General features: G+C 71.3%; 149 protein-coding genes, 5 tRNA genes, 2 rRNA genes, 1 pseudogene and 1 riboswitch (1 of these 158 only partly in view). Of the genes and pseudogenes, 42 read left to right on the top strand and 115 right to left on the bottom strand.

Going from position 1 to position 177,637, the window contains the following annotated elements; genetic code table 11:
• Positions 1-1,848: the 5' portion of a DNA primase gene (dnaG, locus tag ACFYST_RS11345; RefSeq protein ID WP_387643181.1), read on the bottom strand. Its footprint begins 63 nt before the window's first position; 1,848 of the gene's 1,911 nt are visible here — the first part of the coding sequence; its start codon is at positions 1,846-1,848; its stop codon lies beyond the left edge, outside the window.
• Between the two features lie 66 nt (positions 1,849-1,914).
• Positions 1,915-3,189: a deoxyguanosinetriphosphate triphosphohydrolase gene (locus ACFYST_RS11350; RefSeq protein WP_387643180.1), complete on the bottom strand. Its 1,275-nt coding sequence runs from the start codon at positions 3,187-3,189 to the stop codon at positions 1,915-1,917.
• Positions 3,190-3,326: 137 nt separating this feature from the next.
• Between ACFYST_RS11350 and ACFYST_RS11355 the strand changes: the two genes are divergently transcribed.
• Positions 3,327-3,950 (top strand): helix-turn-helix domain-containing protein, encoded by a 624-nt coding sequence (locus ACFYST_RS11355; RefSeq protein WP_387643179.1) that lies wholly within the window; start codon positions 3,327-3,329, stop codon positions 3,948-3,950.
• Positions 3,947-5,431, top strand: coding sequence for an MFS transporter (locus ACFYST_RS11360; protein WP_387643178.1), 1,485 nt, complete (start codon positions 3,947-3,949; stop codon positions 5,429-5,431). The genes ACFYST_RS11355 and ACFYST_RS11360 overlap by 4 nt, the downstream gene beginning before the upstream one ends.
• A 51-nt stretch (positions 5,432-5,482) precedes the next feature.
• On the opposite strand, the gene ACFYST_RS11365 is transcribed toward ACFYST_RS11360, so the two are convergent.
• From ACFYST_RS11365 to ACFYST_RS11375, 3 genes are all read right to left on the bottom strand, one after another.
• The gene (locus tag ACFYST_RS11365; RefSeq protein ID WP_387861466.1) at positions 5,483-8,155 is read right to left on the bottom strand and encodes a hypothetical protein; all 2,673 of its coding nucleotides are present in this window, start codon (positions 8,153-8,155) and stop codon (positions 5,483-5,485) included.
• A gap of 231 nt (positions 8,156-8,386) precedes the next feature.
• Positions 8,387-9,328, bottom strand: coding sequence for an SGNH/GDSL hydrolase family protein (locus ACFYST_RS11370; RefSeq protein WP_387861468.1), 942 nt, complete (start codon positions 9,326-9,328; stop codon positions 8,387-8,389).
• Positions 9,329-10,270 (bottom strand): PAC2 family protein, encoded by a 942-nt coding sequence (locus tag ACFYST_RS11375; RefSeq protein ID WP_387861469.1) that lies wholly within the window; start codon positions 10,268-10,270, stop codon positions 9,329-9,331.
• Between the two features lie 651 nt (positions 10,271-10,921).
• On the opposite strand from ACFYST_RS11375, the gene ACFYST_RS11380 reads away from it, so the two are divergent.
• On the top strand, positions 10,922-11,677 hold the full coding sequence (locus ACFYST_RS11380; protein ID WP_387643174.1) for a GNAT family N-acetyltransferase: 756 nt from the start codon (positions 10,922-10,924) through the stop codon (positions 11,675-11,677).
• A gap of 222 nt (positions 11,678-11,899) precedes the next feature.
• On the opposite strand, the gene ACFYST_RS11385 is transcribed toward ACFYST_RS11380, so the two are convergent.
• The 8 genes from ACFYST_RS11385 to ACFYST_RS11420 form a co-directional block, all read right to left on the bottom strand.
• Positions 11,900-12,232, bottom strand: a complete 333-nt coding sequence (locus ACFYST_RS11385) for a transcriptional regulator (protein ID WP_387861470.1) — start codon at positions 12,230-12,232, stop codon at positions 11,900-11,902.
• Positions 12,229-12,798: a hypothetical protein gene (locus ACFYST_RS11390; RefSeq protein WP_387861472.1), complete on the bottom strand. Its 570-nt coding sequence runs from the start codon at positions 12,796-12,798 to the stop codon at positions 12,229-12,231. Before ACFYST_RS11390 ends, ACFYST_RS11385 begins: the two co-directional genes overlap by 4 nt.
• A 58-nt stretch (positions 12,799-12,856) precedes the next feature.
• Positions 12,857-13,372, bottom strand: coding sequence for a ribonuclease (locus ACFYST_RS11395; protein ID WP_387861474.1), 516 nt, complete (start codon positions 13,370-13,372; stop codon positions 12,857-12,859).
• A gap of 256 nt (positions 13,373-13,628) precedes the next feature.
• Positions 13,629-16,532, bottom strand: coding sequence for a pyruvate, phosphate dikinase (ppdK, locus tag ACFYST_RS11400; protein WP_387643844.1), 2,904 nt, complete (start codon positions 16,530-16,532; stop codon positions 13,629-13,631).
• A 371-nt stretch (positions 16,533-16,903) separates the two neighbouring features.
• Positions 16,904-18,010: a tRNA dihydrouridine synthase DusB gene (dusB, locus tag ACFYST_RS11405; RefSeq protein WP_387643841.1), complete on the bottom strand. Its 1,107-nt coding sequence runs from the start codon at positions 18,008-18,010 to the stop codon at positions 16,904-16,906.
• 332 nt (positions 18,011-18,342) lie between these two features.
• Positions 18,343-19,236 (bottom strand): DUF4097 family beta strand repeat-containing protein, encoded by an 894-nt coding sequence (locus ACFYST_RS11410; RefSeq protein WP_387861475.1) that lies wholly within the window; start codon positions 19,234-19,236, stop codon positions 18,343-18,345.
• Positions 19,233-19,880 carry a response regulator gene (locus ACFYST_RS11415; RefSeq protein ID WP_387643169.1) on the bottom strand — a complete coding sequence of 216 codons (648 nt, stop codon included), beginning with the start codon at positions 19,878-19,880 and terminating at the stop codon, positions 19,233-19,235. Before ACFYST_RS11415 ends, ACFYST_RS11410 begins: the two co-directional genes overlap by 4 nt.
• Positions 19,868-21,139, bottom strand: a complete 1,272-nt coding sequence (locus ACFYST_RS11420) for a histidine kinase (protein WP_387861476.1) — start codon at positions 21,137-21,139, stop codon at positions 19,868-19,870. The genes ACFYST_RS11415 and ACFYST_RS11420 overlap by 13 nt, the downstream gene beginning before the upstream one ends.
• Positions 21,140-21,274: 135 nt before the next feature.
• Here ACFYST_RS11420 and ACFYST_RS11425 point away from each other — a divergent pair, with 135 nt between their 5' ends.
• A complete protein-coding gene (locus ACFYST_RS11425) occupies positions 21,275-21,775 on the top strand; it encodes a hypothetical protein (RefSeq protein WP_387861477.1) in 501 nt (166 codons plus the stop codon).
• A gap of 457 nt (positions 21,776-22,232) precedes the next feature.
• Here the strand turns inward: ACFYST_RS11425 and ACFYST_RS11430 are convergent, their stop codons facing one another.
• Entirely contained in the window at positions 22,233-23,084 is an 852-nt protein-coding gene (locus tag ACFYST_RS11430; RefSeq protein WP_387861479.1) for a helix-turn-helix transcriptional regulator, read from the bottom strand.
• A gap of 101 nt (positions 23,085-23,185) precedes the next feature.
• On the opposite strand from ACFYST_RS11430, the gene ACFYST_RS11435 reads away from it, so the two are divergent.
• From ACFYST_RS11435 to ACFYST_RS11445, 3 genes are all read left to right on the top strand, one after another.
• Positions 23,186-24,619, top strand: coding sequence for an MFS transporter (locus tag ACFYST_RS11435; RefSeq protein ID WP_387861481.1), 1,434 nt, complete (start codon positions 23,186-23,188; stop codon positions 24,617-24,619).
• Between the two features lie 112 nt (positions 24,620-24,731).
• The gene (locus ACFYST_RS11440) at positions 24,732-25,307 is read left to right on the top strand and encodes an NADAR family protein (protein WP_387861483.1); all 576 of its coding nucleotides are present in this window, start codon (positions 24,732-24,734) and stop codon (positions 25,305-25,307) included.
• A 1,225-nt stretch (positions 25,308-26,532) separates the two neighbouring features.
• Positions 26,533-27,267 (top strand): hypothetical protein, encoded by a 735-nt coding sequence (locus ACFYST_RS11445; RefSeq protein WP_387643163.1) that lies wholly within the window; start codon positions 26,533-26,535, stop codon positions 27,265-27,267.
• Positions 27,268-27,458: 191 nt separating this feature from the next.
• Here ACFYST_RS11445 and ACFYST_RS11450 read toward each other — a convergent pair whose 3' ends face one another.
• The gene (locus ACFYST_RS11450; RefSeq protein WP_380483249.1) at positions 27,459-28,841 is read right to left on the bottom strand and encodes a glycine--tRNA ligase; all 1,383 of its coding nucleotides are present in this window, start codon (positions 28,839-28,841) and stop codon (positions 27,459-27,461) included.
• A gap of 320 nt (positions 28,842-29,161) precedes the next feature.
• Here ACFYST_RS11450 and ACFYST_RS11455 point away from each other — a divergent pair, with 320 nt between their 5' ends.
• The 4 genes and pseudogenes from ACFYST_RS11455 (at position 29,162) to ACFYST_RS11470 (ending at position 32,581) form a co-directional block, all read left to right on the top strand.
• Positions 29,162-30,127: a metal ABC transporter substrate-binding protein gene (locus ACFYST_RS11455; protein WP_387861485.1), complete on the top strand. Its 966-nt coding sequence runs from the start codon at positions 29,162-29,164 to the stop codon at positions 30,125-30,127.
• Positions 30,128-30,252: 125 nt separating this feature from the next.
• Positions 30,253-31,080 (top strand): metal ABC transporter ATP-binding protein, encoded by an 828-nt coding sequence (locus ACFYST_RS11460; RefSeq protein ID WP_387643161.1) that lies wholly within the window; start codon positions 30,253-30,255, stop codon positions 31,078-31,080.
• Positions 31,080-31,943, top strand: a pseudogene (locus ACFYST_RS11465) (metal ABC transporter permease); the annotation flags it as partial. The gene ACFYST_RS11460 and the pseudogene ACFYST_RS11465, both read left to right, overlap by 1 nt.
• A 218-nt stretch (positions 31,944-32,161) precedes the next feature.
• Positions 32,162-32,581 (top strand): Fur family transcriptional regulator, encoded by a 420-nt coding sequence (locus ACFYST_RS11470; RefSeq protein WP_387643160.1) that lies wholly within the window; start codon positions 32,162-32,164, stop codon positions 32,579-32,581.
• Between the two features lie 104 nt (positions 32,582-32,685).
• Here ACFYST_RS11470 and ACFYST_RS11475 read toward each other — a convergent pair whose 3' ends face one another.
• The 4 genes from ACFYST_RS11475 to leuA all read right to left on the bottom strand — a co-directional run bounded on the left by ACFYST_RS11475 (position 32,686) and on the right by leuA (position 37,256).
• Complete coding sequence (locus ACFYST_RS11475) at positions 32,686-33,522, bottom strand: isoprenyl transferase (protein ID WP_387643159.1); 837 nt, start codon at positions 33,520-33,522, stop codon at positions 32,686-32,688.
• A 2-nt stretch (positions 33,523-33,524) separates the two neighbouring features.
• The gene (recO, locus tag ACFYST_RS11480) at positions 33,525-34,271 is read right to left on the bottom strand and encodes a DNA repair protein RecO (RefSeq protein WP_387643158.1); all 747 of its coding nucleotides are present in this window, start codon (positions 34,269-34,271) and stop codon (positions 33,525-33,527) included.
• Between the two features lie 228 nt (positions 34,272-34,499).
• On the bottom strand, positions 34,500-35,045 hold the full coding sequence (locus ACFYST_RS11485; protein ID WP_387861487.1) for a TerB family tellurite resistance protein: 546 nt from the start codon (positions 35,043-35,045) through the stop codon (positions 34,500-34,502).
• A 426-nt stretch (positions 35,046-35,471) separates the two neighbouring features.
• Complete coding sequence (gene leuA / locus ACFYST_RS11490) at positions 35,472-37,256, bottom strand: 2-isopropylmalate synthase (RefSeq protein ID WP_387861489.1); 1,785 nt, start codon at positions 37,254-37,256, stop codon at positions 35,472-35,474.
• Between the two features lie 336 nt (positions 37,257-37,592).
• Between leuA and ACFYST_RS11495 the strand changes: the two genes are divergently transcribed.
• Positions 37,593-37,859 (top strand): protealysin inhibitor emfourin, encoded by a 267-nt coding sequence (locus tag ACFYST_RS11495; protein WP_387643155.1) that lies wholly within the window; start codon positions 37,593-37,595, stop codon positions 37,857-37,859.
• Between the two features lie 20 nt (positions 37,860-37,879).
• Here the strand turns inward: ACFYST_RS11495 and ACFYST_RS11500 are convergent, their stop codons facing one another.
• The 16 genes from ACFYST_RS11500 to hrcA form a co-directional block, all read right to left on the bottom strand.
• Complete coding sequence (locus ACFYST_RS11500) at positions 37,880-38,593, bottom strand: alpha/beta fold hydrolase (protein WP_387861490.1); 714 nt, start codon at positions 38,591-38,593, stop codon at positions 37,880-37,882.
• Positions 38,594-38,629: 36 nt separating this feature from the next.
• Entirely contained in the window at positions 38,630-39,562 is a 933-nt protein-coding gene (gene era / locus ACFYST_RS11505) for a GTPase Era (RefSeq protein ID WP_387643153.1), read from the bottom strand.
• 48 nt (positions 39,563-39,610) lie between these two features.
• Complete coding sequence (locus ACFYST_RS11510; protein ID WP_387643152.1) at positions 39,611-39,772, bottom strand: hypothetical protein; 162 nt, start codon at positions 39,770-39,772, stop codon at positions 39,611-39,613.
• A gap of 84 nt (positions 39,773-39,856) precedes the next feature.
• Positions 39,857-40,210 (bottom strand): cytidine deaminase, encoded by a 354-nt coding sequence (locus ACFYST_RS11515; RefSeq protein ID WP_387643151.1) that lies wholly within the window; start codon positions 40,208-40,210, stop codon positions 39,857-39,859.
• 113 nt (positions 40,211-40,323) lie between these two features.
• Positions 40,324-41,310, bottom strand: coding sequence for an aldo/keto reductase (locus ACFYST_RS11520; protein WP_387643150.1), 987 nt, complete (start codon positions 41,308-41,310; stop codon positions 40,324-40,326).
• Positions 41,311-41,395: 85 nt separating this feature from the next.
• Entirely contained in the window at positions 41,396-41,935 is a 540-nt protein-coding gene (locus ACFYST_RS11525) for a DUF4383 domain-containing protein (protein WP_387643149.1), read from the bottom strand.
• Complete coding sequence (locus ACFYST_RS11530; RefSeq protein ID WP_387643148.1) at positions 41,932-42,174, bottom strand: hypothetical protein; 243 nt, start codon at positions 42,172-42,174, stop codon at positions 41,932-41,934. The genes ACFYST_RS11525 and ACFYST_RS11530 overlap by 4 nt, the downstream gene beginning before the upstream one ends.
• Before the next feature lie 115 nt (positions 42,175-42,289).
• Positions 42,290-43,627 (bottom strand): hemolysin family protein, encoded by a 1,338-nt coding sequence (locus ACFYST_RS11535; RefSeq protein WP_387643147.1) that lies wholly within the window; start codon positions 43,625-43,627, stop codon positions 42,290-42,292.
• Between the two features lie 13 nt (positions 43,628-43,640).
• Positions 43,641-44,135, bottom strand: coding sequence for an rRNA maturation RNase YbeY (gene ybeY, locus ACFYST_RS11540; RefSeq protein ID WP_387643146.1), 495 nt, complete (start codon positions 44,133-44,135; stop codon positions 43,641-43,643).
• A gap of 14 nt (positions 44,136-44,149) precedes the next feature.
• The gene (locus ACFYST_RS11545; RefSeq protein ID WP_387643145.1) at positions 44,150-45,253 is read right to left on the bottom strand and encodes a PhoH family protein; all 1,104 of its coding nucleotides are present in this window, start codon (positions 45,251-45,253) and stop codon (positions 44,150-44,152) included.
• A gap of 175 nt (positions 45,254-45,428) precedes the next feature.
• Positions 45,429-46,346 carry a ribonuclease Z gene (locus ACFYST_RS11550; RefSeq protein ID WP_387861491.1) on the bottom strand — a complete coding sequence of 306 codons (918 nt, stop codon included), beginning with the start codon at positions 46,344-46,346 and terminating at the stop codon, positions 45,429-45,431.
• Positions 46,347-46,349: 3 nt separating this feature from the next.
• Entirely contained in the window at positions 46,350-46,703 is a 354-nt protein-coding gene (locus ACFYST_RS11555; RefSeq protein ID WP_387861492.1) for a histidine triad nucleotide-binding protein, read from the bottom strand.
• 79 nt (positions 46,704-46,782) lie between these two features.
• Entirely contained in the window at positions 46,783-49,986 is a 3,204-nt protein-coding gene (locus ACFYST_RS11560) for a PDZ domain-containing protein (RefSeq protein ID WP_387861494.1), read from the bottom strand.
• 192 nt (positions 49,987-50,178) lie between these two features.
• On the bottom strand, positions 50,179-50,922 hold the full coding sequence (locus ACFYST_RS11565) for a 16S rRNA (uracil(1498)-N(3))-methyltransferase (RefSeq protein ID WP_387861496.1): 744 nt from the start codon (positions 50,920-50,922) through the stop codon (positions 50,179-50,181).
• A gap of 91 nt (positions 50,923-51,013) precedes the next feature.
• Positions 51,014-52,153: a molecular chaperone DnaJ gene (gene dnaJ / locus ACFYST_RS11570; RefSeq protein WP_387643140.1), complete on the bottom strand. Its 1,140-nt coding sequence runs from the start codon at positions 52,151-52,153 to the stop codon at positions 51,014-51,016.
• Between the two features lie 69 nt (positions 52,154-52,222).
• Positions 52,223-53,296, bottom strand: coding sequence for a heat-inducible transcriptional repressor HrcA (gene hrcA / locus ACFYST_RS11575; protein ID WP_387861498.1), 1,074 nt, complete (start codon positions 53,294-53,296; stop codon positions 52,223-52,225).
• A 272-nt stretch (positions 53,297-53,568) separates the two neighbouring features.
• On the opposite strand from hrcA, the gene htpX reads away from it, so the two are divergent.
• The 4 genes from htpX to ACFYST_RS11595 are packed head-to-tail and all read left to right on the top strand — an operon-like array spanning position 53,569 to position 56,797.
• Complete coding sequence (gene htpX / locus ACFYST_RS11580; RefSeq protein ID WP_387643138.1) at positions 53,569-54,492, top strand: zinc metalloprotease HtpX; 924 nt, start codon at positions 53,569-53,571, stop codon at positions 54,490-54,492.
• Positions 54,493-54,545: 53 nt separating this feature from the next.
• A complete protein-coding gene (locus ACFYST_RS11585; RefSeq protein WP_387861499.1) occupies positions 54,546-55,133 on the top strand; it encodes a hypothetical protein in 588 nt (195 codons plus the stop codon).
• Positions 55,134-55,157: 24 nt separating this feature from the next.
• Positions 55,158-55,928, top strand: coding sequence for a DUF2785 domain-containing protein (locus ACFYST_RS11590; RefSeq protein WP_387861501.1), 771 nt, complete (start codon positions 55,158-55,160; stop codon positions 55,926-55,928).
• A 35-nt stretch (positions 55,929-55,963) separates the two neighbouring features.
• Positions 55,964-56,797 (top strand): DUF3097 domain-containing protein, encoded by an 834-nt coding sequence (locus tag ACFYST_RS11595; RefSeq protein WP_387643135.1) that lies wholly within the window; start codon positions 55,964-55,966, stop codon positions 56,795-56,797.
• 7 nt (positions 56,798-56,804) lie between these two features.
• On the opposite strand, the gene ACFYST_RS11600 is transcribed toward ACFYST_RS11595, so the two are convergent.
• The 4 genes from ACFYST_RS11600 to ACFYST_RS11615 form a co-directional block, all read right to left on the bottom strand.
• Complete coding sequence (locus tag ACFYST_RS11600; RefSeq protein ID WP_387861503.1) at positions 56,805-57,452, bottom strand: hypothetical protein; 648 nt, start codon at positions 57,450-57,452, stop codon at positions 56,805-56,807.
• Positions 57,449-58,096, bottom strand: a complete 648-nt coding sequence (locus ACFYST_RS11605) for an RNA polymerase sigma factor (protein WP_387643133.1) — start codon at positions 58,094-58,096, stop codon at positions 57,449-57,451. The genes ACFYST_RS11600 and ACFYST_RS11605 overlap by 4 nt, the downstream gene beginning before the upstream one ends.
• Before the next feature lie 128 nt (positions 58,097-58,224).
• Positions 58,225-59,454: a radical SAM family heme chaperone HemW gene (hemW, locus tag ACFYST_RS11610; RefSeq protein WP_387861505.1), complete on the bottom strand. Its 1,230-nt coding sequence runs from the start codon at positions 59,452-59,454 to the stop codon at positions 58,225-58,227.
• Positions 59,455-59,513: 59 nt separating this feature from the next.
• Complete coding sequence (locus ACFYST_RS11615) at positions 59,514-61,415, bottom strand: AMP-dependent synthetase/ligase (RefSeq protein ID WP_387643131.1); 1,902 nt, start codon at positions 61,413-61,415, stop codon at positions 59,514-59,516.
• 275 nt (positions 61,416-61,690) lie between these two features.
• Between ACFYST_RS11615 and ACFYST_RS11620 the strand changes: the two genes are divergently transcribed.
• Positions 61,691-63,427, top strand: coding sequence for an ABC transporter ATP-binding protein (locus ACFYST_RS11620; RefSeq protein ID WP_387861507.1), 1,737 nt, complete (start codon positions 61,691-61,693; stop codon positions 63,425-63,427).
• A 158-nt stretch (positions 63,428-63,585) separates the two neighbouring features.
• Positions 63,586-65,604, top strand: a complete 2,019-nt coding sequence (locus tag ACFYST_RS11625; protein ID WP_387861579.1) for an ABC transporter ATP-binding protein — start codon at positions 63,586-63,588, stop codon at positions 65,602-65,604.
• Between the two features lie 7 nt (positions 65,605-65,611).
• On the opposite strand, the gene ACFYST_RS11630 is transcribed toward ACFYST_RS11625, so the two are convergent.
• Positions 65,612-66,694, bottom strand: coding sequence for an EamA family transporter (locus ACFYST_RS11630; RefSeq protein WP_387643129.1), 1,083 nt, complete (start codon positions 66,692-66,694; stop codon positions 65,612-65,614).
• Between the two features lie 104 nt (positions 66,695-66,798).
• Between ACFYST_RS11630 and ACFYST_RS11635 the strand changes: the two genes are divergently transcribed.
• The 3 genes from ACFYST_RS11635 to ACFYST_RS11645 all read left to right on the top strand — a co-directional run bounded on the left by ACFYST_RS11635 (position 66,799) and on the right by ACFYST_RS11645 (position 69,546).
• On the top strand, positions 66,799-67,323 hold the full coding sequence (locus ACFYST_RS11635) for a MarR family winged helix-turn-helix transcriptional regulator (protein ID WP_387643128.1): 525 nt from the start codon (positions 66,799-66,801) through the stop codon (positions 67,321-67,323).
• Positions 67,324-67,489: 166 nt separating this feature from the next.
• A complete protein-coding gene (gene sigJ, locus ACFYST_RS11640; protein ID WP_387861508.1) occupies positions 67,490-68,392 on the top strand; it encodes an RNA polymerase sigma factor SigJ in 903 nt (300 codons plus the stop codon).
• 83 nt (positions 68,393-68,475) lie between these two features.
• Positions 68,476-69,546 (top strand): NAD(P)/FAD-dependent oxidoreductase, encoded by a 1,071-nt coding sequence (locus ACFYST_RS11645; RefSeq protein ID WP_387861510.1) that lies wholly within the window; start codon positions 68,476-68,478, stop codon positions 69,544-69,546.
• A 102-nt stretch (positions 69,547-69,648) separates the two neighbouring features.
• Here the strand turns inward: ACFYST_RS11645 and lepA are convergent, their stop codons facing one another.
• Entirely contained in the window at positions 69,649-71,517 is a 1,869-nt protein-coding gene (lepA, locus tag ACFYST_RS11650) for a translation elongation factor 4 (RefSeq protein ID WP_387643125.1), read from the bottom strand.
• 103 nt (positions 71,518-71,620) lie between these two features.
• Between lepA and ACFYST_RS11655 the strand changes: the two genes are divergently transcribed.
• The 3 genes from ACFYST_RS11655 (at position 71,621) to ACFYST_RS11665 (ending at position 73,599) form a co-directional block, all read left to right on the top strand.
• Positions 71,621-71,926 carry an antibiotic biosynthesis monooxygenase family protein gene (locus tag ACFYST_RS11655; RefSeq protein ID WP_387643124.1) on the top strand — a complete coding sequence of 102 codons (306 nt, stop codon included), beginning with the start codon at positions 71,621-71,623 and terminating at the stop codon, positions 71,924-71,926.
• Between the two features lie 165 nt (positions 71,927-72,091).
• Positions 72,092-72,355, top strand: coding sequence for a 30S ribosomal protein S20 (gene rpsT, locus ACFYST_RS11660; protein ID WP_035862702.1), 264 nt, complete (start codon positions 72,092-72,094; stop codon positions 72,353-72,355).
• A 419-nt stretch (positions 72,356-72,774) separates the two neighbouring features.
• A complete protein-coding gene (locus ACFYST_RS11665) occupies positions 72,775-73,599 on the top strand; it encodes a hypothetical protein (protein ID WP_387861511.1) in 825 nt (274 codons plus the stop codon).
• A 116-nt stretch (positions 73,600-73,715) separates the two neighbouring features.
• Here the strand turns inward: ACFYST_RS11665 and holA are convergent, their stop codons facing one another.
• Complete coding sequence (gene holA / locus ACFYST_RS11670; RefSeq protein ID WP_387643122.1) at positions 73,716-74,711, bottom strand: DNA polymerase III subunit delta; 996 nt, start codon at positions 74,709-74,711, stop codon at positions 73,716-73,718.
• Positions 74,712-74,838: 127 nt separating this feature from the next.
• Here holA and ACFYST_RS11675 point away from each other — a divergent pair, with 127 nt between their 5' ends.
• Positions 74,839-75,102 (top strand): hypothetical protein, encoded by a 264-nt coding sequence (locus ACFYST_RS11675; protein WP_387643121.1) that lies wholly within the window; start codon positions 74,839-74,841, stop codon positions 75,100-75,102.
• Positions 75,103-75,247: 145 nt separating this feature from the next.
• On the opposite strand, the gene ACFYST_RS11680 is transcribed toward ACFYST_RS11675, so the two are convergent.
• From ACFYST_RS11680 to ACFYST_RS11750, 15 genes are all read right to left on the bottom strand, one after another.
• The gene (locus ACFYST_RS11680) at positions 75,248-78,031 is read right to left on the bottom strand and encodes a ComEC/Rec2 family competence protein (protein ID WP_387861513.1); all 2,784 of its coding nucleotides are present in this window, start codon (positions 78,029-78,031) and stop codon (positions 75,248-75,250) included.
• A gap of 269 nt (positions 78,032-78,300) precedes the next feature.
• Positions 78,301-79,488 carry a helix-hairpin-helix domain-containing protein gene (locus tag ACFYST_RS11685; protein WP_387861515.1) on the bottom strand — a complete coding sequence of 396 codons (1,188 nt, stop codon included), beginning with the start codon at positions 79,486-79,488 and terminating at the stop codon, positions 78,301-78,303.
• A 112-nt stretch (positions 79,489-79,600) separates the two neighbouring features.
• Complete coding sequence (locus tag ACFYST_RS11690; RefSeq protein ID WP_387861516.1) at positions 79,601-80,527, bottom strand: DegV family protein; 927 nt, start codon at positions 80,525-80,527, stop codon at positions 79,601-79,603.
• 116 nt (positions 80,528-80,643) lie between these two features.
• On the bottom strand, positions 80,644-81,420 hold the full coding sequence (locus ACFYST_RS11695) for a hypothetical protein (RefSeq protein WP_387643117.1): 777 nt from the start codon (positions 81,418-81,420) through the stop codon (positions 80,644-80,646).
• Positions 81,421-81,863: 443 nt separating this feature from the next.
• On the bottom strand, positions 81,864-84,737 hold the full coding sequence (leuS, locus tag ACFYST_RS11700; RefSeq protein WP_387861518.1) for a leucine--tRNA ligase: 2,874 nt from the start codon (positions 84,735-84,737) through the stop codon (positions 81,864-81,866).
• A 381-nt stretch (positions 84,738-85,118) separates the two neighbouring features.
• Positions 85,119-86,411 carry a tetratricopeptide repeat protein gene (locus tag ACFYST_RS11705; protein ID WP_387643115.1) on the bottom strand — a complete coding sequence of 431 codons (1,293 nt, stop codon included), beginning with the start codon at positions 86,409-86,411 and terminating at the stop codon, positions 85,119-85,121.
• 92 nt (positions 86,412-86,503) lie between these two features.
• Positions 86,504-86,576: transfer RNA gene (locus tag ACFYST_RS11710), tRNA-Ala, on the bottom strand.
• Positions 86,577-86,755: 179 nt separating this feature from the next.
• Positions 86,756-86,828 (bottom strand) — tRNA-Ala (locus ACFYST_RS11715).
• Between the two features lie 38 nt (positions 86,829-86,866).
• Positions 86,867-86,939, bottom strand: a tRNA-Ala gene (locus tag ACFYST_RS11720).
• Between the two features lie 147 nt (positions 86,940-87,086).
• On the bottom strand, positions 87,087-87,734 hold the full coding sequence (locus ACFYST_RS11725) for a histidine phosphatase family protein (RefSeq protein ID WP_387861580.1): 648 nt from the start codon (positions 87,732-87,734) through the stop codon (positions 87,087-87,089).
• A complete protein-coding gene (gene rsfS / locus ACFYST_RS11730; RefSeq protein WP_387643114.1) occupies positions 87,731-88,168 on the bottom strand; it encodes a ribosome silencing factor in 438 nt (145 codons plus the stop codon). The genes ACFYST_RS11725 and rsfS overlap by 4 nt, the downstream gene beginning before the upstream one ends.
• Positions 88,169-88,379: 211 nt before the next feature.
• A complete protein-coding gene (locus ACFYST_RS11735; RefSeq protein WP_387861520.1) occupies positions 88,380-90,620 on the bottom strand; it encodes a LytR C-terminal domain-containing protein in 2,241 nt (746 codons plus the stop codon).
• Positions 90,621-90,637: 17 nt separating this feature from the next.
• Entirely contained in the window at positions 90,638-91,303 is a 666-nt protein-coding gene (nadD, locus tag ACFYST_RS11740; RefSeq protein ID WP_387861521.1) for a nicotinate-nucleotide adenylyltransferase, read from the bottom strand.
• A 102-nt stretch (positions 91,304-91,405) separates the two neighbouring features.
• A complete protein-coding gene (locus ACFYST_RS11745) occupies positions 91,406-91,555 on the bottom strand; it encodes a hypothetical protein (protein WP_387643111.1) in 150 nt (49 codons plus the stop codon).
• A gap of 185 nt (positions 91,556-91,740) precedes the next feature.
• The gene (locus tag ACFYST_RS11750; RefSeq protein ID WP_387861523.1) at positions 91,741-91,941 is read right to left on the bottom strand and encodes a hypothetical protein; all 201 of its coding nucleotides are present in this window, start codon (positions 91,939-91,941) and stop codon (positions 91,741-91,743) included.
• 198 nt (positions 91,942-92,139) lie between these two features.
• On the opposite strand from ACFYST_RS11750, the gene ACFYST_RS11755 reads away from it, so the two are divergent.
• Positions 92,140-93,213, top strand: coding sequence for a M48 family metallopeptidase (locus ACFYST_RS11755; protein WP_387643109.1), 1,074 nt, complete (start codon positions 92,140-92,142; stop codon positions 93,211-93,213).
• Between the two features lie 17 nt (positions 93,214-93,230).
• Here the strand turns inward: ACFYST_RS11755 and ACFYST_RS11760 are convergent, their stop codons facing one another.
• From ACFYST_RS11760 to ACFYST_RS11850, 19 genes are all read right to left on the bottom strand, one after another.
• A complete protein-coding gene (locus ACFYST_RS11760) occupies positions 93,231-94,292 on the bottom strand; it encodes a hypothetical protein (protein ID WP_387643108.1) in 1,062 nt (353 codons plus the stop codon).
• Positions 94,293-94,380: 88 nt separating this feature from the next.
• Complete coding sequence (locus ACFYST_RS11765) at positions 94,381-94,950, bottom strand: hypothetical protein (protein ID WP_387643107.1); 570 nt, start codon at positions 94,948-94,950, stop codon at positions 94,381-94,383.
• Between the two features lie 72 nt (positions 94,951-95,022).
• A complete protein-coding gene (locus ACFYST_RS11770) occupies positions 95,023-96,339 on the bottom strand; it encodes a glutamate-5-semialdehyde dehydrogenase (RefSeq protein ID WP_387861524.1) in 1,317 nt (438 codons plus the stop codon).
• A 74-nt stretch (positions 96,340-96,413) separates the two neighbouring features.
• Positions 96,414-96,866 carry a hypothetical protein gene (locus ACFYST_RS11775; RefSeq protein WP_380483361.1) on the bottom strand — a complete coding sequence of 151 codons (453 nt, stop codon included), beginning with the start codon at positions 96,864-96,866 and terminating at the stop codon, positions 96,414-96,416.
• An 80-nt stretch (positions 96,867-96,946) separates the two neighbouring features.
• Complete coding sequence (proB, locus tag ACFYST_RS11780) at positions 96,947-98,083, bottom strand: glutamate 5-kinase (RefSeq protein ID WP_387643104.1); 1,137 nt, start codon at positions 98,081-98,083, stop codon at positions 96,947-96,949.
• 235 nt (positions 98,084-98,318) lie between these two features.
• Entirely contained in the window at positions 98,319-99,779 is a 1,461-nt protein-coding gene (gene obgE, locus ACFYST_RS11785) for a GTPase ObgE (protein ID WP_387643103.1), read from the bottom strand.
• 100 nt (positions 99,780-99,879) lie between these two features.
• Positions 99,880-100,137 (bottom strand): 50S ribosomal protein L27, encoded by a 258-nt coding sequence (gene rpmA / locus ACFYST_RS11790; RefSeq protein ID WP_014135732.1) that lies wholly within the window; start codon positions 100,135-100,137, stop codon positions 99,880-99,882.
• A gap of 39 nt (positions 100,138-100,176) precedes the next feature.
• Positions 100,177-100,494, bottom strand: coding sequence for a 50S ribosomal protein L21 (rplU, locus tag ACFYST_RS11795; protein ID WP_099899174.1), 318 nt, complete (start codon positions 100,492-100,494; stop codon positions 100,177-100,179).
• Positions 100,495-100,732: 238 nt separating this feature from the next.
• Entirely contained in the window at positions 100,733-104,176 is a 3,444-nt protein-coding gene (locus ACFYST_RS11800) for a ribonuclease E/G (protein WP_387861526.1), read from the bottom strand.
• A gap of 362 nt (positions 104,177-104,538) precedes the next feature.
• Positions 104,539-105,312: a TIGR03936 family radical SAM-associated protein gene (locus ACFYST_RS11805; protein ID WP_387643101.1), complete on the bottom strand. Its 774-nt coding sequence runs from the start codon at positions 105,310-105,312 to the stop codon at positions 104,539-104,541.
• Positions 105,313-105,559: 247 nt separating this feature from the next.
• Entirely contained in the window at positions 105,560-107,488 is a 1,929-nt protein-coding gene (locus ACFYST_RS11810; RefSeq protein ID WP_387643100.1) for a TIGR03960 family B12-binding radical SAM protein, read from the bottom strand.
• Between the two features lie 84 nt (positions 107,489-107,572).
• Complete coding sequence (rodA, locus tag ACFYST_RS11815) at positions 107,573-108,772, bottom strand: rod shape-determining protein RodA (RefSeq protein WP_387861528.1); 1,200 nt, start codon at positions 108,770-108,772, stop codon at positions 107,573-107,575.
• On the bottom strand, positions 108,769-111,003 hold the full coding sequence (mrdA, locus tag ACFYST_RS11820; protein WP_387643098.1) for a penicillin-binding protein 2: 2,235 nt from the start codon (positions 111,001-111,003) through the stop codon (positions 108,769-108,771). Before mrdA ends, rodA begins: the two co-directional genes overlap by 4 nt.
• 21 nt (positions 111,004-111,024) lie before the next feature.
• The gene (mreD, locus tag ACFYST_RS11825) at positions 111,025-111,672 is read right to left on the bottom strand and encodes a rod shape-determining protein MreD (RefSeq protein ID WP_387643097.1); all 648 of its coding nucleotides are present in this window, start codon (positions 111,670-111,672) and stop codon (positions 111,025-111,027) included.
• Positions 111,672-112,607: a rod shape-determining protein MreC gene (mreC, locus tag ACFYST_RS11830; RefSeq protein ID WP_387643096.1), complete on the bottom strand. Its 936-nt coding sequence runs from the start codon at positions 112,605-112,607 to the stop codon at positions 111,672-111,674. Before mreC ends, mreD begins: the two co-directional genes overlap by 1 nt.
• A gap of 79 nt (positions 112,608-112,686) precedes the next feature.
• Positions 112,687-113,712, bottom strand: coding sequence for a rod shape-determining protein (locus ACFYST_RS11835; protein ID WP_387643832.1), 1,026 nt, complete (start codon positions 113,710-113,712; stop codon positions 112,687-112,689).
• Between the two features lie 318 nt (positions 113,713-114,030).
• Positions 114,031-114,444, bottom strand: coding sequence for a nucleoside-diphosphate kinase (ndk, locus tag ACFYST_RS11840; protein ID WP_387643095.1), 414 nt, complete (start codon positions 114,442-114,444; stop codon positions 114,031-114,033).
• Positions 114,445-114,527: 83 nt separating this feature from the next.
• A complete protein-coding gene (locus tag ACFYST_RS11845; RefSeq protein ID WP_387643094.1) occupies positions 114,528-114,872 on the bottom strand; it encodes a DUF4233 domain-containing protein in 345 nt (114 codons plus the stop codon).
• A gap of 6 nt (positions 114,873-114,878) precedes the next feature.
• A complete protein-coding gene (locus ACFYST_RS11850; RefSeq protein WP_387861529.1) occupies positions 114,879-116,270 on the bottom strand; it encodes a bifunctional folylpolyglutamate synthase/dihydrofolate synthase in 1,392 nt (463 codons plus the stop codon).
• Between the two features lie 175 nt (positions 116,271-116,445).
• Here ACFYST_RS11850 and ACFYST_RS11855 point away from each other — a divergent pair, with 175 nt between their 5' ends.
• On the top strand, positions 116,446-117,993 hold the full coding sequence (locus ACFYST_RS11855; RefSeq protein WP_387861530.1) for a chitinase: 1,548 nt from the start codon (positions 116,446-116,448) through the stop codon (positions 117,991-117,993).
• 61 nt (positions 117,994-118,054) lie between these two features.
• Here the strand turns inward: ACFYST_RS11855 and ACFYST_RS11860 are convergent, their stop codons facing one another.
• Both ACFYST_RS11860 and ACFYST_RS11865 read right to left on the bottom strand, forming a co-directional pair.
• Positions 118,055-118,573 (bottom strand): hypothetical protein, encoded by a 519-nt coding sequence (locus tag ACFYST_RS11860; RefSeq protein ID WP_387861531.1) that lies wholly within the window; start codon positions 118,571-118,573, stop codon positions 118,055-118,057.
• A 278-nt stretch (positions 118,574-118,851) separates the two neighbouring features.
• Complete coding sequence (locus ACFYST_RS11865) at positions 118,852-121,488, bottom strand: valine--tRNA ligase (RefSeq protein ID WP_387861532.1); 2,637 nt, start codon at positions 121,486-121,488, stop codon at positions 118,852-118,854.
• Positions 121,489-121,634: 146 nt separating this feature from the next.
• Here ACFYST_RS11865 and ACFYST_RS11870 point away from each other — a divergent pair, with 146 nt between their 5' ends.
• Both ACFYST_RS11870 and ACFYST_RS11875 read left to right on the top strand, forming a co-directional pair.
• Positions 121,635-122,588, top strand: a complete 954-nt coding sequence (locus ACFYST_RS11870; RefSeq protein WP_387643089.1) for a hypothetical protein — start codon at positions 121,635-121,637, stop codon at positions 122,586-122,588.
• 43 nt (positions 122,589-122,631) lie between these two features.
• Complete coding sequence (locus ACFYST_RS11875) at positions 122,632-123,435, top strand: hypothetical protein (protein WP_387861533.1); 804 nt, start codon at positions 122,632-122,634, stop codon at positions 123,433-123,435.
• Positions 123,436-123,517: 82 nt separating this feature from the next.
• On the opposite strand, the gene clpX is transcribed toward ACFYST_RS11875, so the two are convergent.
• The 5 genes from clpX to ACFYST_RS11900 all read right to left on the bottom strand — a co-directional run bounded on the left by clpX (position 123,518) and on the right by ACFYST_RS11900 (position 128,290).
• Positions 123,518-124,804 (bottom strand): ATP-dependent Clp protease ATP-binding subunit ClpX, encoded by a 1,287-nt coding sequence (clpX, locus tag ACFYST_RS11880; RefSeq protein WP_043913988.1) that lies wholly within the window; start codon positions 124,802-124,804, stop codon positions 123,518-123,520.
• Positions 124,805-125,079: 275 nt separating this feature from the next.
• Positions 125,080-125,742, bottom strand: coding sequence for an ATP-dependent Clp protease proteolytic subunit (locus ACFYST_RS11885; protein WP_387643087.1), 663 nt, complete (start codon positions 125,740-125,742; stop codon positions 125,080-125,082).
• Between the two features lie 44 nt (positions 125,743-125,786).
• On the bottom strand, positions 125,787-126,416 hold the full coding sequence (locus tag ACFYST_RS11890) for an ATP-dependent Clp protease proteolytic subunit (protein WP_387861582.1): 630 nt from the start codon (positions 126,414-126,416) through the stop codon (positions 125,787-125,789).
• A gap of 222 nt (positions 126,417-126,638) precedes the next feature.
• Positions 126,639-128,012, bottom strand: a complete 1,374-nt coding sequence (tig, locus tag ACFYST_RS11895) for a trigger factor (RefSeq protein WP_387643086.1) — start codon at positions 128,010-128,012, stop codon at positions 126,639-126,641.
• Between the two features lie 204 nt (positions 128,013-128,216).
• Positions 128,217-128,290 (bottom strand) — tRNA-Pro (locus ACFYST_RS11900).
• A gap of 149 nt (positions 128,291-128,439) precedes the next feature.
• Here ACFYST_RS11900 and ACFYST_RS11905 point away from each other — a divergent pair.
• Positions 128,440-128,513: transfer RNA gene (locus ACFYST_RS11905), tRNA-Gly, on the top strand.
• Between the two features lie 157 nt (positions 128,514-128,670).
• Here ACFYST_RS11905 and ACFYST_RS11910 read toward each other — a convergent pair.
• The 3 genes from ACFYST_RS11910 to ACFYST_RS11920 all read right to left on the bottom strand — a co-directional run bounded on the left by ACFYST_RS11910 (position 128,671) and on the right by ACFYST_RS11920 (position 131,975).
• Complete coding sequence (locus tag ACFYST_RS11910) at positions 128,671-129,651, bottom strand: peptidoglycan DD-metalloendopeptidase family protein (RefSeq protein ID WP_387643085.1); 981 nt, start codon at positions 129,649-129,651, stop codon at positions 128,671-128,673.
• A gap of 5 nt (positions 129,652-129,656) precedes the next feature.
• Positions 129,657-129,811: riboswitch (cyclic di-AMP (ydaO/yuaA leader) on the bottom strand.
• Positions 129,812-130,181: 370 nt separating this feature from the next.
• On the bottom strand, positions 130,182-130,376 hold the full coding sequence (locus ACFYST_RS11915; protein WP_035862776.1) for a hypothetical protein: 195 nt from the start codon (positions 130,374-130,376) through the stop codon (positions 130,182-130,184).
• A 387-nt stretch (positions 130,377-130,763) separates the two neighbouring features.
• Positions 130,764-131,975, bottom strand: a complete 1,212-nt coding sequence (locus tag ACFYST_RS11920) for a PP2C family protein-serine/threonine phosphatase (protein ID WP_387861534.1) — start codon at positions 131,973-131,975, stop codon at positions 130,764-130,766.
• A gap of 166 nt (positions 131,976-132,141) precedes the next feature.
• Between ACFYST_RS11920 and ACFYST_RS11925 the strand changes: the two genes are divergently transcribed.
• Positions 132,142-133,395 (top strand): GNAT family N-acetyltransferase, encoded by a 1,254-nt coding sequence (locus tag ACFYST_RS11925; RefSeq protein ID WP_387861535.1) that lies wholly within the window; start codon positions 132,142-132,144, stop codon positions 133,393-133,395.
• Between the two features lie 69 nt (positions 133,396-133,464).
• On the opposite strand, the gene ACFYST_RS11930 is transcribed toward ACFYST_RS11925, so the two are convergent.
• Complete coding sequence (locus ACFYST_RS11930) at positions 133,465-133,950, bottom strand: ribose-5-phosphate isomerase (protein WP_387643082.1); 486 nt, start codon at positions 133,948-133,950, stop codon at positions 133,465-133,467.
• Between the two features lie 74 nt (positions 133,951-134,024).
• Positions 134,025-134,621: a biotin transporter BioY gene (locus tag ACFYST_RS11935; RefSeq protein ID WP_387643081.1), complete on the bottom strand. Its 597-nt coding sequence runs from the start codon at positions 134,619-134,621 to the stop codon at positions 134,025-134,027.
• A 279-nt stretch (positions 134,622-134,900) separates the two neighbouring features.
• Here ACFYST_RS11935 and ACFYST_RS11940 point away from each other — a divergent pair, with 279 nt between their 5' ends.
• A complete protein-coding gene (locus ACFYST_RS11940) occupies positions 134,901-136,304 on the top strand; it encodes an amino acid permease (protein WP_387643080.1) in 1,404 nt (467 codons plus the stop codon).
• A 51-nt stretch (positions 136,305-136,355) separates the two neighbouring features.
• Here the strand turns inward: ACFYST_RS11940 and ACFYST_RS11945 are convergent, their stop codons facing one another.
• Positions 136,356-136,991, bottom strand: coding sequence for a DsbA family protein (locus tag ACFYST_RS11945; protein ID WP_387861536.1), 636 nt, complete (start codon positions 136,989-136,991; stop codon positions 136,356-136,358).
• A gap of 189 nt (positions 136,992-137,180) precedes the next feature.
• Between ACFYST_RS11945 and pepN the strand changes: the two genes are divergently transcribed.
• A complete protein-coding gene (gene pepN / locus ACFYST_RS11950; protein ID WP_387861537.1) occupies positions 137,181-139,748 on the top strand; it encodes an aminopeptidase N in 2,568 nt (855 codons plus the stop codon).
• A gap of 74 nt (positions 139,749-139,822) precedes the next feature.
• On the opposite strand, the gene ACFYST_RS11955 is transcribed toward pepN, so the two are convergent.
• From ACFYST_RS11955 to acnA, 5 genes are all read right to left on the bottom strand, one after another.
• Positions 139,823-140,761, bottom strand: coding sequence for a carbohydrate ABC transporter permease (locus tag ACFYST_RS11955; protein ID WP_387861538.1), 939 nt, complete (start codon positions 140,759-140,761; stop codon positions 139,823-139,825).
• 13 nt (positions 140,762-140,774) lie between these two features.
• Positions 140,775-141,707, bottom strand: coding sequence for a carbohydrate ABC transporter permease (locus ACFYST_RS11960; protein WP_387643076.1), 933 nt, complete (start codon positions 141,705-141,707; stop codon positions 140,775-140,777).
• Between the two features lie 75 nt (positions 141,708-141,782).
• Positions 141,783-143,189 carry an N-acetylglucosamine/diacetylchitobiose ABC transporter substrate-binding protein gene (gene ngcE / locus ACFYST_RS11965; RefSeq protein ID WP_387643075.1) on the bottom strand — a complete coding sequence of 469 codons (1,407 nt, stop codon included), beginning with the start codon at positions 143,187-143,189 and terminating at the stop codon, positions 141,783-141,785.
• 374 nt (positions 143,190-143,563) lie between these two features.
• Positions 143,564-144,877, bottom strand: a complete 1,314-nt coding sequence (locus ACFYST_RS11970) for a glycoside hydrolase family 18 protein (protein ID WP_387861539.1) — start codon at positions 144,875-144,877, stop codon at positions 143,564-143,566.
• Between the two features lie 166 nt (positions 144,878-145,043).
• Positions 145,044-147,689, bottom strand: coding sequence for an aconitate hydratase AcnA (gene acnA / locus ACFYST_RS11975; protein ID WP_387861540.1), 2,646 nt, complete (start codon positions 147,687-147,689; stop codon positions 145,044-145,046).
• Between the two features lie 315 nt (positions 147,690-148,004).
• Between acnA and ACFYST_RS11980 the strand changes: the two genes are divergently transcribed.
• From ACFYST_RS11980 to ACFYST_RS11995, 4 genes are all read left to right on the top strand, one after another.
• The gene (locus tag ACFYST_RS11980) at positions 148,005-148,523 is read left to right on the top strand and encodes a SigE family RNA polymerase sigma factor (RefSeq protein WP_387643072.1); all 519 of its coding nucleotides are present in this window, start codon (positions 148,005-148,007) and stop codon (positions 148,521-148,523) included.
• Positions 148,524-148,651: 128 nt separating this feature from the next.
• Positions 148,652-149,554 carry a hypothetical protein gene (locus ACFYST_RS11985; RefSeq protein ID WP_387861541.1) on the top strand — a complete coding sequence of 301 codons (903 nt, stop codon included), beginning with the start codon at positions 148,652-148,654 and terminating at the stop codon, positions 149,552-149,554.
• 142 nt (positions 149,555-149,696) lie between these two features.
• A complete protein-coding gene (locus ACFYST_RS11990; protein WP_387643070.1) occupies positions 149,697-150,101 on the top strand; it encodes a type II toxin-antitoxin system VapC family toxin in 405 nt (134 codons plus the stop codon).
• A 177-nt stretch (positions 150,102-150,278) separates the two neighbouring features.
• Positions 150,279-150,845 carry a hypothetical protein gene (locus ACFYST_RS11995; protein WP_387643069.1) on the top strand — a complete coding sequence of 189 codons (567 nt, stop codon included), beginning with the start codon at positions 150,279-150,281 and terminating at the stop codon, positions 150,843-150,845.
• Between the two features lie 32 nt (positions 150,846-150,877).
• On the opposite strand, the gene argF is transcribed toward ACFYST_RS11995, so the two are convergent.
• The 3 genes from argF to ACFYST_RS12010 form a co-directional block, all read right to left on the bottom strand.
• The gene (gene argF, locus ACFYST_RS12000; protein ID WP_387861542.1) at positions 150,878-151,879 is read right to left on the bottom strand and encodes an ornithine carbamoyltransferase; all 1,002 of its coding nucleotides are present in this window, start codon (positions 151,877-151,879) and stop codon (positions 150,878-150,880) included.
• A 148-nt stretch (positions 151,880-152,027) separates the two neighbouring features.
• Positions 152,028-154,631 carry a polynucleotide kinase-phosphatase gene (locus ACFYST_RS12005; RefSeq protein WP_387861544.1) on the bottom strand — a complete coding sequence of 868 codons (2,604 nt, stop codon included), beginning with the start codon at positions 154,629-154,631 and terminating at the stop codon, positions 152,028-152,030.
• Positions 154,628-156,292, bottom strand: a complete 1,665-nt coding sequence (locus ACFYST_RS12010) for a 3' terminal RNA ribose 2'-O-methyltransferase Hen1 (protein WP_387861546.1) — start codon at positions 156,290-156,292, stop codon at positions 154,628-154,630. The genes ACFYST_RS12005 and ACFYST_RS12010 overlap by 4 nt, the downstream gene beginning before the upstream one ends.
• 101 nt (positions 156,293-156,393) lie before the next feature.
• Between ACFYST_RS12010 and dapD the strand changes: the two genes are divergently transcribed.
• Complete coding sequence (dapD, locus tag ACFYST_RS12015) at positions 156,394-157,383, top strand: 2,3,4,5-tetrahydropyridine-2,6-dicarboxylate N-succinyltransferase (protein WP_387643065.1); 990 nt, start codon at positions 156,394-156,396, stop codon at positions 157,381-157,383.
• A gap of 234 nt (positions 157,384-157,617) precedes the next feature.
• Here the strand turns inward: dapD and ACFYST_RS12020 are convergent, their stop codons facing one another.
• The 6 genes from ACFYST_RS12020 to ACFYST_RS12045 form a co-directional block, all read right to left on the bottom strand.
• Entirely contained in the window at positions 157,618-158,529 is a 912-nt protein-coding gene (locus ACFYST_RS12020; protein WP_387861547.1) for a DUF6099 family protein, read from the bottom strand.
• Between the two features lie 232 nt (positions 158,530-158,761).
• Positions 158,762-159,100, bottom strand: coding sequence for a nucleotide pyrophosphohydrolase (locus ACFYST_RS12025; RefSeq protein WP_387643063.1), 339 nt, complete (start codon positions 159,098-159,100; stop codon positions 158,762-158,764).
• Positions 159,097-160,440, bottom strand: a complete 1,344-nt coding sequence (locus tag ACFYST_RS12030) for an AAA family ATPase (RefSeq protein WP_387861549.1) — start codon at positions 160,438-160,440, stop codon at positions 159,097-159,099. Before ACFYST_RS12030 ends, ACFYST_RS12025 begins: the two co-directional genes overlap by 4 nt.
• Before the next feature lie 96 nt (positions 160,441-160,536).
• Positions 160,537-161,367 carry a putative RNA methyltransferase gene (locus tag ACFYST_RS12035; protein WP_387643061.1) on the bottom strand — a complete coding sequence of 277 codons (831 nt, stop codon included), beginning with the start codon at positions 161,365-161,367 and terminating at the stop codon, positions 160,537-160,539.
• A 117-nt stretch (positions 161,368-161,484) separates the two neighbouring features.
• Positions 161,485-161,898 (bottom strand): hypothetical protein, encoded by a 414-nt coding sequence (locus ACFYST_RS12040; RefSeq protein ID WP_043914018.1) that lies wholly within the window; start codon positions 161,896-161,898, stop codon positions 161,485-161,487.
• Positions 161,895-162,131, bottom strand: a complete 237-nt coding sequence (locus tag ACFYST_RS12045; RefSeq protein WP_035862820.1) for a toxin-antitoxin system HicB family antitoxin — start codon at positions 162,129-162,131, stop codon at positions 161,895-161,897. The genes ACFYST_RS12040 and ACFYST_RS12045 overlap by 4 nt, the downstream gene beginning before the upstream one ends.
• Positions 162,132-162,294: 163 nt before the next feature.
• On the opposite strand from ACFYST_RS12045, the gene ACFYST_RS12050 reads away from it, so the two are divergent.
• The gene (locus ACFYST_RS12050; protein WP_387861551.1) at positions 162,295-162,531 is read left to right on the top strand and encodes a hypothetical protein; all 237 of its coding nucleotides are present in this window, start codon (positions 162,295-162,297) and stop codon (positions 162,529-162,531) included.
• Positions 162,532-162,594: 63 nt separating this feature from the next.
• Here the strand turns inward: ACFYST_RS12050 and ACFYST_RS12055 are convergent, their stop codons facing one another.
• Both ACFYST_RS12055 and ACFYST_RS12060 read right to left on the bottom strand, forming a co-directional pair.
• Positions 162,595-163,914, bottom strand: coding sequence for a class I SAM-dependent RNA methyltransferase (locus tag ACFYST_RS12055; RefSeq protein WP_387861584.1), 1,320 nt, complete (start codon positions 163,912-163,914; stop codon positions 162,595-162,597).
• A 529-nt stretch (positions 163,915-164,443) separates the two neighbouring features.
• Positions 164,444-166,495 (bottom strand): APC family permease, encoded by a 2,052-nt coding sequence (locus tag ACFYST_RS12060; RefSeq protein WP_387861552.1) that lies wholly within the window; start codon positions 166,493-166,495, stop codon positions 164,444-164,446.
• Between the two features lie 246 nt (positions 166,496-166,741).
• On the opposite strand from ACFYST_RS12060, the gene ACFYST_RS12065 reads away from it, so the two are divergent.
• Positions 166,742-167,410 carry a potassium channel family protein gene (locus ACFYST_RS12065; protein ID WP_387643058.1) on the top strand — a complete coding sequence of 223 codons (669 nt, stop codon included), beginning with the start codon at positions 166,742-166,744 and terminating at the stop codon, positions 167,408-167,410.
• Complete coding sequence (locus ACFYST_RS12070; RefSeq protein ID WP_073812422.1) at positions 167,410-168,066, top strand: TrkA family potassium uptake protein; 657 nt, start codon at positions 167,410-167,412, stop codon at positions 168,064-168,066. Before ACFYST_RS12065 ends, ACFYST_RS12070 begins: the two co-directional genes overlap by 1 nt.
• Before the next feature lie 62 nt (positions 168,067-168,128).
• Here ACFYST_RS12070 and ACFYST_RS12075 read toward each other — a convergent pair whose 3' ends face one another.
• The 4 genes from ACFYST_RS12075 to ACFYST_RS12090 form a co-directional block, all read right to left on the bottom strand.
• On the bottom strand, positions 168,129-168,857 hold the full coding sequence (locus ACFYST_RS12075) for a DUF3159 domain-containing protein (RefSeq protein ID WP_387643057.1): 729 nt from the start codon (positions 168,855-168,857) through the stop codon (positions 168,129-168,131).
• Positions 168,854-169,264, bottom strand: a complete 411-nt coding sequence (locus ACFYST_RS12080) for an OB-fold nucleic acid binding domain-containing protein (protein ID WP_073812423.1) — start codon at positions 169,262-169,264, stop codon at positions 168,854-168,856. The genes ACFYST_RS12075 and ACFYST_RS12080 overlap by 4 nt, the downstream gene beginning before the upstream one ends.
• A gap of 76 nt (positions 169,265-169,340) precedes the next feature.
• Positions 169,341-170,021, bottom strand: a complete 681-nt coding sequence (locus ACFYST_RS12085; protein ID WP_387643056.1) for a response regulator — start codon at positions 170,019-170,021, stop codon at positions 169,341-169,343.
• The gene (locus tag ACFYST_RS12090) at positions 170,018-172,579 is read right to left on the bottom strand and encodes an ATP-binding protein (RefSeq protein WP_387643055.1); all 2,562 of its coding nucleotides are present in this window, start codon (positions 172,577-172,579) and stop codon (positions 170,018-170,020) included. Before ACFYST_RS12090 ends, ACFYST_RS12085 begins: the two co-directional genes overlap by 4 nt.
• Before the next feature lie 128 nt (positions 172,580-172,707).
• Between ACFYST_RS12090 and ACFYST_RS12095 the strand changes: the two genes are divergently transcribed.
• Positions 172,708-173,535, top strand: coding sequence for a patatin-like phospholipase family protein (locus ACFYST_RS12095; RefSeq protein ID WP_387643054.1), 828 nt, complete (start codon positions 172,708-172,710; stop codon positions 173,533-173,535).
• Positions 173,536-173,539: 4 nt separating this feature from the next.
• Here ACFYST_RS12095 and ACFYST_RS12100 read toward each other — a convergent pair whose 3' ends face one another.
• The 6 genes from ACFYST_RS12100 to ACFYST_RS12125 form a co-directional block, all read right to left on the bottom strand.
• Entirely contained in the window at positions 173,540-174,220 is a 681-nt protein-coding gene (locus ACFYST_RS12100) for an ABC transporter ATP-binding protein (protein WP_387643053.1), read from the bottom strand.
• On the bottom strand, positions 174,217-175,170 hold the full coding sequence (locus ACFYST_RS12105) for an ABC transporter ATP-binding protein (protein WP_387861554.1): 954 nt from the start codon (positions 175,168-175,170) through the stop codon (positions 174,217-174,219). The genes ACFYST_RS12100 and ACFYST_RS12105 overlap by 4 nt, the downstream gene beginning before the upstream one ends.
• Positions 175,171-175,429: 259 nt before the next feature.
• Complete coding sequence (locus tag ACFYST_RS12110; protein ID WP_387861556.1) at positions 175,430-176,521, bottom strand: hypothetical protein; 1,092 nt, start codon at positions 176,519-176,521, stop codon at positions 175,430-175,432.
• Complete coding sequence (locus ACFYST_RS12115) at positions 176,514-177,209, bottom strand: SigE family RNA polymerase sigma factor (RefSeq protein WP_387861558.1); 696 nt, start codon at positions 177,207-177,209, stop codon at positions 176,514-176,516. The genes ACFYST_RS12110 and ACFYST_RS12115 overlap by 8 nt, the downstream gene beginning before the upstream one ends.
• Positions 177,210-177,349: 140 nt before the next feature.
• Positions 177,350-177,466, bottom strand: a 5S ribosomal RNA gene (rrf, locus tag ACFYST_RS12120).
• 78 nt (positions 177,467-177,544) lie between these two features.
• Positions 177,545-177,637: ribosomal RNA gene (locus tag ACFYST_RS12125) — 23S ribosomal RNA — on the bottom strand; the annotation flags it as partial.

A 177,637-nucleotide genomic window follows, 5' to 3' on the forward strand; every position in this document is an offset into this window, starting at 1 on the left:
GCTCTGCACCGGGTGCAGTTCCTCGGCGGTGGCCCGGTCGCCCAGCCGGCGCAGGTGGGCCCGCACCTCGTCGACCCGCCGGTCCACGGCCTGCAGGCGGAGCTTGACCAGGAACTCCCCCGCATACACCTCGTCGGCCTTGCGGCGGGAGCGGATCGGCTCCACGGTCAGTTCGGTGACCAGGCCGCGGACCTGGTCGTCCGGGCTGGCCTCGCGGACGGCGGCGGTGAAGTCCGGCAGGCTCGCGCCGTACGCGGTGCCGCCGACCTGGCCGATGGCGCGGCGGACGGCTTGGTACGGCGGGGTGGGGAACTCGTCCTCGCCGTACTGGTCGAAGGCCGGGCTGACCAGATCGGGGTGCTGGAGCGCGAGCTTGAGCAGCTCGCGCTCGACGAACTGCGCCGGGTCGCGCGGGTTGAGCCGGAACGCCGGGCGCTCCGGACGGGCCGGCTGCTGCCCTGCGGGGTCGGGTCGGTGCAGCGGCCGGCGCTGGCCGTTCTGCTGGTTCTCCCTCTGCCAGCGCGCGAGTTGGGAGATCCGGCGGACCACGAACTGCTCGTCCAGGATGCCGACCATGCCGGCCAGCTGGACCGCGTACTCGTGCTGGATCGAGCGGTCCTTGATCTTGACGATGATGCCGGCGGCCTCTTCGAGCGCGGCGGCGCGGCCCTCTGCGGTGTCCACCCGGTGCCGGGCGACCGCCGAGCGGAGCGCGAACTCGAACAGCGGGACGGGGTTCTCGACCAGGGTGCGGACCGCATCGTCGCCCTGGGCGAGGCGCAGATCGCACGGGTCCATGCCGCCCGGGGTGATGGCGATGGAGGTACGGGCGGCGAACTTCTGGTCGTCCTCGAAGGCCCGCAGGGCGGCCTTCTGCCCGGCGGCGTCACCGTCGAAGGTGAAGACCGTCTCACCGCGGTAGGTGGAGGTGTCCATCAGCAGCCGACGGATGATCTTGATGTGGTCTTCGCCGAACGCGGTGCCGCAGGTGGCCACCGCCGTGGTGACGCCCGCCAGGTGACAGGCCATCACGTCGGTGTAGCCCTCGACCACCACTGCCCGGCCGGACTTGGCGATCTCCTTGCGGGCCAGGTCGATGCCGTACAGGACGTTCGACTTCTTGTAGATCGGCGTCTCGGGGGTGTTCAGGTACTTCGGGCCGTTGTCGTCCTCGCGCAGCCGTCGCGCACCGAAACCGACCACGTCGCCCGAGCTGTCCCGGATCGGCCAGACCAGGCGGCCCCGGAAGCGGTCGATCAGGCCGCCGCGCTGGCCCTGCGAGGCCAGACCCCCGACCGAGATCTCCTTGTCGGTGAAGCCGCGGCCGCGCAGGAAACGCACCAGGTGCTCCCAGCCGACCGGGGCGTAACCCACCCCGAAGTGCTTGGCAGCGGCCTCGTCGAAGCCGCGCTCGGCGAGGAAACGACGGCCGATCTCCGCCTCGGGAGTGGCCAGCTGCTCCTGGAACCAGGCGGCGGCGACCTTGTGCGCCTCGATCAGCCTGGTCCGCTCGCCCTGCTGGTGCCGGGGGCTGTAGCCGCCCTCCTCGTAGCGCAGGGTGACGCCCGCCTGGGCGGCCATCCGCTCGACCGCCTCCGCGAACGAGCAGTGCTCGATCTTCATCAGGAAGGTGATCGTGTCGCCGGACTCACCGCAGCCGAAGCAGTGGAAGACGCCCTTGCCCGGGTGCACGTAGAACGACGCGGACTTCTCGTCGTGGAACGGGCACACGCCCTTCAGCTGGGCGCCGCCACCATTGGCCAACTGCACGTAGTCGCCGACCACGGCGTCGATCGGCAGGGCGGCACGCACCGCCTGCACATCCTCGTCCCTGATCCTCCCGGCCACTGGGAAAGTCTACGGGAGCGGCGTTCGTTCCAGCGGTCGCACGAAGCGGTCGCACCGGCTCCGGGCTCAGCCGGTCAGCTTGGCGTGCAGGGCCAGGGCGGAGGCGTCGGTCAGGGTGGCGATCTGGTCGATCACGGTGCGCAGCGCGGCGCGGTCGTCCTCGGCCTCCGCGTACTGGGCGGCGAACACCGGGTCCAGCCCGTCCGGGGCGGTGCGCAGCAGGGCGTCGGCGAGTTCGGCGATCACCACGCGCTGGCGGGAGCGCAGCTGGGCCTGCTCGTCGCGCTGCATCACGTACCGGACGGCGACGGCCTTGAGCACCGCGCACTCCAGCCGGACGTCGCGCGGGACGACCAGCTCGGCGGCGTACCGGGTGAGCCGGCCCGGGCCGTAGCGGGCCCGGGTGGCCTGCTCGGCGGCCAGGCAGAACCGGCCGATCAGCTGGCTGGTGAGGTCCTTGAGGCCGGCCCGGGCACGGGCGGTGCCGTCGTAGGAAGTGGGCCACCACTCCTCGGACTGCAGGCGGTCGAGGGCCGTGCCGAACTCCTCCGGCCCGGTCTCGGCGGCGAACCGCTCGGCGATCTTGAACAGCTCGGCCCGCTCCTGCGGGGCACGCAGCGCCTCCGGGTCGATGTGGCCGGCCTGGAAGCCGTCCTCCACATCGTGGGTGGAGTACGCGACGTCGTCGGACCAGTCCATCACGGTGGCCTCGAAGCACCGGCGGCCGTCCGGCGCGCCGGTGCGCATCCAGCGGAAGACCGGAAGGTCGTCGCCGTACACGCCGTACTTGGTGGAGGCGGGGTCGGTGGGGTGGCCGCCGCGTGCCCACGGGTACTTGGTGGCGGCGTCCAGCGCGGCCCGGGTCAGGTTGAGGCCGACGCTGCGGCCGGGCCACGGGGAGAGCCGGACCTCGGGCTCGTCGAGCGGGGCGAAGCGTTTGGGTTCCAGCCTGGTCAGGATGCGCAGCGACTGGGCATTGCCCTCGAAGCCTCCGCAGGCCGCGGCGGCCTGGTCGAGCGCCTCCTCGCCGGTGTGGCCGAACGGCGGGTGGCCGATGTCGTGGGCCAGGCAGGCGGTCTCCACCAGATCCGGATCGCAGCCGAGCGCCGCGCCCAGCTCCCGGCCGACCTGCGCGCACTCCAGCGAGTGGGTGAGCCGGGTGCGCGGGAAATCACTGCGCATCGGCGCGACCACCTGGGTCGTCCCCGCCAGGCGGCGCAGCGCAGCCGAGTGCAGCACCCGGGCGCGGTCACGCTGGAAGGCGGTGCGGCCGGGCCGCTTGTCGGGCTCGGGCACCCAGCGGGCTTCGGACTGCGGGTCGTACGGAGTGGTGGTCTTCATATGTCAGTCACGGTACGCCGGATGACGGACATTCGGACCTGCGCCGCGCGAACACCCGGCGCCGCCGCGGCAAATTGCAGAGACTTCTCTGCAAAGAGATCTATGCAGAGAAGTCTCTGCACTCTAGTGTTGCCGTCATGAACGAGCACCGCCCCGAAGAACACCCCGTCACCCCCGCACCGAAGGGCGAGCCCCCGCGACGCCGACTCGACGCCAACAGCCTGCGCGGGCTGGCCCATCCGCTGCGGATGCAACTGCTGGACGAGCTCCGCCTGCACGGACCCTCGACCTCCGCGCGGCTCGCCGAGCGCACCGGCGAGTCCACCGGCACCATCAGCTGGCACCTGCGGCACCTCGCCGAGCACGGGTTCATCGAGGAGGAGGCCGGCCGCGGCACCAAGCGGGAACGCTGGTGGCGCGCCGTTCGCGGTGCGATCACGCTGGCCGCCGCCGACTTCGAGCAGGACCCCGGCGCCAAGGCGGCGGTCTCCGTCTACCAGGCGGAGAACCTGCGCCGTCAGTACCAGCGGGTCGCGGACTCGCTGGCCGCCGAGTGGGGGGACGACTGGCGCAACACGGGCCTCGTGAGCGACTGGAGCAACTTGGTCCTGACGCCCGCTCAACTCCGCGCCCTCGGCGACGAACTGGCCGCCGTCGTCGCCCGCCACACCCCCGACCCGGACGCCGCCCCCGACCCCGACGCGCGACCGGCCATCGTCCAGATCCAGGTACTGCCCCGAAAGGAACCCGACCGGCCATGACCTCGACCGCCTCCACCGAGTCCCACCCCGCCGAGCCGGTCGCCGGGCCAGTCGTCGGGCCGGCCGCCGGGCCAGTCGTCGGGCCAGCTGCGAAGGCGGTCACGGAACACGCCGCGAAGCCCGTCGCGGAGCCGGTCGCGGAGCCCGTCACCGCCGGGTCCCGTCGGCCGGGCTACGTGGTCGCCGACCCGACCGCCCGCCGCCGCGCCGGGCTGCTGCGGCGCCACCGCGACTTCCGGCTGCTGTGGGTCGGCGAGACCGCCAACAAGTACGGCTCCGCCGTCACCGGCCTGGCCCTGCCGCTGATCGCGGTCAGCACCCTGCACGCGAGCACCTTCCAGGTCGGCCTGCTCGGCGCGGCGGGCTGGCTGCCCTGGCTGCTGATCGGCCTGCCCGCCGGGGTGTGGGTGGACCGGCTGCGCGCCCGACCGATCATGCTCACCGCGACCGCGATCTCGCTGGTCCTGTACGCCACCGTCCCACTGGCCGCCCTCGCCGGGACCCTCACCCTGTGGCACCTGCTGGCCGTGGCCCTGCTCGCCGGGGCCGCCGGGGTGTTCTTCCAGACCGCGTACACCGCGTACCTGCCACAGCTGCTCGACCCCGCGGACCAGCCCGAAGGCAACGCCAAACTGCACGGCAGCGCCTCCGCCGCAGGCATCGTCGGACTCGGCAGCGGCGGCCTGATCGCCCAGCTCGCCGGACCGGTCAACGGCCTGCTCGCCAACACCGCGACGTTCCTGCTCTCGCTCTGGTGCACCGCCCGGATCGGCCACCGCGAGACCAGCCGCGCCGACCGGCCCCGCCGGGCGCTGCGCAAGGAGATCGGCGAAGGCCTGCGGCTGCTCGGCTCCGACGTCTGGTTCCGCACCTTCACCCTGTTCGGCGCCGCCTCCAACCTGGTGCTGACCGGCTACCAGTCCCTGCTGGTCGTCTTCCTGATCCGCGAGGTCGGGATCGCGGAGGGCACCGTCGGTCTACTGGTCGGCCTGGCCTCCACCGGCGGCATCGCCGGCGCGGCCTTCGCCCGCCGGATCGCCGCCCGGCTCGGCACCTCCCGCGCCATGCTGATGCTCGAACTCTTCCTGCCTGCCCTGACCGTCCTCATCCCGCTCACCGGCCGCGGCCTCGGGCTGGCCTGGTACCTGATCGGCGGCTTCGGCGCCTCCGCCGGCGTGGTCGCCGGTAACGTCATCAAGTCGACCTTCCAGCAGCGCTACTGCCCGCCGGAACTGCTCGGTCGGCTCTCCGCGAGCAGCGCGGTGCTCAACTTCGGCTCCATCCCGCTCGGCGCCGTGCTGGCCGGCTTCCTCGGCACCGAACTGGGCGTGCGCCCCGCGATGTGGCTGATGACCATCGGAGTACCGCTGGCTGCGCTGATCCTCTGGTGTTCCCCGATGCGCCGCGTCCGCGAGCTGCCCACCGAACGCCGGCCGCTGGACACCGCCGGCCAGCCCGCAACTCTCGTCTGCGCAGGCTGACTTCCCCTCACCGCCCCGCAACGACCTGACTGACCGGCCACCTCCGGCCGGTCAGTTCCTGGCCCGACCGGAGGCCGCCGACTGGCGGGGGATACGTGCCCGGCGGGTGGCCGGCGCGGGTACAGGGGGTACGACCGGCACGGCTTCGGGACGGGGGCTGCCGGTCTCCGCCGGAACCTGCACCCGCTGGACGGGCACCACCGTCGCTCCAGGCGTGCCAGGCAGGGCCTGCAGTTTTCGGCCGGTGCGGCGCCGGACGGCTTCCGCTTCGGCCCCGTCTGCCTGCTGACGCAGCAGCACCGCCTCGTCGTGCGCCAACGGCACACCCGCCTCCGCGGCCCGCCGGTACCAGTCCAGGGCGCGCTCGGTCTGTCGTCGATCGGCCAGCATGCGGGCGGCCGCCAGCAGGGCGTCCCGCTCGCCGACCTCGGCGGCCTTCGCGTACCAGTCGAGCGCCTCGTCGATCCGGCCCCGGTCCTCCAGCATCTCGGCCGCTTCCGACACCGCCTGCCGGTCTCCGGAGTCGGCGAACCGCTGCACCCACTCGATGGCCGCGTCCGTACTCACCGAGCCGGACAGCATCCGGGACGCCTCGCGCAGACTGGCCTGACCGGGCCGGTCCGCCGAGCTCAGCAGCAGGTTCGCTTCGAAGTACCGGCCGCCGGCCTTCAGCAGTTCCACCGCATCGAGCAAGAACGCGGCGGTGGCCTCGGCGTCTTCGGCGGGTGCGGCCGGTGCGGCTGCTACGGCCGGTCCGGGGAGCGGATGGGGACGGGAGCGGGGCCGGTCGGAGACCGTGGCCGACCGCCGGTCGAGCTGCTCCACCACGCGGACCGCCTCCGGCAGTACGCGACGCCCGCCGACCCTGGCGGCGGCGCGGTGCCAGGTGACGGACTCCCTCGACCGACCGAGTTCGCCCAGCAGCCGGCCGAGTTCACGTATCGCGTAGGTGTCGCCCCGGTTGGCGGCGAGCGTGTACCAGTGCACCGCCCGGTCGCGGTCGCCGTTCCGTTCCAGCATGTCGGCCGCCTGGAACAGCGCCGCCTCGCCACCGGCCTCGGCCGACCTGCGGTACCAGCTCAGCGCCCCGGCCAGGTCACCGTCCCGTTCGCACTGCTCGCCGCGCTCGCGCAGGGCGTGGTGGTCGCCGATGTGCGCGTACCAGGGCAGATTGCCGTACTGGCCGTCTCTGGCGAACAGCGCCGCGGCCTCGTACCAGGCCGTCTCGTCGCCGGTGGCCGCGGCCCGTTCGTACCAGGCGGCGGCCTCGTTGATCCGGCCCACCGTCTCCCACACGTCTGCTGCCTCATGCACCGTGGTGACCCCCTGTTCCCACGCGCGTTCCCACCAGACGATTGCCTGGTCCGTTCTCCCGGCCGCCGCGCAGATCCTGGCGCAGGCGGCGGGTGCCTCGGGATGTCCGTCGGCCGCCGCCCGCGCGAACCGGCCCAGGGCCTTGTCCGTGCGGTCGAGCCCGAGGAGTAGCCGCCCGGCCCGGTAGTGGGCGGCCGGATGGCCGGCTCCGGCGGCGGTGTCGAACCGCTCCAGTGCCGCGTCGATCTCGCCGGTGCGGCCGAGGAGCTCGGCACTCCGGCAGAGTGCTTCGGTGTCCCCGGCCCGGGCGGCCCGTTCGTACCAGCCGACGGCCCGTTCGTGCTGCCCGTCGCGTTCCAGCAGTTCGGCTGCTGTCACCAGTGCCCCCGGCACGCCGACTTCGGCTGCCGCGCCGCACCGGTCGACGGCCTCCGCCGTCCGGCCGGAATCGGCGAGCAGGGCGGCGGCCTCCAGCAGCGCGGTGTGGTGGCCCGCTGCTGCGGCCGAGGCGAAGAGGCCGAGTGCTGCCTGTGCGTGCCCGCGCAGCGCTGCGGCGCGGGCGAGGACGGGCTGGTCGGCGGGGTGGGCATGCCGCGTCAGGCACTCCCAGAGGCCGGGCGGCACGGCGCGGCTCTCCCGTTCCGGCCGCAACTCCCGCACCAGCGCCTCGACCAGGCGTACCTCGGCGTCTTCGTCGCTTTCTCCGGTCAACGCCGGACCGCCCGATATCCGGCCGGCCGTCACCAGCGCGCCGCCCGTCTCCAGGCCATCGACGCGCAGGTACGCCCATGCTTCGGCGGCCCAACCTGCTCCGAGGGCGCCCCGCTCGCACTCCGTCAGGTAGTGCGGGGCGGCGGCCGTCAGCAGGGCGGCAGGCAGGGTGGAACGGTGGCCGAGGCGCAGTGTGTCCAGTGCGGCATCGACCAGCGCCCTGGCGGCGGGCGGCCCCGATCGGTAACGGTGCACCAGCCGAGGGCCGGCCGGTTCGGCTCCGTCGCGGGTGCGACGACGTCCGGTGGGCTGGGCGTCGCCGTCGGTCGGGGTCTCGGCAGCCAACCGGGTGTCCGGTGCCGACTTCCGCCCGGATCGGCCCGGCCTCGTCGCGCCAGTGCCGTGGCGGGCCCGGTCGGCGTCTCTCAGGGCGGCCCAGTAGCGGGCCCGTCGCACCGGGCGGCCGGCGGCACGGGCCAACTCCCCTGCCACGATGGCCAGCCGGTCGATCTCGCGGGGCACGGAGCGCCCGGACAGCCACCCGTTGAGAGTGGACGGGCCGATCCCGCCCAGCCGGGCCAGGCTTTTCTGAGTGATCGTCCGGCCTCCGGACCGGCGGGCCGCCTCCCAGAGCAGGAGCAGTTCGCGCAGCACCGCGGAGTGGGCGGCACGTCCCCTCATCCGCACGTCAACTGCCATGCCAGCTCCCGGCCGGACTCGGGGCGGATCTTCGAATCCGTCCCTCTGCGTGCAGGGTACGCATTCCGGCACCCCGTCGTACCGAGTTCTCCGGGAATCACCTGCGGGATCGGCGATCCTGCCCTCATCCAGGCCCGTGACCTGCTATGGGGCCCGCGGACCGCCCCACGACTCGGTGAGTGTGGGCGCGCGCAAGAAACGCGCGCCCGGTCGGACCGCCGGGCGACCGGGTCAGTGCCGCTCCCGCAGAGCCGTCAGGACGGCGTCGGCCATGCCCTGCTGGCCCTGGGCGTTCGGATGGATCGGGGCCAGACCACCCGCCGCACCGAGGGGTTCGATCCAGCGAGTGCCTTCCGCCTCGCACATGTCATGGCCGGTGGACGAAGCATAGGTGTCGACGAAGGTCACCCCAGCTGCTTCGGCCCGTTGGCGGAGCATGGCATTCAGCTGCTGCTCCTGCTCGGTGACGAATCCGATGTCGGCTGCCGCGATGCCGTCCCCCAGGGTCTTGGAGCACCGGGCCGGGTCCTGCGGCAGCAGCGCCGGGTAGCCGATCAGCAGGACCTTGGCCTGCGGCGCCCGCCGCTTGACCTCGCCGAGGGCGGTCGTGAGCCGCTCGCCGGTGTCCTGCACCTTCCGCTGGACCTCACCGCGCCCACCACCGGTGGTGTAGTAACTGCGGCAGGGCGCGTCGCTGCCACCGCCGATCAGGCTGTGGCGGACGTTCTCCAGCGCGCAGCGGCCCAGGACGTCGAGGAATCCGGCGTCGTTCCCGCCCACGCCGAGTGTGACCAGGCGGGTCGCCTGGCCAATGGCGTCCAGCTGGGGCGGGTTGACCCCGTTGTCGGTCTTCTGCGCGGCCGTCAGGTCTCCGGTCCGTGCGCCGCTGCAGCTGACGTCGGTGAAGTCCTGCAGGCCGAGCTGCCGGGCCACCAGGGAGGGGTAGTTGACGCCGGACCTGCCACAGCCCAGCGGTGAGCCGCTCTGCGGCGGAATCCGCAGGCCGGAGGTATAGCTGTCCCCGAGTGCCACGTACGGCCCGGTGATGGGCGTCGCGGAGGGGCTGGGGGACGCTGCCCGGTCGGGGCCGGGCTTCGGGGAAGTCTCGGCGGCACTGCACGCTGCGGTGCTGATCAGCACCGCCGTGGTGGCGGCCAGCAGGCGGCGGCGCACCTACTCCGCGCCGCGCTCGTGCTCGGCGAGGAACTCCTCGAAGCGTCGGCCGAGCTCGTCGGCCGAGGGCAGGTCGGTGGTCTCGGCCAGCAGGCTCTCGCGATCGGCGGCGCCGGAGACCGCGTCGTACTGGCTCTCCATGCCCTGGATCGCGGAGCGCAGCTCGCCGTCGCCCTGGGAGAGTTGGTCCTCGATCTCGGCGTAGACCTCGTTGACCCGCGCGCGCAGTTCACTGCCAGGCATGACCAGGCCGGTCGCGGACTGCACGGCCTCCAGGATCACCACTGCGGCAGCCGGGTACGCGGAGCGGGCGATGTAGTGGGGGACGTGCGCGGCGAAGCCCAGCACGTCGTGGCCGGACTCGGCGAGCCGGTACTCGACCAGCGCCTGAGCGCTGCCGGGGACCTGCGCCTGGTCGAACCACTTGGGGTGCCCCGCCGCCAGGTCGACGCGGTTGCCGTGCGGGGTGAGGCTGACCGGCCGGGTGTGCGGCACACCCATCGGGATGCCGTGGAAGGAGACGGCCAGACGGATCTCGAACCGCTCCACCAAATCCCGTACGGCGGCGGCGAACAGCTCCCACTCGGTGTCCGGCTCGGGGCCGGTGAGCACCAGGAACGGCGCGCCAACGGAGTCACGCACCAATTGGAGGAGGATTTCCGGCGGGTCGTAGGCCGTCCAGCTCTCCTGGTCGAAGGTCATCGCGGGACGGCGGGCCCGGTAATCGACCAGCCGGTCGTGGTCGAACCTGGCGACCACCTGCGGGGAACCGTGCTCCAGCAGGTGCGCCACCACCTGGCCTCCGGCCTCGCCGGCGTCCATGAAGCCCTCGAAGTGGTACAGCAGCACCAGGCCGGCACCGGCCTCCGCGGCGGCGCGGGCCGCCGCCAGGGCGGTCACGCCCTGCGGTTCCAGCTCGTACAGCTCCTTGGGATCACGCACAGCGCACCCAACCCCGTTCCGTCTCGTCGTCTCGGAATGTTTTCGGATCTGATCTGTCCAGCGTGCGACGGCTCGCCGGAATTCCCGTCCGCGCGCGAGTCTTCACTCCGTCTCGGGAATCCTCTCACCTCCCGGCAAAGCCGCTGGTGGTGGACGTGGCGAGCGGGCCGAGCGCTAATATGACGGAGCGTCTCGGCGTGCCGAAAGGACCCGCGCGTCCTCGTTGGCGCGCCGCGAAGTGACGCACCGCCTTCTGGCGGGTATCGTCCTCTCGCTGCCTCGCATCGTCGCGTCGTCGCGCCACGCCGTCTGTCACGTCGTGGGCCACGCCCCGGTCCGTTGTGATGCCAGCCATCCATTGCGCACCTTGCCTTCACCTGGCCGCCTGCTTCGCTTCGTGATCTCGTTTCTCCCTCGGCCATCTCGCGGACGCACACTGTCCCGTCGCTCATCCCGCCGGATCGGTCCGTCGACCCGTGTCCGTACCGGCACCGCGCTGCCCGCCTCCGGGCTGCCGACCCGCCGCACGCCCGAGCCTCTGGCGTAGCGCACCCGGGCGGCCGCTTGTCCGGGGCCGGGGCGAACGACCACTGCCCACGCGCCGCGAACCCGGCACGCGGGACCCCGACGAGCCGAAGGACCGAAGGATCCGTGCCCGTACCCGTCACCCTCTACGGCCGCACCGTGCGGCTGGAGCCCCTCGCCGAGCACCACGCCGCGGCCCTTGCCGAGGCCGGCGCCGAGGACCGTACGACCTACGCCTTCACCCCTGTCCCGCACGGCCTTGAAGCCGCCCGGGAGTACATCGCGCGTGCCCTCGCCGACCAGGCGGCGGGCCGGTCAATGCCGTACGCCACCGTGAGTACGGCCGACAATCGCGTCGTGGGCTCGACCCGATTCCTGGAACTGGACTACTGGCAGGGGCCGCTGGTCTGGCCGCCCGTGCCCGGGATCCCGTACGGCGATCCGCTGGAAGCCGTGCCGGACGCCGCGGAGATCGGGAACACCTGGCTGTCCCCGCGGGCGCAGGGCACCGGCATCAACACGGAGGCGAAGCTGCTGATGCTGCGGCACGCCTTCGAGGTCTGGGGCGTGCAGCGGATCTCGCTGCGGGCCGACGCCCGCAACGCCCGTTCCCGGATTGCCATCGAGCGGCTGGGTGCCACCTCCGAGGGAGTCCGCCGGGCGCACTCGCGCGGCCTGGACGGCGTAGTCAGGTCGACCGCGTTCTACTCGATCCTGGACGAGGAGTGGCCGGCCGTCCGCGACATCATCGAGCTGCGGATCGCCGCCGCGACCTCGCCCAGCGCACCGGATCCGGCGCCGCTCAACCAGGAGTGCCTTAGACACGGCGGCTCCCTGGTCGGCGAGCCTGTGATCGGCAGTTCGCTGCTCCCGGCCGCCTGAGCCGGCCTTCCGGCTCCCGTTCCGGCGGGAGCCGGCCCGTCCGGGGCGGGCGTACGGCGGGGTCGGCCCCCGAACGCCCTCCCCGGACGGCTTTCTGCCGTAGTGGGGCTGCGACACTCTGTCGAGTTGTCAAGGAGCGTGGGCCTCACGTGCGTTGGCTCCACCTCCGCTCCTGGGTGTGATCCTTCTGATACTGCGCCAGGTCCGACCCGCCCCTCCGACTCAGCCCTCGCTCGAACCGCCCCCGGTGTCGGACTCCGAGCCGGCCGCCTCGGCGGCGGCGGCCAACTGCTGGAGTGCGGCAAGGTGGGCGGCCAGCGTGGCCCGGCCCTGCCGGGTCGCGGAGAGCCAGGTACGCGGCCGCTTGCCCACGTAGCCCTTGCGGGCCCGCAGGTAGCCGGTCGATTCCAGGCTCGCCGCGGTTTTGCTGAGCACCGAGTCCGAGACCTGGCAGTAGTCGCGGACCACGGAGAACTCCGCTTCCTGGCATCCACTGAGGAAGGCCAGGACGGTGAGCCTGGTCGGTTGATGGAGGGCTGGGTCAAGCCCGTTCACTGCGCGCTGCTCATGCTCTGCTCCTTTACGTGACGGTTGATCAGGGCGATGCCGGCCCACATCGCCAGTCCGCCACCGACACCGGCGGCCGCACTGGCCCAGCCCGGATCTCCGGTGGCCAGCCAGGCGACGAGGCCGGACAGCACCGCCGCCAGGACGACCGCGCCGAACGCCCGCAGGGCGTGCGGCGGGAGCCCGCGTTCGACGAGCCCGGCAACGCCGCGGGCGCGGACGGCTGCCCGCACTATCGCGGCCTGCACCAGTACCAGCCCGAGCGGGCACAGCAGTATCAGCCACTGCGCCTGCTGCCCGAAGGACTTCCCGATCGCCGCCCCGTAGGCAGCGAACGAGAGGCCCACACCTGGCCCGTACCACCAGGGCAGCGGCTGTGGCCGCCGCGCGGCGGCCTCGGCCCGCCCGGCGAGGGCGAGTGCCTCGGCGGGGGTCAGAGTGTCTCCGGGCGGCAACCCTTCGGCCTCTTCGTACGTGAACTGCTTCTCCTCGGCCATCGAACCCCCGGGCAACGCGACATCGATCCAGCCTTCTGCCGGATCAAGTACTGCCACCCTGGCACATACTTTCCACGATAGAAAGTAATTTACCGGCGTGTCGCCGGCAGTGTTGTCAGCAGCGCGAGTCGATCTCCTGGAAGGAGGCGTAGTGGTCGGCGGTCCAGTACTGCTCACCGGCGTTTCCGGTCACCACCCGCCGGGTTCCGCGGTCGTCCGAGCCCGGGGTGACCACGGTGAACTCGTGGTAGTAGCCGTTGTTCTGGCGCGGCAGGCGGCTCTCCCGGTTCTCGAAGACGATGCCGTCCGAGCGGTACGGGTAGGGGCCGCCCTTGGCGATCAGCCCGAGGGTGTCGAGGGCCTGCGAGGGCAGTTTGCTGCGGCAGACGTCGGCCAGCGCGGTGTTGGTGGGCACCCAGGTGAGCTGGTCGGCGGGCGACTTTGCCGGGGCGGACGGCTTGGGGGCGCTCGTGGTGCCGTTCCGGGCAGCCGTGGCGGCGGGCGCGGAAGGGGACTTGTCGGCGCTCGGGCTGCCGGTGTCGCCCCCGCCGTTCAGCAGGGCGGTCACTGCGGCGATAAGGCCCGCGACGATCAGGACGGCGAGGCTGATCAGGCGATTGCGGCTGGTCATGACGTCTAGCTTGCCGTACCGACTCACCCGGACGGCGCAACCAGCGCGTACCGGGCGAGGGTCGCGCCGACAGCGGTGGGCCGAGGGGCGCCGGAGCACCGCGAGGTCGGACCGGGTAAACGTCGCCGGGGCGGGAGCGGACGCCATTGTCCGTTCCCGCCCCGGCTGCTCCGTACGGCGGCTCTCCTGCGCCGAGCTCCGCCGTACGCCCCTCTTCTTACGGAGGGGTGCGGTCAGTGATCCGCGCTGCTTCGTGTCAGCGCGAGTCGCTTCCCGCCGTCTCGATGGCGGCGCGGCCTGCCTCCAGGCGCGCCACCGGAATCCGGAAGGGGGAGCAGGATACGTAGTCCAGCCCCACCTCGTGGAAGAAGTGGACCGAGTCGGGGTCGCCGCCGTGCTCGCCGCAGACGCCGAGCTTGAGGTCGGGGCGGGTGGCCCGGCCGGCCTGCGCGGCGCTCCGAACCAGCGAGCCGACGCCGTCGCGGTCGATGGTCTCGAACGGGCTGACGCCGAAGATGCCCTTCTCCAGGTAGGCGGTGAAGAACGAGGCCTCGACGTCGTCGCGGGAGAAGCCCCACACGGTCTGGGTCAGGTCGTTGGTGCCGAAGGAGAAGAAGTCGGCGGCCTCGGCGATCTGCCCGGCCGTCACGGCGGCGCGCGGCAACTCGATCATGGTGCCGAGCTTGATGTCGAGGTTGACACCGGTGGAGGCGGCGACCTCGGCGAGCACTCGCTCACACTCGTCGCGGACCAGCTCCAGCTCCTGGACGGTGCCGACCAGCGGGATCATCACCTCGGGACGCGGGTCGCCGCCGGCCAGCTTGCGCTCGGCCGCGGCCTCGGCGATCGCCCGGACCTGCATCCCGAACAGGCCGGGAATGACCAGGCCGAGGCGGACGCCGCGCAGGCCCAGCATCGGGTTGGCCTCGTGCAGGCGGTGGACGGCCTGGAGCAGGCGCAGGTCGTTCTCGTTCGGGTCCTTGCGGGCCTCGGCGAGGGCGACGCGCACCGACAGTTCGGTGAAGTCGGGCAGGAACTCGTGCAGCGGCGGGTCGAGCAGGCGGACCGTGACCGGAAGCCCGTCCATCGACTGGAAGAGCTCCAGGAAGTCGCCCTTCTGCAGCGGCAGCAGGCTGGACAGCGCGGCCTCGCGGTCCTTGTCGTTGTCCGCCAGGATCAGGTGCTCGACCTCCTTGCGGCGCTCCTCCCCGAGGAACATGTGCTCGGTGCGGCACAGGCCGATGCCCTGGGCGCCGTACCGGCGGGCGCGGTTCGCGTCCTCGGCGTTGTCGGCGTTGGCGCGGACCGCGAGGCGGCGGCGGCCGTCGGCGTGCGACATCAGCCGGTGCACGGCCTGGACCAGCCCGCCCTGGACGTCGGCGCCGGCGTGCAGGGTGCCCTCGAAGTACTCGACCACCGGGGACGGCAGCACCGGGACCTCGCCCAGGTACACCTTGCCGTTGGCACCGTCGATGGACACCAGGTCACCCTCCTGGACGACCTGGCCGTCGGCGGTGGTGAACTTGCGGTTCTTGGTGTCGACCTCCAGCTCCTCGGCGCCGCAGACACAGGTCTTGCCCATGCCGCGGGCGACCACGGCCGCGTGCGAGGTCTTGCCACCGCGCGAGGTGAGGATGCCCTCGGCGGCGATCATGCCTTCGAGGTCGTCCGGGTTGGTCTCACGGCGGACCAGGATGACCTTCTCGCCGGAGCGCGACCACTTCACAGCGGTGTAGGAGTCGAAGACCACCTTGCCGACCGCGGCGCCGGGCGAGGCCGCGATGCCGTAGGCGACCGGCCGGGTCTCGGAGGTGGGGGCGAAGCGCGGGAACATCAGCTGGGCGAGCTGGCCGCCGGTGACCCGGTGAAGCGCCTCGTCCAGGTCGATCAGGCCCTGGTCGACCAGCTGGACGGCGATTCGGAATGCGGCGGCGGCGGTGCGCTTGCCGACGCGGGTCTGCAGCATCCAGAGCTTGCCGCGCTCGATGGTGAACTCGATGTCGCACAGGTCCCGGTAGTGGTTCTCCAGGGTCTGCATGATGGACATCAGCTCGTCGTACGACTTCTTGTCGAGCTGTTCGAGGTCGGCCAGCTGGAGGGTGTTGCGGATGCCCGCCACCACGTCCTCGCCCTGGGCGTTCTGCAGGTAGTCGCCGTAGACACCCTGGGTACCGGTGGAGGGGTCGCGGGTGAAGGCGACACCGGTGCCCGAGTCCTCGCCGAGGTTGCCGAAGACCATGGTGCAGACATTGACGGCGGTGCCCAGGTCGTTCGGGATGCGCTCCTGGCGACGGTACAGGCGGGCCCGGTCGCCGTTCCAGGAGTGGAAGACCGCGTGGATCGCCAGGTCCAGCTGCTCGCGCGGCTCCTGCGGGAACTCGCGGCCGGTCTCCCGGAGCACGATCGCCTTGAAGGTCTCGACCAGGATCTTGAGGTCCTCGGCGGTGAGGTCAAGGTCGTTGACGGTGCCCTTGGCGTGCTTGGCCTCGTCCAGCGCCTCTTCGAACAGCTCGCCATCGACGCCCAGCACGGTCTTGCCGAACATCTGGACCAGGCGACGGTAGGAGTCCCAGGCGAAGCGCTCGTTGCCGGACTGGGCGACGAGCCCGGTCACCGAGGCGTCGGAGAGGCCGATGTTCAGGACGGTGTCCATCATGCCGGGCATGGAGAACTTGGCACCGGACCGCACCGAGACCAGCAGCGGGTTGTCCGCCTGGCCGAGCTGCTTGCCCATACGGGCCTCGAGGGCGACCAGGTGGCCGGTGATCTCCTCGTTCAGCGAGGCCGGCTCGGAGCCGGTCTCGAGGAACACCTTGCAGGCGTCGGTGGTGATGGTGAACCCCGGAGGGACGGGGAGGCCCAGGTTGGTCATCTCGGCGAGGTTCGCACCCTTCCCGCCGAGAAGATCCTTGAGGTCCTTGTTTCCTTCGGTGAAGGAGTAAACAAACTTCTGCTGCGCCGCCACGGGTCGTTCTCCTCGCACACGGTTGCCCTGACGCCGGAGAACATACCCATTTCGAAGGCTGTTTAGGGGAGCGAATAGGTCGTACGAGCTGCGAGGTGGGTCATTGACCAGCAGATCGAATGCCTGAATGGGCGTTTGCCTGCGTTGCTGAAATCGTCCGGGTGACGCTAGCGAGCCTTCAAGAAGTGAAGGCATCGCCACGCGAAGCTCATGCGAACCGGACACACAGTGACGGCATTGACCCCGCCGCGTTTCCCCGGCTTGATTTCCTGCAACCAGCCGCAGCCATCCGCCCCGGAGCCCGTTCGGGAAGCGATCCGGACTTGTACACCTTGGCGAAGTCCACTGACTGGCCGTCATCCGCCACGATATGTGGCCAGCGTCACGAGCGCATCTCAACTGTCGAGCCCGGGAACTCTACGTCGCGCGTCGCTTTCTGTTGAGTGGTCAGTTACTCCGAGTGGCGGAATTTCGCCTTTGAGGAGCCCTGCTGTCCATTTTGGATAACTAGCCTGGTCCAGTTCGGCCAGCTGCCAGTGGAGGTCATCTCTGCCGAATCGTACAGATCATCCGCCAGAGGTGTCCGATTCGGCATCTTCGCCGAGTCGGGCACACTCATACGGATCGTCCAACCAGCCTTCGGGCAGGACCACCCGGTTGTTGCCGCTGGTTCGGCCGCGCGGACCGTCGGCGCCGATCGGCCAGCTCTGTTCCTGGTCGACCAGCGCGAGGGTTTCGGCGAGTTCGGTGAGCGAGCTGGAATTGGCGAGCTTCACCCGCAGCTCGGAGCCGACCGAGAAACCCTTGGTGTACCAGGCGACGTGCTTGCGGAAGTCAATGACGCCGCGGGCCTCGTCCCCGAGCCACTCCCCCAGCAGTTGGGCGTGCCGGACCATGGCGCGGGCCACGTAGGCGAAGGTGGGGCGGGCGTAGTCGACGTCGCCCTCGAAGATCGACACCAGGTCCTTGAACAGCCACGGCCGGCCGAGGCAGCCACGGCCGACCACCACGCCGTCACAGCCGGTCTCGCGCATCATCCGGACCGCGTCGTCCGCGGACCAGATGTCGCCGTTGCCGAGCACCGGGATCTCGGTCGGGACGGACTCACGCAGCCGGGCGATGGCCGACCAGTCGGCGGTGCCGCCGTAGTGCTGGGCGGCGGTACGACCGTGCAGGGCGATCGCGGCCACGCCCTCCTCGGCACCGATCCGGCCGGCGTCGAGATAGGTGAGGTGGTCGTCGTTGATGCCCTTGCGCATCTTCATGGTGACCGGGAGGTCGCCCGCGTTCCCGACCGCCTGCCGCAGGATGTCTCGCAGCAAGTTGCGCTTGTACGGCAGCGCGGAGCCGCCGCCCTTGCGGGTCACCTTGGGGACGGGGCAGCCGAAGTTGAGGTCGATGTGATCGGCAAGGCCCTCCTCGGAGATCATCCGCGCCGCCTTGCCGACGGTCTCCGGGTCCACGCCGTACAGCTGGATCGAACGAGGCTTCTCACTTGCGTCGAACTTGATCAACTGCATGGTCTTGGCATTGCGCTCGACCAAGGCCCGGGTCGTGATCATCTCGGAGACGTACAGGCCGCGGCCGCCGCTCTGCTCCCGGCACAGGGTGCGGAACGGGGCATTGGTGATACCGGCCATCGGGGCCAGCACCACCGGCGGCCACACCTGCATCGGCCCGATGTTCAGCGGGGCGAACTCGGGCGCTTCGGGCGCTGCCGGGGTTGCCTGGGCGAAGTCGGGCGTGATGGTCATGCGCGGCAGATCCTCAAACGGGTAGGGCCCCAACGGCGGGAGTTCCGGATTCTCCATTCTCCCCCACCGACCGGGCAGGCCGCCCCGCGCTGCGGGACAGCCCCGGTCGGACGCTGGTCGGGCGCTGGTCGGGCGCCGGGCGGTCGCGCCAGCGGTCGCGCGCTGGCGGTCGGGAGCGACTGCGGCGCGGGCCGGCGGTCGGGAGCGACTGCCGCGCGGGCCGGCCGGATGCGCGGCGGCGCGGCGCTCGGTCAGTGGTGGCTGCCGGTCCGATTGATGTTGACGTCGCCGGAGGCAGTGAGGATGTCCAGCACCCGCGAGGAGGCTGAGTTCTGCAGGGACGGATCCATCACCAGGCCGGCAGCTGCGGCGCTGAGGTCGATCCGGTACTGACTGCCGTCGTCGGGGACTTTCAGCACGAAATTGCCGGAGGCCAATCGGGCCGTCACCAACGTCGGCGGCCGGTCGTACTGAAGGGTGATCTGGCCCGAGGAGGAGACCACTCTGGCCTCCGCGGACGTCAGCCCGGTGCCGACGATCTGACCGGAGCCGGCCTTGGCCCAGATGGCGCCGCTGACCCGGCTCAGCTCGATCTGCCCGGAACCGGTCTCCGCCGAGGTGGCCCCGGACATGTCGAGGATCTCCGTCCAGCCGGAACCGCTGCGGGACTTGATCGCGGTCGCTGGCGGGACCTGTATCTCCAGGGCGACGGCGCAGCCGAACAGCACGCTCGCTTCCGGGCAGTCGACGGATATCGACAGTGTGTCCGCTTCGACCTGCTTGCTCACAACGGGCATGCGCACGGCCCAGCCAACGCGCTCGGTGACGATCACCCGATCGGTGCCACCGGCCCGCACGGTGACCATGGCCGGACCGGAGTTGATGTCGAGCCGGTCGATCGCCTCGAAGAACGTCTTCTCACGGACGCTGTCGCGCTGGACCAGGGAAGCGCCGGTGGTTGCCGCTCCGCCCACCATTGCGCAGGCGAGTGCCAGCACTCCGATGACCCGCCAGATGCGGCGCTCTCCCGTGCGCAACTCGCCGGCCGGGACGTCCGGGCCGGGTTTCGGCAGCCATCGGGCGAACCGGCCCTTGCCGGCGGGCCGCAGCTCCGGCTCCGCCCCTTTGGTCGATCGTCGTGTCATTGGCTGACCTCCAGGAAGCGAAGTACCGCAAGTACGCGCCGGTGGGTGTCCTCGGCGGGTGGAAGGTCGAGCTTGGTGAGGATCGAGTTGATGTGCTTGGAGACCGCGCTGTCGCTGACCACCAGGGATTCGGCGATCGCGGTGTTGGAGCGTCCTTCGGCCATCAGCGCCAGCACGTCCCGCTCGCGGGGCGTCAACCGGTGCAGCGGATCCTTGTCACGGCGCAGCAGCAGTTGCGCGACCACTTCGGGGTCTAGGGCGGTGCCGCCCTCGGCGACTCGCTGGAGCGCCTCCACGAATTCGTCGACGTTGGCGACCCGCTGCTTGAGCAGATAGCCGACACCGCTGGTGTTCTTGGCCAGCAGATCGGCTGCGTAGCGCTCCTCGACGAACTGGGAGAGCAGCACGACCGCGGTGCCCGGCCACTGCTGGCGGATCATCAGGGCGGCGCGGACTCCCTCGTCGGTGAAGCCGGGTGGCATCCGGACGTCCGCGACGACGATCTGGGGACGGTGCTCCTCCACGGCGGCGAGCAGCGCCTCGGCGTCCTCCACAGCGGCGGCCACCTCGTAGCCTTCGCTCTCCAGGACCTTGACAATGCCGATCCGCAGCAGGACGGAGTCCTCGGCGATCACAGCTCGCATGGCAGCTCCATGGTGATAGTGGTGGGGCCCCCGCGGGGGCTGGTGATGGCAAGTGATCCGTCCACGGACGCGGCCCGTTTGCGCAGGCCGGTGAGCCCGCTTCCGCGGGTGGCGTCCGCTCCGCCGATGCCGTCGTCGGTGATGGTGATGAGTAGCCGGTCGGAGACCCGACGCAGGGCGAGATCGACCCGGGATGCCTTGGCGTGCTTGGCAGCGTTGGCCAGCGCCTCGGAGACCGTGAAGTACGCGACCGCCTCCACGGTGGGGGCTATCCGGCCCGGCAGGTCGACCGCGAGGTGCACGGGGACGGGACTGCGCGCGGCGATGCCGGAGAGCGCCGCGTCGAGCCCGCGGTCCTCCAGCACGGCGGGGTGCAGGCCTCGGACCAGGTCGTGGAGTTCCTTGATGGCGGCCTGGGCCTCCTCGTGCGCGGTGACGATGACCTCCATCGCCTCGGGCGGAATGTTCTTCAGGGTGCGCCGGGCGAGGCCGAGGTTCATCGCGAGCGAGACCAGGCGCTGCTGTGCGCCGTCGTGCAAGTCCCGTTCGATCCGGCGACGTTCGGCGTCGGCGGCGTCCACCACGTCCACCCGGCTCTGGGTGAGGTGCTCGACGCGGCGCTCCAGCACCTCCGCGCGATTGGGGCCGAGCAGGGCGCGGACCGTCCAGAGGTCGAGCGCGGCGAGCAGGGCGACCAGCCATGGGGTGAGGAACAGCAGGAGCAGGCCGCCGAGGGTGGCCACCGTGCCGTCTACCGTCCAACCGAAGCCGGAACGCAGGGGGTTGTCCATCGGAAGCAGCCAGACCCAGCCGAAGAAGGTGAACAACACCAGGGCGGTGCCCCAGAGACTGAGGACCAGGGCGGCGCAGAAGGTCTGGATCGGGGCGATGACGAGGTGGTACACGGCCTGACGCCACGTCAGCCCGGCTCGGAGACGGGGCAGCCAGGCTGCGTCCGACGCCAGTCGGCTCGGGATCTCCAGGCCGCGCAGGCTGCGGACCCGGCTGCGCTGGACAGTGGTCAGCAGGTCGAACAGGACCACCAGCAAGAGCAGCCAGACCATCAGCGACTTGCCCGGAATGCTGAGCACGATGATGCAGGGCAAGCCGAGCGGGAGGCCGGCTGCCAGGAACAGCGAATCCCGTCGAGTGCCCGCGGACCACGGCGCATGCGCCAGCGCAGCACGGAGCGCTGCGCGGCGGGCCGCTGCGGGGCCGGCCGCCCGGACGGGGCGCGACTGGATCTTCGACTGGAACATGCGGCACAGCGTAGGGCCGCGCCGATCTCGGCTTCCATGGCGTGGGCCTCCGTCTTTGGGGTGTAGCTGGCTACACCCCAAAGACGGAGCCGCGCGCTACCGACAAGATCCTTGCCACTGACGATTCTTGACGGCATGACGAATACGAACCTGATGCGTTGTGGCCGCAGCCCGCTCGTTGCCACCCCTGGCGCCGCCCTGGAGTTCCCGATGGCCGGGTCCGAACTCCTCGACGGCGTGGGCATGGTGGGCCTGCTCGCCTCGGTCGGCCCTTGGTCGGTGCGCCTGCGCGCCGGCCGCCGCCCGGCCATGGAGGTGTACGAGTACGGCGAGTTGCTCGATGTGGTGGTCGAGTCCTCGCTAGCTGATACCCGGTTGCGCGGTGCGCGGCGCGGCCGGGCCGGTGGGCCGGGAGAAGGGCCGGTCTCCTGCGCGTGGGGCCGGTGGCCACCAGGCACCGCACCTCGGCCGGTGCTGTTCCGCCCGGGCGGACTGCGCCGCCGCACAGTGCCGGCCGATGCGGTGCGGACGGCGGGCAGCTTCTGGTTCGCCTCGGTGGCCGGGGAGTTCCGCTGGGCGCAGGTGTGCTGGTCGTCGGGCTGCACGGAGCACCCGGAGTCGGGGAGGGCGGCATGAGTGTGCTCGCTTCGCCCCTCGTCCGGGTGGGCGGCGGGGTGCGTCCGGTCCGGTCCGGGCGGGTGGGCCTGCGGGTCGGGCCGGTGCCGGTGGAGTTGCAGTTCCTGGGCTGCGGGCTGGTCCTGCTGCCCTGGGCGGCGCTGCTAGCCACGCTGCCCGGCGGGACGACCTGGGCCGTGCTCGATGTGGTCGAGTCCGCTGCGCTGTCGGCAAGTGCCGTGCTGCTGCGGCAGGGCAGGAGTCCGCGCTGGACGGCCGGGCTGGCTGCCGTGCTGCTGGTCGTCGATGCCGGGTGCGACGTGGCGACGGCGGCGCGCGGGCCCGAGCTGGTGGTGGCCCTGCTGATGGCCCTCTGCGCGGAGCTTCCGCTCGCCGCCCTGTGCTGGTCGATAGTGCTCGGACGATCCGGCCCTGGTCCGGCCGGATCGCCGTCCGCGCGTCGGCGCCCGGTCAGCGGTCAGGCGGCGCCGGCCAGTTGGTGGAGCCGGTCCAGGGTCTCCCGGTCGTGGGGCACGTATCCGACCAGTCGGGTGCCGCTCCTGGGGCCCAGCCACATGTTCGTGTACTCGAAGCGCAGCAGGCCGACTTCGGGCAGCACGAACTGTTTGAACCCGTTGACCATCCCCGACACCTCGTGCCTTTCCCAAGCCTCCTCGAAGTCCGGAGAGGCCTTGCGCAGCCGGGCGACCAACGCCTTCCACCCGGGTTCCGCCGCATGGTCGGCCATCACGGTCCGGAAGCGCGCCACCACCCCTGCTCTGGCGGCCGCCAGGTCCGCCAGGTTCCTCGCGATTGGAGTGTCAGTGAAGATCATCCACATGACGTTGCGGTCCTCTTCGGGGATCGTGTCCAAGTCCCCGGCCAGCCAGGTGTATGCCCGGTTGTACGCAAGGATGTCGAACCGGCTGCTGATCACCACGGCCGGAAACGGGTCGAGTTGGTCCACCATGGCCGCGATCGCCGGGGAGACGGTGGGGCACTCCTTCACCGGCGCCGGGTCCTCGGAACCGGCCAGCGTGAACAGGTGCGACCGCTCGTTGCGATCGAGCAGCAGGGCCCGGGCCACCGCGTCCAGGACTTGGGCCGAGACCTGGATGCCCCGTCCCTGCTCCAGCCACGTGTACCAGGTGATTCCGACCGCGGCGAGGCCGGCGACCTCCTCGCGGCGCAGCCCCGGGGTACGGCGGCGTCCGACGGCAGGCAGGCCGACCTGTTCGGGCGAGATGCGCTCCCGGCGGCTGCGCAAGAACGTGGCCAGTTCGCGCCGCCGATCGTCGGCGGGGGTGTGAAGGTCCGTGGAGGTAGCCATAGCACCAGGGTGTACCACCGCAGATCCTGTTGCCAGGTACTCCTTATACCTGGATAAAGACCGCCTGGTACCAGGCTGAGAGGAGCCTCATCGTAGTACCCGTGACTCAGCAGACAGTGCTACCGCAGATCTCGTCGCCGGTCCGGCCCGCGGATCCCGAGCTGGGTGCCGCCGGCCTGATCACCGTCCTTCTGGGCGCCTTCCTTCCGATGCTTGACTTCTTCATAGTGAATGTCGCACTGCCGACCATCGACCACGATCTGGTCGCCGGGCCCGCCATCCTGGAACTCGTGGCGGCGGGCTACGGCATCGCCTTCGCCGTCCTGCTCGTCCTGGGTGGGCGGCTGGGCGATGCCTTCGGCCGACGGCGGCTGTTCATCGCCGGAGCCGTCGCCTTCACCCTCACCTCACTCGCCTGCGGTGCCGCCCCCACCGCCTGGACCCTGGTCGCCGCCCGGGTCGCCCAGGGAGCCTCCGCCGCTCTGCTGCTCCCCCAGGTCCTCGCCACCATCACCGCCAGCACCAGCGGTCAGCAGCGCGCCCGAGCCCTCGGCATCTACGGAGCCGTCGGCGGCATCTCGGTGGTGATCGGCCAGGTACTCGGTGGACTCCTGGTCTCGGCGGACCTCTTCGGCACCGGCTGGCGCGCCGTCTTCCTGCTGAACGTCCCCTTCGCGCTGCTTACCGCAGTCCTGGCAGCACGTCATGTCCCGGAGAGCCGGGCGGAGCGGGCCGCGGGCGTGGACCTGCCCGGCACCCTGCTGCTCACGGCGACACTGCTGGCCCTGTTCGTTCCCCTGATGGAGGGCCGGGCGGTCGACTGGCCGCTCTGGACCTGGGTGTCCCTGGCAGCATTTCCCGCCCTCGCGGCGGCGTTCGTGGCGGTGGAACGACGGGCCGAGCGGGAAGGGCGAGTCCCCCTCGTCCCGCTCTCGCTCCTGCGGATTCCCGAGATGCGGCGCGGCCTCGGCGTGGCGGTGCCCTACTTCACCGGATTCGGCGGATTCATGTTCGTGATCGCCCTGCTGCTGCAGAACGGGCTGCACCAGGGGCCGGTCGCCGCAGGTTGGGCCCTGGTGCCTATGGCGGTCGGTTACTTCGGCGCCTCACTGGCCGGGCCGCGGCTGGTCGGCCTCTTCGGCAGCCGGGTCATCACGGCCGGCGCAGTGGTCCAGGGAGCCGGCCTGATCACTTTGATCGCCACCGCACTGGGCGACTGGTCGCACTTCTCCCTGCTCCGGATGCTTCCCGGCGTCGCGCTCGCCGGCATCGGACAGGGGCTGGTGGGCATGCCCCTGTTCCGGGTGGTGCTCTCCCGGGTTCCCGCCGAACGCGCGGGGGTCGGCAGCGGCGTGCTGGCGACCACCCAACAGTCCAGCCTGGCCCTGGGAGTGGCCACGCTCGGCACCCTCTTCATCGGGCTCGTCCCCACCCTGGGAATGGCGAACGCGCTGGCTCTGGTGCTCGGCATCCAGGCGCTCGGTTCCCTGATCATCTGCTGGTTGAGCATCCGGCTGCCGCGCTCGGTCGGATGACGGCCACACCCCGCCGACCAGGGCCGGAGCAAACACAGCTCCGCAACGAAGGAGGCCGCGGCCTGCGGAAAATGACGGGCCCGGCCTCCAGGGACACTGCCAGGATGGCGTCATGACGAATCCGACCATCCTTCCGAGCGACACCCGCTCCCGCGAGCAGCTGGTGGCCGCAATCGCGTCCGGGAGCAGCCCCAAGTACCTGCACTTCTGGGGCCACCGGCCCGAACGGGACGGGCGGATCGGGTCCGGCTCGCTCAGCCAGTGGTGGCCATCGCCGTTCACCGTCGACGGGGTCGAGTACGCCACCGCGGAGCACTGGATGATGGCCGGCAAGGCGCGACTGTTCGGCGACGAGGAGATCGTCCCGCGCATCCTCCGGGCCCGAACGCCCGCCGAGGCAAAGAAGTTGGGCCGCCTGGTCAAAGACTTCGACCAGGACACCTGGGTGGCGCACCGCTTCGAACTGGTAGTGGCGGGCAACGTCGCCAAGTTCGGGCAGGACGAACGGCTTCGCGACTATTTGCTCCGCACCGGGAAGCGCGTCCTGGTGGAGGCCAGCCCGCTCGACCGGGTCTGGGGCATCGGCCTGGCAGCCGACAACGAATTGGCGAACTCGCCGACGCGGTGGCGCGGGCTGAACCTGCTCGGCTTCGCGCTGATGGAAGCGCGGGCCCAACTGGCAGATTGACGCTCCATCAGCGCGCATCCACCGGGAACGAACACCCCGTACCCTCACAAGTAGGGCGAGTCGGACGGGAATTGGCCCGCGCTCGAAAAACCCGTCGATCTCCCGCCGCGTCGCCACTCGCATTTCCGTCTCGAAAACGTTATGACTTACTCCCGTAACGTGGCCGCCGTATGGCAGCACCAGGATGGCCACCAGTCGTAGTGTCGGGGGCCAATCGGGGGACCCCGTGGAGAAACCAGGGCGGGGCGCGATGACCGTACGCGATCGGGGGCCGGAGTCGGCCGATGTCCAAACACTCAGAGCGGAGTTGGACGAACTGCTCCGGGCCCGGCAGTTCGCCGCACAACGCGAGCGCCGACTCAGCGAAGAACTTCGGGCCGACCACGCCCCAGGATCCGGCCGCCCGACCCGACAGCCCAACCCCGAACTGCTCCGGCAACTCGCCCAGGCCCAGAACCTGCGCGAAGGCCTCGGCGCACGCTGCCTCGAACTGAGCGACCGACTGCTGGCCGCCGAAGACCGTCTGCTGCCCGGCCGCTCGGCCGCCGAGCCGCCCCGCCACCAGGGCCACGCCCCGGCGGGCTTCGCAGGGACAGCCCGCACGGAACCCCCGGTCGGCTGGGACGCCGCCCCGATCCCCCCGCAGCGGCCGCGTTCGCCCACGTCCGGCTTCGACGCGAGCCAGCACGGAACGCCCATCGGACACGGCACTCCCCCGGGCCGCAGCACGCCCGCAGGACGACCGGGCCAGGCGCCCACCGATTCGACCGCCGGCCCCTTGCCGATCCGCACCCGCTCCGGCGCCGGCCGTCCCGAAACCGCACCGGGACAGGCCTCCTGGGCCAGGACAGGCATACCGGGCCAGGCCGCCGACGGCCCCCGGCCCACCAGTGCAGGGCGCCCCGGCCCAGGGCTCCCCCACGCGGAACGCCCCAGCACAGAACGCCCTGGTCCGCACCAGGGCACAACCAGCGCCTGGAACACCCGGCCCGGCACTGCCGCACCGGGCACCGCCCCAGCCGACAGGGCATCAGCCCCGACCGCACAAGCCCAGCAGGCCCGGCAAGCCCCGCAAACCCCGCAGGTCGGCGGCCCCAACGGCGAGCGCTTCCGCTCGGCCGCTTCGGGGCGCGGCCCCGCCACGCCGCACCGGGGCGGGGCCCACGGTGTCGAGGACGCCACGCAGGCGCCCGGCCAGATACGGGCGCGGACGACGGTGGAGCTGGTGGCCCTGGTGCAGCGCATCAGCGGGCTGCACCAGCAGGGCGCGACACACGAGTCGGCGGCCATCGTGCGCCAGGTGGCCGTGATGATCACACCGGAGGACGTGGCCCGGCTGGCCGCGATGCTGCAGCAGAACGGTCCGGCGGGCTCCTCCACCTACCTGGCCCGCTCGGCCTCCACCGGGGCACCGGAGCACGCGGCGGCCACCCTCGCGGTGCTGCGCCGCGACGGGATGATCAACGAGGCGGCCGACCTCTTCCACACCCTGTGGTCGGCGAGTTCGGCGGCCCTGCCGGCGCTGCTGGCCGCCCTGGAGCAGTCCGGCCAGTCGGCCGACGGCCAGACCCTGCTGTGGGAACGCGCCTCCGCACCGGCCGAGGAACTCGCCGAGCTGGCGCAGCACTTGAAGGCCGCCGGACGGACCGCCGACGTACGCCACCTGCTGCGGCAGGCCGCCGGGCGGCCGATCAACGAAGTCGCTGCGATCGTGGGCGCGTTGAGCGAGGAGACCGCCGCGGAGCTGATCGGCGAACTGGCACGGATCCGATCCGCGAGCGACATCAGCCGGTTCGGTGCCGCGATCCAGGGGTCGAGCGAGCTGTACGACACCCTGCTGTTCGCCGCCGACGACCTGGAGGAGAGCCGGGCCCGCAGCGTGTTCACGGCGCTGCGCACCGGCGGACTGCCGACCGAGCTGACACCACGCCCCCGGTCCCGGTCCCGGCAGCGCCGCTGACTCCCCTGCGGGCCGGCCGCGCGCAGGCAAACACCGAACCCGAACACCGAACCCGAACGCCGCCAGCAGAACCACCGCCCGCCGCAAAACCGCGGCTCCCGGCCTGCGAACTCGAATTCGCGGGCCGGGAGCCGGGGTTGATGCTCAGCCGGTGAGACTCAGCCAGTGGGGCTTCACCGGGTGTTGCGGCGTCAGCAGCCGATCAGGCGGGCGCCCAGGTAGGACTTCACCTGGTCGAGCGACACTCGCTCCTGCGCCATGGTGTCACGCTCGCGGACGGTCACCGCGTTGTCCTCGAGGGTGTCGAAGTCGACGGTGACGCAGAACGGCGTGCCGATCTCGTCCTGGCGACGGTAGCGCTTGCCGATCGCACCGGCGTCGTCGAACTCGACGTTCCAGGCGGAGCGCAGGTCGGCGGCCAGGCCGCGGGCCTTCGGGGAGAGGTCGGCGTTGCGGGACAGCGGGAGCACCGCGACCTTGACCGGGGCCAGGCGCGGGTCGAGCCGCATGCCGACGCGCTTCTCCATGACGCCCTTGGCGTTCGGCGCCTCGTCCTCGAAGTAGGCGTCGATCAGGAAGGCCAGCATGGCGCGGTTGAGGCCGGCGGCGGGCTCGATGACGTACGGGTAGTACCGCTCGTTCGCGTCCTGGTCGAAGTACTTCAGGTCCTGGCCGGAGGCCTCGCTGTGCACCGTCAGGTCGTAGTCGGTGCGGTTGGCGACGCCCTCGAGCTCGGAGAACTCGCTGCCACCGAAGTTGAAGCGGTACTCGATGTCCACCGTGCGCTTGGCGTAGTGGGACAGCTTCTCCTTGGGGTGCTCGAAGAAGCGCATGTTCTCGGTGCGCAGGCCGAGGTCCACGTACCAGTTCCAGCGCTGCTCGAGCCAGTACTCGTGCCAGGTCTCGTCCTCGCCGGGCTTGACGAAGAACTCCATCTCCATCTGCTCGAACTCGCGGGTGCGGAAGATGAAGTTGCCGGGCGTGATCTCGTTGCGGAAGCTCTTGCCGACCTGGGCGATGCCGAACGGCGGCTTCTTGCGCGAAGTGGTCTGCACGGCGCGGAAGTTGGTGAAGATGCCCTGCGCGGTCTCCGGGCGGAGGTAGGCCAGGCCGGACGCGTCCTCGGTGACACCGAGGTGCGTCTTCAGCATGCCCGAGAACTCCTTGGGCTCCGTGAAGGCGCCCTTGTTGCCACAGTTCGGGCAGTTGATGTCGGCGAGGCCGTTAGCCGGGAGCTTCTTGTGCTTGGCCTCGTAAGCCTCTTCCAGGTGGTCGGCGCGGAAGCGCTTGTGGCAGGAGAGGCACTCGGTCAGCGGGTCGTTGAAGGTCGCGACGTGGCCGGAGGCCTCCCAGACCTCGCGGGCGAGGATCACCGAGGAGTCGATACCGACGACGTCCTCCCGAGCGGTGACCATCGCACGCCACCACTGGCGCTTGATGTTCTCCTTCAGCTCGACTCCCAGCGGACCGTAGTCCCAGGCGGCGCGAGTACCGCCGTAGATCTCGCTGCAGGGGTAGACGAAGCCACGGCGCTTGCTCAGGCTGACGATCGTGTCGATCTTGTCGGCGGCCACAGTGCTCTCTTCAGTACGACGGCGCGGTCAGGGCACGGCTGGTTGCGCGCGCCCGAAGAAACTCAGAGTACCGGGGATGCAGGGGCGGGATTCAACTCGATAGTGGCAAGGACGGGCGGCCGGGCGGCCCTGCCGGAGTGAACGGCCGTACACGTCCCGGCGTGTTGGCGCCCGGCCCGACGCCCGGCGCACGGCCGGCGGACAGCGGCGCGCGGGGCTGCCGACACCCGCTCGCGGGAGGTCGCCGGGGCCGCAGTGTGACCCCGATCCCCCCGAAAGCAAGTTGACAATCATTTCCACATAAGATGAGAATGGTTGTCATGAAGATTCGCCACCTGTCGACCTCGATAGCCTTCGCCGCCACGGCCACGGTCGGCGCGCTCCTGCTCTCCGCCTGCGGTGGCACCAGCAGCGCGGCCGGCAAGGACGGCGGAAAGCTGAACGTGGTGGCGTCCTTCTACCCGATGGAATTCCTGGCCCGGCAGATCGGCGGCGAGCACGTCAAGGTCACCGACCTGACCGCCGCCGGCGTCGAGCCGCACGACCTGGAGCTCACGGCCAAGCAGGTCGCGGCAGTGCAGCGGGCCGACACGATGATCTACCTCAAGGGCCTGCAGCCGACCGTGGACAAGGCGGTGGCGCAGACCCACCCCAAGCACGTGGTGGACGCCACCGCCGCCTCCCCCCTGGTGGACCACCACCTGGACGAGGGCACCACCGAGCCCGACGGCCACGGCGCCGAGCACGACCACGAGCACACCGATGCCGCCGGCGACCCGCACATCTGGCTGGACCCGACCCGGTACGCGGCGGTCGCGAAGAGCGTCGGCGCCGAACTCGCCGAGGTCGACCCGGCGAACGCCGCCGAGTACCAGCGCAACACCGACACTCTGGTCGCCCAACTGGCCACCCTGGACCAGGAGTTCCGGGACGGTCTGCAGAACGTCAAGACCAAGACCTTCATCACCAGCCACGCCGCGTTCGGCTACCTCGCCGACCACTACGGCCTGAACCAGGTGGCGATCAACGGCGTCGACCCGGAGGCCGAGCCCACCCCGTCCCGGCTGGCCGCGATCCAGCGTGCCGCAAAGGACAACGGCGCGACCACCGTGTTCTTCGAGGCCCTGGTCAGTCCCAAGCTGGCCAACACCGTGGCCTCCGACCTCGGGCTGAAGACCGCCGTGCTCGACCCCCTGGAGGGGGTCAAGGATCAGGCCACGAACGACTACTTCTCCGTCATGCGGCAGAACCTCGACAACCTGAAGGCCGCCCTCGGCGCGAGCTGATCAGCCCGCCCCGACCACCGGGCCCGACCACTCAGGCCGACCGGATCCACCCACCCGACCGGATCCACCCACCCAAACCACCCACCCGACCCGAACCAACCGGCGCGAGCCGAGCGAGGAACACCATGAGTACTGTCATCTCCACGGCAGACTCCGACCGGCTGCGGCCGTCCTCCGGTGAGGACTCCGGGCCGGCGGTCGTCAGCCTCCGGGGCGCGGTCGCCACTGTCGGTGGGCGGCCGGTGCTGCGCGGTGTCGATCTCACCGTCCGGCCGGGCGAGGTGGTGGCACTACTGGGCGCGAACGGGTCCGGCAAGTCCACCACCGTGAAGAGCGTCATCGGGTCGGTGCCGCTGGAGCAGGGCAGCCTGGAGCTGTTCGGGCGGCCGCTGCGCAAGTTCCGGGCCTGGCACCGGATCGGGTACGTGCCGCAGCGCACCACCGCGGCCGGCGGCGTTCCGGCCACGGTGCGCGAGGTGGTCTCCACCGGGCGGCTGCCGCAGCACGGGCTGCTGCCGTTCCGCCGCAAGGACCGCGCCGCAGTGGACCGGGCGCTGACCTCCGTCGGCATGCTGGACCGGGCCGGTGACGGGGTGACCAACCTGTCCGGCGGGCAGCACCAGCGGGTGCTGATCGCCCGCGCCCTGGTCGGCCTGCCCGACCTGCTGATCATGGACGAGCCGATGGCCGGCGTCGACGTGGACAGCCAGCAGGTGCTCGCCGACATCCTGCGCAGCGAGGTGGAACGCGGCTGCGCGGTGCTCCTGGTGCTGCACGAACTCGGGCCGCTGGAGCCGCTGATCGATCGGGCCGTGGTGCTGCGCGACGGCTGCGTCGCGCACGACGGGCCGCCGCCCCGCGGCGTCGGCCAGCACGCCCTGCCCGGCCACGACCACGTCCACCCGCACGCCGACGACCACCACCACCGCACCACCCAGGGGCTGCTGGCATGATCGAGATGTTCCAACCCGACTTCATGCAGCGGGCGTTCCTCGCCGCCGTGCTGGTCGGCATCACCGCCCCCTCGGTCGGCATCTACCTGGTGCAGCGGCGCCAGGCGCTGATGGGCGACGGCATCGGACACGTCGCGCTGACCGGTGTCGGTCTCGGCTTCCTGTTCCAGGCCAACCCGATCTGGATGGCCGTGCTGGTCTGCGTCCTCGGCGCGATCGTGATGGAACTGGTCCGCGCGCGCGGCAACCAGCGCGGCGACATCGCGCTGGCGATGCTGTTCTACGGCGGCATGGCCGGCGGCAAGCTGCTGGTCTCGATGAGCAGCCAGGCCGGTTCCGGCAGCCTGGAGAGCTACCTGTGGGGCTCGATCCTCACCGTCTCCCCCGGCGACCTGGCGGTGATCGGCGGGCTGGCGGCGGTCGTCGTCGCGGTCACCGCCGGTCTGCGCCGTCAGCTGTTCGCGGTCTGCCAGGACGAGGAGTTCGCCCGGGTCACCGGCCTGCCGGTGCGGGTGCTCAACCTGCTGCTGGCAGTGATGGCCGCGGTCACCGTGACGGTCGCCATGCGGGTGGTCGGCCTGCTGCTGGTCAGCGCGCTGATGGTGGTCCCGGTCGCGGCGGCCCAGCAGCTGACCCGCTCCTTCGCGGCCACCCAGGCCGCCGCGGTGAGCGTCGGCGTGGTGACGGCCCTGCTCGGCGTCGGTACCTCGTACCAGGCCGACCTGCCGTCCGGCCCCACCATCGTGATCCTGGCGATCCTGGCCTTCGCCCTGTTCAGCGCGATCGCCGCGCCGTTGGCCAAGCGCCGCCACCGGGCCGCCACCGAACACGGCCCGGCGGTCTGCGACGTCGTCCTGCCCGGCCAAAACCTGAACGGCCAGGACCCGAACGCCCAGGACCTGAACGGGCTGGACCCGAACGCCCAGGACCTGAACGGGCTGAGCCCGCAGGCCCAGGGCCCGAACGGGGACGACGCGGCGGAAGCCCCGCTGCCGAAGGCCCCGCTGTCGGGGGAGACGCTGTCAAGTCGGGGGCTGGCACAATGATGTGCGAAACCCAGCCGATCAGCAGGAGGACCCCGGTGACCACCGCAGGCCCGTCGCCGCGCGCGCGATCGACTCGGCAGCGCACCGCCGTCTCAGCGGTCCTGGACGAGGTCGAGGATTTCCGCAGCGCGCAGGAACTGCACGACATGCTCAAGCACCGGGGCGACTCGGTGGGTCTGACCACCGTCTACCGGACGCTCCAGTCCCTCGCCGAGGCCGGTGAGGTGGACGTGCTGCGCACCGCCGAGGGCGAGGCCGTCTACCGCCGGTGCAGCAGCGGGCACCACCACCACCTGGTGTGCCGGCACTGCGGGGCGACCGTCGAGGTCGAGGGTCCGGCGGTCGAGCGCTGGGCCAACTCGGTCGCCGCCGAGCACGGGTTCAGCGACATCGCGCACACCCTGGAGATCTTCGGCACCTGCGGCGAATGCGCCGCGAAGCAGCAACTCCCGTAACAGCAGCTCCCCCAGCAGCACTTCGGGCCACCAGGCCCGCCGCACGCACGAGGCCCGGATCGGAACCGTCCGATCCGGGCCTCGGCGTCAGCGTCAACCTCGCGTCACCGCTGCGGCGGCACCTCGGCCCCGCCGGCGGGGTCGTTGGGGATGGCCCCGCCGAAGCGGCGGTCGCGGCGGGCGTACTGCTCGCAGGCGCGCCACAGGTCGCGGCGGTCGAAGTCGGGCCAGAGCACGTCCTGGAACACCAGCTCGGCGTACGCGGACTGCCAGGCCAGGAAGTTGGAGGTGCGCTGCTCGCCGCTGGGGCGCAGGAACAGGTCCACGTCCGGCATGTCGGGGTAGTACAGGTACTTCGCGAACAGTTTCTCGTTGACCTTCTCCGGGTTGAGCTTCCCGGCGGCCACGTCGCGGGCGATGGCGAGGGCGGCGTCGGCGATCTCGGCCCGGCCGCCGTAGTTGACGCAGAAGTACAGCGTCATGGCGTCGTTGTTCTTGGTCTGCTCCTGGGCGACCTGGAGTTCCTGGACGACGCTCTTCCACATCTTCGGCATCCGGCCGACCCAGCGGATCCGGATGCCCATGGCGTCCATCTCGTCGCGGCGGCGGCGGATCACGTCCCGGTTGAAGTTCATCAGGAACTTCACCTCGTCCGGGGAGCGCTTCCAGTTCTCGGTGGAGAAGGCGTACAGCGAGAGGTTCTTGACGCCGATCTCCAGGCAGCCGCGCAGCACGTCGAGGACGACGCCCTCGCCGACCTTGTGGCCCTCGGTGCGGGGCAGGCCGCGCTCCTTGGCCCAGCGGCCGTTGCCGTCCATGACGCAGGCAACGTGGTTGGGGACCAGCTCGGCCGGGATCTTCGGCGGCTTGGCGCCGCTGGGGTGCGGGGCCGGGACTTCGTACGTCCGCTGCTTGCTGCCGAACAGGCGTCGCGCGACCATGTTCACTTCTCCACGTATCTCATCGAGCGGATGCCCCGCTCCAGGTGCCACTGCAGGTAGGCGGCCACCAGCCCGCTGCCCTCGCGCCAGTACCGCGGCTCGCAGGCGTCGGCGGTCTGCCAGTCCCCGGACAGCAGCGCGCCGAGCAGTACCAGTGTCTCAGGGGAGGGTACGGCACTTCCGGGTACCCGGCAGTCGCCGCACAGCACTCCGCCGGCCTGGAGGGAGAAGAACCGGTTGGGGCCGGGGAGTCCGCAGCGGGCGCAGTCGGTGAAGCTCGCCCCGTAGCCGTTGACGGCGAGCGAGCGCAGCAGGAAGGCGTCCAGCACCAGGTGCGACTGGTGGGTGCCGCCGGCCAGTGTGCGCAGGCCGCCGACCAGCAGCAGGTACTGCTGGACGGCGGGTTGGCCCTCGTTCTCGGCGAAGCGTTCGGCGGTCTCCAGCATCGCGGTGCCGGCGGTGTAGCGGGTGTAGTCGTCGACGATCCGGGCGCCGTAGGGGGCGAGCGTCTCCACCTGGGTGCACAGCGGCAGGGTGCGGCCGACCAGGTCGCTACCGCGGCTGAAGAACTGGATGTCGACGTGCGAGAACGGCTCGAGGCGCGCGCCGAACTTCGACTTGGTCCGGCGTACGCCGCGCGCCACCGCCCGGACCTTGCCGTGTTGGCGGGTCAGGAAGGTGATGATCCGATCGGCCTCGCCGAGCTTCTGGGTGCGCAGCACGATGCCGTCGTCGCGGAAGAGACTCATGGTGGTTCCCATTGTCCCGTACCCCACCGACAGCCCGGCGGCGGCGAACAGCGGCGAATAGCTGTGAACAGCCGTGAACAGCCGTGAACAGCGGCGGACGACGGCAGCGGGCGGCGCGCAGCCGTGAACCCGCACCGGGGCGGTGGGGCTTTCACCCGTGCGGTGCGGGACACGGCGGGCCCGGGAGGGGGGAGTTCGGGCCCGGCTCGGGAAGAACGGCGAAAAACGTCAGTGCGGGGCGCGGGTGGCGGCCTCCAGCAGCCGGTCGACCTGCGCGGCGGTGAGGTCGAGGCAGTGGCCCACCACACCGAGCGCGGCCCGCTCCTGCGGGAGGTAGCGGCCGTCGGCGAGGGCGACCATGGCGCCGAGGGTGACCAGGCGTTCGCGGCCCTGGACGAGCAGGTGCGGGGCGAGCGGTTCGAGTGCGGCGTGCAGTTCGACGGCCAGTCCGCCGCCTTCGACGTCCACGTCGAGGGGTTCGCCGCCGCTGTGTCCGGAGAGCGCGGCGAGCGCGGCCAGTACCTGGGCCTCGCCGCAGTCCTCGAAGCCGGCTTCCTTGATGACGGTGCAGGCGGCTTCGCGTCCGCTGCGGCTGCCGGTGCCGCCGGCGGCGAGCGCGGCCAGGGCGATGGTGTACTGGGCGTCGCGGAGCATCGCGCCGAGCCGGACCGAGGTCAACTCCTCCAGCGTGTCGGTGCTGTGGCGGCCGCGGCAGGAGGTGCACTGGACGCTGCGGACCACGCCGCCGAGCGGCAGGACCGGGGTGCCGAACAACCGCAGCCACCGCCGGCCGTGCTGCCGACGGTAGTTGCGGTCCCCACCACAGCCCGGGCAGAAGAATTCACCGAGAACGTCCGTCCGCCAACGAGGGCGGACACCCCACAACCCTGTCACGGCGCCACTCCCCAGACATGGCAGGCGGCCTGCACATCAATGGGCAGGTCACGCGACCGGACGCCACGGCCGTCCCACCGACCCCGGTTCCGGTCCGTCGATGTTGCCACGGTTACCGGCTCGTGTCAGCACCCTGAACGGGTGCCGAGGGGAAAATTTGTGACCGGGGACACACGCCAAAGGCATGGCCCCGCACGTTACTTGACGGTACGTCGGGCACCGGCCGAGCGCCACATCGAGCACCGCTCGATCGCCACGTCGGACACCGGCCAGGCGGGCCGCCGGAGAGCGGCCCGCCGTCCCGCGTCAGCCGCGCTGCGCGGCCCGGTTGACGGCGCTGACCAGAGCCTTCAGCGAGGCCAGCACGGTGTTGCCGTCGATGCCCACGCCCCACAGCACCTTGTCGCCCACGGCGCACTCGACGTACGCGGCGGCCTGCGCGTCGCCGCCCTCGCTCAGCGCGTGCTCGGCGTAGTCCAGCACGCGTACGTCGATGCCGATCGAGCCCAGCGCGTTGACGAAGGCGGAGACCGGGCCGTTGCCGGTGCCGGTCAGCGTGGCGGGGATGCCGTCGACGACCGCCTCGGTGGTCAGCGCGTCGCGGCCGTCCTCGGTGGTCAGGCTGCGCGAGCCGCTCAGCGAGATCCGGCCCCACGGGTTGGCGGGGGTGGGCAGGTATTCGTCCTGGAAGACCGCCCAGATGTCGCCGGGGGTGACCTCGCCGCCCTCGGCGTCGGTCTTGGCCTGGATGATCTTCGAGAACTCGATCTGCATCCGGCGCGGCAGGTCCAGCTTGTGGTCGTTCTTCAGCACGTAGGCGATGCCGCCCTTGCCGGACTGCGAGTTGACCCGGATGACCGCCTCGTAGCTGCGGCCGACGTCCTTGGGGTCGATCGGCAGGTAGGGCACACCCCAGGTGTAGTCACCGACCGGGACGCCGGCCGCGGCGGCGTCGGCCTCCAGAGCGTCGAAGCCCTTCTTGATGGCGTCCTGGTGCGAGCCGGAGAAGGAGGTGAAGACCAGGTCACCGGCGTAGGGGTGGCGCTCGGGCACCGGCATCTGGTTGCAGTACTCGGCGGTGCGGCGGATCTCGTCGATGTCGGAGAAGTCGATCATCGGGTCGACGCCCTGGGAGAACAGGTTCATCCCGACGTTGACCAGGTCCAGGTTGCCGGTGCGCTCGCCCTGGCCGAACAGGCAGCCCTCGACCCGGTCGGCGCCGGCCATGATGGCCAGTTCGGCGGAGGCGACGCCGGTGCCGCGGTCGTTGTGCGGGTGCGCGGACACGCAGACGAACTCGCGGCGCGACAGGTTGCGCGACATCCACTCGATCTTGTCGGCGTAGACGTTCGGGGTGGACCGCTCGACGGTGGTCGGCAGGTTCAGGATGATCTCGCGGCCCTCGCCGGGCTGCCAGACGTCCATCACCGCCTCGCAGACCTCCAGCGCGTAGTCCAGCTCGGTGTCGATGAAGATCTCCGGCGAGTACTCGTAGCCGAAGACGGTCTCGTCGCCCAGGATCTTCTCGGCGTACTCCATCACCAGCCGGGTGCCGTCCGTCGCGATGGCCTTGATCTCGTCCTTGCTCGCCTTGAACACCACCCGGCGGAACATCGGCGAGGTGGCGTTGTACAGGTGGACGGTGGCCCGCGGCGCGCCCTTCAGCGACTCGACGGTCCGCTCGATCAGGTCCTCGCGGGCCTGGGTCAGCACCGAGATGGTGACGTCCTCGGGGATCGCATTCTCTTCGATCAGCGAGCGGACGAAGTTGAAGTCGGTGGCGCCGGAGGACGGGAAGCCGACCTCGATCTCCTTGTAGCCCAGCTGCACCAGCAGGTCGAACATCTTGCGCTTGCGGGCCGGCGACATCGGGTCGATCAGCGCCTGGTTGCCGTCGCGCAGGTCGGTGGACAGCCAGCGCGGGGCCTGGGTGATCACCTTGCTCGGCCAGGTGCGGTCCGGCAGGTCCACGGTGCCGAAGGGTACGTACCGGTGGAAGGGCATCCCCGAGGTCTTCTGCTGAACGCTGGCGGCGGTGATCGGGGTGGGACGGTCGACGAACGCGCGGGCGACGGAGGACTGTTCGGTCATGGCTGGGGCTCTCGGCTTCCCTTGTCGAAGGCGGTCTGCGGTCGGGGGACACACACCCGACTCGGCCGACTGGATGCACCGCCGCGGATCACGCTGGGCGCAACACGACTCCCCGCGGCGAGGGGGCCGGCCTTCACTGGACTACAGGCCCTCGCCGCGGCAGCTAAGAAGAAGCAGCCGGATACGCATGATGCCGTCACTGTAACCCGGGCGGCGACCCGGCCGCAGTGAGCGCCGCCACGATCCCAACCAGTGAGACGGTCCGGCCGCCGGGCGGGTGCGGCAAGTTGGCAAAAGCCCCGGCAAACCCGTTCGCCGCCCTGCACACTGGCATCCATGCGTATCCAGGTCACCCGCACCGGCGGGTTCGCCGGCCTGCTCCGGTATGCCGAGATGGACACCGAGGAGCGCCCGGACGCCCCGCACGTGCACGCGCTGGCCCGCGAGGCGATGGCCGGCGGGCTGCGCGCGCCCGCGTACGGCGTGCCCGACGGCTTCCACTACGAGATCACCGTCGACGGCCGCACCGTGCACTGCGCCGACCCCAAACTGTCCGACTCCCAGCGCGAGTTGGTCAGTCTGGTGCTCCGCGAAGGCGCCTGACGGGCCACCGCCCGGGCCGCTCAGATCCAGCCGTCCAGCGAGGCCAGGAACCCGGCCGGGTCGTCCCGGTGGATGCAGTGCCCGGCGCCCGGGACGGTGCGCACCTCGAAGCCGCGGCGGCGCAGCTCGGCGGCCTCCTCGGGCGACACCAGGACGCTCGGGTCGGCGAGTTGGACCAGCGAGGGGACGGCCGGGGGCCCCGGCAGCACGGAGAGTTCGGGGTGCGCCCACAGGCCGATCGCGGTGTCGCTGTCCCAGGCGGCGAGGCCGGCCAGCTCGGCGTCCACGTCCTCGTCGGCCCAGTCGGGGTGCATGGTGGTGATGAACTTCCGGGTGCCGAAGCGCTTGAAGTCGACGAACGGCTCCGGGCCGATCCCGGGCCGGTCGTAGACGAACGCGGGGTCGCTGTAGACGGCCCGGTCGGGCTTGAGCCGGTCCAGGGCGCGCCACAGCGCGAGCGCGCCCATCGAGTGGCCGATGGCCAGCGCGGCCCCGGAGGGCAGCGTGTCGACGAGGTCCTCGGCGAACTGCTCGGGGCCGTACCGGTCGGCGGGGGTGGCGCCCTCACCGGCCGGTGAGGCACCGTGGCCGCGCAGGTCCACGCCGATCACCCGGTAGCCGCGCTCGGCGAGGGCGGGGCCGATCACCCGCCAGGTGTGGTGGTTGGACTGGAGGCCGTGGATCAGCAGGGCGGTCCGATCGCCCCCGCCCCACTCGTGGGTGTGCAGTTTCACGACCGGCCCGCCCCTGTCCGCCTGTTCGATGCTCCGTCAGAAGCCGAGCTTACGCAGCTGCTTGGGGTCGCGCTGCCAGTCCTTGGCGACCTTGACGTGCAGGTCGAGGTAGACCGGGGTGCCGAGCAGCGCCTCGATCTGCTTGCGGGCGGTGGTGCCGACGTGCTTGAGCCGGGAGCCCTTGGCACCGATCACGATGGCCTTCTGGCTCTGCCGCTCGATGTACACGTTGGCGTGGATGTCCAGCAGCGGACGGTCGGCGGGCCGGTCCTCGCGCGGGATCATCTCCTCGACCACCACGGCCAGCGAGTGCGGCAGTTCGTCGCGCACGCCTTCCAGCGCGGCCTCGCGGATCAGCTCGGCGACCATGATCTGCTCGGGCTCGTCGGTGAGGTCGCCGTCCGGGTAGAGCGGCATGCCCTCGGGCAGCAGCTTGGTCAGCAGGTCCGCGACCAGCTCCACCTGCTTGTCACCGACCGCCGAGACGGGAATGATCTCGGCCCACTCGATGCCGAGTTCGGCGCCCAGCTGGTGGACGGCGATCAGCTGCTCGGCGAGCCGCTTGGAGTCCACCAGGTCGGTCTTGGTGACCAGTGCCACCTTCGGGGTGGACTTCTTGATCTCGGCGAGTTCCTTGGCGATGAACTTGTCGCCGGGGCCGAGCTTCTGGTCGGCGGGCAGGCAGAAGCCGATCACGTCGACCTCCGCCCAGGTGGTGCGGACCAGGTCGTTGAGGCGCTCGCCGAGCAACGTGCGGGGCTTGTGCAGCCCGGGGGTGTCCACCAGCACGAGCTGGGCGTCGGGGCGGTGCACGATGCCGCGCACGGTGTGCCGGGTGGTCTGGGGACGGTCGGAGGTGATCGCGACCTTCGTCCCGACCAGGGCGTTGGTCAGGGTCGACTTGCCCGCGTTGGGACGGCCGACGAAGCACGCGAACCCGGAGCGGTACGGGGAGGAAGGGGCATTCATGGCACCCATTGTCCCCGATCGGCCGGGCCGACCCGGCCAGTGGGGGTTTCAGCCCGCCTTCTTCTTCCCGCCGCCCATGATGCCGCCGACCAGAACCAGTGCCAGCAGCACCAGGGTGCCGGCCAGCCACCACACGGAGCCGGTCTCGTGCCAGCGGCCGAAGCCCATGACGCACAGCAGCAGTCCGCAGAAGAACGCGGCGATCCCCATGTGACCCCTCCCCCGCCGGGAAATCCCTCGGCCGGGGCGATTATCGCACCGGCCAAGGGATTGTCGAGGGGCATACTCAGCGCCTCACCGCGCCTCGGCGGCCACCTTCAGCGTCCCGTCCGGCCCGGCCAGCAGCACCGGCGTGCCGGCCCCGCCCAGGTCCCGCACCGCTGCCAGGTCGTCCGCCGCCGGCTCGTCCGCCGCGGAGACCACGGCCGCCGCCTCCAGGCTCTTCGCCCCGCTGGCCACCGCCATCGCCACCGCCGTCTGCAGGGCGCTCAGCTTCAGCGACTCCAGCGCGACCGTCCCGGCCACGTAGGTGCGGCCGGTCTCGTCGCGGACCGCGGCGCCCTCGGCCACGCCGTTGCGGGCGCGGGCCGAGCGGGCCAGCGTGATGATCTTCTTGTCCTCGGGGTCCAGCTCGGAAATCTCGGTCATGGCCCGAGCATAGGTCGCCCACCGGCGCACCGGCCCGGGCGTCCGACCCTCGGCCATTCACCGGCTCAACCCTTGAACAGGACCCCTCCGAACAGCCGCCCCTCGCCGGAGACTCAGTCCTTGAGCAGCGCACCCTCCCCCGCCGGCACGAACTCCGCCAGCGCGGCGTCGATCCGGGCCAGCACGGCCTCGTCCAGCACCAGTTCGGCGGCGGCCTGGTTCTCCGCGATGTGCGCGGGGGTGCGGCTGCCCGGGATCGGCACCACGTGCTCGTCCTGCCGCAGCAGCCAGGCCAGCGCCAACTGGCCGGGGGTGACGCCCAGTTCGGCGGCGATCGCGCGCACCGGGGCGTACCGGTCGTTGTTCGCGGCCAGGTTCTCGGCGGAGAACCTGGCGATGTTCTGCCGGAAGTCACCCTCGGAGACCTGCTGCACGGTGCCGGTCAGGAAGCCGCCACCGAGCGGGCTCCAGGCCACCACGCCGACGCCCAGTTCACGGGTGACGGCCAGCAGCTCCGGGTCGATCGGCTGCCACATCGACCACTGCACCTGCACCGCCGCCACCGGGTGCACCGCGTGCGCGGCGCGCAGCTGCGCGGCCGTCACGTTGGACAGCCCGAGGTGCCGCACCTTGCCGTCGGCGATCAGTTCGGCGACCGCGCCGACGGTGTCCTCGAACGGCACCTGCGGGTCCGGGAAGTGCGGGTAGTACAGGTCGATCACATCGGTGCCGAGGTTGCGCAGCGACTGCTCCGCGTAGCCGCGCACGTACTTGGGCTCGCAGTTCACCGCCAGTTCCTCGAAGGCGAAGTGCACCGGGAAGCGATGTGCCTCGGCGCCCTCCGGGATCCGGAAGCCGAACTTGGTGGCCAGCACCACCTCGTCGCGCCGGCCGCGCAGGGCCCGGCCGATCAGTTCCTCGTTGTGTCCGCGGCCGTAGCCGTCCGCGGTGTCGATGAGCCGGGCGCCGGCGTCGATCGCGGCGTGCAGCGCACCCTGGCCGCGCGCCTCGTCGATCTCGCCGTACACGCCGGGTGAGAGCACCATCGCCCCGAACCCGATCGGCGAACTGGCCAGCGCCCCGAGCATGCGCTCCGTCATGTGCCTCTCCCCCTCCAAGCCGACTGCGGCCCAACGGATCTGACGATCCGTCGGGCCAAGTGCAGTTCACTCTACGACGGAACGATCAGTGCCCGGTCGGGTTCGGCGGCCCCGGACGCAGAACCTTCACCAGCACCGGCGGGCCGTCGGGCCGCTCGGCGTCGTGCTCGTGCCGCCGCTTCCAGTACGGGTTGTCCTGCGGCAGGTGGCTGCTGACCCGGCCGTACATGCCGAAGGTCAGGATCACGAAGCCGAAGACGAAGCTGAAGACGACGTTGCCGATGTGGAAGGCGAGCCGGTTGGCGCTGGAGTCCAGCACCATCAGGCCGACGAAGCCGGCCAGCACGAACAGCACGCCCATGATCATGTTGAGGTCGGAGGCGAAGTTTCCGCCGATGATCGCACCCAGGATCAGGATTCCGCCGGCCACCAGCGACAGCACGCTCAGCGCGCCGTTGCTGGACATGCCCAGCACCTGCTTGCCCGTGGTGTCGATGAAGCCGGGGGTGCCACCGGTGAGCCCGAGGATGCCGAACACCACCAGGAACACTCCGCCCAGCCCGGCGCCGTAGCGGTACACCTGGCCCAGCCGGTGGTCGACCGGGAGTTCGTCGTGGAGTCTCATCGGGTCCTCCCCGCATGGTCGGACCGGAGGAACGGCACTTCGTGCAGGTACAGCGACCCGCACTGCTGGCAGCAGTGCAGCCCGGTGCCCCAGGCCTCCTCCGGCTTGCTCTCGGCGTCCGAGGCGATCTCGGCGCCGCACATGCCGGACGAGAGGTCGGTGTCACGGACCACATGCCACCTGGCCACCCCGCCGGCCGGCCCGGTGGGGCCGTATTCCGCGCGCAGTAGATGTGCCATGTCTCCCATGGTCGGCACGCCAAGGGCGGTCAGGCAAACGGGCCCTGGGCCGAACCGTCCGACCCGGCAAGCCGGTTGGGACGGCCCGTCCAGGGCCCGCTGCGGGTGCGACGAACTACGGAGCGTGCTCCTCGGCCGGTTCCTCGGCGTGCTTCGCGTACTCCTCGGCGCGCACCGGCGCGGCCACCACGGTGCCGATCCGGTTGCGGCGGCCCGCGGAGCTCTCCGCGGTCAGGCTGATCGCGGCCAGCCCGCTGCCCTCCGGCACCGGCACCTCGCAGGACGATCCGGGGATCGGCACCCGGCCCAGGCACTTGGCCAGCAGGCCGCCGACGGTCTCCACGTCCTCGTCGTCCAGCTCGATGCCGAACAGTTCGCCGAGGTCCTCGACGGTGAGCCGGGCGGTGATCCGGAACGAGCCGTCGCCGAGGTCCTCGACCGGGGCGATCTCGCGGTCGTACTCGTCGGTGATCTCGCCGACGATCTCCTCCAGGATGTCCTCGATGGTGACCAGTCCGGCGGTACCGCCGTACTCGTCGATCACGATCGCCACGTGCGAGCGCATCTGCTGCATCTCGCGCAGCAGGTCCGCGGCCGGCTTGGAGTCCGGCACGAACACCGCCGGGCGCATCACCGAGTCCACCTGCTCCGACTCGGCGTCCCGGTTGATGTGGGTGCGCCGCACCAGGTCCTTGAGGTAGACGATGCCGACCACGTCGTCCTCGTTGTCGCCGACCACCGGGATCCGCGAGAAGCCCGAGCGCAGCGCCAGCGTCAGCGTCTGCCGGACGGTCTTGTGCCGCTCGATCATCACCAGGTCGGTGCGCGGCACCATCACCTCGCGGACGATGGTGTCGCCCAGCTCGAAGACCGAGTGCACCATCCGGCGCTCCTCGTCCTCGATCAGGTCGTCCTTCTCCGCGAGGTCCACCAGCGCCCGCAGCTCCGCCTCGGAGGCGAACGGGCCCTCCCGGTAGCCCTTGCCGGGCGTCAGCGCGTTGCCGAGCAGGATCAGCAGCCGCGGGATCGGACCGAGGATCCGGGCCAGCGGCAGCAGCACGTAGGACGCCGCGGTGACGGTGCTCAGCGGGTGCTGGCGGCCGATCGTGCGCGGGGAGACCCCGACCGCCACGAACGACACCAGCACCATCACGCCGACCGCCACCAGCACGGCCAGCCAGGTCTGCTGGAAGCTGCGCACGCACACCACGGTGACCAGCACCGCGGCGGCCATCTCGGCGGCCACCCGGATCAGCATCGCCAGGTTCAGGTAGCGGATGTTGTCCGAGGCCAGCGTCAGCAGCCGGTCCGAACCGCGGCGGCCCGAGCGGACCGCCTCCTCGGCGCGGAACCGGGACATCCGGGAGATCCCCGCCTCGGCGCACGCGGCCAGCCAGCCGAACACCACCAGCAGCAGCGCCCCGACCAGGAAGCTCGTACTCTCACCACTCACAGACGGCCGGCCCTCAGTGGACGGTCGGCGCGGGAGACAGCCCGGTCAGCCCGCGACCGGCCCGCCAGTCGTCCAGGATCCGCTTCTGCAGCGCGAACATCTCGCGCTCCTCGTCGGGCTCCTCGTGGTCGTAGCCGAGCACGTGCAGCACCCCGTGGACGGTGAGCAGCTGCAGCTCCTCGTCCATCGAGTGCTTGGTCGGGGCGGCCAGGCCCTGCTGCTTCGCCACCTCGGGGCAGAGCACGATGTCGCCGAGCAGGCCCTCCGGCAGGTCCTCGCCCTCCTTGCCGGGCCGCAGTTCGTCCATGGGGAAGGACATCACGTCGGTCGGACCGGGCAGGTCCATCCACTGGACGTGCAGCTCCGCCATCGACTCGCTGTCGTAGATGATCACGGAGAGCTCGGACTGCGGGTGAATCCGCATCTTTTCGAGGGCGTAGCGGGCGACGTCGAGGATGGAATCCTCGTCGACGTCCCACCCGGACTCGTTGGCGATGTCGATCGACATGGAGGGCTCAGTACTCAGCTTTCGGTGCGATGGGACTGCCGGGGCGCCCGGGCGCCCCGACGTTGAACGGGTTTGCGGTCGCCGGACTCCTCGGCCTCCTGCCGGGCGTCCCAGCGTTCGTACGCGTCAACGATGCGGCCGACCAGCTTGTGCCGCACCACGTCGGTGCTGGTCAGCACCGAGAAGTGGATGTCGGGCACGTCGACCAGGATCTCCTGGACCACCTTCAGACCGCTGCGGGTACCGCCCGGCAGGTCGATCTGGCTGGTGTCGCCGGTGACCACCACCCGGGAGTTGAAACCGAGGCGGGTCAGGAACATCTTCATCTGCTCGGGCGAGGTGTTCTGCGCCTCGTCGAGGATGATGAACGCGTCGTTCAGGGTGCGGCCTCGCATGTACGCCAGCGGAGCCACCTCGATCGTGCCGGCGGCCATCAGCCGCGGGATCGAGTCCGGGTCCATCATGTCGTGCAGCGCGTCGTACAGCGGCCGCAGGTAGGGGTCGATCTTCTCGTAGAGGGTGCCGGGCAGGAAGCCCAGCCGCTCCCCCGCCTCGACGGCCGGCCGGGTCAGGATGATCCGGTTGACCTCCTTGGCCTGCAGCGCCTGCACGGCCTTGGCCATCGCCAGGTAGGTCTTGCCGGTGCCGGCCGGGCCGAGGCCGAAGACGATGGTGTGCTTGTCGATCGCGTCGACGTAGCGCTGCTGGTTGAGCGTCTTGGGGCGGATGGTGCGGCCCCGGTTGGACAGGATGTTCGCCGTGAACACCTCGGACGGGGCCGGGTGGGCCGGGTCCTCCGCGGCGCTCCTGAGCATGGTGATGGAGCGCTCCACGGCGTCCTCCGTCAGTGGCTGGCCGGTGCGCAGCACCAGCATCATCTCGGTGAAGAGCTGCTTGACGAGCGCGACCTCGGCCGGAGAGCCGGTGGCCGTCACCTCGTTTCCTCGGACATGGATGTCGGCGTCCGGGAAGCCGCCCTCGATCACTCGCAGGAGCGAGTCGGCCGCACCCAGCAGGGTGACCATCGGGTGCTTCTCCGGAATGACTATCCGGGTGCTGGCGGCTGCCGCGTCGGCGGGCCGCTGTCCGTCGGTTCGGGTCTGCGGTGAGTCAGTCATGGGTCGGCGCTACGGCCTGCCTCATCCCAATCCGTCGTGTCGTGTGGCCAGGGCTCTCCAGGCCACCAGGGTACGCCGCGCAGATGTTCGCCGGAGCGGCACGGCGGCTTCGATGGTGGGGTCTGTCGCCCCGATGTGCGAGCGGTTTTTCGTCAACGTGCGCCCCGGGGGGCGCTCAACGGCGCGGTGGGACGGGGATCCTGGCCAGATCCTCGGCGATCACGACCTCGCCGTCGAAGTGCTTCTCGGCCTCCGCGCGGTGCGCCTGCAGGTCCGGGTAGCGCTGCGAGAAGTGGGTCAGCACCAGCCGGCGCACTCCCGCCTCGGCGGCCACCCGGGCGGCCTGCGCGGCGGTCAGGTGGCCGTGCTCCTCGGCGAGTGCGGCGTCCGCCTCCAGGAAGGTCGCCTCGATCACCAACAGGTCGGCGCCCTCGGCGAGTTCGGCGACCCCGTCGCACAGCCGGGTGTCCATCACGAAGGCGAACCGCTGCCCGGGCCGCTTCTCCGCGACCTCCGCCAGCAGCACCGTCCGCCCGTCCACCTCGACCCGGCCGTCGCGCTGCAGCTGCCCCACCGCCGGTCCGCGCAGACCGAGTTCGCGCAGCCGCTCGGGGCGCAGCCGGACGCCGTCCGGCTCGGTCAGCCGGTAGCCGAACGACTCCACCGGGTGCGACAGCCGCACCGCCGCCAGCTCGAACGGCGCGCCCGGCGCCTCCAGCGGGCCGGGCCCGGCGACCGGGCGCTCCCGCAGGTCGGCGGTGGCGTGGTAGACGCTGGCGTGCCGCAGCCGGTCGAAGAACACCTGGCCGGACGCCGGGTAGTAGGCGTCCACCGGGTGCGGCACCCGGTCCAGGTTGATCCGCTGCAGCACGCCCGGCAGGCCCAGGCAGTGGTCGCCGTGGAAGTGCGACACCGCGATCCGGGTGATCCCGGTGGCGGTCACGCCCGCCTGCAGCATCTGCCGCTGGGTGCCCTCCCCCGGGTCGAACAGCAGCCCCTCGCCGTCCCAGCGCAGCAGGTATCCGTTGTGGTTCCGGTGCCGGGTCGGCACCTGGCTGGCCGTGCCGAGGACGACGAGTTCACGCTGCGACAACGCTCAGACCAGCCCCTCGGCGAGCGTGCGCCCGCCCAGCACGTGCACGTGCGCGTGGAACACCGTCTGGCCGGAGTCCGCACCGGTGTTGAAGATCAGCCGGTACGACTCCAGGCCCTCGCCCTTGGCGGCCTCGCCGGCCTCGGCGAGCAGCTCGGCGGCGATCTCCGGCTCCGCGACGGCCAGTTCGGCCGCGTTGGCGTAGTGCACGTGCGGGATCACCAGCAGGTGGGTGGGAGCCTGCGGGTTTATGTCGCGGAACGCCAGCGTCCGGGCGCTCCTGCGCACCACCGTCGCCGGGATGTCCCCCGACACGATCTTGCAGAACACACAGTCCGTCTGCGGCTCGCCGGCCATCTCCCGCACTCCTTCTGAACATCCGTCACTGGTGACGACGACCCTACAGGGAGGGGGCGCGGACGCCCCCTCCCCGCTGTCAGTCGATCGGCGGCGCGGTCTTGGCCGGGGTGACGGCCAGCGCCTCCAGCGCGACCCGCACCGCGGTCTCCAGCTGCGGGTCCCGGCCGGCCGCCCAGTCGTGCGGGGCGACCGCGACCTCGATGTCGGGCGTGACGCCGCCGTTCTCCAGGCCCCAGCCGTAGCCCTCCAGCCAGCTGGAGTACTTGGGCTGGGTGACCGTCGTGCCGTCCACCAGGTCGTACTTGTTGTCGATGCCGATCACGCCGCCCCAGGTGCGGGTGCCCACCACCGGGCCGATGCCGAGCGCCTGGATCGCGGCGTTGACGATGTCGCCGTCCGAGCCGGAGAACTCGTTGGCCAGCGCCACCACCGGGCCGCGCGGGGCGTCCGCCGGGTAGGGCTCGGGGCGGTCCAGGTCGCGGCCGCGGTTCCAGCCGACGATCCGGCGGGCCAGCTTCTCCACGATCAGCTGCGAGGTGTGGCCGCCGCGGTTCTCCCGCAGGTCGACCACCACGCCCTCGCGGGCCATCTCGATCCGCAGGTCGCGGTGGAGCTGCGCCCAGCCCGCGCTCTGCATGTCGGGCACGTGCAGGTAGCCGAGCCGCCCGCCGGACAGCTCGTGGACGGCGGCCCGCCGCCCGGCCACCCAGTCGTGGTAGCGCAGCGCCTCCTCGTCGTCCAGCGGCACCACCACGGGGTGGCGCTCGCCGCCGTCCTTGCCGCTGACGGTCAGCTCGACCGGCTGGTCGGCGGTGCCGGCCAGCAGCGGGCCGGGGCCGGTCACCGGATCGACCGGGCGGCCGTTGACGGCCAGGATCGCGTCACCGGGGCGGATCGCCGCGCCGGGCGCGGCCAGCGGGGAACGGGCCCGCGGGTCGGAGGACTCGCCGGGCACCACCCGGGCCACCCGCCACACCTCGCCGTCGCGGACCAGGTCCGCGCCGAGCAGGCCCTGCCGGCGGGCCGCCTCGGTGCCCCGGCCGGGCGGGATCACGTAGGCGTGCGAGGTGCCGAGCTCGGCGACCGTCTCCCACAGCAGGTCGACCAGGTCGGAGTGGCAGCCGGCCCGGTCGACCAGCGGCCGGTAGCGCGCCAGCGCGCCCGCCCAGTCGACGCCGCCGAGGTCGGCGCGCCAGAAGTTGTCGCGCATCAGCCGGCCGTTCTCGTCGAACATCTGCCGCCACTCGGCGGCCGGGTCGACAGTGATACGGATCCGGTCGAGATCGACGTCGGCGTCCTCGCCGTCGTCGGCCTTCTGGTCGGCGGGGACGATCCGCACGCTGCCGTCCTCCAGCACCGCAACCCGCGCGCCGTCCGCGGAGATCGCGAACGTGTCGACGCCGGTGAGCAGTTCCTCCACCTTGCGCTTCTTCAGGTCGTAGCGCTCGAGCGCGGTGCCGGCCGGGGTGTCGTCCAACGAGGCGGCGCTGTCGCCGAGTTCACCGCTGAACGGGATCCGGCCCCACAGCACGCCGTCCTTCGCCGCGCGCAGCGCCCCGAACCGCCCGGCCGCCACCGGGAACGGCACGATCCGGTCGGCCAGGCCCTCCAGATCGACCTTCGTGGTGGGCGTCGCCGACTCGCTCTTGTCGCCGTCCTTGCTCTCCTCGTCCTCGCCGCCGACCGGCCGCCCGGCCCGCTGCGGTCCGAACGGCGACGGGGTGTCGGCGGCCAGCGTCAGCAGGTACGGGCGGGTGCCGCCGGGGAACGACAGGTCGAAGACGTGCTCGTCGTACACCGGGTCGAAGGTGCGCACCGACAGGAACGCCAGGTGCTTGCCGTCCGAGGTGAAGGCCGGCGAATAGTCGTGGAAGCGCTGCGGGGTGGCCTCGCTGACGGTCCGCGAGGTCAGGTCGGCCAGCATGATCTGGCGCAGCGACCACGGCCCGAGCACCGGCTGCGACCAGGCCAGCCAGCCCGAGTCCGGGCTGAACACCGGCCCGCTGACCTCGCCCTCACCGCTGCGCGCCAGCTCGTGCACGGCGCCGTCGCTGAGCGCCACCAGCAGCAGCCGGCCGTCGTGCGAAGCCACCGCGAGCTGCCGGCCGTCCGGCGAGACCGTCAGCGACAGCACCCGGCCCAGCTGCCCGGCCGCCAGCCTCCGGCGCTCCGCGCCGAGCACCGCGGGCGCGTACTCGATCGCGTCCTCGCCCTCGGCGTCCGTCACCCACACCACGCCCTGCGCGCCGTCCTCACCGGGGACGACCCGCACCAGGCGGTTGCGCACCCCCGGCGTCTCGTCCAGCACCCGCGACGGACCCTCCCGGTGGGTCACCCAGTGCACCGTGCCCCGCACCACCACGGCCGCGGCCCGGCCGGTGCGGTCGACAGCGACGGTCTCCACCTGCCCGTCGGCCCGGGTCGGATGCGGCCGGCGGCTGCTGCGCGGACCCGCCAGGTCGATCTCCAGCCGACGCGGCTCGGCACCCTCCAGGTTGTCCAGCAGCCACAGGTCACCCGCGCTCTGCCAGATCACCCGAGTGCCGTCGGTGGACGCCTGCCGGGCGTAGAACCCGGTGTCCGCCGGGCCGTGCGCCCGCAGGTCGGTACCGTCCGGAAGGCTCGAGTACAGCCGCCCGACACCCTCGTGGTCGGACAGGAACGCCACCCGGTCACCCACCCACAGCGGGCACTCCAACTGGCCGTCCAACTCGGCGTGCAGCCGCTCGAACTCGGCCGCCCCGATCCACAACTTCCCGGCCCGGCCACCCCGGTAGCGCTTCCAGTGCGCGGCTTCCCGGTTGTGCGTCCCCAGCAGCACCCGCCCACCCGTCGCCCCCGCCGGCACCGGCTCGAACGCCAGCGCCCCGATCGGCCCGTACGGCAGCCGCTGCGGCTCGCCCCCGTCCAGCGGCACCGCGAACGCCCACGTCCGACGGATCGTCTCCTGCCCCGCCGTGGTGATCGCGATCGGCCGACCGTCGCCGGTCCACCCCACCAACGCCGTGAACGGGCTCCCCCAGTACGTCAGCCGCCGCGCCTGCCCACCGGCCGCCGGCGCGACATGCACCTCCGGCGCCCCGTCCCGGTGCGACGTCCACGCCACCGTCCGCCCGTCCGGCGAGAACCGCACGGCCCCCACCGGCACCTGATCCGCGGTCAAGCGCCAAGCGCGCCCGCCCTCCACAGGGGCCAGCCAGACATCGTCCTCGGCGACGAAAGCGACTACGTCGCCGTGCAAGTGGGGGTGGCGCAGGTATCCGCGCGTCAAATCGGTCACCCGGCCACAGTAGAGGGAGCGCGACCAGGGGCGCGGGGAAGTGCGCGAAGCGGAAGGCACCCAACCGCGAGATCGCGGCGCAGAACAATGACTCGCACGTGATCGCGACCTCGCCGACGTGGTTTGCGCTTGTCGCGCAGTTCTCCCCCAGCCCTTGGGAGCTGGGAGGTACCCCCACGCGCCCCTGTTCGCTTACCCCCAGCGCCCTGTACGCCCGAGCAGCAGCGCCCCCGCCGCGACCCCCGCAGTGGAGGTGCGCAGGACGGACGGCCCGAGTCGATAAGGCTTCGCCCCGGCCTCGGCGAAAGCCGCGATCTCCTCCGGCGACACCCCGCCCTCCGGCCCGACGATCAGCACGATCTCGCCGGAGGCAGGAAGCTCCGCCGTGGCCAGCGGCAGCGAACCTTCCTCGTGCAGGACGGCGGCGAAGGAGGCCTTCGACAGCAGCGGAAGCAACTGCCGCGTGGTCATCAGGTCGTGCACCTCGGGAAAGCGCAGCCGTCGCGCCTGCTTGCCCGCCTCGCGCGCGGTCGCCCGCCACTTGGCGAGCGCCTTCGCGCCGCGCTCGCCCTTCCACTGGGTGATGCACCGGGAGGCCGCCCACGGCACCACCGCGTCGATGCCGGCCTCGGTCATCGTCTCGACGGCGAGTTCGCCGCGGTCGCCCTTGGGCAGCGCCTGGACGACGGTGATCCGGGGCGCGGGCGCAGCCTCCTCGCGTACGGCGGCGACCAGCACGTCCAGCGCGTCCTTGCCGTGCACCGCGGCGACGGTGCCGTCCGCGCCGCAGCCGTGTCCGTCGGCGAGGGTGACGGCCTCGCCGGGCTCCAGGCGCTTGACGGCGACGGCGTGCCGCCCCTCGGGGCCGTCGAGGCGGACGGTGGCGCCGGGGGTGGCGCCCGCCAGGTCGTCGACGACGAACACCGGTGCGGTCATCGGAACAGGAACCCTCTCGCGGAAAGAACAACAAAAAAACCCGGGCCGGAAGCGGTGGCGTGCACCACTCCCGGCCCGGAAGGAACGGGTCTCACCGGCCGTTGAAGGCGTCCTTCAGCCGGGAGAACAGGCCCTGCTGGCCGGGTGCGAACTGGCCGGACGGCCGCTCCTCGCCGCGGAGCATGGCGAGCCGCCGCAGCAGCTCCTCCTGCTCCGGGTCGAGCTTGGTGGGCGTCTGCACCTCGACGTGCACTATCAGGTCGCCCCGGCCGCCACCGCGCAGGTGGGTGATGCCGCGGCCGTGCAGCGGGATCGACTGGCCGGACTGGGTGCCGGGCCGGATGTCGACCTCTTCCAGGCCGTCCAGGGTCTGCAGCGGCACCTGGGTGCCGAGTGCGGCGGCCGTCATCGGGATGGTGACGGTGCAGTGCAGGTCGTCACCGCGGCGCTGGAAGACGGCGTGGCTGGTCTCGGCGATCTCCACGTACAGGTCGCCGGCGGGGCCGCCGCCGGGGCCGACCTCGCCCTCGCCGGCCAGCTGGATCCGGGTGCCGTTGTCGACACCGGCGGGGATCTTCACCGTGAGGGTGCGGCGGGCGCGGACCCGGCCGTCGCCCGCGCACTCGGGGCACGGGGTCGGAACGACGGTGCCGAAGCCCTGGCACTGCGGGCAGGGCCGGGAGGTCATGACCTGGCCCAGGAAGGACCGGGTGACCTGGGAGACCTCGCCCTTGCCGCGACACATGTCACAGGTCTGCGCGGAGGTACCCGGCGCGGCGCCCTCGCCGTTACAGGTGGTGCAGGTGACGGCGGTGTCGACCTGGAGTTCCTTGGTGGTGCCGAACGCGGCCTCCTCCAGGGTGATCTCCAGTCGGATCATCGCGTCCTGCCCGCGGCGGGTGCGCGAACGCGGGCCGCGCTGGCCGGTCGCGGCGCCGAAGAAGGCGTCCATGATGTCGGAGAAGCCGAAGCCGGCCGCTCCGGCCCCGAAACCGCCCGCACCACCGCCGTTCGGCGACAGCGGGTCGCCGCCGAGGTCGTACACCTGACGCTTCTGCGGATCGGAGAGCACCTCGTAGGCGGCGTTGATCTCCTTGAACCGCTCCTGCGTCTTCGGGTCCGGGTTGACGTCCGGGTGCAGTTCACGGGCGAGGCGCCGAAACGCCTTCTTGATCTCGTCCTGCCCCGCGTCGCGTCGGACGCCGAGTACCGCGTAGTAGTCCGTGGCCACCAAATGCTCCGGTTTGTTCCGCCTCTAGAAGTGCTTGCGAGAACTGCGTGACGGTCTCACGCAGCCTTGTTATGACTCGTCCAGGATCTGGCCGACGTATCGCGCCACCGCTCGCACCGCCCCCATTGTGCCCGGGTAATCCATCCGGGTCGGACCGATCACACCCAGCTTTGCCACGCTCTGGTCGCCCGAACCGTAACCGACGGAGACCACCGACGTGGAATTCAGGCCTTCATAGGCGTTCTCGTGGCCGATCCGGACCGTCATCGCCGAGTCCCCGGTCTCACCCAGCAGGCGCAGCAGCACCACCTGCTCCTCCAGTGCCTCGAGCACCGGACGGATGGAGAGCGGGAAGTCGTGGTTGAACCGGGTCAGGTTGGCGGTGCCCGCCAGCATGATCCGTTCCTCGTTCTGTTCGGCGAGCGTTTCGAACAGCACGGTCAGCACGGTGCTGACCGAGGGCCGGTCGGCCGGTTCGAAACTGGCCGGCAGGTCCTCCAGGAGAGTCGGCACCTCGGGCAGCCGACAGCCGCCCGCCATGCCGTTCAGCCTGGCCCGCAGGTCTCCCAGCACGGTCTCGCCGACCGGGCCGGGGCAGTCCACCATCCGCTGCTCGACCCGGCCGGTGTTGGTGATCAGCACCAGCATCAGCTTGGTCGGGGTGAGCGAGACGAGTTCGATGTGCCGCACGGTGGAGCGGGTCAGCGACGGGTACTGGACCACCGCGACCTGCCGGGTCAGCTGCGCCAGCAGCCGCACCGTACGGGCCACCACGTCGTCCAGGTCGACCGCGCCCTCCAGGAAGTGCCGGATCGCCCGGCGCTCCGGGGGCGTCATCGGCTTCACCTCGGCGAGGCGGTCGACGAACAGCCGGTAGCCCTTGTCGGTGGGGATCCGGCCCGCGCTGGTGTGCGGCTGGTGGATGAACCCGTCGTCCTCCAGCGCGGCCATGTCGTTGCGCACCGTGGCCGGTGAGACGCCAAGGTTGTGGCGCTCCACCAGGGCCTTGGAGCCGACCGGCTCCTCGGTGCCCACGTAGTCCTGCACGATCGCGCGGAGCACGGCCAGCCGTCGCTCGTCCAACGGGCGCACGGACGGGCGCGTGTCGATCAGGCGGCCGTCGGGCTTGCCGTCGTCCGGCATGTGCACGCACCTCCGTCGTCGTCCGTTGAACCGGTGGTCGATCCTCTCTGGCACTCAACTGGGCAGAGTGCCAGAACCGTATCTGCCAGTGTACGGCCCGGGCCTGATGGCAGGAACGGTCCGCCGACGTGATCCTCGACCGAAAACCGCGCCAATCGACTCCCGCGGGCCGACGCGACCGCATTCCCATCGGATTCCCATCGTTTCGGATGGTGCCTGCGGGCCCCGCCGGTGGCAGCATCGAAGGCGAAGACGGCGAAGGAGGAGCAGCGATGTCGGCCTCACGGCAGCACTCCCGGTTCACCCCCGACCGCGGCCTGACCGGCCGGATGGTCACCACCATGTTCTTGATCGGCCTGCTCTATGTCGGCTTCACCGGGTTGCTGATCGTGCTGCTGCGCGGTGCCTGGCCCCTGGTGGTGCTGATCTCCGGCGGCCTGTTCGTCGCCCAGTTCTGGTTCTCCGACAAGATCACCGAACGGGCGATGGGCGCCCACCCGGTCTCCCCCGAGGAGTTCCCGCAGCTGCACGGCGCGGTCGACCGGCTGTGCGCACTCGCCGACATGCCCAAGCCGCGCGTCGCGGTCGCCCACAACGACATGCCCAACGCCTTCGCCACCGGCCGCAACCCGGACAACGCGGTGATCTGCGTGACCACCGGCCTGCTGCGCCGGCTGGAACCGGAGGAACTGGAGGGCGTCCTCGCCCACGAGCTCTCGCACGTCGCGCACCGCGACGTCGCGGTGATGACGGTGGCCGGATTCCTCGGCGTGCTGGCCGGCGCGATGACCCGGATCGCGCTGTACGGCGGAATGATGGGCGGCGGCAACCGGAACAGCAACGACTCCAACGCCGCGATCGCGATGATCATCGTCCCGCTGGTCTCGATGGTGGTGTACGCGATCAGCTTCCTGCTCACCCGGCTGCTCTCCCGCTACCGCGAGCTCGCCGCCGACCGGGCCGCCGCCCAGCTGACCGGGCGCCCCAGCGCACTGGCCTCCGCGCTGACCAAGGTGACCGGGCAGATCGCCGCCATCCCGACCGAGGACCTGCGCAAGGCCCAGCCGTACAACGCCTTCTACTTCGCGCCCGCGCTGAGCGCCAAGGAGACCGCCGCGCAGCTGTTCTCCACCCACCCGTCGCTGGAGCAGCGGCTGGCACAGCTGTCGAAGATCTCCTCCCAGCTCGGGCAGTGACCGCCTTGCCCGGGCAGTGACCGCCTTCCACCCTTGATCAAGGAGCTCGCCCCGTGGGATTCCTGGACGCCCTGTTCGGCCGCAGCAAGCCCGTGAAGCCGGACCTCGACCAGCTGTTCGGCATCCCGTCGGCCGCGCTCACCCTGCAGGCCGCCACCGGCTTCCTCCCCACCGGCCTCGGCTCGGTGTGCTTCGCCGCCGTCGAGGGCGGCGCCTTCGCCGAGGTCCAGTCCCAGGTCCGGGCCCTGCTCGACGCGGACACCGAACGCGGCGGCACCCCCGTCGAAGCCTCCCGCGACGACTACGGCTACTCCTGGCTGCTCGCCCGCCACACCCCCGACGAACTCCCCGACCTGGTCAACGACCTGCACGCGGTCAACAGCGAGCTGGAGGCCAACGGCTTCGGCCCGCAACTGCTCTGCTCGATCGTCGCCTTCCGCGACCGCGAGGGCCGCTCGCTGGGCCTGGTCTACCTGTACAAGCGCGGCACCTTCTACCCGATGTGCAAGCTCCCCGGCCAGGAGAAGCGCAACAACCCCCTGGAGATCGAGATCTCCAACCTGCTCCGCAACGACCTGCGCATCGAGTCCGATCTCTCCCGCTGGTTCCCGGTCTGGGGCGCCCCGGGCCTGGACGACTGAGGCTCCGCCCCAGGGTGATCGTCCGTGACCGACTGGACCGCCCTGCCCGACCGTGATCCGTCCGAGGCCGAGCTGGCCGCCGTCCGCGAGGCGCTGCGCTCGCCCGACCCGGTGGAGCGCGACGAGCGCGCGTACTCCCGGCTGGCCGACTGGATACCCGGGCTGGCCGAGGAACGCCGGCTGGCGCTCGGCGACGCGATGGCGGACCGCTTCGGGGACCCCGAGATCCAGGCCCGGACGTTCGCGCCGCTGGTCCTGGGCCGCATCGTGCGAACCGGCAGCCTGCGCGCCGAGTGGCTCGCCGCGTTCGCCCGCTGGTACCCCGCCGAAACTGACCTGCGCGGGCACCACCCCGCGCTGGGCTGGCTGCACGCCGTCGCGCACGGCGCCGACCTGCTGGGCGCGTTCGGGCAGCACCCGGACGTCGACCCGGAGCCGCTGCTGGCGCTCGGCACGGCCCGGCTGCTCGCCCCGACCGGGCACGTCTTCGACGCGATGGAGGACGACCGGCTCGGCTGCGCGCTCGCGTTGACCCTGGCCCGGCCCGAGCTGACGGAGCGCCAGGCCGTCGGCTGGCTGGACGCGGTGGCCGAGGTGTTCGCCGGCGGAGAGCCCGGGCCGGTGCCGGCCGAAGTGTCCAACACCCTGCGCACGCTGCGGGTGGTGCACCTGCTGGCGGTCCGGGGCGTGCGCCCGCAGTGGGGCGGCGCGGAGGTGCGGGCGCTGCCGCACGGGGCGGCGGTCGGGGAGCGGATCGCCGAGGTACTGTCGACGGCCGCGCCGTACCTCGGCTGACGGACCGTCGGGGGCGGTTTCGTAGACTGCGGGGCATGCGCAGCAGGGAGTACGGGCCGGATCTGACCCCGCCGTGGAAGCGGCAGCAGCCCGCGCCGGAGGTGGCGGCGGAGCGGGATCTGGTGGTGGAGGAGGCGGCGACCGGGTTCTGCGGGGCGGTGGTGCGGTGCGAACGGACCGCGGAGGGATTCACCGTCACGCTGGAGGACCGGTTCGGCAAGCACCGGGTGTTTCCGCTGGTGCCGCGCGGATTCCTGCTGGAGGGACGGGTGGTGACGCTGGTCCGGCCGACCGGACCGGCCCCGCAGCGCGGGCCGGGGCGGACGGCGTCCGGGTCGATAGCGGTGCCCGGGGCGCGCGCCCGGGTGGCCCGCGAGTCGCGGATCTACGTCGAGGGCCGGCACGACGCCGAACTGGTCGAACGGGTCTGGGGCGACGACCTGCGGATCGAGGGCGTGGTGGTCGAGTACCTGGAGGGCGTCGACGACCTGCCCGCGATCGTCGCCGAGTTCGCCCCCGGCCCGGGCCGCCGGCTGGGCGTCCTGGTCGACCACCTGCTGCCCGGCACCAAGGAGCACCGGATCGCCGCACAGGTGACCGGCGACCACGTGCTGGTCGTCGGCCACCCGTACGTCGACATCTGGCAGGCCGTCAAACCGGCCGGCCTCGGCTTCGCGGCCTGGCCCGAGGTGCCGCGCGGCGAGGTGTGGAAGGAGGGCATCTGCCGCCGTCTCGGCTGGCCGGTGGACACCCCCGCCGCCTGGAAGCGGATCCTCGCCTCGGTGGACGGCTGGAAGGACCTGGAGCCGGAACTGCTCGGCCGGGTCGAGGAGTTGATCGACTTCGTCACTCAGTCCGGCACCGCCTGACAGCCACTCAGCTCGGCACCGCCGACGGCAGGACGGTCTGCGTCGGGCTCGGCAGGGCGGACGGGTCGACTGCCTGCCCCACCACGATTCGCGTCGCGGGCACGCAGTCGGGCACGGACTCCACCACCACGGCCCGGAAGGTGGTGAACGCCCCGCCGGGGAATCCGGCCCGGCCCGCGGTCAGCAGCACCGTCGAGCCGGGCGGGACGAGCTTGGGGTCGATCCGCACCATGCCGGGGCCGTCGCCGGGCTGCACCAGGTCGGGCTGGGCGCGGGTCCCGGCCGGCTCCGGCAGCGTGCACTCCTCGGGCGTCCTGGCCTCCTCGATCCCGGCCGCCGGCACGCCGTACCGCTGCAGGGTGGCGACCATGTCCGGCAGGCCCGCCGGGTCGCGCAGTTGCAGCGCGATGGTGCCGTCCGGCTCCCTGGTCACCGCGTACGCGGCGGTGCCGCCGTGCTTGCCGCCGAGCGCCACGGGCAGCACCAGGGCGGTGGCCACGGCGGCCGCGCCGACCGCGAGTGCGGCCAGTACCGGGCGGCGGCGGAGCAGTCCCGGGCGGCGGGCGGGCTCGCGTTCGGCGGCGAGGGCGGCCAGTTCCTCGCCGAGCCTGCGCTCGAAGTTGCTGGTGGACGGGGTTCGGTCGGAGCTGGTCACGAGGTCACCTCGATCATCGGGTCGGCGGGGGCGGCGGGGCGGGGCAGCAGCGGGCCCGGCCTCGGCAGGTCCTTGCGGGCGGGGCGGCGTTCGGCACCGAGCAGCCGCCGGGCGCGGTGCATGCGCACCCGGACGGTGGCCTGCGAGATGCCGAGCACCTGCGCGGTCTCGGCGGTGGTCAGGCCGTCCATGACGACCAGGTCGAGCACCTCCCGCAGCGGGGCGCTGAGCCCGGCGTGCCGCTGCGCGAGATCACGGACGGCCCGCTGGGCGTCGATCCGCTCCTCCAGGGCGAGGATGTCCTCCTCGTCGAGCAGCCGGCGGCCGGACAGCCGGCCGATCGCCCGGCGTTCGCGGTGGTCGCCGCGCCGGTACCCCGCGATGACGTACCGGGCGATGCCGTACAGCCAGCCGATCGCGGTGCCGCGCTCGGGCCGGTAACTGCCGGCGGCCTCCAGCGCGGCGACGAAGATGTCCGCGGTGAGGTCGGCCGCCAGGTGCGGATCGCTGACCCGGCGGGTGACGAAGTCGAGTATGGCGTTGACGTGCAGGCGGTAGAACGCGCCGAAGCCGTCCGGAGTGGTCAGCTCCGGTGGACGGCCCTCGGGCCGCGCTTCGTGGCGTGGATGCTCACGGATGCGCATGCGTCCCTCCTCGGTCGGGGGACCCGGTGGGTCCCTTCACCGAGTACTTGGCCGCAGCCCGCCGGAGCGTTTCACGCCCGCCCGACTCGCCGATCGTCAGGTTGACGCCCGGGACCGGGTGGCGCGGCTCAGTCGACCAGGTCGCGGACCACCGCGTCGGCCAGCAGCCGGCCGCGCAGCGTCAGCGCCGCCCGGCCGTCCGCGTACGGGCCCGGCTCCAGCAGGCCGTCGGCGAGGGCCCGGTCGGCGGCCTTGCGGCCGGTGTCGGTGAGCAGGTCGAGCGGGCAGCCCTCGACCAGGCGCAGCTCCAGCAGGATCCGCTCGACCCGGCGGTCCTCACCGGCCAGCACCTCGCGGCCGAGCGCGGGCGTGCGGCCCTCGGCGAGCGCCTGCGCGTACGCGGCCGGGTGCTTGGCGTTCCACCAGCGGACCCCGCCGACGTGGCTGTGCGCGCCCGGGCCGGCGCCCCACCAGTCGGCGCCCGTCCAGTACAGCTCGTTGTGGCGGCACCGGCCCTCGGGCGTGGTGGCCCAGTTGGAGACCTCGTACCAGGCGTACCCGGCGGCGGCGAGCGCCTGCTCGGCCATCAGGTAGCGGTCGGCGTGCACGTCGTCGTCGATCATCGGCAGTTCGCCGCGCCGGACCCGGGCGGCCAGCCGGGTGCCGTCCTCGACGATCAGCGAGTACGCGGAGACGTGGTCGGGGCGGGCGCCGATCGCGGCGTCCAGCGAGGCCTGCCAGTCCTGGTCGGTCTCGCCGGGGGTGCCGTAGATCAGGTCCAGGTTGACGTGCTCGAAGCCGGCCTCGCGGGCCTCGGCGACGCACGCCTCGGGGCGGCCCGGGGTGTGGTGGCGGTCCAGGATCCGCAGCACGTGCGGGCGGGCGCTCTGCATGCCGAAGGAGATCCGGTTGTAGCCGCCCTCGCGCAGCTCGGCCAGGTACGCCGGGTCCACCGACTCCGGGTTGGCCTCGGTGGTGACCTCCGCGCCCTCGGCGAGGCCGAACTCCTCGCGCAGCGCGGCCAGCATCCGCACCAGGTCGCGGGCGGGCAGCAGGGTGGGCGTGCCGCCGCCGAGGAACACCGTCTGCACCGGCAGCTCGGCGTCACCGAGGATGCGCCGGGCCAGCCGGATCTCGGCGATCACGTTGTCGGCGTAGGTGTCCTGCGAGGCAACGGTGCCCGAGGACCGCAGTTCGGTGGCGGTGTAGGTGTTGAAGTCGCAGTAGCCGCAGCGGCTGGCGCAGTACGGCACGTGCAGGTAGAAACCGAACGGCCGGGCGCCGAGTCCGTCCAGGGCGTGGGCGGGCAGCGAACCGTCGGACGGCACGGGTTCGCCGTCGGGAAGTGCGGAGGGCATGCGCCCATTGTCCGGTACGGCCCGCGAAAGTCCGAAGGCCGTACCGGAGCCGTGGGTGCTCAGGCCTCGTTGGCACCCGCGTACATCGCGGTCACCCGGTCGGCGTAGGTCTTCTCCACCACCGGGCGCTTGATCTTCAGGCTGGGGGTGAGCTCGCCGTGCTCGATGTCCAGGTCGCGCGGGAGCAGGGCGAACTTCTTGATCGTCTGCCAGCGCTGCAACTCGCCGTTGAGGCGCTTCACGAAGCCGTCGATCAGCTCCACGGTGGCCGGGGCCTCCACCACCTCGGCGTACGACTTCCCGGCCATGCCGTGCTCGGCCGCCCACGGCATGATCACCGTCTCGTCCAGGCCGATCAGCGCGGTGCAGTAGTTGCGGCCGTTGCCGATCACCAGGATGTTGCTGACGAACGGGCAGATCGCCTTGAACTTGCCCTCGACCTCGCTCGGCGCGACGTACTTGCCGCCGGAGGTCTTGAACATGTCCTTCTTGCGATCGGTGATCCGCAGGTAGCCGCCCGCGCCGAGCTCGCCGATGTCGCCGGTGTGGAACCAGCCGTCCGACTCCAGCACCTCGGCGGTCTGCTCGGGCAACTCGTGGTAGCCGCGCATGACGCCCGGGCCGCGCAGCAAGATCTCGCCGTCCTCGGCGATCCGCACCTCGGTGCCGGGCAGCGGGAGGCCGACCGTGCCGACCCGGAAGTCCTCCGCCCGGTTCACGGTGGAACCCGCCGAGGTCTCGGTCAGGCCGTAGCCCTCCAGCACCGGGACGCCCGCGCCCTTGAAGAAGTAGCCGATCTCCGGGGCGAGCGCCGCGCTGCCGGACACCGCGCCGCGCAGCCGGCCGCCGAACGCCGCCTTGATCTTGGTGTACACCAGCTTGTCGGCCAGCGCGTGCTGCAGCCGCAGGCCCAGCGGGGCGCTCTCGTGGCCGTGCGCGACCTTGTTGGCCTGGATGGTCTGCGCGTAGTCGCGGGCCACCTTCGCCGCCCACAGGAAGATCTTGTACTTGGCGCCACCCTCGGCCCGGGCCTTGCCGGCGATGCCGTTGTAGACCTTCTCGAAGATCCGCGGCGCGGACGCCATCAGGGTCGGACGGATCACCGGCAGGTTGTGGATGATCCGGTCCACCCGGCCGTCCACCGCCATCACGTGGCCGGTGGCGATCTGGCCGGAGATCAGCGTCTTGCCGAACACGTGCGACAGCGGCAGCCACATGAACTGCACGTCGTCCGAGCGCAGCAGCCCGCTCTCCTCCTGCGCCACGCCCTCGTACGACCAGCAGTCGTGCACCAGGCGCACGCCCTTGGGGCGGCCGGTGGTGCCGGAGGTGTAGATCAGGGTGGCGAGCTGTTCCTTGTCCAGTGAATCGATCGCCTTGTCGACGGCGTCCGGGTTCTCCTTCAGGTACGCGGCGCCGCGCTGCTCCAGCTCGGCCAGCGTCAGCACGGTAAGGCCCTCGGCCTGCGGCGCGTCCTCACCCGCCGGGTCGAACAGGATCACGTACTCCAGCGCGGGCAGCTCGGGCTTCTGCGCGACGGCCTTGCGCAGCTGGCCGGCGTTCTCGGCGAACAGCGCGCGGCTGCCGGAGTTGGCCAGGATGAACGCGGTCTCGTCGGAGTTGGTGCTCGGGTAGACCGTGGTGGTGGCCGCGCCGGCGCACATGTTGCCCAGGTCGGCGAGGATCCACTCGATCCGGGTGGCGGAGGCGATCGCCACCCGGTCCTCGGCCCGGATGCCCAGCGCCATCAGGCCGGCCGCGACCGCGCGGATCCGCTCGTTCGCCTGCGCCCAGGTCAGCGACCGCCACTGCTCCGCACCCGGCGCGCTGTCCGCGGCCTGCTCGTCCACCGGGACCGGGTACCGGTAGGCCTCACCGTTCGGAGTGGCCTTTACCCTGCTGAGCAGAAGGTGCGCCACGGAGGGCGGGCGCCGCTCGATCATGGACTGCGCGGAACTCAACGAGGACCTCCGGGGACGGGTGGACCGAGAGTGGGTAAGCGACGGCCGTGGGGGCGGCCGGCAACCGACTTAACCGGTGAGTAACAAGAGGGCATTCAGCAGCCTAGGGGGTGAAAAGCCGTTCCGTAAGGGGGTGACGTGAGCTGGCACACTCACGGGGCGGAAGTGCAGGCACAGCGCAGGCTCAGAGTGCAGGCCCGGTCAACGGGTGAAGCTTTTTCACAAGTACCCGAATTTGGGATGCGCGCGTCCCACTCGACGACGAGAGTGTCACGGTGCTTTTCAGACTTCTACGGGCCCACCTCGGCCCCTACTCCCGCGACATCACAGTGCTGGTACTGCTCCAGCTGATCTCCACCATCGGCATGCTGTACCTGCCGACGCTGAACGCCGACATCATCGACAGCGGCGTCCTCAAGGGCGACACCGGGTACATCCTGCGGGTCGGCGGCGTGATGGTCGGCGTCTCGCTCGCCCAGGCCGTCTGCTCGATCGGCGCGGTCTACTACGGCGCCCGCACCGCGATGGCCGTCGGCCGCGACCTGCGCGCCGGGGTGTTCTCCCAGGTGCAGGAGTTCTCCGCCCGCGAGCTCAACCAGTTCGGCGCGCCCTCGCTGATCACCCGCACCACCAACGACGTCCAGCAGGTCCAGATGCTGGCGATGATGTCCTTCACGTTGATGGTCGCCGCGCCGATCATGTGCGTCGGCGGCATCATCATGGCGCTCAACCAGGACGTGCCGCTGTCCGGCCTGCTGCTGGCCGTGGTGCCGGCGCTGGGCATCGTCGTCACCGTGCTGGTCAGCAAGATGCGGCCGCAGTTCCGCGGCATGCAGGAGCGCATCGACACGGTCAACCGGATCATGCGCGAGCAGATCACCGGCATCCGGGTCATCCGCGCCTTCGTCAAGGACAACCACGAGAAGCAGCGCTTCACCGGCGCCAACGGCGAACTCGCCGACTACTCGCTGCGGGTCGGCCGGCTGATGTCGCTGATGTTCCCGATCGTCATGGGCGTGGTGAACATCTCCAGCGTCGCCGTGTTCTGGTTCGGCGCGCAGCGCATCGACAGCAACAGCATGCAGATCGGCGCGCTCACCGCTTTCCTCTCCTACCTGATGCAGATTCTGATGAGCGTCATGATGGCCACCTTCATGTTCATGATGGTGCCGCGCGCCGAGGTCTGCGCCGAACGCATCCAGGAAGTGCTGAGCACTCCCTCCAGCGTCGTCCCGCCGCTCGCCCCCGTCACCGAACTGCGCGCCCACGGCACGCTGGAACTGCGCGGCGTCGACTTCCGCTACCCCGGCGCCGAGGTGCCCGTGCTGCGCGGCATCGACCTGACCGCCCGGCCCGGCGAGACCACCGCCGTGATCGGCTCCACCGGCGCCGGCAAGACCACCCTGCTCGGACTCGTCCCCCGGCTCTTCGACGCCACCGGCGGCGAGGTGCTGATCAACGGCGTGGACGTCCGCGACATCGACCCGCAGAAGCTGTCCGAGGTCATCGGCTTCGTCCCGCAGAAGCCGTACCTGTTCTCCGGCACCGTCGCCTCGAACCTGCGCTACGGCAAGCCCGAGGCCACCGACGAGGAACTCTGGCACGCCCTGGAGATCGCCCAGGCCAAGGACTTCGTGGAGAAGCTCCCCGAGGGCCTGGACGCCCCGGTCGCGCAGGGCGGCACCAACCTCTCCGGCGGCCAGCGTCAGCGCCTGGCGATCGCCCGGGCCCTGGTCCGCAAGCCCGAGATCTACCTGTTCGACGACTCCTTCTCGGCCCTCGACTACGCCACCGACGCCCGGCTGCGCGCCGCACTCACCGGGGAGACCGCGGACGCCACGGTGGTGATCGTCGCCCAGCGCGTCTCCACCATCCGCGACGCCGACCGGATCATCGTCCTCGACGAGGGCGCCGTCGTCGGCACCGGCACCCACCAGGAGCTGATGGCCGACAGCCCGACGTACCGGGAGATCGTGCTCTCCCAGCTCACCGAGCAGGAGGCCGCGGCGTGACCACCCCCGAAAGCCCCGACGTGACCGAGCCCGACGTGGCCGTGCCCGACGTAACCGAGCCTGCGGCGAACACGCCCGACCTGGCCAAGGCCGGTGCCGGAACGACCGGATCGAAGCCCGCCAAGGCCGCCAAGGCCGCCGAGCCCGCCAAGCCCGACCTGGCCAAGGCCGGAGCCGGAGCCGGAGCCGGAGCCGGAGCGAACGAGGCGGAGCAGGAGCCGGTCTCCACCTCGCAGGAGGCGGCCGCCCGCCGCGGCGGGCCCGGACCCGCGCGCTTCGCGGGCGCCCAGGGCACCGAGAAGGCCAAGGACCTCGGCGGCTCCGCCAAGCGCCTGCTCGGCATGCTCAAGCCCGAGCGCAACCTGATCCTCAGCGTGCTCGGATTCGGCGCGCTCTCCGTCGCCTGTGCGGTGGCCGGCCCCTGGGTGCTCGGCAAGGCGACCGACCTGATCGTCGCCGGAGCCACCGGACCACGCTTCACCGGCGCCCCGAGCAAGCAGGCCGTGCTCGATGGCCTGCGCGCCAGGGGCGAGGGCAACATCGCCGACCTGCTCGCCTCGATCGACTTCACCCCCGGCCAGGGCATGGACTTCGGCGCCATCGGCACCATCCTGCTCTGGGTGCTGGGTATCTACCTGGCCGCCGTGGTGTTCGGTGTGGTCCAGGGCCGGCTGACCGCGCTGGCGATCAACCGCACGGTGTTCCGGCTGCGCGAGGAGGTCGAGGCGAAGCTGGCCCGGCTGCCGCTCAGCTACTTCGACCGCCAGCCGCGCGGCGAGGTGCTGAGCCGGGTCACCAACGACATCGACAACATCCAGCAGTCGATGCAGCAGACCATGGGACAGGTCGTCAACTCCCTGCTGACCATCGTCGGCGTGCTGATGATGATGTTCTGGATCTCCCCTCTGCTGGCTCTGATCGCACTGATCTCCGTTCCCGTTTCGGTGGTGGTCGCCGCCAAGGTCGGCAAGCGGGCCCAGCCTCAGTTCATCAAGCAGTGGGGCTCCACCGGCAAGCTGAACGCCCACATCGAGGAGATGTTCACCGGGCACAGCGTGGTGAAGGTCTTCGGCCGCCAGCAGGAGGCCAAGGACCTCTTCCAGCAGGAGAACCAGGCACTCTACGAAGCCTCCTTCCGTGCGCAGTTCATCTCGGGCATCATCCAGCCCGCGATGATGCTGGTCGGCAACATCAACTACGTGCTGGTCGCGGTGGTCGGCGGTCTGCGAGTGGCCAGCGGTGCGCTGTCCATCGGTGACGTCCAGGCGTTCATCCAGTACTCCCGTCAGTTCAGCCAGCCGCTCAGCCAGGTCGCCTCGATGGCCAACCTGGTGCAGTCCGGTGTGGCCTCCGCCGAGCGGGTCTTCGAACTGCTCGACGCCAACGAGCAGTCCCCCGAGCCGCAGCGCCCGGAGCGCCCCGCCGAGGTGCACGGCCGCGTCGCCTTCGAGGACGTCTCCTTCCGCTACGACCCGGAGAAGCCGCTCATCGAGGGCCTCTCCCTGAAGGTCGAACCCGGCCAAACCGTGGCTATCGTCGGCCCAACCGGCGCCGGCAAGACCACCATGGTCAACCTCCTGATGCGTTTCTACGAGGTCAGCAGCGGCCGGATCACCCTCGACGGCGTGGACATCGCCGCGATGTCCCGCGAGGAGCTGCGCTCCGGCATCGGCATGGTGCTCCAGGACACCTGGCTGTTCGGCGGCACCATCGCCGAGAACATCGCCTACGGTGCCGAGTCCGCCACCCGCGAGCAGGTGATCGCGGCGGCGAAGGCCGCGCACGTGGACCGCTTCGTGCGCACCCTCCCCGACGGCTACGACACCGTCCTGGACGACGAGGGCACCGGAGTCAGCGCGGGCGAGAAGCAGCTGATCACCATCGCCCGGGCCTTCCTCGCCCAGCCCTCGATCCTGGTGCTCGACGAGGCGACCAGCTCCGTCGACACCCGTACCGAGGTGCTGATCCAGCGTGCGATGGCGGAGCTGCGCACCGGCCGCACCAGCTTCGTGATCGCCCACCGCCTCTCCACCATCCGGGACGCCGACGTGATCCTGGTGATGGAGAACGGTTCGATCGTCGAGCAGGGCAACCACGACCAGCTGATCGCTGCCGACGGCGCCTACGCCCGGCTGTACCAGGCGCAGTTCGCCCAGGCGGTGGCCGAGGTCGACTGACACGACGTCAGCGCGCTGCCCGGCCGACCGGCCCGACCGGTCCGCCGCCCTGGGGGAGGTCCGCACCGCGGGCCTCCCCCTCGCGTATCGCGGCGAGGGCGAGAGCCGGGGCGGTGGTGACTGGCGCCAGGATGGTCGCGGTGATTGCGGTGGCCCGGTGGGTGGTGGTCGGGTCGGTGATGGTCGGGTCAGTGGCGGCCGGGGTGGTCGGGTCGGTGGTGGAGGCGGCGACCACGGTGGTGGCGGGCCGGCCGGCCGGGCGCTGACCGAGCAGGGTGGAGCTCAGGGCGAGCGCCATGCCCAGCAGCTGCACCGCGTTGAGGGACTGGCCGAGAGCGGCCCAGCCGATCACTGCCGCCGACACCGGGCTGAGCAGGCCCAGGAAGGCGACCGAGGTGGCGGGCAGACGACCGATACCGCGGAACCAGACCCAGTACGCCAGCGCGGTGTTGGCCACCGCGAGGTAGCCGTACCCGAGCAGGTTGGTGCCGCTGAGCGCGGGCGGGGCACCCTCGACCAGAGCGGCCACCGGGAGCAGCAGCAGACCGCCGGCGGTGAGCTGCCAGCCCGTCAGAGCGAGTGGGCCGACGCCCTCGGGGCGCCCCCAGCGCTTGGTGAGGACCGTACCGGCGGCCATCGCCCCGGCCCCGGCGAGGCCGGCCAGCACGCCTATGGCGTCCAGCCGGGCGGTGGCGCGCAGCACCACCAGGGCTACGCCGAACACTCCGACGGTGCCGGCCAGCAGGGCCCGCCGCCCGAACCGCTCCCCCAGCAGGGGTACGGCCAGCCCCGCGGCCAGCAGCGGCTGTATCGCGCCGAGGACGGCGGCCACGCCGCCGGGCAGGCGGTAGGCGGCGACGAAGAGCAGGGCGAAGAAGACGCCGATGTTGAGCGTGCCCAGCACCGCCGAGCGCCACCACCAGGAACCGCTGGGCAGTCGTCGGGTGACGGCCAGCAGCACCAGTCCGGCGGGCAGGGCGCGCAGAGTCGCAGTGAGCAACGGCCGGTCTGCGGGAAGCAGTTCGGTCGTCACGGCATAGGTGGAGCCCCACGCGAGCGGGGCGAGCGCGGTGAGAGCTACGGTTCGCATGAGAGATAGCTTAGCAGCAAGTTACTTGCTGTCGAGCCAATTAGCGAAAGCAAACTCGCCGCTCACCCACTCACTCCCGAGCGGCCCTGTGCCACACTGGCGAAATGGACCGAGTTGACCCACGCAGCACTGCACACGACCCCGTGGACGCGATCGCCGACCAGTGGCGGCACGAGCGCCCGGACCTCGCCCACCGCACGGAGGCGATGGCCGCGTTCGGCCGGGTGCACCGGGTCTCCCGCGCGGTCAGCGACCTGATGGAGCAGGTCTACGCGCAGTTCGGCATCGGCCTCGGCGAGTTCGACGTCCTGGCCACCCTGCGCCGCGCCGGGGAGCCGTTCTCGCTGTCGCCGCGCGAGCTGACCGCGACCTTGATGCTCACCACCGGCGGCATGACCGGCCGGCTGGACAAGCTGGAGCGGGCCGGCCTGGTCACCCGCTCCCCCGACCCGAACGACCGTCGCGGCCTGCGAATCACCCTCACCGACTTCGGCCGGGAGACGGTCGACCAGGCCGTGGCCGCGGGTACGGCCGTCCAGCAGCGGATCATCGACCGGCTCGGCGAACAGCGGCTGTCCGAGCTGAACACGCTGCTCCGGGATCTGCTGCACAGCGTGGAGTCCCGCTAGCACCCCGCAACGACCCGCTTCCGCCACCCACGGCGGCCGTCACACCGAGCGGCCGTTCCGCTGAACGCCCACGCCCGTCCCACCCAGAGTTCGCACGACCGCCCCGCCTGACGCCGGATCAATACCGGCCTGCCGCCCCGGCCGTTCGGCGCGCTACCGTTGGCGGGTGCCCGATCCGACCGCCCTCGACACCGCGCCCTCCGGCCCCGTCGACGCCTTCCAGGCCGAGCGCCGCTACCTGGGCGCGGTGGCCTACCGCCTGCTGGGCTCGGTCGCCGATGCCGAGGACGTGTTGCAGGAGGCCTGGCTGCGCTGGCAGTCGGCCGACCGGTCGGGCATCGCCGAGCCGCGCGCCTACCTGACCACGGTGGTGACCAGGCTCTGCTACGACCAGCTGGGTTCGGCCCGGGCCCGCCGGGAGGCGTACTTCGGCGAGTGGCTGCCGGAGCCGTTGCTGAGCACCGCGGAGTCACCCGCCGAACTGGCCGAGGTCGGTGAGGCGGTGTCGGTGGCGATGCTGGCGGTGATGGAGCAGCTGACTCCGGCCGAGCGGGCGGCGTTCGTGCTGCACGACGTGTTCGCGGTGGGTTTCGAGGAGATCGCCTCGGCGTTGGACCGCTCCCCCGAGGCCACCCGGCAGCTCGCCTCGCGGGCCCGCCGCCGGGTTCGGGACGGCGGCCGCCGCAGCACTGTCGACCCGGCCGAACACCGCCAGGTGGTGACGGCGTTCATCGCCGCGGCAACCGGCGGCGATCTGATGACGCTGATGGAGGTGCTCGACCCCGAGGTGGTCTGGCACGCCGACGGTGGTGGCATCGTCAGCGCGGGCCGCCGTCCGCTTCTCGGCGCGCTCCGTGTGGGCCGGCTGGTGCGCAAGATCGCCGAGCGTTCGGTGGATGTGGAGCGCCCGCTGGTGCCGATGCTGGTCAACGGCGAGTTGGGTGCGGTCTGGTACTCGAGCCCGGGCGTGATCGGCGGCGTGCTCGCGTTCACCGTCGCGGACGGCCGGGTCACCTCCGCGTACGCGATGGTGAACCCCGAGAAGCTCACCCACCTCGCGGGGGCGTGACACAGGTCACGGTCACACTCCCGCAGTGTGCCCCGTCCCCCTTCCGTATCCGCCACCCGGCGGGGTCCGTGAAGGAGGACGAGATGACTGGCAAGCACATCGTGGTGATCGGCGCGGGCTACGCGGGACTGTCCGCGGCCGCCGGGATCGGCCGTGGGCCGGACCGGGTCACCCTGATCGCCCCGGAGCGGCGCTTCGCCCACCGGGTCCGCCAGCACGAGATCGCCGTCGGCCGCCGGCCCTCCCGGCCCGACATCGCCCACGTGCTGCGCGGCCGCAAGGTCGACCACCTCGCTACCCGGGTCGTCGAGCTCGACCTGCCCGGGCGGAAGGTGGTCACCGAGGACGGCAAGCGGATCGCGTACGACACCTTGGTGTACGCGCTCGGCAGCCGGGTCGCCTGGAGCGACGTGCCCGGCGCCGCCGAGCACGCGTACTCGGCCGAGCAGGCCGAGGAACTGCACCGCCGGATCACCGACGCGCCGGCACCTGGGACGATCGCGGTGGTCGGCGGCGGCGCGACCGGCATCGAGCTGGCCACCGAACTCGCCGAGGCCCACCCGTCCTGGCAGGTCCGGCTGGTGGCGTCCGGCCCGGTCGGCGGCTGGCTGTCGGCGCGCGGGCGGGCGCACGTCCTGGCGGTGCTCCACCGACTCCGGGTCCAGGTGGACGAGGCACACCAGGTCACGGCGGTCACCGCCGCCGGGTTGGAGACGCCGGCCGGCCCGATCCCCGCCGACGTGGTGGTGTGGGCCGGCTCGCTGGAACCGCACCCGCTCGCCGCCGACTCCGGCCTGGCCGTCACCGAACGCGGACAGGCCGTGGTGGACGACCACCTGCGCTCGGTGTCGCACCCCGACGTGTACGTGGCCGGGGACGCCGCCGCCACCAAGGTGCCCGGCATCGGACAGCTGCGGATGGCCTGCGCCACCGCCCAGCCGCAGGGCCGCTACCTGGGCAAACTGCTCACCGGGCGCACCGACAAGCCGTTCTCGTTCCGCTACCTCACCCAGTGCCTGAGCCTGGGCCGCGGCGAGGCGCTGGTGCAGATGATCCACGGCGACGACTCGATGAAGCCGCGGGTGGTGACCGGGGCAGCTGGTCGGCTGGTCAAGTCGGTGATCGTCAACGTGCTGCCGCTGACGCTGCGCTGACCGGCAGCCGGCCCCGGGAGCGGAGTCGATTCGCCATCAGGAAACGGCAACGGGCCGGGGCCCCCGCGTGGGGACCCCGGCCCGTTGGGCCGACCGTGGGAACTACTTCTTTTCCTTCGGTGGCTCCGCGTCCGTCGACAGCGCGGCGATGAAGGCCTCCTGCGGGACCTCCACGCGACCGACCATCTTCATCCGCTTCTTGCCTTCCTTCTGCTTCTCCAGCAGCTTGCGCTTACGCGAGATGTCACCGCCGTAGCACTTGGCGAGAACGTCCTTGCGGATCGCGCGGACCGTCTCACGGGCGATCACCCGGGAGCCGATCGCGGCCTGGATCGGCACCTCGAACTGCTGGCGCGGGATCAGCTTCTGCAGCTTGCCGGCCATCATCACGCCGTAGTTGTAGGCCTTGTCCTTGTGCACGATCGCGGAGAACGCGTCCACCGCGTCGCCGTGCAGCAGGATGTCGACCTTGACCAGGTTGGCGGACTGCTCGCCGATGGGCTCGTAGTCCAGCGAGGCGTAGCCGCGGGTCTTGGACTTCAGCTGGTCGAAGAAGTCGAAGACGATCTCGGCCAGCGGCAGGGTGTAGCGCAGCTCCACCCGGTCCTCGGAGAGGTAGTCCATGCCCTGCAGGTTGCCGCGGCGGGACTGGCAGAGCTCCATGATCGCGCCGACGAACTCGTTGGGGGCCAGGATGGTGCCGCGCACGACCGGCTCGTACACCTCGGCGATCTTGCCGGTCGGGAACTCGCTCGGGTTGGTGACGGTGTGCTCGGTGCCGTCCTCCATGATCACCCGGTAGATCACGTTCGGGGCGGTGGAGATCAGGTCGAGGTTGAACTCGCGCTCCAGGCGCTCCCGGATGATCTCCAGGTGCAGCAGGCCGAGGAAGCCACAGCGGTAGCCGAAGCCGAGGGCGACCGAGGTCTCCGGCTCGTAGGCCAGTGCGGCGTCGTTCAGGCGCAGCTTGTCGAGGGCGTCGCGGAGCAACGGGTAGTCCGAGCCGTCCAGCGGGTAGAGGCCGGAGAACACCATCGGGCGCGGGTCCTTGTAGCCGCCGAGCGGCTCGGTGGCACCCTTGTGCTGCGAGGTGATGGTGTCACCGACCTTGGACTGCCGGACGTCCTTCACACCGGTGATGATGTAGCCCACCTCGCCGACACCGAGGCCGTCTGCGACCTTCGGCTCCGGCGAGATGACGCCGATCTCCAGCAGCTCGTGGGTCGCGCCGGTGGACATCATGGCGATCCGCTCACGCTTGGTGAGCTGGCCGTCGACCACTCGCACGTAGGTGACCACGCCGCGGTAGGCGTCGTACACCGAGTCGAAGATCATCGCGCGGGCCGGGGCGTCCTTGACTCCGACCGGGGCGGGGATCTTCTCGACCACGTGGTCGAGCAGGTCCTCGACGCCGAGGCCGGTCTTCGCGGAGACCTTCAGCACGTCGGCCGGGTCACAGCCGATGATGTGCGCGATCTCGGCTGCGTACTTCTCGGGCTGGGCGGCCGGCAGGTCGATCTTGTTGAGCACCGGAATGATGGTGAGGTCGTTCTCCAGCGCCAGGTACAGGTTGGCGAGGGTCTGTGCCTCGATGCCCTGGGCCGCGTCGACCACAAGGATGGTTCCCTCGCAGGCCGCGAGGGAGCGGGACACCTCGTACGTGAAGTCCACGTGGCCGGGGGTGTCGATCATGTTGAGGATGTGCGTCTTGCCCGCGTTCTCACCGGTCCGCGGCGCCCACGGAAGGCGGACGGCCTGCGACTTGATGGTGATGCCGCGCTCGCGCTCGATGTCCATCCGGTCGAGGTACTGGGCGCGCATCTGCCGGGGGTCCACCACGCCGGTGATCTGCAGCATCCGGTCGGCGAGCGTCGACTTGCCGTGGTCGATGTGGGCGATGATGCAGAAGTTGCGAATCACCGCCGGGTCAGTACGGCTGGGCTCTGGCACGTTGCTGGGGGTCGCGGGCACCTTGGTCCGATTTCTGATCCGATCAATATGGTTCCGCCCATCCTCCCATGCCCGAGGCCCGACCGGTCTTTCCACCCGGGCGGGCATGCGGCACGATCTCCGCATGATCTTGGAAAGCGCCCTGCTCGACGTCCGCCCCGGCCAGGAGAACGACTTCCTCGCCGCCTTCGTCCAGGCCCGGCCGCTGATCGCCGCCCAGCGGGGTTTCCGCTCCCTCGAACTGCGCCGCTGCCTGGACGGCGGCCGCACCTCGCGCTTTCTGCTGCAGGTCGAATGGGAGACCCTGGAGGACCACACCGAGGGCTTCCGCCGCTCCCCCGAGTACGAACGCTGGCGCGAGCTGCTGCACCACTACTACGACCCGTTCCCGACGGTCGAGCACTATGGCGAGCCGCTGATCAGCGACTGACGGGACACCGGTCGCGTTCGCGCCGCCGGTCCGGTTTGGGCGGCACGGGGCGGCCCTGGTAGCGTGGGCCGCTGCACTCCGCCCTCGGCATGCCCTCTCGGCTGGTACCGGCGGCGGGCGGTGCAACCCGTTGAACTGCCGATTCACACAGACTGAGGCTCTTTCGTGGCGAACATCAAGTCCCAGATCAAGCGCAACAAGACCAACGAGAAGGCGCGCCTGCGCAACAAGGCCGTCAAGTCCTCGCTGAAGACCGCTCTGCGCAAGGCCCGCGAGGCCGCTGCCGCCGGCGAGAACGAGAAGGCCGTCGAGCTGGCTCGCGCCGCCTCCAAGGCCCTCGACAAGGCCGTCAGCAAGGGCATCATCCACAAGAACCAGGCCGCCAACAAGAAGTCGGCGATCACCAAGCGCGTCAACGTCGCTGCCTGATCCTGGTCCTTCCCGTACGGCCCGGCCGTACGACCCGGTGCTCCGGCACCACCTAGGACGGCGTGAATCCGCGGCCCTCTACCCGCCACCGCCGACCGTCCGCTCCCGGGAATCCGGCCCTCTACCCGGATTTCCGACGAGCTGCACCACCCGTACCGCACGCGGCCTGCGTTCGCCACGCGGGTGTGGTACCCAGATGAACCACGGAAAGTACCCGCTCAGGGCACTTCCCCCAACTGCCCGCCCGGTCCCCACCGGGCGGGCAGTTCGCGTTTCCGGGCCCGGTCGACTGCCGCCCGCCCGGCAGCCGCGGTGTCCAACCACCGCGCAGAGAAAGGGGATCGGCGCGAACGATGCAGCGAGGTAGGGTGCGTGGGTGCCTGACACTGCCCGTGCGTGACCAACTACTCGGGGGAACGATGTCGACTCCGCCGCCGCATCAGCTCCAGGGCCACCGCTCCACCAGCAGCTTCTCGCGCAACCCCCGCACCTCACCGGCCACAGGCGTCAGAACGGGCACGGTCACCACCATCGGCCCCGACGGGCCCTCCAACGCCAGCGACAACCCGAACGGAACGGGCACAGACGGCCCTGGCCCGGGCCGTCCCCGGCACCGACTGTGGTGGGGCATCGGCGGCGCCCTGGTGGCCTCGGCAGTGTGGGCGGCGACCATCCTGACAGTCCCCGCACTGATCAACGGCGACTCGACAACGAGCGCCCGAAGCGTGGCCGGCTACCGGACGGTCGACGACCTGTGCACCACCGCCCGCCTCACCACCTTCAGCCAGCTGTACCCAGTCCCGACGGGCACCCCCTACCACTACACGACGCGCCACCGGGCGCTGGACGAGATGTACTGCGGCCAGTACCGCAAGAAGGTCGGCGGCGACCAGGACTACTACACCCTCTACCTGCAGGTGCAGCTCCACCACGAGGTGGACCCGCGCCCGGAGTTCGACGCACAGCGCGAGGGACTGGCCCAACGCCACTACCAGATCAGTCCGGTACCCGGCCTCGGCGACGCGGCCTACATCGGCTACCTCGACGACCCCGACCGCGGCGCCCCGGGCTCGCACTACCTCACCCAGGTCCTGTACGTCCGCCAGGGCGGTATGACCTGCTACACCAGCTGGTCCGCGTCCTACCAGGACGGCAGAGGAACCGCCCCCGACCGGGAGCAGGTCCGCACCGCACTTCTGTCCGACACCCGTGAACTGCTGCGCACCCTCGGCGGATCCACCTGACCCACTCCGGGGCTCCGCCCGACCGGTACGGGAGATCGCCCGACCCGATTCGGCGGGGCCGCCTCGGAAACGTTGCCGGGCGCGACTGGTACGAACGTGGCTTAGTAGGGGCAGGCTCAGTACGGGCGAGAGCCGGCCCGGGAGGCCCGGGCCACGGCGACCACTGCGCGCTCCAGGGCGTACGCCGGGTCGTCGGAGCCGCCCTTCACGGCCGCGTCTGCCTCCGCGACGGCAGTGAGGGCCGCGGCCACGCCGTCGCCCGTCCAGCCACGCATCTGCTGGCGGACCCGGTCCACCTTCCACGGCGGCATGCCCAGTTCGCGGGCCAGGTCGCCAGGGCGCATGTTCCGGCCGGCGGTGGCGAGTCGGCCGATGCTGCGAACCCCAGAGGCGAGCGCGTACGTGATACCCGTGGGCGGCTGGCCGACAGCCAGCGCCCAACGCAGCCGCTCCAGCGCTTCGGCGGCCCGACCGGTGACGGCGAGGTCGGCCACCTCGAAGCCCGTCGCCTCCGCCCGGCCGCTGTAGTACTTCGCGACCGCAGTCTCGTCGATCGGGCCCTCGATGTCGGCCGTCAACTGGCTGCACGCGGCCGACAGTTCGCGCAGGTCGCTGCCCAGCGAGTCGAGCAGCGCCTGGCACGCCTCCGGGCTGGCGGCCCTCCCCAAGGTACGGAACTCGTTGCGGATGAACGCCAGCTTCTCGCTCGCCTTGGTGAGCTTGGCGCACAGCACTTCCCGCGCACCCGCCTTCTTCGCCGCGTCCAGCAGCCCCTTGCCCTTGGCGCCGCCCGCGTGCACCAGCACCATGATCACTTCTTCGGCCGGCGTCTCCAGGTACGCCTTGACCTCCTTGACCGCGTCGGCCGCAAGGTCCTGCGCAGCCCGGACCACGATCACCTTCCGCTCCGCGAAGAGCGAGGGGGTGGTGAGTTCGGCCAACTGCCCGGCCTGCAGCGCTCCCGGCGCGAGATCGCGCACATCCGTCTCCGGATCCGCCGCCTTCGCCGCCGCCACCACCGCGGCGACCGCGCGGTCCAGCAGCAGCTCTTCCTGGCCGACCGCAACGGTCAGCGGGGCAAGCAGGTCCTCGGGTGCACTCTTCCTGGCCATCGCCTACCAGGATCGCACGCCGTACCGACAGGCCTGCCCCGGCACGTCCCATCAGGGCAGACCCCCGGAGCGGAATCTGGGGTGGGGCCGCCGCCGTTCCGCCCACGGGGCTGGGGAGAATGTTGGCGTGATCAAGAACAATGACCGTCAATTGCTCGTCCTTTCCGACCGCGACGCGGCGGATGAGATTGCCGAGGAGTTGAGTGCGCGCTGGCCCGACCTGGGCGACGTGGAGGTGGTCCGGGACGCCCTCGCCGGGGAGGACGACGCCGAGGACGCCCAGTGGATCGTGGTCGTCGAGGCCCCCGAGGACGAGGGCTGGACACCGCAGCTGCTGACCGAACTCGACCGGCTCGTCGCCGAGCAGGACGGGTGGCGCGAGCAGGACTGACCCACCCGCCCCGGCCCGCAGGTCCCCTCTGGTTCCCGTCCGAGCGAGGTGACCCCACCCGCTCGGACGGGCGCTCTGTCCGCACCTGCCAGGCCCATCGATTCGAGCTGCCATCGCCGTCGGCGGGCCCGGGCGCGCCTCGGGGTCAGCCGTGGCCGGAGCGCTGGTGGGACGCCACAGCCAGGGAGGGCGCATCCCCCAGCACCGCGATGTCCCCCACCCGGTCGGTGCGGACCACCGCCGCCCCCAGCGCCCTGAGTCCGGCCACTGTCTGCGGAGCCGGATGCCCGTATGGGTTGCCGGTACCGCAGGAGATCAGGGCCAGCCTCGGCCGGAGCCCTGCCATCAACGCCCAGTCCTGGTGCGCCGATCCGTGGTGCGCCACCTTCAGGACGTCCACCCGGCCCAGCCCGGGAGAACCAGGGCCGCCGTAGCGGTCGCCTGAGCCGCCGTAGCTCACCGACTCCGTCTGGCCCTCGGACACCTGCCCCGTGTCGCGCGCTGCTGTTGACGCCGTCCCCGCAGGTGACGGTGGAGCCCGCTCGGCCGGCCGGACCGCCGGCGGCAGGCCGAGGGCGAGCAGGGCCGCCTGCGCCGGGGGTTCCAGGTCGCCCAGCAGGGCTACCCGGATCGGGGCGCGGGGAGGACCGAGGGTGGCGAGGATCGCGATGCTGGAGTTGTTGGGGCCGGTCGCGTCCGGGGCCATTGGAGAGGCCGGCCACACCACTTGCCAGGCGAGCTCGGCACCGGCCGTTCGGCGTTCGCCTCGCTGGGCACGCAACACCGGCACCCCGCCGCCGGCTGCCCAGCGCAGCACCCTGCTCCGCTCGCCGTCCGGCTCGTCCGAGGTGGTCACCTCGATCGCACCGACCGACCGGCCACGTAGAACCCCGGGGATTCCCTCGACGTGATCCGCATGGAAGTGAGTGAGGATCAGGACCGGCACCCTGGTCACCCCGAGATCCCGAAGGCAGGCATCCGCCGACTTGGGATCAGGCCCGGCATCCACCACCACCGCGCTGCCGGGCTCGACCGGCAGCACAGTCATGTCGCCCTGCCCGATGTCGCACATCGCCAACCGCCAGCCCTCGGCTGGCCAGCCAGTCGCCAGCCGAGTCACGGCGGGCGGCCTCAGCAGAACCACCGGCAGCACAACGGCAATCGCGACCACGAGCCACATCCTGGGTTGCCGATGCCTAGGCCGTCGTCCGCCCAGCAGCGGCGGCAGTGCCCAGGCCAACGCGACGATGACCACCACCAGCAGCGCCGAGCCGAACAGTCCGCCGGGCCAGGCGAGTTCAGCACCGGGAAGCTCCGCACCCCTCCGCGCCACGGTGGCCAGCCACCCGACTGGCAACGCGGCAAGGTCCACCAGAAACTCCGCCGCCCCTTTCGACAAGGGCGCCACCGCGAGCGCACCGAACCCGAGCAAGGTGGCGGGTGCGACCGCGATCTCCGCCAGCAGGTTGCACGGAATCCCGACCAGACTGATCCGCGGCGCCAACAGGACGGTGACGGGGGAACAGAAGGCCTGCGCCGCCGCAGTGGCTCCGACCGCCGATGCAAGGTGGTGCGGCCAGCGACGCGCACGCAGCGCGGCCGTCCATCGCGGGCCGAGAATCAGCAGCCCTGCCGTGGCGAGCGCGGAAAGCAGGAACCCGAATGAGCGGGCCAGATAAGGATCCACCAGAACCAGGATCAGCACAGCGCCGGCCAATGTGGGCAGGGCTCGTCTCGGTCTTCCGGTGGCGAGGGCCAGTAGTCCGATCAGGCCGGTGGCGGCGGCTCTGAGAACACTCGGGTCGGGACGGCAGATGGTGACGAACGCCAGCGTCAGCCCCGTTCCGAGCAGTGCTGTCGTACGGAAGGAGAGTCCCAGCAGCCCGGCCAGCCCGCCCCGTCCGGGCGCGTCCGAGTCGGTCGGCGTACCTCCGACCAGGACTGCCAGGACGATGGCCAGATTGGCCCCGCTCACCGCCACCAGGTGCCCGAGGTCGGTGGACCGGAATGCGTCTGCCAGGTCGTCCGGAAGCCTCGTCACATCGCCCACCACCAGTCCCGGGAGCAGTCCGCGCACGTCGGGCGGCAGGTGATCGCAGGCATCGCGAAGCCCCCTGCGGAGCTGGGCGGCAAGGCGTTGCGGAAGGCTGGGAGGTGCGAGGGTCCGGGGCTGGCCTTGCGGGGCGAGCAGGGCAGCCGAATCCGTCCGAGGTCGTGCTGCCGAGCCCGTGGACGGGCTCGCCTGCCGCTCCGGCAACACCTCTGCCTGGAACCCCAATTGAGTGGACGGAACCAGTTGCTGCCACTGCTCCGCGTCCTGAGTCCGGATGAGGAGCGTGACAGGCGTTCTGGTCACTGTGGGCACCGCGTCCGCCTGCTCGGCACCGGCGAGTGGGAGGACGCGGGTAACGACAGCGGAGATGGTGAGGGTCGGTTGGGAGAGGGCGCTGCCCTTGGTATGCGCCCCGTGAAACTTGGGGTCACCGGTGATGGTCGCCTCAACGGTGATCTCCGGCTTGGCAGTTCGGCCTCCCCCGGAGCGAGGCGGCGCGGACTGCTCGTCCGCATCCGGCGGCTTCTCCAAGCCGCCCGGGGAGCCCGGCTCTCCCCGGGCGGGCGTCAGCGCTGGATGGGCCAGGGCAGGCAGCGGGCCCCGGTGCAGGTCGGCGGTGTGGAGGACTGTGGTGGTCGCCGCCGTTGCGGCGGTGAGCAGGACGGCGGCTGCGAGTCGGTGGATCGAGCGGCGAGGTCCTTTCGAAGTAAGGAGGCCGGAGGCGATCACGCCGCCCATCAAGGCGCTCAGGAGTAGCGCCGGGTGGTGTCTCGCGTCCAGGTCGAGGGCGAGGGCTGTGACCAGCCAGGCGGTGATGGCCAGGAGGAGGAGCCGGTAGTCGGTTCGGTCGGGGACGGTGGAGGGCAGGGCCGGCATTGGGGCGCCTCCTCTCGGCATGTTCGTTGGTCGACTTGTTGATTTAGAGGCTGGTGGCGCAACGGAACGGCCATGCCACACCAACCGGGCTGTACGAGGGACCAGCAGTCCCATGTCTGACAGTCGAGTGGTGGGAGACGGCGGGTTGGGCCTGGACAGAGCGTCGGATGAGCGGCCACGTTTCCCTCGGCGGGTAGCGACGCGCGGCTTCGCTCAGCAAGTCGGGAGCTAGTTCATGGGACACCTCCTGGCAGGAAAAGGGTTGGGTGTCAGAGCGTCAGGAGCGGTTTGAGGTCCTCGTACTTTCGGGGGCCGATGCCGGAGACGTGGCGAAGTTGGTCGAGGGACTGGAAGGGGCCGTGTGTCAGGCGGTACTGGAGGATGCGCTGGGCCAGGGCCGGCCCTACGCCGGGCAGTGAGTCGAGCTGCTCGGCGCTGGAGTGGTTGAGGCTGACTGGTCCGGCAGGAGCGGCAGGAGCTCCGCCGGTCGGATTTTCGACACCTACGAGGATCTGTTCTCCATCAGTGAGTGGGCGGGCAAGGTTGAGCAGGCTAGTGTCCGTTCCGGGGATCGGGCCGCCGGCGGCGGTCAGGGCATCGGCGACCCGTGAACCTGCGGGGAGGGTTCGTAGGCCGGGATCCTGAACCTTGCCGGCGATGTCGACGACCAGTGACGGTCCGGCTGGCTGGTGTGTGGGTACTCCTTCCGTCGCACGGTCGGTGGTGGATTCGGTGATGGAAATGGCGGGGACGGCAACGGGGTGTGGCCGGCCCAACCAGAAGTGCTGTGCGGCGTAGCCGATGGCAAGGACGAGGAGGACGGAGAGGCCGATAACAGCGCGGCGGTCGAAGGCGAAGGCTCCGGGAAGCCGGAACCGAAGCGGCAGTCCCGGCTGGTCAGCGCGGCGGGCCGCTCCGACCGGTTCAGGAGCTGACGGGGCATCGGGCTGAGGCGGCGGATCCGGATCCGCCTGGAGGTCGGCCCAGTTCCCCAGCGGGGCGTCAGGAACAGGGGGCGGCAGCGAGTCGGCGTCGGATGCGGCGACAGGCGGGTCTCGCTCCGGAATCGCACCGGGCTGAACTGCGGGCAGCCCGACCGTCGGATCGGTGAAGCTTCGAGCGGCCGTACCTGCCGAGCGCGCCGATACTCCGTACATCGCCAGGATTTGCGGCGATGACAGTGCGTACGGTGGATCGGGAGCGGACGTCGCACGTACCACTGCCCGCTCCGGCTCGGGAGCAGCACTGACCGCCGCACGGACCGCGAGCGCTGACAACTCGCCGCTGTCCACTTCGGCTGCCCCTGCGGTCTCCAAAGCCTGGGGCACCGACTCGGCGGTCGGCCCAGGCGGGCCGAGGTCGGCGGGCTGGACGGGCGGGAAGAGCAGACCGAGGCGGGCTCGGGCAGTGGCGACGGTCTGACGGCGGCGGGCTTGGGGTGTGGTGATGGTCCTCATGGCGAGGACAGTAGGACCGGCCTGACGTGCGGTCTGGAAATTGGCCCGCCCCTGTGGATAACTCGGGCCTGTGGATAACTCTCGTCGCTAGGACGAGTGAGTTTCATAGTGCTCAGTGCGGGGATGCGACGAGCGGCGCCACCACGACGGCCAGCAGGCCAGGCCCGACGTGCGCACCGATGACGGCGCCTACTTCGCTGACGTAGAGCTCGTTCACCGCCGGTACCCGCTCCCGCAGCCGCTCGGCCAGCGCCTCGGCCCGCTGCTCTGCGGCCAGATGGTGGACGGTGATGTCCACTGGCTGTGCACCCGCGTGTTCGACGGCAATCTCCTCGAGCCGGGCAATGGCCCGGGAGGCGGTGCGGACCTTCTCCAGCGGCTCGATCCGACCGCCGGACAGGTGGAGCAGGGGCTTCACGGCCAGCGCGGAGCCGACCAGCGCCTGGGCGGTTCCGATCCGGCCTCCGCGCCGCAGGTGCTCCAAGGTGTCGACGTAGAAGAATCCGCTGGTGACGTCGGCCCGCCGCTCGGCAGCGGAGACGACCTGGTCCAGATCCACTTCGGTCTCGACCCTGTCCGCCTCGGCATCGGCGCGATCGACTGCCGTCTCGGCCCGAGCGGCATCGAGGGCATCGGCGAGTTCCGCGGCGGCCAGCACGCAACTTCCCAGTGCCATGCCGACCAGCCGACTGTCGACCACCCTGACCGGGATCGGCGCCGTGGCGGCGGCCAACTGAGCGGCCTCCGCCGTACCGGAAAGCTCGGCGGACAGGTGGATGGAGACAATTCCCCGCGCACCGGCCTCGGCGGCCGCCAGGTAGGCGGCCGTGAACGTTTCGGGGCTGGGCCGGGAGGTGGTCACCCGGCGCTTGGCTCGTAGGGCCTCGGCGACGTCCTTCGGGGAGATCTCGACGCCTTCCGCGAAGACCTCGTCACCGACCGCAACGCTGAGCGGTACCACCTGGATGCGGTGCCGGTCCACCGCTTCTTGGGGCAGATACGCGGTGGAATCCGTGACAAGTGCGAGGTGGCCGAGCATGAGCCGGAGGTTACCCTCCGCCGGACCAGGATGACAGTGCCCGTCCTGTGGCGGTTTGACCTTCATAGCAGCGGGTAACCCTCATCGCACGGACAGCACCCACTCGTGGCGCGGGGTCAGGGGTGGTTGGGTCCGGCCGGGTTCGGCTTGCGCAGGCGGTCGGCGAGGCGGGAGAGCGGCTCGGCAGCCAACCCCAGCAGTTCTTCGGCGCTGCTCTGGCGTCCGGTACCGATTCCCTTCCGGCGGTCAGCGGGGTGATCGGCGGAGGCAGCACTCCGGGCACTGGCCGCGGAGACAGAGTCGGCGGCGAATTCGGAGTCACGGTCGGCGGCGGGCTCGGCAGGAGTCCAGTGCCGCAGCGCACCGGCCTCGTCCTGGCATTCCTTACTGAGGCGGGCGAGCTCGTCGTCGGCGAAGCGGCGCATGCGGTCCTGGGCGGCCCAACGCAGGGAGTCCGCGGAGTGCGTGATCCGTTCGGCACGCTCGCGCAATTCCGGAAGCTTGGCGGTGACCCGGCCGGTCATCGGCTCACGCTCCAGCAGACGCAGTTCCGCGTCGAGTTCGGCGGCGTGCGAGTCGAGCCGGGCAAGGAGCTGGAGCGAGTCGCCGAGCTGGCCATCCTGCGGGAGGCCGCCCTGCAGGACCTGGCGGGTCGAGTCCAGCGCGGTGCGCAGGGAGAGCCGGAGGCCGGCGATCTTTCCCTGGTCACCCGGCTTGGTGATGCTCTTCGCCCTGAGGGCGGCGTTCTCCACTGCCCGCTGGGCGTTGGAGCTGTGCCGATCAACCTTGGCGGCCACGGCCTTCACCGCCTTGACCGTCCCGACCACTGCCATCACCAACAGCGTCACGCCGAGCAGCGCGACCAGCGCTACGACGATACCGAGCGCTTCCATCGGGAGCCCACCTTCCGCCCGTGACAGGCGGCGGTCCGCCGAGTGCGGCCCGCCCTGTCCACCGGTCTCCACCGTAGCTCGGCCCGGCAATGGACAGCATGCCTTCAACCGCCTGGAGACCTGAGATCAGGGACAGCTCAGGGATTTCCCCCAAGCGATCACCCGGAGACCGCCAGTACGCGCTACCCGTCAAACCACTCACGAAGAACGGAGCCACCTTGTTCGAGGCCTTCCACCGCTTCCAGCCCGTCCGAGTAGTCCGACGAACCGGAGGAGCGCAAGGAGCCCGAGGGACCCAACGCATCCCACGGGCCTGGCGCGCCCTCCCCCTCCCCCTTGTCCGGGAACCGGCTCTCCCACCCCCGTGGACGGCGAAGGGCCGGCCACCCCGAATCCGGGGCAACCGGCCCTGCCGATCTGGCGACGCCTCAGCAGAGGTGGCGTCAGCCGGTGACGATGTTCACCAGCTTCGGAGCGCGGGCGATGACCTTGCGCACCTCCGCGCCGCCGATGGCCGCGACCACAGTGGGATCGGCCAGGGCCAGCACCTCCAGCTCGGCGTCCGAGATGGACGGCGAGACCTCCAGGCGGGCCTTGACCTTGCCCTTGATCTGCACGACACAGGTCACGGTCTCATCGACCACGTAGGCCGGGTCGGCCACCGGGTAGTCGGTGAAGGCCAGCGACTGCTCATGACCCAGTCGACGCCACAGCTCCTCGGCGATGTGCGGCGCCAGCGGTGCGATCAGCAGGACGATCTGCTCGGCGACCGGACGCGGGGTGGAACCGCGCTTCACCAGGAAGTTGTTCAGCTCGATGGCCTTGGCCACGGCGGTGTTGAACCGCAGACCGGCCATGTCACCGCGGATGCCGTCGATCGTCTTGTGCAGCGCACGCAGCGTCGCCTCGTCCGGCTCCTCGTCCGTCACCACCAGTTCGCCGGTGACCTCCGAGACGATGTTGCGCCACAGCCGCTGCAGGAAGCGGTACGAGCCGATCACGGCGCGGGTGTCCCACGGGCGGGAGACGTCCAGCGGGCCCATCGCCATCTCGTACAGGCGCAGGGTGTCCGCACCGTACTCGTCGGAGATCTCGTCGGGGGCGACCGCGTTCTTCAGCGACTTGCCCATCTTGCCCGCCTCGCGGCGGACCTGCTCGCCCTGCCAGTAGTACTGGCCGTCGCGCTCCTCGACCTCCGCCGCGGGAACCGGGAAGCCACGGGCGTCGCGGTACACGTCGGCGGTGATCATGCCCTGGTTGAACAGCTTGTGGAAGGGCTCGACCGAGGAGACGTGTCCCAGGTCGTGCAGCACCTTGTGCCAGAAGCGGGCGTACAGCAGGTGCAGCACAGCGTGCTCGGCACCGCCGACGTACAGGTCGACGCCGCCGGCCGGCTTGTCGGCGGTCGGGCCCATCCAGTAGGCCTCGTTCGCGGGGTCGACGACCGAGCTGGAGTTGACCGGGTCGACGTAGCGCAGCTCGTACCAGCAGGAACCCGCCCAGTTGGGCATGGTGTTGGTCTCGCGGCGGTAGGTCTTCACGCCGTCGCCCAGGTCCAGCTCGACGTTGACCCAGGCCTCGTTGCGGGACAGCGGGGTCTTCGGCGAGGACGCGGCGTCGTCGGGGTCGTAGGTGTGCGGCGAGTAGTCGTCCACCTCGGGGACCTCGACCGGCAGCATCGACTCGGGCAGCGCGTGCATCGCGCCGCTCTCGTCGTAGACGATCGGGAACGGCTCGCCCCAGTACCGCTGGCGGCTGAACAGCCAGTCGCGCAGACGGAAGTTGACGGTGCCTTCGCCGATGCCCTGCTCGGCCAGCCAGGCGGTCACCCGGGCCTTGGCATCGACCACGGGCAGGCCGTTCAGCGACACGCCGTCACGCTCGGAGTTGATCAGCACCGAGTCGTAGGTGTCGAAGGCGTCATCCCAGGTGTGCGGGTCCTCGCCGCGCCCGTCGGTGGGCTGGACGACACAGCGCATCGGCAGGTTGAACGCCTGCGCGAACGCGAAGTCGCGGCTGTCGTGCGCGGGGACGGCCATGATCGCGCCGGTGCCGTAGCCCATCAGCACGTAGTCGGCGATGAACACCGGGATCTGCTCGCCGCTGACCGGGTTGGCCGCGAACGCACCGGTGAACACACCGGTCTTCACCTTGGCGTCGGCCTGGCGCTCCACGTCGGACTTGGCGGCGGCGGCCGCGCGGTACGCGGCGACGGCCTCGGCCGGCGTCGCGGCACCGCCGGTCCACTCCTCGCGGGTACCGGTCGGCCACTCGGCCGGAACGATGGTGTCGACCAGGGCGTGCTCGGGGGCCAGCACCATGTAGGTGGCACCGAACAGCGTGTCAGGGCGGGTGGTGAAAACGGTGACGGTGTCACCGCCGACGCCGAAGTCCACCCGCGCGCCCTCGGAGCGGCCGATCCAGTTGCGCTGCTGCTGCTTGATCGCCTCGGGCCAGTCCAGCAGGTCCAGGTCGCTGATCAGGCGGTCCGCGTAGGCGGTGATCCGCATCATCCACTGGCGCAGGTTGGACTTGAACACCGGGAAGTTGCCGCGCTCGGAGCGGCCGTCCGCGGTGACCTCCTCGTTGGCCAGCACGGTGCCCAGACCGGGGCACCAGTTGACCGGCACCTCCTTGGAGTAGGCCAGCCGGTACTCGCCCAGCACCTCGTCGCGCTCGACACCGGTCAGCTCAGCCCAGGCGCGGCCGCCCGGCACCTCGCGCTCGCCGGACTCGAACTGGGCGACCAGCTCGGAGATCGGCCGGGCCTTGTCGGCGTCCTGGTCGTACCAGGCGTTGAAGATCTGCAGGAAGATCCACTGGGTCCAGCGGTAGTACTCGGGGTCGATCGTGGAGATCGAGCGGCGCGAGTCGTGGCCCAGGCCCAGTCGGCGCAGCTGCCGGCGCATGTTCGCGATGTTGTCCTCGGTGGACACTCGCGGGTGCACACCGTGCTGCACCGCGTACTGCTCGGCGGGCAGGCCGAAGGCGTCGTAGCCCAGCGTGTGCAGGACGTTGTGCCCGTTCATCCGCTGGAAGCGGGCGTACACGTCGGTGGCGATGTAGCCCAGCGGGTGGCCGACGTGCAGGCCGGCGCCCGACGGGTACGGGAACATGTCCATGATGAAGCTGTGGGGCTTCGCGGCGACGGCCGACCCGTCGGCCAGCGGGCCGGTCGGGTTGGGGGCGTTGAACGTCCCCTCCTTCTCCCACAGGTCCTGCCAGCGGGACTCGATCTCGGCGGCCAGCGCGGCGCCGTAGCGGAAAGGCTCGGTGGCGGCTTCGGCCGCGCCGGAAGCGGGGGTCGTCTCGCTCATGGTCCTTCAGGCTCCATCGTCATCAGTCAGCGAACAGGCCGTAGAAAGCAGAAAACCCCTCCACAGGAGGGGACGCCACGCCGACTCCGGCACCCAAGCCGGTCCTGGTCAGCGCGGCTGGCTAAGAAGCAGGCGCACAGTTCGCATGGGCTCAGGGTACCGCACCCCTTCAACACCCTTTCGCGTCACCGCGTCAATCCCCCAACCACGCCCGCAATCTCGTCTCGGCGCACTCCCCCGCCCACTCCCGAAGCCACCTTCCCGCCTACTCCGATGCCCCAGCCCATGCCCGCGCCCACTCCCCCGCCCGCACCAGCAGTCCGTCCGCCCACGCCGCCAGTCCGTCCACCTGCTCCGGCAGCCTGGCCGTCCAGGCCCTCGCTACGCCTCCGCCCGCATCGCGGTGTCGAAGTCGCGCAGGGCCCGCGCCACCCGCGCGGACTGCATGCCGGCGGCGAGCTGGCGGGCCCGGTCGGCAATGCGCTCGGCGTCCTTGCGTTCGCCGGTGCGGCGGTAGGAGTCGGCAAGGCGCACCATCAACAGCGCCTTGACCCGGGCGCGTTCCGCGGTGAGCGTCTCGATCGCGCCCTGCAGCAGGCCGCGGGCCTGCTCGTGCTCGCCGAGCAGCAGGTAGCCCTCGCCGATCATGCCTTCCAGGTCGGCGCGTTCCTGGTCGTGCCCGTCCAGGCCCTCCAGCACCCGGATCGCCCGCTCGGCGACCGCCTCGGCGCTGATCTGCTCGCCCTTGCGGCCGTGCGCGCGGGCGATCCGGCCGAGTTGCAGCGCCCGCTCACAAGGTGTCAGCACGTCGTCGGCGGCCCGCAGCGCGGTGGACAGCATTGCCACCGGGTCCAGACCCCGCCCGCCGGAGTTGTAGGTGGCCTGGACGGCGAGGCAGCCGACCACGCCGACACCGAGCCGGGAGTCGCCGGAGACATGGGCGGCCCGCAGGGCGGCAACGAAGGCTCGCTGCGCTGCGGCGTCGTTGCCCATGTCGTAGTTCGCCCATCCGACCAGCCGGGCCAGCCTGCTGGCGGCCCCGTACAGCTCCCGGCCGAGCGGCTCGTCGTAGTTGCCGAGCTCCAGCAGCTTCCCCACCATCGCGAGTTCGGCCTTCGCGAGATCAAGGATCAGTCCGCCGCCGTAGGTGCGCTCCAGGCGCTGCTTGGAGTCGTAGGAGAGCCGCAGGTCGGCCAGTTGCTCGGGAGCGATCCGCAGGGCGCCCTCGCCGCCGGTGACGGGCGGTGGCGGGGAGGCCCAGTGCCGGGCCGCCTGCTCCAACTCGTCACCGCGGAACAGGTCGGTGAGCCGCACCGGTGCGCCATCCGCGCCGGCCTCGCGGAGCGCGGTCTGCGCGGTGTCAGCCGTCCACGGGTCGGTCAGCAGCCGGGGCGAGAGCATCTTGGCGCCCCGGTTGGAGCCCATCTGCCCCCACAGCTGCTCGTACGTGACGGCGATGCCGACACTGCGGCCGAGGACCTCGCAGACGGTCTGGTCGTGCGGCGAGCGCGGCACCATGCCCCGGTCGCGCCACTTGTAGGGCGCGGTCGAGCTGATTGCCATGCTGGGCGGCAGCACCGCGTTCACCTCGCGGGCCAGCCGCTCCGGGCTCCATCCCAGCTGGTGGAGTATCCGGGCGAGCTCGTCGTTCCGTTTTCGCGCCAGATCGGCCATGGCACGACGGTAGCCGCCCTGCGCCCCGTGCGGCAGAGGAGGCGGCGGAACGACCGAAGGCCGCCCCTCGCGGGACGGCCTTCGGTCTACTGTGGAGCTACGGAGAATCGAACTCCGGACCTATTGCATGCCATGCAATCGCTCTACCAACTGAGCTATAGCCCCATGCTGTTACTACTTCTACTGCTGTCACCTGCGGTTTTCCTTGCGGTTTCCCTTGGCGACATCGACAACTGTACACGGTCGACGGTCCAGGCCCTAATCCGTTCCGGGCACACCGCAGCCGGCCCCAGGAACACCGAAGGCCGCCACCCGTTTCGGGTAGCGGCCTCGCGGAACTGCTGTGGAGCTACGGAGAATCGAACTCCGGACCTATTGCATGCCATGCAATCGCTCTACCAACTGAGCTATAGCCCCGCAACACTGACGACCACTCACGGACCATCGGTGCGGAGTGGAGCTAAGGAGAATCGAACTCCTGACCTATTGCATGCCATGCAATCGCTCTACCAACTGAGCTATAGCCCCGCAGTTCCGCGACTCTCGCCTCCGGTTTCCCGTCTGCGTTCCTCGTCGCTGCGAACGAGGAAGACTCTAGCTGGTCAGAGCCGGAACTGTGAAATCCGGGCCGGGAAACCCTCAGGTCCCGCCGCCGACACCGCCTCAGGTCGTGCCTCAGGTCTCGTCGCCGATGACCGGCTGAGGGAGCGTCCCCGCGTTGTGCTCCTGCAGCCGCCAGCCGCGCGCGTCCTGCCCGAGCATCGACCAGCAGCAGTTCGAGAGACCGCCGAAGCGCTCCCACAACTGCGGCTCCATGCCCAGCAGTCGGCCGATCATGGTGCGGATGGTGCCGCCGTGGCTGACCACCACCAGGGTGCCGCCCTCGGGCAGCTTGTCAACGGCGTCCAGCACCACCGGGACGGCCCGGTCGGCCACCTCGGTGGAGAGTTCACCGCCGCCGCGCCGGACCGGCTCTCCACGGGCCCAGGCCTCGAACTGCTCCGGATACCGATCCCGGATCTCGGAGTTGGTGAGCCCCTGCCACTCCCCCGCGAAGGTCTCGCGGAGACCCTCGTGGTGGTGCACCTCCAGACCGGTGAGCGAGGCCAGCTCGGCGGCGGTGCGCCGGGCCCGCGTCAGGTCGGAGGAGATCAGCAGGTCGGGGCGGAGCGCGGCGAGCAGGCGGGCGGCCCGCTGCGCCTGGAACAGCCCCTGCTCGGTGAGATCGACGTCAGTAGTGCCCTGGAACCGCGACTCGAGATTCCAGGACGTCTGGCCGTGCCGCCACAGGACGATGCGCGGCCACGTCGCGGAGCGGCTCAGAGGTCGCCCCCGGAGACGGCGTTACCGGCGGCGTCGGTGACGGCGTTCTCGGGCCGGTTGCGAGTCGCCAGCGCGTCCTCGGGGAGCGGCAGCTCGGGGCAGTCCTTCCACAGGCGGTCGAGCGAGTAGAAGGAGCGCTCCTCGGAGTGCTGGACGTGCACCACGATGTCCAGGTAGTCGAGCAGGATCCAGCGGCCCTCGCGCTCGCCCTCGCGGCGCACCGGCTTGGTGTCGAGCTTCTCGCGCAGCTGGTCCTCGATCTCCTCGGCGATCGCGCGGACCTGGCGGTCGTTGGCGGCGGAGGCGATCAGGAAGGCGTCGGTGATCGACAGCACCTCGCTGACGTCGAAGGCGATGATGTCGTGCGCCAGCTTGTCGGCCGCCGCCTGCGCGGCGACGGTGATCAGTTCCTGGCTTCGGTCGGTGACGGTCACGATGCTCTTCCGGATCGGCTGTGGGGATACCTTCCCAGGATCTCACGAACGCGCCGGGGCCCCGGAGTGATTTCCACCCCGGGGCCCCGACCGCATAACCGGGCCGCCTGAACCAGCTCTCACACCCAGGCCGCACAGCCGGCCCTCACACCCGCGCCACGCAGCCAAGCCGTCCAGCCAGGCCGTCCAGTCAGGCCGCGCAGCCGGCGGGCTACTGCCCAGGCGTCTGCGGCGGCTGGTAGTCCTTGCCGAGCATCAGCACCAGGTCCGCGTTCTGCGAGTCGGTGACCTTCTTCACCACCGAGTCCGACAGCCCCAGGCTGATGGCCAGGGTGCGCGCCGCATCCTTCTTGGCGTCGTCGGTGTATCGGATCTCGGACGTCGCCTGCGCGGAGGCCTGTGCGGTGGACGGCAGCGGCTCCATGCCCGAGTTGCTGACGATCACCTTTGCGGCCAGCGCCGCCTTGTCGTTGCCGGAGGCGTTGATCACAGTGACGCGGGTGGCGCCACCGGTGCCCTTGGTCGAGCCGAGGGCACCGCCGAGGATGTCCTTCACCTGCTTGCCGGCGGTGGCGTCGTCCAGGGTGCCGTCCGGCTTGACGGTGAGCTGGGTGGTGGCCAGGTGTCCGGCCTTCGCCTGCTTGGAGAGGTTGACCAGGACGCCGGCGAGCGCCTTCTCCGGCAGCGACGGGTCGGGGACGAACATCATCCGGTGCACGTCATCGGTTGCGTCCGCCAAGGCGACCGGCATCGCGTTGATCACCCCCGCCATCACCTGCCCGAAACGGGCGAGTTGGGCATCCCGGCCCTCGCCGGGCGCTTGCAGGGTGGCGTAGTAGACGGCGGCGGGGCCGGTCAGCAGGACGTCCTTGCCGGCGGCGGCGAGCACCTTGCCGTCAGGCTTGTTCTCCTCACGCACCTCGGCGTTGGTGTCCACCTTGATGCCGCCGAGCTGAGTGACGAGCACCTGCAGGTAGGGGGTGTCCAGCCGCCAGGTGCCGGACACCTTGGCGCCCAGCACGGTGTTCAGGCCGTCGCGGGTGGCGGAGAGACCGACGGCGTCCATCGCCTGGCCGACGGTGGTGGTGGTGGTCTCGCCGTTGCTGGGGAGCTGAAGGGTGTCGGGGAGTAGCAGCACGGTCGCCTTCCGCCCGTCCTGGTCGTCGACCAGCAGCGCGGTGGTGACCTTGCCCCCCTTTTCGCGGAGGTGCACCACGTTGACGTACCGTCCGCCGGCCGCATTGGTCGAGTCGTTCGCGCCGGAGAACGCGCCGGACCACCACAGGTAGCCCGCCGCTCCGGCCGCCAGTACCGCCAGTACCACCAGCAGCGCGATCAGCCGGTTGCGCAGCCGCCGCCGTCGCTCGGCCCGGACTTCGCTGCGGGACTCGGCGAACTTCAGCCAGTCGATGGCGTCCTCGGAGTCCTCCGTCTGCTCGTCGACGAAGTTGAACTCGCCCGTGGTGTAGGAGTCGTCGACTGCGCTCTTGGCCCGGGCGGCCGCAGCAGCTGCCCGTCCGCCGACCAGTTCGGACGGCTCGGACAGTGCCTCGGCCTCCGGCGCCGCAGCCGACGCCGCGGCCCGCACCCGGGGCGACATCCCCGCGACGGTCGGACTCACCGGCGAGCCCCCACGCCCGGCCACCCCGGCCTGCGGCGGCACCCGCCCGGCGGTCCCCTGCCCAGCGATCCCCTGCCCCGCGGCCCCCGGCCTCTCGGTCACCCGGCCGTCGAGCACCTGCCCACCCGGTGCCTGCGCACCCAGCGTCTGCCCCGGCACCTGCGGCTGCTGCTGGTAGAACCCCTGCGCGGGCTGCTGCTGTCCGTAATAGGGGTCCTGGGCCTGCTGCCCGTAGGCGTCGCCCGCCGTCCCTCCGGCCGACGGCTGCCCGGCCCCCTGCTGACCACCGAACTGCTGTCCGTACCCGTGCTGTTCGAACCCGTGCTGTTCGAGCCCCTGGGCCACCTGGCCGCGCTGCGCGTATCCGGCCTGCTGCCCATGCCCGGACTGGTCGCCGCCGTACGGGTCCTGTACGTACGCCCCGTGCTGCCCGACCTGCTGTGCGCCCTGCGGGTCGTACCCGCCGTACGAATCTGCCTGCCCGTACGGCTGTTGCTGCGCGTACCCCTGCTGCCCGTACCCCTGCTGCTGCTCGTACCCGGACTGCCCGTACCCGGACTGCCCCTGGCCCGACTGCCCGTACCCGCCCTGGCCGCCGTACCCGGACTGCCCGTGGCCGGACGACCCGTACCCGGTCGACTCGTACCCGGGCTGCCGCTCGAACGCCTGCTGCTCGTAAGGCTGCTGCTCGAACGCCTGCTGCTCATACGCCTGCTGCTCGTACGGCTGCTGCTGCTGGTATCCCTGCGGGGGGTGGTATCCGGGCTGCTGCTGGTGGGGCGGTTGGGGCTGGCGGCCGTACCACTGTTCGTCGTCGGACGTTCCGGTCATGCGGTCCCTCCCGGGGATCAAGGCCGGGCCGACGCGTACAGCGCCCGCTTGTGGATGTAACGGACCACGCCGTCCGGCACCAGGTACCAGATGGGTTCGCCCTTGGCGACTCGCATCCGGCAGTCGGTGGAGGAGATGGCGAGGGCGGGCACCTCGACCAGCGAGACGCCGCCGACCGGCAGGCCGGTGTCGGAGAGAGTATGGCCCGGCCTGGTGCAGCCGATGAAGTGCGCGAGGTCGAAGAGTTCCTCGGAGGAGCGCCAGGAGATGATCTGGGCGAGGGCGTCCGCGCCGGTGATGAAGAAGAGTTCGGCGTCGGGGTGCAGGGCCTGCAGCTCGCGGAGGGTGTCGACGGTGTAGGTGGGGCCGTTGCGGTCGATGTCGATCCGGCTGACCGAGAACTGCGGGTTCTCGGCGGTGGCGATCACCGTCATCAGGTAGCGGTCCTCGGCCGGCGAGACCTGCCGGTCGGACTTCTGCCAGGGCTGCCCGGTCGGGACGAAGATCACTTCGTCCAGGTGGAAGGCGCTGGCCACCTCACTGGCGGCCACCAGGTGTCCGTGGTGGATGGGGTCGAAGGTGCCGCCCATCACTCCCAGCCGGCGTCGCCCGCGCGGCGCACTGGCCGGCGCTGGGGTGCCCTGCGCGGCGTCCGTCCCAGAGGTGTCGACCTGCTTTCTCATGGCGCCACACCTTACGCGACCCGGGTGTCCCGGGGATTCCGCCCGTTGCGGGCCCGGGGCACTCCGTGTCCACCCGCCGCGCCGGGCGGCGGCGCGACCGGGTCAGCGGTCGCGGTTGAAGCGGGTGGTGACGAACAGCAGCAGCAGCAGGATGGCCAGCGCCGCGCCACCCGTCAGGAAGGGGTTGAGGCTGTCGTGGTTTCCGCCCTCCTCGGCGAGGACGGCGAGGGCGGGCAGGGCAGCAGAGGTCATGATCGGCGGGACCTTCTCGGCTCGGTGAGGACCAGGCGGTCACGGACCGTGCGGCCCGCGGGGCTCATCGTACGGGGGCCTGACACGCAACCGCGCGGCGGCCCACCGCGTCTGACCACCAGTGAGTCGTCCCTGGCCACCGCCGGGTCGTGGGGCTCATGACCTGGGGCTCACCGGGTCGGGGTTCAGCCCCGCTCGGCCGCCTCGGCGCGGGCCCGCTCGCGCTCGGCGTCGCGCTTGGCGCCGTCGCGGCTGGCCCGGGCGATCGCCCAGATCAGCAGGCCGACTCCGACGAAGGAGGCGATCAGGATGATCCTCAGGAACAGGCCGGGGCCGTTCTCGCTGGAGATCGGTCCGGCGAGCTGGACCAGGTCGGCAGGGGACATCACGGGGCTCCTTTTCGGTACGGCACAGCCAGGGTAGACCCGTTTATCGCCGTTCCCGCCCCCACACCCCGCCCGGACGGTGCGGGCGGACGGCGTACCGTGGCGCCCGGGGACGAGTGCGGACACAGCGACGTTAAGAGGAAGCAGCGGGGGCCGGCCACGGGAGCCGGTGCCGGCGTCGATCCAGGAGGGTACTCAATGACCGACATGACCAAGGGCAACGCGCCGAGCCGCCGCCGCCAGCGGTTCCCGGAGATCTCCACCCGTGCCTGGGAGCACCCGGCGGACCGTTCGGGGCTGGTGGCGCTGCGCAAGCTGAGCGGTTTCGACGACATCCTGAAGAAGCTGGCCGGCCTGGTGTCGGAGCGCAGCGTCCGCCTGCTGTTCCTGGCCACGGCGGTCAAGACCTCGGAGCGTCAGTTCCCGGAGCTGTACGACATGGTGCGGGACGCCGCGTACGTGCTGGACCTGGAGAAGGTCCCGGACCTGTATGTGACCCAGGACCCGAAGGTCAACGCGTACTGCATCGGCATGGACACCCCGGTGATCGTGGTGACCACCGGCCTGATCGAGCTGATGGACGAGGAAGAGCTGCGCGCGGTGATCGGCCACGAGGTCGGTCACGCGATGTCGGGGCACGCGGTGTACCAGACGATGCTGCTGATCCTCACCAACCTGGCGGCCCGGATCGGCTGGCTGCCGCTGGGCAACCTGGCGATCACCGCGGTGATCACCGCGCTCAAGGAGTGGTTCCGCAAGGCCGAGCTCTCCAGCGACCGGGCCGGTCTGCTGGCCGGGCAGGACCTGCAGGCGTCGATGCGCGGCCTGATGAAGCTGGCCGGCGGCGCGCACATGGCCGAGATGAACGTGGACGCGTTCCTGGAGCAGGCCGCGGAGTACGACAAGGCTGGCGACCTGCGCGACAGCGTGCTGAAGCTGCTGCAGGTGCTGCCGCAGACCCACCCGTTCGCGGTGGTTCGGGTGGCGCAGCTGAAGAAGTGGGCGGAGAGCGAGGAGTACCGCTCGATCATGGCCGGCGCGTACCCGCGCCGCGGTGACGACCCGGACACCTCGATCGGCGCGCAGTGGAAGGCCGCCGCAGACTCGTACTCGCAGTCGGTGAAGGAGAGCAAGGACCCGCTGATGGGCCTGCTGCGCGACCTCACCAACGGCGTCGGCACGGTCGGCGGCAAGCTCCGCGACACCTTCACCGGCGCCGGCCGCACCAACGGCAACGGCAGCAGCGCGGGCACCGGCGAGAAGCAGGACTGACCGGTCCGACAAGCGGCTCAGCGGGTGATCGGCCCGAGCACCCCGCAGGTCTGCCAGGCCGGCCGGCTGTGGTCGGCCGGGTTCACGGCGGGCGGGGTGCTCGGGTGGACGCCCGCCGCGGTGGCCAGCATCGGCTGCAGGTAGTCGCTCTGCACGGTGCCGCAGCCGGTGGGCCCGGCCTGGACGATGGAATCGACCACCCGGACGCGTCCGGCGTCCAGGTCGGCCCGGTCGATGTCGATCCGCACCTCCCGGCGCACCGAGTACAGGGTGACCGAGGGGTCGCTGGTGGTGCCGGCCGGACGCAGCGCGTAGACCAGGGTGTGGTCGGCGGTGATCTCCAGCGTGCCGGGGTTGAGTTCGCCGACCTGGACGCCGCCGTTGACCTTCACGGTGTCGGTGGCCAGGGCGACCTGCCCGGGGTCGAAGCGCACCATCCAGCCGGTGGCGGCGTGGTGCTGGTCGTCGCGCGGCGTGTTGACGCTGTCGTCGTACTGGGCGAGTTCGCCGGTCGTGAGCAGCTCGCGGACCTGGCCGGTCTCGTTGGCGGTCAGGGTGGCGGGGGTCAGCTCGGAGACCACCAGGTAGTGCTGGACGGAGTCCAGGGCGCGCTGCACGTCCGTCCCGCCGAAGTGCGCGGTGGACGAGGCGGGCGGCATGTTGAAGCCGCCCTGGCCGTCCGCGTAGCCGGTCGGCAGCGCGGCGAACGGGTGGGCGGGGTCGGGGACGGCACCGACCGTGGCGGATGGGCTGAGCGGGGTGACGACGGACGTCAGCTGGGCGCCGCTGGGCGGCACGGCCTGGCCGTGCGGGGAGCTGACACCGAAGTAGACGGCTGCGGCGAACGCCATCGCCACCAGCAGCAGCAGAATCACCGCCTGCCGCGGCAACGACCCGAACCAGCCCCAGCCGCGCGTCCGGGTGGCCCGGCCGAACGCGCCGGCCAGCCGTTCCTGCGCGGACAGTTCCTGGATCCGGGCAGCCTTCACGAACGATTCGTCGAAGACGACGGACCGGAACTCGTCATCGTTGGAGCCACCTTCGGGCGTGCCCTCGGGAGGCTCGCGCCGGTCACCCATGAGACCAGGGTAGGCTCGCCCGCCGCGCGCGACGAGAGGGGCGCGGGTAACGAGACCGCCACGACCGGTGATCGGCGGAGCGGCCCGCTCAGCCCGCCGGAACGGCCGCCGTCACGGGCGGCTGCACCGAGGGCGTCGTGCTGGGGCTGCTGGTCCCGCTGGACGGCCTGGCCGGCGACTCGGGGGCGTTGCCGACGCCCCGGTACACGGCGGCGACGGCCAGCGCGACCACACCGATGCCCATCACCAGGGCCAGCACCCAGGCCACCGGCCGGTGCCAGCGCTGCTGGGCGACCGACCCGCCGCGCAGCGGGTCGAACGCGCGCAGGCGCGAGCGGCGGGTGCGCCGGTGCTGCCGGTCGCCGCCCGACCACGGGTCGGGGTAGAAGCGGTCCTCGTCCAGTCCGCCGGGCAGCGGGCGCAGCTCGAGCGGCAGCACCTCGCTCCCGGAAGTGAACTCGTAGCTCCGGGCCGCACCGGCCTGATCCGGCTCGAACCTGGTCTCGGCGGCGGCGAGTTGCCGCTCCCGGGCGCTCGGCTCGTGCACGGCGGCGGAGCGGACGAAGCTCTCGTCGAAGACCACGGTGGCGAACTCGTCGTCCGCATCACCATGGTCGGCGCCGTCGGAGTACGGCGAGCCCCCCACATCCTCAGCCACGGATTCAATGTATTACCGGCCGGGGCGTTTGTCTGTGGGTCGGGCCGATCGGGTATGTGACGCCCGCGGCATTCAGCTGCCGAGGCCGCCGACGGTCTGCCGGGCCTCGCCGCGCACGTGGCCGTCGCCGGTGACGATGTACTTGGTGCTGGTCAGCTCCGGCAGGCCCATCGGGCCGCGGGCGTGCAGCTTCTGGGTGGAGATGCCGATCTCCGCGCCGAAGCCGAACTCGGCGCCGTCGGTGAACCGGGTCGAGGCGTTGACGGCCACCGTGGTGGAGTCGACGAGCTGGGTGAAGCGGCGGGCGGCGGCCTGCGAGGTGGTGACGATCGCCTCGGTGTGGCCGGACGACCAGCGGCGGATGTGCTCCACGGCGGCCTCCAGCGAGGGCACCACGGCGGCCGCCAGGTCCAGCGACAGGTACTCGGTCCCCCAGTCCTCCTCGGTCGCCGGGACGGCCGTCACACCGGTGCCCTCGGCGGCCTTCAGCACCGCGTCGTCGCCGTGCACGGTGACGCCCGCCTCGGCGAGGGCGGTCAGCGCGAGCGGCAGGAAGGCGTCCGCGACGTCCTGGTGCACCAGCAGGGTCTCGGCGGCGTTGCAGACGCTGACCCGCTGGGCCTTGGAGTTCAGCAGCACGCCGACGGCCATCGCCAGGTCGGTCTGCGCGTCCACGTACACGTGGCAGTTGCCGGTGCCGGTCTCGATCACGGGGACGGTGGAGCCCTCCACCACGGTGCGGATCAGCGAGGCGCCGCCGCGCGGGATCAGCACGTCCACTAGGCCGCGGGCGCGCATCAGCTCCTGCACCGACTCGCGGCTCTCGCCCGGCACCAGCTGGATCACGTCGGCCGGCAGGCCCGCCCCGGCGACCGCCTCGCGCAGCACCTGCACCAACGCCGTGTTGGAGCGGTACGCGGAACCGGAGCCGCGCAGCAGCACCGCGTTGCCGGACTTCAGGCAGAGCGCGGCGGCGTCCACCGTGACGTTCGGCCGGGCCTCGTAGATGATGCCGACCACGCCCAGCGGCACCCGCACCTGGCGCACGTCCAGCCCGTTCGGCAGGGTGTAGCCGCGCACCACCTCGCCCACCGGGTCGGGCAGGCCGACCACGCTGCGCACGTCGGCGGCGATCGCGGCGATCCGGTCCCGGTTCAGCGTCAGCCGGTCGATCACCGACTCGGCGGTGCCCGCCGCGCGGGCCCGGTCGACGTCCTCGGCGTTGGCGGCGGTGATCTCACCGGCCCGGGCGACCAGCGCGTCCGCGATCGCCAGCAGCGCGGCGTCCTTCACCGAACGCGGCACTGGCGCCAGGGCGGCGGCCGCCTCCCGGGCACGGCGCGCGGCGGCGAGGACGGGGCTGTCGGAGGTGGCGGTGAGGTCACTCATGGCACCAAGCCTAGCGAGACACCCACCCCGCCCCGGCGGACATTTCGCCCGCTGAGACGCGGCGCCCCCGTCCGTCAGTACGGGTGCACCCCGCCCAGCTGCGGCAGCGGTCCACCGAAGCCCTCCGCGACCCGCTTGTGGTACGTCGGGCGGTCCACCACCTCCAGGCCGACGATCTCCCACGCCGGGAGCTTCGCGCTGGCCTTGTGCTCGCCCCACAGCCGCAGCGCGATCGCCGCCGCGTCGTGCAGGTCCCGCGCCTCTTCCCAGTACCGGACCTCGGCGTGGTCGGCGGCGTAACGGGCCGTCAGGAAGAAGGAATGGTCGTGCGCCAGCTTCTCCAGCGCCGCCCGCAGCTCCGGCAGCGGCGTCGCCGCCCCGGCCACACTCAGCACCACGTGCCACAGCCGGCCCTGCTCCGGCTCCCGCACGCCCTCCTGCTCCTCGACGCCCCGGCCGCCCTCGATGCTGGTGAGCCGCCGCTCGGACCTCTGCCCCGGCAGCGCTTCCTCCCGCCTGCGAACCACCGGCGGCCTCCCATTCAGCGTGTCGCGCGGGCCCCCCGGCCCGCTGCTCCCACCCCCCGTACCGGGCCCGCCGCCCGCGCTCAGCCGCGCAGCACGACCAGGTCGTCGCGGTGGACGACCTCGCGTTCGTACGCGGCACCGAGCTCCTGGGCCAGTTCTCGCGTGGACCGGCCGAGCAGACGGGGCAACTCCCTCGCATCAAAGTTGACCAGTCCGCGGGCGACGATGTGACCGTTTTCGCCAAGAAGGTCGACCGGATCACCCGCGGTGAACTCCCCGTCCACCCCGGTCACTCCGGCCGGGAGCAACGACTTCCCGCCGTGCACCACCGCCGCCACCGCCCCGTCGTCCAGGGTCAGCGTGCCGCGAGGCGTGGACGCGTGCTCCAGCCACAGCAGCCGGTCCGCGGAGCGGCTGCCGGTACGCAGGAACAGCGTGCCGGTGGGCCGGCCGGCCAGCGCGTCGGCCGCGTGGCTCGCCGCCGTCAGCACCACCGGGATGCCCGCACCGGTGGCGATCCGGGCCGCCTCCACCTTCGTCACCATGCCGCCGGTGCCGACGCCCGCCTTGCCGGCGCTGCCGACCTCCACCCCGGCCAGGTCCGCCGGGCCGCGCACCACGTCGAGCCGGCTGCTGCCGGGCTTCGACGGGTCGCCGTCGTACAGGCCGTCCACGTCGGACAGCAGCACCAGCAGATCTGCCCGCACCAGGTGCGCCACCAGCGCCGCCAGCCGGTCGTTGTCGCCGAACTTGATCTCGGCGGTGGCCACCGTGTCGTTCTCGTTGACGATCGGCATCGCGCCCATCGTCAGCAACTGCTCCAGCGTCCGGAACGCGTTGCGGTAGTGCGCCCGCCGGCTGGCGTCCTCCGCGGTCAGCAGCACCTGCCCGACCCGCACCCCGTACCGCGCGAACGACGCCGTGTAACGGGCCACCAGCAGGCCCTGCCCCACACTGGCCGCCGCCTGCTGCCGGGCCAGGTCCTTCGGCCGCTTCTCCAGCCCGAGCGGCGCCAGACCGGCGGCGATCGCACCCGACGAGACCAGCACGATCTCCGGCGCGTCCTTGCCCGTCCGCGACTTCGCCAACGCGTCCACCAGGGCATCCACCCGGTCCGCGTCCAGCCCGCCGGCAGCGGTGGTCAGCGACGACGATCCGACCTTCACCACGATCCGCCGCGCCGAGACGACCTCCTCGCGGAGCAACTGATCCACCATCAGTCCGACCCTTCCGACACGACGTCCTGTACGCCCGCAATGTAGCCATTCGGCAGACACGGTACGAAATCGGCGCAAGGCGTGAGACGGAAACCGCACCACCAGGGGCGCGTGGGGGTACCTCCCGGCCCGCTAGGGCTGGGGGAGAACCGCGCGCGGCGGAAGGCACCAAGCAGCAAGGTCGCGACCCCGGCAATCACTTGCCGTTGATCGCGACCTCGCTGACAGCCGCTCTTTACTGCTCCAGCTGCTCCCGGCCGGAGCTGAGCGCCTCGAAGTCGAGGTACTCCTGCTCCGCCGAGTCCCGCCCGCGCGCCTTTTCGCGGCGGCGGTCGACCGCCGGCCGCTGGGTCTCGAAGCGGTGGTCCTCGCCGCGGCGGCCGAGCATCTCCGCGCCGGCGGCCATGGTGGGCTCCCAGTCGAAGACCACGGCGTTCTCGTCGGGGCCGATGATGACGGTGTCGCCCTCCTTGGCGCCGACCTTCCAGAGCTGCTGCTCGACGCCGAGGCGGGCGAGCCGGTCGGCGAGGTAGCCGACGGCCTCGTCGTTGGCGAAGTCGGTCTGGCGGACCCAGCGTTCGGGCTTGACGCCGCGGATGCGGAACGCGCCGTCCTCTTCCTCGATGGTGAAGCCGGCGTCGTCCACGGCGGTCGGGCGGATGACGATCCGGGTGTTCTCCTGGACCGGCTTGGCGGCGCGCGCGGCGGAGACGATCTCGGCCAGCGCGTAGGAGAGTTCGCGCAGGCCCTTGTGGGCGAGCGCGGAGACCTCGAAGACCCGGTAGCCGCGCTCCTCGAGCGAGGCGCGGGTGAGGTCGGCGATGTCCTGGCCGTCCGGGACGTCGATCTTGTTGAGGGCGACCAGTCGCGGCCGGTCCTCGAGGCCGCCGTACTGGGCGAGTTCGTCCTCGATGGTCTCGAGGTCGGTGAGCGGGTCGCGGCCCGGCTCCAGGGTGGCGCAGTCGAGGACGTGGACGAGCACCTCGCAGCGCTCGACGTGCCGCAGGAACTCCAGGCCGAGGCCCTTGCCCTGGCTGGCGCCGGGGATCAGGCCGGGCACGTCGGCGATCGTGTAGACGGTCTCGCCGGCGGTCACCACACCGAGGTTGGGGACGAGGGTGGTGAACGGGTAGTCGGCGATCTTCGGCTTGGCCGCGGAGAGCACCGAGATCAGCGAGGACTTGCCGGCGCTCGGGTAGCCGACCAACGCGACGTCGGCGACGGACTTGAGCTCCATCACGATGTCGCGGGCCTCGCCGGGCTCGCCGAGCAGCGCGAAGCCGGGGGCCTTGCGGCGGGCGGAGGCCAGCGCGGCGTTGCCGAGGCCGCCGCGGCCGCCCTGGGCGGCGACGAAGGTGGTGCCGTGACCGACCAGGTCGGCCAGCACGTTGCCCTGGCGGTCGAGGACGACGGTGCCGTCCGGGACGGGCAGGACCAGGCCCTGGCCCTCGGCGCCGGTGCGGTGGCCGCCCGCACCGGGCTTGCCGTTGGTGGCCTTGCGCTTGGGCGAGTGGTGGTACTCGAGCAGGGTGGTGACCTGCGAGTCCACCACCAGGGTCACCGAGCCGCCCTCGCCGCCGTTGCCCCCGTCGGGGCCGCCGAGCGGCTTGAACTTCTCGCGGTGCACGGAGGCGCAGCCGTGGCCTCCGTTACCCGCGGCGACGTGCAGTTCGACGCGGTCCACGAAGGTGGTCATGAGTGCCTCCTGTGCGAAAGAAAAAGGTGTTCCTGAGGTAAAGCGCGAAGGGTGGGCCCGGATAGTCCCGGCCCACCCTTCACAGCGAGTCTGTGCAGACTCAGGCCTCGACGGCCACGATGTTGACGACCTTGCGGCCGCGACGGTTGCCGAACTGGACGGCACCGGCGGTCAGCGCGAACAGGGTGTCGTCGCCGCCACGGCCGACGTTGGCGCCCGGGTGGAAGTGGGTGCCACGCTGGCGGACGATGATCTCGCCGGCGGAGACGACCTGACCGCCGAAGCGCTTCACGCCGAGGCGCTGGGCGTTCGAGTCACGACCGTTGCGAGTGGAACTCGCACCCTTCTTGTGTGCCATCTGGCTATCCCCTTTCTAGGAAGACCGCAGTAAGTGTGATTACTTGCTGACCGAGTCGATGCTGGTGATGCGCACCGCGGTGTGCTTCTGGCGGTGGCCCTGACGACGGCGGTAGCCGGTCTTGTTCTTGTAGCGCAGGATGACGATCTTGTCGCCCTTGGTCTGGTCGACGACCTCGGCGTGCGCCTTCACGCCACCGAGCACCCACGGGTCGGAGGTGACGGACTCACCATCGACGACGAGGATGGTCGAGAGCTCGACCGAGTCACCCGGCTTGGCGTCAATACGGTCGATCTCCAGCACGTCGCCCACGGCGACCTTGTGCTGGCGGCCGCCTGCGCGAACGATCGCGTACATGCGGTACCTACTTTCCTAACTCGGTCGGAACTCCCGATGCCAGCGGCCTGGGTATGGACACAGGCTGCCTCCCCCGGAAAAGAGCCGGAACCGGCTCTCGCTCGGGAGGTGAAGTGCTCAGGAGCATGGCGTCAACACGCCGAGGGTCAAGAATACGGACCGGTCCAGCCGAAGACAAACCGGGCCGTGCGCGAGGCCGGGACCGCCACCGAAGTGGTGGCGGTCCCGGCCCCGGGGCTCACTCTGCGGCGCCGTCACCTTCGGCGGCCGCGGCCTTCTTGGCCGCCGCGCTGGTCCGCTTGGTGGCGGTCTTGCGGGCGGTGGTCTTCTTGGCGGCCGTGGCGGTGGTCTTCTTCACCGCGGTCTTCTTGGCCGTGGTGGTCTTCTTCGCCGCGGTCGTCTTGGCGGCCGTCTTGCGGGCGGCCCGCTTCTTCGGCGCCGGCTCCTCGGTCTCGACCGCCACGGCGACCTCGGCCTCGGGCTCCACTGCGGCGACGGCCTCGGCCGTCACCTCGGCAGCGGTCTCGGTGACCGGCTCCTCGACGGCGGACTTCTCCGCGGCGCTCAGCGCGGCCTCCATCGCGGCCTCGGCGCGGGCCTGCAGCACCACGATCTCGGCCTCGCCGGACGCCCCGGCGGGAGCGGTGGCCTTGCGCACCGCGCGGCGGCGGGTACGGCCCGCCGGCGGAGCGGTCGGCGGGATCTCCACCAGGCTCGCCTTCTCCTCGACGGCCGGCTCCTCGACGACCGGCTCCTCGGCCACGACGGTCTCCACGACCTCGGCCTCGACCGGCGCCTCGATCGGCTCCAGCTCCTCGACGGCCTCGACCGCCGCTGCGGCCTCCACCGGCTCGACGCTCTCGACCGTCTCGATGGTCTCCGCCCCGGCCCCGCCGCGGCCCCGGCGACGGCGCTTGCCGCCGCCCTCGCCCGCGCCGGTGGTGGCGGTGGCCGTCGCGGCCGCGCCGCCGCCGTGGCTGTGCGGCTGGTCCATGTGCACGATCACGCCGCGGCCGTTGCAGTGCACGCAGGGCTCGGAGAAGGACTCCAGCAGGCCCTGGCCGACCCGCTTGCGGGTCATCTGGACCAGGCCGAGCGAGGTGACCTCGGCCACCTGGTGCTTGGTGCGGTCGCGGCCCAGGCACTCCAGCAGGCGGCGCAGCACCAGGTCGCGGTTGGACTCCAGCACCATGTCGATGAAGTCGATCACGATGATGCCGCCGAGGTCGCGCAGCCGCAGCTGGCGGACGATCTCCTCGGCCGCCTCGATGTTGTTGCGGGTGACGGTCTCCTCGAGGTTGCCGCCCTGGCCGACGAACTTGCCGGTGTTGACGTCGACGACGACCATCGCCTCGGTCCGGTCGATCACCAGCGAGCCGCCGGAGGGCAGCCAGACCTTGCGGTCCAGCGCCTTCATCAGCTGCTCGTCGATCCGGTACGTGGCGAACACGTCGACGTCCGAGGTCCACTTCTGCAGGCGCTCGGTGAGGTCGGGGGCCACGTTGGAGACGTAGTCGTGGATGGTGCTCCAGGCGTCCGCACCGCTGACGATGACCTTGGTGAAGTCCTCGTTGAAGATGTCGCGGACCACGCGCACCGTCATGTCGGGCTCGCCGTAGAGCAGCGCCGGGGCGTTGCCGGAGGCGGCCTTCTTCTGGATCTCCTCCCACTGCGTCTGCAGGCGCTGGACGTCGCGGGTCAGCTCCTCCTCGGAGGCGCCCTCGGCGGCGGTGCGGACGATCACGCCCGCGTCGTCCGGGACGATCTTCTTGAGGATCTGCTTGAGGCGGGCCCGCTCGTTCTCCGGCAGCTTGCGGGAGATACCGGTCATCGAGCCCTCGGGCACGTACACCAGGTAGCGGCCGGGCAGCGAGATCTGGCTGGTCAGACGGGCGCCCTTGTGGCCGATCGGGTCCTTGGAGACCTGGACCAGCACGGACTGGCCGGACTTCAGCACCGACTCGATCCGGCGCGGGCCGCTGTGGCCGCCCAGCGCACCGAAGTTGACCTCGCCGGCGTACAGCACGGCGTTGCGGCCCTTGCCGATGTCGACGAACGCGGCCTCCATCGACGGCAGCACGTTCTGCACCTTGCCCAGGTACACGTTGCCGACGTAGCTGGTGGCCTGCTCCTTGTTGACGTAGTGCTCGACCAGCACGCCGTCCTCGAGCACGCCGATCTGGGTGCGGGTGCCGGTCTGACGCACCACCATGACCCGCTCGACGGACTCGCGGCGGGCCAGGAACTCGGCCTCGGTGATGATCGGCACCCGGCGGCGGCCCAGCTCGCGGCCCTCGCGGCGGCGCTGCTTCTTGGCCTCCAGGCGGGTGGAGCCCTTGATGGACTGCACCTCGTCCGGGTCGAACGCGGGCTCGGTGGAGCGGCGGCGCGGCTCGCGGACCTTCACCACGGTGCGCACGCCGTCCTCGGTGGTCTCCCCCGCGTCGGCACCGCCCTCACCGCTGCGGCGGCGACGGCGACGGCGGCGGCGCGAGGAGGACAGGCCGGCGGCCAGGTCGTCCTCGTCCTCGTCCTCGTCGTGGCCTTCCTGGGCCTCGGGCTCCTCGTGGGTGTCCTCGACCTCGGTCTCGACGGTCTCGGTCGGCTCGCCCGCGTCCTCGGCGTCACCGCGACGGCGACGACGGCCGCCCCGACGGCGGCGGCGGGACGGACGGTCGTCCTCCCACTCCGACTCCTGCTCCGGCCCGGCGGCGGGCGCCTCGACCTCGGCCGGGGCCTCGACCTTCACCGGCTGGGCGGCCTTCACCGGCTCCGCGGCCTTGGCGGGCTGGGCGGCCTTCGCGGGCTGCGCCGCCTTGGCGGCCCTGGCACCCTTCGCGGACTGCTGGACGCGCACCTGGGTGCGCACCCGGCGGCGACGGCCGACGCCGCTGTACTCGAACTCGTCGTCGGTCTCGGCCTCGTCCTGCGGCGCGGCGGCCGGGGCCTGCTCGGCCTTGGCGGCGGGCGCGGCCTTGGCGGCAGGCGCGGCAGCGGGGGCGGACGCGGGCTCCTGGAAGACCGGCGCCTGGAAGATCGCGGTGGAGGGGCGGACGGCACGGCGGCGGGCGCGCGGCGGCTCGGCCGAGGTCTCGACGACCGGCTCGGCGACGGGCTCCTCGGCGACCGGCTCGGCCGCGGGCTCCTCCTCGACCTCGACGACCGGCTCCTCGGCGACCACGGGGCTCTGGGCCGGCGCGGAGACGCGCTTGCGCGCCCGGCGGGCGCGGACCGGCTTCTCCTCGACGGCCGGCTCGGCCACGGGCTCCTCGGCGGCGGGCTCCTCGACGACCGGCTCCTCGGCCGCCACGGGGCTCTGGGCCGGCGCGGAGACGCGCTTACGCGCCCGGCGGGCGCGAACGGGCTTCTCCTCCGCGGCCGGCTCGGCGGCGGCGGGCTCCTCGGCGACCGGCTCGGCGGCGGGGGTGGTCTCCGGCGTGGTGGCCGGGGCCTCGGCACGCTTGCGGGTACGCCGGGCCCGGGCGGGCTTCTCGGCGGCCGGCGGCTCCTCGGCGCTCGCCGGGGCGGCCGCGACGACGGTCTCGGCGCTCTCGCCGGCGGCGCCCTGCGGGGAGCCGGCCGGGCGGGAGACCGCCCGGCGACGGCGACGCGGCGGGGCGGCGGAGGCGCCGTCGTCGGTGTGGTCGGCCGCAGCGGACTGCGGTTCGGTGTTTTCGAGCATGCGGGTGTGTCTCCCGTCAGGCCCCCGGGCTCCGCATCCGGGCACGACGTGCCACCGCATTCACCAGCCGGCCGCACCTTTCGGGCGGTTCCGGCTCCCACGGTGCCGTCGTTCGGACGCGAGGCCGCACAGGGGCTCGTAGTCTCGCTCGACCCCCGCAGGGCGCGGGGAGTCGAAAAGTCTTCTGGTCTGACCAGTCTTCTCAGTTTTCAAGGGCCGGGCCGGGGACGGCCGGGCCTTCGCGCAACGACGCTCGCTCCCCTGGGGAGCCGCGGAGGCCGGGGAGCCGCAGGCCCGGAGATGAGCTCCGTGCCTGCGCTCCCGCCCACTCGGCGGACGGCGGATGCGCGCGGCGGGGCGGCCTACCGGCCGACCTCGGCCGCGGCGCGGTCGAGCGCCAGCGGGTCGGTCACCGTGCCGGTCTGCTCGTCGAGCGGCCCCTGCGCCAGCCTGGTCACCTCTGCGGGGACCGGCGGCGCGAGGTCGGCCGTCGAACGGAGGCCGGACAATACGTCGTCGGGTCGTACGGCGGGTGTGGCGTGTCGTACTACCAGGCGCAGTATCGCACAGGGAGCACCCGTACGAACATCGCCCGCACCCTCGGTGAGTGTGTCGTCACCGATCCCGACCTGCGCGGAGCCCTCCGGGAGCAGCTCGATGGCGGCGACGGCGGCGCGCGCATCGAAAGTGCGCAGGCCGTTCTTGGTCATCCGCTGCACCTCGACCGCCTCGGCGGCCAGGAAAGCGGCGGCGGCGCGCTCGGCCTCGGTGGGCTCCACGCCGGGCAGGCGCAGCAGCCACTCGGAAGCCTCGAGCCGCTCGACGAAGTTGCTGGTGCGCACCTCGACGGCGTCGATGATGTCCAGACCGGACGGCATCGACTCGTCGAGCTGCCGGCGCAGTGCCTCCGGGTCGCGGGGCGCGGCAAGGCCGATCTCCAGGTACTCGGCCTCGCTGGCGGTACCGGTGGGGGCGGCATTCGCGTAGGAAACCTTGGGGTGCGGGGTGAAGCCCGCGGAGTAGGCCATCGGGACGGCCGAGCGGCGGAGCGCGCGCTCGAACGCCCGCTGGAAGTCCCGGTGGCTGGTGAAGCGCAGACGGCCGCGCTTGGTGTAGCGCAGACGGATGCGCTGCACCGTCGGCGCGGGCGGCGGACCGTCGGGCGTGCGGCGTGCCAGGGAGCTCAGTCCTTCGTCAGTGTGTCCCCGTCCGGCCTCGCACCGCTTGCGGCTCCGGCCGGACTCTGTCGTTCCAAGGGTACGCGGTACCTCGACCCGCCGACGCCCGGCATACCTCTCGGACCGCTGCCCCACGTACCGGGCAGCTACGCCGAAGCCCCCGCCGCAGCATGTGCGACGGGGGCGAACTTCCGCTCCGGCAGGGTCAGTTGTTGACGACAGTCAGGGGCAGGAGCTTCTTGCCGGTGGGGCCGACCTGGATGTGGGTGTCCATCTGGGGGCAGACGCCGCAGTCGAAGCACGGGGTCCAGCGGCAGTCCTCGACCTCGACCTCTTCGAGGGCGTCCTGCCAGTCCTCCCAGAGCCAGTCCTTGTCGAGGCCGCTGTCGAGGTGGTCCCAGGGGAGGACTTCCTCGTAGGTGCGCTCGCGGGTGGTGTACCAGTCGACGTCGACGCCGGTGCCGGCCAGGCCCTTTTCGGCGGAGGCCATCCAGCGGTCGTACGAGAAGTGCTCGCGCCAGCCGTCGAAGCGGCCGCCGTCCTCGTAGACGGCGCGGATGACGGCGCCGATGCGGCGGTCACCGCGGGAGAGCAGGCCTTCGACGATGCCGGGCTTGCCGTCGTGGTAGCGGAAGCCGATGTTCTTGCCGAACTTGCGGTCGCCGCGGATGGAGTCGCGGAGCTTGGTGAGCCGCTCATCGGTGGCTTCGGCGGACAGCTGCGGGGCCCACTGGAAGGGGGTGTGCGGCTTGGGGACGAAGCCGCCGATGGAGACGGTGCAGCGGATGTCGTTGGTGCCGGTGACCTCGCGGCCCTTGGCGATGACGTTCTTCGCCATCGCGCCGATCTGGAGGACGTCCTCGTCGGTCTCGGTGGGCAGGCCGCACATGAAGTACAGCTTCACCTGGCGCCAGCCGTTGCCGTACGCGGTGGCCACCGTGTTGATGAGGTCCTCCTCGGACACCATCTTGTTGATGACCTTGCGGATCCGCTCGGAGCCGCCTTCGGGGGCGAAGGTGAGGCCGGAGCGGCGGCCGTTGCGGGAGAGCTCGTTGGCGAGGTCGATGTTGAAGGCGTCGACCCGGGTGGACGGCAGCGAGAGGCCGACCTTGTCCTCGGCGTACCGGTCGGCGAGGCCCTTGGTGACGTCGGCGATCTCGGAGTGGTCGGCGGAGGAGAGCGAGAGCAGGCCGACCTCTTCGAAGCCGGTGGCCTTCAGGCCGCGCTCGACCATCTCGCCGATGCCGGTGATGCTTCGCTCCCGCACGGGTCGCGTGATCATGCCGGCCTGGCAGAAACGGCAGCCGCGGGTGCAGCCGCGGAAGATCTCCACGGACATCCGCTCGTGCACGGTCTCGGCGAGCGGGACGAGCGGCTGCTTGGGGTAGGGCCACTCGTCGAGGTCCATGACGGTGTGCTTGGAGACCCGCCACGGCACGCCGGGGCGGTTGGGGACGACGCGACCGATCCGGCCGTCCGGCAGGTACTCGACGTCGTAGAACCGCGGGATGTACACGCCGCCGGTCTTGGCCAGGCGCAGCAGCAGTTCGTCGCGGCCGCCGGGGCGGCCCTCGGCCTTCCAGGCGCGGACGATGTCGGTGATGTCGAGGACGGCCTGCTCGCCGTCGCCGATGACGGCGGCGTCGATGAAGTCGGCGATCGGCTCGGGGTTGAACGCGGCGTGGCCGCCGGCCAGCACGACCGGGTCGTCCATGGTGCGGTCCGCGGCGTTCAGCGGGATGCCCGCCAGGTCGAGCGCGGTCAGCATGTTGGTGTAGCCGAGCTCGGTGGAGAACGACAGACCGAAGACGTCGAAGGCCTTGATCGGGCGGTGCGCGTCCACCGTGAACTGGGGGACGCCGTGCTCGCGCATCAGGGCTTCGAGGTCGGGCCAGACGCTGTAGCTGCGCTCGGCGAGGACGCCCTCGCGCTCGTTCAGCACCTCGTAGAGGATCATGGTGCCCTGGTTGGGCAGGCCGACCTCGTAGGCGTCGGGGTACATCAGCGCCCAGCGGACATCGCAGGCGTCCCAGTCCTTGACGGTCGAGTTGAGCTCGCCACCGACGTACTGGATCGGCTTCTGGACGTGCGGGAGGAGGGCCTCCAGGCGTGGGAAGACCGATTCGACAGTCATGCGCAAGGACCTTTACGGCAGAAAAAGCAGTGACCCTTCAGGGTAGCCGAGCCCCGAGGGTCACTGTTTCCACGCGTGGAGCGGTCAGATCGCTATCGGCCGCTGCGAGCGCACCGACTGCAGCAGCCCGATCGCGATCCACACCGCGAACATCGACGAGCCGCCGTAGGAGACGAACGGCAGCGGAATGCCCGCGACCGGCATGATGCCGAGGTTCATGCCGATGTTCTCGAAGGCCTGGAAGGCGAACCAGGTGACCGCGCCGGCCGCCAGGATCGTGCCGAACAGGTCGGTGGCCTGACGCGCTATCCGGCAGGCCCGCCACAGGATGATGCCGAGCAGACCGATCATCACCAGGGCGCCGATGAAGCCGAGTTCCTCGCCGGCCACGCTGAACACGAAGTCGGTCTGCTGCTCGGGCACGAACTGGCCGGTGGTCTGGGTGCCGTGGAAGAGGCCCATGCCAAACAGGCCGCCGGAGCCGATGGCGATCCGGGCCTGGGCGGTGTTGTAACCGACGCCGGACGGGTCGAGCGCCGGGTTGGCGAACGCCGCGAAGCGGTCGATCTGGTACTGGCTGAGGATGCCGAGCTTCCACACCGCGAGCGCGCCGGCGGTGCCGCCGGCCAGCAGGCCGATCACCCAGCGGTTGGCGGCGCCGGAGGCCATCAGCACGCCCAGCATGGTGACCACCATGACCATCACCGAGCCGAGGTCGGGCATCAGCATGACCACGCACATCGGGAAGCCGGCGACCGCCAGCGACTGCAGCACGCTGCGGGTGGGCGGGAACTCGCGCTCGCCGGCGTCCACCCGGGCGGACAGCACCACGGCCATGCCCAGCACGATCGCCAGTTTCGCGAACTCGGCGGGCTGGACGGAGAAGCCGCCGCCGAGCTGGATCCAGGAGTGCGCGCCGTTGATCGTCGAGCCGAGCGGGCTGAGCACCGCGAACAGCATCAGCACCACGGCCAGGTAGAAGAACGGCACCGCGGTGCGCAGCCGCCGGGTGCCCAGCGCGATCACCGCGACGCTCAGGCCGATGCCGATCACCAGGTTGGTCAGGTGCCGGTACAGGAAGTACTGCGGGTCGCCATGGGTCAGCGAGTCGCGGCCGCGGGTGGCGGACCAGACCAGCAGCGAGCCCATCAGGGACAGCCCCAGCGCCGCCAGGATCATGATCCAGTCGAGCCGGCGCAGCGGGGAGTCCTTGGCCAGCGCCCGGGACAGCGAGGAGCGCCGCGGGGCGAGCCGCACGGTGCGGTACGAGCCGTAGGAGGTCATGACCGGCCCCTTCCGTTGCTGCCGGCCCGGTTGGGTTCCAGCGCGGCGAGCGCCACCGCGGTGGCGGGGTCGGCCTGGGCCGGACGGGCCGGGTCCAGGAAGGTCCGGTCGCCCTCGTAGCTGTACGAGGCCTGGATGATCGCGGTGCCGTCCGGGTTGAACTTGGGCAGTGCGGCCTGCGGCTGCGGCAGCAGCGCCTTGGCGTTGTCGATGTTGCCCTTGTCGTCGACGCCGTACAGCGCCTGGTAGATCCGACGGACCGAGTCGCCGGAGCCGCCGGAGCCGGTGCCGCCCTGGCTGATCGTCATGACCACCGCGTAGTCCTTGCTGTAGGTGGTCAGCCAGGAGGTGGTCTGCTTGCCGGCGACCTCGGCGGTGCCGGTCTTGGCGTGCAGTTCGATCTTGCCCTGCGGCCAGCCGGCGCCGGTGAACTTCCAGGCGGCGGTACCGGCGGTGACGACGCCGGCGGTGGCCTGGTCGATGTACTGGAGCAGCTGTCCCTGCGCGGGGATCTTGCCGTCCTCGTGTGGGGCGATGTCGCGCACCAGGGTGCCGTCGGGGCTGACGATCGCCTTGCCGATGCTGGGCCGGTACAGGGTGCCGCCGTTGGCGAGCGCCGAGTAGATCCGGGCCATCTGCAGCGGGGTGACCAGGGTGTCGCCCTGGCCGATGGCGAAGTTGACCATGTCACCGGCGCGCATCTGGTTGCCGTCGGCGCAGTTCTCGCGGGCGATCTCGTCGGCGTACTCGTGGCCGCCCTTGGCCGCCTGGTCGCACCAGGACTGCTTCATCGCGTCGTAGTAGGACTGCTTCCACTGCCGGTCGGGGACCCGGCCTGCCACCTCGCCCGGCAGGTCGATGCCGGTCTTGGCGCCGAGGCCGAACTCGTGGGCGGTCTTGAAGAACCAGTCCGGGGCGTCCTTCTTGGGCTTGAGGCCGCCGTCCTTCATCCACTGGTCGTAGGCGAGGCCGTAGAACACGGTGTCGCAGGAGACTTCGAGCGCCTTCTCCAGCGAGATGTCGCCGAACTGCTCGGACTCGAAGTTCTTGAACTCGCGGCCGCCGATGGTCAGCGACTTCGGGCACGGGTAGTGCCCGTTGAGGTCGTATCCGGCCTGCACGGCGGCGGTGGTGGAGATCACCTTGAACGTCGAGCCGGGTGCGGACTGACCCTGTATGGCCCGGTTGATCAACGGGTAGTTGGAGTCCTTGCTGTTCAGCGCCTCGTAGTCCTTGGCGGAGATGCCGCCGACCCACAGGTTGGGGTCGTAGGTGGGGGCGCTGGCCATCGCGACGATCCGGCCGGTGTGGACGTCCATCACCACGGCCGCGCCGGAGTCGGCGAGGTAGTTCTTGCTGGTCTCCTTGTCGTACACCTTGCGGGCCTCGACCATGGCCTGGTTGAGCTGGTCCTCGACCACCTTCTGCACCCGGGCGTCAATCGAGGTGATCAGGTTGTTGCCGGGCTGGGCGGGGGTGGTGCCGGCGCTGCCGATCACCCGGCCGAGGTTGTCGACCTCCAACCGGTCGACGCCGGTGGTGCCGCGCAGGTCGTCGTCGTAGACCGACTCCAGGCCGGCCCGGCCGATCTGGTCGGACGGCAGGCGGCGTTCACGGCCGGACTTGTCGGCGGTCTTGGTGACCTCGTCGTCGGTGACCGGCGACAGGTAGCCGAGGATCTGGGCGGCGCTGGCACCCTCCGCGCCGGTGTAGCGGCGCAGTGCGGTGGGCTGGGCGGTGACGCCGGGGAAGTCCTCGCGGCGCTCCATTATCTGCATCGCCTGCTGCGTGGTGGCCTGCTGGGTGACCGGGATCGGCTGGTACGGGGAGCCGTTCCAGCACGGCTGCGGGGTCTTCGCGTCGCACAGCCGGACCTTGTTCTTGACGTCGTCGGCGGGCACGCCGAGGACGTCGGCGAGCCGGGAAAGCACCGCCTTGCCGTGGTCCTTCTGCTGCATCAGCGCGGTGCGGGACACCGACACCACCAGCTTGGTCTCGTTGCCGGCCAGGATCCGCCCGGCGGCGTCCAGGACCTCACCGCGGACGGCGGGCTCCACCACCTCGCGGATGTGGTTGCCCTGGGCCTTGGCAGTGAACTCCTTGCCGTTGCGGATCTGCAGGTACCACAGCCGACCGCCGAGGGTGGCCAGCAGCGACAGCACCAGGATCTGCAGCACCACCAGCCGGATCGTCACCCGCCGGGTACGGCCGGTATCAGGAATGTTCGTCACGTGCGCGGACTCCGTCCCGGCTCAGGGGCGCTTGGCGAGGCCGAGCGCGCGCTTCTTCTTGTAGGAGGCGGTGGACGAGGGGTCGCGAGTGGTCTTGTAGCGGGCCAGCGCGCCGAGGCCGGAGCCGCCGTCCGCGCCGCGCACTGTCTCGTTGACCACCCGGTCGCCGTCGAACCGGCGGGCCAGCAGCATCACCAGCGGCACCGTGAACGGGGCCAGCAGCACGTCGTACAGCAGGGCGCTGAACACCAGCCCGGTCAGGCCGACGTGCCGGGCCGCGGTGTCGCCGACCAGGGCGCCGACGGTGGCGTACAGCAGGGTGGAGACCACCGCGGCGACCGCCACCACGCCGATCGCGCTGAGCGCGGACCGCTGCCGGCCGTTCTCCGGGCGGAGCAGCCCGGCGCCGTAGCCGACCAGGCAGAGCACCAGCGCGTACCGGCCGACGGCGTGGTCGGACGGCGGGGCGAGGTCGGCCAGCAGGCCGGCGAAGAAGCCCGCCAGGCAGCCGCCGGTCGGGCCGTACACCAGGCCCAGACCGACCACCACCAGCATCAGCAGGTCCGGGGTGGCACCGGGCAGTTGGAGCCGGCCGAGGATGCTGACCTGGACCACCAGGGCGAACACCAGCAGGACGGCGGACAGCAGGATCCGAGACGGACGAAACATCAGTTCCCCCCGGTGGTGGGCTGTGCGGCGGCGATCGGCGCCTGTGGGTTGCCCGCGGCGCCGGCGGAGGGGGCGGGGACCGGCGGCAGCACGGCGTCCCGCGGATCGGTGCGCGGCGGCACGACCACCACGCCGATCAGGTCGAGGCGGGTGAACTGCACGTACGGCTCGACCAGGATGGTCTTGGTGAGCTGACCCGGGGTGGCCTGCACCTCCTTGACGGTGCCGACCGGCACGCCGGGGACGAACGGGCGTCCGCTCTGCGAGCCGAAGGTGACCAGCCGGTCGCCGGCCTTCACCTGGGCGCGGCCGTTCAGCAGCTCGATCTTCATCGGCGAGGCGCCCTGGCCGGCCGCGAAGCCGATCTCGTTGTTGCCCTCCAGCCGGACGCCGGCGGTGAAGCCGGGGTCGGAGGCGAGCAGCACGGTCGCGGTGGTCGGGGCGACGGTGGTGATCCGGCCGACCAGGCCCTGGCCGTCGATGACGGTCATGTCGCGGGTCAGGCCGTCGTCGCTGCCGGCGTCGATGGTGATGGTCCAGGAGAAGCCCTGGGCGGCGCCGACCGCGATCACCTGCGCGGCCTTGATGGTGTAGCCGCCGGTGCCGGCGGTGCGCAGCATGTCGTCCAGCTGCTTGGTGCGGCCGGACGCGGCGTCCGAGGAGGCCAGCTTCTGGCGAAGCTCGGTGTTCTCCCGGGTGATCTGGTCCAGGCGCTGCTGGTGGGTGCTGGCGTCGCGGATCGCGCGGATGTACCCGGCGACCGGGTCGACGGCGCCGGCCGCGGCGTTCTCGACCGGGCCGAGCACGGACGCGGCCGCCCGGCGCGGGGCGCCGAGCGGCGAGTCCTGGCCGCCCTTGATGTCGACGGTGATCAGGGCGAATGCGAGCGCGACCAGCAGGACCAGCAGTAGTCGACTCTGTCGGGTGTCCCTCACGGTGCTGGTGCCGCCCCTTCGTGCTGAGTGTCCATCTGCTGGTCCATCAGCTCTGTCTGTTGTTCAGTTGGAAAGTTGTCTAGCGACGCGGCTGGGCGTCGAGTACCTGCTGCAGTGCCTCGAACTCCTCGACGCACTTGCCCGCCCCCAGGGCCACCGAGTCGAGCGGGTTCTCGGCGATGTGCACCGGCATGCCGGTCTCCCGGCGCAGCCGCTCGTCCAGGCCGCGCAGCAGGGCGCCGCCGCCGGTGAGCACGATGCCGCGGTCCATCACGTCGCCGGCCAGCTCCGGCGGGCACTGGTCGAGGGTGGTCTTCACCGAGTCGATGATCGAGTTCACCGGCTCGTCGATGGCGGTGCGGACCTCGGCGGCGGAGATCACCACGGTCTTCGGCAGGCCGGAGACCAGGTCGCGGCCGCGGATCTCGGCGTGCTCGTCCTTCTCGCCCTCAAGGCCGAACGCGGAGCCGATCGACATCTTGATCTGCTCGGCACTGCGCTCGCCGAGCAGCAGGCTGTACTCCTTCTTGATGTGCTGGACGATCGCGTTGTCCAGCTCGTCACCGGCCACCCGCAGCGACTGGGCGGTGACGATGCCGCCGAGCGAGATCACCGCGACCTCGGTGGTGCCGCCGCCGATGTCGACGACCATGTTGCCGGTCGGTTCGTGCACCGGCAGGCCGGAGCCGATCGCGGCGGCCATCGGCTCCTCGATGATGTGCACCTGGCGGGCGCCGGCCAGCATGCTGGCCTCGACCACGGCACGGCGCTCGACACCGGTGATGCCGGAGGGGACGCACACCACGACCCGCGGGCGGGCCAGGTAGCGGCGGCGGTGGATCTTCAGGATGAAGTACCGCAGCATCCGCTCGGTGATCTCGAAGTCGGCGATCACGCCGTCCTTCAGCGGGCGGATCGCCACGATGTTGCCAGGGGTGCGACCGATCATCTGCTTGGCCTCGGCACCCACCGCGAGGATTCCTCCGGTGTTGGTGTTCACCGCGACCACCGACGGCTCGTTCAGCACGATGCCCTTGCCCCGGACGTACACCAGTGTGTTCGCGGTGCCGAGGTCGATCGCCAGGTCCCGGCCGAGGAACGACAGGTTGTTCGCCATGGGATGTCGAGTGCCTTCCCGAATGTGGATCAAGGGCGGGGGGAGAGCCGGCCGCCGGGGCCCGCAGGGCTGACGGCGGCTGAGCAGCCGCTCCGAGCCCGTGAGTTGGGGTCCATGGTAATCACGCCGGACGGTGCGAACGGCGGGCACGGAGTCCCGCCCATTCTCCGGGGACGGATCGGCTTCTCCTGGCATTGGGACGCCGTGTCGGAAGCTGGGGTTCCGTGATTTGAGGATTAACGCCCAGTTGGGCGAAGTGCCCCTGCCGAGGCAGGGGCACCGGGGCCGCACGGCCCTCCACAGTCCTCAGACGTGGGACGGGAAGAAGATCTTGATCTCCCGCTCGGCCGACTCCGGGGAGTCCGAGGCGTGGATCAGGTTCTCGCGGGTGATCGTCGCGTAGTCGCCGCGGATGGTGCCCGCGCCCGCCTGCAGCGGGTCGGTGGCACCGGCCAGCGCACGGATGCCCGGGATCACGTTCTCGCCCTCGACGATCAGCGCGATCGACGGGCCGGAGGTCATGAACTCCAGCAGCGGCTCGTAGAACGGGCGGCCGACGTGCTCGGCGTAGTGCTGCTCCAGGGTGCCGCGGTCGAAGGTGCGGAGCTCCATCGCGGCGAAGCGCCAGCCGGCCTTGCGCTCGATCCGGCTGATGATCTCGCCGGCCAGGCCGCGCTTCACGGCGTCGGGCTTGAGCAGGACGAGAGTGCGCTGGGACACGGGGCGGCTCCTCGGGTGTGGGTCGTGCGGTGTGTGCACCTGACATTACCCCGGCCGGGTGGCCGCCCCCGCGACCAGCCCGGTCAGGCGGCCGCCCCGGCGGCCGCCGCGCGCTGCGCCTTGAGCTCGTCGATCTTGCGGCCGTAGTGCACCGAGCACCACCACAGGCCGCCGAACACCACACCGAAGGCGAACATCGTCGGCAGCACCAAGCCGCTGGCCAGCACGCCGAGTTGCAGCGCCCAGCCGACCCAGACCGCGCCGGGCCGGGTGATCGCGCCGCACAGCAGCACGCACAGCAGGATGGCGACGCCGCTGACCGCCCAGATGGTGCCGGTGCCGACGTCGGTCAGCTTCATCGCGACCAGGCCGGCGAACATGATCAGCAGCGCCTCGCCGATCAGGGTGGAGGAGCACAGGGTGCGCATCGACCGCTACTTCCTTCCGAACAGCAGGCGCGCCTCGCCCACCGTGATGACGGAGCCGGTGACCAGGACGCCGGCGCCGCCGAGGTCCTCCTCCTCGGCGAGGGTGACCGCGGCGTCGATGGCGTCGTCCAGCCGGGGCTCGACCTGCACCCGGTCCTCGCCGAACACCTCGACGGCGAGGGCCGCGAGACGGTCGACGGGCATCGCGCGGTGGGTGGAGTTCTGGGTGATGACGACCTCGGCGAGGATCGGCTCGAAGACCTCCAGCAGGCCGGTGACGTCCTTGTCGCCGCTGGTGGCGATGACGCCGACCAGCTTGGTGAAGCCGAACGCCTCGCCGATCGCGGCGGCGGCGGCCTGCGCACCGTGCGGGTTGTGCGCGGCGTCCAGGATCACGGTGGGGCTGCGCCTGACGACCTCCAGCCGGCCCGGCGAGGAGACGCCGAACAGCGCCTGCCGGACCTTCTCCTCGTCCAGGTGCTCGGCGCCGCCCTGGCCGATGCCGAAGAACGCCTCCACCGCGGCGAGCGCCAGCGCGGCGTTCTGCGCCTGGTGGTCGCCGTGCAGCGGGATGAACACGTCCTGGTACTCGTGGCCGCCGAGGCCGCGCAGGGTGACCAGCTGGCCGCCGACGGCGACCTCGCGGCGCAGCACGCCGAACTCCATGCCCTCGCGGGCCACGGTGGCGTCCACCTCGACGGCCCGGCGCAGGATCGTCTCGGCGGCGTCCAGCTTCTGCTGGGCGACCACGGCGAGCGCGCCCGGCTTGATGATCCCGGACTTCTCCACCGCGATCTTGCCGGTGGTGTCGCCGAGCTTGTCGGTGTGGTCCAGGCCGATCGGGGTGATCACCGCCACCTGGGCGTCGATCACGTTGGTGGCGTCCCAGGAGCCGCCCATGCCGACCTCGACGACCGCGACGTCCACCGGGGCGTCCGCGAAGGCCGCGTACGCCATGCCGGTCAGCACCTCGAAGAAGGACATCGCGACCGGCTGCGCCGCGTCCACCATCTGCACGTAGGGCTCGATGTCGCGGTAGGTCTCGACGAACTTCTCCGGGCTGATCGGCGCCCCGTCCAGGCTGATCCGCTCGGTGACGGACTCCACGTGCGGCGAGGTGTAGCGGCCGGTGCGCAGTTCGAAGACGCCCAGCAGCTGCTCGACCATCCGGGCGGTGGAGGTCTTGCCGTTGGTGCCGGTGATGTGGATGGACGGGTAGGAGCGCTGCGGCTGGCCGAGGATGTCCATCAGCGCCTCGATCCGGTCGAGCGAGGGCTCCAGCTTGTTCTCCGGCCAGCGGGTGGCCAGTTCGGCCTCGACGGCGCGCAGATCGGAGTCGGTGCCGCCGACGTCGGCGGGACGGACGGTGTAGGGGTTGGGCTCGGCCTTGTCGCTCACCCCGCCAGTCTAAGGACTCCCGACGTCCGCCCCCGACGGCCACCCCGGTGGCCCGCGGACCGGCTCCGGACCTCTTGACACCGGAATTGGTCTACTCCACCGTGTGAGTCGCTCGTCCAGCTCCTTGGCTCCCCCGCACCGCACCCCCATCGACACTCCCCCACATGGAGATGGCATGCGTGCACCACATCGACACCCGCGCGGCGCGCGGGCCCTGCTCGCCGGGTTGCTGGCGGCCGTACTGGCCCTGGTCGGCATGGTGCTGACCGGTACCGGGACGGCCACCGCCGCCGACGTGGACGTGATCCGGAACGGCGACTTCTCGGCCGGCGACCACATCACCCCGTGGGCCTGCGGCCCCACCGTCACCGCGGTGAACAACTCCGCCACCGGCTGGGACCTGCAGGGCACCCCGGCCGGGTCGGACTACGCCAACTGCAGCCAGCAGGTCACCGTGCTGCCCAACTCGACGTACACCCTGTCCGCGGTGGTGCAGGGCTCGTACGTGTTCCTGGGCGCCACCGGCACCGGCGGCACCGACCCGTCCACCTGGAGCTCCAACACCGGGTGGAACACGCTCAGCAGCACCTTCACCACGGGGGCCGGCACCACCTCGGTGCAGGTGTGGTTCCACGGGTGGTACGGCCAGCCGCCGTACCTGGTGGACAAGGTCTCGATGGTCGGCCCGGGCACCGGCTCGCCCAGCCCGTCCAGCTCCGGTCCGACCTCGGTGTCGCCGTCCCCGTCCGACTCGGCCTCGCCGTCCCCCTCGACGTCCACCTCGGCGTCGCCCTCACCCAGCAGCTCCTCCACCACTCCGCCGCCGCCCGGGCAGAAGCACAAGCTGACCGGCTACTGGCAGAACTTCTACAACGGCGCGACCCCGCAACGGATCAGTGACGTCCCCGCGGCGTACGACATCATCGCGGTGGCCTTCGCGGACGCCACCAGCACCCAGGGCGCGATCAGTTTCACCCTGGACCCGACGCTGTCCTCGAAGCTGAACGGCTACACCGACGCCCAGTTCAAGGCCGACATCGCGGCCAAGCGCGCGGCCGGCAAGAAGGTCATCATCTCGGTCGGCGGGCAGAACGGCACTGTCTCGGTGGCGAGTTCGGCCGCGGCGGCCAACTTCGCCAACTCCGCGTACGGCCTGATCCAGACGTACGGCTTCGACGGGATCGACATCGACCTGGAGAACGGCGTCAACTCCACCTACATGGCACAGGCGTTGCACACCCTGGCGGCAAAGGTCGGGTCCGGGTTCGTGCTCACCATGGCTCCGCAGACCATCGACATGCAGTCCACCGGCACCGAGTACTTCAAGCTGGCGCTGGCCACCAAGGACGTCCTGACCATCGTCAACATGCAGTACTACAACTCCGGTGCGATGCTCGGCTGCGACGGCGGCGTGTATTCGCAGGGCACCGAGAACTTCCTCACCGGCCTGGCCTGCATCCAGCTGCAGGGCGGCCTCGACCCGAGCCAGGTCGGCCTCGGGGTGCCCGCCTCCACCAGCGCGGCGGGTGGCGGCTACACCAGCCCGGCGACCGTGAACGCGGCGCTGGACTGCCTGGCCGCGGGAACCAACTGCGGTTCCTTCAAACCCTCGAAGACCTGGCCGGGCATCGGCGGCGCGATGACCTGGTCCACCAACTGGGACGCCCTCGCGGGCGGCGGCATCGCCGGCACCGTCGGCTCCCACCTGCACGCCATGCCGTAGCGGCAGCACGGCAGCGGGCCCGGCGGGGAAGTTCCCCGCCGGGCCCGGCAGTGACGATCCGTCAAGTGGTGACGCGGGGTGTGGGCAGTCGCGCGGCGTGCCGGCGGCGCAGTTCGGTGGCGATCTCCTCGGCCTCGCCGTCCGGCAGCAGCGGCAGCATCATCGCCACCGCCTGGAGCAGGCCGCCCAGCAGGTAGGTGGTGTCGGGCGTACCGGCCACCAGGGCGCGGACCGCGGCGACGTCCGCGTCGGCGACGGCCTCCAGCAGCAGCGCCGCGCCGGCCGTCTCCTCGTCCACCGCGACCTCGCAAGTACCGTACGGGGCACGCCGGGCCAGGCCGCGCAGCACCCGGTCGGCGACCTCGGGCGCGTACGCCTTGCGGACCGCCTCGGCGGCGATCCACACCAGCAGGGTGGTCGCCTCGCGCTCGGCGTTCTCGGCGAGCAGCAGGTCGAGTTCGGTGTCGAAGGCGAGCTGGTTTCCGTGCTGGAATGCCAACAGGAGGGTTGCCGCCCGGGCCTTGGCCGCCTCCACCTCCGCCATCGGAAGTTCGTCGGCCAACTCCCTGGTCGCCACCATGCGTATGCCCTCCGTTCGATGCCCCGCCCGAATGGGAACTTCCGCCCCACCGTACACATTCGATGTGCGAAGTTCGCTGAACGCGCGGGGGGCGGCAACCCGATGTATTCCCTTTGGCGCAGTGCGTCAATTGCCGGGAATACAGGACGGATAGCCGCAGCGAAACCGTTACCGCGACGCGCGGCCAAGGGAATTGACAGACCGCCGGCCCCAACTCGGGAAAGGCGAAGGGCCGCCGCCCCCGCAGTGCGGGAGCAGCGGCCCTTCCTGACGCGCGGTCAGCCCTGCGGCAGCGCCGCGAGCTGGGCGGTGATCCGGGCGATGTCGGCCTCGGCGGTCTCCAGCCGGAGCCGGATCTTGGCGACCACGTCGTCCGGCGCCTTGGCCAGGAAGGCCTCGTTGCCGAGCTTGCCGGTGGTCTGCGCCTTCTCCTTCTCGGCCGCCGCCAAGTCCTTCTGCAGGCGCTTGCGTTCGGCCGCCACGTCGATGGTGCCGGACAGGTCGAGCGAGACGGTGGTGCCGGCCACCGGCAGCGAGGCGGTGGCGTGGAAGCCCTCCTCCGGCGCCGTCAGCCGCAGCAGCGAGCGGATCGCCGCCTCGTGCACCTCCAGCCGGTGCCCGGCCAGCTCCAGCTGCGCCGGGACCTTCTGGGTGTCGCGCAGGCCCTGGTCGTTGCGGAACCGGCGGACCTCGGTGACCAGTTGCTGCAGCTGCGCGATCTCCGACTCGGCGTCGGTGTCGCGGTAGCCGGAGTCCTTCGGCCACTCGGCGACGACGACCGACTCGGCGCCGGTCAGCGCCGTCCACAGCGCGTCGGTGACGAACGGGACGATCGGGTGCAGCAGACGCAGCGTCACGTCCAGCACCTCGCCGAGGACGCGGCGGGCGTGGTCGGCCTGCGCGCCGCCCTTGTTGAGGGTGGTCTTGGACAGCTCGACGTACCAGTCGAAGACCTCGTCCCAGGCGAAGTGGAACAGCGTGTCCGAGACCTTCGCGAACTCGAAGTCCTCGTACAGCGCGTCCACTTCGGCCACGGTGGCGTTCAGCCGGGACAGGATCCAGCGGTCCGCCGCGGTGAGCTCCTCCGTCGCGGGGAGCGGGCCCTGGACGGTGGCGCCGTTCATCAGCGCGAAGCGGGTGGCGTTCCAGATCTTGTTGCAGAAGTTCCGGGAGCCCTTGACCCAGTCCTCGCCGATCGGCACGTCGGCGCCGGGGTTGGCACCGCGGGCCAGCGTGAAGCGGACGGCGTCGGCGCCGTAGGCGTCCATCCAGTCCAGCGGGTCGACGGCGGTGCCGGACGACTTCGACATCTTCTTGCCGAACTCGTCGCGGACCAGGCCGGTCAGCGCGACCGTCTTGAACGGGATCTCGCCGTCCATCGCGTACAGGCCGAACATCATCATCCGGGCGACCCAGAAGAAGATGATGTCGTGGCCGGTCACCAGGACGTCGGTCGGGTAGAACTTCTCCAGGTCGGCGGTCTTCTCCGGCCAGCCGAGGGTGGAGAACGGCCACAGGCCGGAGGAGAACCAGGTGTCCAGGACGTCCGGGTCCTGCTCCCAGCCCTCGCCGGTGGGCGGCTGCTCGTTCGGTCCGACGCAGACGACCTCGCCGTTCGGGCCGTACCAGACCGGGATCCGGTGGCCCCACCAGAGCTGGCGCGAGATGCACCAGTCGTACATGTTGTCGACCCAGTCGAAGTAGCGGCGCTCCAGCTCCTTCGGGTGGATCTCGACCTTGCCGTCGCGGACGGCGTCACCGGCGGCCTTGGCCAGCGGCTCGACCTTGACCCACCACTGCAGCGACAGCCGCGGCTCGACCACGGTGTGGCAGCGCGAGCAGTGGCCCACGGCGTGCTCGTAGGGGCGCTTCTCGGCGACGATGCGCCCCTGCTCGCGCAGCGCGCCGACCACGGCGGAGCGGGCCTCCAGCCGGTCCAGGCCGAGGAACGGGCCGTGCACGGTGAGCACACCGCGCTCGTCCATCACGGTCAGGTTCGGCAGGTTGTGGCGCTGGCCGATGGCGAAGTCGTTCGGGTCGTGCGCCGGGGTCACCTTCACGGCGCCGGTGCCGAACTCCGGGTCGACGTGCTCGTCGGCGACGACCGGGATCTCACGGTCCGTCAGCGGCAGCTTGATGGTCCGGCCGACCAGGTGCGCGTAGCGCTCGTCGGACGGGTGGACGGCCACCGCGGTGTCGCCGAGCAGGGTCTCGGCGCGAGTGGTGGCGACCACGATCGAGTCCTCGCCGTCGCCGTAGCGGATCGAGACCAGCTCGCCCGGGAGGTCCTTGTGGTCCACCTCGACGTCGGACAGCGCGGTCAGGCAGCGCGGGCACCAGTTGATGATGCGCTCGGCGCGGTAGATCAGGCCGTCGTCGAAGAGCTTCTTGAAGATGGTCTGGACGGCCTGCGACAGGCCCTCGTCCATGGTGAAGCGCTCGCGCGACCAGTCCACGCCGTCGCCGAGGCGGCGCATCTGGCCGAGGATCCGGCCGCCGTAGTTCTCCTTCCACTCCCAGACCTTCTCGACGAAGGCCTCACGGCCCAGGTCGTGCCGGGACAGGCCGGACTCGGCGAGCTGCTGCTCCACCCGGTTCTGGGTGGCGATGCCCGCGTGGTCCATGCCCGGGAGCCAGAGCGCCTCGAAGCCCAGCATCCGCTTGCGGCGGGTCAGCGCGTCCATCAGCGTGTGCTGGAACGCGTGGCCCAGGTGCAGCGCACCGGTGACGTTCGGCGGCGGGATGACGATGGTGTACGCGGGCTTGTCGCTCTTCGCGTCGGCGGTGAAATAGCCACGCTCTACCCAGCGCTCGTACAGCTCGCCCTCTACCTCGGCCGGGGCGTAGGTCGTCGGGAGGGTGGCTGCTTCGTCCCCGGGCTTGCTCGCGGGGCGCTGGTTCGTCGTGTCGGTCACGACGCACAGTTTACGGAAGACCCGACCACAGTTGTGACCGACAGTGCGCCGACCGCTCGGCGCGGTGGGGGGGCCGTACGGTAGCGTGCCCGCATAGTCGATCGGACGGGGCCGCGCAAACAGAGGCGGCGGGGGAGAAAAGACATATGTACGGCCAGGGCCAGGGACCGCAGCAGTATCCGCAGGGGCAGCCGCAGCAGCCGTACGGCGCTCCCCCGCCGCAGCCCGGCTACGGTGCGCCGCAGCAGCCGCCGGCCTACGGCGCCCCCCAGCCGCCGGCTTACGGCGCCCCGCAGCAGCCCGCGTACGGCGCTCCGCAGCCGTCGGGCTACGGCACCCCGCCGCCCGCCGGGCAGCCGGGGTACGGCTACCCGCAGCAGGCGCCGCCGCCCCAGCAGCAGTGGGGCGGCATGCCCCAGCAGCCGGGCCAGCCCGGCCAGCCCGGCTACGGCGGCTTCCCGCCGCCGCCCGCCCCGTCCAAGGGCAAGGGCGGGATCATCGCCGTGGTGGTGGTCCTGGTGCTGGCCATCGGCGGCGGCCTCGCCTACTGGGGGCTGAGCGGCACCAAGGGCTCGGACACGGAGGGCAAGTACAAGCTGTCCGCGCCGGAGAGCGCGGCCGGCTACACCAAGAAGAACGCCGACGAGAAGGGCGGGCTGAAGGGCCTGGACGGCGTCGGCACCTTCGAGGGCTCGCTCGCCGCGACCTACCAGAAGACCGCCACCGACGTGGCCAGCCTCAGCGGCTCCTGGGGCAAGGTCCCGGACCCGGCCAAGGCGCTCGACGTGCTCACCAAGAAGATCAACGAGGGCGACGGCAGCGACGCCTCCGCGGGCAAGCTGGTCTGGAAGCAGGAGCTGGCGGACGTCGACGCCAGCGACCCGACGGACCCGGGCGCCAAGCTCCGCTGCGGCGTGGGCACCTCGGACACCGGCACCGGCAAGGCCTCGATGGGCATCCCGATGTGCATGTTCGCCAGCCACTCCACCATCGGCGTGGTCGCGTTCGTCTCCATGGACCCCTCCGGCAAGGCCATCAGCACCACCGAGGCCGCGACCCGCGCCCGCCAGCTCCGCGACGCCGCGACCGTCACCAAGTAACCACCGCAGTACCGCACTTCACGCTCGAACGGAGTATCGCCCCGTGTCCGACAACCAGTTCGGCCCGCCGCAGCCCGGCTTCGGACCCCCGCCCGTCCAGGACGCGATACCCCCGCAGGGCGCGCCCGCGGCGCCCCAGGGCGGCTACGGCCAGCCGGCCGCGCCGCAGCAGGCCTGGGGCGGCGGCGCGGTGCCGCCGCAGGCGTTCCCGCCCGGCACCCCCGGCGGCTACCCGCCCGGGTATCCGGTGGCGCCGAAGAAGTCCCGCAAGGGCCTGTGGATCGGCCTGTCCGTGGTGGCCGCGGTGGTTCTCGGCGGCGCGACCACGCTCGGTTACCTGATCGTCCACACCGCGGCGGACACCGGCAAGAACAACGTCGTCCTGCCGCAGTCCTTCCACGACATGACCAACGACCCGGACGACGCGGACGCCAAGAACCTGGCCACCTCCCTGCAGAGCGGCCTGCAGTCGGAGAAGGACTCCTTCACCGACCCGCAGCCGGTCAGCGCCATCTACCGCTCCTCGGACCAGGAGAAGATGCTGCTGGTGTCCGGCCTGACCGGCCACGTGCTGCTCCCGTCCAAGCAGGTCGACGTGCTGTACAGCAGCCTCCCGTCCGGCGGCGCCACCAACCGCAGCGACGTCGACGCGGGCCCGCTCGGCGGCCGGATGTCCTGCGGCGACCTGGAGTTGAGCGGTCAGCACGGCGGCATCTGCGTCTGGGCCGACAGCTCGTCCGTGGTGATGGTCATAGAACTCGACATCTCCGCCGAGGACGGCGTCACCAAGGAGAAGGTCATCGCCGACACCCAGGAGCTGCGCAAGCTCGCCGAGGTCCCCAAGTAGCCTCCGCCGCACGGGACATGAAAGGGGCCCCGCACCGTTCACCGGTGCGGGGCCCCTTCGCTGCGGCCGGGTTGACGCCTGGTCAGGCGCTCTTGTCCCGGCGCTCACGCTTGATCATGTCGCGCGGGACCAGGGTCGGGATGGCGTGCTTGGAGACCACGTCCCCGGTGACGACCACCCGGGCGACGTCCTGACGGGACGGCACCTCGTACATCACGGACATCAGCACCTCCTCCATGATGGCCCGCAGACCGCGCGCGCCGGTGCCCCGCAGGATCGCCTGGTCGGCGATGGCCTCCAGTGCGTCCCGGGTGAACTCCAGCTCCACGCCGTCCAGTTCGAACAGCTTGCGGTACTGCTTCACCAGCGCGTTCTTCGGCTCGGTGAGGATCTGCAGCAGCGCCTCGCGGTCCAGGTTGTGCACGCTGGTGATGACGGGCAGACGGCCGATGAACTCCGGGATCATCCCGAACTTCACCAGATCCTCCGGCATCACCTGACGGAAGTGGTCCGAGGCGTCCAGCTCACGCTTGGAGCGGATGGTGGCGCCGAAGCCGATGCCCTTGGCACCCGCCCGGCCCTCGATGATCCGCTCCAGGCCGGCGAACGCGCCACCCACGATGAACAGCACGTTGGTGGTGTCGATCTGGATGAACTCCTGGTGCGGGTGCTTGCGCCCGCCCTGCGGCGGCACCGAGGCGGTGGTGCCCTCCAGGATCTTCAGCAGCGCCTGCTGCACACCCTCGCCGGAGACATCGCGGGTGATCGACGGGTTCTCGCTCTTGCGGGCGACCTTGTCGATCTCGTCGATGTAGATGATCCCGGTCTCGGCCTTCTTGACGTCGTAGTCGGCCGCCTGAATCAGCTTCAGCAGGATGTTCTCGACGTCCTCGCCGACGTAGCCGGCCTCGGTCAGCGCCGTGGCGTCCGCGATCGCGAACGGCACGTTCAGCATGCGGGCCAGGGTCTGCGCGAGCAGCGTCTTGCCGGAGCCGGTCGGGCCCAGCAGCAGGATGTTCGACTTGGCCAGCTCGATCGCGTCGTCCCGGCCGGAGCCGGAACGACCGGCCTCGCCCGCCTGGACGCGCTTGTAGTGGTTGTAGACCGCGACCGACAGCGCCTTCTTGGCGAGGTCCTGACCGACCACGTACTGGTCCAGGAACTCGTAGATCTCGCGGGGCTTCGGGAGTTCCTCGAAGCGCACCTCGGAGCTCTCGGCGAGCTCCTCCTCGATGATCTCGTTGCAGAGGTCGATGCACTCGTCGCAGATGTACACGCCTGGCCCGGCGATCAGCTTCTTCACCTGCTTCTGCGACTTGCCGCAGAACGAGCACTTGAGCAGGTCGCCACCGTCTCCGATGCGTGCCACGAGGTGCTTCCCCTTCGCCAGGGGCCCCGCGGGGGTCGGGGCCTGGTGCTGTGAGACCGGCTGCGTCGGCGGTCGGTCTGGTATCCGACGGTACTCTGCCGAGCCGTTGTTTCCGTCGACTTCGGCCGCTCTGCCCTACGCCCTGGGCGAATTGATACCGAACAGATGCCGTCGCGGGTGCATGACCCGACAGCCATTGTGCCGGGGCCGTGGCCCCGACCGGAACGCCCCGGGGCGGGGCGTACGTCACGTACGCGCCGCCCCGGGGCGAGGGTTCAGTCGGTGTACGAGTTCTTCCGGGTCGAGACGATCTGGTCGACCAGGCCGTACTCCAGCGCCTCTTCGGCGGTCAGGATCTTGTCGCGCTCGATGTCCTCGCGGACCTGCTCGACCTCCTTGTTGGAGTGCTTGGCCAGCATGGTCTCCAGCTGCTCACGCATCCGGAAGATCTCCTTGGCCTGGATCTCCAGGTCCGACACCTGACCGCGGCCGGTCTCGGTGTACGGCTGGTGGATCAGCACCCGGGCGTTCGGCAGCGCCATCCGCTTGCCGGGGGTGCCCGCGGCCAGGATGACCGCGGCGGCCGAGGCGGCCTGGCCCATGCAGACCGTCTGGATGTCCGGCTTCACGAACTGCATGGTGTCGTAGATCGCCGTCAGCGCGGTGAACGAGCCGCCAGGGGAGTTGATGTAGATCGAGATGTCGCGATCCGGGTCCATCGACTCCAGGCAGATCAGCTGCGCCATGATGTCGTTCGCGGAGACGTCGTCCACCTGCGAGCCGAGGAAGATGATGCGCTCCTCGAACAGCTTGGCGTACGGGTCGTACTCGCGAACGCCCTGCGAGGTGCGCTCGACGAACCGCGGGACGATGTAGCGGCCCTCGGCCCGCATGTCCTCCAGGCGGGCCTTGGCACCGGACAGGCTGGGGATGTTCATGTTCTGTGGTCCTCCGAAGCGTGCGGTCTGGATTCCGAAACCGGTCAGCCGGCCAGGCCGGCGCCGGTGCCGCCGCCGCCCGGGACGTCCGCGGCGCTGTGCATGATGTCGTCGATCAGGCCGTACGCCTTGGCCTCCTCCGGGGTGAACCAGCGGTCGCGGTCGGAGTCCGCGGTGACCTGCTCGAAGGTCTGCCCACTGTGGTGGGCGATCATCTCCGACATCCGCTTCTTGGTGCGCAGCAGCTGCTCCGCCTGGATCCGGATGTCGGTGGCGGAGCCGCCGAGGCCCGCGGAGGGCTGGTGCATCAGGATGTTGGCGTTCGGCAGCGAGAAGCGCTTGCCCGGGGTGCCCGCGGTCAGCAGGAACTGACCCATCGACGCGGCCATGCCCATGGCGATGGTCACGACGTCGTTCTTGATGTACTGCATGGTGTCGTAGATCGCCATGCCGGCCGAGATCGAGCCGCCCGGGGAGTTGATGTAGAGAAAGATGTCCTTCTCGGGGTCCGCCGCGAGCAGCAGGAGCTGGGCGGTGATCTTGTTGGCGATGTCGTCGTCGACCTGCTGGCCGAGGAAGATGATGCGCTCGTTGAGCAGCCGGTTGTAGACCTGGTCGCCCAGGCCGCCGCCCACGTCGCCGCCGGCGGCGTGCGGTGCCATCGGGCCAGGCATCTGCATCTGCGGGAACGTCACTTAGCCACCTGCTCAGTCGATCTGCGTGTGTGTCGCTGTCCACCGACCCTAACGCGCAGGCCCGGCCGCTGAATCCCCCACGCAGAACTGTTCGCTGTGAGCGCAGGGTGACTGGGCCCAACGCGAACGGGCCCGGGCACCATGCGGTGCCCGGGCCCGTCCCGGTGCTGCGGTCCGCCGGATTCCCGGCGGTTACGAGGCTCAGGCCTCGGTGGTCTCCTCGGCGGCGGCCTCGGTGACAACCTCTTCCTCATCGTCCTCGAAGGAGACGACCTCACCGTTGGTGTCGGTGACCTTGGCGGCCTCGACAACCAGGGCCAGCGCCTTGCCGCGGGCGACCTCGCCGACCAGGAGCTGGACCTGGCCGCCCTGGACGACCTGCTGGGCGAACTGGTCCGGGGTCAGGCCGGAGCCGGCGGCGCGACGGATGAGGTGCTCGGTGAGCTCCTCCTGGTTGACGCCCAGCTCCTCGTTCTTGACGATCTGGTCCAGCACGAACTGGGTCTTGATGCCCTTCTTCGCCTGGTCCTCGGTCTCCTTGTCGAAGTCCTCGCGGGACTTGTCCTGGGAGGCCAGGTAGGTGTCGAGGGTCATGCCCATCGGCTCCAGCTGGTGGTGCTCCAGGTTGTGCTTGCGGGTGCCGATCTCGTCCGCGAGCAGCTTCTCCGGGTAGTCCATCTCGACCCGGGTGAGCAGCTCGTCGAGGACCTTCTCCTGGGCCTGGGTGGCCTGGTCGAACTCCTTCATCCGCTCGAGGCGCTTGCGGGAGTCCCCGCGCAGCTCCTCCAGGGTGTCGAACTCGCTCGCCAGCTGCGCGAACTCGTCGTCCAGCTCCGGGAGTTCCTTCTCCTGGACGGTGGTCACGGTGACGGTGACCTCGGAGTCCTTGCCGATCTGGGTGCCACCCTTGAGGGTGGTGGTGAAGGTCTTGGCCTCACCGGCGGACAGGCCGACGACGGCCTCGTCGATGCCGTCCAGCAGGCGGCCGGAGCCGATCTCGTAGCTCACGCCGGTGGCGGTGCCGTCCTCCGGCACCTCACCGTCGACCTTGGCCTCCAGGTCGATGACCACGACGTCGCCCTCGGCGGCGGCGCGCTCGACATCCTTCACGGAGCTGAAGCGCTCGCGCAGCTGCTGCAGCGACTTCTCGATGTCCTCGTCGGTGACCTCGACCGGGTCCACCACGACGGCGATCTCGGCGAAGTCCGGCAGGGCGACCTCGGGACGGACGTCGACCTCGGCGGTGAACTTCAGGTCACCGCCGTCGGCCAGGTTCTCGACACCGGCGATGTCGGTGATGTCCGGCTGGCCCAGCACATCGATCTGGCCCTCGTCGACGGCCTGCGTGTAGAAGCGCGGAAGCGCGTCGTTGACGGCCTCCTCCAGCACCGCGCCACGGCCGAAGCGCTGGTCGATGACCCGGTTCGGGATCTTGCCCTTGCGGAAGCCCGGAACGGTGACCTGCTGGTTGATCTTCTTGTACGCCGCGTCGAGGCTGGGCTTGAGCTCCTCGAAGGGCACCTCGACGGTGAGTCGAACCCGGGTCGGGTTCAGAGTCTCGACGGCGCTCTTCACGGTGGGGTCTCCTAGGGGGGCTTGCGGTCAGGGCGATAGGCGGTTGGGGCTGCAATGCTGTCCGTACTACCGCCAGCGGTCCATCCTACCGGTACCACGAAAGTGACTGCGCCCGGCACCGGGTGCACGGCGGAGCGGGGCCGGGGCGGCCGCGCCCCACAACGACAACAGGGCCCCGCCCACGGACGAGACCCTGCCGCACGGTCGGGGTGACCGGATTCGAACCGACGGCCTTCCGCTCCCAAAGCGGACGCGCTACCAACCTGCGCCACACCCCGTGGTGCCGAGCAGAAGAGTACACGTCGGGCCGCCTCCGACCGGGGCGATATTCGCGAGCCGACAGCGCGGAAGGAGTGTGCAATCCACCGGCTCGACCAGGTACCCTGATCCAGTCCTCGCCACCGCGACGCGGTGCGGGTACGCCTTTGCGGGTGTAGCTCAATGGTAGAGCCCCAGTCTTCCAAACTGGTCACGCGAGTTCGATTCTCGTCACCCGCTCCACAAGGCCAACGGCCCCGACTGCCAACGCAGTCGGGGCCGTTGCCGTTGGTCGGCCCGCGCCGCATGGCCGGGGGGCGTTCGCCCGCGCAAGGGCGCCGGAAAGCCCGAAGGCCCCGCGCAGCGGACTGCGCGGGGCCTTCGGGGGGTGAGGCGTGGATCAGACGTTGACGCCGTGGGCCGCCAGGTAGGCGACGGGGTCGATGTCGGAGCCGTAGTCCGGGGTGGTGCGGATCTCGAAGTGCAGGTGCGGGCCGGTCACGTTGCCGGTGGCGCCGGAGAGACCGATCTGCTGACCCGCCGTCACGGACTGGCCGGCCGAGACGGAGATCGAGGAGAGGTGGGCGTACTGGGCGTACTTGCCGTCGGCCAGCTTGATGACGACCTGGTTGCCGTAGGCACCGCCGTTGCCGGCGGAGACCACGGTGCCGTTGGCGATGGCCTTGAGGCTGGTGCCGGTGGCGACCGGGAAGTCGATGCCGGTGTGGTAGCCGGAGGACCAGTTGGAGCCGGCGACCTTGTAACCGGTGGTGACCTTGCCCGGCGCCGGGGCGACGTAGGTGGAGCTGTTGCTCGCGGCGGCCGGAACGGCGGCCGGGGAAGCGGTGGTGGCCGTGGTGGCGACCGGGGGCGCCGCCTGCGGGGCCGGGGCCACGGGCTGGGCCTTGACGGTGCCGGTGGTGGCCGGCTTCGCGGTGTCGGCCTTCTTGACGGCGACCTTCGGCGCGGTGGCGGTGTCCGTGGAGGTGGACTTGGCGGCCGGGGCCTGCGCGGGGGCGGCGGCCTGGCCGTTGATGGCCAGCTTCTGGCCCGGGAAGATCAGGTCGGGGTTGCCACCGACCACGGAGCGGTTGTCCTGGTACAGCTTCTGCCAGCCACCGTCGACGTGCTGCGCGGCGGCGATCTTGGACAGGGTGTCGCCGGAGGCGACCCGGTAGCTGTGCGGGGCGGCGGCCTGGTCGGCGACGGGGGTGGCGTCCACCGAGACCGTGGACGGGTGGCTGCCGGCCTGCTCGGTGGCGGTGTGCGCGGAGGCGGCGGTGACCGGGAGGCCGATCGCGGCGCCGGCCACACCGGTGGCGATGGCGATCCGGGCGATGGTGGCCAGGCTCGGCTTGCGGTGCTTGCCCTGAGCGGACATGAAGGCGTTCCTCTCCGACGCCTGCGAGGTGAGCTGTCGGGTTCGGGCGAGAGTTGCCCGGCCGCAGGGACTGCGGCTTCACCCCAAGCCGTTCCCGGTGGTTTCCGGGCCCGGCGACTTACCTGTGGTTCCCCCGCTCCTGCCGTGGCGTGGTATCTGGTCGGCACCGGACGACGGCAGGACTAGGCGTTCCGTCCGGTGGCCCGCCCGGTCACTGGCCGGGCTGCGGAGGAAGCAAATCCCACGGCCCGTGAGGCTGGCAAACGCCGATCGGCCCCGCTCCCTGGGTCGGGAAGGGGCTGACGATCCACCAGGTCACGCTGTGCCGACACCCTGCTGCGGTGCGCGTACGCGATCATGACAGTGCGCGTACGAACCCCGCACGGTGGGCGACTTCGGCCACCGTGCGCGTTCGGGCGCGGACCTGGCGTGACGTCGCGGGTGAGCCTGGTCACCGTGGGCAGGCCGAATGGACGGCGCGGGGGTGTCTCCCGCCCGTCGTGGCGTGCCGCCGGGGAGCCGACAGGCCGTCAGCCCGCGATCGACGCGATGGCCTTGGAGACCGAGGTGAGGAACTGCTGGATCGGGCCGGCCATGGTCGACTGGCTCAGCATGAAGCCGAACAGGGCGGCGACGATGGCGTGCCCGGTCTTCAGCTGCTTGTTGCGAATGAAGATCGCGACGATGATGCCGAACAGGACAAGCGCGGAGACGGAGAAGGCCACCGGGACTCACTTCCTCGATTCATGGCGGGGGTTCGGTGGAAGCCGGCGTTGGCTCCCAGGCGGAAACCGGCCCCTGCCCCCCGTGTCCCCACCACTCCATCCGGACTCAGTGTGGTCGCTCGTGCTGAGTGCGTAAAGGACTTGCCCGGTCGCTCGGTGCCCGAACCCGCCTGGCAGGACTGATTTTCGCCGACCGCGACGATAGCGGACGGGTTCTGACACCCCGTCGGCGGGCGGTGGTCCGTGCTGGCCTGCGCGGCAAACCGGCAGGCAGATCCAACATCGCCGCCCGGCTCGGGCCGCGTACCGGAATTGGCCGAAGATCAACGTCCGGGTTTGACACTCCGTGGACAGTCCGCGCTCACCGCGTCTGCACCGGACGGAAGTTCAGCGGCGCCAGACCAGCAGCACCGCGCGGTCGTCGTTGACGTGCTTGGCGACGGTGTCGATCAGCCGGACCGCGGAGCCGGGCCGGATCGACCCCGGGGCGGTGGCGACCAGCCGGTCGGCCTCGCCCATCAGCCGGTCCATGCCCTCGGCGAGGTCGCGGCCGGGGATCTCCACCATGCCGTCGGTGCACAGCATCAGGACGTCGCCGGGGCCGAGGGTGCCGCGCACCCCCTCGAACTTGGCCTCGTCGTAGACGCCGAGCAGCGGGCCCTCGGCCTCCTTGACCTCCCAGTACCCGGCGCCCGCGAGACGGTGCATGCCGGGCAGGTGCCCCGCGGAGAGCAGTTCGTACTCGCCGGTGTCCAGGTCGACCACCAGATGGACGGCGGTGGCGAAGCCCTCCGCCCAGTCCTGCCGCAGGAGGTAGCCGTTGGCGGCGGGCAGGAAGTCGTGGGCGGGCAGCGAGCCGAGCAGGCCGCCGAAGGCGCCGGAGAGCAGCAGGGCGCGGCTACCGGCGTCCATGCCCTTGCCGGAGACGTCGGCGAGGACGGCTTCCAGCATCCGTCCGCCGGGGCCGGTGCGGGCGGCGACCATGAAGTCGCCGGAGAAGGACTGGCCGCCGGCCGGGCGCAGCGCGGTGTCGGTGTGCCAGCCGTCGGGCAGTTCCGGGACCCGGCCCTGGATCCGGATCCGCTCGCGCAGGTCGAACAGCATGGTGGAGCCGCCGCGCCAGGGCACGCCGATCCGGCGGCGGAACTGGGCGACCAGCAGTCCGGCGACGCCGACCGCGCCGACCACCAGTGCGGAGCCTGGGGTGACGCCGTGGGTGTAGGCCTCCGGCTGCGCGCTGGCGACGCGTTCGCCGGTGTGCACCAGGGATTCGGTGATCAGTCCGGCGGCGGCGACGGCGTACAGCAGCACCAGGGTGCCGGGGCGCAGCAGCAGCGCGCCGGCCAGCACAGGCAGCACCAGGGCGGTGGGCGGGGCCCAGTCGGGAAGCAGGATGTTCAGCAGGACCAGGACGGGCACGGCCAGGGCGAGGGCGGCGAACGCCCACCAGTCGGCGCCGTCGCCGCGGAAGTAGTCGACTCCGGTGCGGCGCACCCTGCGCCTGGCCCGGTACAGCGCAGCGCGCAGCCGGGCCGTCACGGGCTCGCGGGACGGTCCGCCGTCCCGGCCCGTCGCTCTGGGGCGCGCTCTGCCGACCATGGGGACCGACTGTATCCACCGCCGGTGCGCGCGTCGACGGCCCGGTGGCACCGAGTGCAACGGGAGGGGCACGCTCCGGTGGGTTTCGGCCGCCCGGGAGGCCGGCTACGGCATGGGCGTGACAAATCGGTCGCACGGTTCCGGATCGGGTGGTAGGCAGGGGCTCATGACGATTCGACACCCCGATCTGACCATCCGGCCGTTGCGCGCCGAGGAGTGGGAGACCTGGTACGGCACCCTTGACGTGGCCTTCGGCGGCGGCGGGGAGGCTCCCGCCGAACGCGCGCTGTGGCACGAGTTGACCGAGGTGGAGCGTTCGCTGGCGATCTGTGAGGGCGAGCGCATCGTCGGCGGCTGCTCGGCGTTCAGCTTCCGGCTGGTCGTGCCGGGCGGAGCGGTGGTCCCGGCGGCGGGCGTGACGATGGTGGGCGTGCTGCCCACCCATCGGCGCCGGGGCGCGCTGACCGCCATGATGCGCCGTCAGCTGGCCGACGTACATGCGGCCGGGGAGGCGCTGGCGGTGCTGACGGCGTCCGAGCCGGTGATCTACGGGCGGTTCGGCTACGGGCAGGGCACCCGCAAGGCGGTCATATCGATGATCCGGGGCCGGGTGAAGGTGCACACGCCGGAGCGCCGCGGCGAGCTGGTGCTGCGGCTGGCCGATCCGGGGGCCGAACTGGCCCGCTGCGAGGAGCTGTACGACCGTCTGGCCACCCGCCGCCCGGGCACCCTGGTGCGGCAGCCGGGCTGGGACAAGCTGCCGGTGCTGGACGCGCCGGAGTCCCGCAGCGGCTTCTCCCCGCTGCAGTCGGTGGTGGCGGAGGATCCGGAGACCGGTGAGCTGCTCGGCTACGCCCGGTACGCGGTGAAGGACGACTGGAACGATCGTGGCGCGGCCGGCGTGGTCCGGGTCCGCGCGGTGCAGGCGGAGCAGCCCTGGGTGTACGCCCGGCTGTGGGAGTTCCTGCTGGACCTCGACCTCACCGAGCGGGTGGAGGCGTTCAACCTGCCGGCGGACGACCCGCTGCTGCACCTGGTGTCGGACTACCGGCACCTGATGCCCCGTCTGGTGGACGCCATGTTCGTGCGGCTGGTGGACCTGCCGAAGGCGCTTCAGGCGCGCGGCTGGGCGCAGCCGGTGGACGCGGTGCTGGAGGTCACCGACGCGTTCTGCCCGTGGAACGCGGGCCGTTGGCGGCTGACGGCCGTACCGGGCAAGCCGGCCTCCTGCGTGCCGACGGACGAGCCGGCCGATCTGGAGCTGGACGTCCGCGAGTTGGGCTCGGTCTACCTGGGCGGCACCTCGCTGACGGCGCTGGCCGCGGCGGGGCTGGTGCGGGAGCTGCGGACGGGTGCGCTGGAGCAGGTGTCGGCGGCGTTCCGCTCGGGGCTGGAGCCCTGGCTGCCGCACGGCTTCTGACCGTGCGGGAAAGAGCGAACGCGCCCGCCCGGGACAACTCCCGGGCGGGCGCGGTGCGTTGGGTCCGGCTCAGCCCTGCGGGTGGTGGGCCGGGACGGGCGGCAGCTCACCGGTGGTCTCGTACTCGGAGAGCATCTGGATCCGGCGGGTGTGCCGGGGCTCGCCGCTGTACGGGGTGTTGAGGAAGATCTCGACGAACTTGGTGGCCTCGTCCACGGTGTGCATCCGGCCGCCGACCGAGATCACGTTGGCGTTGTTGTGCTCGCGGCCGAGGGCGGCGGTCTGCTCGCTCCAGGCCAGCGCGGCGCGGACGCCCTTGACCTTGTTGGCGGCGATCGCCTCGCCGTTGCCGGAGCCGCCGATCACCACGCCCAGCGCCTCCGGGTCGGCGGCGGTGCGCTCGGCCGCCCGCAGGCAGAACGGCGGGTAGTCGTCCTCGGCGTCGTAGATGTGCGGGCCGCAGTCGACCGGCTCGTGCCCGGCCCCCTTCAGCCACTCGACGAGGTGGTTCTTCAGTTCGTATCCGGCGTGGTCGGAGCCCAGGTAGACGCGCATGGACACGAGTGTGACATGCCACCGGGCCCGCGCCCCGGCAGGGGCGGCGGGCCCGGTTCGGAACGGGTCGCCCGTCAGCGGCGGCCGAGAAGCTTCCAGGTGAGCGGCAGGGCGCCCATCGCGAGCACCATCTTCAGCGCGTCGCCGACCAGGTACGGGTAGAGGCCGAGGCTCGCGGCCCTGGCCAGCGGGACGTCCAGGGCGAACGCCAGGTACGGCACGCCGACCGCGTAGATCGCCAGGCTGCCGAGCGCCATCGCGCCGGCGGTGCGCAGCGGGCTGCGGTCGGCGCCGCGGCGGGCCAGCGCGCCGGTGAGGGCGGCGGCCAGCACGAAGCCGATCACGTAGCCGAAGGTGGCCATGCCCGCGCCGGAGGTGCCCTCGGCGAACCAGGGCAGGCCGGCCGCGCCGGCCGCCAGGTAGAGGCCGAGCGCGGCGGCGCCGCGGCGGGCGCCGAGCGCGGTGCCGACCAGCAGCGCGGCGAAGGTCTGCCCGGTCACCGGCACCGGCGAGCCCGGCACCGGGACGGACAGCTGGGCGGCGATGCCGGTCAGTGCGGCGCCGCCGGCCACCAGGGCCAGGTCGCGGGCCCGCGCGCCGATCCGGGTGGACGCCTGCGGCAGCAGGTCGGCAAGGACGGCGGTGGACGGTGTCGACGCGGCGATGGCCATGGCTGCTCCCGGGGTGTCCGATGGGGTGATCACTGGTGAACCTATGCGGTGTCAGGGCTCCGCCGCCGCGTCGGGGCACGACAAAGCCGACCCGGCCGGGATTGTCGGGTCCGGCCTGTGACCAAGCCCTCACTGTGTGCACACGGTGCTGCGGCCGTCACTGTCCGTCGGACGGCCGTCCGGATGCCGGTCCCGATTGGGGCGTCCACGTCATATGCCGAATAGTGGACAGACCCCGCCGAAATGGTCGGGAAGTCGCACAGTCTGGAAACCCCGCGCATGACCCGTACTCCCACCTCCGCCCGCGCCGCTGTCAGGCCGGACGCCGATGGCGCCGCCGAGGACGCCGGGCTGGCCCACGGTCTCAAGCAGCGTCACCTGTCGATGATCGCCCTCGGTGGAGTGATCGGGGCAGGCCTCTTCGTCGGCTCCGGCGCCGGAATCGCCGCCGCCGGGCCCGCCGTGGTACTCGCCTTCGCGGCCTCCGGGCTGCTGGTGATGCTGGTCATGCGGATGCTCGGCGAGATGTCCGCCGCCCGGCCCGCCTCCGGCTCGTTCTCGGTGCACGCCGAGCGGGAGATCGGCCCGTGGGCCGGGTTCACGGCCGGCTGGCTGTTCTGGGTGCTGCTGTGCGTCGGCGTCGGCGTGGAGGCGATCGGCGCGGCCGGCATCGTCTCCGGCTGGCTGCCCGGTGTCCCGTCCTGGGTCTGGGTCGCCGCCTTCATGGCGTTCTTCTGCGGCACCAACCTGGCCGCCGTCCGCAACTTCGGCGAGTTCGAGTTCTGGTTCGCCGCAATCAAGGTGCTCGCGATCAGCGCCTTCCTGGTGATCGGCGTGCTCGCCGTGCTCGGAATGCTGCCCGGCACCTCCTCCCCCGGCACCTCCAACCTCACCGGCCACCACGGCTTCCTGCCGCACGGCACCGCCGGGCTGGTCACCGGCCTGCTGGCCTCGGTGTTCGCGTACGGCGGGCTGGAGACCGTCACCATCGCCGCCGCCGAGTCGGAGAACCCCCGGCGCAGCGTGGCCACGGCGGTGCGCACCGCGATGTGGCGGATCGCCCTGTTCTACGTCGGCTCGATGGCGGTGATCGTCACCCTGGTGCCGTGGGACGACCCGTCCGTGGTCCGGCCCGGCCCCTACGTGGCGGTGCTGCACACCCTGGGCATCCCGGGGGCCGCGGAGCTGATGAACGTGGTGGTGCTGATCGCGCTGCTCTCCGCGATGAACGCCAACATCTACGGCTCCTCCCGGATGGCGCACTCGCTGATCGCCCGCGGCCACGGCCCGCGCGCGCTGGCCCGGATCTCCGGCGGCGTGCCGCGGCGCGCGGTGCTGGCGTCCTGCGGGTTCGGGTTCCTGGCCGTGCTGCTGTCGTACTGGTGGCCGGAGACGGTCTTCTCCTGGCTGCTGAACATGGTCGGCGCGGCCGTCCTGGTGGTGTGGGCGTTCATCGCCGTCGCCCAGCTGCGGATGCGCCGGAAGCTGCCGGCGGCGCAGCTCCCCGTCCGGATGTGGGCGTTCCCGTACCTGACGTACGCGGCGCTGGCCGCGATCGCGGTGGTCCTGGTGCTGATGACGATGGACTCCGCGAACCGCATCCAGCTGTACTTCACCGCCGGCCTGACGGTCGTGCTGGCGGTGGTCGGTTACCTGCGGAGCCGCCGGCCGGCCGTGGTCTGAACACATGCGGAAACCCCCGCACCCCTTGGTGCGGGGGTTTCCGCGTGCGGACTACTCGAACGAGGGCCCCGCGGTGCGGGTGCGCTTGATCTCGTAGAAGCCGGGGGTGGAGGCGACCAGCAGCGTGCCGTCCCAGAGCCGGGCGGCCGCCTCGCCGCGCGGGGTGGGGGTGACGACCGGCCCGAAGAAGGCGATCCGGTCGCCGTCCGGCCCGTCCACGGCGATGACCGGGGTGCCGACGTCCTGGCCGACCAGGCCGATGCCCTCGGCGTGGGAGGCGCGCAGCTTCTCGTCGAACTCGTCCGTGTCGGCGGCGTCCGCGAGCTCGGCGGGCAGGCCGGCGGCGGTGAGGGCGGCGACCACGGTCTCCCGGGTGTTGGGCAGGCCCTGGTTGTGGAAGCGGGTGCCGAGCTCGGTGTAGAGCCGGCCGAGCACCTCCTCGCCGTGCGCCTCGGCGGCGGCGATCAGCACCCGCACCGGGCCCCAGCCGGCGGCCAGCAGCTCGCGGTACTGCTCGGGCAGGTCGTCGCGGTTCTCGTTGAGGACGGACAGGCTCATCACGTGCCAGCGGGTGTCCACGGGGCGGAGCTGCTCGACCTCCAGCATCCAGCGGGAGGTCATCCAGGCCCAGGGGCAGATCGGGTCGAACCAGAAGTCGGCGGTCTTGCGAGTGTCTGCGGTGCTCACGGGCGGCGTCCTCGGTGTCGGCGATCGGGAGTTGCGGGGGCGTCGCCCCCTCCGAACGGCAACTCCGGCCCCAGTGTGATGATTCCTCGCCCAGTGCAATGGCACCGTGGGAACGGCGTGAAAGGATGCCCCCGACGGGGTGCCATGAACACCCCCAAAGCCGTGTGTTCCGTACAGAGGAGTACCGCCGTGCCGGGCAAGAACCTGAGCCGTGAGGAGGCCCGCGACCGGGCCGGGATCATCCGGGTGGAGAGCTACCGCGTCCACCTGGACGTGAGTGCGGCGGCCGACCCCGGCCGGCCCACCTTCCGTTCCACCACCCGGATTTCCTTCGACTGCGCCACCCCGGGCGCGTCCAGCTTCGCCGACCTGCTCGCCCCCGAGGTGGTCTCCGTCGAGCTGAACGGGCGCCGGCTGGACCCGGCCGAGGTGTTCGACGGCGCCCGGGTCGCGCTGCCGGAGCTCGCCGCCCACAACGAGCTGACGGTGGTCGCCGAGTGCTCCTACAGCCGCACCGGCGAGGGCCTGCACCGCTTCGTCGACCCGGTGGACGGCGAGACCTACCTGTACACCCACTACGAGCCGGCCGACGCCCGCCGGGTGTTCGCCAACTTCGAACAGCCCGACCTGAAGGCCCCGTTCAGCTTCACCGTGACCGCCCCGGCCGCGTGGGACGTGTACGCCAACGCCGTGCACGAGCGCGTCACCGAGGAAGGCTCCACCCGCACCTGGGAGTTCGCGCCGACCAAGCCGATCTCCACCTACCTCACCGCCGTGGTGGCCGGCCCGTACCACGTGGTGCGCGACCACTACTCGCGCGAACTGCCCGACGGCACCGTGCTGGAGATCCCGCTCGCCACCACCTGCCGCCGCTCGCTGGCCCCGTACTTCGACGCCGACGAGATCCTCACCGTCACCAAGCAGGGCCTGGACTTCTTCCACGACGAGTTCGACTACCCGTACCCGTTCGGCAAGTACGACCAGTGCTTCGTCCCCGAGTACAACATCGGCGCGATGGAGAACCCGGGCTGCGTGACCTTCCGCGAGGAGTTCATCTACCGCTCGAAGGTCACCGAGGCCGCCTACGAGGCCCGCGCCAACGTGATCCTGCACGAGATGGCGCACATGTGGTTCGGCGACCTGGTCACCATGAAGTGGTGGGACGACCTGTGGCTGAAGGAGTCGTTCGCCGACTTCATGGGCTCGTTCGCGCAGATCGAGGCCACCAAGTACCGCTCCGCCTGGATCACCTTCGCCAACCGCCGCAAGGCCTGGGCGTACCGGCAGGACCAGTTCCCCACCACCCACCCGATCACCGCGGACATCCGCGACCTCGAGGACGCCAAGCTCAACTTCGACGGCATCACCTACGCCAAGGGCGCGTCCGTCCTCAAGCAGCTGGTCGCCTACGTCGGCCGGGACGCGTTCTTCGAGGGCGCCCGCCGGTACTTCAAGAAGCACGCCTTCGGCAACACCGTCCTCGGCGACCTGCTGGACGCCTTGGAGGAGACCAGCGGCCGCGACCTGCGCGCCTGGTCCGCCGCCTGGCTGCAGACCTCCGGCGTCAACACCCTCACCCCCGAGGTCACGTACGACGACGAGGGCCGGATCACCGAACTGGCGATCCGCCAGGACGGCGAGGTACTGCGCCCGCACCGGATCGCGGTCGGCCTGTACGACCTCGCCGAGGACGGCGCGCTGCTGCGCACCGACCGCTACGAACTGGACGTCACCGGCGCCCGCACCGTGGTCGCCGACGCGGCCGGCCGTTCGGTGCCCGCGCTGGTGCTGCTCAACGACGACGACCTGACGTACTGCAAGGTCCGCTTCGACGAGCGCTCGCTGGAGACCCTGCGCACCGGCCTCGGCGACCTCACCGGCGAGACCGGCCTGGCCCGGGCGCTGGCCTGGTCCGCGGTGTGGAACCTGACCCGGGACGGGCTGATGCCCACCCGCGACTACCTCGACCTGGTGCAGCGCTTCGCCGGCCGGGAGTCCGACATCGGCGTGCTGCAGTCCCTGCACCTCCAGGCCGGCGTCGCCCTGCAGGTGTACGCCGACCCGGCCCGCCGCGCCGAGTACGGCACCGCGCTCGCCGAGGTCGCGCTGCGCGAGCTCTCGCAGGCCGCCCCCGGCAGCGACCACCAGCTCGCCTGGGCCCGCTTCCTCGCCGACACCGCCGAGCGCGCCGACCACCTGCAGCTGCTGCGCGGCCTGCTGGAGGACACCGCCCGGATCGACGGCCTGACGGTGGACCAGGAACTGCGCTGGAACTTCTGGCTGTCCCTCGCCGCCAACGGCGCGGCCGACACCGAGGAGCTGGCCGCCGAACTGGCCCGCGACAACACCGCCAGCGGCCGCCGTCAGCACACCGAGTGCCTGGCCGCGCTGCCCACCCCGGGCGCCAAGGCCGCCGCCTGGTCCGCCGTGGTCGACTCCGACGAACTGCCCAACGCCCTGGTCGAGGCGCAGATCGCCGGCTTCAACCAGGCCGGGCAGCGCGAGCTGACGGCCTCCTACGCCGAGCCGTACTTCGAGATGCTGGAGTCGATCTGGGCGGACCGCTCGATCGAGATCGCGATGCGGATCGTCGGCGGCTTCTACCCGCGCTACCAGACCACGCCCGAGACGCTGGCGGCCACCGACGACTGGCTGACCGCCCACCAGGACGCCGCCCCCGCGCTGCGCCGCCTGGTGCTGGAGTGCCGCGACGACCTGGCCCGGGCGCTGCGCGCGCAGGCCTGCGACATCCAGTAGCGATTCCGCGCACAACGGCCCGGCCGCCGCTCCGATTCGGAACGGCGGCCGGGCCTTCTGCCGTGCGGCGTCCGCTACTTGAGGGTGGCGGAGGTCAGACCGGCCTGGACCTGGCGCTGGAAGGACAGGTACACCACCAGCACCGGCAGCATCGCGATCGTCATACCGGCGAACAGCGCCGGGGCGTCGCTCTTGTAGCCGGACTGCAGGGCCAGGTTGACCAGGCCCTGGGCGAGCATCGAGTGGTCGGCCTCGCCGGCCGTGGTGGGCTGCATCAGGGTGACCGGCAGGATGTACTGGTTCCACTGGCCGAGCACGTTGAAGATGCCCACGCTGATCAGGCCGGGCTTGGCCATCGGCACCATGATCTGGAAGAACGTCCGGGTGTGCGAGCAGCCGTCCAGCATCGCGGCCTCGTGCACCGCGCTCGGCAGGGTGCGGAAGAACGAGTACATGAAGAACACGGTGAACGGCAGCGAGTAGGCGACGTACACCAGGATCAGGCCGGCGTAGCTGTTCAGGCCGAGGTACGGCGAGATCTCACCGAGGTTGCGGACCATGAAGAACAGCGGCACCAGGGCCAGGTACACCGGGAACATCGAACCCGCGACGAACAGGTAGTAGATGAACCGGTTGCCCTTGAACTCGTAGCGGGCCAGCACGTAGGCGGCCATCGAGCCGAGCAGCATGGTCAGGGTGACGGAGCCCAGCAGCACGATGATCGTGTTGGTGAAGAAGCCGCCGATGCCCTTGGACCAGGCGCGGCTGAAGGCGTCGAAGCCCCAGTGCGCCGGCCAGCTCCAGGCCGAGCCGTTGATCTGCGCGTCGGTCTTGAACGAGCCGAGCACCACCCAGATCAGCGGCAGGACGATCAGGACGGCCCAGATGGCCAGGAAGCCGTGCGAGAAGACGTTCAGCACGCCGCCGCCGTCGGCGAAGCGCTGGTCCTTGCCCGGCTTGGGCTTGGTGCCGCGCTGACCGGGGACGCTCGCGGTCTTGTCGAGAGTGGTCATGTCCGGTCCCCGCTCAGTACTCGATCTTGTCGCGCTTGGTGGCCCACAGCGAGACGACGGTCAGAATGAGGGTGAAGAAGAAGATCACCACACCCATCGCACAGGCGTAGCCCGCCTCACCGTTGCGCAGGAAGTTGCGCATCAGGTAGGTCGAGATGAGCTCGCTGTGGTGGTCGGGACCACCGCCGAAGTACGCGCCGGGGGTGATCGAGGCGACCAGCGCGAAGGCGTCCATGGCGACGATGGCCAGGTAGACCCAGGCGGTCTGGACGGTCTCCCAGAGCAGCGGCAGCGTGATCTTGAAGAAGGTCTGGCCGCGCTTGGCGCCGTCCAGCAGGGCGGCCTCGTAGATGTCCTTCGGGATGCCCTGCATGGCGGCCGAGAACAGCACCAGGTAGAAGCCGACGCCGGACCAGACCAGCACCGCCAGCACGCACCACATGACCAGGTCGGGGTCGGACAGCCACTGCACCGGGTCGTTCACGGTGGCCAGGCCCAGCTTGATCAGGATGCCGTTGGCCAGGCCGGACTGGTCGGTGCGGTACACCGCCTGCCAGAGCACGGCGAGGATGGCGATCGACAGCACCTGCGGGAAGAAGAAGACGACCTTGTAGAAGGCCGCGCCCTTGACGCCCTGCACACCGCCGGTGCCGCCCTTGCCACCGACGTTCAGCATGAAGGCGAAGAACAGCGCGATCAGGATGGTGACGACCGGGAGCAGGATCAGCAGCATCAGGTTGTGCCAGAGGGCACCGGCGAAGACCTCGTCATCGAGGAGTTTCGTGTAGTTGTCCAGGCCGACGAAATCCATCTCCTGGCTCGCCCCGGACCAGTTGGTCAGGGAGTATCCGAAGGTCTGCGCGTAGGGCCAGAGCACCAGGCCGACGTACAGCACGATCGGAAGGAAGAGGAACCCCACGATGAAGGGGTACTTGCCGTGACGCATGGCCACTTCTCCTGTCCGTCAGGAAGACGCACCGGGGGCGCCTCGACGCCCCCGGTGCGTTGATCGAGTGACCGATCAGGCGGTCTTGTTCTTGGAGGCCGACTCCTTGGCGCGCTTGATCCACTCGTCGGGACCGATGCGCTTGGCCATCAGCTCGCCGGAGGCGTTCTGCAGGTCCTCGTCGAACTTCGAAGCGGTGTTCGGGTACTGGAAGTTGAAGGTGTTCGCGGCCGCGGCCTTCAGCGCCACCACGGTGGAGGCGGTACCCGGCTTCAGCTGGACCTCCGGGCCGACACCGTCCTTGAGGCAGGTGAGGCTGTTGGCGGTCTGGGCGAACTTGCCCGAGGCCTCCTTGGTCAGCATCATCCGCAGGAACTCCAGGCCGCCGGCCACGTTCTTGGCCTTCGACGGAACGATGAACGGCTCACCGGCACCGGCGCGGATGGCCTCGAAGGGCAGCTTGTCACCGGGCAGCGACGGCATCGGCAGGAACTTCATGTCGAAGTCGGCCGGGGTGGTCGGCAGCTGCTCGTTCTCCAGCCAGGAGCCGGACGGGATGAACGCGGCCTTGTACTGGTTCCACGCCGTCTGCGACTCGGTGTGGGTCATGCCGTTGGTGCCGGGGAGCAGGAAGTCCTTGTCGACGACCTGGTAGAACGCCTCGACCACGGTCTTCACGGCCGGGTCGTCCCACGCGGCGGCGTCGAGGGCGTCGATCCGCTTCATGAGGTCCAGGCCGCCCTGCTTGGCGATCATGTCCATCATGACGACGTTGATGTAGTACGGGTACTTGCCCTGGTGCGCGACCGGGGCGATGCCCTTGGCCTTGATCTGCTCGCACAGGGTGATGAACTCGGCCCAGGTCTTCGGCGCGGTCCAGCCGTTGTCCTTGAACAGCTTGCCGGAGTACCACCAGCCCCAGACGGTGTACACGTAGGACAGGTTGTAGACCTTGCCCTTGACCGTGCCGGACTCGACGGTGCCGGGCATCAGCACATCGCGGACCTTCTTCGACGGGTCGTCGATGTACGGCGCGTCCAGCAGCGGGGCCAGGTCGGTGAGCTGGTTGGAGTCCGCGAGGACGTCCAGCTTCATCTGCTTGGCACCCGAGTCGTCGATGACGTCCGGCGGGGAACCGGCGTTGAACCGCGGCTGGAGCTTGCCGGTGACGTCCTTGTCGGCCTGGTGGTTGACCTTCGCACCGGGGTACTGCTTCGAGTAGATCGCCTCGAACGCCTTGGCGTACTCGTTGCCGTAGCCGCCGTCGAAGATGAAGACCTCGAGGCCGTCGGAGTCCTTGACCCCGAACGGGTTCTTGGCGTCGCTCAGGTTGAAGCCACCCGCCGCCTTGGTGCCCTTGTCGGAGCTCCCGGTACCGCCGGCACAGGCCGCGAGCAGCGAGCTGCTGCCGGCCGCCAGGACGGTGATCGCGGCCGCGCGCTTGAACAGGTCGCGGCGGTTGTACTCAGTTGCAGAGCCCATGCGTGCCCTAACCCCTCAGTTCCAGAAGATGTGAGCCAAAGCTGACGTCGCGTCAACTTTCGTGGCCCGAAAGGTGCCCAGCGGCGAATATGCCGGTCAGAGGCGGTGTGATGATGCGCAAAGGTATAGTCCACTGTTCATCTGACAGCAATAGGCCGCCGGTCTGATAACAAACCTGACAGTCAAAGCGTTGTCGGCGGTGCAGCATGTGCAATGTGCAGGGACCCTGCACATTACGTGTCCGCGCCAGACCTGATCGCGAATCTAGCGCGGTTATGTTCGTTTGAACATAGAAATGCGCAGCTTTGCGCATCACGTTAGGGAACTGTGACGGCAAAGCTGCGCGCGGTGAGCGCCCTGACGGGCCCTCAGTCTCAGTTGTCCCGAAGCCCCTTGTCCAGCGCGGCGATCATGCCGCCCTGGGCGTCGTCACCGTCCAGCGACCAGACCATCACCCCGCCCAGGTCGTTCTCCCGGACGTAGCGGGCCTTGGCGGTCGCCATCTCCGGGGTGTCGTACGTCCAGAAGTCGGTGCCGTCGTACTTCCAGCTCACCCCGTGCGCCCGGTCGCTGTAGACCGTGCCGGGCAGGTCCTTGATCTGCTTGTAGGCCAGGGTGCCGCCGCGGGCCAGGCCGGTGGCCGCCTGGTACAGGCCGTTGCCGCGCGGGCCACCGGGCACGCCCGTCCAGCCGAAGCCGTAGAGCGGGACGCCCACCACGGCCTTCCTGGACGGCAGGCCGCGGTCCGTGTAGGTGCCGACCAGCCGGTCCACGCTCAGCCGCAGCCCGGTGGGGTCGTTCGGGTCGGAGTACAGGTTGGACTCGTGGTTGGTCGGGCCCTTGGTCTCCCACGGGCCGTGCAGCTCGTAGGCCATCAGGTTCAGCCAGTCCACCGGCTCGGCGACCTTGTCGATCTCGAACTTGTCGATCGCGGACTCACCGGCCGGCACCGCGGCGGTCAGCAGGTGGTGCGGGCCCTTCCTGCCGGACAGCGCGTCCAGCTGGGTGCGGAACTCCCGCATCAGCAGGGTGAAGTTCCGCCCGTCCTCGGGACGCACCACGTTGCCGTCGTCGCCCGGGCTGCCCGGGTACTCCCAGTCGATGTCGATGCCGTCGAACACTCCCGCGCCGGCGCCCGCACCGCCCTCGGCGGAGCCCAGCTGTGGCAGGTTGCCCTTGACATAGAGGTCGATGCAGGAGGAGACGAACTTCTTCCGGGAGGCGTCGGTGAGCGCCGCATCCGAGAAGTGCTTGGACCAGCTCCAGCCGCCCAGCGAGATCACCGCCCGCAGCTGCGGGTTCTTCGCCTTCAGCTTGCGCAGCTGGTTGAAGTTGCCCTTGAGCGCCTGGTCCGGGGCGTCGGCCACGCCGTCCACCGACTCCTCGGCGCTCACCGGCCGCTGGTAGTCGGCCCAGGCGTCGCCCGCCCCGGCCTCGTTCGCCTCGAAGCAGGTGCCGTCGGCGGAGACGTTGCCGAAGGCGTAGTTGAGCACGGTCAGCTTGCCGGCCTGGCCGCTGTCCTGGACCTTCTTGGCGGAGAACCCGCTGTAGATGCCCCACTGGGTGAAGTAGCCGACCCGCTGACCGCTCAGGCGCTTTCCCTGCTGGTCGGCGTGCGCGGTGGCCGGGGAGACGAGCAGGGCGCCGATGGTGGCGGCGGCGAGGAGTGCGGAGGTTCGTCTGGTCATTCCGAGCATCTCTCCGATTCGGCGTCAATTGGTATGGACCAAGTGCTGATGGAGAGGTCTAGTCCACCTGACGGGCGCCGCACAAGAGGGTGGCCGGATTCCTCCAAGAAATGGCAAAGAGCCGCACCGTCCCTTGCGGGAACGGTGCGGCTCTTCCGACCTACTGTCAGCCGATCAGGCTGCGCAGCACGTACTGCAGGATGCCGCCGTTGCGGTAGTAGTCCGCCTCACCGGGGGTGTCGATGCGCACCACGGCGTCGAACTCGACCGCACCAGCCTTGACCTTGACGGTCTTCGGAGTGCGGCCCTCGTTCAGCTCGGTGACACCGGTGACCTCGAAGGTCTCCTCACCGGTCAGGCCCAGCGAGTCGGCGTTCTGGCCGGCCGGGAACTGCAGCGGCAGGACGCCCATGCCGATCAGGTTGGAGCGGTGGATGCGCTCGTAGGACTCGGCGATGACGGCCTTGACGCCGAGCAGCGCGGTGCCCTTGGCCGCCCAGTCGCGGGACGAGCCGGAGCCGTACTCCTTGCCGGCCAGGACCACCAGCGGGATGCCCGCGGCCTGGTAGTTCTGCGAGGCGTCGTAGATGAACGACACCGGAGCGTCGGCCTGGGTGAAGTCGCGGGTGTAGCCGCCCTCGGTGCCCGGCGCGATCTGGTTGCGCAGGCGGATGTTGGCGAAGGTGCCGCGGATCATGACCTCGTGGTTGCCACGGCGCGAGCCGTAGGAGTTGAAGTCACGCTTCTCCACACCGTGCTCGGTGAGGTACTGCGCCGCCGGGGTGCCCGGCTTGATGTTGCCGGCCGGGGAGATGTGGTCGGTGGTGACCGAGTCGCCCAGCTTGGCCAGCACGCGGGCACCGGCGATGTCGGTCACCGGGCTCGGGGTCTTGGCCATGCCCTCGAAGTACGGGGGCTTGCGGACGTAGGTGGACTCGGCGTCCCACTCGAAGGTGTTGCCGGTCGGGACCGGGAGCGACTGCCAGCGGTGGTCGCCGGCGAAGACGTCCTGGTAGCCCTTGTCGAACATGGCCTCGTCGATCGAGCCGGCGACCGCGTTGGCGACCTCCTGCTCGGACGGCCAGATGTCGGCGAGGAAGACGTCGTTGCCGTCGGCGTCCTGGCCCAGCGCGTCCCGGGTCAGGTCGATGTTCATGTTGCCGGCGAGGGCGTAGGCGACCACCAGCGGCGGGGACGCCAGGTAGTTCATCTTGACGTCCGGGTTGATCCGGCCCTCGAAGTTGCGGTTGCCGGAGAGCACCGAGACGACCGCCAGGTCGGACTCGTTCACCGCGGCGGAGACCTCCTCGGGCAGCGGGCCCGAGTTGCCGATGCAGGTGACGCAGCCGTAGCCGACCAGGTTGAAGCCCAGCTTCTCCATGTACGGGAGCAGGCCGGCCTTCTCGTAGTAGTCCATGACGACCTTGGAGCCGGGCGCCAGGGTGGTCTTGACCCACGGCTTGACCGTGAGGCCCTTCTCCACGGCCTTCTTCGCCAGCAGGGCGGCGCCCAGCATGACGGAGGGGTTGGAGGTGTTGGTGCAGGAGGTGATCGAGGCGATCACGACCGCGCCGTTGTCGATCTCGTAGGACGAGCCGTCGGCCGCGGTGACGGCGGTCGGCTTCGAGGCCTCGGCGGAGTAGGTCGGCAGCGCCTCGCCGAACTTCTCGGCGGCCTCGGCCAGGATCACGCGGTCCTGCGGGCGCTTCGGGCCGGAGATCGACGGGACGACGGTGGAGACGTCCAGCTCCAGGTACTCGGAGAAGACCGGCTCGACCGACGGGTCGTGCCAGAGGCCCTGCTCCTTGGCGTACGCCTCGACCAGGGCGAGCTGCTGCTCGTCACGGCCGGTGAGCTTCAGGTAGTTGATGGTCTCGGCGTCGATCGGGAAGATCGCGCAGGTCGAGCCGAACTCCGGCGACATGTTGCCGATGGTGGCGCGGTTCGCCAGCGGGATCGAGGTGACGCCCTCGCCGTAGAACTCGACGAACTTGCCGACCACACCGTGCTTGCGCAGCATCTCGGTGATGGTGAGCACCAGGTCGGTGGCGGTGGTGCCGGCCGGCAGCTGGCCGTTGAGCTTGAAGCCCACCACGCGCGGGATCAGCATCGAGACCGGCTGGCCGAGCATCGCGGCCTCTGCCTCGATGCCGCCGACGCCCCAGCCCAGCACGCCCAGGCCGTTGACCATGGTGGTGTGCGAGTCGGTGCCGACGCAGGTGTCCGGGTACGCCTGGCCGTTGCGGACCATGACGGTGCGGGCCAGGTGCTCGATGTTGACCTGGTGGACGATGCCGGTGCCGGGCGGGACGACCTTGAACTCGTCGAACGCGGTCTGGCCCCAGCGCAGGAACTGGTAGCGCTCCTTGTTGCGGCCGTACTCGATCTCGACGTTCTGGACGAAGGCGTCCGGGGTGCCGAACTTGTCGGCGATGACGGAGTGGTCGATGACCAGCTCGGCCGGCGCCAGCGGGTTGATCTTGGACGGGTCGCCGCCCAGCTCCTTCACGGCCTCACGCATGGTGGCCAGGTCGACCACGCAGGGAACGCCGGTGAAGTCCTGCATGATCACGCGGGCCGGGGTGAACTGGATCTCCTCGGACGGCTCGGCCGTCGGGTCCCAGCCGCCCAGCGCGCGGATGTGGTCGGCGGTGATGTTCGCGCCGTCCTCGGTGCGGAGCAGGTTCTCCAGCAGGACCTTGAGGCTGTACGGCAGCCGCTCGGAACCCTCGACGGCGGAGAGCTTGAAGATCTCGTACGACTCGTCGCCCACCTGCAGCGAGCTGCGGGCGTCGAAGCTGTTCGCGGACACGACTGACTCCTTCTTGGTCCACCCGGTGATAAGGTAAGCCTTGGCTAACCTGACGGCCGCCGCTTACCGGCCGATGATGGAAGGCCCGCCGAACGCGGGACCTGCGCCTCTCGGCAAGTATCTTGACGTCAAGATATAGTCTAACGCCGAATGTATCTCGATGTCGAGATAAACCATAGTGCATGGCTCCGTCCAAACTTCACCGGCTCATCCTGTAACGCAACCGCAGCCCCGGGGCATCTGACTTCTATGTACCGAGCGGCACCGCATCCAGTGACGGGGCCGCCGGAACGCGGCATGTAACAAGGGGTGCGGATGGTGGTGGGGCGGCGACGGGCCGAGGAGCGGCGCGAGTTCGAGGAGTTCGCGCACGCCCGCGGCACCGCACTGTTCCGCACCGCCCTCCTGCTCTGCGGCGACTGGCACCTCGCCGAAGACCTCACCCAGACCGCGCTCGCCCGCATCTACGCCTCCTGGGGACGCGTCCGACAGGCCGACAGCCCCGTCGCCTACGCCCGCACCGTCCTGCTCCGCTGCTACCTCTCGCACCGGCGGCTGCGCCGCAGCAGCGAACTGCCCGGCCTCGACTTCCTCCCCGAACAGGCCGCCCCCGACAGCGACCCGGCACTGCGCGTCGCCCTGCTCGCCGCACTCGCCGAACTGCCGCCCAAGGACCGGGCCGTCCTGGTGCTGCGGTACTGGGAGGACCGCAGCGTCGAGGAGACCGCCGCCGAACTCCAGCTCGCCCCCGGCACCGTCCGGGTCCGCGCGCTGCGCGCCCTCACCCGGCTGCGCCGCCAGCTCGCCCCGCACCTGGACAGCCTGGCGTCGTGACCGAGCCCACGCCCCTCCCCCGTCACCCCGCCCCGGCCGCCCCGCCACCCGGCCGCCCCTCCCCGGCCGCCCTGCCCGCCGGCCGCCCGCCGAACCGACCGACGCGCCGTCAGAATGCGAGAGCCCCGATGCCCGAACAGGAGCTGACCGACGTCTTCGAGCGGGCGATCGGCGACGCCGCACCCGACCTCGGCCTGCTCGTCGCCGGGGCCACCGCCGAGGGACGGTCCCTCCGGCTGCGGCGGCGCGCCACGCTCACCGGCGTGATCGTCGCGGTCGCCGGCCTGGGCCTCGTCGGCGGACTGCTGCTGCGCCCCGGCCCGCCCACCGCCACCACCGTTCCCCCGGGCTCGGCCGGCACCGCGACGACCGGCAGGACGACGGCCACCCCCACGCCGGAGACCACCCTGCCGTCGGAACGGGTGCCGCTCACCGGCCCTGCCGCCCGGCTCATGCTGGGCGACCTGCTCGATTCCCGCCTGGTCGTCGACTACTGGACCAACAAGGTCGCCCCCTCGGACCTCCAGGCGGGCACCGCGGTCATGCTCTCTCTGCACGACCCGAGGAACGGACACACCGGCACCCTGATGCTCCAGGTGGAACCCCCCGCCGGCCCGTCACGGCCACAGACCGGCGTATTCGGCTGCACCCCCGGACTCGCGGACGAGAAGTGCGATTCGTTCAAGGCCGAGAACGGCACGGTCATCGCCCGGCGCGACGACGCCCAGCGGATCACCTTCCTTTCGCAACTCCAACGGACCGACGGCGTCATGATCACCCTGATCTCCACCGGTGCGGGTCGGAACGAGCCGCTGGTGTCGCAGAACGAGATCTCGAAGTGGGTTCTCCTCCCGGGGTGGCAACCCGTCATCGACCGACGGTTCGCCGAGGACGCCGAGCAGCGGCTGGCGGGGCAACCCGCGCTGAGTCCGGCGGAACTGGCGGCCGTGGAGGCGAAGACGTCGGGTGCGGGCTCGGCGGGGGGCGGGTCCGTGGGCGCGGTGGCGACGCCGGGAAGGTCCGTGCCGTAGGCGTGGCCGGTGGGACCGCGCCGTACCGGTGGCAGGTGGGCCCGCGCCGTAGTGGTGACCGGCGGGCACGGGTCGGCGTGGTGGGGGCGGCGGTTGGGCACCCCGCCGCAGTGCCGCGGTACGGGCGGGCTACCGTGGGCGGGTGATCGTGGTGGACGCTTCTGCGGTGGTGCTCTCGCTCGCCGACCCGGGACCGCGCGGGGCCGCTGCCCGTGCCGCGCTGGCCGCCGACCCCGACTGGGTCGCGCCCGAGCATGTGCTGATCGAGGTGATGCAGTCGCTGCGCGGGCTCTACCTCGCCAAGGAGGTGACGGCCGAGCAGGCGGCGGACGTCGCCCGGCGGCTGCCGGAGCTGACGATCCGCAAGGTGGAGATCGCCCCGCTGCTCGGCCGGATCTGGGAGCTCAAGGACAACCTGACCCCGGACGACGCCGCCTACGTCGCGGTCGCCGAGCACTGCGGCGCCCCGCTGATCACCGCCGACCTGCGGCTGATGCGCGCCAGCGGGCCGCGCTGCGAGATCCGCGGCATCACCGCCACCGGCTGAGACCTCCGGCCGGTCCGGACCGCGCCATGGCCGGCGTTCTCGTAGGCCTGCGTTCTCGTAGGCCTACGTTCTCGTACGGGTGGTTGCGGGCGGCGGTCCGGCACGGCGGCGTGCGCGGCGGGGTTACCGGCGGCCACGGTGGGCGGTGTTCCCTGACGGCCTGTCGGAAGGTTCGCGATGCCCCTGTCCTCCGCCGCCGGCGCACTGCTGGTGCCGCTCACCCTGCTGCCGATCGGCCCGCCCGAAGTCCCCGCCCCCGGCCCGGCATTCCGTCCCGGTGCGACAGCCGTTGGGGCCGTCCCCGACCAGGTGGTGGACGCCCAGTTCGACCGCGCGAACGGCATCGTCCCCGCCAAGGCGATCACCCACGCACCCGAACTGGTGCCGTACGGCGCGCAGGTGCGGGTCACCGTCCACCGCGAGGCGGGCCGGACGACCGTCGCGGTGGAGGTCGCCGGGGTGACGGGCCCGCACGAGTTCCCGGCGCACGTGCACACCGGCCACTGCGGCTCCGACCCGGCGGCGTCCGGCCCGCACTACCAGCACGTGGCGGGCTCGGACGCCGGGGACAACGAGGTACGGATGACCGTACGCACCGATCCCGGCGGGGCCGGCGACGCCTCGGCGGCCGTCCCCTGGGCGTTCCGCCCCGACGGTGCGCACTCGCTGGTGCTGCACGCCGGCCCCGACGCCGGATCGCACGCCCCCACCGACCGGGTCGGCTGTGTGAACGTCGACTTCTGACCGGCGTCCGGCCCGGCGGTCAGAAGAGGTGATCAGGAGCCGAGGGTCGCCACCATCACGGCCTTGATGGTGTGCAGGCGGTTCTCGGCCTGGTCGAAGACCACGGAGTGCGCCGATTCGAAGAGTTCGTCGGTGCACTCCAACTCGGACATGCCGGTCAACTCGAACATCTGCCGACCGATCTCGGTGCCGAGGTCGTGGTACGCGGGCAGACAGTGCAGGAACTTGACCGCCGGGTTTCCGGTGGCGCGCACCGTGTCCATCGAGACCTGGTAGGGCTTCAGCAGGGCGATCCGCTCGGCCCAGACCTCCTTGGGCTCACCCATCGACACCCAGACATCGGTGTACAGGAAGTCCGCACCGGCCACGCCGGCCGCCACGTCCTCGGTCAGGGTGACCCGGGCGCCGCTGGCCTCGGCCAGCGTGTGGGCGGTCTTCTGAACGTCCTCCGACGGCCACAGCTGCGCCGGGGCGACGATCCGGATGTCCATGCCCAGCAGCGCGCCGGTGACCAGCAGCGAATTGCCCATGTTGGAGCGGGCGTCACCGAGGTAGACCAGGGTGGTCTCGCTCAGCGGCTTGGTGGAGTGCTCCTGGACGGTGAGCACGTCGGCCAGCATCTGGGTCGGGTGCCACTCGTCGGTCAGGCCGTTCCAGACCGGGACGCCCGCATGGGCAGCCAGTTCCTCGACGATCTCCTGGCCGTCGCCCCGGTACTCGATCCCGTCGAACATCCGGCCCAGCACGCGGGCGGTGTCCTTGACCGACTCCTTGTGCCCCATCTGCGAGCCCGCCGGGTCCAGGTAAGTGGTGGACGCGCCCTGGTCGTGCGCCGCCACCTCGAACGCGCAGCGGGTGCGGGTGGAGGTCTTGGCGAAGATCAGGGCGATGTTCTTGCCCCGCAGCCGGGGCTGCTCGGTACCGGCGTACTTGGCGGCCTTCAGCTGCGCAGCGAGATCGACCAGGTGACGGAACTCCTGGGGAGTGAAGTCGGTCTCCTTGAGGAAGTGCCTGTTCCGGAGGTTGAACGCCATACCGGTCTCCTGGGTCGGTCAACGGACTGAGACGGGAAGTGTATACGAGTATTCGAATATTCATGCAATGCCGCAACGCCGGGCCCGGTGCCAGCGGCACGGGCCCGGCGCCGGCTGCGGGACCGGACGTCAGAGGCGGGCCCTGGCGTCAGAGGCGGGGGTCGACCGGCTCGGACTCCAGGGCCAGCACCGCGAACACCGCCTCGTGCACCCGCCAGAGCGGCTCGCCGGCCGCCAGTCGGTCCAGTGCCTCCAGGCCGAGCGCGTACTCGCGGAGGGCGAGCGAGCGCTTGTGGCCCAGCGAACGCTGCCGCAGCCGGTCCAACTGCCGGGTGTAGTCCGGGCCGTAGATGATCCGCAGGTACTCGCGGCCGCGGACCTTCAGGCCGGGCTGGCCCAGCCGCCCGGTGCTGTCCCGGTGCAGCGCTTCGACTGGCTTGATCACCATGCCCTCGCCTCCCGCACCGGTCAGCTCCTCCCACCAGGAGATGGCTGCGGCCACCGAGGACTCGTCCTCGGTGTCGACCAGCATCCGCCCGGTGCGGTGCAGCACCGGGGCCGTGCCACCGGCCTCTTCCGCGAGGCGGTGGTCGGCGTCCACCAGGCGGTCGATCAGGTCGAGGTGCTCGGTGTGCGGGCGCAGCGCCAGGTTGGCGCCCTCGGCGGCGAGCAGCTGGAACGGGGCCAGCCGGATGCCGTCGAGGCCCTCGGTCGGCCAGCAGTAGCGCCGGTACGCCTCGGTGAAGGCCAGCGCGTCGGCGGTGCGCTGCTGCTGCCGGTCCGTCAGGTCCGCCACATCCAGTCCGCGGGCGGCGGCCTTGGCGAGGGCGTCGAGTGCGGTGGGCAGGGCGGCGCCGGCGGCAGCGCCGACCGCGGCGTACTGGCGGCGCAGCAGTTCGACGGCCTTCAGCGACCAGGGCATCAGCTCGGCGTCCAGCAGCAGCCAGCCGGTGTCGAGTTCGTCGAACAGGCCGGACTGCTCGGCGGCGGCCCGCAGCCGGTCGAGTATCGCGCCGGTGAGCCTCTCGTCGGACAGGAAGGCCCGGCCGGTCCTGGTCCAGATCGCGCCCGGGCCGGGCAGGCCGAAGCGCTTGTCCAGCGCGGTGTCGTCCCTGGCGACCAGGACGACGGCGCGCGAGCCCATGTGCTTCTCCTCGCAGATCACCTGCCGCACCCCGTCGTGCCGGTAGGCGAGGAACGCCTCCTCGGGGTGCTCCAGGCAGCCTTCGCGACGGGAGGTCGGCGAGGGTGCCATGGTCGGCGGCAGGTAGGCGAGCAGCCGCGGGTCGAGTGCGAAGCGGCTCATCACCTCCAGCGCGGCAGCGGCGTTCTCCTCCCGGACGGCGACGTTGCCGAGGGTTCTGGTCTCCACCACGCGGCGGCCGGACACGTCGGCGAGGTCCAGCGGACGCCCCTCCCGGCCGCCGGGCGCGTCCCCGCGCAGCGGGCGGACCGGCTCGTACCACTGCTGTTCGGCGGGCACGCCGACGATCTCCCGCTCCGGGTAGCGCAGCGCGGTGAGGCTGCCGCCGAAGACGCAGCCGGTGTCCAGGCAGATGGTGTTGTTGAGGAAGCTCGCCACCGGCACCGGGGTGTGGCCGTAGACCACCAGGGCGCGGCCGCGGTACTCCTCGGCCCACGGGTAGCGCACCGGCAGGCCGAACTCGTCGGTCTCGCCGGTGGTTTCGCCGTACAGCGCGTGCGAGCGGACCCGGCCGGAGGCGCGGCCCTGGAGCTTCTCCGGCAGACCGGCGTGGCAGACCACCAGCGCACCGTCGTCCAGCAGGTAGTGGCTGACCAGGCCGCGCATGAACGACCGCACCTGGGCGCGGAACTCCTCGCTCTCGCCGGACAGCTGGTCGATGGTCTCCTGCAGGCCGTGCGAGACGGTGACCTTGCGGCCGTCCATCCAGCGGCCGAGCTTGTTCTCGTGGTTGCCGGGAACGCAGAGCGCGTGGCCGGCCGCGACCATGCCCATCACCAGGCGCAGCACGCCCGGGCTGTCCGGGCCGCGGTCGACCAGGTCGCCGACGAACACGGCGGTCCGGCCGTCCGGGTGCGCGGCGTCGACCGGGCGGCCCTGCTCGTCGCGGACGATCGCGTAGCCGAGCCGGCCGAGCAGGGTCTCCAGCTCGGAGCGGCAGCCGTGGATGTCGCCGACGATGTCGAACGGGCCGGTCAGGTGCCGCAGGTCGTTGTAGCGCTTCTCCGGCACGATCTCGGCACGCTCGATCTCCTCGACCCCGCGCAGCACGTGCACCTTGCGGAAGCCCTCGCGTTCCAGGCCGCGCAGCGAGCGCCGCAGGTCGCGCTGGTGGCGCGGGATCACGTGCGGGGGCAGCTGCCGGTCCGGCCGGGCCCGGTTGCGTTCAGCGCACACCTCGGCGGGCACGTCCAGCACGATCGCGATCGGCAGCACGTGGTGCTCCCGGGCCAGGGCGATCAGCGCGCGGCGGGCGTCGTGCTGGACGTTGGTGGCGTCGACCACGGTGAGCCGGCCGGCCGCGAGCCGCTTGCCGACGATGTAGTGCAGCAGGTCGAACGCGTCGGCCGAGGCGGACTGGTCGTTCTCGTCGTCGGAGACAAGCCCCCGACAGTAGTCCGAGGAGATCACCTGGGTGCTCAGGAAGTGCTTCCGGGCGAAGCTGGACTTGCCGGAGCCGGTGCTGCCGATCAGCACCACCAGCGAGACGTCGGTGACGGGGAGGCGCCGGCCGGTGGGGGTGCCGGCCTCCAGGGTTTCGGTGGTCATCGGTGAGCGCTCCCTTCCGGGGCGAGGTCGTTCGACGGGGCGTCGGTGCGGTCGGTGGTCGTTGTTGTGGTGGCTGCGGCAGCCGGGGCGGTGGCGGGCTCGCCGAGGTGGAAGTGAGCGAGCTGGGTGGGCGCGCCGACCTCGGGATCGACCGGCCCGACCGGCTCGAACGCGACCGTGTAGCCGTAGCTGTCGGCCACCCGCGCCGCCCAGGCGGTGAACTCGGCGCGGCTCCACTCGAACCGGTGGTCGCCGTGCCGCAGGTGCCCGGCGGGCAGGCTCTCCCAGCGCACGTTGTACTCGGCGTTCGGCGTGGTGACCACGACCGCGGCGGGCCGGGCCGAACCGAACACGGCGTACTCCAACGCGGGCAGCCGGGGCAGGTCGAGGTGCTCGATCACCTCGCACAGCACCGCCGCGTCGTAGCCCTTCAGCCGGGCGTCGGTGTACGTCAGTGCGCCCTGGAGCAGCCGCACCCGGCTCGCCTGACGCTCCGACATCCGGTCCAGCCGCAGCCGGCGGGCGGCGATCGTCAGCGCCCGGGAGGACACGTCCACACCGACCACCTCCGTCACACGCGATTCCTTGAGCAGCGCACCCACCAACTCGCCCTGGCCGCAGCCCAGGTCGAGCACCCGGGCGGCGCCGGTCCGGGCCAGCGCGGCCAGGATCGCCGTCCGCCGCTGGACGGCCAGCGGCCCACCGCGCCCGGTCGCCTCGTCGTCGGCAGCGGAGTGCCCCGGCTCCGGCTCGGCGGTCGGCTCCGCGTTCGCCTGCGCCTGCACCTGGGTCGGCGCGGCGTCGGCAGCGGGGTCGGCCGTGCCGTCGGTGGTCACCTCCTCCGGGGCGTCGGGGACGGCGTTGTCGAGTTCCTCGGCCTCGCGGTCGTCGGCCTCGGCCAGGCGAGCCAGGGCGAGGCGTTCCATCGCGAGTCGGGTCAGCGAGTAGCGGCGGGACAGGTAGCGGCGGGTGATCAGGGCGCGTTCGGGGTGGTCGGCGAGCCAGCCCTGACCGGCCGACAGCAGCTTGTCGACCTCGTCGGGCGCGACCCAGTAGTGCTTGGCGCCGTCCAGCACCGGCAGCAGCACGTACAGGTGCTGCAGGGCGTCGGCGAGCCGCAGGGTGCCGGTGAGTTCGAGCCGTACGTACCGGGAGTCGCCCCACTCGGGGAAGGACTCGTCCAGCGGGACGGGCGTCGCCTCGACCTGCCAGCCCAGCGGGGCGAACAGCCGCTCCACCAGGGCCGGTCCGCCGCCGGCCACCGGGACGGCGGGCAGCGAGATCCGCAACGGCATGGCGCGGCCGGGCAGTTCGGGGCGGTGCGTGCACTCGCCCTTCATCGCGGACCGGAACACCGTGCGCAGCGCCACCGCGAGCAGCGAGGACGCGGCGTACGGCCGGTCGTTGACGTACTCGGCGAGCGCCAGGTCGGGCGAACCGGAACGGCCCTTGCCGCGGCCTTGCCGCAGCAGCGCCGCGGGGTCGACCTCCAACAGCAGCGCGGCGGTGCACGTGTGCTCCCCGGACTCGGGGTAGAAGACGTGCGCCGTGCCGTGCGCGGTGGTGAACCGCTGCACCTTGTCGGGGTGCTTGTGTAGGAGGAAGCCCAGGTCGGAGGCAGGATTCTCGGCAGTGCCGGTGGTGGAGATCGATACGAACACCCGGCCGAGTATGGCCGGTGGGCCTGTTCTCGGGCATCAGGTTTTGTCCGTCCGGTGAGCGTGTTGGTCAGCACTTGCCCCAATTGGTTAACGTGCGGGATGTGACTGCTGAGACCTCCACTCCCGTAAACGGTGCGGTGGCCGTCGGCCTGGCGACCATCGCCGCCGACGGCACCGTTCTCGACACCTGGTTCCCCGCGCCGGAGCTGGCCGCTGCCCCCGGCCCGTCCGGTACCGTCCGGCTGAGCGCCGAGGAGGCCGAGCAGGCGCTCGGCCCGGGCGCCGCCGAGGCGCTGCGCGCCGATGCGCGGCGCGGCGTCGAGGTGGTGGCGGTGCGCACCGTGATCTCCTCGCTGGACGAGAAGCCGCTGGACGCGCACGACGTCTACCTGCGACTGCACCTGCTCTCCTCCCGTCTGGTGAAGCCGCACGGCCAGAACCTGGACGGCGTCTTCGGCCTGCTGGCGAACGTCGCCTGGACGTCGATCGGCCCGGTGCCGGTGGCCAACGTGGAGCAGGCCCGGCTGGCCGTGCGCGCCCAGGGCGGGCAGCTCGCGGTGTACGGCATCGACAAGTTCCCGCGGATGACCGACTACGTGGCGCCGAGCGGGGTGCGCATCGCGCACGCCGACCGGGTCCGCCTCGGCGCGCACCTGGCCGAGGGCACCACCGTGATGCACGAGGGCTTCGTCAACTTCAACGCCGGCACCCTGGGCACCTCGATGGTGGAGGGCCGGATCAGCGCGGGCGTGGTGGTCGGCGACCACAGCGACATCGGTGGCGGCGCCTCGATCATGGGCACCCTGTCCGGTGGCGGCAAGCAGGTCGTCTCGGTGGGCGAGCGCTGCCTGCTGGGCGCCAACGCGGGCATCGGTATCTCGCTGGGCAACGACTGCGTGGTGGAGGCGGGCCTGTACGTCACCGCCGGCACCCGGGTCACCGCCCCGGACGGCGCGGTGGCGAAGGCGGTGGAGCTGTCCGGCCAGGACAACCTGCTGTTCCGCCGCAACTCGCAGTCCGGCGCGGTCGAGGTGATCGCCCGCACCGGTTCGTGGGGCGGCCTGAACGCGGATCTGCACTCGCACAACTGACCTCCTTCCAGGTCGTATCCGTTCAGCAGTCGCGGTGCGGCTGTCCGGCAGCCGCCCGACGGCCGCCGCGGAGTCCCGGCCCCCGCTCGGTGCTGTAGCCGAGCGGGGGCCGGGCTCGCAAACTCGGCTCACCCCTGGGGCTGACCGGGCCCGGCGGTTGGACCTCTACGAGTGGTCCGGGGTGACCGCGTACGGCGGGAGCTCGTTGGACCGGCGGCGTCGACCCCCGGCGCTTCACACCGCACCACCGAGCTGAAGGGGCCCCCTCATGTCCGAGCCCTGGACCGAGCCGCCCACCCCGGGCACCCCCACGGGCGGCGCGCCCGTCACCACCAAGTCGCTGCTGGAGCAGATGCAGGAGCTGCTCGCCTCGATCAACACCGACCTGGCCGGACTCGACTCCGAGCTGCGGGACACCGCACCCCGGGACGAGCCGGACGACTCGGCCCGCGACTGAGCACACGCCACCGGGACCGGCGGGCCCAGCGGGACCACGAGCATCGGCTCCCCCTCCCGCCGGGCCCCGGCCGGCACCGTCTCCTCCTCCCGCAGTGCCGCCAATGCCGTTGTCGCGGCCTCCATGCCCTCCGTATCCTCCGCGTCCTCCGCGTCCTCCGTGCATTCGGGTGACGCCCCGTCGGCCGCTGTCACCCGCCGCTGCTCGCGCAGCAACTCGGCGACCAGATCCCGGCATTCGGAGCTCGCGTCGAGCCCGTCGATGCACGTCCAGTACAGGCTTTCGGTCTCCGCCCCGCAGGCCAGCACCACCAGGTTCTCGCCGGTCTCCGCCAGCAGCCCGGCCAGCTCGACCAACACCGGTTCGAGGTCGCCGAGTTCGGTGAGCCGCTCGACCAGCCCCGGCCCGGACCACTCGCCGAGGCCGCCCGCGAGTCCACCGCAGAGCGGGCCACCGGGCCCGTCGAGGCCGGGGCCGGGCGGTTGTCGCAGGCAGCTCGCGGTGTGCGCGCCGGCCTCCGAGAGCTGCTGCCCGAGGGTGGCGAGCTCCTCGCCGTCGTGGTCGGCGAGCCGCGCCCCGACAGCCTCGGTGAGCAGGACGGACTGCCAGGCCTGGTGCAGGATGTCCCCGGTCGCCCGGGCTTCGGCCAAGGCGTGCCGTACGGTCTTGATCAGTCGCAGTGCCTCCACGGCGCGCTCCCCTCGTTCACCGCCTCCGCCGTCGGTCGGCGGTCGGTCGGTCGGTCAGGGGCTCAGCGTGCCGCCGGACGGCCTGGTCCTCCCAGCGCATTCGCCGCGCCTGTGGACAACCCGGCCCTGTGGAAAACTCCGGTCCCCCGCAAGAGGGAAAACCGGATGATTTCCCGGCCCACCGGGAACCCGCCACGAACGCCGCAGGACCGCAGGACCGCAGGCCACCGAGCTACGAACCGCCCCCCGCCGCCGGGAACCGGCTCTCGTTGCGCTCGATCTTCTCCGCCAGCGCCCGCAGCGGATCCACCTCCAGCACGGTGCACAGCTGCAGCAGATAGGCCAGCACGTCGGCGACCTCGTCGCGGACGCGGTGCGCTGCGTCCGTGTCGGCCATCACCGCGCCGGCCTGTTCAGGCGTCAACCACTGGAAGATCTCCAGCAGTTCGCCGGCCTCGACGGTCAGCGCCGAGGCCAGGTTCTTCGGGGTGTGGAACGGCTGCCAGTTCCGGGCGGCCGCGAACTCGGCCAGTCGCCGCTGGAGTTCGGGCACCGTCAGTTCGTCGCTCATTCCCCCAGGTCTACCACCGCGGCCTGGTCGGGCGAGGTGCCCTGGGCGGGCACCCGGGGGGCGGGTTCGGTGCGGCGCAGCAGGCTGTGGCCGGTGGCCGGATCGCGTCGGCACTCGACCAGCTCGACGCCGTCCAGGCCGAGCGCGGGGCCGGGTTCCTGGAGGGTGGCGAGCAGCCGGATGTCGCCCTTGCCGGTGACTTCGCGGGCCAGCCGCAGCAGCACGGCGACCTGCTCGGCCGCCAGGCCGGCGCCGAGGTCCTCGGCGAGCAGCACCAACTGCCGGTGTGCGTCGGGGACTTCACCGGCCGGGTCGACATCGATGACGTCGGCGCCGGTGAGCAGGACGGCGGCGAAGGCGAGCAGTCGCAGCATGCCGTCGGAGGCCTGGTCGGCGCCGGTGCGGCCGAGTACGCCCTCGTCGAAGACGGCGATCATCCGTTGTTGCGCACCCTCGCCGCGCCGGGCGACGTCCAGGTCGAGCAGCGGGTGCGGGGCGGCGGCCTGGACGGTGCGCAGCAGTCGGGCCCAACGGCGCTGGCATTCGTGTTTGAGGCGGCCGAGGACGGCGGAGATGTTGGCGGCGGTGCCGAGCAGCCGGGCCTGTGGTTCGGGCCGGGCCCAGCCGCGCATCGCGGCGGGCACGGGGTGCAGGTTGAACACCTCGCGCAGCGCGGTGAGCAGTTGTTCGGTGGCGGCCAGTACCTTGCGTTCGCCCTTGGACGATCCGGCGACCCGAAGCGGCAGTTGGGCGGTGATCAGGCTGCTGCTGGAGAGCGGGGCGCGGATGTCGCCCTGCCGGGAGTCGTTGTGCCAGGTGACGTTGACCCGGCCGCGGGCGAGGTCCTGTTCGCCGGTCTCCATCAGGGTCTGGCCGTCCACGGTGAGCAATTCGCGGGCGATCCGGACGCGTTCGTCCGTGCGCACCACCACTTCGAGCCGGACCGGGCCGACGCTGGAGCGGACGGTGCAGCCCAGGATGATCGCGTTGCGTCCGTGGGGCACGCAGCCGATCAGTCCGCCGCGGACCGGGACGGCGAGCGGGCCGCCGATCCCGCCGATGCCGTCCAGCGAGGGTCTGATCTCCTCGCCGAGGGCGAGCCGGGAGAGCACGCAGAGGGCGTCCAGCGCGTTGGACTTGCCCGCGCCGGACGGGCCGTGCAGGACGGTCAGCGGCGACAGCGGCAGGGTGGCGCGCCGGTAGGACTTGAAGGACGTGAGTCGCAGTTCCTCCACGGTCGGGCGCTTCACCAGGGGGGCGGGCGGGCGTCGGCCAGGCTGGGCGGAGGAGCGGTCGGGCGGGCCGACCGGGGGCGGGGCCAAGGGGGCTTCGCTGGTCACCCGGAGCACTTTAGGTGCGCAGTGAGCTGGAGAAACGTCTCTCCTGAGGGCCTTTCACCCCTTCGAGTCCCAACCGTCCCCGGCCCCGGCGGAGTGTCACTCGTACGCGGTGATCCGCACCGAACCGGTGACCTCCACCGGCTGCGGCAGCCCGTCCAGCGCGGCGGTCAGTGCGGCCGGGTCGGTGTGCCAGGCGCTCGGTCCCATCCCGACCACCGCGGCGGCGTCCGCCCGCGACAGCCGCAGCGTGAACTCCACCTCGGTGCGCCCCACTGGCGCGAACCACGGGCCGAGCTTCTCCTCGATCCGCCGGTCCTTGTCCTCGTCCACCGACAACAGGCCCAGCGCGCCCACCAGTTCCCGCAGGTGACGGGAGGTCGGCGCGGCCACCAGCAGCCGTCCGCCCGGGCGCAGCACCCGCCGCATCTCCGGTCCGTTGCGCGGCGCGAACACGTTCAGCAGCACGTCCGCCGCGCCGTCCCGCAACGGGAGCGGGCGCCACGCGTCGCACACCACGGCGCCGATCCTCGGGTGCGCCTTCGCGGCGCGCCGCAGCGCGTACTTCGACAGGTCGAGGGCCGCGCCGGCCGCGCCCGGCCGCGCCTCCAGCACCCGCGCCAGGTAGTGGCCGGTGCCCGCGCCCAGGTCCGCCACCAGCCCGGTGTCCGCCGCGACGCCGGCCGCGGCCTCGGCCAGCGCCCGCTCCAGCGGACGGTAATGGCCGGCCGCCAGGAACTCGCTGCGGGCGGCGACCATCTCCGCGGTGTCGGCGGTGCCCGCCTTCGCGTCACCCGTCAGCAGGCTGACGTAGCCCTGCCGGGCCTGGTCAAAGCTGTGGCCCTGCGGGCAGCGCAGGGTGCGACCGTCCAGGGTCAGTGGGCGGGCACAGTGCGGGCAGACCAGATAGGGCTCGATGTCCTGCAGCAACTCGGTCGCATCCTCGCGGGATCGTCAGAGGTCGGGGGAACGTCGAGGGTATCCCGGCTGCGGACGCCTCGTCGCTCTCCCGACCCCTGACCCCACCTGCGCCGACGTGCCGACGGCTCACTCCTCGCCGTCGTCGCCGACCTCTTCCTCCTCCGACTCGTCGACCACCCACATCGCCAGCCGCTCCGCCACACCCGTGATGCCGAGCTTGCCCTCCCGGATCGCCCGGGCCAGGCTGCGCACCTCCCGCGCGGTGGTCGCCACCCGGCAGCCGCTGGCCACCAGGTACGCGTAGGCCACGGCGGTGGCGAACAGCTCGTTGTTGCGCTCCAGCGCGGGGACCCGGATCAGCTGGTGCATCAGCGCGGCCGCACGGTCCTGCGGCTCCGGGTAGACGGCGATGTCGAAGATCTCGGCCTGGTGCCTGGTGACCGCCGCGAGCAGCGATCCGTAGTCGGTGACCTGCGGGTCACCGGGCGTGTACTGCTCCGCGGTCATGAGCAGCCACGAGAGGTCGACCTCAAGTTTCAACGGCGCACGTCCTGGAGTTCGCTCGGCGACCCGAACTCGGCGAGGAACGCCGCCTCGTGCTCCTTCATGAACTGCGCCGCGGCATCCACGAAATTGCGCCCCGCCTCGCCCATGTCCTGCTGGACCAGACGCTCGATGTACTGGTTCATGCTGATCCCCTGCTGTTCGGCCCGCTCGCGGGCCATCTCGGCGGTGGTCGCATCCACCCTGACGTTCAGCTGCTTCTTGGCCATGCTTCACGCTAGCGCCGAGGTGCTAGCACAACAAGGGCGCAAACCGGCCGCACCCCCACTCCCCCACCTTCTCCGCCCACGCCCCTACGAAAACCGGCCACCCCCATCGAGCTCCCGGCCCGCCCCATACGATGATCGTTCCGACCTTGGAACGAGGTGCCCGATGCGGTTCCCCACGGCCGTCAAGATTCTCGCCGCCGTGCTCGCCTTCGTGGCGCTCGCCGTCGTCCTGCTCGTCCTGGTGGGCCGCACCGACCCCGCGAGCGAGACCGGCAGCATGCTCCGGGCCGGCACCGGCGGCCTCCTCGCCGGGCAGTTCGTCCTCCTCTGCCGCGTGATCCTCCGCACCCTGCGCCCCGACCGGGCCCGTCGCCCCGACCGGACCCGTCGCCGCGGCTGACGGCCCCGAAACGCCGCACGGGCGCGGGAGAGGCTCCCGCGCCCGTGCTGATGATCGGTTCGGTTACTGCCGGCCGGAGATCGGCTCCAGGATGGCCACGCACTCGAAGTGGTGGGTCATCGGGAACAGGTCGAAGGCGCGCAGCGAGACCGGGCGGTAGCCGCCCTCGCGGAAGAAGGCCAGGTCGCGGGCGAGGGCAGCGGGGTCGCAGGCGACGTAGGCGATGCGGCGGGCGGAGAGCGAGCAGAGGTGGGCGACGGTGTCGCGGCCGGCGCCGGCCCGCGGCGGGTCGAGGACGATCAGGTCGGTCGAGGTGATGCCGGTGCGGGGCAGCAGGGTCTCGACCTTGTCGCACTCGATCCGGACGTTCTCCAGCGCGGCGAGGTTGTGCCGGGCGTCCGCAACGGCCTGCTTGCCGGACTCGATGCCGAGCACCGCGCCCTCCTCGCCGACCCGCTCGGCGAGCGCGCCGGCGAACAGGCCGACGCCGCAGTACAGGTCGAGGGCGTTCTCGCCCCACTGCGGGTCGAGGCCGGTGAGGACGGCGTCGACCAGGGTGGCCGGGGCCTCGGGGTGGATCTGCCAGAAGCCTCCGTTGGAGACCCGCCAGGTGCGGCCGGCGGCGCGCTCGCGGACGAAGGCCCGGCCGTGCACGCGGTGGAACAGGTCCTGCTCGTCGATCCGGGCGATCGAAGCCTCACGGTCGAGCTCGACCAGCGGCAGCTGCTCGCCGGGCTGCGGCCGCAGGATCACCTGCCGGTCGGAGGAGCCGGACGCGGCGATCGCCTCGACGGACGCGATGCCGGTCCAGTCGCGGGACTCGATGCCGAGCTCGGTGACGCCGGGCGCGGCGATCAGGCAGCGGTCGATCGGCTGGACGTCGTGCGAGCGGTGCTTGCGCAGCCCGATCGCGCCGTCCTCGCCGACGGCGTACTGCACCCGGGTGCGCCAGGCCGGGACCTCGCCGGCCTGCAGCTTGCCGCCGACTGGCTCGACCGAGCCGTCCCAGCGGGCCTCCTCGGGGGTGAGGCCGGCCAGCTTGGCGAGCTGCTCGGTGAGCACCGCGCCCTTGAGCTTGCGCTGCCCGCCGGGGGTGACGTGCTGCCAGTCGCAGCCGCCGCACTTGCCGGGGCCGGAGAACGGGCAGGGCGCCTCGATCCGCTCCTTGGCGGCCTCCAGCACCTCCACCGCGTCGGCCCGCAGGAAGCGCGAGGTGGTGGTGCCGTCGGTGACCTGCGCGATCACCCGCTCGCCGGGCAGCGCGTGCCGGACGAACAGCACCCGGCCCTCGTGCCGGGCCACGCAGTGCCCGCCGTGCGCGACCGGCCCGACCTCGACCTCGTAGCGCTCGCCGACCAGCGGGTCACCGGACGGCTGCCGCAGCACCGGCTGGGCGGACCGCGCCGCCTTCGGCGCCCGCACCGCACCGGGCTTGCGCCCCTGCCGCTCGGCCTTCTTCGCCTGAGCACCCTGAGCACCCTTGCCGGCCTGAGCAGACTTGCCGGCCTGAGCGGACTTACCGCCCTGCGCGGCCTGCGCGCCCCGCGCGCCCTTCTCGGGCGCCGGCCGCTCCGCGGCGGGCCGCTGCTCGCCCGGCACCGGCGGCAGGCTGCGGGCGGTGTTGCCTTCCCGGTCGGTGGCCTCGGGCCGGGACGGCCGGCTGCTCCAGCGCGGGTGCGCCACCTGCCCGGGCTTGGCGCCGGACGTGCGGCCGGGGCGGCCCTGGCGACCGGAGGAGCGGGGCGGGTTGTTGCGGGTCACGGGGCGCTTCCTTACGCGAAGACGAACGACGAACGACGAAAACCAACAAAAAGATCGGGACGGTGGAGAACAACGGCGGCCCGTGGCGGACCGGAAACGATCCGCCACGGGCCCATTGAAGGCCATCAGGAGGCCGGACGGGCTGCGTCGCTCAGTCGCGCGGCGCGGCTTCGTCCTTGCCGCCGGAGGACTCCCCGGTGGCTCGCCCGGCGTGCGGGCGGGGCTCGCCGCGGCGCACCGCGCCGGGCGCGGACCACGCCTTGGGCGCCTTGCGGCGTTCCGAGGACTCCAACTGCCAGGGTACGGACGTCACCATCACACCGGGCTTGAACAGCAGACGTCCCTTGAGCCGCAGCGCGCTCTGGTTGTGCAGCAGGTGCTCGTACCAGTGGCCGACCACGTACTCGGGGATGTAGACCGCGACCACGTCGCGCGGGCTGTCGCGGCGCAGGTTCTTGACGTACTCCAGCACCGGACCGGTGATCTCGCGGTACGGCGAGTCGAGGACCTTCAGCGGCACGGCGATGCCGCGTTCGTCCCATTCCTCGCGCAGCGCCGCGGTGTCGGCCGGGTCCACGTTGACGGTGACGGCCTCCAGGATGTGCGCCCGGGACAGCTGGGCGTACGCGAGGGCGCGCAGCGCGGGCTTGTGCAGCTTGGAGACCAGGACGACGGCGTGCACGCGGGTCGGCGGGGCGACGTCCGCGGCTTCCTCGGCGGCCTTCAGTTCGGCGTTGACGCTGTCGTAGTGGCGGCGGATCGCCTTCATCATCACGAACAGCACCACCATCAGCGCGATCGCGATCCAGGCGTGGCCGATCTTGGTGGCGAGCACCACGATCAGCACGGCCATGGTCATCACCAGGCCGAAGGTGTTGATCGCCCGGCTGCGCTGCATGCGGTTGCGCTTCTTCGGGTCGGTCTCGGTCTTCAGCAGCCGGGTCCAGTGCCGGATCATGCCGGACTGGCTCATGTTGAACGCCACGAAGACGCCGACGATGTACAGCTGGATCAGCCGGTTCGGGTCGGCACCGAACGCCACGATGAACAGGATCGCCGCGCCGGCGAGCAGCACGATGCCGTTGGAGAACGCCAGCCGGTCGCCGCGGGTGTGCAGCTGCCGCGGCAGGTAGCGGTCCTGGGCCAGGATCGAGCCGAGCACCGGGAAGCCGTTGAACGCGGTGTTCGCGGCGAGCACCAGGATCAGGCCGGTGGTGCCGGCGACGAAGTAGAAGCCCGGGGTGAAGTTGGAGAACACCGCTTCGGAGATCTGCGCCAGCACGGTCTTCTGGTGGTAGTCCGCGGGCGCGCCGATCAGCTGCTCGGCCGGGTTCTCGGCCATCTGCGTCCCGGTCAGGTGCGCCAGGTAGATGATGCCCATGAACATCGTCACAGCGATGGTGGCCATCATCAGCAGCGTGGTCGCCGCGTTCTTGCTCTTCGGCTTGCGGAAGGCGGGCACGCCGTTGGAGATCGCCTCCACACCGGTGAGCGCCGCGCTGCCCGAGGAGAACGCCTTCAGCAGCAGGAACACCAGGGCGAACCCGGTCAGCCCCTCGTTGCCGGGCGTCGGCGCCAGGTGGAACGCCGAGCTCTCGGCGGGCAGCGCGGTGTTGAACCCGAAGTGCCGCACGAGTCCGTAGACCACCATGCCGAGCACGCCCACCATGAACGCGTACGTCGGCACCGCGAACGCGGAACCGGACTCGCGCACACCGCGCAGGTTCATGCCCATCAGCAGGATGACCACGGTGACCGACAGCGCCAACTCGTGCCCGCGCAACGCCGGCACCGCCGACACCACGTTGGCCACGCCGGAGGTGGTGGACACCGCCACGGTCAGGATGTAGTCGACCATCAGCGCACTCGCCACCACCAGGCCGGAGTTCGGTCCGTGGTTGACGGTGGCGACCTCGTAGTCGCCGCCGCCGCTGGGGTACGCGTACACGTTCTGTCGGTACGAGGCGACCACCGCGAGCATCACGATGGCGACGACGACGCCGATCTGCCAGGAGAAGTGGATCGCCCCGGCACCGGCCAGCGACAGCGTGAGCAGGATCTCCTCGGGCGCGTACGCCACGGAGGAGAGCGCGTCCGAGGCGAACACCGGCAGCGCGATGCGCTTGGGGAGCAGCGTCTCCCCCAGCTTGTCGCTGCGCAGCGCACGCCCGATCAGGATGCGTTTCGGTAGGTCAGCAGGCATAGGCACAGCAAGGAATCGTAAGGCCCCTCGCTGGGAGCCGACGCCGCACGGGGCCACCTTGGTCGCGACTCTGTTCGGCGGACCGGCTAGCGTGTCGGATTAAGGGTTAGCGGGCAACACCTCGTTGCCCCCTCGCGTCGGATCACAGGCGCGGCCGACAACTGGCCCCCGGAATCGGGGGCACGGAAGGACGATGAGCGGTGTTTACGCAGGTCATGACCCCAACGGATCGGGTGAGGTAGTCGCGTGCACATCGTCATCATGGGTTGCGGACGCGTGGGCTCCGCCCTCGCCAGAACGCTCGAGAAACAAGGCCATTCGGTCGCGGTCATCGACCAGGACCCGACCGCCTTCCGTCGACTCGGCGCGGGCTTCAACGGCCGCCGCGTCACCGGTGTCGGCTTCGACCAGGACACCCTGAGGGAAGCCGGCATCGAGGAGGCGGGCGCCTTCGCCGCCGTCTCCAGCGGTGACAACTCGAACATCATCGCGGCCCGGGTGGCCCGCGAGAACTTCGGCGTCGAGCACGTCGCGGCCCGCATCTACGACCCGCGCCGCGCCGAGGTCTACCAGCGCCTGGGCATCCCGACCGTCGCGACCGTCCGCTGGACCGCCGACCAGATGCTGCGCCGACTGCTGCCCAGCGGCGCCGAGCCGGTCTGGCAGGACCCCTCGGGCGCCGTGCAGCTCGCCGAGGTGGCGTTCGCCCCCGCGTGGATAGGCCACCGCCTGTCCGAGCTCGAGGCCGCCGCCGGTGCCCGGGTGGCGTTCGTCACCCGGGTCGGCGAGGGCGTGCTGCCCAACCCGCAGATGGTGGTGCAGGAGGGCGACCTGGTGCACGTGATGCTGCGCCGCAACGAACTGACCGCGGTCGAGGCGGCCTTCGCCAAGGGCCCCGAGGAGGCTGGTCACTGATGCGCGTCGCAATCGCCGGAGCCGGTGCCGTCGGCCGTTCCATCGCCGGAGAGCTGCTGGAGAACGGCCACGAGGTCCTGCTGATCGACAAGAACCCGAACTCCATCTCGGTGGAGCGGGTCCCGCTGGCGGAGTGGCTGCTCGCCGACGCCTGCGAGATCACCTCGCTGGACGAGGCCGCGCTGCAGCGCTGCCACGTGGTGATCGCCGCCACCGGTGACGACAAGGTCAACCTGGTCGTCTCGCTGCTCGCCAAGACCGAGTACGGGGTGCCCCGGGTGGTCGCCCGGGTGAACAACCCGAAGAACGAGTGGCTGTACAACGAGTCCTGGGGCGTGGACGTCGCCGTCTCCACCCCGCGCCTGATGTCCGCGCTGGTCGAGGAGGCCGTCAGCGTCGGCGACCTGGTCCGGCTGATGCGCTTCTCGCAGGGCAACGCCAACCTGGTCGAGCTCACCCTGGCCGCCGACACCGGCCTGGTCGGGACCCGGGTCTCGGACGTGGCCTGGCCGGTGGACACCGCGCTGGTCACCATCATCCGGGCCGGCCGGGTGCTGGTCCCCGGTGGCAGCGACACCCTGGAGGCCGGTGACGAGCTGCTGTTCGTCGCCGCCCAGGAGCGCGAGGAGGAGCTGGAGACGCTGCTCGCCGGCTGATCCACCCCGCCGTACGGCGAAGGGCCCGCGCATCGCGCGGGCCCTTCGTCACGTCTGTGGCGCTACTTCCGGGGTTCTTCGTCGTCCTCGGGCAGCTCCGCCTTGATCGGCGGCGGCGCTTTCAGCAGGATCTGCCAGGTCACGTACATCGCCAGCAGCATCGGCGGGATGCCGAGGGCGACCTTGAGCCAGCCCAGCAGGTTGACGTTGTGGGTGAAGTACAGCGGGAACAGGATCACCGGCTTCAGGCCCATGATCAGCACCCAGGCCCAGGTCGCCTTGGTGTAGGCGGCCAGTCGGCCCGGGTTCTGCTTGCGCCAGGTGAACATCTCGCCGGTGATCGGGCCCAGCATCAGGCCGATCATCGGCCAGCGCACCAGCGCGGAGACCGCGAGCGCCACGCAGTAGCCGACGTTCCACAGCAGGCCCGGCAGGTAGAAGTCCTCGGCCTTGCCGGTCTTCATCGAGATCCAGGCGCCGATCGCCACGCCGAACACGCCGGAGAAGGCGTGCTGGATGGTCTCCCGGCGGGCCAGCCGGACCACCACGAACACCGCGCACAGGGCCAGCGCCGACCAGGCGGCGACCGGCACCTTGTGGGTGATGTTGAAGGCGATGATGAACACCAGGCCGGGCAGCGTCATGTCGACCATGCCGCGGATCCCGCCGAACGCCTTCAGCACCGTCTCGGCCGCCTCCTTCGAGGCGTCCCGCTCGTGCTGCGCGCTGCTCTGCTCGTCACCCTGCGGGTCGTGGGCGGTCACCCGGACCGCCTCGGCCTCGTTGCTCACGCGGACTCGCTCCCGTGTCCCACCGGACGCAGCTCGTAGCGGGGGTTGAAGAGCACGCGGCGCCCGCGTGCGTGGCCGATCCGGCCGCTGGCGATCAGGCGGCGGCCCGGCTCGATTCCCACGATCGAGCGACGGCCCAGCCACACCACGTCCAACGCCTCCGTGCCGTCGAACAGCTCGGCCTCCAGCGCGGGCACACCCGCGCGGGGGCGGAGCGTGACGGTCCGCAGTGTGCCGGCCACGGTGACGATCTCACGGTCGCCGCAGGCGGCGATCGGGGTGCAGCCCGCCTCGGCGGTGTCCTGCCGCAGTTCCTGGGCGGCCAGCTCCTCCGAGGAGGACGTCAGCCGACTCAGCATGCGGCGGAAACGGCCCTGCGGCTGGTCGCCGATGTTGTCACCACTCATGCCGGAAGGGTACCGGTTCACCCCCGCCCGGCGGCAGAGCTCCGGCCGCGCCGGTCACGCCCCGGTCACGCCCTGGTCACGGCTCGAAGCGGTAGCCCATGCCCGGTTCGGTGATGAAGTGCCGGGGGTGCGACGGGTCGGCCTCCAGCTTGCGGCGCAGCTGCGCGAGGTAGACCCGCAGGTAGTTGGTCTCCTTGCGGTAGGCCGGCCCCCACACCTCCTGCAGCAGCTGGGTCTGGCTGACCAGCCGCCCGGAGTTGCGCACCAGAACCTCCAGCAGGTGCCACTCGGTGGGGGTGAGCCGGACGTCGGCGCCCTGACGGGTGACCTTCTTGGCGGCCAGGTCGACGGTGAACGAGTCGGTGACGACCACCGGCTCGCCCTCGGCGGTGACCGGCTCGGCGCGGCGCACCGCGGCCCGCATCCGGGCCAGCAGCTCGTCCATGCCGAACGGCTTGGTGACGTAGTCGTCGGCGCCGGCGTCCAGTGCCTCGACCTTCTCGTCGGAGGCGTGCCGGGCGGACAGCACGATGATCGGCACCCTGGTCCAGCCGCGCAGGCCGCGGATCACCTCGACGCCGTCCATGTCGGGCAGGCCGAGGTCGAGCACCACCACGTCGGGGTGGCGGGCGGCGGCCAGTTCCAGGGCGCTCGCGCCGTCGTGCGCGGAATCGACCTCGTACTTGCGGGCCTTGAGGTTGATCACCAGGGCGCGGACGATCTGGGGTTCGTCGTCCACCACGAGGACCCGGGTCATGCGGGACCGGCCTTTCCGTTGTCAGGGTGGTCGTGCAGGTCGACGGCGGGCAGCGAGACCACCATGGTCAGCCCGCCGCCGGGGGTGTCCTCGGCGGTGACGGAGCCGCCCATCGCCTCGGTGAAGCCGCGCGCCACCGCCAGGCCGAGGCCAACCCCGGTGCCGCGCGGGGCGTCACCGTAACGCTGGAACGGGGCGAAGATCCGCTCCCGGGCCTCCTCGGGGACGCCCGGGCCGCGGTCGACGACGCGCAGCTCGACCCGGGCGTCGCGCGGCAGCAGGTCCGCCTTGACCAGCACCTGGCTGTCGGACGGGCCGTACTTGACGGCGTTCTCCACCAGGTTGGCCAGCACCCGCTCCAGCAGCCCGGCGTCGGCGCGCACCATCGGCAGCGACTCCGCCACGTCCAGCCGGACGCTGCCCGGCGGGACGCCGCCGAGCGCGAACGGCACCACCTCGTCCAGGTCGGTGGGCTGCAGCAGCGGGGTGACGGTGCCGGTCTGCAGGCGGCTCATGTCCAGCAGGTTGTTGATCAGGTGGTCGAGGCGGTCCGCGCCGGACTCGATGCCGGCCAGCAGCTCGGCCTCGTCCTCCGGGTCCCATTCGACGTCCTCGGCGCGCAGCGAGGTGACGGCGGCCTTGATCCCGGCCAGCGGGGTGCGCAGGTCGTGCGAGACGGCGGCGAGCAGCGCGGTGCGGATCCGGTTCCCCTCGGCCTCGCGGCGGGCGGCGGCCGCCTCCCCGGCCAGCCGGCGGCGCTCGAGCAGGACGGCGGCCTGGTTGGCGAACGCGCCGAGCATCCGCCGGTCGGCGGCGGGCAGTACCCGGCCGCGCAGCACCAGGGCGAGGCGTTCGCCGACCGGCACGTCCACGTCGGCCTGTTCGGGCCCGGCCGGCGGGCGCGGTCCGACCGAGGCGGCGACGTGCCAGGCGGCGTGCGGGTCGGCGCGTTCGACCAGTGCCACGGCGTCCTGCTGGAAGGTCTCCCGGACCTGTTCCAGCAGCGCCGTCAGCACCCCCTCGCCGGTGGGGGCGCCGCGCAGCACGGTGCCGGCCAGTGCCGACATGGTCTGCGCCTCGGCCTGAGCGCGGGCCGCCTGATGACTGCGCCGGGCCGCCAGGTCGACCACGGTGGCGACCGCGATGCCGACGGCGGTGAAGACCGCCACCGCCAGGATGTTCTGCGGCTCGGCGATGGTGAAGGCGTGGATGGGGGGCGCGAAGTAGTAGTTGAGCGCCGTTGATCCGACCAGCGCCGAGGCGATCGCCGGGTACAGCCCGCCGACCAGCGCCGCGCACACCGTCAGCGACAGGAACAGCAGCATGTCGGTGGAGAGCCCCTGCCCCCGGAACTGCGTCAGCACCAACGCCAGCAGCGGCGGCCCGGCCACGCCGATCAGCCAGCCCGCGACCGTCCTGGTCCGGCCCAGGTCGGTGACCTTGCGGATCGGGATCCGGCCCCGGCCGCGCGCCGCGTGCTCGTGGTTGACCATGTGGACGTCGATGTCGCCGGAATCCCGGGTCACCGTGAGGCCGACACCCGGCCCGTACAGGTACTGCCAGAACTTGCGGCGGCTGGTGCCGATCACGATCTGGGTGGCGTTGACGCCGCGCGCGAAGTCCAGCAGCCCGGCCGCCGGGTCGTCGCCGAGCACCGAGTGGAAGCTGCCGCCGAGGCTCTCCACCAGCGCGCGCTGCTCGATCAGCGTCTGCGGCGAGGAGCCCGACAGTCCGTCGGACCGCGAGATGTGCACCGCCAGCAGTTCGCCGGCGCTGGCCCGGGCCGCGATCCTGGCGGCGCGGCGGATCAGCGTGGCGCCCTCCGGGCCGCCGGTCAGGCCGACCACGATCCGCTCCCGGGCCTGCCAGGTGCCCTGGATGCCCTGCTCGGCCCGGTACCGCTGGAGGTACTCGTCGACCCGGTCCGCCGTCCAGAGCAGCGCCAGTTCGCGCAGCGCCGTCAGGTTGCCGAGCCGGAAGTAGTGGGCGAGCGCCGCGTCGACCTTCTCCGGCGCGTACACGTTGCCGTGCGCCAGCCGGCGGCGCAGTGCCTGCGGCGACATGTCGACCAACTCGATCTGGTCGGCGCGCCGCACCACCTCGTCCGGGACGGTCTCCCGCTGGCGGACGCCCGTGATGCCCTCGACCACGTCGCCGAGCGACTCCAGGTGCTGGATGTTGACGGTGGAGATGACGTCGATCCCGGCCGCCAGCAGCTCCTCGACGTCCTGCCAGCGCTTGGTGTGCCGCGAGCCGGGGACATTGGTGTGGGCGAGCTCGTCGACCAGCACCACCGCCGGGTCGCGGGCCAGCACCGCGTCCAGGTCGAGCTCGGTGAACTCGGCGCCGCGGTGGATCAGCGTGCGGCGCGGGACGGTCTCCAGGCCGTCCAGCAGTTCGGCGGTGTGAGCCCGTCCGTGGGTCTCCACGAAGCCGATCACCACGTCCGCGCCGCGGCCCAGACGCCGGTGTGCCTCGGCGAGCATGGCGTACGTCTTGCCGACGCCCGGGGCCGCCCCGAGGTAGATCCGCAGCCGGCCGCGGCCCGTGTGCACCATGCCCTTGAGGTTAAGCCCTGCAATCTGAATATCCGCTGATCAGGGTGGTTTGGCTGAAGAATTGTCAACTTCTTGACGGCCGTTGCGCCAAAATGCCGAACGGAAAGATCGACCTGAAAGGACCCACCATGCGCGGACTCGTACTCGGCGGCGGCGGACTCGCCGGCATCTCCTGGATGACCGGGCTGCTCCACGGCCTCGCCGAAACCGGCCTGGACCTCCCCGGCACCGCCGACCACATCCTCGGCACCTCCGCCGGCGCCACCGTCGCCGGCCAACTCTCCTCCGGATTACCGCTCGCCGAACTCCACCTGCGACAGACCGATCCCGCCCGGCAGAACCACGAAATCGTCCCGCCCGTCGAAACCCTCTGGCCGCTGCTCGAAACCCTCGCCGCCCTGCACGCCGAGATCACCGACCCCGCCGAACTGCGCCGCCGCATCGGCCGCCTCGCCCTGGACGCCGACACCGTCCCCGCGGCCGACCGACGCGCCGTCATCGCCGGCCGCCTCCCCGCCCACGACTGGCCCAGCCGGCCGCTCACGCTCACCGCCGTCGACGCCGAAACCGGCGAACCCCGCACCTTCGACCGCCACAGCGGCGTCCCCCTGGTCGACGCCGTCGCCGCCAGCTGCGCCATCCCCGGCATCTGGCCCACCGTCGAGATCGACGGCCACCGCTACATGGACGGCGGCATCCGCACCTACGCCAACGCCGACCTGATGACCGGCCAGCAGACCGTCCTGGTCGTCGCCCCGATGCCCGACCCCAACCTCGACACCGAGCTGGAGACCCTCCGGACCACCGGCACCGTCCTCGCCATCACCCCCGACGAGGACGCGCTCGCCGCCTTCGGTGCCAACCCGCTCGACACCACCGTCCGCGCCCCCGCCGCCGAAGCCGGCCGGGCCCAGGCCCGGCGGGTCGCCGACCAGGTCCGCAAACTCTGGCTCTGACCCCCTACGGCTCGACGATCTTGCCGTCCCGCAGCTCGAGCACCCGGTCCGCCAGGTCCATGAGCTGCGGGTCGTGCGTCGCCACCAGCGCCGTCACGCCCTCACTGCGCACCACCGCCCGCAGCAACTCCATGATCGCCATACCGGTGTCCGAATCCAGCTGCCCGGTCGGCTCGTCCGCGATCAACAACGCCGGCTCGTTCGCCAACGCCCGCGCCACCGCCACCCGCTGCTGCTGACCACCCGACATCTCCGTCGGCCGCTGCGCCGCGTGGTCCGCCAGACCCACCAGCGCCAGCAGCGTCCGCACCCGCTCCTCGCGCTCCTTCACCGCCACCCGGCGGAGCCGCATCGGCACCCCGACGTTCTCCGCCGCCGTCAACACCGAGATCAACCCGAACGACTGAAACACGAAACCGATCCGGTCCCGGCGCAACGCCAACCGGCCCGACTCGTCCAGACCCGACAGGTCCATCCCGGCGATGCTGATCCGCCCCGCCGACGGCATGTCCAGACCGCCCACCAGGTTCAGCAGCGTCGTCTTCCCCGACCCCGACCTTCCCCGCAGCGCCGTCAACTCCCCGGCCTTCGCCGTGAACGACACCCCGCGCACCGCGTGCACCGCCCGGTCGCCCGCACCGAACGTCCGGTGCACGTCCTCCACAACCACCATCGCGCCACTCATCCGCGTACCTCCGCACCCTCCGCGCGCCACACCCCGATGTGGTCCTCCTCCAACGCCAGCCGCACCCGGCGGCTCAGCCCCAACGCCTCCGTGAAGTCCTGCGGCAACTGCAACCGGCCCACCCGGTCCAGCACCGCGTACTCCACCCCCGGCTCGCCCCGCTCCGGACGCAGCACCTCCGTCGACGTCCGCCCGTTGCGGATCCGCACGGTGCGCCGCACCTCCTGGGCCACCATCGGGTCGTGCGTGACGATCAGCACCGTCACCCCCAGCTCCTCGTTCACCGATCGCAGCGCCGCGAAGATCTCCTCGCTGGTCGCACTGTCCAGCTCACCCGTCGGCTCGTCCGCCAGCAGCAGCGCCGGCGCGTTGGCGTTCGCCACCGCGATCGCCACCCGCTGCTGCTCACCACCTGACATCTCGGCCGGCCTACGCTCCGCCAGGTGCCCGATCCCCAGCATCCCCAGCAGATCCGTCGCCTGCCGCTGCCGGTCCCGCCGCGGCACCCCCGCGTACCCCATCGGCAGCATCACGTTCTCCACCGCCGTCAGGTACGGCAGCAGATTCCGCGCCGTCTGCTGCCAGACGAACCCCACCGTCCGGCGCCGGAACGCCAACCGCTCCTTCTTGTCCATCGCCAGCAGATCGTTCCCCGCCACCCGGGCACTGCCCGCCGTCGGCACGTCCAGCCCCGCGAGGATCCCCAGCAACGTCGACTTCCCCGAACCCGACGCGCCCACCACCGCGATCAACTCGCCGTCCTCGACCGTCAGATCGAGCCCCTGCAGGGCCTGCACCTCGACGCCCTCGGAACGGTGGATCCGCACCAGGTTCTCGCACACCACCATGCCCTCGGCCGGCGGCGGACCCGCCGCGGCCGCGCGCCTGCGCAACTCCTCCAGCCCCCCGGGCTCCGACCCCGCCGGCACCCCCACCGCCTCAGCCCCCACCGCATTCCCCTCCGGCCGCCGAACCCACGCTTCACCACGGCCTGCACTCCGGGCCGACGCCCGGTCGGACAGCCGGGGCAGTCCCCTGTTCTGCCCCGACCGCCCAACCGGGCGCACCCCCCGCGGGCCACCGCCCCGATCGACAGCGGCCTCACCACACCAACGCGGCCCGAAGCAGACCGGTTGCACCGGCCCACGGACTTTTTCGAAACCCTCCGGACAGCGCCCGCTTTGGGCTGCCGAAGCTCCGCCGCGGACCTCAGCCCTCCCCCGGCTCGGACGCGCGCAACTGCAGGAACTCCAGCGCCGACTCCCGGAACGGATCAGACAACCCCGCCGCCGGAGCCACCCCCCGCCCGCCCCGACGCACCGTCAGCACCGCCACCGTCGTCCCGCTGATGTGCACCGCCAACTCCTCCGCGTACGCCACCGGCTGCCGCACACCCAACGCCACCACCGCGCCGACCTGCTGCTCCACCGCCCAGCCCGCCCCCGAGCTCACGCACTCCCCGCCCGCCATCAGCCGGGTCGCCTGGTGCTCCGCCGCCAGCGGCGAGCCGAAGCGCATCACGATCTGCTGCGCCGACACCTCCGGGTGCCCGGCATCCACATACCGCTGCCCCCACAACTGCTCGGCACCCGACGTACTCACCAGCCGCGCTACGCACCCGTCCGCGAACGCCCCCGGACCGGGAGTTCCGGACGGGTCGGCCGACGGGCCACCGGACGGGCTTCCGCTCGAACTCTCGTTCGGTGAAGGGCTGTTGGTGGCAGACGAGCCGGCGCTTGCGCTCGGACGAATCGTGGCGGGCCCGCCCGGGGACGCGCTCCCGGACGGACCTGCCGCCGCCGGGTCCACGGCCGGCAGCGCCGTCCACGGGCCGTACCCGCCCAGCACGCTCGGCAGCCGCGACACGTCCAGCACCAGCGCCCGCGCCATCGGATCGGCGGACTCCAGCGACGGCCACTCCGCCACCCAGTTCACCGACGGCAGCAACGGCAACTGCGGCTCCGGCAACGGCACTTCCAGCTTCGGCGCGGGCGCCGCAGCCGTCGGCGGCACCGGATACCCCGCCACCCCGTGCCCCACCGGCCCGGGCACCACCGCCGCCGCGGACCACAGCACGGCGACGCCCAACACCCCCGCCACCACCACCGCCCCCACCCGACGCCGACGACGCCTCGCCCCGCGACGCGCCACCTCCGCACTCGGCGGCACCGGCACGGCAAGCACCACCTCGCGCCGCAACCCGTCGAACATCGTCTCCAGCCGGGCCGCCCCGATCGCCGGACGGTCCGCCGCCCCCGCTGCCCCTGCCGTCCGCACCGTCTCCGCCTCGGGCCTAGACATGCGAACCGCAGTCTTCCGCCACCTGCACCTGAGCCCCCGTCACCTTCATCGGCTCCCCGTCACCGCCGCCGACCCCCGTCAACTCCCCGTCACCCGCCGCCCGTTCACCTGCGGCAACCGCCGGAGCCGACCGCAGCGGCGCGATCGTCGGCTCCTCCACGACCGCCGCCGGATCTTCCCCCAACAGCACCGCCAACGCCTGCCGCCCCCGGTGCAACCGCGCCTTGACCGTCCCCACCGGCACCCCTTCGTCCGCGGCGATCTCCGCCACCGAACGACCCCCCATGTGATGCCACACCAACGCCGATCGCTGCGCCTCCGGCAACTGCCGCAACGCCTCCACCAGCACCACGGTCTCCGGCCCCGGCCCCGGAACCGGCAGATTCGCATCCCCGTGCCTGATCCAGCTCTGCAACGCCGTCCGCGCCCGCCGCCACCGACTGATCGCGATCCGCTGCCCCGTAAGCCGCACCCACGCCACCGGATTCTCGTGCGACACCAGCCGCCCCCAGTGGTTCCACGCCCGGACGAACGCCTCCTGGGCAGCGTCCTGCGCCTCACCCAGATCGCCCGTCAGCGCATACAAGTGCGCCACCAGCTGACCGTACGCAGCCTCGTAGAACACCCGAAAGTCGTCGCCGCCCCGGCCGGCTCTTCCGCCGGCCCCCTCGCCCTGCTCCACGACCATGACGCCACAGTGTGCCGCGCACGGAACCACCCGGCAACAGGCCGTGCACGCCTCCGGGGTCCTTCGGGAATGCTCCGGGGATTCTCTGGAAACGCGAAAAAGCCCCCCGCCAAAAGGCGGGGGGCTTTCCCTGAATGATTGTTCGGCGGCGTCCTACTCTCCCACAGGGTCCCCCCTGCAGTACCATCGGCGCTGTGAGGCTTAGCTTCCGGGTTCGGAATGTAACCGGGCGTTTCCCTCACGCTATGACCACCGAAACACTATGAAACTGTGCACCACCCACCCGTATCGGCGGGGGTCGTTGTTTCAGAACAACACAGTGGACGCGAGCAACTGAGGACAAGCCCTCGGCCTATTAGTACCGGTCAACTCCACCCCTCACAGGGCTTCCATATCCGGCCTATCAACCCAGTCGTCTACTGGGAGCC

The sequence above is a fragment of the Kitasatospora sp. NPDC004614 genome (assembly GCF_042873675.1).
GTDB lineage: Bacteria > Actinomycetota > Actinomycetes > Streptomycetales > Streptomycetaceae > Kitasatospora.

Coding starts and splice junctions, on each gene's coding strand:
- ACFYST_RS11350 (WP_387643180.1), bottom strand. CDS start 3,189: ATGAAGACCACCACTCCGTACGACCCGCAGTCCGAAGCCCGCTGGGTG.
- ACFYST_RS11355 (WP_387643179.1), top strand. CDS start 3,327: ATGAACGAGCACCGCCCCGAAGAACACCCCGTCACCCCCGCACCGAAG.
- ACFYST_RS11360 (WP_387643178.1), top strand. CDS start 3,947: ATGACCTCGACCGCCTCCACCGAGTCCCACCCCGCCGAGCCGGTCGCC.
- ACFYST_RS11365 (WP_387861466.1), bottom strand. CDS start 8,155: ATGGCAGTTGACGTGCGGATGAGGGGACGTGCCGCCCACTCCGCGGTG.
- ACFYST_RS11395 (WP_387861474.1), bottom strand. CDS start 13,372: ATGACCAGCCGCAATCGCCTGATCAGCCTCGCCGTCCTGATCGTCGCG.
- ppdK (WP_387643844.1), bottom strand. CDS start 16,532: ATGCCTTCACTTCTTGAAGGCTCGCTAGCGTCACCCGGACGATTTCAG.
- dusB (WP_387643841.1), bottom strand. CDS start 18,010: ATGCAGGTGTGGCCGCCGGTGGTGCTGGCCCCGATGGCCGGTATCACC.
- ACFYST_RS11410 (WP_387861475.1), bottom strand. CDS start 19,236: ATGACACGACGATCGACCAAAGGGGCGGAGCCGGAGCTGCGGCCCGCC.
- ACFYST_RS11415 (WP_387643169.1), bottom strand. CDS start 19,880: ATGCGAGCTGTGATCGCCGAGGACTCCGTCCTGCTGCGGATCGGCATT.
- ACFYST_RS11420 (WP_387861476.1), bottom strand. CDS start 21,139: ATGTTCCAGTCGAAGATCCAGTCGCGCCCCGTCCGGGCGGCCGGCCCC.
- ACFYST_RS11425 (WP_387861477.1), top strand. CDS start 21,275: ATGACGAATACGAACCTGATGCGTTGTGGCCGCAGCCCGCTCGTTGCC.
- ACFYST_RS11430 (WP_387861479.1), bottom strand. CDS start 23,084: ATGGCTACCTCCACGGACCTTCACACCCCCGCCGACGATCGGCGGCGC.
- ACFYST_RS11440 (WP_387861483.1), top strand. CDS start 24,732: ATGACGAATCCGACCATCCTTCCGAGCGACACCCGCTCCCGCGAGCAG.
- ACFYST_RS11455 (WP_387861485.1), top strand. CDS start 29,162: ATGAAGATTCGCCACCTGTCGACCTCGATAGCCTTCGCCGCCACGGCC.
- ACFYST_RS11460 (WP_387643161.1), top strand. CDS start 30,253: ATGAGTACTGTCATCTCCACGGCAGACTCCGACCGGCTGCGGCCGTCC.
- ACFYST_RS11475 (WP_387643159.1), bottom strand. CDS start 33,522: ATGGTCGCGCGACGCCTGTTCGGCAGCAAGCAGCGGACGTACGAAGTC.
- recO (WP_387643158.1), bottom strand. CDS start 34,271: ATGAGTCTCTTCCGCGACGACGGCATCGTGCTGCGCACCCAGAAGCTC.
- leuA (WP_387861489.1), bottom strand. CDS start 37,256: ATGACCGAACAGTCCTCCGTCGCCCGCGCGTTCGTCGACCGTCCCACC.
- ACFYST_RS11495 (WP_387643155.1), top strand. CDS start 37,593: ATGCGTATCCAGGTCACCCGCACCGGCGGGTTCGCCGGCCTGCTCCGG.
- era (WP_387643153.1), bottom strand. CDS start 39,562: ATGAATGCCCCTTCCTCCCCGTACCGCTCCGGGTTCGCGTGCTTCGTC.
- ACFYST_RS11510 (WP_387643152.1), bottom strand. CDS start 39,772: ATGGGGATCGCCGCGTTCTTCTGCGGACTGCTGCTGTGCGTCATGGGC.
- ACFYST_RS11515 (WP_387643151.1), bottom strand. CDS start 40,210: ATGACCGAGATTTCCGAGCTGGACCCCGAGGACAAGAAGATCATCACG.
- ACFYST_RS11520 (WP_387643150.1), bottom strand. CDS start 41,310: ATGACGGAGCGCATGCTCGGGGCGCTGGCCAGTTCGCCGATCGGGTTC.
- ACFYST_RS11525 (WP_387643149.1), bottom strand. CDS start 41,935: ATGAGACTCCACGACGAACTCCCGGTCGACCACCGGCTGGGCCAGGTG.
- ACFYST_RS11530 (WP_387643148.1), bottom strand. CDS start 42,174: ATGGCACATCTACTGCGCGCGGAATACGGCCCCACCGGGCCGGCCGGC.
- ybeY (WP_387643146.1), bottom strand. CDS start 44,135: ATGTCGATCGACATCGCCAACGAGTCCGGGTGGGACGTCGACGAGGAT.
- ACFYST_RS11545 (WP_387643145.1), bottom strand. CDS start 45,253: ATGACTGACTCACCGCAGACCCGAACCGACGGACAGCGGCCCGCCGAC.
- ACFYST_RS11555 (WP_387861492.1), bottom strand. CDS start 46,703: ATGGCCGGCGAGCCGCAGACGGACTGTGTGTTCTGCAAGATCGTGTCG.
- ACFYST_RS11565 (WP_387861496.1), bottom strand. CDS start 50,922: ATGACCGCACCGGTGTTCGTCGTCGACGACCTGGCGGGCGCCACCCCC.
- hrcA (WP_387861498.1), bottom strand. CDS start 53,296: ATGCCGGACGACGGCAAGCCCGACGGCCGCCTGATCGACACGCGCCCG.
- htpX (WP_387643138.1), top strand. CDS start 53,569: ATGTCGGCCTCACGGCAGCACTCCCGGTTCACCCCCGACCGCGGCCTG.
- ACFYST_RS11595 (WP_387643135.1), top strand. CDS start 55,964: ATGCGCAGCAGGGAGTACGGGCCGGATCTGACCCCGCCGTGGAAGCGG.
- ACFYST_RS11605 (WP_387643133.1), bottom strand. CDS start 58,096: ATGCGCATCCGTGAGCATCCACGCCACGAAGCGCGGCCCGAGGGCCGT.
- hemW (WP_387861505.1), bottom strand. CDS start 59,454: ATGCCCTCCGCACTTCCCGACGGCGAACCCGTGCCGTCCGACGGTTCG.
- ACFYST_RS11630 (WP_387643129.1), bottom strand. CDS start 66,694: ATGCGAACCGTAGCTCTCACCGCGCTCGCCCCGCTCGCGTGGGGCTCC.
- ACFYST_RS11635 (WP_387643128.1), top strand. CDS start 66,799: ATGGACCGAGTTGACCCACGCAGCACTGCACACGACCCCGTGGACGCG.
- ACFYST_RS11645 (WP_387861510.1), top strand. CDS start 68,476: ATGACTGGCAAGCACATCGTGGTGATCGGCGCGGGCTACGCGGGACTG.
- ACFYST_RS11655 (WP_387643124.1), top strand. CDS start 71,621: ATGATCTTGGAAAGCGCCCTGCTCGACGTCCGCCCCGGCCAGGAGAAC.
- ACFYST_RS11665 (WP_387861511.1), top strand. CDS start 72,775: ATGTCGACTCCGCCGCCGCATCAGCTCCAGGGCCACCGCTCCACCAGC.
- holA (WP_387643122.1), bottom strand. CDS start 74,711: ATGGCCAGGAAGAGTGCACCCGAGGACCTGCTTGCCCCGCTGACCGTT.
- ACFYST_RS11680 (WP_387861513.1), bottom strand. CDS start 78,031: ATGCCGGCCCTGCCCTCCACCGTCCCCGACCGAACCGACTACCGGCTC.
- ACFYST_RS11685 (WP_387861515.1), bottom strand. CDS start 79,488: ATGAGGACCATCACCACACCCCAAGCCCGCCGCCGTCAGACCGTCGCC.
- ACFYST_RS11690 (WP_387861516.1), bottom strand. CDS start 80,527: ATGCTCGGCCACCTCGCACTTGTCACGGATTCCACCGCGTATCTGCCC.
- ACFYST_RS11695 (WP_387643117.1), bottom strand. CDS start 81,420: ATGGAAGCGCTCGGTATCGTCGTAGCGCTGGTCGCGCTGCTCGGCGTG.
- leuS (WP_387861518.1), bottom strand. CDS start 84,737: ATGAGCGAGACGACCCCCGCTTCCGGCGCGGCCGAAGCCGCCACCGAG.
- ACFYST_RS11705 (WP_387643115.1), bottom strand. CDS start 86,411: ATGGCCGATCTGGCGCGAAAACGGAACGACGAGCTCGCCCGGATACTC.
- ACFYST_RS11735 (WP_387861520.1), bottom strand. CDS start 90,620: ATGACCGGAACGTCCGACGACGAACAGTGGTACGGCCGCCAGCCCCAA.
- nadD (WP_387861521.1), bottom strand. CDS start 91,303: ATGAGAAAGCAGGTCGACACCTCTGGGACGGACGCCGCGCAGGGCACC.
- ACFYST_RS11745 (WP_387643111.1), bottom strand. CDS start 91,555: ATGACCTCTGCTGCCCTGCCCGCCCTCGCCGTCCTCGCCGAGGAGGGC.
- ACFYST_RS11750 (WP_387861523.1), bottom strand. CDS start 91,941: ATGTCCCCTGCCGACCTGGTCCAGCTCGCCGGACCGATCTCCAGCGAG.
- ACFYST_RS11755 (WP_387643109.1), top strand. CDS start 92,140: ATGACCGACATGACCAAGGGCAACGCGCCGAGCCGCCGCCGCCAGCGG.
- ACFYST_RS11760 (WP_387643108.1), bottom strand. CDS start 94,292: ATGGGTGACCGGCGCGAGCCTCCCGAGGGCACGCCCGAAGGTGGCTCC.
- ACFYST_RS11770 (WP_387861524.1), bottom strand. CDS start 96,339: ATGAGTGACCTCACCGCCACCTCCGACAGCCCCGTCCTCGCCGCCGCG.
- proB (WP_387643104.1), bottom strand. CDS start 98,083: ATGGTGGATCAGTTGCTCCGCGAGGAGGTCGTCTCGGCGCGGCGGATC.
- obgE (WP_387643103.1), bottom strand. CDS start 99,779: ATGACCACCTTCGTGGACCGCGTCGAACTGCACGTCGCCGCGGGTAAC.
- rpmA (WP_014135732.1), bottom strand. CDS start 100,137: ATGGCACACAAGAAGGGTGCGAGTTCCACTCGCAACGGTCGTGACTCG.
- rplU (WP_099899174.1), bottom strand. CDS start 100,494: ATGTACGCGATCGTTCGCGCAGGCGGCCGCCAGCACAAGGTCGCCGTG.
- ACFYST_RS11800 (WP_387861526.1), bottom strand. CDS start 104,176: ATGCTCGAAAACACCGAACCGCAGTCCGCTGCGGCCGACCACACCGAC.
- ACFYST_RS11810 (WP_387643100.1), bottom strand. CDS start 107,488: ATGACTGTCGAATCGGTCTTCCCACGCCTGGAGGCCCTCCTCCCGCAC.
- rodA (WP_387861528.1), bottom strand. CDS start 108,772: ATGACCTCCTACGGCTCGTACCGCACCGTGCGGCTCGCCCCGCGGCGC.
- mreD (WP_387643097.1), bottom strand. CDS start 111,672: ATGTTTCGTCCGTCTCGGATCCTGCTGTCCGCCGTCCTGCTGGTGTTC.
- ACFYST_RS11845 (WP_387643094.1), bottom strand. CDS start 114,872: ATGCGCACCCTGTGCTCCTCCACCCTGATCGGCGAGGCGCTGCTGATC.
- ACFYST_RS11855 (WP_387861530.1), top strand. CDS start 116,446: ATGCGTGCACCACATCGACACCCGCGCGGCGCGCGGGCCCTGCTCGCC.
- ACFYST_RS11860 (WP_387861531.1), bottom strand. CDS start 118,573: ATGGTGGCGACCAGGGAGTTGGCCGACGAACTTCCGATGGCGGAGGTG.
- ACFYST_RS11870 (WP_387643089.1), top strand. CDS start 121,635: ATGTACGGCCAGGGCCAGGGACCGCAGCAGTATCCGCAGGGGCAGCCG.
- ACFYST_RS11885 (WP_387643087.1), bottom strand. CDS start 125,742: ATGAACATCCCCAGCCTGTCCGGTGCCAAGGCCCGCCTGGAGGACATG.
- ACFYST_RS11890 (WP_387861582.1), bottom strand. CDS start 126,416: ATGCCTGGCCCGATGGCACCGCACGCCGCCGGCGGCGACGTGGGCGGC.
- ACFYST_RS11910 (WP_387643085.1), bottom strand. CDS start 129,651: ATGTCCGCTCAGGGCAAGCACCGCAAGCCGAGCCTGGCCACCATCGCC.
- ACFYST_RS11920 (WP_387861534.1), bottom strand. CDS start 131,975: ATGGTCGGCAGAGCGCGCCCCAGAGCGACGGGCCGGGACGGCGGACCG.
- ACFYST_RS11925 (WP_387861535.1), top strand. CDS start 132,142: ATGACGATTCGACACCCCGATCTGACCATCCGGCCGTTGCGCGCCGAG.
- ACFYST_RS11930 (WP_387643082.1), bottom strand. CDS start 133,950: ATGCGCGTCTACCTGGGCTCCGACCACGCCGGATACGAACTGAAGAAC.
- ACFYST_RS11935 (WP_387643081.1), bottom strand. CDS start 134,621: ATGGCCATCGCCGCGTCGACACCGTCCACCGCCGTCCTTGCCGACCTG.
- ACFYST_RS11940 (WP_387643080.1), top strand. CDS start 134,901: ATGACCCGTACTCCCACCTCCGCCCGCGCCGCTGTCAGGCCGGACGCC.
- ACFYST_RS11955 (WP_387861538.1), bottom strand. CDS start 140,761: ATGACCACTCTCGACAAGACCGCGAGCGTCCCCGGTCAGCGCGGCACC.
- ACFYST_RS11960 (WP_387643076.1), bottom strand. CDS start 141,707: ATGCGTCACGGCAAGTACCCCTTCATCGTGGGGTTCCTCTTCCTTCCG.
- ngcE (WP_387643075.1), bottom strand. CDS start 143,189: ATGGGCTCTGCAACTGAGTACAACCGCCGCGACCTGTTCAAGCGCGCG.
- ACFYST_RS11970 (WP_387861539.1), bottom strand. CDS start 144,877: ATGACCAGACGAACCTCCGCACTCCTCGCCGCCGCCACCATCGGCGCC.
- ACFYST_RS11980 (WP_387643072.1), top strand. CDS start 148,005: ATGGTGGTGGGGCGGCGACGGGCCGAGGAGCGGCGCGAGTTCGAGGAG.
- ACFYST_RS11985 (WP_387861541.1), top strand. CDS start 148,652: ATGCCCGAACAGGAGCTGACCGACGTCTTCGAGCGGGCGATCGGCGAC.
- ACFYST_RS11995 (WP_387643069.1), top strand. CDS start 150,279: ATGCCCCTGTCCTCCGCCGCCGGCGCACTGCTGGTGCCGCTCACCCTG.
- argF (WP_387861542.1), bottom strand. CDS start 151,879: ATGGCGTTCAACCTCCGGAACAGGCACTTCCTCAAGGAGACCGACTTC.
- ACFYST_RS12005 (WP_387861544.1), bottom strand. CDS start 154,631: ATGACCACCGAAACCCTGGAGGCCGGCACCCCCACCGGCCGGCGCCTC.
- ACFYST_RS12025 (WP_387643063.1), bottom strand. CDS start 159,100: ATGAGCGACGAACTGACGGTGCCCGAACTCCAGCGGCGACTGGCCGAG.
- ACFYST_RS12045 (WP_035862820.1), bottom strand. CDS start 162,131: ATGGCCAAGAAGCAGCTGAACGTCAGGGTGGATGCGACCACCGCCGAG.
- ACFYST_RS12050 (WP_387861551.1), top strand. CDS start 162,295: ATGCGGTTCCCCACGGCCGTCAAGATTCTCGCCGCCGTGCTCGCCTTC.
- ACFYST_RS12060 (WP_387861552.1), bottom strand. CDS start 166,495: ATGCCTGCTGACCTACCGAAACGCATCCTGATCGGGCGTGCGCTGCGC.
- ACFYST_RS12070 (WP_073812422.1), top strand. CDS start 167,410: ATGCGCGTCGCAATCGCCGGAGCCGGTGCCGTCGGCCGTTCCATCGCC.
- ACFYST_RS12080 (WP_073812423.1), bottom strand. CDS start 169,264: ATGAGTGGTGACAACATCGGCGACCAGCCGCAGGGCCGTTTCCGCCGC.
- ACFYST_RS12085 (WP_387643056.1), bottom strand. CDS start 170,021: ATGACCCGGGTCCTCGTGGTGGACGACGAACCCCAGATCGTCCGCGCC.
- ACFYST_RS12090 (WP_387643055.1), bottom strand. CDS start 172,579: ATGGTGCACACGGGCCGCGGCCGGCTGCGGATCTACCTCGGGGCGGCC.
- ACFYST_RS12095 (WP_387643054.1), top strand. CDS start 172,708: ATGCGCGGACTCGTACTCGGCGGCGGCGGACTCGCCGGCATCTCCTGG.
- ACFYST_RS12100 (WP_387643053.1), bottom strand. CDS start 174,220: ATGAGTGGCGCGATGGTGGTTGTGGAGGACGTGCACCGGACGTTCGGT.
- ACFYST_RS12110 (WP_387861556.1), bottom strand. CDS start 176,521: ATGTCTAGGCCCGAGGCGGAGACGGTGCGGACGGCAGGGGCAGCGGGG.
- ACFYST_RS12115 (WP_387861558.1), bottom strand. CDS start 177,209: ATGGTCGTGGAGCAGGGCGAGGGGGCCGGCGGAAGAGCCGGCCGGGGC.